At 65.5% G+C, this 166,567-nt stretch carries 151 protein-coding genes, 2 tRNA genes, 3 pseudogenes and 1 riboswitch (1 of these 157 cut by a window edge); of the genes and pseudogenes, 43 read left to right on the forward strand and 113 right to left on the reverse strand.

All coding sequences use genetic code 11. From position 1 onward, the window contains the following. The 4 genes from yaaA to mgtE all read left to right on the forward strand — a co-directional run. Window positions 1-713 carry the 3' portion of a peroxide stress protein YaaA gene (gene yaaA, locus AB0O58_RS10895; RefSeq protein ID WP_027496738.1) on the forward strand. Its footprint begins 31 nt before the window's first position, so the window shows 713 of its 744 coding nt (coding positions 32-744); its start codon lies beyond the left edge, outside the window; the stop codon is at window positions 711-713. Then, window positions 710-1,921 (forward strand): DUF2786 domain-containing protein, encoded by a 1,212-nt coding sequence (locus tag AB0O58_RS10900; protein WP_032370806.1) that lies wholly within the window; start codon window positions 710-712, stop codon window positions 1,919-1,921. The genes yaaA and AB0O58_RS10900 overlap by 4 nt, the downstream gene beginning before the upstream one ends. A gap of 64 nt (window positions 1,922-1,985) precedes the next feature. Next, window positions 1,986-2,885, forward strand: coding sequence for a nuclear transport factor 2 family protein (locus AB0O58_RS10905; protein ID WP_027496736.1), 900 nt, complete (start codon window positions 1,986-1,988; stop codon window positions 2,883-2,885). A 44-nt stretch (window positions 2,886-2,929) separates the two neighbouring features. Then, on the forward strand, window positions 2,930-4,276 hold the full coding sequence (gene mgtE / locus AB0O58_RS10910) for a magnesium transporter (protein ID WP_051365126.1): 1,347 nt from the start codon (window positions 2,930-2,932) through the stop codon (window positions 4,274-4,276). Window positions 4,277-4,289: 13 nt separating this feature from the next. Here mgtE and AB0O58_RS10915 read toward each other — a convergent pair whose 3' ends face one another. The 10 genes and pseudogenes from AB0O58_RS10915 to mqo form a co-directional block, all read right to left on the reverse strand. Then, window positions 4,290-5,777 carry an MFS transporter gene (locus tag AB0O58_RS10915; RefSeq protein ID WP_366238200.1) on the reverse strand — a complete coding sequence of 496 codons (1,488 nt, stop codon included), beginning with the start codon at window positions 5,775-5,777 and terminating at the stop codon, window positions 4,290-4,292. A 7-nt stretch (window positions 5,778-5,784) separates the two neighbouring features. Beyond that, window positions 5,785-7,065, reverse strand: coding sequence for a uroporphyrinogen-III C-methyltransferase (gene cobA / locus AB0O58_RS10920; protein ID WP_048318323.1), 1,281 nt, complete (start codon window positions 7,063-7,065; stop codon window positions 5,785-5,787). Continuing rightward, window positions 7,032-8,713 (reverse strand): annotated as a pseudogene (locus AB0O58_RS10925) (ATP-binding cassette domain-containing protein). Before AB0O58_RS10925 ends, cobA begins: the two are co-directional and overlap by 34 nt. Before the next feature lie 72 nt (window positions 8,714-8,785). Next, window positions 8,786-10,453, reverse strand: coding sequence for an alkaline phosphatase D family protein (locus tag AB0O58_RS10930; protein ID WP_366238180.1), 1,668 nt, complete (start codon window positions 10,451-10,453; stop codon window positions 8,786-8,788). A 37-nt stretch (window positions 10,454-10,490) separates the two neighbouring features. Next, window positions 10,491-10,880: a cobalamin biosynthesis protein gene (locus tag AB0O58_RS10935; protein ID WP_052068864.1), complete on the reverse strand. Its 390-nt coding sequence runs from the start codon at window positions 10,878-10,880 to the stop codon at window positions 10,491-10,493. Beyond that, a complete protein-coding gene (locus AB0O58_RS10940; protein WP_366238181.1) occupies window positions 10,871-12,265 on the reverse strand; it encodes a cobyrinate a,c-diamide synthase in 1,395 nt (464 codons plus the stop codon). Before AB0O58_RS10940 ends, AB0O58_RS10935 begins: the two co-directional genes overlap by 10 nt. Then, window positions 12,259-12,879, reverse strand: coding sequence for a cob(I)yrinic acid a,c-diamide adenosyltransferase (gene cobO, locus AB0O58_RS10945; RefSeq protein WP_027496729.1), 621 nt, complete (start codon window positions 12,877-12,879; stop codon window positions 12,259-12,261). The genes AB0O58_RS10940 and cobO overlap by 7 nt, the downstream gene beginning before the upstream one ends. A gap of 11 nt (window positions 12,880-12,890) precedes the next feature. Further along, on the reverse strand, window positions 12,891-14,834 hold the full coding sequence (locus AB0O58_RS10950; RefSeq protein WP_366238182.1) for a magnesium chelatase subunit D family protein: 1,944 nt from the start codon (window positions 14,832-14,834) through the stop codon (window positions 12,891-12,893). A 39-nt stretch (window positions 14,835-14,873) separates the two neighbouring features. Further along, window positions 14,874-15,009: riboswitch (cobalamin riboswitch) on the reverse strand. Window positions 15,010-15,060: 51 nt separating this feature from the next. After that, window positions 15,061-15,537, reverse strand: a complete 477-nt coding sequence (locus AB0O58_RS10955; RefSeq protein WP_027496727.1) for a GNAT family N-acetyltransferase — start codon at window positions 15,535-15,537, stop codon at window positions 15,061-15,063. A gap of 11 nt (window positions 15,538-15,548) precedes the next feature. Further along, a complete protein-coding gene (mqo, locus tag AB0O58_RS10960) occupies window positions 15,549-17,069 on the reverse strand; it encodes a malate dehydrogenase (quinone) (protein WP_027496726.1) in 1,521 nt (506 codons plus the stop codon). Window positions 17,070-17,260: 191 nt separating this feature from the next. On the opposite strand from mqo, the gene AB0O58_RS10965 reads away from it, so the two are divergent. After that, the gene (locus AB0O58_RS10965) at window positions 17,261-18,301 is read left to right on the forward strand and encodes an alpha/beta hydrolase (protein ID WP_032383400.1); all 1,041 of its coding nucleotides are present in this window, start codon (window positions 17,261-17,263) and stop codon (window positions 18,299-18,301) included. Then, on the forward strand, window positions 18,298-19,683 hold the full coding sequence (gene mtr / locus AB0O58_RS10970) for a mycothione reductase (RefSeq protein ID WP_366238183.1): 1,386 nt from the start codon (window positions 18,298-18,300) through the stop codon (window positions 19,681-19,683). The genes AB0O58_RS10965 and mtr overlap by 4 nt, the downstream gene beginning before the upstream one ends. 7 nt (window positions 19,684-19,690) lie before the next feature. Here mtr and AB0O58_RS10975 read toward each other — a convergent pair whose 3' ends face one another. After that, window positions 19,691-20,257 (reverse strand): alpha/beta hydrolase, encoded by a 567-nt coding sequence (locus tag AB0O58_RS10975; protein WP_206497917.1) that lies wholly within the window; start codon window positions 20,255-20,257, stop codon window positions 19,691-19,693. A 106-nt stretch (window positions 20,258-20,363) separates the two neighbouring features. On the opposite strand from AB0O58_RS10975, the gene AB0O58_RS10980 reads away from it, so the two are divergent. Genes AB0O58_RS10980 through AB0O58_RS10990 form a run of 3 tightly spaced genes read left to right on the forward strand, consistent with a single transcriptional unit; the run spans window position 20,364 to window position 22,365 of the window. After that, window positions 20,364-20,726 (forward strand): GntR family transcriptional regulator, encoded by a 363-nt coding sequence (locus AB0O58_RS10980; RefSeq protein WP_366238201.1) that lies wholly within the window; start codon window positions 20,364-20,366, stop codon window positions 20,724-20,726. Beyond that, the gene (locus AB0O58_RS10985; RefSeq protein ID WP_366238184.1) at window positions 20,723-21,673 is read left to right on the forward strand and encodes an ABC transporter ATP-binding protein; all 951 of its coding nucleotides are present in this window, start codon (window positions 20,723-20,725) and stop codon (window positions 21,671-21,673) included. Before AB0O58_RS10980 ends, AB0O58_RS10985 begins: the two co-directional genes overlap by 4 nt. After that, the gene (locus tag AB0O58_RS10990; protein WP_027496720.1) at window positions 21,670-22,365 is read left to right on the forward strand and encodes a hypothetical protein; all 696 of its coding nucleotides are present in this window, start codon (window positions 21,670-21,672) and stop codon (window positions 22,363-22,365) included. The genes AB0O58_RS10985 and AB0O58_RS10990 overlap by 4 nt, the downstream gene beginning before the upstream one ends. Here AB0O58_RS10990 and AB0O58_RS10995 read toward each other — a convergent pair. Both AB0O58_RS10995 and map read right to left on the reverse strand, forming a co-directional pair. Beyond that, window positions 22,349-23,878 (reverse strand): cobyric acid synthase, encoded by a 1,530-nt coding sequence (locus tag AB0O58_RS10995; RefSeq protein ID WP_032372619.1) that lies wholly within the window; start codon window positions 23,876-23,878, stop codon window positions 22,349-22,351. The two genes, AB0O58_RS10990 and AB0O58_RS10995, sit on opposite strands and share 17 nt — an antisense overlap. A 78-nt stretch (window positions 23,879-23,956) precedes the next feature. After that, on the reverse strand, window positions 23,957-24,832 hold the full coding sequence (map, locus tag AB0O58_RS11000) for a type I methionyl aminopeptidase (RefSeq protein WP_052057254.1): 876 nt from the start codon (window positions 24,830-24,832) through the stop codon (window positions 23,957-23,959). Window positions 24,833-24,971: 139 nt separating this feature from the next. Here map and AB0O58_RS11005 point away from each other — a divergent pair, with 139 nt between their 5' ends. After that, window positions 24,972-25,841 carry a LuxR C-terminal-related transcriptional regulator gene (locus tag AB0O58_RS11005; protein ID WP_032390102.1) on the forward strand — a complete coding sequence of 290 codons (870 nt, stop codon included), beginning with the start codon at window positions 24,972-24,974 and terminating at the stop codon, window positions 25,839-25,841. A 22-nt stretch (window positions 25,842-25,863) separates the two neighbouring features. Here the strand turns inward: AB0O58_RS11005 and AB0O58_RS11010 are convergent, their stop codons facing one another. The 5 genes from AB0O58_RS11010 to dxr all read right to left on the reverse strand — a co-directional run bounded on the left by AB0O58_RS11010 (window position 25,864) and on the right by dxr (window position 32,267). Then, on the reverse strand, window positions 25,864-27,654 hold the full coding sequence (locus AB0O58_RS11010) for a penicillin-binding transpeptidase domain-containing protein (RefSeq protein ID WP_366238202.1): 1,791 nt from the start codon (window positions 27,652-27,654) through the stop codon (window positions 25,864-25,866). Window positions 27,655-27,758: 104 nt separating this feature from the next. After that, on the reverse strand, window positions 27,759-28,595 hold the full coding sequence (locus tag AB0O58_RS11015) for a GNAT family N-acetyltransferase (RefSeq protein ID WP_032366413.1): 837 nt from the start codon (window positions 28,593-28,595) through the stop codon (window positions 27,759-27,761). A gap of 116 nt (window positions 28,596-28,711) precedes the next feature. After that, window positions 28,712-29,875 (reverse strand): flavodoxin-dependent (E)-4-hydroxy-3-methylbut-2-enyl-diphosphate synthase, encoded by a 1,164-nt coding sequence (gene ispG / locus AB0O58_RS11020; protein WP_027496714.1) that lies wholly within the window; start codon window positions 29,873-29,875, stop codon window positions 28,712-28,714. 37 nt (window positions 29,876-29,912) lie between these two features. Continuing rightward, window positions 29,913-31,124: a M50 family metallopeptidase gene (locus tag AB0O58_RS11025; RefSeq protein WP_366238185.1), complete on the reverse strand. Its 1,212-nt coding sequence runs from the start codon at window positions 31,122-31,124 to the stop codon at window positions 29,913-29,915. 3 nt (window positions 31,125-31,127) lie between these two features. Beyond that, window positions 31,128-32,267 (reverse strand): 1-deoxy-D-xylulose-5-phosphate reductoisomerase, encoded by a 1,140-nt coding sequence (gene dxr, locus AB0O58_RS11030; RefSeq protein WP_366238203.1) that lies wholly within the window; start codon window positions 32,265-32,267, stop codon window positions 31,128-31,130. 122 nt (window positions 32,268-32,389) lie between these two features. Between dxr and AB0O58_RS11035 the strand changes: the two genes are divergently transcribed. Continuing rightward, window positions 32,390-32,911: a DUF1990 family protein gene (locus AB0O58_RS11035; RefSeq protein ID WP_283550151.1), complete on the forward strand. Its 522-nt coding sequence runs from the start codon at window positions 32,390-32,392 to the stop codon at window positions 32,909-32,911. Window position 32,912: 1 nt separating this feature from the next. On the opposite strand, the gene puuE is transcribed toward AB0O58_RS11035, so the two are convergent. Further along, window positions 32,913-33,812 (reverse strand): allantoinase PuuE, encoded by a 900-nt coding sequence (gene puuE, locus AB0O58_RS11040; protein ID WP_179274984.1) that lies wholly within the window; start codon window positions 33,810-33,812, stop codon window positions 32,913-32,915. Window positions 33,813-34,029: 217 nt separating this feature from the next. On the opposite strand from puuE, the gene AB0O58_RS11045 reads away from it, so the two are divergent. After that, entirely contained in the window at window positions 34,030-34,299 is a 270-nt protein-coding gene (locus tag AB0O58_RS11045; protein ID WP_027496710.1) for a DUF2631 domain-containing protein, read from the forward strand. 4 nt (window positions 34,300-34,303) lie between these two features. Here AB0O58_RS11045 and rlmN read toward each other — a convergent pair whose 3' ends face one another. Next, window positions 34,304-35,455: a 23S rRNA (adenine(2503)-C(2))-methyltransferase RlmN gene (rlmN, locus tag AB0O58_RS11050; protein WP_045841851.1), complete on the reverse strand. Its 1,152-nt coding sequence runs from the start codon at window positions 35,453-35,455 to the stop codon at window positions 34,304-34,306. 166 nt (window positions 35,456-35,621) lie between these two features. Here rlmN and AB0O58_RS11055 point away from each other — a divergent pair, with 166 nt between their 5' ends. Next, window positions 35,622-36,062, forward strand: coding sequence for a lipopolysaccharide assembly protein LapA domain-containing protein (locus tag AB0O58_RS11055; protein ID WP_032370957.1), 441 nt, complete (start codon window positions 35,622-35,624; stop codon window positions 36,060-36,062). Window positions 36,063-36,140: 78 nt separating this feature from the next. Beyond that, window positions 36,141-36,995, forward strand: coding sequence for a CoA ester lyase (locus tag AB0O58_RS11060; protein WP_027496708.1), 855 nt, complete (start codon window positions 36,141-36,143; stop codon window positions 36,993-36,995). 21 nt (window positions 36,996-37,016) lie between these two features. Here the strand turns inward: AB0O58_RS11060 and AB0O58_RS11065 are convergent, their stop codons facing one another. The 6 genes from AB0O58_RS11065 to rpsB form a co-directional block, all read right to left on the reverse strand. Then, window positions 37,017-37,736, reverse strand: coding sequence for a class I SAM-dependent methyltransferase (locus tag AB0O58_RS11065; RefSeq protein ID WP_283550152.1), 720 nt, complete (start codon window positions 37,734-37,736; stop codon window positions 37,017-37,019). Window positions 37,737-37,752: 16 nt separating this feature from the next. Then, window positions 37,753-38,667 carry a phosphatidate cytidylyltransferase gene (locus tag AB0O58_RS11070; RefSeq protein ID WP_027496706.1) on the reverse strand — a complete coding sequence of 305 codons (915 nt, stop codon included), beginning with the start codon at window positions 38,665-38,667 and terminating at the stop codon, window positions 37,753-37,755. 36 nt (window positions 38,668-38,703) lie between these two features. After that, window positions 38,704-39,261, reverse strand: a complete 558-nt coding sequence (gene frr / locus AB0O58_RS11075) for a ribosome recycling factor (RefSeq protein ID WP_027496705.1) — start codon at window positions 39,259-39,261, stop codon at window positions 38,704-38,706. Window positions 39,262-39,316: 55 nt separating this feature from the next. Further along, a complete protein-coding gene (gene pyrH / locus AB0O58_RS11080; protein WP_032366408.1) occupies window positions 39,317-40,045 on the reverse strand; it encodes a UMP kinase in 729 nt (242 codons plus the stop codon). Window positions 40,046-40,209: 164 nt separating this feature from the next. After that, window positions 40,210-41,034, reverse strand: a complete 825-nt coding sequence (tsf, locus tag AB0O58_RS11085) for a translation elongation factor Ts (RefSeq protein ID WP_027496703.1) — start codon at window positions 41,032-41,034, stop codon at window positions 40,210-40,212. Between the two features lie 159 nt (window positions 41,035-41,193). Further along, window positions 41,194-42,084, reverse strand: coding sequence for a 30S ribosomal protein S2 (gene rpsB, locus AB0O58_RS11090; RefSeq protein ID WP_032366407.1), 891 nt, complete (start codon window positions 42,082-42,084; stop codon window positions 41,194-41,196). Between the two features lie 387 nt (window positions 42,085-42,471). On the opposite strand from rpsB, the gene AB0O58_RS11095 reads away from it, so the two are divergent. Beyond that, window positions 42,472-42,927, forward strand: coding sequence for a M23 family metallopeptidase (locus AB0O58_RS11095; protein ID WP_230073529.1), 456 nt, complete (start codon window positions 42,472-42,474; stop codon window positions 42,925-42,927). Between the two features lie 3 nt (window positions 42,928-42,930). On the opposite strand, the gene AB0O58_RS11100 is transcribed toward AB0O58_RS11095, so the two are convergent. The 13 genes from AB0O58_RS11100 to AB0O58_RS11160 all read right to left on the reverse strand — a co-directional run bounded on the left by AB0O58_RS11100 (window position 42,931) and on the right by AB0O58_RS11160 (window position 56,171). Further along, a complete protein-coding gene (locus AB0O58_RS11100) occupies window positions 42,931-44,214 on the reverse strand; it encodes an AAA family ATPase (RefSeq protein WP_366238186.1) in 1,284 nt (427 codons plus the stop codon). 132 nt (window positions 44,215-44,346) lie between these two features. After that, on the reverse strand, window positions 44,347-45,273 hold the full coding sequence (locus AB0O58_RS11105) for a tyrosine recombinase XerC (protein WP_027496700.1): 927 nt from the start codon (window positions 45,271-45,273) through the stop codon (window positions 44,347-44,349). 69 nt (window positions 45,274-45,342) lie between these two features. After that, entirely contained in the window at window positions 45,343-46,125 is a 783-nt protein-coding gene (locus AB0O58_RS11110; protein WP_027496699.1) for a siderophore-interacting protein, read from the reverse strand. 98 nt (window positions 46,126-46,223) lie between these two features. Then, complete coding sequence (dprA, locus tag AB0O58_RS11115) at window positions 46,224-47,345, reverse strand: DNA-processing protein DprA (RefSeq protein WP_283541514.1); 1,122 nt, start codon at window positions 47,343-47,345, stop codon at window positions 46,224-46,226. Continuing rightward, entirely contained in the window at window positions 47,342-48,847 is a 1,506-nt protein-coding gene (locus AB0O58_RS11120) for a YifB family Mg chelatase-like AAA ATPase (RefSeq protein WP_032391538.1), read from the reverse strand. The genes dprA and AB0O58_RS11120 overlap by 4 nt, the downstream gene beginning before the upstream one ends. Beyond that, window positions 48,847-49,203: a YraN family protein gene (locus AB0O58_RS11125; protein WP_206497923.1), complete on the reverse strand. Its 357-nt coding sequence runs from the start codon at window positions 49,201-49,203 to the stop codon at window positions 48,847-48,849. Before AB0O58_RS11125 ends, AB0O58_RS11120 begins: the two co-directional genes overlap by 1 nt. Window positions 49,204-49,554: 351 nt before the next feature. Continuing rightward, the gene (locus AB0O58_RS11130) at window positions 49,555-49,899 is read right to left on the reverse strand and encodes an Lsr2 family protein (RefSeq protein ID WP_027496695.1); all 345 of its coding nucleotides are present in this window, start codon (window positions 49,897-49,899) and stop codon (window positions 49,555-49,557) included. Between the two features lie 397 nt (window positions 49,900-50,296). After that, window positions 50,297-50,602 (reverse strand): DUF2469 domain-containing protein, encoded by a 306-nt coding sequence (locus AB0O58_RS11135; RefSeq protein WP_008717288.1) that lies wholly within the window; start codon window positions 50,600-50,602, stop codon window positions 50,297-50,299. A 37-nt stretch (window positions 50,603-50,639) separates the two neighbouring features. Next, on the reverse strand, window positions 50,640-51,401 hold the full coding sequence (locus AB0O58_RS11140; RefSeq protein ID WP_072692096.1) for a ribonuclease HII: 762 nt from the start codon (window positions 51,399-51,401) through the stop codon (window positions 50,640-50,642). Further along, window positions 51,398-52,189 (reverse strand): signal peptidase I, encoded by a 792-nt coding sequence (lepB, locus tag AB0O58_RS11145; protein WP_027496693.1) that lies wholly within the window; start codon window positions 52,187-52,189, stop codon window positions 51,398-51,400. Before lepB ends, AB0O58_RS11140 begins: the two co-directional genes overlap by 4 nt. 184 nt (window positions 52,190-52,373) lie before the next feature. Continuing rightward, the gene (gene rplS / locus AB0O58_RS11150; protein WP_027496692.1) at window positions 52,374-52,715 is read right to left on the reverse strand and encodes a 50S ribosomal protein L19; all 342 of its coding nucleotides are present in this window, start codon (window positions 52,713-52,715) and stop codon (window positions 52,374-52,376) included. A 133-nt stretch (window positions 52,716-52,848) separates the two neighbouring features. Further along, window positions 52,849-53,703, reverse strand: coding sequence for a hypothetical protein (locus AB0O58_RS11155; protein WP_032366591.1), 855 nt, complete (start codon window positions 53,701-53,703; stop codon window positions 52,849-52,851). 116 nt (window positions 53,704-53,819) lie between these two features. Beyond that, window positions 53,820-56,171 carry a Tex family protein gene (locus AB0O58_RS11160; RefSeq protein WP_032400568.1) on the reverse strand — a complete coding sequence of 784 codons (2,352 nt, stop codon included), beginning with the start codon at window positions 56,169-56,171 and terminating at the stop codon, window positions 53,820-53,822. A 68-nt stretch (window positions 56,172-56,239) separates the two neighbouring features. On the opposite strand from AB0O58_RS11160, the gene AB0O58_RS11165 reads away from it, so the two are divergent. Next, window positions 56,240-57,196 carry a serine hydrolase gene (locus tag AB0O58_RS11165; protein ID WP_366238187.1) on the forward strand — a complete coding sequence of 319 codons (957 nt, stop codon included), beginning with the start codon at window positions 56,240-56,242 and terminating at the stop codon, window positions 57,194-57,196. A 5-nt stretch (window positions 57,197-57,201) separates the two neighbouring features. Here AB0O58_RS11165 and trmD read toward each other — a convergent pair whose 3' ends face one another. The 12 genes from trmD to ftsY form a co-directional block, all read right to left on the reverse strand. Further along, window positions 57,202-57,882 carry a tRNA (guanosine(37)-N1)-methyltransferase TrmD gene (trmD, locus tag AB0O58_RS11170; RefSeq protein ID WP_032370788.1) on the reverse strand — a complete coding sequence of 227 codons (681 nt, stop codon included), beginning with the start codon at window positions 57,880-57,882 and terminating at the stop codon, window positions 57,202-57,204. Window positions 57,883-57,885: 3 nt separating this feature from the next. Continuing rightward, window positions 57,886-58,425, reverse strand: a complete 540-nt coding sequence (gene rimM / locus AB0O58_RS11175; RefSeq protein ID WP_283541516.1) for a ribosome maturation factor RimM — start codon at window positions 58,423-58,425, stop codon at window positions 57,886-57,888. 15 nt (window positions 58,426-58,440) lie between these two features. After that, window positions 58,441-58,683, reverse strand: a complete 243-nt coding sequence (locus AB0O58_RS11180; RefSeq protein ID WP_027496687.1) for an RNA-binding protein — start codon at window positions 58,681-58,683, stop codon at window positions 58,441-58,443. Continuing rightward, window positions 58,680-59,159, reverse strand: coding sequence for a 30S ribosomal protein S16 (gene rpsP, locus AB0O58_RS11185; protein ID WP_032366399.1), 480 nt, complete (start codon window positions 59,157-59,159; stop codon window positions 58,680-58,682). The genes AB0O58_RS11180 and rpsP overlap by 4 nt, the downstream gene beginning before the upstream one ends. Before the next feature lie 171 nt (window positions 59,160-59,330). Next, on the reverse strand, window positions 59,331-60,206 hold the full coding sequence (locus AB0O58_RS11190; RefSeq protein ID WP_094663040.1) for a CPBP family intramembrane glutamic endopeptidase: 876 nt from the start codon (window positions 60,204-60,206) through the stop codon (window positions 59,331-59,333). Continuing rightward, window positions 60,199-61,317, reverse strand: a complete 1,119-nt coding sequence (locus AB0O58_RS11195; protein ID WP_222066172.1) for an amidohydrolase family protein — start codon at window positions 61,315-61,317, stop codon at window positions 60,199-60,201. Before AB0O58_RS11195 ends, AB0O58_RS11190 begins: the two co-directional genes overlap by 8 nt. A gap of 11 nt (window positions 61,318-61,328) precedes the next feature. Beyond that, a complete protein-coding gene (ffh, locus tag AB0O58_RS11200; RefSeq protein ID WP_032366589.1) occupies window positions 61,329-62,888 on the reverse strand; it encodes a signal recognition particle protein in 1,560 nt (519 codons plus the stop codon). A 153-nt stretch (window positions 62,889-63,041) separates the two neighbouring features. Beyond that, the gene (locus AB0O58_RS11205) at window positions 63,042-64,001 is read right to left on the reverse strand and encodes a M23 family metallopeptidase (protein ID WP_048318273.1); all 960 of its coding nucleotides are present in this window, start codon (window positions 63,999-64,001) and stop codon (window positions 63,042-63,044) included. 202 nt (window positions 64,002-64,203) lie between these two features. Then, window positions 64,204-66,735 carry a [protein-PII] uridylyltransferase gene (locus AB0O58_RS11210; RefSeq protein WP_283541518.1) on the reverse strand — a complete coding sequence of 844 codons (2,532 nt, stop codon included), beginning with the start codon at window positions 66,733-66,735 and terminating at the stop codon, window positions 64,204-64,206. Continuing rightward, window positions 66,725-67,063 (reverse strand): P-II family nitrogen regulator, encoded by a 339-nt coding sequence (locus AB0O58_RS11215; protein WP_019664269.1) that lies wholly within the window; start codon window positions 67,061-67,063, stop codon window positions 66,725-66,727. The genes AB0O58_RS11210 and AB0O58_RS11215 overlap by 11 nt, the downstream gene beginning before the upstream one ends. Before the next feature lie 72 nt (window positions 67,064-67,135). Next, window positions 67,136-68,425 carry an ammonium transporter gene (locus AB0O58_RS11220; RefSeq protein ID WP_032366395.1) on the reverse strand — a complete coding sequence of 430 codons (1,290 nt, stop codon included), beginning with the start codon at window positions 68,423-68,425 and terminating at the stop codon, window positions 67,136-67,138. Between the two features lie 201 nt (window positions 68,426-68,626). After that, window positions 68,627-70,024 carry a signal recognition particle-docking protein FtsY gene (gene ftsY / locus AB0O58_RS11225; protein ID WP_366238188.1) on the reverse strand — a complete coding sequence of 466 codons (1,398 nt, stop codon included), beginning with the start codon at window positions 70,022-70,024 and terminating at the stop codon, window positions 68,627-68,629. A 97-nt stretch (window positions 70,025-70,121) separates the two neighbouring features. Here ftsY and AB0O58_RS11230 point away from each other — a divergent pair, with 97 nt between their 5' ends. Then, on the forward strand, window positions 70,122-70,754 hold the full coding sequence (locus tag AB0O58_RS11230) for an MSMEG_1061 family FMN-dependent PPOX-type flavoprotein (protein WP_366238189.1): 633 nt from the start codon (window positions 70,122-70,124) through the stop codon (window positions 70,752-70,754). Window positions 70,755-70,761: 7 nt separating this feature from the next. Here the strand turns inward: AB0O58_RS11230 and smc are convergent, their stop codons facing one another. The 14 genes from smc to AB0O58_RS11300 all read right to left on the reverse strand — a co-directional run bounded on the left by smc (window position 70,762) and on the right by AB0O58_RS11300 (window position 88,351). Further along, complete coding sequence (gene smc, locus AB0O58_RS11235) at window positions 70,762-74,436, reverse strand: chromosome segregation protein SMC (protein ID WP_366238190.1); 3,675 nt, start codon at window positions 74,434-74,436, stop codon at window positions 70,762-70,764. A gap of 59 nt (window positions 74,437-74,495) precedes the next feature. Continuing rightward, window positions 74,496-74,771, reverse strand: coding sequence for an acylphosphatase (locus AB0O58_RS11240; RefSeq protein WP_027496676.1), 276 nt, complete (start codon window positions 74,769-74,771; stop codon window positions 74,496-74,498). Next, on the reverse strand, window positions 74,768-75,664 hold the full coding sequence (locus AB0O58_RS11245; RefSeq protein ID WP_366238191.1) for an SMP-30/gluconolactonase/LRE family protein: 897 nt from the start codon (window positions 75,662-75,664) through the stop codon (window positions 74,768-74,770). The genes AB0O58_RS11240 and AB0O58_RS11245 overlap by 4 nt, the downstream gene beginning before the upstream one ends. After that, window positions 75,664-76,092, reverse strand: coding sequence for an OsmC family protein (locus AB0O58_RS11250; protein ID WP_027496674.1), 429 nt, complete (start codon window positions 76,090-76,092; stop codon window positions 75,664-75,666). Before AB0O58_RS11250 ends, AB0O58_RS11245 begins: the two co-directional genes overlap by 1 nt. Before the next feature lie 49 nt (window positions 76,093-76,141). Next, on the reverse strand, window positions 76,142-77,008 hold the full coding sequence (gene mutM, locus AB0O58_RS11255; protein WP_032372632.1) for a bifunctional DNA-formamidopyrimidine glycosylase/DNA-(apurinic or apyrimidinic site) lyase: 867 nt from the start codon (window positions 77,006-77,008) through the stop codon (window positions 76,142-76,144). Continuing rightward, window positions 77,008-77,805, reverse strand: a complete 798-nt coding sequence (gene rnc / locus AB0O58_RS11260) for a ribonuclease III (protein ID WP_230591199.1) — start codon at window positions 77,803-77,805, stop codon at window positions 77,008-77,010. The genes mutM and rnc overlap by 1 nt, the downstream gene beginning before the upstream one ends. Window positions 77,806-77,816: 11 nt before the next feature. Beyond that, window positions 77,817-77,999, reverse strand: a complete 183-nt coding sequence (gene rpmF / locus AB0O58_RS11265) for a 50S ribosomal protein L32 (protein ID WP_032397784.1) — start codon at window positions 77,997-77,999, stop codon at window positions 77,817-77,819. Beyond that, window positions 78,000-78,608: a DUF177 domain-containing protein gene (locus tag AB0O58_RS11270; RefSeq protein ID WP_027496671.1), complete on the reverse strand. Its 609-nt coding sequence runs from the start codon at window positions 78,606-78,608 to the stop codon at window positions 78,000-78,002. It lies immediately after the preceding gene. A gap of 91 nt (window positions 78,609-78,699) precedes the next feature. Continuing rightward, a complete protein-coding gene (locus AB0O58_RS11275) occupies window positions 78,700-79,491 on the reverse strand; it encodes a DivIVA domain-containing protein (RefSeq protein ID WP_045841865.1) in 792 nt (263 codons plus the stop codon). A gap of 185 nt (window positions 79,492-79,676) precedes the next feature. Next, entirely contained in the window at window positions 79,677-80,165 is a 489-nt protein-coding gene (gene coaD / locus AB0O58_RS11280; RefSeq protein ID WP_027496670.1) for a pantetheine-phosphate adenylyltransferase, read from the reverse strand. 128 nt (window positions 80,166-80,293) lie between these two features. Next, the gene (rsmD, locus tag AB0O58_RS11285; RefSeq protein ID WP_032400559.1) at window positions 80,294-80,866 is read right to left on the reverse strand and encodes a 16S rRNA (guanine(966)-N(2))-methyltransferase RsmD; all 573 of its coding nucleotides are present in this window, start codon (window positions 80,864-80,866) and stop codon (window positions 80,294-80,296) included. Beyond that, window positions 80,863-84,279, reverse strand: coding sequence for a pyruvate carboxylase (locus tag AB0O58_RS11290; protein ID WP_032370779.1), 3,417 nt, complete (start codon window positions 84,277-84,279; stop codon window positions 80,863-80,865). The genes rsmD and AB0O58_RS11290 overlap by 4 nt, the downstream gene beginning before the upstream one ends. Before the next feature lie 110 nt (window positions 84,280-84,389). Continuing rightward, the gene (gene recG / locus AB0O58_RS11295) at window positions 84,390-86,669 is read right to left on the reverse strand and encodes an ATP-dependent DNA helicase RecG (RefSeq protein ID WP_032372635.1); all 2,280 of its coding nucleotides are present in this window, start codon (window positions 86,667-86,669) and stop codon (window positions 84,390-84,392) included. A gap of 14 nt (window positions 86,670-86,683) precedes the next feature. Beyond that, entirely contained in the window at window positions 86,684-88,351 is a 1,668-nt protein-coding gene (locus tag AB0O58_RS11300) for a DAK2 domain-containing protein (protein ID WP_366238192.1), read from the reverse strand. Between the two features lie 283 nt (window positions 88,352-88,634). Here AB0O58_RS11300 and rpmB point away from each other — a divergent pair, with 283 nt between their 5' ends. Continuing rightward, entirely contained in the window at window positions 88,635-88,826 is a 192-nt protein-coding gene (gene rpmB, locus AB0O58_RS11305) for a 50S ribosomal protein L28 (RefSeq protein WP_008717389.1), read from the forward strand. Between the two features lie 145 nt (window positions 88,827-88,971). Then, the gene (locus AB0O58_RS11310) at window positions 88,972-89,766 is read left to right on the forward strand and encodes an enoyl-CoA hydratase-related protein (RefSeq protein WP_032366585.1); all 795 of its coding nucleotides are present in this window, start codon (window positions 88,972-88,974) and stop codon (window positions 89,764-89,766) included. 5 nt (window positions 89,767-89,771) lie between these two features. Here the strand turns inward: AB0O58_RS11310 and AB0O58_RS11315 are convergent, their stop codons facing one another. Genes AB0O58_RS11315 through AB0O58_RS11325 form a run of 3 tightly spaced genes read right to left on the reverse strand, consistent with a single transcriptional unit; the run spans window position 89,772 to window position 92,031 of the window. Continuing rightward, entirely contained in the window at window positions 89,772-90,464 is a 693-nt protein-coding gene (locus AB0O58_RS11315) for a uracil-DNA glycosylase (protein ID WP_283549191.1), read from the reverse strand. Next, on the reverse strand, window positions 90,461-90,985 hold the full coding sequence (locus tag AB0O58_RS11320) for a gamma carbonic anhydrase family protein (RefSeq protein ID WP_366238193.1): 525 nt from the start codon (window positions 90,983-90,985) through the stop codon (window positions 90,461-90,463). Before AB0O58_RS11320 ends, AB0O58_RS11315 begins: the two co-directional genes overlap by 4 nt. Before the next feature lie 38 nt (window positions 90,986-91,023). Next, the gene (locus tag AB0O58_RS11325; protein ID WP_167327848.1) at window positions 91,024-92,031 is read right to left on the reverse strand and encodes a thiamine-phosphate kinase; all 1,008 of its coding nucleotides are present in this window, start codon (window positions 92,029-92,031) and stop codon (window positions 91,024-91,026) included. Between the two features lie 185 nt (window positions 92,032-92,216). On the opposite strand from AB0O58_RS11325, the gene AB0O58_RS11330 reads away from it, so the two are divergent. Further along, on the forward strand, window positions 92,217-92,465 hold the full coding sequence (locus AB0O58_RS11330) for an Lrp/AsnC ligand binding domain-containing protein (RefSeq protein WP_032370776.1): 249 nt from the start codon (window positions 92,217-92,219) through the stop codon (window positions 92,463-92,465). Window positions 92,466-92,468: 3 nt separating this feature from the next. Next, the gene (locus tag AB0O58_RS11335) at window positions 92,469-93,101 is read left to right on the forward strand and encodes a DUF3515 domain-containing protein (RefSeq protein WP_204879672.1); all 633 of its coding nucleotides are present in this window, start codon (window positions 92,469-92,471) and stop codon (window positions 93,099-93,101) included. 7 nt (window positions 93,102-93,108) lie between these two features. Here AB0O58_RS11335 and AB0O58_RS11340 read toward each other — a convergent pair whose 3' ends face one another. Beyond that, a complete protein-coding gene (locus AB0O58_RS11340; protein WP_032370774.1) occupies window positions 93,109-94,215 on the reverse strand; it encodes a D-alanine--D-alanine ligase family protein in 1,107 nt (368 codons plus the stop codon). A gap of 73 nt (window positions 94,216-94,288) precedes the next feature. Then, entirely contained in the window at window positions 94,289-95,287 is a 999-nt protein-coding gene (locus tag AB0O58_RS11345; RefSeq protein WP_032387213.1) for an NAD(P)H-dependent glycerol-3-phosphate dehydrogenase, read from the reverse strand. 101 nt (window positions 95,288-95,388) lie between these two features. On the opposite strand from AB0O58_RS11345, the gene cofC reads away from it, so the two are divergent. From cofC to AB0O58_RS11360, 3 genes are all read left to right on the forward strand, one after another. Beyond that, on the forward strand, window positions 95,389-96,186 hold the full coding sequence (gene cofC / locus AB0O58_RS11350) for a 2-phospho-L-lactate guanylyltransferase (RefSeq protein ID WP_174557266.1): 798 nt from the start codon (window positions 95,389-95,391) through the stop codon (window positions 96,184-96,186). A gap of 187 nt (window positions 96,187-96,373) precedes the next feature. Further along, window positions 96,374-98,494, forward strand: a complete 2,121-nt coding sequence (locus tag AB0O58_RS11355) for an RNA degradosome polyphosphate kinase (RefSeq protein WP_228139401.1) — start codon at window positions 96,374-96,376, stop codon at window positions 98,492-98,494. Then, window positions 98,494-99,429 (forward strand): NUDIX hydrolase, encoded by a 936-nt coding sequence (locus tag AB0O58_RS11360; protein WP_032390087.1) that lies wholly within the window; start codon window positions 98,494-98,496, stop codon window positions 99,427-99,429. Before AB0O58_RS11355 ends, AB0O58_RS11360 begins: the two co-directional genes overlap by 1 nt. Before the next feature lie 112 nt (window positions 99,430-99,541). Here the strand turns inward: AB0O58_RS11360 and AB0O58_RS11365 are convergent, their stop codons facing one another. From AB0O58_RS11365 to leuC, 3 genes are all read right to left on the reverse strand, one after another. Beyond that, on the reverse strand, window positions 99,542-100,237 hold the full coding sequence (locus tag AB0O58_RS11365) for an HU family DNA-binding protein (RefSeq protein ID WP_027496655.1): 696 nt from the start codon (window positions 100,235-100,237) through the stop codon (window positions 99,542-99,544). Between the two features lie 149 nt (window positions 100,238-100,386). Then, entirely contained in the window at window positions 100,387-101,004 is a 618-nt protein-coding gene (leuD, locus tag AB0O58_RS11370) for a 3-isopropylmalate dehydratase small subunit (protein WP_032366380.1), read from the reverse strand. Window positions 101,005-101,051: 47 nt separating this feature from the next. After that, window positions 101,052-102,506: a 3-isopropylmalate dehydratase large subunit gene (gene leuC, locus AB0O58_RS11375; RefSeq protein ID WP_283550161.1), complete on the reverse strand. Its 1,455-nt coding sequence runs from the start codon at window positions 102,504-102,506 to the stop codon at window positions 101,052-101,054. A 145-nt stretch (window positions 102,507-102,651) separates the two neighbouring features. Between leuC and AB0O58_RS11380 the strand changes: the two genes are divergently transcribed. Continuing rightward, complete coding sequence (locus AB0O58_RS11380; RefSeq protein WP_032366378.1) at window positions 102,652-103,380, forward strand: IclR family transcriptional regulator; 729 nt, start codon at window positions 102,652-102,654, stop codon at window positions 103,378-103,380. 131 nt (window positions 103,381-103,511) lie between these two features. Next, a complete protein-coding gene (locus AB0O58_RS11385) occupies window positions 103,512-103,679 on the forward strand; it encodes a DUF5302 domain-containing protein (RefSeq protein ID WP_157889886.1) in 168 nt (55 codons plus the stop codon). Between the two features lie 91 nt (window positions 103,680-103,770). Here AB0O58_RS11385 and AB0O58_RS11390 read toward each other — a convergent pair. After that, a tRNA-Glu gene (locus AB0O58_RS11390) sits at window positions 103,771-103,843 on the reverse strand. Window positions 103,844-103,942: 99 nt separating this feature from the next. Further along, a tRNA-Gln gene (locus AB0O58_RS11395) sits at window positions 103,943-104,014 on the reverse strand. Window positions 104,015-104,254: 240 nt separating this feature from the next. Here AB0O58_RS11395 and AB0O58_RS11400 point away from each other — a divergent pair. After that, window positions 104,255-105,814, forward strand: coding sequence for a bifunctional 3'-5' exonuclease/DNA polymerase (locus AB0O58_RS11400; protein ID WP_366238194.1), 1,560 nt, complete (start codon window positions 104,255-104,257; stop codon window positions 105,812-105,814). Here AB0O58_RS11400 and AB0O58_RS11405 read toward each other — a convergent pair. Genes AB0O58_RS11405 through AB0O58_RS11415 form a run of 3 tightly spaced genes read right to left on the reverse strand, consistent with a single transcriptional unit; the run spans window position 105,778 to window position 109,079 of the window. Then, window positions 105,778-106,776, reverse strand: a complete 999-nt coding sequence (locus AB0O58_RS11405) for a YihY/virulence factor BrkB family protein (RefSeq protein WP_283551106.1) — start codon at window positions 106,774-106,776, stop codon at window positions 105,778-105,780. The two genes, AB0O58_RS11400 and AB0O58_RS11405, sit on opposite strands and share 37 nt — an antisense overlap. A gap of 46 nt (window positions 106,777-106,822) precedes the next feature. Next, a complete protein-coding gene (gene gltX / locus AB0O58_RS11410; protein WP_283551105.1) occupies window positions 106,823-108,298 on the reverse strand; it encodes a glutamate--tRNA ligase in 1,476 nt (491 codons plus the stop codon). Between the two features lie 7 nt (window positions 108,299-108,305). Then, complete coding sequence (locus AB0O58_RS11415) at window positions 108,306-109,079, reverse strand: fumarylacetoacetate hydrolase family protein (RefSeq protein WP_027496648.1); 774 nt, start codon at window positions 109,077-109,079, stop codon at window positions 108,306-108,308. A 132-nt stretch (window positions 109,080-109,211) separates the two neighbouring features. On the opposite strand from AB0O58_RS11415, the gene AB0O58_RS11420 reads away from it, so the two are divergent. Further along, complete coding sequence (locus AB0O58_RS11420) at window positions 109,212-110,447, forward strand: MFS transporter (RefSeq protein WP_283551104.1); 1,236 nt, start codon at window positions 109,212-109,214, stop codon at window positions 110,445-110,447. Window positions 110,448-110,530: 83 nt separating this feature from the next. Here AB0O58_RS11420 and AB0O58_RS11425 read toward each other — a convergent pair whose 3' ends face one another. The 5 genes from AB0O58_RS11425 to AB0O58_RS11445 all read right to left on the reverse strand — a co-directional run bounded on the left by AB0O58_RS11425 (window position 110,531) and on the right by AB0O58_RS11445 (window position 116,887). After that, window positions 110,531-111,541, reverse strand: coding sequence for a 3-isopropylmalate dehydrogenase (locus tag AB0O58_RS11425; protein ID WP_032370768.1), 1,011 nt, complete (start codon window positions 111,539-111,541; stop codon window positions 110,531-110,533). 43 nt (window positions 111,542-111,584) lie between these two features. Further along, complete coding sequence (gene serA, locus AB0O58_RS11430; RefSeq protein WP_027496645.1) at window positions 111,585-113,180, reverse strand: phosphoglycerate dehydrogenase; 1,596 nt, start codon at window positions 113,178-113,180, stop codon at window positions 111,585-111,587. A gap of 184 nt (window positions 113,181-113,364) precedes the next feature. Then, on the reverse strand, window positions 113,365-114,366 hold the full coding sequence (gene ilvC / locus AB0O58_RS11435; protein ID WP_170944858.1) for a ketol-acid reductoisomerase: 1,002 nt from the start codon (window positions 114,364-114,366) through the stop codon (window positions 113,365-113,367). Between the two features lie 62 nt (window positions 114,367-114,428). Then, window positions 114,429-114,932, reverse strand: coding sequence for an acetolactate synthase small subunit (gene ilvN, locus AB0O58_RS11440; RefSeq protein ID WP_008717436.1), 504 nt, complete (start codon window positions 114,930-114,932; stop codon window positions 114,429-114,431). After that, on the reverse strand, window positions 114,929-116,887 hold the full coding sequence (locus AB0O58_RS11445) for an acetolactate synthase large subunit (protein ID WP_032366369.1): 1,959 nt from the start codon (window positions 116,885-116,887) through the stop codon (window positions 114,929-114,931). The genes ilvN and AB0O58_RS11445 overlap by 4 nt, the downstream gene beginning before the upstream one ends. Before the next feature lie 257 nt (window positions 116,888-117,144). Here AB0O58_RS11445 and AB0O58_RS11450 point away from each other — a divergent pair, with 257 nt between their 5' ends. Then, complete coding sequence (locus AB0O58_RS11450; protein ID WP_179274019.1) at window positions 117,145-117,684, forward strand: PH domain-containing protein; 540 nt, start codon at window positions 117,145-117,147, stop codon at window positions 117,682-117,684. 59 nt (window positions 117,685-117,743) lie between these two features. After that, the gene (gene ilvD, locus AB0O58_RS11455) at window positions 117,744-119,585 is read left to right on the forward strand and encodes a dihydroxy-acid dehydratase (RefSeq protein WP_283551102.1); all 1,842 of its coding nucleotides are present in this window, start codon (window positions 117,744-117,746) and stop codon (window positions 119,583-119,585) included. Window positions 119,586-119,658: 73 nt separating this feature from the next. Here ilvD and AB0O58_RS11460 read toward each other — a convergent pair whose 3' ends face one another. After that, a complete protein-coding gene (locus tag AB0O58_RS11460; protein WP_032370766.1) occupies window positions 119,659-120,606 on the reverse strand; it encodes a DoxX family protein in 948 nt (315 codons plus the stop codon). Window positions 120,607-120,699: 93 nt separating this feature from the next. On the opposite strand from AB0O58_RS11460, the gene AB0O58_RS11465 reads away from it, so the two are divergent. Further along, window positions 120,700-121,848 carry a PQQ-dependent sugar dehydrogenase gene (locus AB0O58_RS11465; protein ID WP_032400545.1) on the forward strand — a complete coding sequence of 383 codons (1,149 nt, stop codon included), beginning with the start codon at window positions 120,700-120,702 and terminating at the stop codon, window positions 121,846-121,848. Between the two features lie 72 nt (window positions 121,849-121,920). Here the strand turns inward: AB0O58_RS11465 and gatB are convergent, their stop codons facing one another. The 4 genes from gatB to AB0O58_RS11485 form a co-directional block, all read right to left on the reverse strand. Continuing rightward, entirely contained in the window at window positions 121,921-123,432 is a 1,512-nt protein-coding gene (gene gatB / locus AB0O58_RS11470) for an Asp-tRNA(Asn)/Glu-tRNA(Gln) amidotransferase subunit GatB (protein WP_027496639.1), read from the reverse strand. Between the two features lie 70 nt (window positions 123,433-123,502). Beyond that, entirely contained in the window at window positions 123,503-124,534 is a 1,032-nt protein-coding gene (locus tag AB0O58_RS11475; RefSeq protein ID WP_032400544.1) for an ATP-dependent 6-phosphofructokinase, read from the reverse strand. 101 nt (window positions 124,535-124,635) lie between these two features. Then, a complete protein-coding gene (locus tag AB0O58_RS11480) occupies window positions 124,636-125,298 on the reverse strand; it encodes a response regulator transcription factor (protein ID WP_032366365.1) in 663 nt (220 codons plus the stop codon). A 10-nt stretch (window positions 125,299-125,308) separates the two neighbouring features. Then, window positions 125,309-126,496 (reverse strand): histidine kinase, encoded by a 1,188-nt coding sequence (locus AB0O58_RS11485; protein WP_206498048.1) that lies wholly within the window; start codon window positions 126,494-126,496, stop codon window positions 125,309-125,311. Between the two features lie 220 nt (window positions 126,497-126,716). Here AB0O58_RS11485 and AB0O58_RS11490 point away from each other — a divergent pair, with 220 nt between their 5' ends. Next, entirely contained in the window at window positions 126,717-127,358 is a 642-nt protein-coding gene (locus AB0O58_RS11490; RefSeq protein ID WP_241257828.1) for a hypothetical protein, read from the forward strand. Beyond that, window positions 127,358-128,752 carry an alpha/beta-hydrolase family protein gene (locus AB0O58_RS11495; RefSeq protein ID WP_206497937.1) on the forward strand — a complete coding sequence of 465 codons (1,395 nt, stop codon included), beginning with the start codon at window positions 127,358-127,360 and terminating at the stop codon, window positions 128,750-128,752. Before AB0O58_RS11490 ends, AB0O58_RS11495 begins: the two co-directional genes overlap by 1 nt. 35 nt (window positions 128,753-128,787) lie before the next feature. Here AB0O58_RS11495 and AB0O58_RS11500 read toward each other — a convergent pair whose 3' ends face one another. The 3 genes from AB0O58_RS11500 to gatC are packed head-to-tail and all read right to left on the reverse strand — an operon-like array spanning window position 128,788 to window position 131,645. Beyond that, complete coding sequence (locus AB0O58_RS11500; protein WP_206497938.1) at window positions 128,788-129,870, reverse strand: alpha/beta hydrolase-fold protein; 1,083 nt, start codon at window positions 129,868-129,870, stop codon at window positions 128,788-128,790. A 6-nt stretch (window positions 129,871-129,876) separates the two neighbouring features. Beyond that, window positions 129,877-131,349, reverse strand: a complete 1,473-nt coding sequence (gene gatA / locus AB0O58_RS11505; protein ID WP_206497939.1) for an Asp-tRNA(Asn)/Glu-tRNA(Gln) amidotransferase subunit GatA — start codon at window positions 131,347-131,349, stop codon at window positions 129,877-129,879. After that, entirely contained in the window at window positions 131,346-131,645 is a 300-nt protein-coding gene (gene gatC, locus AB0O58_RS11510; protein WP_027496634.1) for an Asp-tRNA(Asn)/Glu-tRNA(Gln) amidotransferase subunit GatC, read from the reverse strand. Before gatC ends, gatA begins: the two co-directional genes overlap by 4 nt. Window positions 131,646-131,937: 292 nt before the next feature. Here gatC and AB0O58_RS11515 point away from each other — a divergent pair, with 292 nt between their 5' ends. Next, window positions 131,938-132,588 (forward strand): amino acid-binding protein, encoded by a 651-nt coding sequence (locus AB0O58_RS11515; protein WP_027496633.1) that lies wholly within the window; start codon window positions 131,938-131,940, stop codon window positions 132,586-132,588. A 24-nt stretch (window positions 132,589-132,612) separates the two neighbouring features. Here AB0O58_RS11515 and ligA read toward each other — a convergent pair whose 3' ends face one another. The 10 genes from ligA to AB0O58_RS11565 all read right to left on the reverse strand — a co-directional run bounded on the left by ligA (window position 132,613) and on the right by AB0O58_RS11565 (window position 143,492). Further along, entirely contained in the window at window positions 132,613-134,793 is a 2,181-nt protein-coding gene (ligA, locus tag AB0O58_RS11520; RefSeq protein WP_283550109.1) for an NAD-dependent DNA ligase LigA, read from the reverse strand. Between the two features lie 24 nt (window positions 134,794-134,817). Beyond that, complete coding sequence (locus AB0O58_RS11525; protein ID WP_027496631.1) at window positions 134,818-135,000, reverse strand: hypothetical protein; 183 nt, start codon at window positions 134,998-135,000, stop codon at window positions 134,818-134,820. A 25-nt stretch (window positions 135,001-135,025) separates the two neighbouring features. Next, entirely contained in the window at window positions 135,026-136,213 is a 1,188-nt protein-coding gene (locus AB0O58_RS11530; RefSeq protein WP_366238195.1) for a GGDEF domain-containing protein, read from the reverse strand. 155 nt (window positions 136,214-136,368) lie between these two features. Beyond that, the gene (locus AB0O58_RS11535; protein WP_032407036.1) at window positions 136,369-137,388 is read right to left on the reverse strand and encodes a methionine synthase; all 1,020 of its coding nucleotides are present in this window, start codon (window positions 137,386-137,388) and stop codon (window positions 136,369-136,371) included. Next, the gene (gene mnmA / locus AB0O58_RS11540) at window positions 137,385-138,473 is read right to left on the reverse strand and encodes a tRNA 2-thiouridine(34) synthase MnmA (RefSeq protein WP_048318234.1); all 1,089 of its coding nucleotides are present in this window, start codon (window positions 138,471-138,473) and stop codon (window positions 137,385-137,387) included. Before mnmA ends, AB0O58_RS11535 begins: the two co-directional genes overlap by 4 nt. After that, window positions 138,473-139,711 carry a cysteine desulfurase family protein gene (locus AB0O58_RS11545; protein WP_094653032.1) on the reverse strand — a complete coding sequence of 413 codons (1,239 nt, stop codon included), beginning with the start codon at window positions 139,709-139,711 and terminating at the stop codon, window positions 138,473-138,475. The genes mnmA and AB0O58_RS11545 overlap by 1 nt, the downstream gene beginning before the upstream one ends. 82 nt (window positions 139,712-139,793) lie before the next feature. Beyond that, a complete protein-coding gene (locus tag AB0O58_RS11550; RefSeq protein ID WP_080731205.1) occupies window positions 139,794-140,723 on the reverse strand; it encodes a lysophospholipid acyltransferase family protein in 930 nt (309 codons plus the stop codon). After that, window positions 140,720-141,538, reverse strand: a complete 819-nt coding sequence (locus AB0O58_RS11555) for a GNAT family N-acyltransferase (RefSeq protein WP_287451587.1) — start codon at window positions 141,536-141,538, stop codon at window positions 140,720-140,722. Before AB0O58_RS11555 ends, AB0O58_RS11550 begins: the two co-directional genes overlap by 4 nt. A 153-nt stretch (window positions 141,539-141,691) precedes the next feature. Then, entirely contained in the window at window positions 141,692-142,648 is a 957-nt protein-coding gene (locus tag AB0O58_RS11560) for an electron transfer flavoprotein subunit alpha/FixB family protein (RefSeq protein ID WP_027496625.1), read from the reverse strand. Between the two features lie 43 nt (window positions 142,649-142,691). Beyond that, entirely contained in the window at window positions 142,692-143,492 is an 801-nt protein-coding gene (locus AB0O58_RS11565; protein ID WP_366238196.1) for an electron transfer flavoprotein subunit beta/FixA family protein, read from the reverse strand. Window positions 143,493-143,665: 173 nt separating this feature from the next. Here AB0O58_RS11565 and AB0O58_RS11570 point away from each other — a divergent pair, with 173 nt between their 5' ends. From AB0O58_RS11570 to AB0O58_RS11580, 3 genes are read left to right on the forward strand one after another with little or no spacing between them, the layout of a single operon-like run. Next, window positions 143,666-144,505 carry a class I SAM-dependent methyltransferase gene (locus tag AB0O58_RS11570; RefSeq protein ID WP_032366359.1) on the forward strand — a complete coding sequence of 280 codons (840 nt, stop codon included), beginning with the start codon at window positions 143,666-143,668 and terminating at the stop codon, window positions 144,503-144,505. 23 nt (window positions 144,506-144,528) lie between these two features. Further along, a complete protein-coding gene (locus AB0O58_RS11575) occupies window positions 144,529-146,040 on the forward strand; it encodes a glycoside hydrolase family 57 protein (protein ID WP_052061558.1) in 1,512 nt (503 codons plus the stop codon). Then, window positions 146,041-147,288 carry a glycosyltransferase family 4 protein gene (locus tag AB0O58_RS11580; RefSeq protein WP_032372654.1) on the forward strand — a complete coding sequence of 416 codons (1,248 nt, stop codon included), beginning with the start codon at window positions 146,041-146,043 and terminating at the stop codon, window positions 147,286-147,288. Between the two features lie 53 nt (window positions 147,289-147,341). On the opposite strand, the gene AB0O58_RS11585 is transcribed toward AB0O58_RS11580, so the two are convergent. Continuing rightward, entirely contained in the window at window positions 147,342-148,103 is a 762-nt protein-coding gene (locus tag AB0O58_RS11585; protein WP_206497942.1) for an acyltransferase, read from the reverse strand. Between AB0O58_RS11585 and AB0O58_RS11590 the strand changes: the two genes are divergently transcribed. Continuing rightward, window positions 148,102-149,583 carry a PQQ-binding-like beta-propeller repeat protein gene (locus AB0O58_RS11590; RefSeq protein ID WP_230074270.1) on the forward strand — a complete coding sequence of 494 codons (1,482 nt, stop codon included), beginning with the start codon at window positions 148,102-148,104 and terminating at the stop codon, window positions 149,581-149,583. The genes AB0O58_RS11585 and AB0O58_RS11590 overlap by 2 nt on opposite strands. Here AB0O58_RS11590 and AB0O58_RS11595 read toward each other — a convergent pair. From AB0O58_RS11595 to AB0O58_RS11615, 5 genes are read right to left on the reverse strand one after another with little or no spacing between them, the layout of a single operon-like run. Beyond that, window positions 149,571-150,743, reverse strand: coding sequence for a hypothetical protein (locus AB0O58_RS11595; RefSeq protein WP_027496618.1), 1,173 nt, complete (start codon window positions 150,741-150,743; stop codon window positions 149,571-149,573). The genes AB0O58_RS11590 and AB0O58_RS11595 overlap by 13 nt on opposite strands. Window positions 150,744-150,797: 54 nt before the next feature. After that, window positions 150,798-151,856 carry a class I SAM-dependent methyltransferase gene (locus tag AB0O58_RS11600; protein ID WP_032370757.1) on the reverse strand — a complete coding sequence of 353 codons (1,059 nt, stop codon included), beginning with the start codon at window positions 151,854-151,856 and terminating at the stop codon, window positions 150,798-150,800. 56 nt (window positions 151,857-151,912) lie between these two features. After that, window positions 151,913-152,692 carry an enoyl-CoA hydratase-related protein gene (locus tag AB0O58_RS11605; protein ID WP_366238197.1) on the reverse strand — a complete coding sequence of 260 codons (780 nt, stop codon included), beginning with the start codon at window positions 152,690-152,692 and terminating at the stop codon, window positions 151,913-151,915. Between the two features lie 24 nt (window positions 152,693-152,716). After that, window positions 152,717-153,532, reverse strand: a complete 816-nt coding sequence (locus AB0O58_RS11610; protein ID WP_032390078.1) for an NUDIX domain-containing protein — start codon at window positions 153,530-153,532, stop codon at window positions 152,717-152,719. A gap of 47 nt (window positions 153,533-153,579) precedes the next feature. Continuing rightward, a complete protein-coding gene (locus AB0O58_RS11615; RefSeq protein ID WP_027496614.1) occupies window positions 153,580-154,401 on the reverse strand; it encodes an ABC transporter ATP-binding protein in 822 nt (273 codons plus the stop codon). A 61-nt stretch (window positions 154,402-154,462) separates the two neighbouring features. Here AB0O58_RS11615 and glgX point away from each other — a divergent pair, with 61 nt between their 5' ends. Continuing rightward, the gene (gene glgX / locus AB0O58_RS11620; protein WP_052067086.1) at window positions 154,463-156,619 is read left to right on the forward strand and encodes a glycogen debranching protein GlgX; all 2,157 of its coding nucleotides are present in this window, start codon (window positions 154,463-154,465) and stop codon (window positions 156,617-156,619) included. Here the strand turns inward: glgX and AB0O58_RS11625 are convergent. The 4 genes and pseudogenes from AB0O58_RS11625 to ctaD form a co-directional block, all read right to left on the reverse strand. Continuing rightward, window positions 156,562-157,209, reverse strand: a pseudogene (locus tag AB0O58_RS11625) (membrane protein); the annotation flags it as partial. The gene glgX and the pseudogene AB0O58_RS11625 overlap by 58 nt on opposite strands. Window positions 157,210-157,284: 75 nt before the next feature. Continuing rightward, the gene (locus AB0O58_RS11630; protein WP_027496611.1) at window positions 157,285-158,094 is read right to left on the reverse strand and encodes an aminoacyl-tRNA hydrolase; all 810 of its coding nucleotides are present in this window, start codon (window positions 158,092-158,094) and stop codon (window positions 157,285-157,287) included. After that, window positions 158,091-159,317 (reverse strand): phosphoserine phosphatase SerB, encoded by a 1,227-nt coding sequence (gene serB / locus AB0O58_RS11635; RefSeq protein ID WP_027496610.1) that lies wholly within the window; start codon window positions 159,315-159,317, stop codon window positions 158,091-158,093. The genes AB0O58_RS11630 and serB overlap by 4 nt, the downstream gene beginning before the upstream one ends. Window positions 159,318-159,466: 149 nt before the next feature. After that, window positions 159,467-161,257: a cytochrome c oxidase subunit I gene (gene ctaD, locus AB0O58_RS11640; RefSeq protein ID WP_027496609.1), complete on the reverse strand. Its 1,791-nt coding sequence runs from the start codon at window positions 161,255-161,257 to the stop codon at window positions 159,467-159,469. A 373-nt stretch (window positions 161,258-161,630) separates the two neighbouring features. On the opposite strand from ctaD, the gene AB0O58_RS11645 reads away from it, so the two are divergent. From AB0O58_RS11645 to AB0O58_RS11660, 4 genes are all read left to right on the forward strand, one after another. Then, window positions 161,631-162,644, forward strand: coding sequence for an iron-siderophore ABC transporter substrate-binding protein (locus AB0O58_RS11645; RefSeq protein WP_052067034.1), 1,014 nt, complete (start codon window positions 161,631-161,633; stop codon window positions 162,642-162,644). Window positions 162,645-162,648: 4 nt separating this feature from the next. Then, window positions 162,649-163,122, forward strand: a complete 474-nt coding sequence (locus AB0O58_RS11650) for an NUDIX domain-containing protein (protein WP_027496607.1) — start codon at window positions 162,649-162,651, stop codon at window positions 163,120-163,122. 98 nt (window positions 163,123-163,220) lie between these two features. Further along, a complete protein-coding gene (locus AB0O58_RS11655; RefSeq protein ID WP_027496606.1) occupies window positions 163,221-164,138 on the forward strand; it encodes an SPFH domain-containing protein in 918 nt (305 codons plus the stop codon). 3 nt (window positions 164,139-164,141) lie between these two features. Next, window positions 164,142-164,339, forward strand: coding sequence for a hypothetical protein (locus AB0O58_RS11660; RefSeq protein WP_032370750.1), 198 nt, complete (start codon window positions 164,142-164,144; stop codon window positions 164,337-164,339). Window positions 164,340-164,363: 24 nt separating this feature from the next. Here the strand turns inward: AB0O58_RS11660 and nrdF are convergent, their stop codons facing one another. Both nrdF and AB0O58_RS11670 read right to left on the reverse strand, forming a co-directional pair. Then, window positions 164,364-165,329 carry a class 1b ribonucleoside-diphosphate reductase subunit beta gene (gene nrdF, locus AB0O58_RS11665; protein WP_027496604.1) on the reverse strand — a complete coding sequence of 322 codons (966 nt, stop codon included), beginning with the start codon at window positions 165,327-165,329 and terminating at the stop codon, window positions 164,364-164,366. A gap of 48 nt (window positions 165,330-165,377) precedes the next feature. Then, window positions 165,378-166,410, reverse strand: a pseudogene (locus tag AB0O58_RS11670) (type IV toxin-antitoxin system AbiEi family antitoxin domain-containing protein). Window positions 166,411-166,567 lie beyond the last annotated feature (157 nt).

The following is a 166,567-nucleotide window of genomic DNA, read 5'->3' on the forward strand; positions in this document are numbered from 1 at the left end:
AGTCCGACGGCGGTTCCGGAGCACCTCTCGATCTGGACCGGTTGTCGTTGCCGTCCCTGCTTCCGCTCCGCCGAACGCTTGCCGACGCCCTGGTCCGGCTCTCCGACGACGTCGACGCGTCCATCACCGCTCTCGGTCTCGGTCCGACCCAGGTGGACGAGATCGAACGGAACGCTCGCCTGTTCGCCTCGCCCACCACTCCGGCCCTGCGCCGGTACACAGGAGTGCTGTACGACGCTCTCGGGGCGTCGACCTTCACCCGTGCCGGACGCGCGCGTGCGGATGCCAGGCTGTGGATCGGGTCGGCACTGTTCGGGGCCGTTCGCGCGTCCGACCCGATTCCGTCCTATCGACTCTCCGGCGGGTCGTCCATTCCGAACTTCGGGACGTTGCGAGCGCACTGGAAGCCTCGACTGTCCGAGGCCCTTCTCACCGAGGCCGAGGGAATCGTCGTCGACCTCCGGTCCGGCACCTATCAACAGCTCGGGCCCATCCCCGGGGCGATCACGGCAACGGTGCTCACCGAGAAGCCCGACGGCAGTCGGTCGGTGGTGAGCCACTTCAACAAGCATCACAAGGGATTGCTCGCCCGCGCGCTGACCCTGACCACGGCCGAGCCCAAAGATGTGAAAGCTGTTGCGCGCGTGGCGTCGAAGGCGGGTCTTCGAGTCGAAGTGGCGTCGGACACCGAACTGATCGTGCTCACCGAATGAGCGCCGTTCCGGAACTGCTGCGACAAGGAGCCGACGCGTCGGTCGGCAAGAACAAGAGTCAACGCATCGCCGACGACATCGCCGACCGTCTGGTCTCGATGCAAGCGAACGAACTCGGCACGCTGGCACTGACCAACATGATCGGCACGCTGTACGAGAACGGTTGGCAACCACTGGATCTGATGCATGTGGTCCGGCGTCAGCACACGGTGGCGGTGACGAATCTCGCCGCCGCAGCCCTGCTGCACCATGCCGATCTCATCGAAGCGGACTCCCGCGCCCCGCACGATTGGGTCGATCAGATGTCGGCGATCTGCGAACAGTTCCCGACGGTCGCAGCCCGAGTGGACGCCACTCCCGACTTCCTCACGGCGTACCTCGTGGCGTCCGGCAAGTCCGACTACATCGCCGCCAGCGATCAGTGGCTCGACGTGCTCACGCTGCTCGGCCAGTGGCAAACCCTCCCCCGTTGGCCGCAACTGGGCGCCAAGCCTTCGCAGTGGCCCCGCACACGCTCGTCGGTGCCGACGACCACCGGCTCGGATTCACCGAACAGCAAGATGCTGGCCAAGATTCGCGGTCTGCTGGCCAAGGCCGATGCCACCGATTTCGCGGAGGAAGCCGAGACGCTGACCGCCAAGGCGCAGGAGTTGATGACGCGATACTCGATCGACACGCTGCTGTTGGCCGAGGGTCATCTCGACGTTCGCGGTCGACGGGTGCACATCGACGGTCCGCACGCACCCGCCAAAGCCCAGCTCTTGCACGTCGCCGGTACTGCCAACCGGGTCAAGACGATCTGGGACGCGGAGTACGCCGTTGCGACGCTGGTGGGCGCGCCGGTAGACGTGGAACAGGCCGAGCTCGTCTTCACCTCGTTGCTGGTGCAGGCAACCCGAGCTCTCGGCCACTCGCCCGAAGCCAAGAAGCGAAAGAAGGCCGGCTCGGCCGCATTCGGCAAGGCGTTCCTCTACGCCTACGCCATCCGAATCGGAGATCGTCTCACCGATGCCGACGCGCATGCCCTCGACGAGGCGAGACAGGAATCGGGCGACCTGCTGCCGATTCTCGCGGCACAGACCGTTGCCGTGGAAGCGGAGTTCGACCGCCTCTTTCCCACCGCCAAGCCGATGCGCGGCCCGCGCCTCGATGCCGAAGGATGGGATTCGGGACGAGCCGCGGCCGACCGAGCCGATCTGTCCCGCTGAAACATTCCACGAGGTTCGTCGACCGATTCGGGAACTGTTGTAGCTTCAAGTCAGTTGAGCAGACATGAACCGAACACGCGCAGCTGCTCGACTCACCGTGCCCGTTCTGGTCGCACTGTCCGCCATCGCGGCGTGCGGTACGTCGCCCTCCACCCCGGAGCCGAACGACGTCTCCGTCGCCGCGCAGTCGCCCGACGACCGCTCCGACAGCGTCACCGAATCACGCAACGAAGAAGCAGCGCTGACGCTCTTCGAATCTGCATTCACGGCCGAAGAACCCGCCGCCGCCGCGTCGGTCGTGGCGGAGAACGCCGTCGATCGACCTGGACCAGCGGTGGGGCCCGACGCGATCGTCGCCCGATTCGAGGCCACCCGGACACGGATTCCCGGTGCACGAGCCGTCGTCAAGCATGTCGCGGCCGATGGCAGATGGGTCGCAGTGCACTGGCAGGCCACCGCTGATCCGGAATCCGAGACCACCGGTGAAGCGAACATCGACCTCTTCGCCTTCGACGGCGGCAAGGTCACCGAGCACTGGGCCATGACGCAATCCGTGCCGGCGACGTCGATGAGCGGCAACACCATGTTCAGTGACCTCTACCGCTACCCGACCGCGCCCACCGAGCCGACCGAGGACGAGGAAGAGCGCCGACGCATGTCGGTGACGGCTACCTACGACGCGCTCTTCCGCGAACACGACGCGTCCGTGCTCGCGACCGACTTCGCCCCGTCCTACCTGCAACACAATCCGATTGCGGGCAACGGCACCGCGGCACTGCAACAGTTCTTCGCCGGCGGCGCGCAGTTCCCTGCCTCGGAATCGGTCGTCTCGCTGGCCGACGGCGATCTGGTGTGGACGTTCGCGAAAGCGCCGGGCGCAGCAGAATCCGACCCCTTCGTCGCGGGAGACATCTTCCGGTTCGACGGCGCCATCGTCGAGCACTGGGACGTCGTTCCGGAGTAGCGACCGCTGTCGGTCGATGACCGCCGGCAAGGCAAAATGGACCGGTGCCCGAGACTCTCGACGACATCGTGACCAGGACATCGGAACTACTGGCCGAGCGCGACGTGGCCGCGTTGTCGACCCTGATGGCGGGTCTGTCCACGACGAACGCGGTCAGAATGCTCGAACGGGTCGACTCGGCGCAGCGGGCGGTTCTGTTTCGGCTGTTACCCAAGGACGAGGCCGTCGTCGTGTTCGAGCGCTTCGACGCGACCATTCGCAGCGAGCTGTTCGAAAGTTTGCGTAGCGACGACGTCATCGCCCTGTTCGAGAACCTCGATCCCGACGACCGAGTGGAACTGCTCGACGAGCTGCCCTCCAACATCGCGCATCGCATGATGCTCGGCCTGTCGCCGGCCCAACGGGCGCTCACTGCACCGATGCTGGGCTACGACCGGGGTTCGGTAGGCCGTCGAATGAGTCCGGAGTACGTGCGCCTACGCAACGACACCACGGCAGCCGAGGCTCTCGACGCGGTGCGACGGACCGGTCCCGACGCAGAATCGGTGTACCTGCTGCCCATCACCGACGACCGTCGTACGTTGCTCGGTGTGGTGACGCTCGCCGATCTCGCGACGGCGGATTCGACCACGCCGGTGGGAGAGCTCCATTCGTCGCACCCTGTGGTGCGGGCGGACTCGTCGGCGGAGGTCGCGGCACGTCTGTGTTTCGAGCATCGCAGTCCGGCGGTGGTGGTGGTCGACTCCGAACAGCGCCTGATCGGCATCCTCACCCTCGAGCAGTCCTCTCGCATTCTCGAGGAGGCCGAGGACGAGGACGCAGCCAGGGCGGGCGGTGCGGAACCGCTGCGTCGGCCGTACCTGTCGACGCCGGTCCTGTCCATCGTTCGTTCGCGCGTGGTCTGGCTGCTCGTGTTGGCGTTGTCGGCCATCCTCACCGTGCAGGTGCTCGAGATCTTCGAGCACGCGCTGGCCGCGGTAGTGACGCTCGCGCTGTTCATTCCCCTGCTCACCGGCACGGGCGGGAACACCGGTTCGCAGGCCGCGACCACGGTGACCCGCGCGCTCGCCCTGGGTGACGTCCGCCCGCGCGACATCGCCGCTGTGCTGTTTCGCGAGGTCCGCGTCGGCGCGACGATGGGAGCGATGCTCGGGACGTTGGGGTTCGTCATCGCCGGACTCGTCTACGACTGGCACCTGGGCCTGGTCATCGGCACGACGCTGCTGTCGATATGCACGCTCGCCGCGACGGTCGGCGGTGCGATGCCGCTGATCGCCAAGAAGATCGGCGTCGACCCCGCGGTGTTCTCGACGCCCTTCATCTCGACCTTCTGCGATGCGACCGGCCTGATCGTCTACTTCCTCATCGCCAAAGCCGTACTGGGCGTCTGATCGGACCCGCTCGTCAGCCCTTCTGGGCGTCTTCCTGCGCGGCCTGCGCCTGGGCCACCTGTTGCGGGGTGAATCGGATGAACAGTGCGGCGACGCCGGCGATCACGGCGCAGACCGCGCAACAGAACAGCGCGAACATGTATCCGGAGCTCAGTGCGTCGAGCTGACTGTCGTTCATCAGAGTCACCGGCCCGGATATGCCGCCGAGGGACAGTGTTCGCGACGTGACCAGTGCCCCGATGACGGCCAGCGCCAGAGGACCGCCGAGGGTCTGGGCGACCAGTGAGATTGCCGTCAGCGGACCGATTTCGGTGGGGCTCACGCCCGCGATGGCGCACAGCGGCAGCGGAACGACCGTCAGACCGACGCCGAAGCCGATCCCGATCACCGGGAAGAACAACCCTGGGAAGTACGCCGAATCCGCGTCCATCGTCGTCACGGACACCAGCAGCCAGCCGACCATGATGACCGCACCACAGAGAATCAGCCAGCGCGGAGCGATCCGGGTCACCAGTTGCGACGCGAGGAACGCCGCCGCACCGAGACCGAAGGCGAACGGCACGAACGCCAGGCCGGCATGCAGCGGGCTGTAGCCCAGAATGTCCTGCACGAACAACGCCACATACGCCGCGAGACAGAACATGACCCCGCCGGCGAAGAAGATCGCGACGAAAGTCGCCACTCGATCGCGACTGACGAACAACGAGAACGGCAGCAGCGGGTTCTCGGCCCGTCGCTCGACCAACAGGAACAATCCGAGGAACAGCAGTCCGGCGATCAACGACACGATGACGATCGGGCTCGACCAGCCCAGCTCGGTACCCTCGCTCAGCGCGAGGACCACACCCGTGCAGCCCAGGGTCGCCAGGATCGCACCCGGCACGTCCAGGGCGAGCTTCGCCCCGACGGTCTCCTGCAGCGACACGACGGCGAGCACGACGATGACGATGCCGATCGGTACGTTGATCAGGAAGATCCAGCGCCACGACACCTCGGTCAGAGCGCCGCCGATGATGAGCCCGGCAATGGACCCGACACCGGTCATGGCGGCGTAGATGGCGATGGCCTGATTACGCACCGGGCCCGGAGCGAACGTCGTGGCCACCAGCGCGAATGCCGTGGGCGACGCCACCGCGGCACCGACCCCTTGCAGTGCCCTCGCCGCAACGAGCGTGGCTTCGTTGACTGCCAGTCCGCACAGCAACGAGGCGATCGTGAACAGGACGACGCCGGCGAGGAACATCTTCTTTCGCCCGAAGGCGTCGCCGAGCCTGCCGCCGAGCAACATCAGCCCACCGAATGCCAGCGCGTAGGAGGTCAACACCCAGTTGCGCCCGGCGTCGGACAGACCCAGATCGGCCTGCAGCGGAGCCAAGGCCAGGTTGGCGACGGTGCCGTCGAGAACCACCATCAGTTGCAGCCCGCTCAGGACGATGATCGCCATCCCGAACGCTCGGGTCGTCACCGGGTATTTGATCTCGGTGGCGGAGGTGTTGGACATCGATGACTCAGGCACGAGCGTTCACGTTACCGGCGTGTACAGAGAACCCGGCCACAGTGCCGATGACGACGATCGCCGGCGGCCTGATCTCGGCCTCGCGGACCGCGTCGGCGACGGTGCTCAACGTGGCCCGAACTTCACGTTGGGTGCGCATGGTGCCCTCCTGAACGACGATGACGGGGGTGTCCGACGGGCGGCCGCCCGCCACGAGTACATCGGCGAACAGCCCGATGCGCTCGACGGCCATCAGCAACACGATTGTGCCCTTGAGCTTGGCCAACGCGTCCCAGTCGACCAGAGAATCGGGGTGATCGGGGGCCACGTGACCGCTCACGACGACGAATTCGTGGGTGACGGCGCGATGCGTCACCGGGATTCCGGCCGAGGACGGAACCGAGATCGCGCTGGTGATGCCCGGTACCACCGTGACCGGAATGCCCTCGGCGGCCAGCGCTTCGAGCTCCTCGTAACCGCGACCGAAGACGTACGGGTCACCGCCCTTGAGCCGAACCACGAACTTGCCGGCCTTGGCACCGTCGATCAGCGCCTGGTTGATGGCTTCCTGCGCCATCGCCCGGCCGTACGGGATCTTCGAGGCGTCGATGACCTCGACGTGTGGTCCGAGTTCGGCGAGCAACTCGGGTGGAGCCAGCCGATCGGCCACCACGACGTCCGCGTATGCCAGCAATCTGCGGCCCCGGACGGTGATCAGGTCCGGGTCGCCCGGACCGCCGCCCACGAGCGCGACACCGGTCAGCGGCGCGTGCGCCGAGTCGGCCACGACGCCGGACTGCAGCGCTTCGACGACGGCATTGCGCACGGCGGCCGATCGGCGATGTTCGCCGCCTGCCAGCACTCCCAGCGTGAGGCCGTCCCATTCGGCCGACGCCGGAGTGACGGCTGTGCCGTCCTTGGCGATGTCGGCACGGACACAGAAAATCTTGGACGCGGTCGCTTCCGCGACAATGGCGATATTGGTCTCCGCCTCGTCGGTGCAGGCGATGGCGTACCAGGCGTCGGCCAGATCGCCGTGGCGGTAATCGCGCAGTTCGAGCGTCACCTGCCCTGCTGTCGCCATTGCCTCCACGGCCGGAGTGGCCTCGCGGGTGACCACGTGGACCACTGCTCCGGACGAGATCAACAGCGGTAGTCGACGCTGTGCGACGGTGCCGCCACCGACCACGACGACGCGCCGCCCTTCGAGATTCAGGCCGACCAGATAGGGAGAGTCAGTCGCGTTCACGAGAGGAAACGCTACCGCGCGCGCTGGACTCGCTTCTCGTCCCATACGGGCTCGGCCGCTTCGTAAACCTGCCCGGTGGCACCGAACACCAGGAATCGATCGAAACTGCGGGCGAACCACCGGTCGTGTGTCACCGCGATCACGGTGCCCTCGAATGCCGCGATGGCGTCTTCGAGCGCATCGGCCGACATCAGGTCGAGGTTGTCGGTCGGCTCGTCGAGCAGCAGCAGCGTGGCACCGGAGAGCTCGAGCAGAAGAATTTGCACACGTGCCTGCTGCCCGCCCGACAGATTGTCGTAGGACTGTTCGGCCGCGCGGGCCAGACCGTATCGGTCCAACGCTCGGCCGGCGGCCTCACGGCCCATGCCGTCCCGGTGCTCGTTGCCCATGTGGAGGATCTCGAGCAGCGTGTTGCCGGCAAGATCCGGCCGCGTGTAGTCTGTGCGAACAGACCGGGCCGTACCCGGGCCCCGAGTACCGCTGTCCCGGTGTGCGGAACGGGCGCGAGTGCGAGTTCCTGGACCGGCTCGTGCTCCTTCTCGGGATCGGTGCCGCCGTTGGCGAGCAGACGCAGGAAGTGCGATTTGCCCGAGCCGTTGGAACCCAATACCGCCACGCGATCGCCGTACCAGATCTCGGTGTCGAACGGTCTCATCAGGCCGGTCAGTTCCAAGGCCGTGCACACGAGCGCACGCTTGGCCGTTCGACCACCGCGCAACCGGACGGTGACGTGTTGCTTGAGCGGCACGGCCTCGGGCGGTCCGGCCTCCTCGAATTTGGCCAGTCGCGTCTGCGATGCGTGGTAGCGGGCGGCTACGCCGTCGTTGAACTTCGCCTTCTCGCGCAGACGCAACACCAGCGCGCGCAGTTTGACCAATTCCTCGTCCCACCGCCTGCGCAGTTCGTCGAGTCGCGCGTTCCGGTCTTCCCGCGCTGCGTGATACGTCGCGAACCCACCGCCGTGCACCCACGCGGTGGCCCCGCTCACCCCCGGCTCCAGGGTCACGATCCGGTTGGCAGCGTTGGCGATGAGCTCCCGGTCGTGGCTGATGAACAGGACGGATTTGTCGGAGTCGCGAATGGTCGCTTCGAGCCAACGTTTGCCGGGCACGTCGAGGTAGTTGTCCGGCTCGTCGAGCAGCAGCAGATCGTCGGTGCCGGCGAACAACGACTCGAGCACGAGCCGCTTCTGCTCACCGCCACTGAGCGTCGAAGCCGCGCGCCACTTCGCGCGATCGAACGGCATACCGAGCGCAGCCGTGGTCACCTTGTCCCAGAACGGTTCCAGGTCGTAGCCGCCCACGTCGCCCCAATCGGACAGGGCCTGCGCGTACTTCATCTGGGTCTTCTCGTCGTCGACCTCGATCATCGTGTTCTCGGCGGCGTCGAGCGCAGCAGCTGCGGACCGCACGGCTGGGGACGCGACCGACAGCAACAGGTCACGCACGGTCGAGTCGTCTCGCAGTTGCCCGACGAACTGCCGCATCACCCCGAGCGAACCGGAGCTCGACACCGCGCCCTCGTCGGGAGCCTCGTCGCCCGCCACGATGCGCGTCAACGTCGTCTTACCGGTTCCGTTGGGCCCGATCAGTGCGGTCTTGGCACCGTCGCCCACCCGGAAGCCGACGCCGTTGAGCAGCTGCCGTCCGTCGGGCAGGAAATACACGATGTCGTTGAGTTCGAGATGGGCCACAACGAACCAGCCAACCCCATAAGCCCCTCGATGGCCAATCGTTTTCACCCGAGCATGGCGGGGATGCCTGCTCTAGGCGAGCGCCAGGCTGGACGTTCGTGTCAGGACCTGCTTCCCGGCGTCGTCGACGTGGGCATGGTGGACCTGCAGTCGCGCCGAGTCGCCGTGCAGGGTCAGCAGCATGACCCCGTTGTCGAACCACGGGCCCGCCTCGGCCTGCCACTCGACACCCGACGGGCCCACGTGGGCGGCCCGCGCGAGCTTCGACAGGATCCTCGCCGCCGGGCGTTTGACGGCAAGTTTGTTGACCGCGCGGATCGGCAGATTCAGCGGATTGCGGAACGGAGACATCGTCAGCTGATACGTCGCAGGCACGTCGCGCCCGCCGACACCGAAGTCGGCGTTCGCGACGTACGAGCAGTGCACGTCTCCCGAGAGCCACATGATCGACGCGGGCTTGTCGTCACCGCGCGAGAGCTCACGCGTCAGGGCTGCCATGTCGTTGAACGAGTTGGTGAATGCGGCCCAGTGCTCGAGGTCGAGTCCGATTCGCATCTTTTCGGCCACCTTGGCCGACCTCGGTCCCCAACTCCCCTGTGCCACAGCCTCGTTCCACTGTTCTAGATGATGCAGTGCCGGCAGCATCAGGTACGGCAGTGACGATCCGAACAGCAGGTGTCGGGGCGTCGTCTCGAGTGCGCGCTCGCGGACCCACGCCCATTCCTTCTCGTCGACCATTTCGCGGTTCTCGGGGTCGAGATTTCGTGAGCAGCGTGAGTCGATCATGATCAGACGGGTGTCGCCGAAATCTCGATAGAAGCTCCACCGGCCGGTCTCCGGGGCTCGATCGACACGTAACGCGAAGTCGGCCAACAGTTTCTCGCGATCCGCGTCGGTCTCGGCGGAGCGAACGGCGGCGTACATCTCGTCCCCCGCCAGTTCTTTCGGCGAGAGATTGCCCAGATGTTGATACACCCAGTACGACGAGTACGCCCCGATCACGCGGTCGTTCCACCACGGCCGGGTCTCGATGTCACGACGCCAGGAAGCCGACGAATTCCAGTCGTCGCGCAGATCGTGATCGTCGAGAATCATGCACGACGGGATGCTCGCCAACAGCGTCCGCACCGGCTCGAGTCCCCACGATTCCCGATAGAGCCACGAGTACTCCTCGAAGTCGCAGATCTCGTTCTCCGCGTCGGTGCCGATGGCACTGGTCGGTCCCTCTCCCGACTCCCGTCGCGCCTGCAGTCGTTCGACTATCTCGGGCGACGGGTCGTCGGCGTACACCTGGTCACCCAGAAGCAACAAGGCCTGGGGCCACTGGCCCGGATCCTGCTCGATGAGGGCAGATCCGAGCCCGGCGAGTGCATCGGCACCGATCGTCTTCAGAGACTTCGCGCTGTAATCGTCGCCGCGCCGACACGACCCGAACGCGAGCGTGACCGGCCCCGCTGCGTCCACGGTGTGGATGCTGGCTCGCTTGCCGTCCTCCGGCCACACCCTGTGCTCGTCGACGAACACCTCGTAGCTCACCGGCGCGTTGGCGGGCAGGCCCTCGAGAGGAACGAGAGCGAAGTGGTGACCGTGCACTCCCCACGTTCGTTCCGATGCTCGGACGCCGGCATCGGTGACGACGGTGACGGTGCACGGGTGCGCCATCTCGAACCACAGGGTCGCGGTCTCGGTGCCGACATAACGAACGATCGGGCCGAGTAGAACCAGACTGTCGGAACTCATTCGACCCACAGTGCCCTCGTCGGCTCGCTTTCGCCAGTCAGTGCGGCAGATCCGCCGGTTCTTCGTCCGTCGCGGCCACCGCGACGACCACGGTGGCCCCGACTGCCTTCGGAACCAGCAGGCGCCGCGCCGAGCCGGCCAACAGAGCCGACGCTTCCGCGACGCTGGCAGTACCGACTGCGTCTCGCACCCGGTCCGACCCGGATTCGGTGACGACTGCAGACAGGTCCGACGCCGAGAACGTCGCTCCTCGAACACCCATTCTCGACGCGATCGCTGCCACCAGTTCTGCTTTTCGGTCGATCGATGCGATGCTCACCACCGACCAGTTCTCGTGCATCACCTCGGTGATCGCCTGCAGTACCTCGTCGGGTCCGACCCCTGCTCTGGTGCCGATTCCGATGACGACGCCGCGCCTCACACGCACGCGTAATCGTGTGCGGCAGAAACGAATCGCGTGATGGACTCGGGGCTTCCCGCCGCGTGTGTGTGCAGATACGACGCGTGGACACCACCCTGCACGAAACCCTCGCGTGCGGCGGTTCTGCCGTCGACCCCGTGCTTGTGCCAACCCCACGCCGCCGGTGCGCTCTCTCGGACGTCCACCAGTTTCGTTCGGTGGAATTCGTGGCCGGTGACGCGGCTACCCGCGTCGAACAGCGTCGACGATTCGAGGGCGACGGCATCGCGGTATCCGAGGGTGAGCGTGTTCCCGAATTCCGCGTCGACGTCGACTACTCCGGCCATGGCGTGGCCGTCCAATCTCTTTGCGAGATAAAGCAACCCGGCGCATTCGGCATGTATGGGCAATCCGCGGGCTGCAGCTGTCCTGATATCGGCGAGTAGCACTTCGTTCGCCGCGAGGGCGGCGGCATGTTCTTCCGGGAACCCGCCGGGAAGTACCACTCCTGTTGTGCCCGAGGGTAATCCGTCGCGCAGCGGATCGAAGACCGCAACATCTGCGCCGGCAGCCCTGAGCAGTTCGACGTGCTCGGTGTAGCCGAAGGTGAACGCCGGGCCGCCGGCGACAGCGATCACCGGTGCGCCGCCGGACGGTCTGACCTCGAGCGCAGGGTTCCAGGCCGGGACGGTCACCGACGAACGCGCCAGAGCCTCGACCGCCTCGATGTCCACGAACTGTGCGACCAATGCACTCATCGCGTCGACCGCATCGGTAGCGGCACCGCCGTGCTCCACCGCGGTGATCAGCCCCAGATGCCGTGATGGAACGACCAATTCACTCATCCTCGGCAGGGAGCCCAGAACCGGAACACCCACTCGTTCGCAGGCCTGACGGAGCACCTGTTCGTGCCGATCACTGCCGACGCGGTTGAGAATCACACCGCCGATCCGCACACTCGAGTCGTAGGTGGAGAATCCGTGCAGCACGGCGGCGAGGGATTGACTGTGCCCGCGTGCGTCGACCACGAGCACCACCGGCGCGCCGAGCATGGCCGCCACTCGCGCGGTCGAGCCCTCGGCGGACGCCTCCCCCGGACCGGTCATGTCGATCTTGCCGTCGAACAGGCCCATGACGCCTTCGACCACCGCGATGTCGCAGCCGCTGCTGCCGTGCAGAAACAGTGGGCCGATGCGGTCGGCACCGACCATGACCGCGTCGAGATTTCGACCGGGCAGGCCCGCGGCGAGCGAGTGGTAACCGGGATCGATGTAGTCCGGGCCGACCTTGAACGGAGCGACCCGACGGCCGGCACCGCGCAGGGCACCCATAAGTCCGGTGGCGACCGTCGTCTTTCCGCTGCCCGACGCGGGTGCCGCGATCACCACGGCCGGACACGACCGGTTCACCATTCGATGCCCCGCTGCCCTTTGCGGCCCGCATCCATCGGGTGCTTCACCTTGGTCATCTCGGTGACGAGGTCGGCGGCCGCAATCAACTCCGGCGGAGCGTCGCGGCCGGTGATGACGACGTGTTGGTTGCCCGGCCGATGTGTCAGCACCTCGACCACCTCCGCGACGTCGACCCAGCCCCACTTGAGTGGATAGGTGAATTCGTCCAACACGTAGAAGCGATGGGATTGCTGCTCGATGCGCCGTGCGATCTCACGCCAGCCTTCGGCCGCGGCGTCGGCGTGGTCGACCTCGCTGCCCTTCTTGCGAGTCCACGACCACCCCTCGCCCATCTTGTGCCATTCCACAGCGCCGCCGATTCCGGTGCTCTCGTGCGCGTCGCCCAGAGCACGAAATGCCGCTTCCTCGCCCACCTTCCACTTCGCACTCTTGACGAACTGGAACACGCCGACGTCGAAACCCTGGTTCCAGGCTCGCAACGCCATTCCGAACGCAGCGGTCGACTTCCCTTTGCCGGGACCGGTGTGGACGGCGAGCACCGGCAGATTGCGGCGCTGACGAGTCGTGAGGCCGTCCTCCGGAACGGTTCCCGGAGCAGGTACTCCCTGTGGCATCGCGTGTCCTCCTACGCCGCTGCGCGAACGACGGCGGTGACCTGCTCGGCCGACAGGTCCGCGAGCGCCACGTATCCGCCTCCGAGACAGCCGGCGAAGTCCGCGGCCAATCCCAGGCGCACCATGCCCGACTCGCAGTCGACGACGACCGACGCGATCTTGTCCGCCGCGATGCGGCCGGCGGCGATTCGCGCCCGACCGACGGGATCGGTGCCGCCCGTGGCACGCCCATCCGTCAGAGCGACCACCAACGCGCGCCGCAGCGGGTCTCGAACCTTCTCGCGCAGCACCAACTCTCGCGCGGTCAGGAATCCCTGCGCCAACGGAGACTTGCCCCCGGTCTTCATCTTTCGCAGCCGCGTCACAGCGACATCGACCGAGGACGTCGGCGGCAGTACTGTCTCGGCCTCGGTGCCGCGCACGGTGATGACCGCGACCTTGTCGCGCCGTTGATAGGCGTCACGGAGCAGTGAGAGCACCGCACCCGTCACCGCCGACAGTCGATCTCGCGCAGCCATGGATCCCGACGCGTCGACGACGAAGACGATGAGGTTGCCCTCGCGTCCCTCCTTGACGGCTCCGCGCAGGTCCTCGGGCGCCAGTCGCAGCCGACCGGACGTGCGCCCACGCACCACCTGCTGCTCGGCTGCCGCGAACAACGTACCGATCAGATGCAGACCCCGGCCCGGTTCGACGGTGGGACGAACCGACCGTCCGTACGAGGACCTCGACCGCGAGCGCCTACCCGGAGCACCTTCACCGACCCCGGGAAGCTCGATGAGCCGCGCCTTGAACTGCGCGCCCGGCGTTCCTGCCTGCCGGTCGCTGCCCGCACCGGTCGGGGCCTTCTCCTGGCTGTCGGCCGGTTCCTGCGGCGCGTCGGATTCCGTGCTCGACGGCGCGTCGGAATTATCCGCCGCGTCGGGCTTCGGCGCTCCTCCATCACCGTCGGGATCCGGCTCCGGCTCGGGATCGGGTTGCTGCTCGGCCTGTTCGGCGGCGTCGCGCATGGCGTCGTCGAGCTGCTTGTCGTCTATACCCGGCTCGTCGAAGGGGTCGCGTCGACGCCTGTGCGGTAGCGCCAATTCGGCCGCGACGCGCACGTCCTCCTCGGTCACCTCGCTCGCGCCTCGCCACGCGGCGTGGGCCGAGGCCGTACGCGCGACCACCAGGTCTGCGCGCATACCGTCGACGTCGAACGATGCGCACAGCGCGGCGATGCGCCGAAGTTCCTTGTCGCTCAACACCACATCGTCGAGGATCGTGCGTGCAGCCACGATCTGCGCTGCAACGGCGGCATCTTCGTCGACGTACGCGGCCGCGAACGCTTGGGGATCACGCTCGTAGTTCATTCGCCTGCGCACGACGTTCATGCGCACGTCCACATCACGCGACGCGGTGACCTCGACCGCCAGACCGAATCGGTCGAGCAACTGTGGCCGGAGCTCTCCCTCCTCGGGATTCATCGTGCCCACGAGAACGAATTGTGCTGGGTGAGAATGCGATACGCCGTCTCGTTCGACGTGTACGCGACCCATCGCCGCCGCGTCGAGCAGGACGTCCACAAGATGGTCGTGCAACAGGTTCACTTCGTCGACGTAGAGCACGCCTCGGTGTGCTGCTGCGAGCAGGCCGGGTTGAAATGCTCGTTCCCCGTCGCGCAGTACCTTCTCGAGGTCGATGGACCCCACCACGCGGTCCTCGGTCGCTCCCACCGGAAGCTCGACCAGCTTGGCCGGGCGGGCACCGTCCTCGTCCTCGACGGCCGGCAGCAGAGTTGCGAGCGCGCGAACCACCGTCGATTTCGCGGTCCCCTTCTCGCCGCGCACCAGCACACCGCCGATACCGGGGTGCACCGCGCACAGGATCAACGACAACCGCAGCTGATCCTGACCGACGATCGCACTGAACGGGTACCCCGGTTCGGGGACACTGCTCTCTCGCTGCACAACCAATTCCCTTCGTGCTCGGAGTTCCGCGCCGAGCGTTCGGTGGACTACACGAAGCCGGGCGGCGATCTGGCTGACAGGAGAACACTCCTGATCACAGTGGCGGGACCGCGCCTGATTCTCACAGGACTTCTCCGCACTCGACTTCGAACGGAACACTACCGCCGAACGAACGAATGCCACACACGCCTGGACGTGTGTGGCATTCGTAGCTTCGGATCCGAACGGGCTGTTACGCCTCGCTCCAGGCGGTGCCGCCACCGCGACGCATCGGAGTGTGCGGAATACCGTCCTCGAGTACTTCCTCGCCGTCGGGCAGGAAGCCGTGCTTGGCGTACATGTCGACGAGGTAGCTCTGCGCGTTGATCCGGCACGGTGCCGAACCGACCTCGGCCAGGGCGGCCCGCAGAATTCGCGTGGTGTGTCCCTGTCCCCTGGCCGAGCGCTGGGTGCACAGGCGGCCGATACGGAACGCCTTCTCGCCGTCGTCGTGCTCTTCGAGCAGACGCAGAGTGCACACCACTTCACCGTCTCGTTCGAGCCAGAAGTGCCGCGTCTCGGTCAGCAGGTCGCGTCCGTCCAACTCCGGATAGGCGCAGGCCTGCTCGACCACGAACACCTCGACACGCAGCTTCAACAGGTCGTACAACGTGCTGTTGGACAGGTCTAGTGCCCACGATCGTTTGAGAGCTGCTGCTTGCGTATTCATACCTTTTGCTATCACACACCCGTGTGCTGTGCGAGCTCACGCGAACTTTCCAGCTCCAGCGTCTTCGAGGTCCAGGCCCAGACCTCGTCGAACAGCGAGCTGTTCTGAGCCAGTTTGACCCCCAGGGACGGGACCATTTCCTTGAGCTTGGGCTGCCACGCGTCGTACTTGTCTCCGAAGCACCGCTGCAGCACGTCCAGCATGGCCGGTACGGCTGTCGATGCGCCGGGAGAGGCACCGAGCAGGCCCGCGATGCTGCCGTCGGCAGCGTTGACCACAGCGGTACCGAACTCGAGAACGCCACCGCGTCCCTTCTTCCGGATCACCTGCACACGCTGACCGGCCGTGACCAGCTCCCAGTCCTTGGCGACGACGGTCGGCGCGAACTCCCGCAGAGTCTCGACCCGATCGGCCTGCGACTGAGCCAACTCGCTCACCAGGTACTTCACGAGCCCGAGCTCGGTCACGCCGACGCCGAGCATCGACATCAGGTTGCCCGGCTTGACCGAGCCGGGCAGATCGGTGATCTTGCCCTGCTTGAGGAACTTCGGTGACCATCCCGCGTACGGTCCGAACAACAATCCCTGCTGGCCGTTGATGACGCGCGTGTCGAGGTGCGGCACCGACATCGGCGGTGCTCCCACCGAGGCCTTTCCGTACACCTTGGCCGAGTGCTGCTCGATCAGCTCGGGGTTGGTGCACCGCAGCCATTCGCCGCTGACGGGGAATCCGCCGAAGCCCTTGATCTCTGCGATGCCCGACTTCTGCAGCAGGTGCAGCGCGCCGCCGCCCGCCCCGACGAACACGAACTTGGCGTTGACGGTCTTCTTGGCACCGGTGCGCTGGTTTGCCACCTTGACGTCCCACGTGCCGTCGGACTGCTTGGTGATGTTGCGCACATCGTGCCCGAAGTGCACGGTGCCACCCGCCGCGGACAGGTAGTTCAGCAGCTGCTTGGTGAGTGCACCGAAGTCGACGTCGGTGCCTTCCTGACTCCAGTTGAGCGCGACCGGATCGGAGAAGTCACGGCCACGAGCCATCAGCGGCAGTCGCGCGGTGAACTCGTCCTTGGAATCGATGTACTCCATGCCGGCGAACAGGGGGTTGCCGACGAGCGCCTCGTAGCGCGCCCGCAGGTACTTCACGTTGTCCTCGCCGTGCACGAAGCTCACGTGCGGGATCGGGTTGATGAAGTTCTTGGCGTCGGAGAGGACGCCGGTCTCGATGCCGTGGGCCCAGAACTGCCGCGAAACCTGGAACTGCTCGTTGACGTTGAGCGCCTTGGCGATATCGACGCTGCCGTCCTTGTTCTGCGGCGTGTAGTTGAGCTCGCAGAGCGCCGAGTGCCCGGTGCCCGCGTTGTTCCACGCGTCGCTGCTTTCGGCCGCTGCGGCGTCGAGACGTTCGTAGACGTCGATCGACCAGTTCGGCTCGAGCTGACGGAGCAGCGCACCGAGGGTGGCGCTCATGATTCCGGCACCGACCAGAACGACGTCGGTCTTGATCCGCTTACCCTGCTCATCTGTGGACACTGGAGAATCGACTTCCTTGTCTGTAAAGGTCTCGGCCGGTGGCGGTATCGGTCCGAGAACTCTTCTGTAGAGGGTTACTCACCCGATGCGGTCAGGTTACTAGCTGGGCCTACCCCATCGGACACCACGTCAACCTGCTCTCGATTGTGCTCCTCGGACGCTGCCGGCGGCGCCCACTACAGTTGTGATCTGTGACTACCTGGGTTCCCGATGTCCTCGGCGACGGCTACGAACAGACGACCATCCCACTCGGAGACGATCCGGACGGCGAGGGCCAGGTCGAGGCCACTCTGGTGCGGTATCAACCGCCGGGTGTCGCCAACTTCGACCGCGCGGTGATCTATGTCCACGGATTCACCGACTACTTCTTCCAGCGACACATCGCCGAGCATTTCGCCGCCAAGGGATACGCGTTCTACGCGCTCGACCTGCGCAAATGTGGACGATCGCGCCGTGAGGGCCAGACTGCACACTTCGTGACCGATCTGGCGATGTACGACGCCGAGCTGAACGAGGCGCTGAGCCTGGTGCGCGCCGAGCGCGCGGACGCGCCGGTGCTGCTGATGGCGCACTCCACCGGTGGCCTCGTGTTGCCGCTGTGGCTCAACCGTCTCAACCGTCAGGAAGGCGGCTCGTCCGGGTTGGGCCTGGCAGGCGTCGTCCTCAACAGCCCCTGGTTCGACCTGCAGGGCCCGCCTGCGATACGTAGCGTCGGTACCGCGGCGATCGACGTCATCGGCAGATTCCGGGCCAAGACGCCGGTTCCCGGGGGCGGCTTGGACACCTACGGACTTTCCCTTGCAGCATCGGAGCAGGGCGAGTGGGATTACGACCTGGACTGGAAACCCCTCGCCGGCTTCCCCATCACCTTCGGCTGGATTCGTGCGGTCCGGCACGGGCATGCCGAGCTGCACCGCGGCCTCGATATCGGAATTCCCTCGCTGATCCTTCGCTCGAAAGTGACGCATTTCTCTCGCCGCTACAGCTCGGCCGTCGACGCGGCCGATGCCGTTCTCGACGTCCGGCAGATCGCCCGTTGGGCCGGCTGCCTGGGTGATCGAACCTCCATCGTCCCCATCGAGGGCGCACGCCACGACGTCTTCCTGTCCACCGAGGGCCCTCGCGCCCAGGCCTTCGAGGAAATGGACGAATGGCTCGAGTGGTTGCACCGAGGAGAGAAGACCGACCACGCGTCGGGCAAGGACCACACCGAGATCGGACACATTTCATGACTGAGCACTTCGACGTCGTCATCATCGGCTCCGGCTCGGGAAACTCGATCGTCGATCAGAGGTTCGACGACAAGAAGGTCGCCCTGATCGAGGAGAATTCGACGTTCGGCGGAACCTGCCTCAACGTCGGCTGTATCCCCACCAAGATGTACGTCTACGCGGCCGAGGTCGCCCGTACCGTGCGAGATTCCGCCAAGTACGGCATCGATGCACACGTCGACGCGGTCCGCTGGCCGGACATCGTCGAGCGGGTCTTCGGACGCATCGACCCCATCTCCGAGGGCGGTAAGCGATACCGGGCCGAGGGCAGCCCCAACGTGACGCTGTTCCAGGGTCACGCGAGCTTTGTCGGGCCGCGCACCATCGACACCGGAACCGGCACGACCATCACGGCCGACCGGATCGTCATCGCGGCCGGCTCGCGTCCCATCGTGCCGCAATCGATCGAAGATTCCGGTGTCGACTACCACACCAACAACGACGTCATGCGTTTACCGGCACTGCCCGAACACCTCGTGATCCTCGGATCCGGTTACATCGCAGCCGAATTCGCGCACGTCTTCTCTGCACTCGGTTCGAAGGTGTCGATCGTCGCCCGCAAGGATTCGCTGCTGCGCGCGTTGGATGCCGATATCGCGAAGCGATTCACCGAGCTCGCCCGGGCCAAGTGGGACGTTCACCTCGACTCCGGTGACACGCGCGGGATTTCCGAGGGCGGACTGCACGGCGTCGAACTCTCGGACGGCACCAAGGTCCTCGGAGACGCGTTTCTCGTGGCCGTCGGCCGCCAGCCCAACGGCGACCGACTGAATCTCGGTGCTGCCGGGATCGAGCTGGACGACGAGGGCCGCATCGTGGTCGACGAATTCGGCCGCACCACCGCCGAGGGCGTCTTCGCACTCGGCGACGTCTCCTCGCCGTATCAGCTCAAGCATGTGGCCAATCACGAAGCGCGCGTCGTCCAGCACAACCTGTTGCAGGACGCCTGGCACGGCGACACGTCCGCGTTGCGTACCTACGATCACCGCTTCGTTCCCGCTGCCGTGTTCACCGATCCGCAGATCGCGGAGGTGGGTATGACCGAGGAACAGGCCCGAGACGCAGGGCTCGACATCACGGTGAAGGTCCAGAACTACGGCGACGTCGCCTTCGGCTGGGCGATGGAGGACAGCGAAGGGCTGTGCAAGATCATCGCCGAGAAGGGCACCGGCAAGATACTCGGGGCTCACATCATCGGAGCTCAGGCCCCGACTCTCATCCAGCCGCTCATCCAGGCGATGAGCTTCGGACTGTCCGCCCAGGACATGGCCCGTGGTCAGTACTGGATCCACCCAGGACTGCCCGAGGTGGTCGAGAACGCCCTCCTGGGCCTCGACCTGTAGGTTTCGATCACCAGGGGCTGGTGCGGAGCACGATCTCCGTGGCCAGCGCCGCCGGGGCGTCGGCCGCGACATGTTCGACGCCGTCGAGCGCGACGACCCGAAAGTCCGAGTAGACGAAGCGGCCGCTGTTGTCGGCGGACGGACGCATCTCGGAGTTGCCGATGACCAGCGTCGTCGGCAACTCGATTGCGGGGCAATCGGCGTCCCGCACGATGCCCCGATGGTCGGCGATCGCCGGGTGGCAACGATCCACGGCGATGAGGCTGGCAAACCGACCGAAAGTCTTCGCCGCCAGTCTCCAGGCCGATTCCGCACCGGCACCGCTCCCGACGAGGTGGACCCACGACAGCTTCAGCTCGTCCAGCAAGGCGAGAACAGCGTCGTACCCCACTCCGTCGATGTCTTCGACCGCAACGGTTTTCAGATCCGAGTTGTGCAAGCGCTCGCTCACCGAGTCGTAGACATCGACCGAATCGCCGATGTCCGGCAACAGGAGCACGGCGTGCCGACTGTCCGGTCCCGCTACTCGTACCGAAACAGACCCGCCCGCAGCACTCACATGCGTGAACTCCATGGGGACGACGGTACTGCCTCTTGCCAGAACCACGCACCGGTCCTATGGTTAGTTACATGAGTAATGAACCAGTGAGGTACCGAACCTCGCCGCCGCGGCGGTGGCTCTGATGGACGAGGGCAGGCCGATCTTCCTGCAGATTGCCGAGCTCGTCGAGAACTCGATCATCGACGGCTCCCTGGCCGAGGAAGAACAGGTTCCCTCCACCAACGAGCTCGCCGCGTTCCACCGCATCAATCCGGCCACAGCGGGCAAAGGGCTCGCGAAGCTCGTCGCCGACGGCGTCGTCTACAAGAAACGAGGGATCGGAATGTTCGTCGCCACAGGCGCACGGGACGCACTCCGGTTCCGTCGACGCGATCTGTTCGCCCGTCAGTACATCGACCCGCTGGTCACCGAGGCACGCAAGCTCGGAATGACCGTGGACGAACTCAAGACCATGCTCGACAACTGGGAGGCAGCGCGATGAGCATCCACGATATCGGTACGCCCGACGAACTCCGCCGCGTCGTTGCGTCGGCCACACACCTGACCAAGAAGTTCGGCTCGTTCACCGCCGTCGACGACGTGAGCTTCGAGGTCGAACGCAACAAGATCTACGGCTTCCTCGGCCGCAACGGAGCAGGCAAGACCACCGTCATGCAGATGATGACCGCCCAGATGCGCGAAAGTGATGGTGAGATCTCGGTATTCGGCGAACGCCCGTGGGAGAACCCACGCGCTCTGAGTCACGTGTGCTTCGTCAAGGAAAGCCAGAAGTATCCCGACGATCTGAAGGTCAAGAACGCCATTGCGCAGGCCTCCCACATTCTTCCGCACTGGGACAACGACTTCGCTGCCGAATTGCTGCGCGATTTCGACCTCCCGTTGGGTCGCAAGATCAAGAAGCTCTCTCGCGGGATGACGTCGGCACTCGGAATCGTCATCGGTCTCGCGTCCCGAGCGCCACTCACCTTCTTCGACGAGCCCTACCTGGGGCTGGACGCAGTCTCACGACACATGTTCTACGACCGGCTGCTGGCCGACTACGCGGAGAACCCCCGAACGGTCGTTCTGTCGACACACCTCATAGACGAGGTCAGCAATCTGATCGAGCACGTGATTCTCATCGACAAGGGAAGAATTCTGCTCGACGCCGAGTCGGACGATCTGCGCGAGAGAGCATTCGAGATCACCGGTCCGACCGAGGCCGTCGACCGGTTCGCTGCAGAGCATCGAGTCTTGCACAGAACTGCCCTCGGCTCGACAGCCCGAGCGACGATCGACGGGCGACTGAACGATCACCAGCAATCCCTCGGCGTGGCGTCCGGTCTCAGCATCGAACCGATTCCGTTGCAGCAGTTGATCATCGATCGAACCACTGCCCATTCCGGATCTATCCACGAGTCGACCACCGCCGAGGAGGCCTTGTCATGAAGCGAATATTGAACGTAGCTCGGGTCCACAACACCTCCTGGGCAACCACATTCGCGTGGCCCCTGGGAATTCTCGTCGCAGTGTTCGTGATCACCTACGGCATCTTCTCGGTCGTTCCGGAAAGCGATTCGGATTTCAGCTTCAGCGGCGGCGTGTTCTCGGTGTATGGGTTCGCTATTGCCTTCTACGTCACGGCTATCACCCAGTGCTTCCCGTACGCCCTGAGCCTGAGCATCACACGTCGCGAATTCCTCACTGCGACAGCACTGGTGGGGGTAGCACAATCGGTCGCCCTCGGCACGATCGTCTACCTGTTGTCGGTCGTCGAAGCCGCGACCGGCGGCTTCGGGCTGAAGATCCGCATGTTCGGTCTGGCCCGCTACGCCACCGACAACCCGCTCCTGCAGTGGCTGACTCTGGTGATCGGGCTACTGCTGATCGGGTCCATCGGGGCGTTCGTCGGAGTCGTCTACCGGCGCTTCCGCACGAACGGTCTGTTCACGCTCGGACTCGCCGGCCTCGTCGTCTTCGGAGGCGGCGCGATCGTGATCACGTGGCAGAACTGGTGGCCCGACGTCGGGACGTTCTTCACCGACACCCCACGCGTGCTTCTGCTGGTGGTCGTTCCGCTCGTGATCACCGGGATCTTCTCGACCGTCAGTTGGATGGGCTTGCTCAAAGCATCTGCGTGACGATCTTTCTCGTCGAGCCGTCGACGCCGTTCTCTATCAGATCGAGAACGGCGTCGATATCGATGTTGCTGTCCACCAGATCGGCCAGCAGATCCAACTGCTGTTCCCGTAGGGCCGCAACCGACGTGTCGGACGCAACCTCGAATCCCGCGCGACCCGCCTTCTCTGCCACCCAGGCGAGAAAGGATCGACGGAAATCATCGGATTCGAGGAGTCCGTGCCAGTGAGTTCCCACGACACCGCCACGCACACTGCCCTCGCCGACGCCCCCCGCGGTCGTCAGCAGCGCATCGTCGTCGTTCCGGACCACTCGTCCATGGTGAATTTCGTACCCCCGCACGGGATCCGAGCCGAATGTGACGGAACGACCACTCACCTGCACGAGTACCTTCTCGGCCGCGAATTCGATGTCGAGATCGAGCAATCCCAGTCCCTCGACCCTTCCGACGCCCGACTCCACGGAATCAGAGATGGTTCGGCCCAACATCTGGTAACCGCCGCAAATGCCGAGAACCGGCCTCCCCGCAGCGGCGCGCTCGGAAAGGGCACGAGCAAGACCGGTGCGCCGCAACCATTCCAGATCCGACACCGTGGACTTGCTGCCGGGGACGACCACCAAATCCGCATCCTCGAGCCGAGAAGGCTCGGTGACCCAGTGCACCGACACTCCGGGCTCGCACGCCAGCGCCTCGACATCGGTCGTGTTGGAGATCCTCGGCAATCGCACCGCCGCCACCCGCAGCCACTGCGAGCCGAGCGGAGGACGGGGCCTGCCGACGGGCGCATCGGGAACGGTGCCGAGCGAATCCTCCGCGTCCATCCACAACCCGTCGGCGAACGGAACGACTCCGTACGTCGGCCGCCCGGTCAACGCCCGCAACTGGTCGAGCCCCGGTGCCAACAGAGCCGGATCACCCCGAAACTTGTTGATCACGAACCCTGCCACGAGAGCCTGATCCTCGGGTGACAACACCGCCACCGTCCCGAACAGGTGTGCCAGCACTCCCCCGCGGTCGATGTCGCCCACCACGATCACCGGCAGCGACGCCGCCCTCGCCAACCCCATGTTGGCCAGATCGGTGGCGCGTAGATTGATCTCGGCCGGTGAACCGGCACCCTCGCAGATCACCACGTCGAATTCGGCACGTAGCGAGGACAACTCGTCGGCGACCACATGCCGGAGCGCCTGCCGATGTTCGATGTAGTTGCTCGCACTCACCTGGGCCACCGCACGCCCGCGCACCACCAACTGCGACGTCCGATCACTGCCGGGCTTGAGCAACACCGGATTGAACCGCACGCTGGGCTCGAGGCCACAGGCGGCCGCCTGCATCGCCTGAGCCCGGCCGATCTCGCCGCCGTCCAACGTGACGACCGAGTTGTTCGACATGTTCTGCGCCTTGAACGGGGCCACCCGAACACCCCGCCGCGCCAGCATCCGGCACAGGCCGGCGACCAACACACTCTTGCCTGCATCGGAGGTAGTGCCGGCGACCAACAGAGCGCCTTTCACGGCAGTCTCACACTTCTATTCACTCCGCAGGCTCCGCTCACGGCAGTATCAGACTTCTGTTCACTCCGCAGGCTCCGCTCACGGCAGTGTCAGGATCTCGCAACCCGTCTCGGTCACCACGAGCGTGTGCTCGAACTGTGCGGTCCACTTCTTGTCGTGCGTGACCACCGTCCAGCCGTCGTCCCACATCTCGGCGTTGATCGTGCCCAGGTTGATCATCGGTTCGATGGTGAACGTCATGCCCGGCTCGATGATGGTCTCCACGGACGGCTGGTCGTAGTGCAGCACGACGAGGCCGTTGTGGAACGTCGTGCCGATGCCGTGGCCGGTGAAGTCCTCCACCACGCCGTAGCCGAACCGGTGCGCATAGGACTCGATCACTCGCCCGACCACGTTCAGGGCGCGCCCCGGCTTGACCGCCTTGATGGCACGCATCGTCGCTTCGTGGGTCCGCTCGACGAGCAGGCGCGCCTCCTCGGACACGTCACCCGCCAGGAACGTCGCGTTGGTGTCGCCGTGCACACCGTCGATGTACGCGGTGACGTCGATGTTGACGATGTCTCCGTCCTCGATCACCGTCGAATCGGGGATGCCGTGGCAGATGACCTCGTTCAGCGAGGTGCAGCACGATTTCGGAAAACCCTTGTAGCCCAACGTGGACGGGTAAGCGCCGTGGTCGACCATGTACTCGTGTGCAATACGGTCGAGCTCATCGGTGGTCACTCCCGGTGCCACGGCCCGGCCCGCTTCCTGCAGAGCGCGAGCCGCGATCTTCGACGCCACGCGCATCTTGTCGATGACCTCGGGGGTCTGCACCCACGGCTCGCTGCCTTCGTTCACGGTCGACTTCCACGCGTATTCGGGTCGCTCGATCGACTTCGGCACGGAGAGGACGGGCGAGACGACGCCTGGCACGAGTGGCTGACGGGGCTTGCTCTCGGCGGTGACAGACATGCCGTCCAGAGTAGTCGCCGCATCCGTGTCCAGAAGAACCAGCGCTGCTGGTCGAGGCCACCGAATCCGCAACCGCGCGACGGGATATGATCTGGGTCACGTTCGCCGTCGACGTACCCGAACCGAGGAAGGAAGCGTCGTGGTCCATTCCAGTCTGTTGCGCCCCCGGGACGGCGATGCCCTTCGCGCCGAACTACGCCAGGTCGCCGCGACGTCCGCCGTGCCCGTCGTGTTCGGCGGGGAAGTGTCCTCGGAAACGCTGCACCTGAGCGAATTTCACGGCACCCGCACGCGTGGGCTGGACGGGCTCGCCATCCCGCCCAGGTCCGGTCTCGGTGGCCGGGTCATGGACCAACGTCGGCCCGCGGCCGTCAGTGATTACGGCGCGTCGATGTCGATCACCCACCACTTCGACCGGCCGGTCCTCGGCGAGGGCCTCAAGTCGATCCTGGCGGTGCCGGTTGTCGTCGCCGGAGCAGCCCGCATGGTGATGTACGCGGCGGTGCGAGAACGCGGCCCCCTCGGTGATCGAGTCGGCGACATCATGACCGCCGCAGCCCGGCGCCTCGGTCAGGAGATCGCCATCCGCGACGAGGTCGACCGCAGGGTGCGCCTCATGGAGAGTGCGCGGGCCACGTCGGACGGGCACCTCTCGCGGACGGTCGAGTTGCGCGGTGTGCACGACGAGCTCGCCGAGCTCGCTCGGTCGATCGGAGACGCGGCGGTCAAACACAGACTGGACGCGGTCACCGCGCGACTGGCAGCAACGCTCGGTCGGACGGCGAACCAGGACAGCGACTCCGGCGACTCGCAGGCATTGACGCCACGCGAGATCGACGTCATCTCGCAGGTCGCGCTCGGTTGCACCAACGTCGAAGTCGCGGCACGGCTGTCGATCGGTGCCGAAACGGTCAAGTCCTATCTCCGCAGCGTGATGCGAAAAACCGACTCGCACACTCGATACGAAGCGGTTCTCGCGTGTCGTCGACTCGGGCTGCTGTCCGGCTGAACCCGGCCCACCGGCGCAGCGCTCAGTACCCGGGCGGAAGCTGCTCGAACATCTCCCGGGTGACGGCGACCGCATTGTCCGAGCTGCCGCCGCGTACCACCAAGGTCGCGAAGGCGATGTCGCCTCGGTAACCGACGAACCACGAGTGCGATCCGCCCTCGACCTCTGCTTCTCCGGTCTTGCCGTACACCTCGCCCTGGTCGGCGATGCGCTCTGCGGTGCCGCTGGTGACCACCGAGCGCATCATGCCGCGTAACCCGTCGACCATGGCAGGTTCTATCGGTGGATGATCGCCGGTGATGGCGGTTTCCCGTCCGACCAGAAGATTGGGAACCGGTGTGGAGCCGTGGGCAACCGTCGCGGCGGCCAGTGCCATCCCGAAGGTCGAGACGACCACCTTGCCCTGGCCGAATCCGTCCTCGGTGCGCTGGACGAGTTCGTCCGCGGGTGGGACCGAACCGGAGTCGGTCGGCAACCCCACGACGTCGTAGTCCGGACCGACGCCGAACTGGGACGCGGCCACGGTCAACGCGTCGGGCGACATCTCGCTCGCCAGCTTCGCGAAGGAGGTGTTGCACGACCGGGTGAACGCGGTGCTCATGGTCACATCACCGAGAGCGAACTCGTTGTAGTTGGGGACGCTTCGTTCGCCGATCTCGATACGCCCGGGGCACGGAACGGTGCTCCCCGGGGTCGCGAGTCCGCTGGAGATCGCCGCCCCGGCGGTGATGATCTTGAACGTCGAACCTGGTGGGTAGAGACCGGCCGACGCGACCGGTCCGTCCCGATCGGCCGCCGGATTCTGCGCCACAGCGAGGATGGCCCCGGTGGACGGCTGAATGACCACCGTCATGGCCTGCTCGGCCCTGGCGTTCACTGCTCGTTGGGCCGCGACCTGGATATTTCGATCGAGGCTGATCGAGAAGGACGGTGCCGGCTCGGGCGGGGTGTCGGTGAGGACGTCGATGTCGACGCCGTTGCGGTTGCTGGTCACCACGCTCCAGCCGGCCTTGCCGTCGACGTCGTCGATGACGGCCTTCTTGACCTGGCCCACCAGGTCCGGCGCGAAGGTGGGGTCGGTGGACACGAGATCCGATTCGTCGGACGCTGTGACACCGGGAATCTCGGTCAGCGCCGCCGAGATGGGTTCGAAGTCGCTGTCTCGCAGCAGCGCCACCGGGTAGTCGCCGTCGACGGAAGTCGCAGACTCCACGATCGACTGAGCCGTGATCGACGCGTCGAACGGTGTCAGCAGTGTCGACAACGCCGTTGCCGAGGCCACGACGTTGTTCGCGGCCGACGCGTCGAACTTGATTCGATGTACGACCCCGGGCACCAGGACGTCGGTGCCGGAGCGCTCGTTGACGCGAGCGCGTGGTGCAGCCGTCGAGCGCAAGGCCATGGTCTGCGTGTCGCCGAGCTTCGGGTGGATGTCCGAGGCGGTCCACCGCACCACCCACTCTCCCGCACTCCGACCCATGTTCAGTTGGCCGTCGTACGTCCACACCCGATCCTTGGGCAGCTGCCAACGATAGGTGTAGCCGACCGTGGCGGTGTCGCCGTCGACTCGAACCGACGTCGTCTCGGCGTCGAGGGCCTCCGCTTGCAGATTGGTCCACGCCTCGCTCAGCGCAGTGGCTGCGGCGCCCGGCTTGTCGGTATCGGCGGCGGCCGCGGGGATGTCGTTGGCCTCGAAGGCCGCGAGGAATGCCTGAGCTGCGGGCTCCGGACCGTCGGGCTTGGGTGTACACCCGGTGAGGCAGGCACCGACGACGGCACCGATCACGGTCACCACGCCCAGCCGTCCGCGCATCCAGGTCGCATCACGTGATCTCATTGCGCCCCATCGTAATACGGCCGGTGCGTCGACCACGGCAACGAATCGCGTTTCGGGACAAGCCGATCGAGCGCCCGTTCTCAGTCCAGCAGCACCGTGGTGAACGTTGCCACCTGCGTCAGACCGATCTTCGCGTAGGCCCGGCGCGCGACGTAGTTGAAGCTGTTGACGTACAGGCTCGCAGTACGCCCCTGGCGGACGACCGAGTTCACCACGGTCGCCGTTCCGGATGCACCCAGGCCGTGCCCGCGTCGGTCCGGGTGCACCCATACTCCCTGGATTTGCCCGACCGTCCCGGACTGCGAGCCGATCTCGGCCTTGAACACCACGCGGCCGTCCTCGAATCTGGCCCAGGCACGTTGCGCTGCAATGAGACTGGCGATCCGACGCCGGTATCCCCTACCGCCGTCGTTCAGTCGCGGGTCGACGCCGACCTCTTCGATGAACATGGCAACGGCTGCGGTCAGATACACGTCCAGCTCGTCGGGTCGAACGAGCCGAACGAGAGGATCAGGCGAGATGGACGACGGTACCGACGTGGCCAACAACGGTTGCTCACCGCGTACCTCTCGCGCCGGACCCCAATCCGTCTCGAGCATTTCCCACAACGGAAGCGTCAACTCCGCTCTGCCGACCAACGACGAGCACAGACGCGGCCCACGGCACGCGCGGTCCGCGAAGGAACGAAGATCGTCGCTGGAACCGAGCAACGGAACCAGATTCGCACCGTAGAAGCACAGCGACTCGTCCGGACCGCCTCTGCTCCACATCTCGCCGTGGAACGACCTCGGATCGAGGCCCGATTCCTGCACGCGCGCGGCAACCATGCAGGTTGCAACGGGGTCGGCGTCGAGCACCCGGAGCACGTGCGCGACGTCCCGATTACCGAGAGGCTTCGCGCCGAGGAGCTTGAGCACCTACCGACCTCCTGACCCACCTACCGCGTACGCACCGATTCTGAAGCGAATCATTCCAGACAATGTGTTCCCCCGGTGGCAGAGCGGCAAACCGGACGCCGAACAGGTGTACCCGCTCAGCTGACGGTGACCACCGGCGCGCCACCGCTGGCGATCTCGTCCTTCTCGAACTCCTCGGCGATGCGCATCGCTTCCTCGATCAACGTCTCCACGATCTGCGCTTCGGGGACCGTCTTGATGACCTTGCCCTTGACGAAGATCTGGCCCTTGCCGTTGCCCGACGCAACACCGAGGTCGGCGTCGCGGGCCTCGCCCGGCCCGTTCACGACGCAGCCCATGACCGCGACGCGTAGCGGGATCTCCATGCCTTCGAGTCCCGCAGTCACCTCGTCGGCGAGGGTGTAGACATCGACCTGTGCGCGCCCACACGAGGGGCAGGACACGATCTCGAGTTTGCGGGGGCGCAGATTGAACGATTGCAAGATCTGGTTTCCCACCTTGATCTCCTCCGCCGGCGGTGCCGACAGGGAAACTCGGATGGTGTCGCCGATGCCCTTGGACAGCAGGGCCCCGAAGGCCACAGCGGACTTGATGGTCCCCTGGAAAGCCGGTCCCGCTTCGGTGACACCGAGGTGCAGTGGGTAGTCGCACTGTGCCGCCAACTGCTCGTACGCAGCGACCATGATGACGGGGTCGTTGTGCTTGACGGAGATCTTGATGTTGCCGAAACCGTGCTCCTCGAACAGGCCTGCTTCCCACAGCGCGGATTCGACGAGCGCCTCGGGTGTCGCCTTGCCGTACTTCTTCATCAGCCTCGGGTCGAGAGAGCCGGCGTTCACACCGATGCGGATCGGAATGTTCGCGTCACCGGCCGCCTTGGCGACCTCCTTGACACGGCCGTCGAACTCCTTGATGTTGCCCGGGTTGACGCGCACCGCCGCACATCCGGCGTCGATGGCCGCGAAGATGTACTTCGGTTGGAAGTGGATGTCGGCGATCACCGGAATCTGGCTCTTCTTGGCGATGATCGACAGCGCGTCGGCGTCGTCCTGTGTGGGGCACGCAACACGAACGATGTCGCAACCCGACGCCGTCAGCTCTGCAATCTGCTGCAGGGTGGCGTTGATGTCGTGGGTCTTGGTGGTGCACATCGATTGCACCGAGATGGGGCTCTCGCTTCCGACACCCACCGACCCGACCTGGAGCTGCCTGGTCTTTCGACGTGGCGCGAGTACGGGCACCGGCGGTGCGGGCATTCCCAATCCGACTGACACGGACACAGTGGCCTTCTTTCCTAGCTACGACTGTCGAGTCTACTTAGAACAATTGAATCGGGTTGACGATGTCCGCCGTGAGCGTCAAGAGAGAGAACCCGATGAAAACAATGATGACCACGTAGGTGACAGGCATCAGTTTCATGTAGTCCACCGGCGCACCGTCGGGCAGGCCGCGACGATTGCGGAAAATGTTGCGTATGCGCTCGTAGATGGTCACGGCGATATGGCCACCATCGAGTGGCAACAGCGGCACGATGTTGAACACACCGAGGAAGAAGTTGAGCGACGCCAGCAGCCCGACGAACGTCTGCCAGTTGTCGTTTTCCACGGCCTGGCCACCGATGACACTTGCTCCGACGACACTCATCGGCGTGTCGAGCCCTCGTTCACCGCCGAAGATCGAATCCCACAGTGCCTCCACCTTGCTCGGCAACTGCACCAACGCTTTCCCGGTCTGCACGAAGATGTCCCCGGTGAAAACAAAGGTCTCGGGCACCGCTTCGATCGGGTTGTATCGAATGTTCGGCGGTGGACCGCCGGTGACGCCGATCGCTCCCACGGTTGTCGAGTTCTTCGCTTCGGTCTCAGGATCGACGACGTAGCGCTGAACCTGAAGGATCGGAACGCTCAGAGTCTGCGAAGCACCGTCGCGATCGACTGTCAGATCGGCCGACCCGGTCGAGTCCCGAATGGCGAGAACGACGTCGGACCAAGTCTCTGTCGGCTGACCGTTCACCGCAGTGATGATGTCGCCCGTGCGCAGTCCGGCTTCGGCAGCCGGACCGTCTCCCGAACACGGCGCAAGTTCACCGTCCTCGGTCTGGGACGTGCTGACACAACCGATGCCCTGGACCGTCGTTGTCGGCGTCACCCGATCCGGCGTGCCCCAGCCGAGCACCAACACGTAGACCAGCACGATTCCCATCACGAAGTTCATCGCGATGCCGCCGACCATGACGACGATGCGCTTCCATGTCTTCTGGCGGTACATCGCACGCTCGACCTCGTCGGGCGCGAGCTCGTCGATGGCGGTCATGCCGGCGATGTCGCAGAACCCGCCTGCCGGAATGGCTTTGAGGCCGTATTCGGTCTCGCCGCGTCGGAAGGAGAAGATCTTCGGGCCGAAACCGATGTAGTAGCGGCGAACCTTCATGCCGAGCGCTTTCGCGGTCCACATGTGTCCCGCTTCGTGCAGCGCGATCGACACCCCGATTCCGACGGCGAACAGCACGACACCCAGAGCGAACACCATGTGTCAGAGGCCTTTCGGTTTCAGTAGTTCACGGGCGTGGGCCCGGGCCCAGGAGTCCGCCGCGAGTACGTCGTCGACGTCCCTGGGAGCCGTCGACCAGTCCTGCCCGCCGTCGCCCAGTACCGCGCGCACCGTCTTGACGATCTGCGGAAATTCGATTCTGTCGGCCAGGAACGCTTCTGCCGCGATTTCGTTGGACGCGTTGTACACCGCAGTCATGCACCCACCCATGATCCCGGCCTCACGCGCCAGCTGCACCGCCGGAAACACTCGGTCGTCGAGTGGTTCGAAGTCCCAGGAGAATGCGGTCGTGAAGTCGAGTGCACGGGCGACGTCGGGCACTCGATCGGGCCAGCCGAGGGCGAGCCCGATCGGCAACTTCATGTCCGGTGGACTGGCCTGAGCGATGGTCGAACCGTCGACGAACGTCACCATCGAGTGCACGATGGACTGCCGGTGCACGGTGACATCGATTTTCTCGTAGGGCACACCGAACAGCAGGTGCGCCTCGATCAGTTCCAGACCTTTGTTGACCAGTGTCGCCGAGTTCAACGTGTTCATGGGCCCCATCGACCAGGTGGGATGCGCGGCGGCCTGCTCCGGCGTGACCGACTTCAGTTCGCTCTCGCTCCACCCTCGAAAGGGACCTCCCGATGCGGTGAGAACCAGTCGATCCACTTCGCCGCGCGTACCGCTGCGCAGGCACTGGGCGAGCGCGGAGTGCTCGGAGTCGACCGGCACGATCTGACCGGGGGCTGCGGCGGCGAGAACCAGCTCGCCTCCGGCGACCAGGGATTCCTTGTTGGCCAGCGCCAGGCGCGCACCGCTGTCCAGCGCGGCCAGGGTCGGTTCGAGGCCGAGAGAACCCACGAGGGCATTGAGCACGACGTCCGCCGGGGTCGACTCGACCAGCTCGGTCACTGCTCGCGGACCACTCAGCACTCCGGGGAAATCGAGCTCGGCGGCGGCCTCGGGCTGGGCGACGGCTACCCGTCGGACACCGGTCTCCGCGATCTGGCGACGGAGCAGTTCGATGTTTCCACCGCCCGCAGCCAGCCCGACCACGACGAAGCGGTCCGGGTTGGCTGCGATGACGTCGAGCGCTTGGGTTCCGATCGACCCGGTACTTCCCAGCAACAGCACACGTATCGGCTCGGGGCGATCCGAGTTGGTCGTTCGCTCACGATGGTCTGGCACCGGTCCATTGTTGCCTACCGAGGCTGAGAAACCCCTATGTGCCGACGCAGGCTGGCACGCTGGGGTGCATGGACTTCTCGAAGTACCGCTCGGCACCGTACAATTACGACGATGCGGGGGCCACCGCCGGCCCACTGCCCACCGGATACCACCACGTCACGATGTCGAGGGTCGTGGGATCGGGGCTGGACGACTTCGTGGCGGCGGCCGATGCGTTGATGCGATGGGACATGCACCGAGGGGCAGGACTGAAGGTCCGTTCCGAGGCCGAGACCGCTGTGCCCGACTCGGTGGTCGTTCTCACACTCGGACCGGTGCGCATTCCGTGTCGTGTGGTCTATGTCATCGACGAGGCGAACCGTCAGGGTTTCGCCTACGGAACACTCGACGGGCATCCCGAGTCCGGCGAGGAACTCTTCCACGTCGACTACTCCCCCGCCGACGGTGCCGTCACCGCCCACATATCGGCATTCTCGCGTCCCGGTCGCTGGTACACCAAGCTCGGCGGCCCGGTGGGCAGGCGTGTCCAGGCAGCATTCACCGACCGCTATCTGAGCGCGCTGGCATCCGCGTGCCGAAAGGCCGACTGACTCAGGCCTCGGGCGGGTGCACAGCTCGCCAGTGTTCGGCGATGTCGATTCTCTTCGCGACCCAGACCTTGTCGTGCGACTGCACGTGATCGAGGAAACGTTCCAGTGCAGCCATGCGGGCCGGCCTGCCCACCAGCCGGCAGTGAAGTCCGACCGAGAGCATCTTGGGACTCCCACTCGCGCCCTCGGCATAGAGAACGTCGAAGGCGTCACGTAGATGCGCGTAGAACTCGTCGCCCGTCGAGAAGCCTCCCGGCGATGCGAAACGCATGTCGTTGGTGTCCAGGGTGTACGGCACCACCAGGTGATCGACGAGACCGCCGTCCCGGTTCACCTTCTCCCAGTACGGCAGATCGTCTGCATAGGAGTCGGAGTCGTACACGAATCCGCCGTGCTCCACCACGAGCGATCGGGTGTTGGGGGAATCGCGCCCGGTGTACCACCCCAGTGGCTCAGACCCCGTCAGCTCGCGCAGGATCGTCACGGCCTCCGCCATGTGCTCGCGCTCGACGTTCGCGTCGATCTGCTGATACGACAACCACCGCAAGCCGTGACATGCGATCTCGTGGTCCAACTCCAGCAGTGCCGCAACCACTTCCGGGTTCCGCTCCATGGCCTTGGCGACCGCGAACACCGTCAGCGGTAACCCACGCTTCTCGAATGCGCGCAGCACGCGCCACACTCCGGCTCTGGATCCGTACTCGTACAGCGATTCCATGCTCATGTGTCGATTCGGAAACGCCTGTGCGCCGATCATTTCCGACAGAAACGTCTCGGACTTCGTGTCGCCGTCGAGCACGTTGTTCTCGGCACCCTCCTCGTAATTGAGGACGAACTGGACGGCGATGTTCGCCTCACCCGGCCACTGCGCGAGCGGCGGCGTGCGGCCGTAACCGACCATGTCGCGGGGATAGCTCAGCGGGGACCGACTCGGACGATGGGGAAGGCGCTCGGAGGTCACCGCCGCAGTCTCTCATTCGAGCCCACACACGCGCTGGGTGAGCGATGCAACCCTGATCACTACGACGGGCGGTCGTATGCCAATATTGTTCCGACAACGCGTCTCGCACCGTTCGTGCCGGGACCCACGTGAACGCATCACCCGAGAGGATCGACCGGTGGCAAATACCGAACTGGAATCCGCTTCGTACGACCCGGTCGTCGATACCCGCAACGAGGTGCCCGAGGTGCCGTCCGCCGCGTGGGGATGGAGCGGCGAGTCGAACAAGGCGATGCGCGTCGCAGCCATCGTCGTTGCCGCGTTCCTGCTGTTCATGATCATCGGAAATCACACCGGCAAGGTCGAGGACCTGTGGTTGGTCGGATTTGCCGTGGCGCTGGTCGGACTCGTCGTGCGCGACGTCATCGTCCGCCGCAAGCCCCGCTAGCGGTTCAGTTCTCGGCGGCGAGCTGACCGCACGCCGCCGCGATCTCCTGCCCTCGGGTATCGCGGACGGTGCACGAGACGCCCTGCGCGATGACCCGGCGAACGAATTCCCGCTCCACCGGCTTCGGGCTGGCATCCCACTCGCTACCCGGAGTCGGGTTGAGGGGAATCAGGTTGACGTGTACCCGGGATCCGAGCGCCTTGTGCAGCTTCTTGCCCAGCATGTCCGCTCGCCACGGCTGATCGTTGACGTCCCGGATCATCGCGTACTCGATCGAGACGCGTCGACCGGTCTGATCGGCGTAGTACCGGGCAGCGGAGAGAACCTCCGCCACCGACCAACGATTGTTGACCGGGACCAACGTGTCTCGCAGCTCATCGTCCGGCGTGTGCAGAGACACGGCCAAGGTCACCGACAGACCCTCGTCGGCCAGCTTTCGAATGGCCGGAGCAAGGCCGACCGTCGATACGGTGACCGAACGCTGTGACAGTCCCAGCCCGTCGGGGGCTGGTGAGACGATCTTGCGCACTGCCGCGACGACGCGCTTGTAGTTGGCCAGCGGCTCGCCCATCCCCATGAACACGACGTTCGACAGCCGACCCTCACCGCCGGGGACGACGCCGTCGCGCATGTCCGCGGCCGCCGAACGGACCTGATCGACGATCTCGGCCGTCGACAGGTTCCGCGTCAGGCCGGCCTGACCGGTGGCGCAGAACGGACATGCCATTCCGCAACCGGCCTGACTCGAGATGCACAGCGTCGCGCGATCCGGATACCGCATCAGAACACTCTCGAGCAGAGTCCCGTCGTTGGCCTTCCACAGAGTCTTTCGAGTGTCACCGTCATCACATGCCAAGTGCTTGATCGGCGTCAGCAAGGTGGGAAAAAGATCGGCACCGACCTTCTCCCGCGCCTCGGCCGGAAGATCGGTCATCTTGGTGGTGTCGGCCTCGAGCCGCGCGTAGTAGTGCCGCGCAAGTTGGTCGGCACGGAATGCCGGTAGACCGAGTGCCTTCACTGCCTCACGCAGGCCCTCTTTGTCCAGGTCAGCGAGGTGACGCGACGGCATACCCCGACGCGGAGCTGTGAAGACCAGCGGAAGATTCGGTCTCTTCTGCTCGGTCGTGCTGTCCGTTGCGGCTGCGGAATCACTCATGCTCGACCCCCGCGTCGTTCCTGCTGGCTCAACTCCATACCCACCATTGTCCACCCGTTCTGCTCACAGTCCTATTCGCGACGGTTTTCGACGGTGCCCTGACGGGTATCGACGCCGGGACCGATTGCGCGTGCATTCGGACCACGCGTGCGAAAGGATCATCGACATGGCCACCAGAGCAGACGACAACAACGAGGCACCGTTCGACACATCGGCCTCGGCCACGCCCGGATTCGACCGGCCGACGAGTGCCGCCGGCGACCTCACCCCGATCACCACCCCGGATTCGGACGGCCATTCCGCGCCCGACCCCGAGTTCGTTCCGGAACAGCAGCACACCCCCACCGATGTGGCGCACACCCGCACCGCCGCCCTCTGGACCGGTCTGGTGGTCGGGGCCGTCGTCCTTGTCGTTCTCCTGGTGTTCATCGTGCAGAACCTCGACTCCGTCACCGTCCAGATCTTCGCCTGGCAGCTCGACCTACCCCTCGGAATCAGCATGCTGCTGGCCGCGATCGCGGGCGCGCTGGTGATGGCCATGGCCGGCGGTGCCCGAATCCTGCAGGTCCGGCGCGCAGCGAAGAAGAACCAGCGTCACGGTTCGTGAACACTATGTACAGAAGCTGGCACCGATGCTCTGAATCGATAAGGTTGGCGGTGCCCGACTTCACTCGAGGAGCATGACGTGACTACTTTCATGGAGACACCGGTGGCATCCGGCGTTGCACCCGACCGCGCACGATCGTGGCTGTTGGTTCCGGCCACCAAGCCCGATACCTTCGACGCTGCTGTCGCATCCGGTGTCGACGCCGTCATCCTCGACATCGAGGACGCAGTCGCTCCAGCGAAGAAGCCTGCTGCTCGCGAGACCGTCGTGCGCTGGCTCAGCGAGGGCAACTCGGCCTGGGTGCGCGTCAACGACGCGACGACCCCGTACTGGGCCGACGACCTCGCCGCCTTGTCCGGGCTGCCCGGCCTGGTGGGCGTCATGCTCGCGAAGACCGAGAGCGGCGGTCAGGTCGAGGCGACAGCCGCCCGCCTCGCCGACGGCACCCCAATCCTCGCGCTGGTCGAATCAGCAGCAGGACTCGAGGCCGCCACCGAAATCGCGCGCGCGGACTCGACATTCCGTCTCGCCTTCGGCAGCGGCGACTTCCGACGCGACACGGGCATGAGCGACGACCCGCTCGCCATGGCCTACCCGCGCTCGCGACTGGTCGTCTCCTCGCGCGTCGCACGACTACCCGGACCCATCGACGGTCCGACACTGACCGCGAACGACAGCATCCTCGGGCGCGATGCAGCCCTGACCCTCTCGATGGGCATGGCAGGCAAACTCTGTATGCACACCGATCAGGTGGCCATCGTCAACCGCGAACTGGCCCCCTCCCCGACCGACGTGTCCTGGGCACACGATGTCATCGACGCTCTCGGTGCCGACGGTGCTCACGTCAAGGACGGCAGCGATCTGCCGCGTCTGGCAAAGGCTCTCAAGATCAACGAACTGGCTCGAATCTTCGGAATCTCCGCCGCGTCCTGATTTCTCGCTGCCGAGCCAGGCTCAGATCGACTCGACGCCGGTCGGCTTGTATCGAACGTGGATGCGATAGCGCACATTCAGGGTGAGGCCGTCGACCTGCCGTGCCGCAGCGCGCGCTACCCGCGGTGAGAACTCGATTCCCAGCACATCCCGCAAAACCCGGCGGTCGGGAAACGCCCACCTCGTGTCGACGCGTCGCATCTCGAATCCCTGGGCATCGAAGAACGCCTCGACGGCCGCAGGATCGTAGTGCGGGAGATCCGCACGCATCCAGTCCCCGTACGGAGACGACGTGGCGTCGAGGTCCACGACCACCAACGCCCCTCCGGGCCGCAGAACTCGCATCGCTTCGCTGATACCCGGGCCGCAGCCGGGGCCGAAGAAATACGCGGTTCGCGCGTGGACGAGATCGACCGAACCTGTGTCGACGGGCAGCGCGTCCGCTCTACCCGCACGCACGTCGACGTTCGCACGTGACTCGACGCGCGTGCGGGCTGCGGCCACCAATGGGGCGTGCGGTTCCACACCGATGACGTACCGAGCGTCCGCAGCGAAGATCGGAAGATGGAAACCGCTGCCGCAGCCCACGTCCACGACGTTCTCGGCCGTCCAATCGACGGACGATCGAATGGACGCGAACACAGCGCCGTCGACGTCCTGAGCCCTGTTCTCCGCCTCGTACAGATGCGGCCAGTGCCAGATGTTGGGACTGGGAATCACCCCGCCGCGATCACCGCTCATCGTCCGGCGGAGTCGGTCAGAGCAACACGGTGAAGACGAGCCACGCAACGAACGCAGAGGGCAGCAACGAGTCGAGTCTGTCCATGATGCCGCCGTGGCCGGGCAGCAACGAGCCCATGTCCTTGATTCGAAGGTCGCGCTTGACCTGCGATTCGATAAGGTCGCCCAGTGTTCCCGTCACGACCAGCACGACTCCCAGCAGGACACCGATCATCGAGTTGGCCTCGAGAATCAGGGTCACCGTCAGCAGGCAACCGATGACGCAGAAGATGAGCGATCCGACCAGCCCTTCCCAGGACTTCTTCGGGCTGATGGCCGGTGCCATCGGGTGCTTGCCGAACAGCACACCGGCGATGTAACCACCGACATCCGAGCACACGACGCCGATGACGAAGACCAGGATGCGACCGGCACCGTTGTCCTGCAGGACCATCAGAACGGCGAACGAGGCCAACAGCGGTAGCCAACACGCCACCAGAACGGTGACGGAGAGTTCTTCGAGATAGTTCTTGGGAGCAGTACCGAAGCCTTGTCTCAGCAACAGCCACACCATGCAGACCACGACGGTGCCCACAGCCGCACTGAGCACTCCGACGGCACCGAACGGCCAGCCCAGCCAGATCATGGCCTGACCACCGAGGATCAGCGGGATGCGCGGAACGAGAACACCGCCCTCGCGGAGCCGCTTGGACACCTCGTACGTCGCGACGGCCAACGCCACGGCCACGACACCGATCCATACCAGCGGCACGAACACGAGCACGAGGATCAACCCGATACCCAAACTGCCGCCGACGCCGATCGCGGCAGGCAGATTTCGACCCGCCTTGCCGGCGGACTTCGTGGCGGCGACCCCGGACGAGCCAGCGGGCGTGCCGCTGCCCTCCTGCCGATCCGGTCCCACCACTGTCGTCAACTCCTCGATATTCATCGTCGTTCCACCGTGTTGCGCAACTATCGAAGGAGGTCAGACCTCCATCAATTCACCCTCTTTGCGCTTGACCAGTTCGTCGACGGAGGCGGTGTACTTCGCGGTGGTCTTGTCGAGCTCGTTCTCGGCGCGTACGACGTCGTCCTCGCCCGCCTCGCCGTCCTTCTGGATGCGCTTGAGCTCTTCCATCGTCTTGCGGCGCACGTTGCGAATGGACACCTTGGCGTCCTCGCCCTTGCCCTTGGCCTGCTTGACGAACTCGCGGCGTCGTTCCTCGGTCAGCTGCGGCACGCCGATACGAATCAGGTTGCCGTCGTTGGTGGGGTTGACGCCGAGATCGGAATTGCGGATAGCGGTTTCGATCGGCCCGAGCTGATTCGACTCGTACGGCTTGATCACCACCAATCGCGCCTCCGGCACGCTGATGCTGGCCAGCTGGGTGATCGGCGTCGGGGCACCGTAGTACTCGATGACGATGCGCGAGAACATTCCCGGGTTGGCCCGCCCGGTGCGGATCGAGGACAGATCGTCACGGGCAACCGATACGGCCTTTTCCATCTTCTCTTCGGCGTCGAAGAGAGCTTCGTCAATCACGATCTGTCCTCCATCGTCTTCGTTCTCGGTTCGTTCGCGGTCGTGTCGGCGGCATTCACGACGTGACCAGCGTGCCGATGTTCTCGCCCGACACGGCGCGAGCAATGTTTCCCTGAATCAGCAAATTGAACACCAACATCGGCATCTGATTGTCCATGCAGAGGCTGAAGGCAGTCGCGTCGGCAACTTTGAGGCCTCGCTCGATGGCTTCGCGGTGGGTGATCGTGTCGAACATCGTCGCGTCGGGATCGAGCCGTGGATCGGCCGAGTAGACACCGTCGACGGCCTTGGCCATCAACAGCACCTCGGCACCGATCTCGAGCGCCCGCTGCGCCGCCGTGGTATCCGTCGAGAAGTACGGCATGCCCATACCTGCGCCGAAGATGACGACACGCCCCTTCTCGAGGTGCCGTCGCGCGCGCAGCGGAAGGTACGGCTCGGCCACCTGGCCCATCGTGATCGCGGTCTGGACTCTGGTGGCAACACCCTGCTTTTCCAGAAAATCCTGCAGCGCAAGACAATTCATGACCGTGCCGAGCATGCCCATGTAATCCGAGCGAGATCGGTCCATCCCCCGCTGCTGCAATTCGGCACCGCGGAAGAAGTTTCCGCCACCGATCACCACGGCGACCTGAACTCCGGTGGCCACCACCTCGGCGATCTGCTCGGCAACGTTGTTCACGACATCCGGATCGAGCCCCACCTGGCCACCACCGAACATCTCCCCACCCAGTTTGAGCATCACGCGTCGGAACCCGGGACGGTCAGGGGCCGGATCGGTCATAGCTCTCCTCGGTACTCGTCGAACACTACGGTTTACTCACCGATCATCCTGCCCTATCGGCACCCGATCGGTGGACACGGCTCCGACCTGCCTCGCGCACGAACGATGCCGTCCACTCGATGAAATCGAATGAACGGCATCGCCTCGATCGGATCGAGCGCAGACTAGCTGGCGCCGACCTCGAATCGGGAGAAACGGGTGATGGTCACGCCGGCCTCGTCGAGGATGGCCTTGACGGTCTTGTTGCCGTCCTGAACCGACTTCTGCTCGGTGAGAACGACGTCTTTGAAGAATCCGTTGACGCGACCTTCGACGATCTTCGGCAGAGCCTGCTCCGGCTTGCCCTCTTCGCGCGCGGTTTCTTCTGCGATCCGACGCTCGGCGGCGACCAGATCCTCGGGAACCTCGTCACGGGTGACGTACTTGGCCTTGAGCGCTGCGATCTGCATCGCGGCAGCGCGCGCAGCATCGCCGGCGGCGTCGCCGTCACCGGTGTACTCGACCAGCACGCCGACGGCAGGCGGCAGGTCCGCGCTGCGCTTGTGCAGGTAGGTCGCTGTGTTGCCGTCGTAGGACACGACGCGGCGAATTTCGAGCTTCTCGCCGATCTTGGCCGACAACTCGTTCAGAGCCGTCTCGACGGTCTTGCCGTTCAGGTCGAGTGCCTTGAGAGCGTCGACATCAGCAGGCTCGCCTGCTGCAGCCGTCGCCGCGACGGACGCGGCGAACGTCTGGAACTCGTCGTTCTTGGCCACGAAGTCGGTCTCGGAGTTGATCTCCACGAGCACTCCACCCTCGGCGACGACGAGGCCTTCGGCGGTGTTGCGCTCGGCGCGCTTGCCGACGTCCTTGGCACCCTTGATACGCAGGTACTCGACGGCCTTGTCGTAGTCGCCGTCGTTCTCGGCGAGTGCGTTCTTGCAGTCCATCATTCCGGAGCCGGTGAGCTCTCGGAGCCGCTTGACGTCGGCGGCAGTGTAGTTCGCCATCGTGGGCGAGCCTCCTCAAAAGTCTGAATACGGGCGTTGACGAAAGTGCTGTTCTCGAAGCGTGATCGACGGGCTCGCTGTGGAGCCGGACCGATCACAACCCTGACATACCGAAGCGGCCCCGGCCCACCCCTGAGGGTGAACCGGGACCGAATTCGATCAAGCCTGAGCGGCCGGCGCTTCTTCTGCTGCCGGTGCTTCTTCTGCTGCCGGGGCGTCGGCGGCCGGCGCATCGGCTGCGGGAGCCTCTGCTGCCGGAGCGTCAGCGGCCGGGGACGCCTGTGCGAGCTGCTCGAGCTCCCACTCTGCGAGCGGCTCGCCTGCGCCGACCTCGGGCTTGGCGTCGGTTGCGGTGTTCTGGCCTGCACGGGCCTGCACACCTTCGGCCACTGCGGATGCGACGACCTTGGTCAGCAGCGCAGCGGAACGGATCGCGTCGTCGTTACCCGGGATCGGGTAGTCGACCACGTCGGGATCGCAGTTGGTGTCCAGGATCGCGATGACCGGGATCTTCAGCTTGCGCGCTTCGCCGACGGCGATGTGCTCCTTGTTGGTGTCGACGATCCAGATGGCCGACGGAACCTTGGCCATGTCGCGGATGCCGCCGAGGGTGCGATCGAGCTTGGTCATCTCACGCGTGAGCATGAGGATTTCCTTCTTGGTGCGTCCCTCGAAGCCACCGGTCTGCTCCATTGCCTCGAGCTCCTTGAGGCGGACCAGGCGCTTGTGCACGGTCTGGAAGTTGGTGAGCATGCCACCGAGCCAGCGCTGGTTCACGTAGGGCATGCCCACGCGAGTTGCCTCAGCGGCGATGGACTCCTGTGCCTGCTTCTTGGTGCCGACGAACAGAACGGTGCCGCCGTGGGCGACCGTCTCCTTGACGAACTCGTAGGCCTTGTCGATGAAGGTCAGAGTCTGCTGCAAGTCGATGATGTAGATGCCGTTGCGGTCGGTGAAGATGAATCGCTTCATCTTCGGGTTCCAGCGACGGGTCTGGTGTCCGAAGTGTGTGCCGCTGTCGAGCAGCTGCTTCATTGTTACTACAGCCATGGCTGAATAACTCTCTTTCATGGTTCGGTTGACGCAGAGTGTCGGTGACCTCTGCCCTGGCGACCGCCGAAGTTGTCGGACCTGAACCACAGGGGGATCAGGACCGCCGACAACCGGTTCTCGTATCGTGAACTCTGCCGAGGCAGTCGATACGATGACGCGGACGCGCGAAGTCGACCCGTGCACGCACAGGCCGCAACAAGGAGTGTAGACCTGCGGCGGCCCCCGTCATAACCGGGCCCGACTGTCAAGAGATTCCGGTGCCTGTGGACGAATCTTTCGGTTGTCCACAATTCGTGCCGGGCCTCGTTTTCCAGCACATTCACAGGCCATCGTCGACGAGTGAACACTCTTCGTACCGGGTGCATCGCCTGCGTTCTTGCCGCGATCGTGCTGACCACGCCGGCCGCGGCAGCCGAATCGGACTCGTTCGCGTGGCCGATACGGCCGCACCCTCGCGTCGTGACACCGTTCGACCGCCCGGAACACGATTGGCTCCCCGGCCATCGCGGGGTCGACCTCGCCGCGGCGGACGGCACCTCGGTTCTGGCCGTCGCCGACGGTACGGTCGTGTTCGCAGGCCTCGTGGCCGGTAAGCCGGTGGTGTCGGTGGACCATCCGGGCGGACTTCGATCGACGTACGAACCCGTGACGGCGGCGGTCCGGGCCGGAGCACGAGTACGACGCGGCGACATCCTGGGTTCGCTGACGTCGGGACACGACGGCTGCACGGCGACATGCCTGCACTGGGGCATCAAGCGGGGCCGCGAATACCTCGATCCGACGGCCCTGGTGCGTGCCCGTCCGATCAGATTGAAACCCGTGCAGGAGCCGGTTCGGTGACGGTCAGCGCGCAGGGCCGGAGTGACGACCGGACGCGGCAGGAAAGTCGTCCGCGACCATGGCGGCAAGCTCGACGAAAGCGCTCCTGGTCTGGGGACGCAGCTTCTCGAGATCGACCACGGCCCCCTCGGCGAGGTGCTCGTCGAACGGAACCACCAGCACCGCGCGGCAGCGTTCCAGGAAGTGCTGCTGCAACAAGTTCATGTCGACCGCGGACGAACCCGGTCGGACCGAACTGATCACCACGACCGTGCGCTCGACCAGATGGCCGTATCCGTGCAGTTCCAGCCAGTCCAGAGTCGCGGATGCACTGCGTGCCCCGTCGACGGCCGGCGAACTGACCAGAACCAGCGCATTGGCCAGCTGCAGCACCCCGTTCATCGCCGAGTGCATGATGCCGGTTCCGCAGTCGGTGAGGATCAGGTTGTAATAGACCTGCAACATGTCGATGACCGCGCGATAGTCCTCTTCGCCGAACATCTCCGACGCCGAGGGATCCCGCTCACCGGCCAACACTTCCAGTCGGCTCGGTGCCTGCGAGGTATGAGCGCGAATGTCGGAATACCGGCGAATGTTCGGGGCTGCGGCCAACAAGTCGCGAACAGTCGACGCGGTCTGACGCGGTACCCGCTCTCCGAGTGTCCCGAAATCCGGGTTCGCGTCGACGGCGATGACGCAATCTCCGCGCAGCGACGCGAACGTCGACCCCAGACCCAGGGTGGTCGTCGTCTTGCCGACCCCGCCCTTGAGCGACAGGAACGCGATGCGGTAGTCCCCCAGCACCGGCTGGCGTATGCGATCGACCTGGTTGCGGTAGCGCTCCTCGGCCGTCGACTCGCCGGGGTTGATGACGCCACCGGTCAACCGGTGCACACCGCGACGCCACCCCGACGACGAGGTGCGCTTGGGTCGTTTGAGCAGCGATTCGGCACCCAGGTCCTGACTGCTCGGACGATACGGATTCGGGGCACCTGCCCACGGCTGCGCGGACCAGGGTGCCTGCTGGGCCGGCTGGGCCTGCGACCGATCGTCCCCGACGGGCGGAACGGGCGGCATCTGTGCCTCGGGATAGGCGGCCGGCGGGCCCGGTCGAAGCGGCACGGGCGGGTTGTACCGCGGGGGCACGGGAGGTCGCTGCGCAGAATCGGGCGTCTGCCACGGCGGGGGCTGCCGGGGCGTGGAGCGCGGAGTGGACATCGGTTCCGCCGGTACGGATCCGGCGGCATCGTCACCCCGGCCGTCGACTGCACTGCCGTCGACTGCACTGCCGGGTCGTGCCCCGTTCACCGGCGCACTGTGGCCATGCGTCGACCACGGCTCCGATTTACCTTGCGGTCGGTCGCGGTCCACGGTCCCCCGTATTCGGTGTAGTCGATCCTGGGCAGACGCTACCAAACGATGCGCCGCCCAGCTCGACGCTCATGCTCTGGGATGCGCCTGATCGTGCACCGCCCGCAACCGTTCGACGGATACGTGAGTGTAGATCTGCGTCGTGGCAAGAGATGCATGTCCGAGCAGTTCTTGCACCACCCGGAGATCTGCACCTCCTTCCAGCAGATGCGTGGCTGCCGTATGGCGCAGGCCGTGCGGTCCCAGGCTGGGGCCGCCGGGGACTGTCTCCAGCACAGCATGCACCGCCGACCTGGCCTGTCGCTGGTCGAGTCGTCCACCCCGACGCCCGAGCAACAGGGCCGGTCCGGATCGATCGACGGCCAGGGCAGGCCTGCCGTCGGTGAGCCAGGCGTCGAGTGCCTGCGCGGCCGGCAGACCGTACGGTGCCGACCGTTCCTTGTTCCCCTTGCCCACCACCCGAACGACTCGTCGATCGGTGTCCACGTCGTCGACATCGAGACCGCACAGCTCCCCCACGCGGACCCCGGTCGCATACAACAGTTCGACGACGAGTCGATCGCGCAGCGCTATGGGATCGAGTTCGGCGGCACCCGACTCGGCAGCGTCCAGCGCTCGCGTCGCTTGATCGTGACGCAGCACTCCGGGCAGGGTGCGGTGACCCGACGGGGACGCGAGACGTTGCGCGGGGCCGACCTTCACAGCCCCGACCCGTTCGAGCCACGCCCCGAACGTTCGCACCGACGAGGTGCGCCTGGCCATCGATGTCCGGGCCGCGCCGGCCGCCGAGTACCCCGCCAACCACGAGCGCACGACACGCAGATCCAGATCGGCGATCGTCGCGCCCGGTGAGGACGCGGCCAGGTGCGCCAGTAACGAACGCGCGTCGGCAACGTAGGCCCGGATGGTGTGCTCCGACCGTTCCCGTCCGAGGCGCAGGTGTTCGGCGAACTCCTCGACGTGCACCTCCAGGTGCGGCGGCAGCGAATCGGTCATCGGCTCAGCTTGGGCGCTGACGTCTCGCTCGACAACCGGACACGCCGTCGGGTGGACGTCGGTGCGCGATCAGGCGTCGACTCCCGCCTCCGCCTGTGCCAGCTCACGCTTCCAGGCTCGGAAGGTTTCCTCGGTCCGCCCCCGACGCCAGTAACCCGAGATCGACGCCCACTCGGCCCCGACCCCACGTTCCTTGCGAATGTACGGACGGAGGTTGTGCATGACGGCCTGCGCCTCACCGTGGACGAACACCTGCGCTTGCCCGGGTAACCATTCGGTGTTCTTGACGGCCTCGATCAGCGGTGCGTTGTCTCCGGCCCGGTCGTCGCCGATCTCGTTCGACGACGCGCCCCGGTGCACCCAGGTGACGTCGACGACTGCGAGAGTCTCCATGTAGATCTCGTCGTGACGATCGCCGACCTCGATGAACACCTTGGCGATGGCGTCTTCCGGGAGGGCCTCGACCGCAGCCGAGATGGCCGGGATAGCCGATTCGTCGCCTGCGAACAGGTGCCAATCGGCGTCGGGGCGAGGCGCGTATGCCCCCGACGGCCCGAAGAACGACATCTCGTCGCCCGGCTTCGCGCGTGTGGCCCACGGTCCGGCGACGCCCTCGTCGCCGTGCACCACGAAGTCGATGGCGATTTCCCGCGCGTCGGTGTCGACGGATCGAACGGTGTAGGTCCGCATGATCGGTTCGTCCTCGGTTCCGAAGAACAGCTTGACGTACGCATCGGTCTTATCGATGGCGTCGAACTCCTCGAAGCCTGGACCACCCAGATACACCCGGTGCATGTGCGGGGTCAGCGCTTCCGTGCGCACTACGGTCAACGTGGTTTTCTTACGCGGCACTACAGACCCCTCTTCGAGCGAACGACGCCGATGCTCACTGCACCGACTAAGCATTACCTAACACCCTACCTTCACTGGGCCTCGGTAGGGCCGTCACCTCAGCCGCGCACCACCCGGGCCCACCCGGTCTCGTCGTTGCTCACGAATCCGTCCATCTCCATCACCGGTAGCGCGGCACGGACCTTCGACAACGGAACCCCGGAACTCTCCGACAGTTCACGGGTGGACAACGCTCCCGTGGCCGGCAGCGCGTCGTAGATCAACAGTGCGGTCTCGGACAGCGCATCGATTTCCCGGAACAGATCGGGACGGGGTTCCTCCGGCGAGCCGAGCGCCCCGGCCTCGGCCACCACATCGTGCGAGCTCGACACCAGAACGGCCTCACCCTCACGAATCATGCGATGGCATCCCTTCGACGTCGGAGAGGTGACGGGCCCCGGCACCGCAAGAACGGGGCGGCCCAGTTTCGCCGCCCACGCCGCGGTGTTGCGCGCCCCGCTCCGCCATCCCGCCTCGACGACCACCACCGCCGATCCGAGTGCCGCCACCAACCGGTTGCGCGCCAGGAACCGGTGCTTGGCCGGAGTGGTGCCCGGCGCGTATTCACTGAGAACGACACCGCTCGAGGCGATCTGACGCAACAGGCGGGAGTGGCCCGCCGGATATGCCCGGTCGACGCCGCAGGCGAGCACAGCCATCGTCGTCCCCTCGACTCCGAGCGCCGCACGGTGCGCTGCCGCATCGATACCGAAAGCAGCTCCCGATACGACGGTCCAGCCGTCCAGCGCCAGATCGGCGGAGATCTCGGCAGTGACGTGGTCGCCGTACGGACTCGACGCTCGGGTTCCGACTATCGACACCGATCGTTCGGTGTCTGCTCCGACAGACCGGTTTCCCAACGCCCACAGTGCGATCGGCGGCGACGTGTCGACACCCGCGGTGAGGCCGGACCCATCGAAGCCGAGAAAACGCCACGCAGGCCACTCATCGTCGTCAGGGGTGATCAGCCGTCCACCGAGAGCGGCAATGTGGTCCAAATCTGCTGCTGCAGTGTCGACATGAGCCCGTGCTGCCAGTCGCTCACCCAAGTGTCCGGCGCGTACGGCTGCGGCGGTGACCTCGGGGCCGTGGGCAGCGGCGTGGTCCGTCACCGTGCGATGCGGACCCTGTGCCACCCGAGACAGATACGCCCACGCCAGCCGACGTGCGTCATAAGTCATGCCACTCCCCTGTCTCGAAAATCCAGTGCGGCACCGACCTCGTCTGCACCGGGCACGGTGCCGCCGGCGAGATCGTTCAGAGTCCACGCCACCCGTATCGCACGATCGGCGCCGCGCGCGGTCAGCGATCCGTTGCGCAATGCCCGCTCGATCGGTGCCAGCGTCGACCGAGCGAGCCGAAACCGTTGGCGCAGTGCTGGTCCGGGGACTTCCGCATTGGTCCTCCACCCGAACTCCAACCAACGATGAGCGGCAGCATCCCTCGCTCCCGTCACGCGGGCGCGAATATCGGCCGTTCCTTCTCCGACGTCGTCGACCAGCGCCCCGGTCGCGACTCCCATCATCTGAATTCGGAGATCGACCCGGTCGAGGAGCGGTCCGGACAGTTTTCCCAAGTACTTGCGGCGAGCAGTGGGCGCGCACACGCAGTCGGCCTGCCGCGCCGGCGCGCACGGACACGGATTGGCCGCCAGGACGAGTTGGAACCTCGCCGGGTACCGGGCCACCCCGTCTCGACGCGCAATCCGAATTTCACCGTCTTCGAGTGGGGTTCGCAACGCTTCGAGTACCCGGATGCTCATCTCGGCGCATTCGTCGAGAAACAGGACTCCGCGATGCGCGCGACTGACTGCGCCGGGCTTGGCCATTCCGGTGCCTCCTCCGACCAACGCACTCACCGACGTCGAATGGTGTGGGGCGATGAACGGCGGCGATGTGATCAGCGGCCGCGCACTCGTCAGCAGCCCCGCCACCGAATGGATCGCGGTCACCTCCAGCGCCTCGGATTCGGTGAGCGGCGGGAGTATCCCCGGAAGACGTTGCGCCAGCATCGTTTTCCCGATGCCCGGTGGCCCGGTCAACATGATGTGATGCGCACCGGCCGCAGCGACCTCCAACGCCCATCGGGCATCCGCCTGACCGGCAACGTCACTGAGATCCGGATAGCTCTCCTGATGCCAGTCGGTCGGGGTGGGCGATTCCAGCGCCTGCTCACCACGAAGCCACGCAACGACATCCGCCAGGCAATCGGCACCCAACACCTCGATACCGTCAACCAGACCCGCTTCTGGCAGACACCGACTCGGCACCACCACCCGCTGCCACCCCGCCGCCTTCACCGCGAGCACTCCGGGCAGTACCCCGCGGACCGCACGCAACCTGCCGTCCAGAGCCAACTCACCCAGAAACACCGTCTCCGACAGGCTTCCCCGCGGAATGGCCTTGGCGGCGTCGAGGACCGACAATGCCAACGCGAGGTCGTACACCGAGCCACCCTTGGGCAACGTCGCCGGAGACAACGCGAGAATCACTCGACTGTCCGGCCAGGTACCACCCGAATTCTTCACCGCGGCCTTGACCCGATCACGCGATTCGTTCAGCGCGGTATCGGGCAGTCCCACCAGATGGGTCCCCGGAAGACCCTGACCGATATCGGCTTCGATCTCCACCAACACTCCGTCGACGCCGTTGACCGCCACCGAATGGGCTCGCCCCAGGGGCATCAGAACGCCGCCCTGACGTGAGTGAGAACGGGGTCGTCACCGCGACCGATCACGATGGCGATCACGTCGAATCGGATGTGCACCCACGGCCCTCCGCGAAGCGAAAGCCACTGCAACGCCAATCCTCTGATCCGAGTCTGCTTGGTGTACGTCACCGCTTCCGCCGGCGTTCCGTAACCGATTCCCGAACGCGTTTTGACTTCGACGAACACCATCGTCTCGCCTTCGCGCGCAATGATGTCGAGCTCCCCCGAACGATGCCGCCAGTTCCGCTCGATCACCTCCAGGCCGATGTGCTCGAGATGGCGCGCTGCAAGTTCCTCACCGCGTGCCCCGAGTTCTTGATTGGTCGGCATGTCGAATTCCTCCACTCTGCGGCCGCACAGCACGGCCGGATCCGGTCGTCATGACGGTGACACGACCGAAAGGAGGTGATTCCGAGAAAGTGCAGGTGCCGCATTGCCCTGTGGACACGCGCAATCCTGTGGAGAGAACCGTCGAATCGCAGGGCCGACACACCTGTTTTGTCGTACCTGTGTGCTTACCGGCGTTCATGCCCTGTCGATCGCCCGACGAATGGTTCGAACATGCAAAAGCTCCGTCCGGATTACTGCACGGACGGAGCTGAAGCACGGAATCGGTAATCGAATTCGATGACCGAACTACCGCTGACCGAAGACAGCGGGCATATCAAGGCTGGGAGGCGGTCAGTGCGCAGCCTCGTAGGCGGCCTGAACTTCCTGGCTGATTCGACCTCGGGCGCTGACCTCGTGGCCGTTTTCGCGAGCCCACGCTCTGATGTCCTGCAGATCGACCTTTCCTCGAGCCGGTGCAGGCGCGGCACCGGTCTTGCGGGGGCGGCGACCGGAAATCTTCTCGGCGTGCTCGATCCAGAAAGCCAGCTGCTCGTGCAGTTCGTTCGCATGCTTGAGATTCAAGTCGATGCGGTACTGGTTTCCACCGATACCGAATTCGATCGACTCCCCCTGGCCTTCTTTGATTACCGAGCCGTCGACATCGTCGATCATCTGGACAAGCGTCTTGCGTGCCATCTCGTACCTCTTACGCGTCTGGGAGAATGTGGTAATTCAAGTTCTACCACCGATTATCGGACCGAGGCAAAGACCCAACGATGTTCACATCGGCGTAGGGTCGAAAACATTCGGTACGAAAACGTGTGAATACCGGAAGCTATTTGCATCATTAAATCGAAATACTATGTGAGACAACAGAATTCGGCGTTCACATTTCGACGATTCTCCCGCGCTCGACGTAACCCGGCAACGGGCCTCTGCTCGAAACAGAACACGCGGAATTATTCGGTCGGTTGTCCAGCTTTTCGCTGATCGGTGCGCTTCGGAACACTCCACACGGGAAATCTGCCGAGCGGAACCGTCCAGGTGCGCCCGTCAGGCACCGGGCACACCTGCCGATCCGACCCGGGTAGGACTATTCGGGGAGACGCAGATCCGGTTTGTCCAGCTCTTCGATGTTGACGTCCTTGAACGTGATCACCCGCACGTGCTTGACGAAACGAGCCGGTCTGTACATGTCCCATACCCACGAGTCGGACATCCGCAATTCGAAGTAGATCTCACCGTCGGCATTGTGCGGAATGAGTTCGACGGAGTTCGCGAGATAGAAACGACGCTCGGTTTCGACGACATAGTTGAACTGTCCGACGATGTCCCGATACTCGCGGTACAGCGAGAGCTCCATCTCGGTTTCGTACTTTTCGAGATCTTCGGCACTCATCGGTCTCTTTCATCCTCCAGTCGGGCGTGAAATTCAATCATGGCGCACCGTCGTCGGTGCAGTCCATTCGCCCCAGTGCGTCGACCTCGCTACGCGAGCGACCGGCTGCCGCGGCAGCCACGTTGGCATAGGACATTCGATGCTCTCGGCTCGGGCCGAGCGTGGTCATCGCGGTCGAATGCGCACGTGTGCTGTACCCCTTGTGCACGGCGAATCCGTAACCGGGAATGTCGGTGTCCATCTGCACCATCAACCGGTCTCTGGACACCTTGGCCAGGACACTGGCCGCAGCGATGCAGGCAGCTGTGGCGTCCCCTCCGATGACGGGTAGAGACGGCACCGGAAGTCCGGGAACCCGAAAGCCGTCGGTGAGGACATACCCGGGAGTGAGGCTCAGGCCCGCCACCGCGCGGCGCATTCCCTCGATGTTCGCCACGTGTACCCCGATGCGGTCGACCTCGGCCGCGTCGACGAACACCACACTCCACGCAAGTGCCAATTTCTTGATCCGGGGAAAGAGCTCCTCCCGGCGACGCTCGGTCAGCTTCTTGGAATCGTCGAGGTCCGCGAGGGCAGTGTGCGACCGAGAGCCCAGGATGCACGCCGCGACCGTCAACGGCCCCGCGCAGGCTCCCCTGCCTGCTTCGTCGACACCCGCAACCGGACCGAGCCCGTTGCGTTCGAGTGCCGATTCCATGGTCCGCAGCCCCGCCGCCCTCCTGATGATGGGACGAGGCGGCCACGACGAGCGGCTCAGAGATGCGCGCGCACGAGGCGCGGGACGAGGACGGGCCGTCATCGACCCTGAATGTCCGGCGAGTCCAGGAGGCCGGTTCGCGATGGCGGCAACGCGGTGGCCACGGCCTTACCTATCACGTTGTCCAGCGGAACGGTGCCGGTGAACTCGTCGGTGACGTGATACCGCGAGTCTCGCGAATTGCTGCGATTGTCGCCCATGACCCAGATGTTGCCCTCGGGCACCGTTACAGGGTCGAAGCACCGGCCCGACTTCAATTCGGTCTCGCACGTCATCGTGTCCGGAACGAACGGGAAATCCATCTGTATGTACGGCTCGTCCAACGGCTTCCCGTCCACGAGCACCCGTCCCTGAGCGTCACAGCACTCGACCGTCTGACCGCCGGTGGCAATGACGCGTTTGACCAGATCGTTCTCGTCCGGAGCGACGACTCCGATCAAAGAGCCCACTTCCTGGGCCCCGCGGATGACCGAATTGTCGGAGCGCTGCGAGACGAATTCGTCGTTCCAGGAATCGGGGCCGCGGAACACGACGATATCGCCGGGCTTCGGATCGCCGAATCGATAGCCGATCTTCTCCACGACGATGCGGTCCCCGGTGCAGCCGGCGCAGCCGTGCAGTGTCGGTTCCATCGATTCGGATGGGATGAGATAGACCCGGGCGACGAACGTCTGAAGCAGAAAACTCAGCACGAGAGCTACCAGAATGAGGATGGGAAGTTCACGCCAGAAGGACCGCTGCTTGCGATCCGCACGCTTGTTCCGGGGAGACTCGTCGTCGGGCTCGTTCGTCGAACCCTGTGGGGTCGGATCCTGTGGGGACTGCGTCACCTGGACAGGTTAGCCGGAACCGTCGCCCGCGGGCCGGTCGGTCCGCGCCTGCGGCGTTTTCACCGAGCATCGCTCGTACCGGTACGTCCGAAATGTCAGGGCGGTGGCTCCAACGCACCATGCCGCGTCACCGATGTTCGGTGACGCGGCATGGTTGCTGCTCGAAGCGGTCGATACGACCGGGTCAGCGCTTTTCTTTGATCTTGGCGGCCTTGCCACGCAGATCGCGGAGGTAGTACAGCTTCGCGCGACGAACGTCGCCGCGAGTGAGGACCTCGAACTGCGCGATGTTGGGGCTGTGCACCGGGAAAGTGCGCTCCACGCCGACGCCGAACGACACCTTACGAACGGTGAACGTCTCGCGGACGCCACCGCCCTGACGTCGAATCACGACGCCCTTGAAGATCTGAATACGCTCTTTCGAGCCTTCGATAACCTTGACGTGCACGTTCAGCGTGTCGCCGGGGCGGAAATCGGGGATGTCGCTACGCAGCGACTGATTGTCGAGAAAGTCCAGGGTGTTCATCGGTTGTGCCATCCTTGCGTTCTGCGCTTGAGCAGAGGAACCGAGCGGCTCGCCACCGGGGCGGCACAACTGGTTCGTACTCCGAGTGAGGTGTGTGCCTCGCGAGAGGCAACCCGCCTATTGTGCCAGACCGTCAGGCGTTCGAGGAAATCGCCCCGACCGAGGACTGGGCCACGGTTCCGGCCTGGGGTGCAGGCACGACGGTCCGCGCGAGCTCGTCCTCGGTGGCCTCGACCGCGTGAACAATGCTGGGCTTGCCCGCGATCGCATCCTGCAGGTAGATCTTGGCCCGTATCAACGGCCTGCGCCACTTCTTCTCTCGCCGCAGCGCACGCTCCATCTTCTTCGGTCTGCTCGTGTAGCGCCACCTCGCCCAGGGTGCACTCGGCCTGCTGAGTCGGACCGCGGCCAGAATGAGGATGGGCAGAACGAACAGCCCGATCAGCCCGGTCCAGATCTTGCCCTTGAGCAGCACGACGACGCACAGACTCAGGTTGAGCAGTGCCAGCACACCGAGTGTTCCGCGAACCCAGGGATCGGGATCGGCCCGGAAATCGGCGGGGCTGAGCAGCTCCAACGGGTGAAGTCCCAGTAGCAGGAACCCGGTGAAGGCGACGGCTGCGAATACCGCATCGACGGATGTTCGGCCCTGCTCGGACCAGTAGACGTCGCGGAGATAGAAGATGAGTGCAAATTCGTCGAGCACGAGGGCAGCACCGCTGCCGAAGATCGCCGCCAGCACGGCACCGATGGTCTGCGACCCGTCCACGTACACCGCGATGAGCCCGATCCCCGCCAACAGCATCAGCACGATTCCGAACACGACATGGTGAATGTGCTGGCCGCCAGGGGTGATGTTGCCAGGCCACCACTTCACATCCGCGCGAATCATTCTGACGCTCAGGCGAATCAGCAGAAATCCCACGAGTAGGCCGAGCAGGAAGCAGAGCAACGGAAGGCGGCCGTGCTCGACGACACCGTGCTCCAACCACCTCACGCGCTCCACATCCTTCCCGCCGCACGCCCGAAACAACGGCTATCGCCGAATCAGCCTATTCTCGTTCTTCGCCGCCGGGGTCGGCATCGACCGGGAAAGTCCGAGCGCTACTTCCCGAAGCCCGCTTTGCGCAACGCGTCGGCCATGGAACCTGCCGCAGGTGTCGCTGCGGGGCCACCGCCGCGTCGGTCGCGTTGCGGGCGGTTGCCCTGGCCGCCATTGCTCTGACGGCCGTTGCCCTTGCTCGAGGACGTACCGCGGGAGCGGTCACCCTGCTGCCCACGAGGTGCGTCCTTGCCACCGCTCGCACCGGGCTCGTCGTCCAACCGCAGACTCAGGCCGATGCGCTGACGTGGGATGTCGACCTCCATCACCTTGACCCGCACCACATCGCCGGATTTGACGACCTCACGCGGGTCCTTGACGAAGTTGTGCGACATCGCAGAGACGTGAACAAGTCCGTCCTGATGCACGCCGACGTCGACGAAAGCACCGAACGCCGCCACGTTGGTCACGACACCTTCGAGCGTCATCCCCGGCTTCAGGTCGGCGACCTTCTCGATACCGGCTGCGAAAGTAGCGGTCTTGAACTCCGGACGCGGGTCGCGTCCAGGCTTCTCCAGCTCGGAGATGATATCGGTGACGGTGGGCAACCCGAATCGTTCGTCGACGAATTCCGCGGGGTCGAGGCGGCGCAGGAGTGCGGTGTTGCCCACCACCTCGCGCACGCCCACGCCCGCCTTGCCGACGATGCGGCGCACGATGGGATAGGCCTCCGGGTGCACGCTGGAGCGGTCGAGTGGATCCTCTCCCCCGGAGATGCGCAGGAACCCGGCGCACTGCTCGAAAGCCTTGGGACCCAAGCGCGGTACGTCCTTGAGGGTGCTACGGCTGGAGAACGGACCGTTCTGGTCGCGGTGCGCCACGATGCTCTCGGCGAGCGAACCGGCGATACCGGAGACCCTCGACAGCAAGGGCACCGACGCTGTGTTGACGTCGACACCCACCGCGTTCACCGCATCCTCGACCACAGCCCCGAGAGAACGGGCGAGCAGAGTTTCGGAGATGTCGTGCTGGTACTGGCCGACACCGATGGACTTGGGGTCGATCTTGACCAGCTCGGCCAACGGATCCTGCAGCCTGCGAGCGATCGAGACCGCGCCGCGGATGGAGACGTCGAGTTCGGGCAGCTCACTCGAGGCGTACGCCGACGCCGAGTAGACCGAGGCACCCGCCTCGGACACCACCACCTTGGTCAAATTCGCCGCCGGGAATTTTGCAATCAATTCTGCTGCTAAAGAATCGGTTTCGCGTGAGGCCGTACCGTTTCCGATGGCGATGAGCTCCACCTTGTGCTTGGCCGCGAGCCCGGCGAGTGTGGCCACGGCCTGGTCCCACTTGCCCTGCGGCTTGTGGGGATAGATCGTGTCGTAGTCGACGACCTTGCCGGTGGCGTCGACGATCGCCACCTTGGTTCCGGTGCGAAAGCCGGGGTCGAGTCCCATCGTGGTGCGGTTTCCGGCGGGTGCAGCCAACAGGAGGTCTTTGAGGTTGCTCGCGAACACGTCCACGGCGTCCTTCTCGGCCGACTGGCGCAGTCTCATGCGCGTATCGAGTGAGACGGTGACCAGCATCTTGGTGCGCCATGCCCAGCGAACGGTATCGAGCAGCCACTTGTCGGCCGGGCGGCCGCGATCTGCGATTCCGAACTTGGTGGCGATACGCCCCTCGTAGACACTGGGCACACCGGGAGTCGGCTCGTCCCGCTCGGGTTCGAACCCGAGGGACAGAATCTCTTCCTTCTCACCGCGTAGCGTCGCGAGGATGCGATGCGAGGGCAGGCTCGTGAACGGTTCGGAGAACTCGAAGTAGTCCGAGAATTTCGCGCCTTCCTCCTCTTTTCCCTTGCGCACGGTGGCGACCAGCTTGCCGGAGGTCCACATCAGTTCACGCAGCTCACCCACCAGGTCGGCATCCTCGGCGAAACGCTCGACGAGAATTGCTCGTGCCCCGTCGAGCTGCTCCTGATCGAACTGCGCCGGGTCGGTGGACGGATCGGTGAACAGGGCGTCTGCGACGGGTTCGTGGCCGGCCTCCCGCGCAATCTGTGCCTTCGTCCGGCGCTTGGGCTTGAACGGCAGGTAGATGTCCTCGACGCGGGCCTTGGTCTCGGCCAGCATCAGCGACTGTTCGAGCGCGTCGTCGAGTTTGCCCTGCGAACGAATCGATTCGATGACGGCATCTCGCCGCTCGTCGAGTTCTCGGAGGTATCGAAGTCGCTCGTCGAGTTGGCGCAATTGCGCGTCGTCGAGTGTGCCGGTGACCTCCTTGCGGTAGCGCGCGATGAACGGGACCGTGGACCCGCCGTCGAGGAGTTCTACAGCGGCACGAACCTGTTCTTCGCGAACATCGAGTTCTTCGGCTATGCGCTTGTTCACAGATTTCAGAGCAGTGGTCACGGCGATGGACCCTACCGCTAGTGTGGGACAGGTCGGTCAGCGGTTCTATGTGCGGGAGAGTTCTGTAGATGGTCAGGGGGGCTCGGTTACTGACCGCCACCTGCGCCGCACTGTTGGTCCTGAGCGCGTGCTCCGTACCGCCCGATGATCAAGCCGGCGATCCCGACGGCAGGGATTCGGCCGAGACATCGGCATCGCCGTTCCCGGATATCCAGAAGGTCGACGGCGTGGCCTTGGAAGCGCGTATTCCGATGGCGGTGGAATCGGCGCGAGCCCGCGGTGCCGATGTCAATTTCGCGTTGCTGGATCGAGAGACCGGTTCCTACTACAGCAGCGATGCCGACGAGCCGATCGAAACGGCGTCGGTCTCCAAGCTCTTCATTGCCGACGAGGTGATGTTCGAGGCGCAGTCGCAGAACCGCCCCGTCTCCGCCGACGAGCTGGCCACGATGACCAGCATGCTCGAGTTCTCCGACGACAATGCCGCATACACGCTCTGGTATCGATACGGTTCGTCCGAGATCGTCCGCGCAGTCGCGGCGCGATATGCCCTGAGGAACACCGACGCTCCCGGCGACGACCAGTGGTACAACACGGAAACGACTCCCAGTGACCTGGTCGGCTACTACGCCGGGCTGATGAACGGCAGCGGCGGCCTGACCACCGCGTCGACCGACATCATCATCGGAATGCTGCGACGCTCGGCCCCCGTAGCTGCCGACGGCTACAAGCAACACTTCGGGATCGTCGACGGCTTACCGGGCGAGACCGTGCATGCGGTCAAGCAGGGCTGGATGTGCTGCGTGTCCGATCGGTGGGTCCATCTGTCGACGGGCACCATCGGCGCGGACAATCGCTACGTACTGGCCCTGTCGTCCCGTGAAGACATCTTCTTCGTCGACGACATGGAAAGTTACCCGGACACGGCCGTCGTCGACGTGAGCGACGACGCCAGCGCACTGCACGCACGGGACACTCTGACCGGCTTCGTGTCGATGTTGTTCCCCGACGGCAGAATCAGCTGAAAACGTCAGTCCGTCAGTAGATCCGGGCGTCGGTCCGCTGTTCTGCGCAGAGATTGTTCTCGACGCCAGGCGGCGATCTTCGCGTGGTCGCCGGACAACAGAATCTCGGGGACGTCGAGTTCTCGCCATCGGGCCGGCCGGGTGTAACTCGGACCCTCCAGCAGCCCATCGGAGAACGAATCCTCTTGGTGCGACTGCTGATTGCCGAGTACGCCCGGCATCAATCTGACGACGGCCTCGGCCATGACCAGTACTGCCGCCTCGCCGCCGATGAGAACGTAGTCTCCGATGCTGACTTCCTCGACCCGAACGCGGCGTGCGGCGTCGTCGAACACGCGTTGATCGATGCCTTCGTAGCGACCGCACGCGAACACGAGATGCTGTTCGGTGGACCATCTTTCCGCCGTACGTTGTGTGAACGGCACCCCTGCGGGAGTGGGGACGACGAGGAGCGACTCGTCGGTCAGCACGTGGTCGAGTGCGTCACCCCAGACGGTTGGCTTCATGACCATTCCCGGCCCGCCGCCGTACGGGGAATCGTCGACGGCCTTGTGCACGTCGTGGGTCCAGGAGCGCAGGTCGTGAACGTCCACCGATACCAGCCCGCGATCGATCGCCTTACCGAGCAGAGCAGTACGCAGTGGGGTGAGGTATTCCGGGAAGATGGTGACGACGTCGAGGCGCACGAACTACTCCGGATCCAGCAAGCCCTCGGGCGGATCGATCTCGATTGTCTTGTCTGCCAACGACACAGAGGTCACGATGGCCGAGACGAAGGGTACGAGTATCTCGGAACGACCGGATTCCTCGTCAGAACTCGGCGTGATGGACAGCAGTTCGCCTGCTGCCGAGTGCAGGACCTCACGGACGGTACCGACGACGGAACCGTCGGTCAGTACGACGGTGAGGCCTTCGAGTTCGTGATCGTAGAACTCGTCCGGATCGTCGGACGGCGGGAGATCGGTGGATTCGACGACGAAGAGAATCCCGCGCAATTCGTCCGCTGCGGTCTTGTCGTCGATGCCGTTCAGACGCAGCAGAAGCCGCCCGGAGTGTTCCCGGACGGCGTCCACCGTGTGTGTCACGGGCTGTGCATTCGATCGTGGCTTGCGGCCACGCAGAACAGTGCCGACGGCGAATCTGTCGTCGGGGTCGTCGGTGCGAACCTCGACAACCACTTCACCTTTGATGCCGTGCGACTTGGCGACACGACCGATGACCAGCTCCATGATGGGTTACGTGACCTATTGGTCCGTGTCGACGACGTCGACACGGATGCCGCGACCACCGATTCCGGAGACGAGAGTGCGCAGCGCCGTAGCGGTGCGACCACCGCGTCCGATGACCTTGCCCAGGTCGTCGGGGTGCACGTGAACTTCCACGGTGCGACCACGACGGCCGGTGATCATCTCGACGCGAACGTCATCGGGATTGGCGACGATGCCGCGAACGAGGTGTTCGACGGCATCGGCGACAACGGCACTCACTTCTCAGCAGCCTCGGCGGCCGGCGCGTCTGCCGTCTCGGTTGCTGCAGCGTCGGTGGTCTCCGCGGCAGCGGAATCGTCCGACTTCGGCGCCTTCTTCTTCTTGGCGGTGGTGGCCTCGCCCTGGGGCTCGGAATCCGCCTGCGCCAGCGCAGCGTTGAAGAGGTCGAGCTTCGACGGCTTGGGCTCGGCGACGCGGAGGGTGCCCTCGGTGCCGGGCAGACCCTTGAACTTCTGCCAGTCGCCGGTGATCTTCAGCAGTGCCTCGACGGGCTCGGTCGGCTGCGCGCCGACGCCCAGCCAGTACTGCGCACGCTCGGAGTTGATCTCGATGACGCTGGGGTCCTGCTTGGGCTCGTACGTCCCGATGGTCTCGATTGCACGGCCGTTACGGCGGGTGCGGGCGTCGGAAATGACGACGCGGTAATGCGGGGTGCGGATCTTGCCGATACGCATGAGCTTGATCTTGACGGCCATGTTCTGGTGAAGCCTTTCGAGGAGTGGTCACTGCGCAATTCAGCGGTTCGCACGGCATGCGAACCCGGTTTTGCGTTGGAGTTGTCGTGACCGCCGCGCGGTACGTAACCGGAGACGGGCGAACAGCGGTCCATTCTGCCAGACGACCACCCGATACCCTCAATCGCCCGGTCAGGCCAGCAGAATCACCAAAGCCGGAAAGGTGTTGTTGACGGAGTGAGCCGTGGTCGACGCGACGATCGAGCCACTTCTCATTCTCGCGATGCCGATGGCGAGTCCTCCCCACAGCAGGACGACGAAGCGCCACCATTCTCGGTGCCAGATCGCGAACATCACCGCCGTGATCACCAGGACCACCCAGCGGTTGCCCAGCCACGCCATCGGCATGGGTCGAGTGCGTTTTTCAAGAGCTCCCCACAACATGCCGCGGAACATCGTTTCTTCGCAGATCGGTGCGCCGATCCAAATCCACACCGCGAAAACGACTTTCCACCCCATGGCGATGTCTGCCATACCGCCCAGCGGTGCCTGATCCTGAAAATCGATACGCGAGAGCAGCACGAGTGCGAGCAGCACTCCACCGACGAGGGCGACTCCACCCCAGGCCAGACCGGATCGGATATGACCGACGAGTTCGTGAACGGATCTCGGGAGCCCGAAGTCGACGACGGGGCCGTTGCCCCTCGACATCGTGACCGCCACCGCCAGTCCTGCGGCGAGCAGGCTCGGGATCATGATCCCCACGACGAACAGCGGCGAGGACTCCGAGGACACGACCAGGCCGAGGAGCAGGAACCCGGCAAGATTGAGGCCGAGCACGAGGGCGGCCGCCGGCAGTCCCCACCGTTGGCCGGGTCTGCGCTCCGCAGCCGCTGCTTCGGCACGCCAGTATGTCTCGGACAGTCCCGAGCCCTGCTGTTGCACGTGATTCATCGGTGCCATTCCCGCCCAGCTGGGCCGGTTCACGTCGAATTCCCCCGCGCCTCCTGGTGTGCGGCCGAACTGGTCGGCATCGAATCGGTCCGGGCCTTGCCGCGGATCAACCATCGACGTATCCCGATCCACTCGCGGCGCGTCCGCGACGATCGGTCACGCGGCCGCGCAGAATCACCAGCTCGGGGTTGGACAACACGTCCGCTCCCCCGCGCGGGTCGTCGGAGTACACGACGAGATCGGCGGGCGCACCGTGCTCGAGCCCGCCGCGCCCCAGCCACGACCGGGCGTCCCAGCAAGCAGCACCGAGCGCGTCGGTCGGTGACAATCCGACGCGTCCCAGAGCGTCCACCTCGTCGGCGATGCGGCCGTGCGCGATGGATCCGCCGGCGTCGGTTCCGGCGAAGATCGGGATACCTGCGTCGTGGGCACGGCCGACGGTGTCGCCGACTCGCGCATGCAACGCGCGCATGTGCCGGGCGTAGACCGGGTAGCGGGTGGCCGAGTCCGCGATGCCGGGAAAGGTCTCGATGTTGATCAACGTCGGCACCAACGCTGTCCCGTGCTGGACCATCATCTCGATGGTCTCGTCGGTCAGGCCGGTGCCGTGTTCGATGCAGTCGATGCCTGCCGCGATCAGTCCGGGGAGTGCGTCTTCCCCGAAGACGTGCGCGGTGACGCGTGCCCCTTCCGCATGGGCCGCGGCAATGGCGTCGACGAGGATCGCGTCGTTCCAGAGAGGTCGGAGGTCTCCCACCGAGCGGTCGATCCAGTCACCGACGAGCTTGACCCACCCGTCGCCGAATCGCGCTTGTTGCGCGACCGCCTCGGGAAGTTGTGATTCGTCCTCGATGTCGATTGCCAGGCCAGGGATGTATCGCTTCGGGGAGGCGATGTGCCGCCCCGCCCTGATGATGCGTGGGAGATCGTCGTGGTCGTCCAACGCCCGCGTGTCGACCGGAGAGCCCGCGTCACGCAGCAGCAGAGCCCCGACGCCTCGTTCGGTCTCGGCCTGCGCAATCGACCCGGCCAGGTCGGTGTGTCCTCCGCCGTACTCGATGCCGACATGACAGTGCGCGTCGACGAGCCCGGGCAGGATCCACCCGCCGTCGTGGATGAAGTCGGCATCGGCGATGGGCTCCGTGGACAGGACGCCACCGTCGATCCACAGGTCGATCGGGGACTCGTCCGGCAGCCCGCGTCCCCGCACCCGCAATGCCGACACCGCAGGCCCGCTTACTTCTTCGGCAGCTTCAGCTGCGAGAGATCGATTCCCTCGAGTCCCGGCGGCAATTGATCGAGGCCCTTGGGCATCGACGACAGGTCGGGCATTCCGGCAGGCATTCCACCCGGCATTCCGGGGAACCCGCCGCGGATCTTCGGCTGTGTGGGCCCGCGAGCACCCTTCTTGCCTTTCTTGCCCTTCTTGTTGTTGCGCACCTGCTTTCGCGCACCCGGCATACCCATCCGACCGGCCATCGCCGACATCATCTTGCGTGCCTCGAAGAACCGATCGACCAATTGGTTGACGTCGGAGACCTTCACGCCCGAGCCGTTCGCGATCCGCAGTCGTCGGGAGGCATTGATGATCTTCGGATCGGTGCGCTCCTGCGGCGTCATGCCGCGAATGATCGCCTGCACCCGATCCAGTTGCTTCTCGTCGACATTGGCCAGTTCTTTCATCTGGCCCGCGCCGGGCAACATTCCCAACAGATTTCCGATCGGCCCCATCTTGCGAACGGCCATCATCTGCTCGAGGAAGTCGTCGAGCGTGAGCTGGCCGGAGCCGATCTTGTTGGCGGTGGCCTCGGCCTGCTCGGCGTCGAAGTGCTGCTCGGCCTGCTCGATGAGGCTGAGCACGTCGCCCATGCCGAGGATGCGACTGGCCATGCGGTCGGGGTGGAAGACGTCGAAATCTTCGAGCTTCTCGCCGGTCGACGCGAACATGATGGGCTGCCCGGTCACCTCGCGCACGCTCAGTGCTGCGCCGCCGCGGGCATCGCCGTCGAGCTTGGTCAGCACGACTCCGGTGAAGCCGACTCCGTCGCGGAACGCCTCGGCGGTACTGACGGCGTCCTGGCCGACCATGGCGTCGAGAACGAACAAGGTTTCGTCCGGCTCGACCGCGTCGCGAATCCCGGCGGCCTGGCTCATCAGCTCGGTGTCGATACCGAGACGGCCTGCGGTGTCGACGATGACCACGTCGTACTGCTTGCTGCGAGCCTCGGCCACTCCGGCGCGGGCCACCTCGACCGGGTCCGCGGCCGACACGCCGAGCGCGTTCTCGCCACCGCCGATGGACGTGCCCGGGTGCGGGGCGAAGACTGCCGCGCCTGCCCGTTCGCCGACGATCTGGAGCTGGCTGACGGCGCCGGGACGTTGCAGGTCACAGGCGACGAGAAGCGGGGTGTGACCCTGACCCTTCAGCCACTTGGCGAGCTTGCCCGCCAAGGTCGTCTTACCGGAACCCTGCAGGCCGGCCAGCATGATGACGGTGGGCGGGTTCTTGGCGAACACCAGTCTGCGTGTTTCGCCGCCGAGGATGCCGACCAGTTCCTCGTTGACGATCTTGACGACCTGCTGAGCCGGGTTGAGTGCGCCCGATACTTCGGCACCCTTGGCGCGGACCTTGATGCGGTTGATGAACTCCCGCACGACGGGCAACGCCACGTCCGCCTCGAGCAGGGCCAGTCGGATCTCGCGGGCTGTGGCGTCGATATCCGCACCGGACAGTCGACCTTTGCCACGCAGGTCCTTGAGAGTCCCGGTCAACCTGTCGGAAAGGGATTCGAACACCGATTGCACTCCTGAGCTAGCCGATCACCGAAAACGAGCCGAGTCCGGCACTGTCACCAGACCGAGTCCGGCGTTGTCACCAGACTAACGCCAGCCCACCTTATCCTCGCTCAGGGCGTCGGGCAGTGAGTCCGTTCGGTGCGGTGCGACCGGTCAGGCCTTGCTTGCCGAATCACTCCACGTCACAGCCACGCCGCGGGTGGAGAGCCACTGTGCGGGATCGACTTTGACGCCGGCGGGATCGTGCACCTCGAAATGCAGGTGCGGGCCGGTCGACTGACCGCGATTGCCCACAGTTGCGATCTGTTCTCCGGCTGTGACCCGCTGACCGGGCTGCACCGAGAAGTCGTTGACGTGTCCGTAGATGGTCTCGGTGCCGTCGTCGTGCAGAACCTTGACCCAGAGTCCGAACCCGGACGCCGGTCCCGCATCGGACACCGTGCCGTCGGCTGCAGCGTAGATGGGCGTGCCGATCGGGGCGGCGATGTCCAGTCCGCTGTGTTGAGTGCCCCACCGCGAACCGAAGTTCGACGTCAACACTCCGGCGACGGGCTGGACCGTCGCCTTCTTCAACGAACGCAGACTCTCCAGCGGCGACGCCGGCCCGGCACCCGTTCCACCGAGTCCGACGTCGTCGAGCCACTGCTGGGCCGCGGCGTCCACCTCGGGGCCGAGAGCGGCGAGCGGTCCCGGAGTCGGTGCCTGTGTCGAGGCGTCCGACGGGACTGCCGAAGGATCGGTCTGTGGGGCCGGAGCCAAGTCCGGTGCGGCCTGCGGCGGCGCACCGAAAGGCGGCGCGAATTGCGGCAACTCGAACTGCGGTGGCACGAACTGGGGTGGCATGAACTGGGGCAGCTCGAATCCGGCAGGCAACACACCCTCCGGGACGGCGAAGGGGAATCCGGCCGCGGGCGGTTCCGGGACGGGTGCCGCGCCTGCGGTGCCCGCGCCCATGGTGGTCGCGCCGACGACGATGGCACCGGTTGCGGCGACGATGGTGGCCGCACGCCTGCCGGTGTCCTGAACTTCCTCCGCGGCGCGATGCTTGCCACCGGGCGTACCCGATGCCGTCTCGGCCGGTACGTAGATGTTCGACCGTCGGTGTGATCCCACAGTGCGCGCCTCTCGAAATCTCAGAATTGGAGCCTGCAGGAACGACGAGACGTTCGAGCAGCGGAGCCGGCAGTTCGGCCCGAAGGGCCTGCTGCGTCAGGTGACGAACATAACAAATCGGTCTCGGGGGTAAACCCATCGGCCGGAAGTTCGTGAAATGTCACCACGGCATGTCGGTTTCCGACGAACTTCCGACCAACGGTCAAGTGCCCTCGGGCTTTTCCGGGGGTTTGGGCGGTTCCGGCGATGGCACGACGGCGAGGAGCGCGCGTTCGAGATCCTCGCGCACAGCCCGACTGTCCGCACCGGCCAAGTCGATGCAGAAGGAATCGACAACAGAACTACCCAGCGTCGATACCCGCGCCCAGCGAATATCGAATCCCTGCTGCTCGATTGCGCTCGCCAATCGACACAGCAGGCCGAGGCGGTCCTCGGCTCGCAGTTCGAGCACGACCTGACCCGGTTCGTTGTCGTCGAACCACAGCACCCGAGGCGGAGCCTGGGCGTACAGGACCGGCACAGCCGACTCCTCGTCGTCCTCGTCCGAGGTCTCGACGCGGGCGTCTCGTTCCTTCGCGTCGAGCACGGCGACGAGGTCGAGCTCGCCCGCCTGCGCACGGATGATCTCCTGCCGGATCAACCCCGCTTGCGGCGGAGCACCGAACAAGGGTGCGACATCGAACGAGTTGATCGCCGAACCGTCGTGACTGCCGAGCGAGGCCGACAGCACCCGTAAGGAATGCAGTGCCAGCACTCCGGCCGCATCGGACAGCAGTCCTGGAGTGTCGGGTGCAACCACGGTCACGACGAAGGTGTGCAGACCGTCGGTGGGCGTGATGTCGACGTGTACTCCCCCGCGCGAGGCCAACTCGATGTGCGCCGGGTCGAGCGGATCCGGCGACGGAAGAGTCTCTCCCGCCATCACCAGCCGACAACGACGAACGAGTTCACGGATCAGCGACGCCTTCCAGTCCCCCCACACCCCGGGTCCGGTCGCGAGAGAGTCCGCCTCGGCGAGTGCATGCAGAAGCTCCAGCAGAACGGTGTCCGCACCGAGCGCATCCACGACGGTCTGCACGGTTGCCGGGTCGTCCAGATCGCGCCGGGTGGCAGTCTCCGGCAGCAGGAGGTGATAGCGGACCATTGCCGTCAGCAGGGCCACGTCGGAGGGCCACAAGCCGAGCCGGTTACCGATCTGAACGGCGAGATCGGCACCGACGACGCTGTGGTCGCCGCCGCGTCCCTTTCCGATGTCGTGGACGAGCGCGCCGAGCACCAGCAGATCGGGACGAGCGACACGTGTGGTCAATGCACTTGCGTACGCGGCAGTTTCGACCAGGTGTCGATCCACCGTCCAGGTGTGCACCGCATCTCGAGGCGGCAGATCTCGAACCGCACCCCATTCCGGAATCAGCCTGCCCCACAATCCGGTTCGATCGAGCGCCTCGATGGCCGCGATGGCCTTGCGGCCGGATCCCAGCAGCACCAACAGATCGTTGAGTGCTTCCTTGGGCCACGGCTCACGGAGTTCGGGGGCGCTGTCGGACAGGCGGTTGAGCGTGGAGGCAGACATCGGCATGCCGGTCTGAGCCGACGCTGCCGCAACCCGCATGATCAGACCCGGATCCTTGTTCGGTCGTGCGTCGCGTGCCAGCACCACCTCACCCGCGTGCTCGACGACTCCCTCGTCCAGCGGACGGCGAACGGGTACGCGACGTAGACGCGAAAGACCGCGTCGTGGAAGCGAATTGCCGGCGGTACGCAAACCCACATCGACGGAGTAGCTGATGGTGCGTGCCGAATCGCTGAGCACACGAGCGAGATCGAACCGATCGCCGATGCGAAGCGCAGCACCGATCTCGTCGGCGTCCTGCGCACGCAGCTGATCTCGGGCACGACCGGCCACCCGGTGCAGTTCGGTTCGCACGTCGAGAAGTCGCCCGTGCGCGAATGCCAAACCGCCGCCGGGTGATTCGGGTCCCAACCCGGGCATGCCATCGGTCAATTGAGCAATCGACAGGGCGTCGAGCAGTTGCACGTCGCGCAGACCGCCACGGCCGCTCTTGAGGTCGGGTTCGGCACGGTGTGCGATCTCGCCGCTTCGTGCCCAGCGCCCCTGAGTCTGGCCGATCAGCTCGTCGAAGCGACCGCGAATTCCGGTGCGCCACTGCCGACGTATGCCACCGATCAACAGGTTGCTCAATTCCACGTCACCGGCGATGTGGCGTGCTTCGAGCATGCCGAGTGCTGCGGTCATGTCCGCCGCGGCAACCTGCAGGGCCTGCGGCACGGTACGCACACTGTGATCGAGCTTGATGTGGGCGTCCCACAACGGATACCAGAGCTTGTCGGCGACGTCGGCCACGATGCGGGGGTCGAGATCGTCGTGCAACAGAATCAAGTCCAGGTCGGAGTACGGCAGCAGTTCGCGACGCGCCAGACCTCCTACTGCGACTATCGCGAAACCGGAATCCGGCTTCACGCCCAGTTCTGCGCCCTTGGTGGTCAGCCAGAACTCGTGAAGATCGACGAGCGCCTGCCTGAGCGAGGGCGCATCGAGGCGGCGGTTGCGGGTGCCGCCGTCGAGCAGTTGCTTTCTGGCCCGAGCGAGATCCGCAGCTGCATCGCTCGTGCCCTTCGATGCGGAGCCCGTAGAGACCGAAGGCCCCGGTTCTGGCGCGCGTGCGCCAGAACCGGGGCCCCCGGACCGAGACCCTGTGGGGTCAGAGCGCATCGGCGCCACGTTCTCCGGTACGGACTCGGATGACCGAATCCACCGGGGAAACCCACACTTTGCCGTCACCGATCTTGCCGGTGCGGGCTGCTTCGACGATGACCTCGACGACCTTCTCCACTGCGGCGTCGTCGACGACTACCTCGACACGCACCTTAGGAACGAAATCGACCGAGTACTCCGCACCTCGGTAGACCTCGGTGTGGCCTTTCTGGCGGCCGTAGCCCTGAACCTCACTGACGGTCATTCCGAGCACGCCGGCCTGTTCCAGCCCCGTCTTGACGTCCTCCAGGGTGAACGGTTTGACGATTGCCGTGATCAGCTTCATTTTTGCTTCCCTTCACAAGACCTCGAGTGCCCGTTGTCGTACGGTGCAGCGTTCATCTCTATCTCTACCTTGTCAGGCGAAATCATATGCAGTCTCGGCGTGCTCGGCCTCGTCGATGCCGTTCGCCTCTTCCTCGTCCGTCACGCGCCAGCCCAGCGGCTTCAGAGCGAAGGCGATGACCGCGGTCACGATTGCGGTGAAGACCAATGCGAACAACGCGATGACGATCTGCACGACGAGCTGCTTGTAGTCACCACCGTAGAACAGGCCGGTCTCGGATCCGAGGAAGCCGATTCCGATGGTGCCCCACAGGCCTGCGACCAGGTGGACGCCGACGACGTCGAGCGAGTCGTCGTAACCGAACTTGAACTTCAGTCCGACGGCGAGAGCCGACAGCACGCCGGCGATGACGCCGAGGATCATGGCTCCGACCGGGGTGAGCGCACCGGCGGCCGGGGTGATGGCGACCAGACCTGCGACGATGCCCGATGCGGCACCGAGGCTGGTTGCGTGTCCGTCGCGGATGCGCTCGGTGATGAGCCAGCCTGCGATGGCCGCTGCGGTGGCCGCGGTGGTGTTGACCCAGGCCACGCCTGCGATGCCGTCGGCGGCGAATGCCGAACCGGCGTTGAATCCGAACCAGCCGAACCACAGCAGCGCTGCGCCGAGCATGACGAACGGGAGGTTGTGCGGACGGTAGGCGACCTTGCCGAATCCGGCTCGCTTGCCGATGATGATCGCCAGGATCAGGCCTGCGATACCGGCGTTGATGTGCACGACGGTTCCACCGGCGAAGTCGATCGGTGCGACGTTGGCGACGGTGTCACCGTCGTCGTTGACCATCGTTCCGAAAATCTTTGCGGCCAAGCCCTTCTCGGAGCCCGACAGCAGTCCGCCGCCCCAGACCATGTGTGCCAGCGGGAAGTACGCGAGGGTGACCCAGATTCCGGCGAAGGCGAGCCAGGTGCCGTACTTGACTCGACCGGCGATCGAGCCGCTGATCAGGGCGACCGTGATGATGGCGAACGTGACCTGGAACGCTACGTCGATGACGTTGGCGTAACCCCATGCGCCGGCGATGTAGTTGCCGTCCGCGTCGGTGATCGAATCCTTGAGTCCGAAGAACTCGAACGGGTTGGCGAAGACACCGCCGATGTCCTGGGTGCCGTAGGACATCGACCATCCCCACAGGAAGTAGATGATCGAGACGACGGCCATAGCTCCGAACGACATCATCATCATGTTCAACACGGACTTCGACTGCGACATACCGCCGTAGAAGAACGCCAAGCCCGGCGTCATCAGCAGTACCAGCGATGCTGCCATCAGCATCCACGCGGCGTTGCCGGAGTTGGCCAACATATCCTCGGGACTCACGTACACCCTCCATTCTCCTGCACACCGGTTGGCGCGCCGTTACGCAAGAAGAGTGGTTTCACGAAGTTTCATCCGTGACACTCGGGTGTTTCGGGCATGTGAACGCATGACCGAATTCTGTTGCTAAAAGGTTTCGTGCTGGCGTTTGTGCTTTTCACCCGGTTCGCGAGAGCCCGGCGAGGTCGATCAACCGAGCAGTGCGTCGACGAACGCCCCCGGCTCGAACGGAGCCAGATCGTCGGCACCTTCGCCGAGACCGACGAGCTTGACGGGTACCCCGAGTTCCCGCTGTACCTGAAAAACGATGCCGCCCTTCGCGGTTCCGTCGAGCTTGGTCAGCACGACACCGGTGATGTCCACGATCTCGGCGAAGACGCGCGCCTGAGTCAGTCCGTTCTGGCCGACCGTCGCATCCAGAACGAGCAGCACGTCGTCGACGTGGGCCCGCTTCTCGATGACGCGTTTGACCTTGCTCAGCTCGTCCATCAGACCGGACTTCGTGTGCAGGCGACCTGCGGTGTCGACCAGCACCACGTCGACTCCGTTCTCGATTCCCTTGCTCACCGCGTCGAAGGCAACGGCGGCCGGGTCGGCGGCTTCCTTGCCGCGCACCACTTCGGCACCGACTCGCTCGGCCCAGGTCTGCAGCTGATCCGCGGCAGCAGCGCGGAACGTGTCGGCCGCACCGAGGAGCACTCGCCGGCCGTCCGCGACCAGGACACGGGCGAGCTTGCCGGTGGTCGTGGTCTTGCCGGTGCCGTTGACTCCGACGACCAACAACACCGCAGGCGCGCCGTCGTGCGGAAGCGCGCGAATCGAACGATCGAACTCCGGATGCAGTTGCGCCACCAGAATTTCCCGCAGCAGGGCTCGCGCATCGGCTTCGGTACGAATACTGCGAGCTGCCATCTGCTCGCGCAGCGTGCGCATGATCTCCGTCGTCGTGGCCGAGCCGATGTCGGCGATCAGCAGCGTGTCCTCGACTTCTTCCCAGGAGTCCTCGTCCAGGTCTCCGCCGCCGAGCAATCCGAGCAGGGACTTGCCCACCGCGGACTGGGAACGAGCCAGACGTCCACGAAGACGGTCCAACCGACCTTCGGTCGGATCGATGGTGTCCAGTCGAGGAGCAGGCGCCTCGGCGTCCGGGGCGGGTTCCGGCACCGCAGGCGCGGTGGGCTCGGCCGGCTCGGCTGGCTCGACAACCGGCACCTGAGGCTCGACGACCGGAACCTCGGGGTCGAGGACCTCCGGCTCGTCCGGAGTGTGGGTGGGTGGCACCGGCGTCGGCTCGACCGGGAAGGTCTCGACAGGCTTCGGGGCAGGCGGGACGGGCTTCGGGGCAGGCGGGACGGGCTTCGGGGCAGGCGGGACGGGCTCGGCGGTCGCAGTGCCCTGACTGAACGAGAAACCGCTGCCCGCGGTGTAGCCACCGGATCTGTCCTTGGTGGCCGCGTCCTCGATTCGGGCGGCCTCGTCCGACTTGAGGGACACTCTCCGGCGACGGGACAGAACGAACCCGACGACGAGGACGACGAGCAGGACGGCAGCGATCGCCGCGACGATGATCCACGCTTGATTACTCACGTGACCATCCTCTCAGGTGGTCACGTCCGAACGCATCGGTGGTACATCGCCGAAATGGACTGTCCGCTGTCCGGGTCGTGTCGATAGCATCGTCGCCATGACGTGGACCACGGTGCGCGACGCCGACCAACTGACCGCCATGTTCGGCGAACCCAGCTTTCGGGCGGCCAACAAGGATCGCCGGACCCTGCATCCACTCGACGTGCACTGGCTCGCAGCCTCGCCTTTCTGCCTGATGGGAACCTCGGACGCGAGCGGGCGGTGCGACGTCTCCCCCAAGGGTGATCCGCCCGGCAGCCTGGTCCACGTCATCGACGAGGCCACGATCGCACTGGCCGAACGGCCCGGTAATCGTCGAATGGACGGCTACCGCAACATTCTCGAGAATCCGTTCGTCGGCCTGAACTTCTTCGTGCCGGGGCGCGGCGACACCCTGCGCATCAACGGTCGCGCGTCGCTGGTGACCGACGCACCGTTCTTCGACGAACTACAGGTCAAGGGCCACCGACCCATCATGTGCCTCGTCGTCGACATCGAGCAGGTGTTCCACCACTGCGCCAAGGCATTCATGCGATCCAAGTTGTGGCAGCCGGACACGTGGGATGCGGACCCCATTCCCGATGTCGCGTCCTTGACGAAAGCGTTGATTCCGCAGGCACCCGAAACGGTGGAAGAACTCCGCGAGTACTACGGGCCCGCCTACGCCGAGCAGCTCTACCCCGAGAAGTAGCGCAACCTCACGTCGCGGAATCGGTGTCGCTGGGCACCGACACGTCCGGTTCGGCGGGTTCGACTGCGGGTTCGACTGCATCGACGGCGACGCGCTCGCGATTGAGCCGCTGCGAGATGACGGTGGTGATGCCGTCACCGCGCATACTGACGCCGTAGAGGGCGTCGGCCACTTCCATCGTCGGCTTCTGGTGCGTGATGACGATCAGTTGCGACTTCTCGCGGAGTTGCTCGAACAAACCGATGAGTCGCCGCAGGTTGGTGTCGTCCAGCGCTGCTTCGACCTCGTCCATCACGTAGAACGGCGACGGTCGAGCACGGAAGATCGCCACGAGCATCGCAACGGCCGTCAGCGACTTCTCGCCGCCGGACAGCAGCGACAGCCGCTTGACCTTCTTGCCGGGCGGCCGTGCTTCCACTTCGATTCCGGTGGTGAGCATGTCCGACGGGTCGGTCAGAATCAGCCGTCCCTCGCCCCCGGGGAACAGTTTGGCGAAGACACCGGTGAATTCACGCTCGACGTCCAGCCAGGCCTCGGTGAACACCTGCAGGATGCGGTCGTCCACGTCGGCGACGACCCCGAGCAGGTCCTTGCGCGCGGACTTGACGTCCTCGAGCTGGGTGGACAGAAAGTTGTATCGCTCTTCCAGTGCCGCGAACTCTTCCAGAGCCAGCGGGTTCACCTTGCCGAGCGTGGCCAGATCCCGTTCGGCGCGTTTGACACGCGCCTGCTGAGTGGCGCGGTCGAACGGCATCGGGGCGGGTGCCACCACCTGCTCACCGCGTTCCTTGGCCGCCTCGTACTCGGCCATTTCGAGTTCGGTCGGAGGCAGCGGGACGTCGGGGCCGTATTCCGCCACCAGATCGTCGAGCCCGATCCCGTGCTGTTCGAGAATGGTCGTCTCGAGTTGCTCGATGCGCAGAGCGGCCTGGGCACGCGCCACCTCGTCGCGGTGCACCGCGTCGGTGATCGAGGCCAACTGTCCCTGCAGTGCCCGAACCTGCTCCTTCACCGTGTCGAGTTCGGCTGTGCGCGTTGTCCGTTCGGCCGAGAGCTCGTCGCGCCGTCGTGCGGCAGCAGCGACGACCGCCCCGAGACGAGTCGCGAGCTCTTCACCCGACTCCGCCACTGCGGCAGCGACCGCGGCAGCATGACGCCGAGCCGCGCTCTCCCTCTCGGCCCTGGCTCTGGCCTCCCGCTCGGCTCGCGCCGCCCGGCGTAGCGAATCTGCCCGTCCCCGGACCGACTGCGCACGCTCCTCCGCGGTGCGCACGTTCAGCCGAGCTTCGACTTCCACGGCGCGAACCTCGGTGAGCGCGGCCGCCGCCATTTCACGCTCCATCGTGGTGGCCGCGTCGCCGCTCTCACCGTCTCCCACGAACCCGGATTGTTCGTCCTCGGCGGATCGCAGGCTGTCTTCGAGCTCGGCCAGCCGAGCGACCGCTTCCTCGCGACTCGTCTCTGCCGAATCACGCTGCGTCGTCAACCGTGCCGACTCGGCATGAGCAGACCGCGCCAATTGACCGAGCCTGCCCAGCTGCTCGTACACAGCTGCCATAGCGGCATCGGATTCGTTGAGGGCAGCCAGAGCCTGCTCCGCCGATTCACGTCGGTCGCGCTGTTCCGCGAGTGCACCAGAGAGCGCAGCATCGAGTTCCTCGGCCCGGCGCACGGCCGCAGCCAGCTCGACGGTCGAGGTGTCGATGGCGGATTGCACTTCGAGCGTGCTGGGCCGTCGGTCCGATCCTCCGGTCACCCACCCGGGTTCTACGACGTCGCCGTCCTTGGTCACCGCGCGCAGTCGGCCGTTGTCGGAGACGAGTCGGTGCGCGGTGTCGAGCGAGTCGACGGCAACCACGCCGTCGAGCAATGCCGTCATGGCACCGGCCAGGCGGTCCGGGTAGTCGATGAGATCGAGCACCCACCGCGCGCCATCAGGAAGTTCGGGACGTGAGAGTGGTTGCACTGCAACGGAACTGCTGTGCACTATGGCTGCGCGACCACCGTCCGCGGCGCGGAGCGCCAGGACTGCATCGCGGGCAGCGGCGAAGGACTCTGCATGGGCAGCGTCGGCCGCCGGTCCCATCGCGACTGCGACCGCGATCTCGTATCCCGGCTCGACCGTCAGGTGCCCGGCCAGCAGTCCCGACAGTCCGTCCTGTTCGTTCTCCACCAACCAGCCGGCACCGTCTTTTCGTTCGAGGCCCATCGTCAGCGCCTCGATCCTCGCTTCGAAGGACGCCACCCGCTTACCCGCGATCCGTTCCTCTGCCTGCAATTCCGAGACACGCGCATCGGCATGACGTAGCGCAGCCACTGCGCGCTCGTAGTGGGTGTCCAAGCTCAGTTCGCTGGCGTCGAGGGTACCGACCTGGTCCTGCACGCTCTCGAACTCGCGCTGGGCCGCCTCGCCCCGTTCACGGGCCTCGTCGATGGCCACCGACAGGCGTGCCACCTCGGCGTCGATCGATTCGACCTTGGTCCGGAAAGTATCGACCCGCCCGGACAAGCGTGCAAAGCCCTCCCTGCGATCGGCCACCGCACGCACGGCCGCCAGGTGCGCCCGTTCCGCAGCCGCAGCCGCCGACTCTCGTTCGGCCAACTGTTCGCGGGCCGCTTCGAGGGTTTCCCGCGCCATCTCCACGGCTTCGACGAGTTCCATCTCTTCTTCGGCAACCCGCTCGGCTTGTGCCTCCAGCTCGTCTGGGTCCTGCCCTCGACCGGCGCTCTGCACGGAGTCGAGGTGCCGGGCCCGCTCGTGCGCGATGCGAACAGTCGCGTTGACTCGTTCGGCCAGCGCGGAAAGTCGAAACCACGTCTGCCCGGCGGCTTCGGCGCTGGGCGTCAGGCGAGCCACGGCTTGCTCGTGTTCGGCGAGGGCTACGGTCCCCGCCTCGAGGGCGTCCTGCACCATCGCATACTGCTCGCGAGCCGCTTCCTCGTCCTGCGTCTGGTTGGCGAATTCTTCTCGCCTGGCCACCAAATCGTCTGCCGCCAGCCGGAGGCGGGCGTCGCGCAGGTCTGCCTGCACCGTCTGCGCTCGACGTGCGACCTCGGCCTGCCGACCCAACGGCTTGAGTTGCCGACGCAGTTCGGTCGTCAGATCGGTCAGTCGCGCGAGATTGGCCTGCATCGCGTCGAGTTTGCGGACCGCCTTTTCCTTGCGTTTGCGGTGCTTGAGAACGCCGGCAGCTTCCTCGATGAATGCTCGCCGGTCCTCTGGGCGGGATTCGAGAATCGCCGCCAGCCGGCCCTGCCCGACGATCACGTGCATCTCGCGCCCGATACCGGAGTCGCTCAGCAGCTCCTGGACGTCCATCAAACGGCAGGAGCTTCCGTTGATTTCGTACTCGCCCGCACCATCGCGAAACATGCGGCGGGTGATCGATACCTCGGAGTAGTCGATCGGCAGCGCTCCGTCGGAGTTGTCGATCGTCAGCGTCACCTCGGCCCGACCCAGCGGCGCTCGACCCGAGGTTCCCGCGAAGATGACGTCTTCCATCTTGCCGCCGCGCAGGGCTTTGGCACCCTGCTCGCCCATCACCCAGGTCAGAGCGTCCACGACATTCGATTTACCGGAGCCGTTCGGTCCGACCACGCAGGTGATACCGGGCTCGAATCGAAGAGTCGTCGCCGAAGCGAAGGACTTGAAGCCCTTGAGCGTCAGACTCTTCAGATACATAGCGTCCGTACTTTACCGGCCAGGTGCCCACCCGCGCGCCCAGCCTCCGGTAGTGCAGGTCAGCGCTCGACGAAACCGCTCAGATCACCGCGGGCCGACCCCCAACTCTCGACGACGAGCGTCACCGTGCCGGGGGTTCCACCGCCGCGTAGCAGTTCGAGAAGCGCGTCGAGACGATCGCGCGGTCCCTCGGCGATCACCAGCACCCGTCCGTCGGCGTGGTTGGTCGCATGACCGACGAGACCGAGTTCGAGAGCACGCGATCGAGTCCACCACCGAAACCCGACGCCCTGCACCAGGCCGTGCACCCACGCCGTCAGACGCTCGTCGTTCATGCCGGGCTCAACTCTCGGACGGATCCGTCGAAACTCGTTGCGTACAACGACGTCGGGTCGAATCCCACCCCGCCGAACGCGACCGCGGATGTCAGCGGCACACCTGTCGCCACGGCACACGACGACCCCGACGTCGGGTCGATGCGAACAACTCGTCCCGCGAGATTCTGTGCGAGATAGATCATTCCGTCGACACCCACGGTCAGGTCGTCCGACATGGTGAGTGGTCCGAATCCGTCGACGCGAACACGCGAGACCGAACCGGACGGATCCTGCTCGTCGAGGACGTACACGACGGGCTCGACATCGAACGTGTTGCCCACGTAGATCTTTCCGCGCGCAATCGCAATCCCGTTGGCAGACCCCAGATCCGTACGTACCGTCGACACGGTGCGATCGGTCGCGATCCGGCTCAGGCCTGCAGCGACACCCAGATTACGGGTGGTGAAGAGATCACCCGTCTCCGATCTCGCCAGTCCGTTGGGCATCGCCAGGCCCGACGCGTACGTCGAGCGACCACCGGTATCGAGATCGAGCGCGTCGATCGTTCCGGTCGAGGAATCGAAAAGTCCTGCGGCCGCACTGTTTCCGGTGGTGAAGTACAGGGTGTCTCCGTCCCGCACCAAGCCGCCGGGTGACTCGACGCCCGACACCAGAGTGCCCCGGTCTCCGTTCGGCGCGACGCTACGTAGAGCACCCGGTCCGATCGGCGACGTCTCGGAAACGATCATCGAGCCGCGGCCGTCGAACTCCAGATTCTCGAGCATCCCGAATCCCGACGCCACTGTGCTCACCGACCACGGAGTACACGCACTCGACGCCTGTGCGGCCGGGGCCGCGGCGATCGACGCGCCGCAGAGCAACGCCGCGGTGAGGATCGCCCGAGACTTCATCAGGCGTCCACGTCGATGTCCAGGTTGATCGTCGTTCCGGCCTTCAAGGTCCGCCCGACCGTGCACACCTTGTCGATGGCACGCTCGACGACGGTCAGCAGGCGTTGCTGCGCCTCGGGGTCCATCGCGCTGAGGTCGACTCGAAGGATCTCGTTCAACTCGGGATAGAGCTCGTTCTCGCGGTCGGCGGCCCCGGACACCTCGACGGTGGCGGAGTAGTCGTCACCGAGTCGACGAGAGAGCGGGACGTCGGAGCTCATGCCCGTGCACGCCGCGAGGGCGATCTTGAGCAGCTCCCCCGGAGTGAAAACACCCTCGACCGATTCGGACCCGATGAGCACCTCGGCTCCCCGCGAACTGCGACCGGTGTATCGACGTGTGCCTGTGCGCTCGACCCAGAGGTTGGTCGGCGTGCTCTGTTCTGCCATGACCGAAATACTAGGCGGGCGGTTCAGGAGTGGAGCCTGCGGAATGAGGTCAGGTCCGGAGGTGTCGCGGCCGCGGCTGGCAGGTGGGGCAGCTGAACGAGGAGCGGTTCATGAATTTTTCGCGCCGGATCGGTGCGCCGCACCTCGAACAGGGCAGTCCTTCCTGCCCGTAGGCATCGAGCGACCTGTCGAAGTAGCCGGACTGCCCGTTGACGTTGACGTACAGCGCATCGAAGGAGGTTCCGCCTTGAGCGAGGGCCTCCCCCATCACCGCGTGGACCCCGGTCAGCAGACGCCGCAGCGCGGGACGCGTCAGTGTTTCTGCGATTCGATTGCCGTGAATCTTCGCGCGCCACAACGCTTCGTCTGCGTATATGTTGCCGACACCGGACAGCACGGTCTGGTCGAGCAGTGCCCGCTTGATCTCGGTGTGCTTGCCGCGCAACACGTTCACCACCGATTCGGCATCGAACAGTGGGTCGATAGGATCGCGGGCGATGTGCGCGACCGGTTCGGGTACCTGGGTTCCGTTCACCGTCACGATCGGAGCGAGTGCCCAACCGCCGAAGGTCCGTTGGTCGACGAAGCGGAGGTCGCTGCCGTCGTCCAGGCGAGCTCGAATTCTCAGGTGCTTCTCGTCCGGGACAGTGGGAGGCTGCACGAGCATTTGCCCGCTCATACCCAGGTGGACGACGGTCGCGAAATCTCCGGGTTCCATCACCAGCCACAGGTACTTGCCACGCCGCTGGGCCGAGGCGATGCGCTGACCCTGCAATTGGCCGATCAGATCGAGGCCGCCGAGGTCGTGTCGCCGTACGGCGCGAGGGTGCAGTACCTCCACCGAGCGCACCGTCTTGCCGACCACGTGAGATTCCAGGCCGAGCCGGACCACCTCGACCTCAGGCAGTTCGGGCATCAGGAAGAGTCGGATGCGGAGTCGGCAACGACAGGAGTCTCGTTGTCCGACAACGAGTTCCACGCCGTGCTGGCAGCCTTCTGCTCGGCTTCCTTCTTCGACCGGCCCACCCCGACGCCGCGCGGGAATCCGCCGACGAGCACAGTGGCCGTGAATTCCTTGTCGTGGTCGGGTCCGGTGGACGAGATCTCGTACGCGGGGACACCCAGTGCACGTTCCGCAGTCAACTCCTGCAGGCTGGTCTTCCAATCCAGACCCGCACCGAGCTTGGGAGCCCGATCGAGCAAGCCGGCGAACAGTGTCAGAACCACGGTGCGGGCAACATCGATTCCGTGTTGCAGGTGGATCGCACCCAGCAAGGACTCCATACCATCGGCCAAGATGCTGGGCTTGTCGCGCCCGCCGGTCTGCTCTTCGCCCTTACCCAGCAACAGATGACGACCGAGGCCGCCGTCACCGAGATCACGAGCCACCTCGGCGAGCGCATGCATGTTGACCACACTGGCTCTGATCTTGGCCAGCTGTCCTTCGGACTTGGTGGGGTGCACCGCGTACAGGTGCTCGGTGACCGCCAAGCCGAGCACGGAGTCGCCCAAGAACTCGAGCCGTTCGTTGGTCGGCAGACCACCGTGCTCGTAGGCGAACGACCGGTGCGTCAGAGCGAGGGTCAACAAGGGTTCGGACAGAGAAACACCGATAGCGGCGAGGAGCGACTCTCGGTCGTCCCCGCCGCTGACGGCAGTGGAGCTATTGTTCTGTGGCCCGCCGTTGTGTCGGTCCACTACTTCGTTTGTCACCTGAGCGGGAATCAGACCGCTGCGACGACCTGGCGGCCCTTGTAGGTACCGCACGAAGGGCACGCGATGTGGGGCAGCGTCTTCTCGCCGCAACCACGGTTGGGGCACGTCACGAGGGTGGGCGCAGTGGTTTTCCACTGTGCACGACGCGACCTCGTGTTGGAACGCGACATTTTGCGCTTCGGGACAGCCACTTACTTCTCCTCGGCTTCGTTGTTCACAAGTTCTGTGCTCGGTTCTGGATCCACGCCAAATTTGGCTGCAAGTCCAGCCCAGCGAGGATCAATTGTATCGTGACTGTGGCCGGATTCAGCAATCGCCAGGCGAACGCCGCATTCTGGGCACAATCCCTCGCACTCGTCACTGCAGACGGGGTGGAGTGGAAGCTCCAGACCGACCGCGTCGACGATGACGGGTTCGAGATCTATCAGGTCGTCGACGATACGGTGAATCTCGTCCGCATCCGTGGTCTCCTCGGTGATGCTGTTCGGGTAAGCGAACAGCTCGGTGAGGTAGACGTCGACATTGCCAGTGACCGGGTCGAGGCAGCGCGTGCACTCACCGGCCGTGGCAGCTCGCACGGAACCGGTGACGAGAACGCCCTCGGATACCGCCTGCAACTGCAGATCGAGCGAAACCGGTACACCGGCTTCGATGGCGATGGCATCGAGGCCGATTCGGGAAGGAGCCGGAACCGTCCGCTCGATGGTTTTCGTCGACCCGGGTCGACGACCGAGGTTGAGAATGTCCAGAACGAATCCTGCGTCCAGTTCGGGACGCGTCGTTCTCTTGGGCGGGGGCACGGCTGATCTTCCTTACTGTCGGTGTGCCTACTGTCGGTAAGCAACCACACAACGATACGCATCTGCGCATACGTGAGCAAATCGTGACGGGTCAGTGCCGACTACGACGTCCCTGGTCTGCACTTCCGTAGGAGGTGTCACCGTACGGTTCGTTGCCGTAGTCCGGGACGCCCGAGCCGGTGCGCAACTGCTGCCGACCGCGACCCACCGACCGAATGGTGCCGCTGAGGAACTCCTCGAACTCTGCAAGCTTGGTGTCGACGTAGACGTCGCACTCGCTGCGCATCCGATCGGATTCGGCGTGTGCGCTGTCGATCACCCGAGCCGACTCGGCGTGGGCCGCCTGAACGACCTCCGTCTCCGAGACGAGCCGGTTCTGTTCGGCGGTGCCGTCTGCGACCGACCGCTCGTACGACGCCGTACCGGACTCGATCATCCGATCGGCCTCGGTGCGAGCGCGAACGGTCAGCGCCTCGTACTCACGCTGGCCTTCGAGAACCGTTCGCTCGGCCTCGGCTTCGGCATCGGCCACGAGCTGATCGGCATGCGCCGACGCTTCGGACACCATGCGATCGGCCTGTGCTTTGGCGTCGGCGAGAATGCGGTCCGCCGAGTCGCGTGCGTTCTCCACCGTGTCCTGAGCTTCGGCGTTCGCACTGGTGACGGTCTTCTCCGCCGTCGCCCGCGCATCACCCACCAGCTTGTCGCGATGATCCAACACGTCCTGCGCATCGTCGAGCTCGCCGGGGATGGCGTCACGGACGTCGTCGAGCAGTTCCAGGACATCGCCGCGAGGGACGACACACCCGGCAGTCATCGGAACGCCGCGCGCCTCCTCGACAATGGCGACGAGCTCGTCGAGCGCCTCGAATACGCGGTACACCGGTTACCCCAATCGTCGAATCTGCCACCGCGAACGCATCTGCTCCGCAGACGACACCCACAGTTCTTCGCTGTTCAGTCTGCCCGCCGATACGCCGGTCTGCGCTATACCCACCCGGTGTGTCGCCCTTTCGAACTACTGCGCCCTTTCGAACTACTGGGCCATCGAACTACTGCGCCATCGAACTACTGGGCGGCACGCTCGGCGATACGCGACATCAACCGGTCCTGCACGAACGGCGGCAACATACCGGTGACGTCTCCCCCGAACGTGGCCACCTCCTTGACCAACGAGCTCGACAGAAAACTGTGCGCCGGATTCGCAGGGAGGAACACCGTGTCCACTCCGGTCAGCGTCCGGTTCATCTGCGCCATCTGCAACTCGTAATCGAAGTCGACAGCACTCCGAAGACCCTTCACGATCGCCGAAAAGCCCTCCTGCCGTGCGTAATCGACCAGCAGGCCGTACCACGAACCGACCCGAACGTTAGGCAGATGCTCGGTCGCGACCTCGAGCATCTCGATCCGCTCCTCGACGCTGAACATGCCCTTCTTGCTCTTGTTCACCATCACCGTCACCACCACCTCGTCGAAGGCGGCCGCCGCGCGCTCGAAGATATCCAGGTGACCGATGGTCACCGGGTCGAAGGATCCAGGACACAGTGCGCCAGTCATGCCCGCGAACCTATCAGCTCAGCCAGCTCATTCCGCTGGCTCCACTCCTGACCACTTCGGTCATTCCGCAGGCTCCACTCCTGACCCAACCCGGTCATTCCGCAGGCTCCACTCCTGACCCAACCCGGTCATTCCGCAGGCTCCACTCCTGACCGGATTGCGATCTCGATTCGGCTCTCGCCGTACTTCTTGGACTTCTCCGGCACGAGCCCAGTCGGCCATACGGTCTCCGGCGAACGCGACGACCGTTCGAGCACGACCACCGCGTCGACCGAGAGCCATCCCCCGCTCACGAGCCGCTCGAGGAGGCCGGCCACGGCGGTATCCGTGACGGCGTACGGCGGATCTGCCAACACCAGGTCGTAGGACGCGTCGGCGGTGCCGGCCAGGACCGAGGCCACCGGCGCGCATTTGACCGAAGCTCCGGTCAGGCCGACCGATTCGATGTTCTTGCGCACTACCGCGGCCGCCCGTGCGTCGGATTCGACCAGCACCGCCGACGCGGCCCCACGTGAGAGTGCTTCGAGTCCGAGCGCACCCGACCCTGCGAACAGATCCAACACCGCGGCCCCGTCGAGCTCCATCCGACTTTCGAGCGCACTGAACAGTGCCTCTCGAACCCGCTCCGACGTGGGCCGGGTGCCTTGGCCGGGGACCGCCAATCGGCGACCCCCGGCAACGCCCGCGACGATCCGGGTCATTCGCTCCCGGCCTCTTCGCCCGTCGACCCCCCACCGATGACGACGAGCAGATCGCCGCCCTCCACCTGCTGTACGCCCGAGATCGCCAGACGAGTGACCGAGCCGCCCCGCGGTGCGGTGATCGCTGCCTCCATCTTCATCGCTTCGATCGTGGCAATGGTGTCGCCGGCCGAGATCTTCTGGCCCTCCTCGACTGCCAGGGTGACCACCCCGGCGAACGGAGCCGGAATGTGTCCGGAGTTGGAGCGGTCTGCTTTCTCGACCGTGGGTGCTTCGCTCGCGATGGACCGATCGCGCACCGACACCGGACGTAGCTGCCCGTTGAGGATGCACATGACGGTGCGCATACCGCGTTCGTCCGGGTCGGAGATCGCTTCGAGTCCGATGAGCAGTTCGACGCCCTTCTCGAGCGTGACTCGATGCTCCTCGCCCTGACGCAGACCGTAGAAGAACTGGTTGGCCGACAATCGGGTCGTGTCGCCGTACTTCTCTCGATGAGCTTCGAGTTCCGCTGTGGGGCCGGGGAAGAGCAACCGATTCAGAGTGGTACGGCGTTGCGCCGACGTCCCGTCGAGGTTCTTCTCGTCCTCGTCGGTCAGCGGCGTCACCGGCTTGCCCGCACCACGGCCTTCGAGCGCCTTGGTGCGCAGCGGCTCCGGCCAGCCGCCGGCGGGTGTTCCGAGGTCGCCGCGTAGGAACCCGACAACGGAATCGGGGATGTCGTACCGGCTGGGGTCCTCGGCGAATTCCTCGGCGGACGCATTCGCACCCACGAGCGCAAGAGCCAGATCGCCGACGACCTTCGAGCTCGGCGTCACCTTGGTCAATCGACCCAACATGCGGTCGGCCGCAGCGTAATTGGCTTCGACCGTCTCGAAGCGATCACCGAGACCGAGCGAAATAGCCTGTTGGCGTAGGTTCGACAGCTGGCCGCCCGGAATCTCGTGGGTGTACACGCGACCGGTCGGTGCCGGCAGCCCGGACTCGAAGGGCGCATACACCTTTCGCACGGCCTCCCAGTACGGCTCGAGATCGCAGACGGCCTGCAGATCGAGGCCGGTGTCGCGCTCGGTGTGCGCGGCCGCGGCGACGATCGCCGACAGCGCGGGCTGACTGGTGGTTCCTGCCATGGCAGCACAGGCACCGTCGACCGCGTCGGCTCCGGCTTCCCAGGCCGCGAGATAGGTAGCGAGCTGTCCGCCGGGAGTGTCGTGGGTGTGCACGTGCACCGGCAGGTCGAAGTTGGACCGCAACGCCGTCACCAGCGTCTTGGCCGCGGGGGCACGCAACAGACCCGCCATGTCCTTGATGGCCAGCACGTGCGCGCCGGCATCGACGATCTGCTCGGCCAACTTCAGGTAGTAGTCGAGCGTGTACAGGTTCTCGTTCGGATTCGACAGGTCGCCGGTGTAACTCAGGGCCACTTCTGCGATGGCCGTACCGGTTTCGCGCACTGCATCGATCGCCGGACGCATCTGATCGACGTTGTTGAGCGCATCGAAGATACGGAAGATGTCGATTCCGGTGTCGGTGGCCTCGGCGACGAAGCTACGGGTGACCTTCTCCGGGTACGGGGTGTATCCGACGGTGTTCCTGCCGCGCAGCAACATCTGAATCGCGATGTTGGGCACGGCTTCTCGCAAGCTCGCCAACCGCTCCCACGGATCCTCGTGCAGGAAGCGCAACGCCACGTCGTACGTCGCCCCTCCCCAGGCCTCGATCGAGAGTAACTGCGGCGTCGTTCGCGCCACGTACGGCGCTACGCCGAGCAGACCACTGGTGCGCACACGCGTTGCCAACAACGACTGATGGGCATCACGGAACGTGGTGTCGGTGACACCGAGCGCCTTCTGATTGCGCAGATCGCGGGCGAACCCCTCCGGCCCGAGCGCCAGCAGCCGTTGCCGGGAGCCGTCGGGAATGGGAGCCGAGAAGTCTATGTCGGGCAGCTTGTCGTGCGGGTACACCGGCGAGGGACGTTCCCCGTGCGGCTTGTTGACCGTCACGTCGGCCAGGTAGGTCAGAATTTTGGTGCCACGGTCACCCGAGGAACGCGACGTCAGCAGTTCCGGACGTTCCTCGATGAAGGAGGTGGTGACGCGTCCTGCGGTGAAATCGGGGTCGACCAGAACCGCCTGCAGGAACGGGATGTTCGTCGCGACACCGCGAATTCTGAACTCCGCCACCGCACGTCGGGCACGCGCCACGGCAGTGTCGAAATCACGGCCGCGACAGGTGAGCTTGACGAGCATCGAGTCGAAGTAGGCACCGACCTCGGCACCCAACGTCGTGCCGCCGTCGAGGCGCACGCCGGCACCGCCCGGGGTGCGGTAGGCAGTGATGCGGCCGACGTCGGGCCGGAATCCGTTGGCGGGATCCTCCGTGGTGATGCGGCATTGCAACGCTGCACCGCGCAACACGATGTTTTCCTGCTGCAATCCCAGGTCCGCCAACGTCTCGCCGGAGGCGATACGCAACTGCGACTGCACCAGGTCCACATCGGTCACTTCTTCGGTGACGGTGTGCTCCACCTGAATTCGCGGATTCATCTCGATGAAGACGTGATTGCCGCGGGTATCGAGAAGGAACTCGACGGTACCGGCGCAGGAATAGCCGATCTGCTTGGCGAACGCCACGGCGTCGGCGCAGATCTTCTCGCGTAATTCCTGAGGAAGGTTGGGCGCCGGTGCCAACTCGATCACCTTCTGGTGTCGACGCTGCACACTGCAATCGCGCTCGAAGAGATGGACGACGTTGCCTTGGCCGTCGGCAAGAATCTGTACCTCGATATGACGGGGGTCGATCACTGCCTGCTCGAGGAACACGGTCGCATCGCCGAACGCCGACTCCGCTTCGCGCGCAGCAGCTTCGATGGACTCGCGTAGTTGCTCGGGCTCGGCCACGCGGCGCATTCCGCGACCACCGCCACCCGCCACGGCCTTGACGAACAGCGGGAAAGTCATGGATTCGGATGCCGCGACCAATTCGTCGATATCGGCGGAAGGCTCGGAGGACGCCAACACCGGTAGTCCCGCGGCCTTCGCAGCGGCGATCGCGCGCGCCTTGTTACCGGTCAGCTCGAGGACATCGGCGGAGGGCCCGACGAACGTGATGCCCGCCTCCACACACGCGGCGGCGAGATCCGGGTTCTCGGAAAGGAATCCGTAGCCGGGGTACACAGCATCGGCACCGCTACGCTTGGCGGCGGCGACGATCTCGTCGACCGAGAGATACGCCCGAACGGGATGGCCCTTCTCCCCGATCTGATAAGCCTCGTCGGCCTTCGTTCGGTGCACCGAGTTTCGATCCTCGAACGGGAACACCGCCACCGTCGAGGCACCGAGTTCGTAGGACGCACGGAAGGCGCGGATAGCGATCTCGCCGCGGTTGGCAACCAAAACTTTGGAGAACATTGGCTCAACTTACCCGGCAGACAGAGCCCCGGAGGCGTACTGATCCCACGATGCGGGAACTTTTGTTCAATTTCGGCTACTGAAACGGTGCAGTGCGGACTGCGACGGGGTCAGGACTTGTCGAGGTAGTCGATTCTGTCGGATCGCCACGCCGAACGCATCATCGACGCGATGCCGGGATTGTCGGCCAGAGACGGGTCCCGCGCGAACAACGACCGGGCACAATCCTGGGCGTCGGAAATGATGTCCTCGTCGTCGATGAACGAGAGCAACCGAAGTCCGGTCACCGTGCCCGACTGCGCGGCTCCCAACACGTCACCTTCTCGGCGGGTCGCCAGGTCCAGTTTGGCGAGCTCGAACCCGTCGTTGGTGGCGGCCACAGCCTCGAGCCGAGCGAACGACCCACCGCCCGGACTGAGCCAGCTGATCATGATGCACAGCCCCTGATGCCCGCCACGGCCGATTCGGCCGCGCAACTGGTGGAGCTGGCTGACGCCGAAGCGGTCGGCATCCATGATCACCATGACCGTGGCATTGGGTACATCCACGCCCACCTCGACCACCGTCGTGCAGACGAGCACGTCGATCTCACCCGCGTTGAATTCCGACATCGTGATGTCCTTGTCATCACCGGACAGTCGCCCGTGCAGAAGCCCCACACGAAGATCGGCCATCGGACCGGCGGAGAGCGTCTCGTAGAGATCCACGGCAGCCGTGGTCTCCGGCCCGTCCTCCACTTTCGGCGCAGCCTTCTTCGCCGCTCCGCTCTTCTTCCCCGTGTCCGCATCCTCGCCGTCACCGATACGAGAACAGACCACGTAGGCCTGCCGGCCCGCCGCGACCTCCTCGTGAATCCGTTGCCAGGCTCGATCCACCCACCCCGGTTTGGATCTGGCCGGGACGACGTTGCTGACGATCGGCGACCTGCCGCGCGGAAGCTCCGTCAGTACCGACGTCTCCAGGTCCCCCAGCGTCGACATCGCGATCGTGCGCGGAATCGGTGTCGCCGTCATCACGAGGAGATGCGGGCTGGTGTTTCCACGAGCCTTCGCGCGCAGGGCATCTCGCTGCTCCACACCGAATCTGTGCTGCTCGTCCACGACGACCATCGCGAGGTCGAGAAACTCGACCCGATCCTCGATGAGAGCGTGGGTGCCGATGACGATCCCGGCATCACCTGTCACGGCATCGAGCAGGGCCGATCGTTTTGCCGCAGTGGACATCGACCCCGTCAGCAGAGCCACCTTGGTGGCCAGCTCGTGCGATCCCAGCTCGCCACCGGCGGCCAGCGTGCCGAGCATCGATCGGATCGATCGCGCATGTTGGGAGGCAAGCACTTCCGTCGGTGCCAACAGTGCGCACTGGTGTCCGGCGTCGATCACCTGCAGCATGGCACGCAACGCGACGATGGTCTTACCCGAGCCGACCTCGCCCTGCAACAGACGCGACATCGGATGCGGGCCCGACAGGTCGTTGGCGATCTCCGCAGCAACCTGGTGCTGACCGACCGTCAACTCGAACGGCAGCCGGCGGTCGAACTCCGCCGCGATGCCGTCGGTGATCGGTGGGCACCGCGCAGCTACCCGGTCGGACGCGTCGCGTCGTCGGTCCGCGAGTACCAATTGAACAGCCAATGCCTCGTCGAACTTCAATCGTTCCCGGGCGGCGTCCTTGTCCGCCGCAGTATCGGGAAAGTGGACCGAACGCAGCGCGGCGTCGATGTCGATGAGGCCACGCTCGCGGCGCACCGATTCCGGCAGCGGATCGACCACGTCGTCCAGCTGGTCGAGTACCTGCCGAACGCAGCGCATGAATGTCCAGCTCTCGACATCTTTCGCCGCAGGATAGATAGGTACGAAGGCGCGGTCGAACACCGACATGTCGACGGCTCCGGACGAATCGACCGAGCCACGCGCCAGGCCGGCCAGCGTGCCACCGCCGACGATGCGACCCGCGGGGACGATGGCCCCGTCGTTGTCGTCACCCCCGAGGATCACGTAACTGGGGTGGGTGAGGTTCCACCGCCGACCGAAATACTTGACCTTGCCCGAGAACATGCCCCGCCGCCCGGGCACGACCACGTGTTTGAGCTTGTGCGGGCTGAAGAACGTGGCTTCGATCCGCTGCCCGTCGGCCGCAAGGGTGACGGCAAGGAATTGACCGTTGCGGTTCTTCATCGAACGCAGGGTCGCCGATTCCACGGTGGCGACGATGGTGATGTGTTCCCCCTCGGGGGGTTCCTTCTCGCCGAGCTCGGAACCGTGCGTCATGTAGCGATGCGGGTAGTGCCGCAGCAGGTCTTCGACGGTATGGATGCCGAACACCTCGGCCAGCGGTGCCGCAGCCGCCGCTCCGAGGACATCGTCGAGCCGATCCACCAGCGTTGCCATAGTTCCGAGATTCCCTATTCCACTCCGAATTGCACGAGATCCCCGGGCTGCCCGCCCGGGTAGACCACCACGTCGACGCCGGGATGCGCACCCGCCACATAGTCGGCGAGCCGACCTCCGAGATCCGCAGGAGCCAGCGCCCCGAGCAACACCGTCACCATCTCACCGCCGGTGGCCAACAGCTGGTCCAGCAGTCTGCATCCGGCATCGAGCGGATGCTCGGCAACGATCACCACTTCCTGCCCGGCCAGACCGAGACAGTCACCCGGCTCGCACATGCCGACCCAGGTCAGCGAGCGTTGCTCGGCGATGCGCAACGAACCCCACCTCGTCCCCGCTGCAGCATCGGACATCGCGAACGCATCGTCGACGGCTGCTCTGGCCGCGTCGTGCACTGCAAGCGCAGCCAACCCCTGCACCATCGCCGAGCACGGCAACATCGACACGTCCTTACCGTCGGCCCTGGCCGCAGCACCGACGGCAACGAGCTCCTGAGCGGACAGCGCCCCGTTCGGCAGCACCAGAACCTCGCGGTGCTTCATGCCCACGATGGCGCGATGCAACACCGACGAATCGATGGGCTCGTCGCATCGCACCACCGTCGCACCTTCCTGTACGTAGAGAGCCGCGGCACCGTCACCGGCGACCAGGGCCAAAATATCGCGACCCACCGACATAGCCTCGGGCTCGTGCTCACCGACGTTCGCGTCGACGGCGTACTCGGCCAGTCCGAAACACGAGATGCGCACTCCTCGAATACTTCCCGCCGCGATCCCGCACTCGACGGCACCGCCCGGGTCGGTGGTGTGCACATGAGCGGAGTACGCCCCGGAGCCGTCTCCGGCAACCACGACCGAATCGCCGAGGTCCGACAGCGCTGCACGCAGCGCAGCCGCGCGGGTGTCGTCGATGCCGGGGACGACGTAGAGAACCTCGTAGCCGAGCGGCCGGGACTGCGAACGAGCCGCCGCCCCGTCGGAGGCTCCGGGTGCGTTCGAAACACCGACTTCGATCACCCGTTCGTGGTCCTGAGGACGGCGATAGCGTCGCCTCGGCGGGGTGCGGCCGGTCACGACCTCGACCAACGCGTCGAAGATCACCGACAACCCCAGCGCCCCCGCATCCACGACGCCCGCCTCTCGCAACGGTGCGAGTTGGTCCGTCGTGCGATCGAGAGCGCGAGCGGTGGCCTCCGCGATATCGACCACCAGCGTGGCCAGATCGACGTTCGCGTCGTGGGCAGCGGCCTCGTGGGCAGCAGCCTCGAGCACCGTGAGCATGGTGCCCTCGGCGGGGACACTGACCGCGCCCGCCACCAGAACTCGTGCACGCCGCAACATGGCCTGGATCGACACGGTGTCCAGCGGACCGTCGGCTGCGGCCTCACCCACGGCGCGCAGGAGTTGCGAGACGATGACCCCGGAATTTCCTCGCGCGCCCGATACGGCTCCCACCGCCAGAGCCCGTCCGATCGCACCCGCGCCCGCGGCCGGCCCGGCACTGCGCATGGACTCGACCGCAGCGCGGAACGTGAACATCAGGTTGGTGCCGGTATCGGAGTCCGGAATCGGGAAGACGTTCAGTGCGTCGATCTCGTCGCACCGAGCAGTGAGGGAATCCACACAGCGATAGGCCCACCGGCGCAGGCCCGAGGCATCGATGGATTCGAGTACGTCGACCACCTCGAGCGCCTCCCCTGCGTTCCGTCCGTACCTGCGCCCGGGCCCGACGATGTCGGCCCCGGACAGTGCCCGAAGCTTAGTCGGGCAGAATCGTCAGCGCGGCCCGCGTGAGCCGGTACACCTCGTCTGCGGTGGCGGTTTGGTGATTGGGTGGGACGCCGCTATTCTTGCAGGGTTGCCTCGAGGCGATCTTCACGCATTGCAATCCTTGCATCTGCTCGTAGTTCGTTTCGATGTCTTCGACCACATGTAACGCTCAACATCTAACAAGGAGTTCGCGACTATGGCTGCCGTCTGCGACGTATGCGCCAAGGGGCCCGGCTTCGGTAAGTCGGTCTCGCACTCGCACCGACGGACCAACCGTCGTTGGAACCCGAACATTCAGACCGTTCACGCTCAGGTTGCGCCTGGCAACTCCAAGCGCATGAACGTGTGCACCTCCTGCTTGAAGGCAGGCAAGGTGGTTCGGGGCTGATTTCGGCCCCGCTCTTCGATTTCCTCCACGGCCTCGACCGCGTGCGAGAACTGTGCCCCGCATCCACTCGGATGCGGGGCACAGTTGTCTGTCGATGTTCCTGCGCATTCGGGCAAACAGTTGGACGTCCGATAGAGTGCCGAACGTGACTCATTCGGACAGCGAAAGCTCGAGCAAGGTCAGCATCGAAGACGGAGTGCTGCACATCGTCGTCGCCACCGAGGCGGGCGGTTCCTCTCTCGACCTGGACGGCATCACCTCGGGAACGCAGGCACTGCACGAGGTGAACACCGGTGCCACATCTGTAGGAAGCGTCCTGCTCATCGGCCGCGGGCCGAACTTCTGCGCCGGCGGCAACGTACGGGACTTCGCCGGTGCCGACGATCGCGGTGCCTTCGTCGGCTCGGTTGCCGATGCGTTCCACGCCTTCGTTCGCGAACTGGCAGCAGTGACGGTTCCCATCGTCGCTGGTGTACACGGCTGGGCGGCCGGCGCCGGCATGAGCCTGGTGTGTCTCACCGATATCGCCATCGGCGGACCGTCGACCAAGCTTCGACCGGCCTACCCCGCCATCGGGTTCACGCCGGACGGTGGCATGTCCTGGACCCTGCCCCGCATCGTCGGATCCGGCCACGCAATGGACATCCTGTTGAACGATTCGATTCTCAACGGTGAGGATGCGGTGCGTCTCGGAATCCTCAGCCGCCTCGTGGGCGACGACTTCGTCGACAGCGAGGCCGAACGACTGGCCCGAACCCTCGCCGTCGGCCCCACCTCGGCGTATCAGGGAATCAAGAAGCTGCTCGCGGCGTCCGACACCGCAACTCTGGCAGAGCAATTGGATGCCGAGGCCGCCTCGATCTCGGCGGCCGCAGTCTCACCTGCAGGAGTGGAAGGCGTCGACGCATTCGTCGAGAAGCGTCGCCCCGATTTTTCCTGAGCCGGTCACAGCAACGTCCAGTCGATCGGTTCGTCCCCGCCCTCGACCAACAATTCGTTGGCGCGACTGAAGGGCTTGGATCCGAAGAATCCCCGTGATGCGGACAGCGGTGACGGATGGGCCGACTCGATGCACGGCACCGATCCCAGCATGGGTTTGAGCGTCGCCGCGTCACGTCCCCAGAGAATCGCCACCAGGCCGGGGGCCCGGGGATCTTCGGCTCTGGCGACAAGAGCACGAATTGCCTGCTCCGTCACCGCTTCCCAGCCCTTCTTGCGGTGCGACGCCGCCGCGGACGGTTCGACCGTGAGCACTCGGTTGAGCAGCATCACACCCTGCTCCGCCCACGGCGTGAGATCACCGTTGCTGGGTGTCGGCAGACCGAGATCGTCCGAATATTCCTTGAAGATGTTGGCCAGACTGCGTGGAACGGGACGCACGTCGGGGGCGACCGAAAAGCTCAGCCCCACTGCATGACCCGGGGTCGGGTACGGGTCCTGGCCCACGATCAGCACCCGAACCCGGTCGAACGGGTACCGAAAAGCACGCAGAACGTTCTCACCGGCGGGGAGGTAGTGCTTTCCGGCGGCGAGCTCGGCTCGCAGAAAGTCGCCCATCGCAGCAACATTCGTCTCGACCGGTGCCAAGGCACGGGCCCAACCCGGATCCACGCTCTCGGCGAGCGGGCGGGCCGTCATCGGTCGATCCGGCGCAGCGCGTCGCGGTAGTACGCGGCGTTCGCGGAGTACATCTGCACGTTGATGTCCACGTGCCCCTCCGGAACCTCGAAGCCTTCACGGATTTTCGCGGGAACACCGAGCGCAATGCTGCGTTCGGGAACGACGAACTTGAACGGCACCACCGCACCCGCACCCACGATGGAACCGGCCCCGATCCTCGAGCCGTTGAGCACCACGGAACCCGATGCAATGAGGCAGTTGTCGCCGATGGTCGCACCCTCGACATGCGCATTGTGACCGAGAACGCATCCGGCACCGATCACGGTCGCGTCGATGGGGGTGCAGTGGATGACGGTCCCGTCCTGAATGTTGGTGCCCGCACCGACGGAGATCGTGCCGTAATCGGCTCGGAGCACGGCCGTCGGCCACACCGACGATCCCGCCGCCAAGGTCACCGCTCCGATGACGACTGCATCGGGATGGACATAGGCGTCCGGGTGAATATCGGGTTCGCGGTCGCCGAGCGCGTAGATAGCCATCCTTGCAACTTAGCCGACTCCATGGACCCGGTCGGAGCTCACTCTCCGTCGAAGCTCGACCAACCGGATCTGCCCACGCGGTGGTGCCCGGCGACAGTGACGCCACCGTCGGTTGCATTCGACGCCGGCTCGACGCGGCCGATCACGATCCACCCCGTCGGAACGGTAGCGAGGCCGGGGAACGTGCCGACGAGAGCATGATCCTCGCCGCCGGTGAGTACCCACTCGAGGGGATCTGCCCCCAACAGCTCTGCAGCCGAACGGACTTCGTCGGCGATCGGAAGACGCTCCGGTTCCAGAACCATCGATACGCCGGATGCGTCGGCGATATGCCCCAGGTCGGCCGACAACCCGTCGGACACATCGGTGAGTGATGTCGCGCCTGCCTCGGCGGCCTCGATTCCGGCACGGTACGGCGGGGCGGGCACGCGGTGTGCATCGAGAACCGCGTCGTGCCCGGAGCGATCGCCGCCCGCGAGCAACAGAGCGAGTCCGGCCGCGGACCACCCGAGCCGCCCCGCGAACGCGATCACATCACCGACCTGCGCACCCGATCGCAGTACGGGAGCCCTGCCCTGTAGGTCACCGAGCGCAGTGATCGAGATCACCAGCTGATCCGATTGCACCACATCACCGCCGACGATCGCCGAACCCGCAGCCGACGCCTCGCGCCACATGCCCTCGTTCAGACCGTCCGTCACGCTCACCGGTGTGTCCGCCGGGCAGCCGAGAGCAACCAGGAATGCCGAGCACTGCCCACCCATCGCGGCGATGTCTGCCCCGTTCTGCGCGATCGCCTTCCGGCCGATCTCCACCGGAGTCGACCAATCGAGCCGAAAGTGCCTGCCGTGCACCAACATATCTGTCGTGGCGGCCACCCTGCCGTCGGATGCACTGACGACGGCAGCGTCGTCGCCGGGGCCGACGATGGTCGACGTCGGTTGCACTCGATCGGCGACGGCCCGGGCGATGACGTCGAACTCGCCGATCTGGGCCACCGTCGGTTCGGCGGCGGTGGTCCCCGAAGGGCCGGTGTCGTCGATGATGTTCCTCCCTCAGAGCGCAATTCGGACGTCGGTCTCCCGCGAAACCGGCACCGCGCCTGCGGTACCTTTAGCGGTGCCCGGGCCCGGTCCGGCGCAGCCGGTTTCGTGCTGTGAGTACGCAACCGACTCAACGTACAGTCGACTCAACTTACAGTCGATCGTCCCAGCAAGGAAAGGGACCACCGATGGTGCAAGCCTTCGTTCTCGTTCAGACCGAAGTCGGCCGTGCCACGACCGTTGCGCGGCAGATCGAGTCGGTCGACGGCGTCGTATCCGCAGAAGCTGTGGTCGGACCCTACGACGTCATCGTCAGGGCCGACGGCGCATCCGACACCGAGATCGCGGACATCGTCTCCCGAATTCAGAAGGTCGACGCCATCACGCGCACCCTCACCTGTCCCGTCGCCCCGCAGTCGACCTCGGCGGTTCGGTAGCGCATGAACTCTGCCGACCACGACCACGACCACGACAAAGACAACGGCGACGACGCCGGCACCCGGTCCGAGAATGCAGCAGCGGCCGACGAGACCCGCGAGCAGCGCCACCCTGCGGTCATAGCCACCGCGATCGCCCTGCCGGTCGCGTTGGTGGTGGGAGTTCTCGTGGCCGCGATAGCGGTGAACAGCTCCCCCGCCCACGATCCGGTAGCGCTGGGGCCGGTCGACGCACCCGACGCCGCGAGCGCACAGTGCTCGACCCTCCTCGATGCGCTGCCCGACGAGCTGGGCGACTACAGCCGCGCCGACCTGGCCGACCCGGCACCTGTCGGAGTCCGAGCCTGGGTATCGGCCGAGGAGAACGCCGAGCCGGTCGTGCTTCGCTGCGGGCTGCCTCGCCCTGTCGGATTCGATGTGGCTGCACCACTTCAGGTGATCGACGGCGTCCAGTGGTTCGAGGTGTCCGGCGAGAACGACGGCATCGACGCCAGCACGTGGTTCGTCGTCGATCGGGGCACGTACATCGCTCTCACCATTCCCGGCGACTCCGGCCCGACACCTCTGCAGGATGCCTCGTCAGCAGTGTCGGCAGCACTACCCCAGCAGCCCCTCGACCCGGCACCGTTGCAGTAGCGCCGGGTCAGCGCAGGCCGGTACCGCGTGCGAGAGCGGTGTCGATCAGGGTGCTGATCAGGGTCGAGTAGTCGATTCCGCTCTCGGCCCACATCTTGGGGTACATCGAGATCGACGTGAATCCGGGCATCGTGTTGATCTCGTTGATCACCGGGCCTTCCTCGGTGACGAAGAAGTCGACCCGCGCTAATCCTTGGCAGTCCAATGCGCGGAAGGCCGAGACTGCGAGTTCGCGAATACGATCGCTGATGTCGTCGTCGAGTGTGGCAGGAATGTCGAATTCGCTGACATCGTCGAGGTACTTGGTGTCGAAGTCGTAGAAGGCGTGATCGTCGCTGTCCGCGTCGGGGAGCCGGATCTCGGCGATCGCGCTGGCGCGCACGCTGCCGTCGGGGAATTCGAGTACGCCGCATTCGACCTCGCGGCCGTGGATCATTCCTTCGACGATCACCTTGGGGTCGTGCTCTCGGGCAACGCCGATCGCCGACTGCAGGTGATCCCACGAGGTGATGCGCGAGATTCCGATCGACGATCCGCCTCGCGCGGGCTTGACGAAGGCAGGGAGACCGATGTGGTCGCGTTCGGCTTCGGTCAGGTCATCGGTGCCGCGTCGCAGCACGACCTGCCTGCCGATCGGTAGTCCGTCGGCTCCCAGAAGCTTCTTGGTGAACTCCTTGTCCATGCCTGCGGCACTGGCCAACACTCCGGGACCCACGTACGGGACACCGGCGAGTTCGAGCATTCCCTGCAGGGTGCCGTCCTCGCCGTACGGCCCGTGCAGCACCGGAAACACGACGTCGACCGCAGCCAGGACCTGTCCGGCGTCGCCCTCACCGAGAGCGATCAGCGCGCCTGCGCGTCCCGGATCGGTGCTCAGCGCGAGTGCGGCACCGGACTTGTCCACCGTCGGCAGTACTCGATCACGAATCGTCAGCGCATCCGGATCACTGGAGCCGAGCACCCAGGCACCGTCGGGGGTGATCCCCACCGGGACCACCTCGTAGGTATCGGGGTCCAGATTCGCGAGCACGCTACCCGCCGAGACACAGGACACCGCGTGCTCACTGCTGCGGCCACCGAAGACGACGGCAACTTTGATTCGGGGAGTACTCACGGTGACAAACCGTACCGCCGTCTCCCCGCGAACGCGGATTCGCCCTGTTCGTGCACACGTCGAGAACGTGACCTCACTCGGGCTTGATTCGACGCCCCAGCAGGTGGCCCACCGCGTCCGGAACCGACATTCCCCCGTGGCACACACGGTGCACGGCATCGGTCAACGGCATCTCGACGTCGTAGCTCTCGGCGAGCGCGCGCACCGACGTACAGGACTTCACGCCCTCGGCCACCTGCCCGTGCGCTGCTTCCTGCGCGCTCTCGAGGGAGCCTCCCGAACCGAGCCGCTCACCGAACGTACGGTTGCGCGAGAGCGGCGACGAGCAGGTGGCGACCAGATCTCCCACGCCGGCGAGCCCGGACAGCGTCGACGGTGTGGCCCCGAGCGCGACACCGAGCCGGATGATCTCGGCCAGGCCTCGGGTCATGATCGACGCGAGGGTGTTCTCGCCGTAGCCGACTCCGCTGGCCATTCCACAGGCGAGGGCGATGACGTTCTTGCACGCGCCACCGATCTCGGCACCGATGACGTCGGAGTTGGTGTACGGCCTGAAATATCCTGTGGCGCAAGCTTTTTGAATCTCGAGCGCTCGTTGCGAGTCGGAACACGCGATGACGGTCGCGGCCGGCTGCCCCTCGGCGATCGGGCGCGCCAGATTCGGCCCGGACAGGCAGGCCACCCGGCTGGGATCGGCCCCGGTCACCTGTGAAATCACCTGGCTCATGCGCATGAGCGTTCCGGTCTCTATGCCCTTGGCCAGAGACAGCAGTGTCGCGTGCGGTGCGATCGCATCCGTCCACTCCCACAGGTTCGCGCGCAGACTCTGCGACGGCACCGCGAGCACCACGATGTCCGCACCGTCGAGGGCCGTCGCCGGATCGCTCGTGGCGCGGATCGACGACGGCAGTTCGATTCCGGGGAGGTAGTCCGCGTTCTCGTGCCGTTCGCTGATCGAGGCAGCGAGTTCCTCTCGGCGCGCCCACATGGTGACATCGGTTCCGGCATCGGCCAACACTTTGGCGAATGCGGTACCCCACGACCCGGACCCCAGTACCGCTGCTCTGCTCATGCCGCCAACCTCTCACCTGCTCGCCGATGCCCTGCCTACGCGCGCATCACCCTAACGCGCAGACCTGCCCGGGCGGTCGGAGTCGGCAGACATCGGTGACGCTGGCAGGATCGAACACCATGGGCGCAATTCGAAGCAGCGACGACGACCGCGAGGGTCGGCCGTCCGATGCGCTGCGCCGCGCGGTCGGAGTCGTCATCGCGGTCAAGGACCTGACAGCGGCGAAGTCCCGTCTGGCGTCCGAGTTCTCCGGGGCCGACCGGACCCGATTGGTGCTCGCCATGTTCGTCGACACGGTCACCGCGGCCGGTTCGGTGTCGGTGGTCGATTCGGTCACCGTCGTCACACCCGATCCGGTCGTCGCCGACACCGCGCGACAAATCGGTGCCCGGGTGCTGGACGAACCGTCGGCTTCCGGCGCTCGAGATCCCGAAGCCCGTCTCAATGCCGCATTCTCCGCTGCTGCGGCCGCACTGCGAGTCGATCACGCACCACGCGATCGCCACGGGAACCCCGGCGCGGCCCCGGCCGATCGGGTCGACATCGTTGCGCTGCAAGCGGATCTGCCTGCGCTACGTCCCGCCGAACTCGCGCAGGCGTATGCGACGGCAGTCTCCGGCGGCAGGTCGGTCGTGGTCGACCATCACGGCACCGGAACCGCAGCGCTGATCCTGAAGAATTCTGCCGACGAGCTCGCGCCGCTGTTCGGATCGGATTCCGCACGCCGCCACACCTTGTCGGGAGCGCGACCACTGGACGGCACGTGGCCGGGACTTCGACTCGACGTCGACACCGTCGACGACGTACGTCGGGCTCATCGACTCGGGGTCGGGCCGGAGACGACAGCCGTACTTCGCTCACTCGGTTGGAGCGACGAGGAATCCGCAACCACCGCGTGATTCGGTGGACGTGCGAACAAGTTCGGTCATCGGAGTTTCACCGACGGCGGGTATGGGGGATGATCGTGCTGTGAGCACAGACGACGCGCAGCCAGCGACCGAAGATCCGGCGATCGAGACCGCGGAGAGCAACGGTGCGGACAGCAACGGTGCGGAGCCGGTGTGGAGTGCCCCGGTGACCGCAACGATGCCGAGCATTCCCTCCGCCCTTCCTGCCGCCACTCCGGAATCGGTGGATGCCGCCATGGTGCTTCCCGAAAATCGGTACCTGAACCGGGAATTGAGCTGGCTGGATTTCAACTCCCGTGTTCTCGCGCTTGCAGAGGACTCGTCCCTGCCGCTACTCGAGCGTGCCAAGTTCCTGGCCATCTACGCGTCCAATCTGGACGAGTTCTACATGGTTCGTGTCGCAGGGCTCAAACGCCGCGACGAGACCGGACTGTCGGTTCGATCGGCCGATGGCATGACCCCGCGCGAGCAGCTCGCGGTCATCGGGCAGCGCACTCAGGAGCTCGCTCTCAAACACGCCCGAGTACTGCTCGATTCGATCCTGCCCGAGCTCACGGCCGAGGGCATCGCAATCATCCGGTGGTCCGATCTCGACAGCGACGAGCGTGCGCGTCTGTCCGACTATTTCACCGAACAGGTCTTCCCGGTCCTCACCCCGCTGGCCGTCGACCCGGCGCACCCCTTCCCGTACATCAGCGGCCTGAGCCTGAATCTCGCTGTGACGGTGAAGGATTACTCCACAACCGGCGAGCACTTCGCCCGTGTGAAGGTACCCGACAACGTCGACCGGTTCGTGCGCGTCAAGCGCGGTGAGGGGAGCCATCGCATCGACGCCTTCCTGTCGATGGAGGAATTGATCTCGGCGCACCTCGACGTGTTGTTCCCCGGCATGGAGGTGGTCGAGAGCCACGCGTTCCGCATTACTCGCAACGCCGATTTCGAGGTCGAAGAGGACCGCGACGAGGATCTTTTGCAGGCACTCGAACGAGAGCTGGCGCGTAGGCGTTTCGGTTCTCCCGTCCGCCTCGAGATCGCCGACGACATGACCGAGCACATGCTCGAACTGTTGCTACGCGAACTCGACGTCGATCCGGGCGACGTCATTCAGGTTCCCGGTCTGCTCGATCTGTCGTGCCTGTGGCAGGTCTACAGCGTCGACCGCCCCAATCTCAAGGACGCTCCCTTCGTCCCGGCAACACATCCGGCGTTCGGTGAGCGCGAAACCCCGAAGAGCGTGTTCTCGACGCTTCGCGACGGCGACGTTCTGGTGCATCACCCGTACGACTCGTTCTCCACCAGCGTGCAGCGCTTCATCGAACAGGCTGCGGCCGATCCGCAGGTCCTCGCGATCAAGCAAACTCTGTACCGCACCTCGGGTGACTCGCCGATCGTCAACGCACTCGTCGACGCGGCCGGGGCCGGCAAGCAGGTGGTAGCCCTCGTCGAGATCAAGGCACGATTCGACGAGCAGGCGAACATCGAGTGGGCACGCAAGCTCGAAAAGGCCGGGGTGCACGTGGTCTACGGCCTCGTCGGGTTGAAGACTCACTGCAAGACCTGCCTCGTCGTCCGCCGAGAAGGATCGGTCATCCGCCGGTACTGCCATATCGGCACGGGCAACTACAACCCGAAGACGGCGCGTATCTACGAGGACGTCGGGTTGCTCACGTCGTCGCCCGAAATCGGTGCGGACCTCACCGACCTGTTCAACTCGCTCACCGGATACTCGCGAAAGTCCAAGTACCGCAATCTCCTCGTGGCCCCGTACGGCGTGCGACGCGGCATCGTCGAGCGCATCGAAGCAGAAGTCGAGCACCTCAAGGCGGGCCGCGCAGCCGGAATTCGCCTCAAGGCCAACGCTCTTGTCGACGAGCAGGTGATCGACGCGCTGTACCGCGCATCGGTCGCCGGGGTCCCCGTCAAGGTGGTCGTACGCGGGATCTGCGCGCTCAAGCCGGGCGTACCGGGCCTGTCGGAGAACATCGAAGTTCGGTCCATTCTCGGCAGGTTCCTCGAACACTCACGGGTTCTGCATTTCCAGGGTGCCGACGAATTCTGGATCGGCAGCGCCGACATGATGCACCGAAACCTCGACCGGCGAGTGGAAGTGATGGCCCAGGTCAAGGATCCGAAGCTGACCAAGCAACTCGGTGACATCTTCGACTCGGCTCTCGACCCCACCACCCGCTGCTGGGAACTGGGGCCGGACGGTGGCTGGGTCGCGTCGCCTGCGCAAGGCGAAAGTGTCCGAGAACACCAGGTGGAATTGATGCGCAGCCGGAGGAATCAGGCGTCCTGATGGGCACTTCCGATGGCTCCCCCCGCGCCAACATCTTCGCGGCCGGATCGATTCTGTGGCGACGATCGCCGGAGAACGACTCGGTGGTGGAAGTAGCTCTGGTACACAGGCCGAAGTACGACGACTGGTCTTTTCCCAAGGGAAAGCTCGATCCCGGAGAGACAGCGGTCGACGCGGCTGTCCGAGAAGTCAAGGAGGAGACGGGCTTCGACTCGACTCTCGGACGGTCGCTGTCCTACGTCACCTACCCGATTCCCGGCCACCGTCGCATGAAGAAGGTGCTCTACTGGGCTGCCGAGGCAACCGGCGGAGAATTCGTCCCGAACGACGAAGTGGACGAACTCCGTTGGATCGCACCCGACAAGATCGGCGGCGAACTCTCGTATCCCATGGACCACAAGATTCTTCGACGATTCGTCGCCAAGCCGGCCGCTACGTCCACCGTGCTGCTGGTCCGGCACGGCAGTGCCGGCTCGCGGTCGCGATACAAGGGCAACGACGCCGATCGCCCCCTCGACAAGACCGGTAGACGTCAGGCCGAGGCACTCGTCTCACTATTGGGCGCGTTCGGCGGTGACTCGGTGTATGCAGCCGACCGCGTCCGGTGCGAACAGACGGTCGCGCCGTTTGCCGAATCGCTGGGCGTGCAGGTCGAACCGGAGCACCTGCTGTCCGAGGAGGGGTACGCCGAGGACCCCCGAAAGGGCCGCCACCGGGCTCGCGACATCGCCGAGACGATGGGTACACCGGTGATCTGCAGCCAAGGCAAGGTGATCCCCGATCTCATGCGATGGTGGGCCGACAAGGACGGCATCACGTTGCCTGCCAACAGGAATCGAAAAGGGAGCGTGTGGGTGCTCTCGCGCCACGACGGTCGGCTCGTTGCGGCCGACCACATCGCCAGCCCGCTACCGAACCTGGTCGCCGACGACTGAGTTGCATCCGCGGATCACGAACACGGCAGAAGGCCCCGACCGAAATTTCGGTCGGGGCCTTCTGTGGAGTGCGAGAACGACCCGGTCCTGGATGACCGGTGCCGGTCGAGCGTTACTTCTTTGCAGCGCGCTTCGCGGGTGCCTTCTTGGCCGGAGCCTTCTTGGCGGGGGCCTTCTTGGCGACGGTCTTCTTGGCCGCTGTCTTGGCCGGAGCCTTCTTGGCAGGGGCCGTAGTGGTTGCAGCCTTGCGTGCGGTCGTCTTGGCCGGAGCCTTCTTGGCAGCAGCCGTCGTGGTCTTGCGTGCGGTTGTCTTTGCGGGAGCTGCCTTCTTGGCGGCGGTCTTTGCGGGAGCTGCCTTCTTCGCGGCAGTCTTCGCCGGAGCCGCCTTCTTGGCTGCCGCGGTGGTGGCCTTGCGGGCGGTCGTCTTCACCGCTGCCTTCTTGGCGGCGGTCTTCTTCGCTGCCGCAGTCTTCTTGGCCGGAGCTGCTGCCGAACCGCGCTTGACGGCAGGTCCGGTTGCGGGCAGCTTCTGTCCACCGGCGATGACGGCCTTGAACTGCGCGCCCGGACGGAATGCCGGTACGTTGGTCGGCTTGACGCGAACGGTCTCACCGGTGCGGGGGTTACGGGCGACACGCGCCGCGCGACGACGCTGCTCGAACACGCCGAAGCCCGTGATCGTGACACTTTCGCCGCGGTGGACCGCGCGCACGATGGTGTCGACGATGTTCTCGACAGCCTCTGTGGCGCTCCGCCTGTCAGACCCCAACTTCTCGGTCAGGGCGTCAATCAGCTCTGCCTTGTTCATGGATTTCCTCCGCTATATTGTGGCCCATCGTCGGACCGACTACTACAACGGTAAACCCCAAGTCGTCAAGAGTCTATGCGCCACGCCAATTTTCATTTCGGTGTCGCGGAATGCTTCACGGCCGCAAAGCGTGTCGGACCCCCCGTCCGTCAGCTTTTCGAAGGCTCCTCGATCCTTGCCGGAAGGGTGAGGGGTTTGTATGAAGGCCTTGACTTTTCGTACTCCGTAATGGCCTCTACCTGGCGTAATGTCAGTCCGATGTCGTCCAGACCCTCCAGCAGACGCCACCGCGTGTAGTCGTCAATCGCGAAGCGCACCACCAAGGTTCCAGCCGTGACCGTCTTGTCGACGAGGTCCACGACGAGCTCCAGACCGGGCTGTTCTTCTAAGGCTTTCCACAGCAATTCGACGTCCGATTGCTCGACCTCGGCCGCCACCAAGCCGGCCTTGCCCATGTTTCCGCGGAAGATATCGGCGAATCTGGATGCGATGACGACCCTGAAACCGAAGTCCGACAGCGCCCAGACAGCGTGCTCGCGTGACGATCCCGTGCCGAAGTCCGGCCCGGCCACGAGAACCGATCCGCGGTCGTAAGGCGCGAGGTTCAAGATGAAGTTCGGATCGGATCGCCAACCGGCGAACAATCCGTCCTCGAATCCGGTGCGAGTCACGCGCTTGAGATAGACCGCCGGAATGATCTGGTCGGTGTCGACATTGGACCGCCGGAGCGGAACGCCGATGCCTTTGTGTCGAGTGAAAGCTTCCATCGAAATTTCTCCTGTGAGTTCGATCGATCCGGTCGGAGGGCTCGCTGCTACGCGAGATCCGCCGGAGAGGACAGGGTTCCGCGAACTGCAGTGGCCGCCGCAACCAGAGGCGACACGAGGTGAGTGCGACCACCCTTGCCCTGACGCCCCTCGAAATTGCGGTTGGACGTGGATGCCGAACGCTCTCCCGAGGTGAGCTGATCGGGGTTCATTCCCAGACACATCGAGCAGCCGGCCTGCCGCCACTCGGCCCCTGCTGCGGTGAAGATCTCACCGAGTCCCTCCTCTTCGGCCTGCGCGCGCACCCGCATCGACCCGGGTACCACCAGCATTCGCACGCCGTCTGCGACGCGGCGGCCCTCGAGGACGGACGCCACCGCACGCAGATCCTCGATGCGGCCGTTGGTGCAGGAGCCGACGAACACGGTGTCGACGGAGATCTCGCGGATCGGTGTACCGGCTTCGAGACCCATGTACTGCAAGGCCTTCTGGGCCGATACGCGCTCGCCCTCGTCGAGCATTGCCTCGGGATCGGGCACGGCATCTCCCAACGGAGCACCTTGACCCGGGTTCGTTCCCCAGGTGACGAACGGCGTCAGAGCGCTCGCATCGATGTGTACCTCGTTGTCGAACACTGCATCCGGGTCGGTTGCCAGTTCGTTCCAGGCGGCCACCGCCGCATCCCACTCCGCCCCCTGGGGCGCATGCGGCCGTCCCTTCAGGTATTCGTACGTGATCTCGTCGGGTGCGATCATGCCCGCGCGCGCCCCGGCCTCGATCGACATGTTGCAGATGGTCATTCGGGCTTCCATCGACAACTTGCGGATGGCCTCACCGCGATATTCGAGCACGTATCCCTGACCGCCGCCGGTACCGATCTTGGCGATCACCGCGAGAATCAGATCCTTGCTCGTCACACCGGGAGCCAGTTCTCCGTCGACGGTGATGGCCATGGTCTTGAACGGTCGCAGAGACAGAGTCTGGGTGGCCATCACATGCTCGACCTCGCTGGTGCCGATTCCCATTGCGATCGAACCGAATGCACCGTGCGTCGAGGTGTGGCTGTCTCCGCACACGATGGTCATACCCGGCTGGGTCAGACCGAGCTGCGGGCCGATGATGTGGACGATGCCCTGATCGAGATCTCCCATCGGGTACAACCGAACTCCGAATTCCTCGCAGTTGCGGCGCAGAGTATCGACCTGGGTGCGTGAGACGAGATCGGCGATCGGCGCGAAGATGTCGGCCGTCGGGACGTTGTGGTCCTCCGTTGCGATCGTCAGGTCCGGGCGACGAAGCTCGCGGCCGGCCAAACGCAGACCGTCGAATGCCTGGGGGCTGGTGACCTCGTGTACGAGGTGCAGATCGATGTAGATCAGATCCGGCTCACGTGCACCGCCTTCTCCCCCACCGGGGACGACCACATGTTGGTCCCACACCTTCTCCGCCAGCGTCTTCGGCGCTTGTGCTACGGACGCATCGGATTTCGTCGTTTCGGACATCGCTGTCGCAGACCTCGTCTTCCCTGTCGTCGCGCCGGCGGACGGGCTGGTCCACCTCGCGTGATCGTCTCGACATCGTCCCCCGCGGCACGCTGGACTTCTCACGGTTGTGCAATCTCAGCATTCGGGAGGCTAATATCGTTCTATGAGACAGCATAGCCTGAGCGGCGCCGTCGACAAATCGAGCGGTATCGGTGTCCTCGACAAGGCCATGGCCGTGTTGCATGCAGTGGCCGAGACACCCTGCACTCTCAACGACCTGTGTGCCCGCACAGCGCTCCCCCGCGCCACTGCGCATCGGCTCGCGGTCGGACTCGAAACCCACCGCCTCCTCGTGCGCGATTCCGACGGATTGTGGCGCACCGGTCCGGGGCTGGGGGAATTGGCGGCGAGCGCGTCGGATGCGCTGCTCGACGCCGCAGCATCGGTACTGCCTCGGCTTCGCGAAATCACCGGAGAGAGCGTGCAGATCTACCGCCGCGAGGGGACCGTTCGCGTCTGTGTCGCATCCATGGAGCCCCCGACCGGTCTCCGAGATACCGTGCTCGTCGGGGCCCGGCTACCCATGACAGCCGGCTCCGGGGCGAAAGTTCTTCTGGCGTGGGCAGATTCGCAGACTCAACGCACAGTGCTGCCGGACGCCGAATTCGGCGAACGGGTGCTGCTGGAGATCCGCAGGCGAGGGTGGGCGCAGAGCGCAGGTGAACGTGAGCCGGGGGTCGCGAGCGTCTCGGCTCCCGTTCGCGACAGCAACGACACTGTCGTGGCGGCGATCTCGGTGTCCGGCCCGATCGACCGCATCGGACGCAAGCCGGGCGCACGCTGGGCGGCAGACCTGCTCGCCGCCGCCGACGCGCTGCACAAGCGCCTCTGAGCGCCTCTGAGCGCCGAACCGAGGCCGATCGAGCGGCACCCCACCAAAAACCGGCTGAAGAGGCCGCAGAAGTGGAGTACGTTCGTCTCGAACGGCCCACCCGGCCGGTCGCCGACTGCAAGGAGTGCCCCATGTCAGAATCCGGCAGCGAAGAGTTGAAGAAGAAGTTCCGCGAGGTTCTCGAACAGAAGAACAGCAAGTCGCACAATTCCGTCGACCACAAGGACGGTGGCCCCAAGGTGAACAATGTCCACGGTCCGGCCGATCACCAGAAGATGTTCCGCCGCAAGAGCGTCTGACGCGAAGCGACACCACCGCACGACAGCAACGACGGTCACACCGAAACGACAGAACCCCCTCGATCCGGAGATCGAGGGGGTTCTGTCTTCGTAGCCCCGACGGGATTCGAACCCGCGCTACCGCCTTGAGAGGGCGGCGTCCTAGGCCGCTAGACGACGGGGCCAGGAACTTCACCTGCATTGTTGACGCTGTATCGAACACGTGATGCTGAGGTAGCTTAACTGCCTCGGCATCGGCGGCAAAATCGCCGCTCACCTGCTCGCTGGGGTACCAGGACTCGAACCTAGAATGGCGGTACCAGAAACCGCTGTGTTGCCAATTACACCATACCCCAATGGACTTGAATCGAAGTACGCATCCGATCGATGTGCACTGCGTTTCGAGCCGGGATAGAGACTATCAAAGGTCACTACCCATTCTCCAAATCGGCTGCTCAGAGCCCTGATAACCGCCCTCGACCGCCCGCGAGGCCCGCTCGGACACCATCGCGTGAACGCAGAACCCGCGCATCGTCGGCCGCAGAGCATGCAGCAGACTCCTGTTTCGTGAGCGTTCTCGAACTTCGCAGACGCCGATGAAGGTGCTGCTCGTTCCCCAGGGCAACCGGGCCGTGCTGATCCGCCTCGACGAGGACGGCTCCCCGTCCGGCGGCAGTTCCCCTGCCGAGGAGGTGACCGACGATCTGGTGGGCTCCGTGGCCGCTGTCGAGCGAGAGCACGCTCCCCGCTGGGTGTGGGAGGACACGAGCCGCATCTACCCGCGACTGCTCGACGCAGGGGTGCGGGTCCGGCGCTGCCACGATCTCGCCCTCGTCGGTGCCATTCTGGCGATGCGAACGGGGCGCACCACGACACCGTCCACACCCGCAGACCTGCGACCCGGATTGTTCGACGCCGACCCGCATGCCGATCCGGTGGCAGTGCTCGCCCACTACCGCCGTCAGATCGAGGAGATCGGTGACGATCGGGGGCTGCAGCTGTTGGCGGCCGCCGAGTCGGCCGGAGGTCTGGCCGCGGCGGAGATGACCTTCGACGGATTGCCGTTCTCGGCCGCTGCGCATCGGCGGCACCTCGACGCGACCCTCGGTGCGAGGCCGGTCGACGGATCGACTCCTCCTGCGTTGGTGAAGCTCGAGAACGAGATCTCGTCGGTGTTCGGGCGCCGCGTGAACCCCGGTTCACCCGCAGAGGTGGTCGCCGCGTTCGCGCGCGCCGGTATCGAGCTCACATCCACTCGAGCACACGTGATCCGAGACATCGACCATCCTGCGGTGCCGCTGTTGCTTAGCCACCGAGATCTGTCGAAACTGCACAGCACCAACGGGTGGACGTGGCTGGACGCGTGGGTTCGCGGAGATCGTTTCCGGCCGGTCTACGTGCCGGGGGCCGTCGTCTCCGGCCGCTGGGCGAGCCGGGGCGGTGGGGGTCTGCAGATCCCGAAACCGCTGCGCGCCAGCGTGATCGCCGACTCGGGGTACACCTTCGTCGCCGCCGACGCCGGCCAGCTCGAGCCCCGCATTCTCGCCGCGATGTCGGGTGACCCTCGCATGGTCGCCGCTGCGGGAACAGCGGATCTCTACGCCCCCGTCGCCGCCGAGTCGTTCGACGGTGATCGTGCGCACGCCAAGGTCGCTGTTCTCGGAGTGCTGTACGGCGCGACGTCGGGTGAGGCTCGTGCGTTGCTGACCCGCCTACGCGCCAGATTCCCCGACGCGGTGGCGGTCGTGGAAGAGGCGGCGCGGGCCGGTGAGCGGGGCGAGGTGGTCCGGTCGTGGCTGGGCCGAGCGTGCCCTCCCCCTACGCCGCAATGGTGGTCCACCGGTGACGCCCACGCGCGTGGCCGATTCACGCGCAACTTCGTGGTGCAGGCGACCGCAGCCGAGTGGGCGCTGTGCCTGTTGGCAGATCTGCGCGGGCGATTGCGGTCGAGCAGAAGTGAGTTGGTGTTCTTTCAGCACGACGAAGTAGTCGTGCATTGTCCACTCGGAGACGCACCGTGGGTGTCCGAGGCCGTTGCTGCGGCGGCAGACTCGGCTACGCGTCTGATGTTCGGCGACACGGCAGTGCTCTTCCCGATGGAGACCAGGATCGACCGCTTCTACGGTGCCCCGGCTGCCGAGCCGGAGTCCGACTGAGCGCTCGGTGGGTCCTCGAACGTCACGTCTATTTCCTCGAACGCGGTACTGCGCTGTGCTTCTGCCTGTCCGGTGTAGGTGAGTTTGTCACCTTCGGTCAGGTCGACGTCGTCGGTGAACGGGGCCAGAAGGGCCCGCGGAAACAGCCTGTCGACACGAACCACGTTGATCTCGATGCAGATCACGATCGATACCGAGGTCACGTACAGAAAGGCCAACAGCCCGAGCACGACCGCAAAGACACCGTTCGTCACCGTCGCACTCGCGGCGACGTACTTCACGTACACACCGCCGAAGGTCTGCAGCAGCTGCCACGTCAGACCGGCTGCTATGGCTCCCGGGAGTACCTGTCCGATCGACACCGCTCGCACTGTGGCGAGCCGAAACGCAACGACGAACACCCCGACGTACAGCAGCGTTCCGATCACGAACACGACGAGACCGGATTCCGGGCCGAAATATCCTGCAGCACTGAGCACATTGAGTGCGGTGACCGCCAGTACCGCCAGACCCACGGTGCTCAGCAAACCCAATCCCCGCACTCGGGCTCGAATGGGATCGGGCCGAAGATTCTTCGGTACGGCCCATGCGGTGTTCATCGCGTTCTGCAACGCAACGGACACGCCGAGTCCGCCGTAGAGCGACCCGAGGATACCCACCGTCAGACCGACAGTGCCGCCACCTATCCGTTCGGGACGCCCCAGTTCTTCCCCGATCGCCGGGATCTGACCGAGTGCAGAGTTCAGGATCTGTTGTTGCAGCTCCGGGTTGCCCATCAACACGATGCCCAGAATCACGGAGAAGAGCAGCAGCGCAGGAAAGAGCGAGACGAATGCGTAGTACGTGATCAGCGCGGCCAGGTAACCACCCTGATCGTCGACGAACTTGTAGACCACCGCAATCGGAAATCCGAGAACCGGACGCCTGCGCTGCAGTCGATCCAGTCGGTCGGCGACGCTCATGTGCGAAAGTCTCCGACCGACCTCGACGGCCGACGTCGCACCGCCGTCACGCGATAAGGGTACGTGCGGCGGTCAGACGAGCGAGGGTCCTCTCGCGGCCGAGAAGTTTCATGGACTCGTACAGCGGCGGGCTGATGTGGGAGCCGGTGACTCCCACCCGAACCGGCGCGAAGGCCTTGCGGGGCTTGAGTTCCATCTTCTCGATGAGCGCGTCCTTGAGGGCGACTTCCAGCTCGGCCGTCGACCAATCCGTCACTGCGGTCAGTGCTTCGATGGCGGCGTCGAGTACCGGTGCCGCGTCTGCGCCGAGATTCTTGGCCGCCGCTGCAGGATCGATCTCGAACTCCGCGTCGTCGACGAAGAGGAACTTCAGCAGGCCCCACGCATCCGACAGCACGACGATGCGCGTCTGCACCAGATCCGCTGCGACAGCGAACATCTTCTCGTCGACCGGCTCGGTGAGATGCCCTCGAGCAACGAGGAATTCGCGTAACCGTGCCGCGAAGTCGTCTGCAGCCAACATCCTGATGTGCTCGGCGTTGATCGCGTCGGCCTTCTTCTGGTCGAAGCGCGCAGGGTTGGAATTGACCGACGAGATCTCGAACGCCGCCACCATCTCGTCGAGCGAGAACACGTCGTGATCGTCGGAGATGCCCCACCCGAGAAGCGCCAGGTAGTTCAGCAGCCCCTCCGGGACGAAGCCTCGGTCGCGGTGGATGAACAGGTTCGATTCGGGGTCACGCTTGGACAGCTTCTTGTTGCCCTGGCCCATCACGAACGGCAGATGTCCGAACTCCGGGGTGCGGTCGGCCACACCGATTCGGATCAGGGCCTCGTACAGTGCGAGCTGTCGAGGCGTCGACGACAACAGGTCCTCGCCGCGCAGCACGTGCGTGATCTTCATCAGTGCGTCGTCGACCGGATTGACCAACGTGTACAGCGGAACTCCGTTGCCGCGAGTCAAGGCGAAGTCCGGTACGGTCCCCGCCTTGAACGTGGTCTCGCCGCGTACGAGGTCGTTCCACGTCAGATCGTGATCGGGCATGCGCAGCCGCACGACGGCCCCACGTCCCTCGTCGAGGAATCCCTGCCGCTGCTCCGGCGTCAGGTCGCGGTCGAAGTTGTCGTAGCCGAGCTTGGGGTCACGCCCGGCGGCCTTGTGCCTCGCTTCGACTTCCTCGGGCGTCGAGAACGACTCGTAGGCTTCGCCGGCATCGAGCAGTTGCTGTACGACAGCCACATGCTGGTCGCGTCGCTGCGACTGGCGGTAGGGCTCGTAGGGACCGCCCACCTCGGGGCCCTCGTCCCAATCCAGACCGAGCCATCGCAGCGCGTCGAGCAACGCTGCGTAGGACTCCTCGGAATCGCGAGCGGCGTCGGTATCCTCGATCCGAAAGACGAAGGTGCCGCCGTGATGTCGCGCGAACGCCCAGTTGAACAGGGCGGTGCGGACCAGACCGACGTGCGGTGTGCCGGTGGGCGACGGGCAGAACCGAACGCGGACATCTGCTGCTGTGGTCATCGTTGTCCTACTTCTTCGCTGCGACTGGGTTGGTCAAGGTACCGATTCCCTCGACGGTGATCGACACACTGTCTCCGTCGGTGATGGGGCCGACACCCTCGGGCGTTCCGGTCAGAATGACGTCTCCGGGCAGCAGGGTCATCACTGCGGACACCCACTCGATGATCTTCGGAATATCGTGCAGTAGAAGCGAAGTACGACTCTGCTGCTTGACGACGCCGTCGACCTCGGTCTTGATCTCGAGGTCCGAAGGATCGAGGGACGTCTCGATCCACGGCCCGAGGGGGCAGAACGTGTCGTGCCCCTTCGCCCGGGTCCACTGCCCGTCGTGCTTCTGATGGTCGCGTGCCGAGACGTCGTTGGCGACGGTGTATCCGAGCACCACGTCGTACGCCTTGGAGGCGGGCACGTCCTTGCACGGACGACCGATCACGATGGCGAGTTCGCCTTCGTAGTGCACCTCGTTCGACGACGGAGGCAGCACGATGGCCGCACCCGGACCGACGATGGAGGTGTTCGGCTTGATGAAAATGACGGGAGTCTCCGGCGCTTCACCACCCATCTCGGCGGCGTGCGCGGCGTAGTTCTTACCGATGGCGATCACCTTGCTGGCGAGGATCGGTGCGAGCAGTCGCACGTCGGCCAGTGGCCACGATCGACCCGTGAACGTCGGTGTGCCGAAAGGATGTTCGGCAATTTCCTTCGCCGTCCGGGCATCCCCCTCACCTTCGATACTCACGAATGCCACACCATCAGGACTTGCAATTCGACCGAGACGCATGTCGAAAGTCTATCGACCGCCGTTCTCCGCACGCCGATGCCGTCCTGTCCGTCGATCTTTCGCCGGTGTAATGTTTCGATCTGTATCCAGATAGCAAGATTATGGGTTCACATAGTGAGACGAGAGGCCGGAATGAGCGCCACGAAGCAGCTGTCCAGTATCGGCGAGACGCGACGGTGGTTCATGCTCGTGCTCGGGATGCTCGCGCAGACTGCCGGTGCCGTCTTCATCAACGGTGCTGCATTTCTCATTCCCGCCCTGCACGACGACCGGGGACTCGGACTTGCGACCGCAGGATTCGTGGTTGCGATGCCGACCGTGGGCATCATGCTGACCCTCATCGCATGGGGCGTGCTCGTCGACCGCATCGGCGAACGTCTCGTTCTCGTGATCGGGCTCGGGCTCACCGCTGCCGCGAGCCTGGCTGCGGTGGTCAGCACGTCCATTCCGGCGCTCGCCGCCCTGCTGTTGATCGGCGGTATGTCTGCGGCCAGCGCGAACAGCGCGAGCGGACGCGTCGTGGTGGGCTGGTTTCCGCCGCACCGTCGTGGGCTGGCCATGGGCATCAGACAGATGTCGGTTCCCCTCGGCGTGGCCGTCGCGGCACTGACCATCCCGCCTGTCGCGCGTGACCACGGCGTCGGCGCGGCCCTGCTCGTGCCTGCTGCCGTCTGCGCTGCGAGCGCTCTGCTGTGCCTGGCCGTGGTCGACCCTCCCCGTCCGAACCGCACCGATGCGGCGGCGCAGGGTCTGCTCGACAATCCGTACCGCAACAGCAGCCAACTGTGGCGCATTCACGCCACGTCCATCCTGTTGGTGGTGCCGCAGTACGTTGTGTGGACGTATGCGCTCGTGTGGCTGATGACCGACCGAGGCTGGACGGCTTCGGCCGCGGGTGTCCTCGTCACGCTGACCCAGATTCTCGGCGCACTGGGTCGGATGAGCGTGGGCGCGCTGTCCGATCGTGTCGGTAGCCGCATGCGGCCTTTGCGGTGGGTGGCCGTGACAGCCGCTGCCAGCATGCTCGGGCTCGGCATCGCCGACTGGTTCGACTCCCCCGCCGCCATCGTCCTGCTCGTCGTCGCGTCCGTCGCCACCGTTGCCCCGAACGGCCTCGCGTTCACTGCTGTCGCGGAAATCTCGGGACCGTATTGGAGCGGACGCGCTCTCGGGGTACAGAACACGAGCCAGTACGTGTTCGCCTCGGCTGTACCGCCGGTGTTCGGGGCGATCGCGGCCATCAGCTTCCCCGTGGCGTTCCTGGTCTCGGCGGTCTTTCCCGCGCTCTCCGTACCGATCGTGCCCGACGATCCGGCACCCGAGCCCACGGACGAGACGTCCGACACCGGTGCAGACCGCGCCCGCTGACGTGCCTAAGGGGTGACCTGCCCGTGATACACGACATGCCACGGTGGGCTGTCGGCCCACCGTGGCATGTCGTGGCGTGAGAGTTACAGGCGAGCGGCGATCCGAGCGCCGATCTCTTTCGTCGACGCGGTCGTGGTTCCCCGCTCGGCGAGATCCGCTGCGACAGCGGCTTCTACTCGCGCGGCCCCCGCCGCGTCGCCGAGATGATCGAGTAGCAAGGACACCGACAGGATGGCAGCGGTCGGATCGGCCTTCTGCTGTCCCGCGATGTCGGGCGCGCTACCGTGCACCGGCTCGAACATGCTGGGGTTGGTACCGGTGGCGTCGATGTTTCCACTTGCGGCCAAACCGATTCCGCCGGTGACGGCAGCCGAGAGGTCGGTCACGATGTCGCCGAACAGATTGTCGGTGACGATCACGTCGAACCGGCCGGGATCGGTGACGAGGTGGATCATCGCGGCATCGATGTGCTGATACGCGACCTCGACGTCCGGGAAGTCCGCCGAGACTGCCTCGACCGTGCGGGCCCACAGGCTACCGGCGAACGTGAGCACGTTGGTCTTGTGCAACAGCGTCAGGTGCTTCCTGCGGGTCAGCGCCCGCTCGAAACCGTTGCGCACCACCCGCTCCACGCCGTAACGAGTGTTGACGCTGACCTCGGTGGCCACCTCGTGCGGTGTACCGACGCGCAGTGCACCACCGTTGCCGGTGTACGGCCCCTCGGTACCCTCCCGAACGACGACGACATCGATCTGCTTGTCCCCGGCCAGCGGACCGACCACGCCCGGGTACAACTTGGCCGGCCGCAGATTGATGTGGTGATCGAGCTCGAATCGCGCCCGCAGCAACAGCCCACGCTCGAGCACACCGCTGGGCACCGACGGATCGCCGATCGCTCCCAACAGAATTGCGTCGTGCTCACGCAGTTCTGCCAACACCGAATCCGGCAGCAACTCTCCGGTGGCGTTGTAACGCCGCGCCCCGAGGTCGTACTCGGTCTTCTCGGCTCCGGGTGCGACCACGTCGAGAACGGCAAGCGCTTCGGCGACGACCTCCGGTCCGATTCCGTCCCCGGCGATGACGGCCAGCTTCATTTCACTCCTCGTAGTTCGTGTCGGTCCGATCGGCTGCGAGCGATCAGGACAGGTCGACCAGCTCGATGGTGGAGGCACCCACAGCGGTGGCAATGCTCGCACTGAGCTCGGCCGGAACGTCCTTGTCGACGCGCAGCAGAATCGTTGCGCCGTCACCCTCGGAGTCCTGGCTCAGTGCTGCGGCCTGGATGTCGATTCCGGCGTCGCCGAGCAGAGTGCCGATTCGACCCAGGCTGCCGGGCTGATCCGCGTAGTTGACGATGAGGTTCTTGCCCTCGGCGCGGAGGTCGAAGTTGCGGCCGTTGATGTTGACGATCTTCTCGACCTGCGAGGTACCCGTCAGAGTGCCGGCAACGTTGAGGACCGATCCGTCACCGTAGACGGCGCGAATGTCGACGACACTGCGGTGGTTCTCGCTCTCGGGAGCGGTGGTCACTTCTGCTGTGACACCGCGCTCCTCGGCGAGCGACGGAGCGTTGACGAACGTGACCGAATCCTCGATGACGGCCGAGAACAGTCCGCGCAGCGCGGACAGTTTCAGGATCTGCACGTCCTCGCTCGCGAGTTCGCCGCGAACGTCCACCGACAACGAGGTGGGAAGTTCGTCGGACAGGGCTCCGAGCAGCACACCCTGCTTACGCACGATTTCGAGCCACGGCGATACCTCTTCGCCGACGGCCCCACCCTTGACGTTGACCGCGTCGGGCACGAATTCGCCTGCGAGAGCCAGCAACACGGACTTGGCCACATCGGTGCCCGCTCGGTCCTGCGCTTCGGTGGTCGATGCCCCGAGGTGGGGAGTGACGACGACCTGCGGCAGCTCGAACAACGGGCTGTCGGTGCACGGCTCGGAGGCGTAGACGTCGATGCCCGCGGCGAACACGTGACCGGAGGTGATGGCGTCGGCCAGTGCCTGCTCGTCGACCAGTCCACCGCGTGCGGCGTTGACGACGATGACCCCGGGCTTGGTCTTGGCGAGGGCTTCCTTGCCGATGATGCCCTTGGTCTCCGGCGTCTTCGGCAGGTGCACCGAGAACATGTCGGCCCGCTCGAGCAGCTCGTCCAGGCTCACCAGTTCGATACCGAGCTGCGCCGCGCGCGCTGCCGAGACGTAGGGGTCGTACGCGATGATGTGGGTCTCGAACGCGGCAAGACGCTGCGCGAACAGCTGGCCGATACGGCCGAGTCCGACGACGCCGACGGTCTTGCCGAAGATCTCGACACCGTTGAACTTGCTGCGCTTCCACTCGTGCTGACGCAGGGTGGCGTCGGCAGCGGGGATCTGGCGCGCGGCCGCGAGAAGCAACGTCACCGCATGCTCGGCGGCCGTGTGGATGTTGGAGGTCGGTGCGTTGACGACGAGGACGCCGCGCTCGGTGGCTGCGGGTACGTCGACGTTGTCCAGGCCGACACCGGCGCGGGCGACGATCTTGAGGTTGGTCCCGGCAGCGAGCACCTCGGCGTCGACCGTGGTCGCGGACCGCACGAGAATGGCGTCGGCCTCGGGAACTGCAGCGAGCAACGCGGGGCGATCCGGACCGTCGACCCAGCGAACCTCGACGCCGTCGCCCAGTGCCTCGACGGTGGACGGCGCAAGTTTGTCGGCGATCAGAACGACAGGACGGCCTGGCTGGCTCACGTGAAAAACTCCCTATATCGGTTCGAGACGTGGTCGGAAAAATTCGGCGGGCTGTGCAGCACGAACAGTTTAGAGGTCCGAGACGTCACACGGTGACGCCACCGGACTCACGCACCGAAGGGCACCCCCGGCAATCCAGGGGTGCCCTTCGATCAGATTGCGTGACAACGCGATTCGATGAGAATCAGGCCGTCTCGGTGATCGGGCGGTCGACCCAGCTCATGAGGTCGCGCAGCTTCTTGCCGGTGACCTCGATGGGGTGCTCGGCGTTGGCCTTGCGCAGGCCTTCGAGCTCGGTGTTGCCGTTCTCGACGTTGGCGACGAGGCGACGGGTGAATTCGCCCGACTGGATGTCGGCCAGGATGGCCTTCATGCGTTCCTTGGTGCCTGCGTCGATGACGCGCGGTCCGGAGAGGTACCCACCGAACTCCGCGGTGTCGGACACCGAGTAGTTCATGCGGGCGATGCCGCCCTCGTACATGAGGTCGACGATGAGCTTGAGCTCGTGCAGCACCTCGAAGTACGCCATCTCGGGTGCGTAGCCGGCCTCGACCATGACCTCGAAGCCCGTCTTGACGAGTTCTTCGGTGCCGCCGCACAGCACGGCCTGCTCACCGAACAGGTCGGTCTCGGTCTCTTCCTTGAACGTGGTCTTGATGACGCCTGCGCGGGTGCCGCCGATGCCCTTGGCCCACGACAGAGCGAGGGCCTGGCCCTCACCCTTCGGGTCCTGGTCGATGGCGATGAGCGCGGGAACACCCTTGCCGTCGACGAACTGACGACGCACGAGGTGGCCGGGGCCCTTGGGGGCAACCATGCCGACGGTCACGAACTCCGGAGCCTTGATCAGGTCGAAGTGAATGTTGAGGCCGTGGCCGAAGAACAGCGCGTCGCCGTCCTTCAGGTTGGGCTCGATCTCCTCGGAGAAGATCTTGGCCTGAGCGGTATCGGGTGCGAGCACCATGATCACGTCGGCCCACTCGGACACCTCTGCGGGAGTTCCGACCTTCAGGCCCTGCTCCTCCGCCTTGGCACGGGACTTCGAGCCTGCCGCCAGGCCGATGCGAACATCGACGCCGGAGTCGCGCAGGCTGAGCGAGTGCGCGTGGCCCTGGCTTCCGTAGCCGATCACAGCGACCTTGCGGCCCTGGATGATCGACAGATCAGCATCGTCGTCGTAGAACATCTCGACTGCCACTGGTTGTTACCTTTCCTCTTGGGTTTTACGCATGTTCGTCACCGAGGCCGCTAACGCGACGCAGTGATCGATTTCGGTCCACGTCCAACGGCAACGACTCCCGACTGAACTATTTCTCGAATTCCATAGGGGTCCAACATCTTCAGCAACGCGTCGAGCTTGGAGCGGGTGCCCGTCGCCTCGACCGTCACCGCCTCGGGAGAGACGTCGATGACCTTGGCGCGGAACAGATTCACCGTTTCGATGACCTCGCTCCGAACGCTGGCATCGGCGCGGACCTTGATCAGGACCAGCTCGCGCGCCACCGAGGAATCGTCGTCCTGCTCGACGATCTTGATGACGTTGATGAGCTTGTTGAGCTGCTTGGTCACCTGCTCGAGCGGGAACTCGTCGACCGTCACCACGATCGTCATGCGCGAGATATCGGGAATCTCGGTGCCGCCGACCGCGAGTGAGGAGATGTTGAAGCCGCGGCGCGAGAACAACGCAGCCACGCGCGCCAACACACCTGGCTTGTCCTCGACGAGAACGCTGAGGGTATGGCTCGTGCTCACAGGTCCGTGCCTTTCGCGTCGTTGTTCATCGGGTGCGGCGCCTGCTCGCGTTCCATCGCGTCGTCGAGTCCTGGCTCACTGCCCACAGTCTCGTCCTCGTCGAACAGCGGACGGATGCCGCGGGCGGCCATGATCTCGTCGTTACCCGTTCCGGCGGCCACCATCGGCCACACCTGGGCGTCTGCACCGACGATGAAGTCGATGACGACCGGACGATCGTTGATGGCGCGAGCCTGAGCGATCACCGCATCCACGTCCTCTTCCCGCTCGCATCGCAACCCGACGCAGCCCAATGCCTCGGCCAGCTTGACGAAATCGGGGATGCGCACGGCGCCGTGAGTTCCGAGATTGGTGTTGGAGTAGCGCTCCTCGTAGAACAGGGTCTGCCACTGCCGAACCATGCCGAGGTTGCCGTTGTTGATGAGCGCGACCTTGATCGGGATTCCCTCGACCGCGCAGGTAGCAAGCTCCTGGTTGGTCATCTGGAAGCAGCCGTCGCCGTCGATGGCCCACACCTCGGCGTCGGGCAGGCCCATCTTGGCTCCCATGGCGGCCGGAACCGCGTACCCCATCGTGCCCAGACCACCGGAGTTGAGCCACGTGCGCGGCTTCTCGTAGTTGATGAACTGCGCGGCCCACATCTGGTGCTGGCCGACGCCGGCGCAGTAGATCGCGTCGGGACCGGCGAACTTGCCGACCGAGGAAATGACGAACTCGGGAGACATGGAACCGTCGGACGGACGGTCGTAGCTCAACGGGTACGTCTTGCGGATGCCGTCGAGGTAGACCCACCACTGCTCGAGGTCGAGAGTCGTTCCGGTGGCGCGATCGGCCCGCAGGGCCTCGATCAGCTCGGTGATGACCTCGCCGCAGTCGCCCACGATCGGCACGTCCGCGTATCGGTTCTTGCCGATCTCGGCCGGGTCGATGTCGGCGTGGATGACCTTGGCATCGGGAGCGAAGGACGAGAGCTGACCGGTGACGCGGTCGTCGAACCGGGCACCGAGCGTGATCAGCAGGTCGCTGCGCTGCAGAGCGGCGACCGCCGCGACGGTGCCGTGCATACCGGGCATGCCCAGGTTCAGCTGGTGGGTGTCGGGAAATGCCCCGCGCGCCATCAGCGTCGTGACGACCGGGATGCCGGTCAGTTCTGCGAGCTCGAGCAGTTCTGCCGAGGCGTTGGCCTTGATGACGCCGCCACCGACGTACAGCACCGGCTGCTTGGCATCGGCGATGTAGCGTGCCGCTTCGCGAACCTGCTTGCCGTGCGGCTTGGTGACCGGGCGGTAGCCGGGCAGACGCATTTCCGGCGGCCACGAGAACGTGGTCTGCGCCTGCAGCACATCCTTCGGGATGTCGACGAGGACGGCACCGGGACGACCCGACGCGGCGATGTAGAACGCCTCGGCCATGATGCGCGGGATGTCCGCACCGTCGGTGATCAGGAAGTTGTGCTTGGTGATGGGCATCGTGATACCCGAGATGTCGGCTTCCTGGAACCCATCGGTACCGATGAGGCTGCGGGCGACCTGACCGGTGATCGCGACGATGGGAACCGAGTCCATCTGCGCGTCGGCCAACGGGGTGACGAGGTTGGTCGCGCCCGGGCCGGACGTCGCCATGCAGACGCCGACCTTGCCGGTCGCCTGGGCGTAGCCGGTGGCGGCATGACCCGCACCCTGCTCGTGGCGAACGAGCACGTGGCGCACCTTGACGGAGTCGAAGAGCGGGTCGTAGACCGGGAGAACCGCGCCACCGGGAATGCCGAATACGGTGTCGACGTCGAGTTCTTCGAGAGCTCGTACGACCGACTGTGCGCCGCTGACCTTCTCGGGTGCGACGTGGCGTCGCGATCCGTTGGTCGCCGCGTCTGCGGACGGGTTGCTGGTCGACGGGCTCGTGGCTGTCCCCGACTTACGTGTCGTGGGCCCTGGGCGTGCGGTTGGTGCGCTCACTGATTGCTTCCTCAGGAATGTGAAATTGCTGGGCGATCTCTGGGCAAGAAAAAACCCCCGTCAGCGTGAGCTGTACGAGGGTGGCGCGTCGATGCGAGTTTGAACAACCGGCTCAGGCGTTGACGCGCCGGCCGATTACGAGTATCCAATTCCGCTTCACGCACTGAACGGTAGGCGCGCGCACAGGGAAGAGTCAAACTCGTCACGACGCAATCCCATTATGTGAGATCGCGTAGATGCAATGCGAAGATGAATGGGTGTCGTCTTCGCAGCAGTCCGAACCACCTCGGCCATCATCCCACACCGGTTCCGAGCAACCGAACAGTGCCGACGGGCCACCGCCGTCGAGCAGGCAGGTCATCCGCCTCCCACGTCTGGCCCTGATCGGCGTCGGGTTGCTCCTGTTCAGTACCTCTCTGCCGGCGGCGAGCTGGCCCGCCGCACTGGGTTGGCTGCTGATTCTGCCGATCGTCGCGTGCATCTGGGTGCTGCGTGTGCGCACCGTCATCACTCCCGAGGCGATCACGGCCCGCCGTTTCATCGGCTCCGACGTCATCGAGTGGGAGTCCGTGGTCGGACTGCACTTCCCCGACCGCCGCTGGGCACGGGTGGTGCTCACCGACAAGACGGAGAAGTCACTTCCGCTCGTGCGGTTCGATCGGCTCCCCCAACTCGCGGCCGCCAGCGGCGGTCGCATCACCGACCCCTATGCCGCGGCAGCTGCGGCGGAGGATCAGGCACGCGCAGAGGCCGAGAATGCCGAGCACGACGACGAACAGGCACCGAAGGATCGCTGACGAGGGGCCGAGTAACCTCCTCGTTGCGATCACCGCTGCAACGAACGAGGAACTGCACTATGCCGCCGCTACGCTCACGGGTCACCACTGTCGGACGCAATGCTGCGGGCGCGCGCTCGCTGTGGCGCGCCACCGGAATGACCGATTCGGATTTCGGTAAACCGATCGTCGCCATCGCGAACTCGTACACCCAGTTCGTACCCGGCCACGTTCACCTGAAGAACGTCGGCGAGATCGTCGCCGACGCCGTCCGCGCGGCAGGCGGAGTCCCTCGCGAGTTCCACACCATCGCCGTCGACGACGGAATCGCCATGGGGCACGGGGGCATGCTGTACTCGCTGCCCAGCCGCGAGATCATCGCCGACTCGGTCGAGTACATGGCCAACGCCCACACTGCGGACGCACTCGTGTGCATCTCCAACTGCGACAAGATCACCCCCGGCATGCTCAACGCGGCCATGCGATTGAACATCCCGGCGGTGTTCGTCTCCGGTGGGCCGATGGAGGCCGGTAAAGCTGTGGTCGTCGGAGGGGTCGCGCAGGCACCCACCGACCTGATCACCGCGATCTCTGCCAGCGCGAACGATGCCGTATCCGAAGAGGGCCTGGGCGAGGTCGAGCGCAGCGCGTGCCCTACATGCGGGTCCTGCTCGGGCATGTTCACCGCCAACTCGATGAACTGCCTCACCGAAGCGCTCGGGCTGGCGTTGCCCGGCAACGGCTCCACTCTGGCCACCCACGAGGCCCGCCGCGCCCTGTTCACCCGGGCCGGCACGACCATCGTCGAGGCGGCGATCAAGTACTACCGGGACGAGGACGAGTCGGTGCTGCCCCGCAACATCGCCACCCCGGCGGCATTCCGCAACGCGATGGCACTGGACGTGGCGATGGGTGGCTCGACCAACACCGTGCTGCACACTCTCGCGGCGGCGCAGGAGGGCGAGGTCGATTTCGATCTCGACACCATCGACGCCATCAGCCGCAAGGTGCCGTGCCTGGCCAAGGTGTCGCCCAACTCGGACTACCACATGGAAGACGTGCACCGGGCGGGTGGAATTCCCGCTCTCCTCGGCGAACTGCGGCGTGCGAATCTGCTCGAGACCGACGTCTCGACCGTCCACACGAAGAGCTTCGACGAGTGGCTCGACACGTGGGACATCCGCTCCGGTGCCGCATCCGACGAGGCGATCGAGCTGTTCCATGCCGCTCCCGGCGGCGTCCGAACCGTCGAACCGTTCTCCACGAGCAATCGCTGGTCCTCCCTCGACACCGACGCCGCGGGTGGTTGCATCCGCGATCTCGAACACGCCTACACGGTCGAGGGTGGCCTGGTGGTGCTGCGCGGCAACATTGCCGTCGACGGCGCGATTCTGAAGACTGCGGGCATCGACGAGGACCTCTTCTCGTTCCAGGGACCTGCGCTGGTCGTCGAGTCTCAGGAAGAAGCCGTCTCGGCCATCCTGCAGAAGAAGATCCAACCCGGTGACGTGCTCGTCGTGCGGTACGAGGGACCCAAGGGTGGACCGGGAATGCAGGAGATGCTGCACCCGACGGCGTTCCTCAAGGGTGCCGGTCTGGGCAAGGTCTGTGCCCTGATCACCGACGGACGGTTCTCCGGTGGTACGTCGGGCCTGTCCATCGGACACATTTCCCCCGAGGCTGCGGCCGGCGGCGTGATCGGCCTCATCGAGAACGGCGACCAGGTCCGCATCGACGTTGCCACGCGCACGCTCGAGATCCTCGTCGACGAGGAAACTCTGGAGACTCGACGCGCGAAGATGCTCGCGTCCGAGCGGCCGTGGCAGCCGGTCGACCGACAGCGCACGGTCACGACGGCGCTGCGCGCCTACGCCGCACTGGCGACATCCGCGGACAAGGGTGCTGTGCGCTACGTGCCCTGAGCAGAAAAAGCATGTGAGTGGTTCCTCGTAGCAGGGTACGAGGAACCACTCACATGGTTGGTTGTCGACCGGATCAGCGGACGACCGGATTCGCTCCGTTGAGGAAGATCCAGATGCACACGCCCGCAGCGATTCCCACCGCGAGTGCGAGGAACGATCCGATGCGCGGGCGGGTCGCCCAACCGCGGCGGCCGTCGAACGCGATCTTTCCGGGTCCGGTGAGAATGATGGCCGCGGCCGCGAAGCCGAGAACGGTTTCGTACTCCACGCCGGTGGCACCGGAGAACTGCAGCCCCGGCTCCGCCACCTGCTTGAAGCACCAGGCGTTGATGATGGTCGCCAACACAGCTGCACCGGCCAGCGGCGTCGCCAGTCCCAGGATCAGCAGTGCGCCGCCGAGGGTTTCGCCGGCCGCGGCCGCGATGGCGAGGATCTCCGGGTATCGGAACCCGGACTCCTCCAGGAGATTCTGAAATCCGTCCAGCCCGGGACCGTTCCACAATCCGACGAGCTTCTGCAGTCCGTGCCCGAGGAACACTGCTCCGATGGCGACGCGTAGGACGAACAGGCCCAGATCGGTGGTGCCGCGTCGGGCCGGAACTTCCACGGTCTCGGTGCGCACCGGGGCTGCCGGGGCAGCGACCGTCGAATCGGAGGACTCACCGAGATACTCCGTCGGACGATCCGAGTACGCGTTCGAGGTGGCACCGGCCGTCGTAGCCGTCGTAGGCGTCTGGGTCGGCGAGTCGGCGAAAGCCGACGGACGGTACGTCGGGATCTTCTCTGTCGGTGCCGCATCGGTGCTCCGCTTGTCGGATGCGGAGGAATGCGGGAAGTCCAACTCGTCGTCGGTTCGGGGCAGACGATCCGAACGCTGCGCACCGAACGCTGTGGTCGATGCACCGGACGCGTCGGAACCCGAACGCGTGGGCGAAATCTTCTCGGTGGGGTTGTCGTACGGGCTCTCGGCCGGTTCGTACGAGGGATCCTGCTGGTTGGGGTCACGCGGTGTATCGGTCACCTCCCCACACTAAGGCCGACAACCCCGCGCCACCGACGTTGACGCTCACGGCCGCGTGGCGCGTCGGACTCGACGTTCCGTAACGTTCGAACCATGAAGCCGCTCGGAGCATCGTCACGAACTGCCCGCGCGGCTGTGGTCGCCCTGTCGACGACGGCTGTTCTGCTCGCCGGGTGCGCCCGATTCGACGACTCCAACTCGTCCCCGTTCACCCCCGCGCCGGATGTCGGAGCTGCCGAGCTCAAACCCACCACACCCAGCGAGACCTCGCCCCCGGCGGGTCCGAACGTCCCGCAGCCCGTATCGGGACCGTGCGTGGATCCCGACCCGGCAGTGATCGCCACCTGCCTCGACACCACGGGCGGACTCGTAGCTCTTCCCGACGGCCAGAGCAGCCTCGTGGCAGAACGCAGGACCGGCCGCATCATGGAGGTCACCGCAGGCCGGACGCCACAGCAGGTGGCCACGATCCCCGTCGACGGCACGGGCGACGGGGGTCTGCTCGACATCGCGCTCTCGCCCACGTACGCCGAGGACAAACTGCTCTACGCGCTGATCACGACGGCGTCGGATACGCGGGTCGTTCGGCTCGCGCAGGGGGACGTACCCAAGGACATCCTGACCGGAATCCCCCGCGGGGCCGCGGGAGTTCGAGGTTCCCTCGAGTTCTACACGCCGAACGAACTTCTGGTGTTGACCGGCGACAACGGCGATCCCGTCGCCGCCGCCAACCCGAACTCGTTGTCCGGCAAGCTGTTACGCGTGACATCACTGTCGCCCACTCCCACTCCCCCGCGTCCGGGTATCGCGCTCAGTGGCATCGGCACAGCGGGCGACGTGTGCACCGACGGCAGCGGGAACATCTACGTCACCGACCGCACCGCCACCGAGGATCGCCTGCAGCGCATCGACAAGCTGGGAGCAGTGTTCTCCCCGGTGTGGACCTGGCCCGACCGTCCGGGTGTGGCCGGGTGCGCCGCCGGTCAGAGCGGCGTCGCGGTTGCTCTCACCACAGCGAAAGCTGTTGCAGCACTGACCACGGACCCGAACACCGGAGCGGTGTCCGCCGAGCCGACCCTGTTGATCCAGGACAAGTACGGGCAGTTGAACGGGGCGACCAGCACGAGCGACGGTCAGATTCTGGTGGGGACGGTGAACAAGAACGGCACTGCCGTCGGCCCCACCGACGACCGCGTCGTCAAGGTGCCGTTCCCTGCCGGCGGTGGTGGCGGCTTCGACTGATCCGACAGCTCCTTCGAACGACCAGGGCGGCCGGGCAGCAATCGCTGCCCGGCCGCCCTGCTCATGCGTCGATCAGGACTGACCGCACGCCGCCAGCACGAGTTCCTTGACTCGGGCGGCATCGGCTTGTCCCCGCGTTGCCTTCATCACCGCGCCGACGATGGCACCGGCGGCCTGGACCTTGCCACTGCGAATCTTGTCCACCACACCGGGGTTCGCGGCAAGTGCTTCGTCGACGGCGGCTTGGAGCTTGGTGTCGTCCTTCTCCAACACCAGGTTCCGCGCCGACATCACCTCTGCCGGCTCGCCCTCACCGGCCAAGACGCCGTCCACGATCTGACGGGCACCGTTGTTGTTGACCTTGCCGTCGGCCACCAAGGCTGCCACCTCGGCCACCTGAGCCGGAGTGATCGCCAGATCCCCCAATTCGACGCCGGCGATGTTGGCCTGCTGCGCCAGGTACGACACCCACCACGACCGCGCAGCCTGCGCCGACGCGCCCGCGTCGACGGTCGCCGCCACGAGTTCGAGAGCACCCGAGTTGACCAAGTCGCGCATCTCCTCGTCGGAGACGCCCCAGTCCTTCTGAATTCGCCCGCGGCGCAACCACGGCAGCTCGGGCAGAGTGGCTCGCAGCTCCTCGATCCACGCCGCATCCGGGGCCACGGGAGCGAGGTCGGGTTCCGGGAAGTAGCGGTAGTCCTCCGCGGTCTCCTTCTTCCGGCCCGCCGTGGTCGTGCCGTCGGACTCCTGGAAATGTCGGGTTTCCTGCGTCACCTCGCCGCCGGATTCGAGCACCGCAGCCTGACGGCGCATCTCGTAGCGCACGGCGACCTCGACGCTCTTGAGCGAGTTGACGTTCTTCGTCTCGGTGCGAGTACCGAACTCGGTGGCCGACTTCCGCATCAACGAGACGTTGGCATCGCAGCGCAACGAACCCTGATCCATCCGCACGTCCGAGACGTTCAACGACTTCAACAGGTCACGCAATGCGGTCACGTACGCCCGCGCCACCTCCGGTGCCCGCGCCCCGGTACCGGTGATGGTCTTGGTCACGATCTCCACCAGGGGCACACCGGCGCGGTTGTAGTCGAGCAAGGAATGCGACGCGCCCTCGATTCGTCCGGTTGCGCCACCGACGTGCGTCGACTTGCCGGTGTCTTCCTCCATGTGGGCACGCTCGATCTCGACGCGGAACGTACTGCCGTCGTCGAGCACGACGTCGAGGTAACCCTCCGTGGCGATCGGCTCGTCGTACTGCGAGATCTGGTAGTTCTTCGGCTGATCCGGGTAGAAGTAGTTCTTCCGCGCGAACCGTCCCCACGGAGTGATCGAGCAATTGAGCGCCAGCCCGATACGAATCGCCGACTCCACCGCAGCAGCGTTGACCACCGGCAGTGCGCCGGGGAGGCTCAGGCACACCGGGCACACCTGCGTATTGGGCTCCGCACCGAACGCGGTGGGGCAACCACAGAACATCTTGGTGGCCGTACCCAACTCGACGTGGACCTCCATGCCGAGCACGGGGTCGAACGTGGCGAGCACATCGTCGTAATCGATCAGATCGACGGTTGCAGCAGTCATGCTCCGTAGTTTATGCATTGCATTCGCCACCCGAGTAACCACGTGTCCTCGCGCACCGATCGCCTCGGGGTCAGCCGAAGAACGCTGCTGCGTCGTCGTACCGGGTCTGAGGGACCCGTTTGAGTTGCTTGGTGGCCTCGGCCAACGACACCAGGCCGATCTCGGCACCGCGCAGCGACACCATCTTTCCGAAGTCTCCGGAATGCGCGGCATCGGTGGCGTTGACACCGAATCGCGTTGCGAGCACACGGTCGTACGGAGTGGGAGTGCCGCCACGCTGCACGTGCCCGAGCACCGTGGTGCGTACCTCTTTGTTGATGCGACGTTCGATCTCGACGCCGAGCTGATGTGCGACTCCGGTGAATCGAACGTGCCCGAATTCGTCGATACCGCCGTCGACCAATTGCATCGAACCTTCGACGGGCTTGGCCCCCTCGGCCACGACGCAGATGAAGTGGGAGTCGCCCCGCTGAAAACGCTTGCGCACCAACGTGCATACCTCTTCGACGTCGAAGGGCTGCTCCGGGATGAGAGTCATGTGCGAGCCCGAGGCCAATCCCGCGTGCAACGCGATCCAGCCTGCGTGTCGCCCCATCACCTCCACCAGCATCACTCGCTGGTGCGATTCGGCGGTGCTGTGCAGTCGGTCGATCGCATCGGTGGCGATGGTGAGCGCCGTGTCGAAGCCGAATGTGACGTCGGTGCAATCGATGTCGTTGTCGATCGTCTTGGGGACCCCGACCACCGGTACGCCCTCCTCCGAGAGCCACGCAGCTGCCGTCAGAGTTCCTTCACCGCCGATCGGAATCAACACGTCGATGCCGTTGTCCTCGAGGGTCTGCTTGACTCGGTCGAGACCGGCCCGCAGCACGTCGGGGTTGGTTCGAGCCGTCCCGAGCATGGTGCCGCCCTTGGTGAGCAGCCGGTCGTTGCGGTCGTCGTTGCGCAGCTGGACCCGACGGTCTTCGAGAAGCCCGCGCCATCCGTCCTGGAATCCGACGACCGTGGAGCCGTATCGCGCGTCGGCGGTGCGAACGACAGCGCGGATCACAGCATTGAGCCCTGGGCAATCGCCGCCTCCGGTCAGAACTCCGATGCGCATCGATTTTGGCCTCTCTGCTCGCAGGCCCGCGGAGCGGACCGAAGTGACGAACATCAGCCTAATCGGGCGTGGGTCCCCGCGCGCGCCGGTACCGGTCGGCCTCACTTGGGCGTGACGACACCGGTTTCGTAGGCCAGCACGACCGCCTGCGCGCGGTCGCGTAGCCCGAGCTTGCTCAGCACCTTGCCCACATGGGTCTTGACCGTCTGTTCGGCCAAGAACAGCGCACCTGCAATTTCCGCATTGGACATGCCGGTCGCGATGAGTTCGAGAACCTCGCGCTCGCGCGGCGTCAGATCGGCCAGGCGCGAAGGAGTGTTCCTCCGCGCTCCGCGACGGGTCGTGACGTCGGAGATGAGCCGTCGGGTCACCGACGGTGCCAGCAGCGCGTCGCCGGCCGCGACGACCCGTACGCCTCTGATCAGTTCCTCGGCCGGCGCGTCCTTGAGGAGGAATCCGCTGGCCCCGAGAGCCAGGGCCTCGTAGACGTAATCGTCGATGTCGAAGGTCGTCAGCATCAGGACACGGACCGGAGACGCGTGCGACGCGGACAGGATCGCGCGGGCCGCGTCGAGCCCGTTCATCTCGGGCATGCGCACGTCCATCAGCACTACGTCCGGCAACAGCCGCGCTACCTCGCTGACCGCGGTGCGACCGTTGTCGGCGTCGCCGACGACCGAGATGTCGTCCTGCGCGCCGAGCAGTGCACCGAACCCCTGCCGCACCATCGCTTGATCGTCGGCGATGAACACCGTTGTAACCACGCGTGACAGCCTAAACCGCGTCGCCGGCGTCAGCCGTTGCCGGCGGAGTCGACATTCCGGTCGGCACACGAACCGCAACCTCGAACCCACCGCCGGGCAGAGGGGCGGCATGCAGCCGGCCGTGTGCGGCCTGCGCTCGCTCGCGCATTCCCGCGATTCCGTGCCCGCCGCAATCGCTTCCGGGAGTGCGGGAGATGCTCGGGTTCGGAGCCGGTGCGTTGACCACCGTCATGTCCACGACGGCAGGGCCGATCGCGATATTGACCTCCACCTCGGCTTCGGGCGCATGGCGCGCGGCATTGGACAGCGATTCCTGCAGAATACGGAACAGGGCCAGTCCTGTTGTCTCCGAGACCGATTCGACGGTACCGGCGATGGCCCACCGCACATTCATGCCCGCTCTGCGACTTGCCTGCAATGTGCGTTCGAGATCCAGTGCACTCGGCGCGGGCGCGTCCTGCATCTGCGCTCCATCACTACGCAGTACCCCGAGCATCCCCCGGATCTCGTTGAGCGCCTCGCGTGCACTCGCGCCGATCGACTCGAATTCCCGAGCCGCGGCCGGTGACACGTCGTCCAGTCGGTACGGCGCGCTCTGGGCCTGAACGACGACCATCGACATGTGGTGTGCCACGACGTCGTGCAGATCGCGGGCGATCTTCGCCCTCTCCTCGAGAATCGTGCGGCGAGTGCGTTCGAGTTCGCTGACCTCCTCCTGCTGCGCGAGCTGCCTGCGCGAGAGAACGAGCCACCGGATCAGCAGCCCGAACACGACCACGGCAGTCAGGCCAACCGACCACCCGATTCCGTCGGAGCTCGGCATGTACGCGAAGAACACCAGCATGCTGGCCAACCACGCCACCAACAGCACCTGCGCCGGAGAACGCAGCGCGACCGCGAACAGCAACGCCAACAGGACGAGGATGTGCACCACTTGCCACGGATAGTCGTAATCCGGAACGCGGTCGAACGCCGCCGGAATCACCAACGCGGACAGCGCCGATACCGCCCACCCCATCGCGGGATTGAGTCTGATCAGAGCGAACGGAAACGCCGCCAACGCTGCGACGAACGGTAGCAACGGAACCGAAACCTGATGCGTGACCGTCAGTGTCGGCCACGCGATCGAGTACAGAATTACCGTCACCGCGATGATCAGCACGTCGACCGAACGGACGCCGCCGATCTGCTCGGGCACCCGGCGCCGAGCACGTACCCCGAGTTCGAGACTCGTCGACCTTTTCTTTCGCACGTCTCGAGCCTAGGCAGCATCGACCGCCGGCGTCCTCGTACCGGGGTATCGGTTCGGCATGGCTCGGAGGTATCAGGACCGCGTCGAACCGGTCCCGGGGGCACTCACCACAGCCGAACCTCGGAGCGATGCTCGCCTCGGCCGGCCGAACTTAGCGTCGATCCTCATGAGCCGGAACATATCTCGCACCCTGATGTGCGTGGCAGCTGCCATCGTCGTCGTGACCGCCACGACGGGAGCAGCAACGTCGTCACCCACCGAGGACCGTCGCTCCCCCGTGGCACCGACCGTTCGTGCACTGGTCACCGAACCCGCCGAGGACGCTGCGTCGACCATCCCGAGCGACTTCGCAGACGTCATGGGCTACCGGCCCGCGGTGCAGGACGGGATGGCGAGCAATCCCGGCGGGGATTGCTCGTCCCCGATCCCACTGCCACCCGAGTTCGAGGCTGCGTGCCGAGCCCACGACCTGGGATACGACCTGCTCCGGTACGCGAGCGCGACGGGGACGACCGTCGACCCACAATGGCGCAGGGCGATCGACGCCCAACTCGACAGTCGCATGCACGACGCCTGTGACCATCGCACCGAGGAGGGGGCCCGGCAGATCTGCGACGCAGCTGCGGTCGTGGCGGCCACGGCAGTCGACCTCAATTCCTGGCGACAATCGTTCGGTGCACCGGTCGCCGAACCCGCCATGCCCCTGACACTGTTCGGAGCCGTGCTGGCGCTGACGCTGCTGATCGCACTCGTTGTCGCGCGGTACCGGCGTGTGTCGATGACCCCGACCCTCACCTACCGACGCTGATGTCCACCACGGCCATCCCGAACCGTGGGGTCGAGACCCCGGTCGCATCGGATATCCTCTCGCCCAACCGTATTCGCTTGCCGAGACTCGGCACGTCGGTGTCCGTTGCAGCGGCTGTGGCGATCTCCTCGGCTCCGTCACTTCTGCCCCGCTCCACCGCCACCGCAGCCCTGTTCACCGGAATCATGGTGGCACTCGCTCTGACGGTCGCATGGGCGGGCCGACGGGTGTTCGGGCGACGACGGCCCGCGTCGCTACGACTACGAGCGTGGACCGTCGTCACTGCTGCACTGATCTCGAGCGTTGCGTTGGCCTCGAACATGCACTGGCAGAATCGATTACGAGCCGCGATGGACGTCGAGCCGGTGAGCTGGAGCTACGCCGTCGACGTTACCGGGGGTGCCCTGTGCGTTGCGCTCGTACTGTGCGGAGCCGGTAGCGCGCTACGGCGAATCTGCTCCACTCTGGGCCGGAACCGTTGCGTGGCAATGCTCGTCACGGTCGCTGCGCTGTTATACACCCTGGCCGTTCCGTTCGTGCGGTCCACTCTGTCGGCCTCGTACTCGGCCTCGAACTCTGCGATGGACGACGCAGTGGCCGCCCCGACATCGGAGACGAGATCCGGCGGTCCCGGATCCTCGGCACCGTGGCGCACGCTGGGACGCGAGGGCCGCGCGTTCGCGTCGGGAGGGCAGGATCTCGACACCGTACGGACGTACGTGGGACTCGAGTCGGCCGCGACACCGGACGAGCGTGTGGCACTGGCCGTCTCCGAGATGGAACGGGCTGGAGCCTTCGAACGCAGCGTCGTCGTGGTCGCGATTCCCACCGGGTCCGGCTGGGTGGACGAGAATGCGATCACCGGGGCCGAAAGAACGTTCGGCGGTGACGTCGCGACGGTGGCGGTGCAGTACTCCGACAAGCCGAGTTGGGCGACCTTCCTGTTCGCCGAGGACGACGCCCGCCGGTCCGCGAACGCCGTGGTTCGAGCGGTCGCCACACGAGCGGCGGCGGAGCCGACCACACCGAAAGTCGTCGTGTACGGCCAGAGCCTGGGTTCGGTTGCAGGAAGTGATGCGTACCTTGCCGTGCAACAGAACATTTCGTCACTCTGCGGAGCTGTCTGGGCCGGCCCGCCCGCGGGATCGGTCGACACCGACGGTGCCGCCGTCCTGGCCAACTCCTCGGACCCCGTCGCGCGATGGTCTCTCGATCTGTTGTGGTCGCCGCCGGATACGACGACGTTCACGACTGACGCCCCACGGCCGCCGTGGTTGCCTGTCGTCGGCTTCCTGCAGACGTCCGTCGACCTGCTCGCCGCATTGGATGTCACGTCGGGCCACGGCCATCGATACGGGACCGACCAAGGCGAGGCCATGGCTCGCTGCCGCTAACGAGAGGGGCCGCCGGAAAAGGGAGTGCTGGTCCGTCAGCCGAGCAGACCGAGCCGATTGCCGAGCCAGTCCATCTCCTGATCGAGCGCCGGAGCCCAGACCTGCATCGAGTGTCCTCCCGGCAGCTCGCTGTAGTGCACATCCATGCCCGCGGCGGCGGCTGCCCGGTAGGACCGCTCGGTCTGCGGCCTGAACTCCTCGTCGTCGGCTCCGACGACGAAGGCACCGGCAGAGTCGGGAAAGCTGTTGCGGGAGAGCACGTTCAGCGGCGTAGAACGATCGAACCGATCCTCGTCGGCCGGTGTGTCCGCCCCGTACGCAGCAAGGACCGACTCCGCTCTGGTGCCACGACGTTGTTCGTCCTCACCGGAGATGTCGAGAAATGTGGGGTACGCCGACGGGTCCATCGTCGCGAGCTGAAGGGCGCAGGTTCCGCCGTAGGAGTACCCGCCGACCGCCCAGGATCGCGGGTCCGAGGACACGTGGAGGTTCGACCGAACCCACTGCGGGACATCGACTGTCAGATACGTCGCAGCATTACCGAGGTCCGAATCCATGCACATCGGGTTGGCTTCGGTGTCCCCCAGTCCGTCGGCGACGACGACAACCGGGGCGACGCCGCCGTGCCGTGCCGCGAACGCGTCCATCGTCTGCGGTAGTCGACCACCTTCGATCCAGTCGACCACGTGGCCGGGCTGTCCGGTGAGCAACACCAGTACCGGGAGGTCGTCCGCTCCGTCGTCGTACGCGGCCGGGAGATAGACCGTCGCCGGACGAGCACGGAACTGCGACACCGTGCCGGGCACCTCCACGTCGAACAACCGGCCGTGTCCTTCGACGTGCACGACCGGCGCACGCCCGAGTGCCGACGCGGCCGTGGGGTACCGGGTCACCGTCAGGTTGGTCAGTACGGCGGTCGCCACCAGGAGCGCCGCTGCCAGGCCCAGTGCGCTCAGCCCACCGACGGGCGAGCCGAGCGGACGGCCACGGCGGATGCGAACCACGATCGCACCGGCGGCCACGATCGCCAGCACCGTGGCCGCCGCCAATCCGATGACCGGGACCGCTCCACCGAGCAAGGGCAGATGCGCCAACCGGGCGGCCCACCGATGCAACACCTCGAACTACCGCAGATCGCCGCGGGCAACCTCGTACGCAGCGCCGACGCGGTAGAGCCGCTCGTCTGCGAACGCGGGAGCCATGATCTGCAGACCCACCGGCAGACCGTCCTCGGACGCCAGACCGGACGGCACCGACATCGCGCAGTGGCCGGCGAGGTTGGTGGGCAGGGTGCACAGATCGTTGAGATACATCGCCATCGGGTCGTCGACTTTGTCGCCCAACGGGAATGCCGTCGTCGGGGTCGTCGGCGATACGAGCACATCCACCTTCTCGTATGCCGCGTCGAAATCCTGCGCGATCAAGGTGCGGACCTTCAGGGCCGACCCGTAGTACGCGTCGTAGTAACCGGCCGACAGCGCGTAGGTGCCGATCATGATGCGGCGCTTGACCTCCGGCCCGAACCCCTGAGCGCGGGTGGTGGCCATGACCGACTCGGCGCTGTGGTGGCCGTCGTCGCCCGCACGCAGGCCGTACCGCATTCCGTCGAACCGAGCCAGGTTGGACGACACCTCGGACGGGAGAATCAGGTAGTACGCAGCCAATGCGTGGACGAAGTTGGGGCACGACACCTCGACCACCTCGGCACCGAGTGAGGTCAATGCGGCCACGGCGGCGTCGAAGGACGAGATGACACCGGACTGATAGTTGTCCGAGTGCAACTCCTTGACCACACCCACCTTCACTCCGGTCAGGTCGCCGCGAGCGCCCTCTCGGGCCGCCTCGACGACGGGACGAACCGGGGTGTCGACCGACGTGGAATCCCGCGGGTCGTAACCCGCGATGACCTCGTGCAGCAACGCGGTGTCGAGCACCGTACGACCACAGGGTCCACCCTGATCCAGCGAGGAGGCGCAGGCGATGAGTCCGTACCGCGAGACGCTGCCGTACGTCGGCTTGGTTCCCACGGTGCCGGTCAGTGCCGCGGGCTGCCGGATGGATCCACCGGTGTCGGTGCCGATGGCCAACGGTGCCTGGAACGAGGCGAGCGCAGCCGCGCTTCCGCCTCCCGAGCCGCCCGGAATCCGGGTGGTGTCCCAGGGGTTCTTGGTCGGTCCGTACGCGGAGTTCTCGGTCGAGGAGCCCATCGCGAACTCGTCCATGTTGGTCTTGCCGAGAACCGGAATGCCCGCGGCTCGCAGCTTCGAGGTCAGCGTCGCGTCGTACGGCGACACCCACCCGTCGAGAATCTTCGAGCCGGCGGTGGTCGGCATGTCGGTGGTGGTGAACACGTCCTTGAGCGCCAACGGCACCCCGGCGAGCGGTGAGGCCGGTGCCGAGCCCGCGGCCAGCCCGGCGTCGACGTCGTTGGCCGCGGCCAGCGCCTGCGCGCTCGCCACATGCAGAAAAGCGTGAAGGTCGCCGTCGACCTCGGCAATCCGATCCAGATGTGCCCGGGTCACCTCCACCGCACTGACGTCACGCGAGTGGATACGGTCGGCGAGCTCGGACGCGTCGAGCTTGGTCAGGTCGGTCATTCGCTCTCTCCCAGAATCTGCGGCACCGCGAAACGGCCCTCCTCGGCATTCGGTGCTCCGGACAGCGACTGCTCCGGCGTCAGACCGGGAACGATCACGTCGGGACGCGTCACATTGACGATGTCGCTGGGGTTGGCTGTCGGCGCAACGTCGTCCGTCGCCACCTCGGCGACGGTCTTGACGTGATGGAGGATCGAATCCAACTGGCCGGCGAACTCGTCGAGTTCGGCGTCGCTGAGAGCCAAGCGCGACAGCCGGGCGAGGTGAGCGACCTCGTCGCGGGAGATATCGGGCACCGCGTAGACCCCTTTCACACAGTAGGAGTGGGGCCTGCAGGAACCGGCCCCGTATTTGCGCAGAGCGAACCGCACAGGTCCGCGAACGCGGTCCAGCCTAGTGCGCACCGTTTCGCCGACCTCACTCCCGGTCAGCGGTCTCGATCGGCCGCCGATCTCGCCCGCACGAGTGTCAGAATTGTCACGTCCCGCGTTGCGTGTCGAGCCGGCCAGGTCGAAGATGCAAAGATTGCTCGCGCCGGGGGTGCACAGTGTTCCCTGAACTACGCCAGACGTCGAAAGGGAGCGTGCCATGTCCTACCTGCTCCGCGTGCAGCTGCCCGACCGGCCGGGCAGCCTCGGATCGCTGGCCGTGGCCCTCGGCTCGGTCGGAGCGGACATCCTCTCGCTCGACGTCATCGAACGCGGCGACGGCTACGCGGTCGACGACCTGGTGGTCGACGTTGCGCCCGGTTCGCTTCCCGACACACTGATCACTGCAGCCGAGAACCTCACCGACGTCCGCGTCGACTCGATCCGCCCGTACACCGGCGTTCTCGACACCCATCGCGAACTGGAACTGATCGACCGGGTCGCAGCGGCATCCGACGACCGTCTGCAAGTTCTGGTCGACGGCGCTCCCCGCGTTCTGCGCGTGGGCTGGAGCACCGTGGTGGCCACCAACGCGCACGGTCCGTTCCGCCTGGTCGGTAGCCCGGGCGCACCCGAAACACACGCCGCCGAACTGCCCTGGTTCCCGTTGACCTCTCCCGCCGCACTCGACTCCGACGCAGACTGGGTACCTCAGGTGTGGCGGGACATGGACACCAAGATCGCTGCCGCTCCCCTCGGCACCACCGGCACCGTGCTGATGCTCGGCCGGCCGGGAGGGCCCGAGTTCAGGCCGTCGGAGGTAGCCCGACTCGGTTACCTCGCCGGGATCGTCGCAACCGTCCTTACCTGATCACCGGAACTCGCCCGGTCTCCCCTACTGCGACGCGTCGGTGTCCGTCGTCGGCTCCGACACTGCGTCCGGGCCTTCGGTCAACAGACGCGTGAACCCTGCCTCGTCCAGGACCGGTACGCCGAGCTCGACGGCCTTGTCGTGCTTCGAACCGGGCGATTCACCGACGACGACGAACGCCGTCTTCTTCGAAACCGAACCGGCGGCCTTTCCGCCCCGCAGCAAGATCGCCTCTTTGGCCTCGTCGCGCGAGTAGGACTCGAGCGAACCGGTGACGACGATCGACAGGCCTTCCAGATTGCGCTCGATGGAGGCGTCTCGCTCGTCCTCCATCCGCACACCGGCATTCCGCCACTTCTCCACGATGGCCCGGTGCCAGTCGACCTCGAACCATTCGGACACAGCAGCCGCGATGGTGCCGCCCACCCCGTCCACCGCCGACAACTCCTCGACGGACGCTGCTTCGATGCGCTCGAGGCTGCCGAATTCTCCGGCGAGGGCTCGTGCGGCGGAGGGGCCGACGTGGCGAATGGACAGGCTCACCAGCACTCGCCACAGAGGCTGATTCTTGGCGGAGGACAGATTGTCGAGCAGTTTGCGACCGGTGGCCGACAATGCGCCCGATTTCGTGCGGAAGATCGCCGTCTTCATCAGGTCTTCTTCGGTGAGCGAGAACAAATCGCCCTCGTCCTCGATCGCACCGGTGGCCAGAAGATCCGTCGCCGCTTCGTATCCGAGACCCTCGATGTCGAAACGCTGCCGTTCGGCCACGAAGAACACACGCTCACGGCGTTGCGCCGGGCAGAACTGCGAATTGGGGCAGCGCAGGTCCGCGTCGCCGTCCTTCGCGGGTGCCAACGGCGTCGAGCATTCCGGGCATTCGGTGGGCATGACGAATTCGGTCTCGTCGCCGGTCCTGGCGTCGACGACCGGGCCGAGCACCTCCGGAATGACCTCTCCCGCTTTGCGAATCGTGACGGTGTCACCGATCAGAACGCCCTTGCGCTTGACCTCCGACGCGTTGTGCAGGGTCGCGAGAGACACCGTGGACCCCGCGACGAGCACCGGCGTCATGTACGCGAACGGAGTCACTCGACCGGTTCGGCCGACGCTGACGCGAATGTCCAGCAGGGTGGTGGTGACTTCCTCGGGTGGGTACTTGTACGCGATGGCCCACCGCGGTGCTCGCGACGTCGTTCCGAGCCGACGGTGCAACGACATCTCGTCGATCTTGACCACCAGGCCGTCGATCTCGTGCTCGACGTCGTGGCGGTGCTTGTCCCAGTACTCGACCTTCTCGACGACGGCGTCGATGCCCTGCACGCGCGTCGTGTGGGTGGAGATCGGCAGACCCCACGCCTGCAGAGCCTCGTAGGCGTGCCATTGCGAATCGGGGGTGAACCCGACCATCCGTCCGAAGCCGTGACAGATCATGCCGAGACGCCGTTTCGAGGTCACGGCCGGGTTCTTCTGACGAAGCGAGCCCGCCGCCGAGTTCCGCGGATTGGCGAACGGGGGTTTGCCCTCCTCGACGAGCGCCGCGTTGAGTGCTTGGAAGTCCTCGAGCCGGAAGAACACCTCACCGCGCACCTCGAGCAGCTCCGGGATCGGATATTCGGCGCTGCCGGTCAAGGTATCGGGGATGTCATCGATCGTCCGAGCATTGAGCGTGACGTCCTCGCCGGTCCGCCCGTCACCTCGGGTCGCACCGCGCACGAGAGTTCCGTTCTCGTACACCAGGTTCAACGCCACACCGTCGATCTTGACTTCGCACAGGTAGTGCAGATCCGGACCGGCCTCGGTCTCGACCCGCTTGGCCCACGCGCGGAGCTCGTCGTGATCGAACACGTTGTCCAAGCTCAGCATTCGTTCCAGATGGTCGACGGCGGTGAACTCCGTCGCGAAACCACCGCCCACGAGTTGGGTCGGTGAGTCGGCCGTGCGCAGGTCCGGGTGGGCTTGTTCGAGATCGTTCAGTTCGCGCAGCAGGGCATCGAATTCACCGTCCGAGACGATGGGCGAATCACGTACGTAGTAGCGAAATTGATGTCCACGTACTTCCTCGACCAGTGTCTGCCACCGCTCGCGGTCGGCAGGGGTGGCAGGATCGAGTTCGACTCCGGCAGCCTCGGCGGCATCGTCGGTTCCTGCAGGCAGTTCGGTCGGCTCAGGCACGTGACGAAGATTATCCGACGGCACCGACATCGAAACGATCCTGCGTCCGGAAGGCTATCTGCCCATCAGGCCCAGCAGCAGGGTGGCGGCGATCAACGCCACCGCGCAGATTCCGGCAGTCAGCGCGAATCCGGTCAGGAAGTCGTCGGAGTAGATACCGCCGAGGACGGAGGCCATCACCGAGAGCAGGACACCGGCGGGCAGACCGCGCCGCTGGGCGTCCGAGAGTCGATACATGTCTCGATCATCGCAGATCCCCGTGTCAGATCTCGTCGACGACCACACTGTTCCCGCCGGACTGCTTGGACCGGTACATCGCCGCGTCCGCCGTGCGAGCCGCTCGTCCCACGACGGAGGTGCCCACGTCCCACAGCGCGGAGTCCTCACGCAGCAGTGCCATACCGACGCTCGCCGTGATCGGAATGTCGTCCCGGTGGTCGCACAGCACGCGGACCACATCGACGCCGAGGTCGACGGTGCTCTGCGCATGTCCGACGACGGCCAGCAGAAATTCTTCGCCACCGGTTCGCGTGAGCACTCCGCCGTGGTGGCGGGCCAGTCTGCGCAGCCGATCCGCGACCCGGACGATGACCTCGTCGCCCCGGCTGTGGCCGTAGCGGTCGTTGACGGCCTTGAACTTGTCGATGTCGACCACCAGGAACGCCATCGACAGTCCGCGTTTGTTCGCGAGCTGCCACAGGTCGAGCAGTTCACTGTCGATACCGCGGCGGTTGTACACCCCGGTCAGAGGGTCGAGTACCGACCGCTTGGCGTCGTTGGACAACGTCGTCCACGCCACCTGCGCGAACACCGGTACCGCCACCGTTGCCAGCAACAGCACCACCGTCGCCGTCGCGACCGCCGGTCCGTCGACGGCAACCACCTCGCCGTCCATCACAGCGAGGAACGTGCGAATACCGAAGCCGATGATGAACGTCGCCGTCCACACCAGGTGGGCGACGAGCAATCGAGGGCTGAGGAAATACGTACAGAACGCTCCGGTGACGGCGAACAGCACCGTTCCGATCAGGGACGCGACCGGCGCGTACAACACCAGCACCGAGGTGGTCAGAATGTCGCCGAACGCCAGGAACCCGACGAAGAACTTCTTCCCGGGGATCGGGCCGAACACGCACCGTGCGGCAACGAGTACCTGCATGAACAGGACGAAGAAGACCCACCCGATTGCCGGCGAGCCGGTGGGGCCGAGATCGCTGAACAACATGAGAATCGACGTGAGGGCATACATCAGGACGGCGGTGCCGAAGACGACCCGGATGATTCCCGTCAGTGGACGAGTGGACCGGTGGTTGAGGATCCATTCGAAGTCGTGCGGAGCCCGGTACCAATCCGACGTGGCGGCGGCGAGTTTGGCCAGAACTCCGCGTCGATGCCGGCCGGAACGTCGGAGGGAGGCGACTTCATCGAAGCCGCGACCACCTGATGCCATGTACGAACTCCCACCGATTCAAAGCAGACCCCCGACGGCCGTGTGAATGATGTCACACCTGTTGTACGTCCCGAACGACCCGGGACGGAGCCGCAGGACGCTCCAGGCATTCCGACTCGGCACACTGTGTTTCGTCACAATGTCCCGGTCCGTGGTCACAACGATTCGGGTGCGTCCCGATAAGCCGCGACAACCTCGTGGGTGAGAGCCGTTGCTCGACGAGCCCACTCGGGCGTGCTTCCGGCCAAGCCGCAGGACGGCGTCACCGACACCTGCGAAGCGAGTATCGAACGATCGAAGCCGAGGCTGTCGACCAACTTCACACCGGGCTCGGCGCACTCGCGCCACAAGTGTGGTCGGTCCGGGGTTGCCGACGGCACCGATCCCAGTACGAGGGTCTTGCCGGCCTGGAGCAGCTCTCCCAGCGCATCGAGGTCGGTTCGGCGCAGCTCGTGTGCATCCACGGCCACCGCGACGGCTCGGGTTCGGCGCAGCAGATCGACGGGAGCTCCCCCGTCACAGCAGTGCACAGCGACCGGTAACGCGATGGTGTCGATCAGTGAGTCGAGCAGGTCCAGAACCTCCGGTTCCGGGATCGCGCGCACCGAGTCGATACCGGTGATCCCGGTCAGACTGCCCGCGAGAACGGCGGCGAGACTGGGTTCGTCGAGTTGGACCACCACGTTCGCCGAGAGTCTGCGTGCCACTTCTGCGCAGTGCAGGCGCAGCCCTTCGCCGAGGGATTCCGCGAAGTGCCGTAGAGCGCCGCGGTCGGTCAGCGCGCGGTGTCCGTGCCGCAATTCGACCTGCGCGGCCATGGTGAACGGTCCTGCAGCCTGCACCTTGATGGTCCGGCCGGCACCGCGTAGTCCCGCAACCTCCCACAGTTCCTCGAGCACGTCCAGATCCTCGGTGAGAAAGTCGGTCGCACGGCGACCGGCCAGCATCGGACGCGGTACGACGCGGTAGCCCGACGTCCGGACGTCGAGTTCGACGTCGACCATGATGGCTCCGGTGCGGCCGATCATGTCGGCACCGAGCCCGCGCCCTGGCAGTTCGACCACGTGTGGCAGTTCACCCAGCTCGCCGAGGACGATGGCGACGGCCTCACGAACGTCGGTGCCGGGCCACGAACCTATGCCGGTCGCCAGCCCTCCGAACGTGCTCGGGGTCACTCGCGCTCGGATCGGGTGCCCGAGATGGTCGAGCTGCCGATCACGATGTCACCGTGAATGTCCTTGCGGTACAACACCGCTGCCTGCCCTTTGGCGACACCGGTCAAGGGTGCCCGGAGCTGGATCTCCATCCCGTCGCCGACGGCCTCGGCAACCGCGTCGGTCAGCCCGCCGTGCGCCCGAACCTGTACGACGCATTCGATGGGCCCGGTGGGCGCGGTGCCCTCGGTCCACACTGCGCGGTCTCCGGTGATGGACCAGACGTCCAGCTTCTGCGCCGAACCGACCATGACGGTGCCGGTGTCCGGTTCGATCGAGGTGACGTAGCGCGGACGGCCGTCCACGGCCGGTCCTTCCACCCCGAGACCCTTACGCTGGCCGATGGTGAAGCCGTGCACACCGTCGTGGTCCGCCAACTCGACTCCGGTCTCGGAGTCGACGACCTTGCCGGGACGAACACCGATGTGTGCGCCGAGGAAGGCCCGGGTGTCGCCCGAGGGAATGAAGCAGATGTCGTGACTGTCCGGCTTGTCGGCGACGGCGAGACCCCGCTCGGCTGCTTCCTCGCGAATCTCGGACTTGGGGGTGTCGCCGATGGGGAACATCGCACGCGAAAGCTGTCCTCGGTTCAGGACGGCCAGCACGTAGGACTGATCCTTGTCGGCGTCCACCGCACGCCGCAGAACTCCGTCGTGCAGTTGCGCGTAGTGCCCGGTCGCGACGGCGTCGAAGCCCAGTGCCAACGCGCGGTCCGCGAGCGCGGAGAACTTGATCTTCTCGTTGCACCGCAGGCACGGGTTGGGAGTCTCCCCCGCGGCGTACGAGGCGACGAAGTCGTCGATGACGTCTTCTTTGAACCGATCCGCGAAGTCCCAGACGTAGAACGGTATTCCGAGGACGTCGGCAGCTCGGCGTGCATCCCCGGCGTCTTCTTTCGAGCAGCACCCGCGAGAGCCGGTCCGCAGCGCCCCGGGAGCGGTGGACAGCGCCAGGTGAACGCCCACGACGTCGTGCCCCTCGTCGACGGCTCGAGCCGCGGCGACTGCGGAGTCGACTCCCCCGCTCATGGCAGCAAGAACACGCATCAGCGATTTCCTCCTCGAGCTCCGACGCCAGCAAGTCCGGCGGCACGAGCACGTTCGACGACCTGCGGCAGGGCCGCAAGCACAGTGGTGATGTCCGAATCGGACGAGCCGGTTCCCAAAGAGAACCGAAGGGATCCGCGGGCCACGCCCGGATCGCACCCGAGCGCGATCAGAACATGGCTCGCGCTCGCCACACCCGCCGTGCAGGCGGATCCCGTCGAACATTCTATGCCCGCGGCGTCGAGAAGCATCAACAGCGAATCCCCCTCGCACCCGGGGAAGGTGAAGTGCACGTTTCCGGCGAGCCGCCCGTCGCCCTCCGGGCCGTTGAGGATGGCGTCGGGCACCACCTCGCGAACCCCGGTGATGAGTCGATCACGCAACGCGCGAGTTCGTTCCCCGTGCAGCGACAGGTTCTGCACCGTCGATCGCAGTGCGGCCGCCATCGCGACGACGCCGGCCGTGTCGGGCGTGCCGGACCGGACGTCACGTTCGTGACCACCACCGTGGAACAGCGGCACGCACGGGACCTGACGGCCCAGCAACAGGGCTCCGACGCCCTGCGGGCCCCCGAACTTGTGCGCAGCGATACTCAGGGCGGAAAGACCGCTGTCGGCGAATCCCACTGGTAGGTGCGGTACGGCCTGCACTGCGTCGCTGTGCATCGGAACGCCGTACTCCGCGGCCACCGATGCGAGTTCGGCGATCGGCATGACGGTGCCGATCTCGTTGTTGGCCCACATGACCGTCACCAGCGCGGTCTCGTCTGCGTGCAGAGCCAGCTCGGCGCGCAGCACATCGGGGGTGACCCGGCCCTCGTCGTCGACCGGGAGCCAGGTGACACTCGCCCCTTCGTGCGCGACGAGCCACTCCACCGCGTCGAGCACGGCGTGATGCTCCACCGAGCTGGCGATGATCCTGGTCAGTGCGGCGTTCGAGTCTCGACGGGCCGAAAAGATGCCCTTGACGGCGAGATTGTCGCTTTCGGTACCACCGGAGGTGAAGATCACCTCGGACGGGCGCGCACCGAGGTCCGCGGCGATCGACTCGCGAGATTCCTCGACCCGGCGACGGGCGGACCGGCCCGAGGTGTGCAGCGACGATGCGTTCCCGACGGTGCCGAACACGGAGTTCATCGCCTCGATCGCACACGGCAACATGGGAGTGGTCGCGGCGTGATCGAGGTACACCGATGGCTGCGGCGGGGTGGGGGCAGGCGTACTGCGCACAGAAGGCATAACGCGCTCGACGATACCCGGTCGAGCGACCGCGGACCTACCTGCGCGAGGTGGGTCCACGGTCGCCCGGGTCAGCTGCGAATCAGGCGGCTGCAACCGTCGGCGCGCTGGGGCTTCGCTCGGCTTCGGCCATCACTTCGTGCACCGTCGGGTCGTAGACGTCCTTCCGGGGTCGTTCCGCAGGCTCCACTCCGTCGTCGCGTCGAATCGCCACCTCGCAGCGCCGCGCGAGGTCGTGTCGATCGCCGCCGGGCGCTTCCGGGGCGGTGAACTCGACCTCGGCGCGCAGTCCGGCGAGCCGGAAGATGCGGCCGATCGACGCTCCGATCGTCTCGTCTCCGACGAAGCACGTCGCGGTGGTCGGTTCGCCGTGTCGATCGAGATAGCGCAGCCGGATGGGCTGCACCCACGTCTCGGAATCGATGGCAGCCTGCAACAGAGCCGGGCGAAGCGATCCGTAGGCCAACCCACACCAGGTGGTGGCCTCGGGGAACACCACGACCGAAGCGCCCGCGCGGATTCGGTCGGCAACCTGGTCGACAACGGCCGGGAGCTCACGCAGTCGTGCGCGATCGATGGGGAGCACCTTCATCGCCCGGGCCAGTCGCCCGAGCAGCGGCCAGTCCACCAGATCGGCTCGCGCAACGAACGTCGACGGGCGCACTGCCGTGAGGACGACGACGTCGGTCCACGAAATGTGTCCGGAGACGTGCAGGGCACCACCTGCCGTACGCGACCGCTCTCGCTCCGAGCGTGTATCGAGCACGGTGAGATCGATGCCGATGGCCGATAGCAGCATCCGAGCGCCCAGCCGCGTCAACGCGTGCCGAACCCGGGGAAAGGGCACCCCCAGGACGACCAACAGCGGCAACAGCGCGAAGGCCGCGATTGCCGCAGCGATGCGCAGAACGAGGACGATTCGACGCACCGTGGGCGGATTCTTCGGCAGACACCCGTCACTGCACGGCGAGGACGGCATCCAGGCGTGTGCGCGAACCAGGGGTTGCGTCATCGGGCACCCGACTCGAATGTCGTTGCTGCAGAACGAAGACGGTCCAGATACCTGGTGTTGGCCTCGTGCAGGCCGAGGAGCGCGACGAAATCCGCCACTCCGAATTCCGGGTCGTGGGCGGGCTCACCGCAGATGGAGGCACCGAGCCGGAGGTAACCATTCATCAACGGCGGCATGGACGTTCGCTTCGCCGCCGGAATGTCGAGGAGATCGACGCCGTCGACGACCACGGGGTTGTAGGGCACGACCCGCCTGTCGACCGCTGTCGCGTGTCGATCCAACAGCCGGTCGCGAACACCACGCACGTTGGCCCCGACCGCTTCCCCGGGAGCCGATTGCATCGGAACCGACACGCAACCCATCACCCACTCGTATCCCGTCACGTCGAGGTAGTGCAGGATTCCCGCCCACATCAGGCCGAGGACCGACCCCGATCGGTGGTCGGGATGCACAGCAGCCCTGCCCATTTCGACGATGTTCGTTCCGACAGGATCGAGCGCGGAGATGTCGAATTCGGTTGCGGTGTAATAGCCGCCTGCCGACACCGCGGCCTGCGGCGGCAACATGCGATAGCAACCGACGAACGTGTCGGTCCACTGGTCGCGAACGAGAAGGTGGTCGCAGAAATCGTCGAACCGGTCGGCGTCCAGACCGTCCGTGTCGGTGGGTATGGCAAAGCCGGGCTCGGAGGCGAACACGTCGTAGCGCAGGCGCTGCGCCGCGAGTCGGTGTTCGGGGTCGGTGGACAACACGAGCGAATAGCGGTCGGTGGCCGGGACGATCGATGCAGTCGAGCTCATGACGGAAGTGGTCATGAGGTGTGTCTAACGAGTGGGGAAGACTACCGGGCATCGCCGAGGAGAAGTGTCGGAAGAGTTTGCATGAACACGATTGCGCCCGTCGAAACGCGACGGGCCCCCACCGCAATCGCGATGAGGGCCCGTCGAGCAGAGATTTTCGCCGAGAGGCTATCCCTTGTGCTTCTTGACGGCCTCGGTCAGCTGAGGCGCGACGTTGAACAGGTCACCGACGATGCCGTAGTCGGCGATCTCGAAGATGGGTGCTTCCTCGTCCTTGTTCACCGCGACGATGGTCTTCGAGGTCTGCATGCCGGCACGGTGCTGGATGGCTCCGGAAATGCCGAGTGCAACGTACAGCTGCGGGGAGACGGTCTTGCCCGTCTGGCCCACCTGGAACTGGCCCGGGTAGTAACCGGAGTCCACGGCGGCACGCGAGGCACCCACCGCGGCACCCAGCGAATCTGCCAGATCCTCGACGACGGTGAACTTGTCGGCGCTGCCGACGCCACGGCCACCGGAGACGACGACCGTTGCTTCGGTCAGTTCCGGACGGTCGCCGCCGACGATCGGGTCACGCGAGGTGACCTTGACGGTGCCCTCTTCCTGCGCCGGGACCTCGACGGTCTCGCGGGTTCCCGCTCCGGCCTTCGGCTCTGCCTCGACTGCGCCGGGGCGCAGCGAGAGGACGGGGACGTCGCCGTTGGCCTTGGCCTCGACGGTGAACGCACCACCGAAGATGGAGTAGACGGCACTGCCGTCGCCGTTGATCGCGACGACGTCGTTGTGGTAGCCCGAGCCCAGACGGGCGGCGAGGCGGCCGGCAACTTCCTTGCCCTCGATCGTCGCTGCGGTGATGATCGCCGCAGGCGAGACCGACTCGGCGAGGGACGACAGGACGTCGACCTTCGGCGTGACGAGAAAACCGTCGACGTCGTCGGACTCGGCGACGTAGATCTTCTCGGCACCGGCCTCGGTCAACGCGTCGGCGACCTTGTCGGCGGTACCGACCGGGCCGGTGACGACCGCGGACGGCTCACCCAGTGCGCGGGCCGCGGTGATCAGCTCGGAGCTGACCTTCTTCAGTGTTCCTTCGACGTGCTCCACGAGCACGAGTACTTCTGCCATGACTTTGCTCCTCGTTGGTCTTCGATTGCTCGGTGGGGCGGGATCAGATGATCTTCTGGCCTACGAGGTAGGTGGCGATCTTGTCGCCACCGTCGCCGTCGTCGGTGAGCCGCTCGCCGGCAGTCTTGGGAGGCTTGGGGGTGGACGAGGTGACCGTCGTTCCGGCGTTGTCGACGCCGACGATGCCGTCCTCGACACCGATGTCGGCCAGAGTGATGGTCTGCACCGTCTTCTTCTTGGCGGCCATGATTCCCTTGAACGACGGGAACCGCGGCTCGTTGATCTTCTCGGTGACGCTCACGATGGCGGGCAGCGTGGCTTCGAGTCCGAAGATGCCCTCGTCGGTCTCGCGCTCGCCGGTGACCTTGCCGTCTGCGACCGACAGCTTGCGCAGCTGCGTCAGGGCCGGGATCTGCAGGTATTCGGCGATGATCGCCGGAACTGCGCCGGTACGGCCGTCGGTGGCCTCGTTACCCGCGATGATGAGATCGGCAGGCTCGTCGTTCTCGAACGCGACGTTGCCCAGTGCCGCAGCCAGGGCGTACCCGGTCTGGATGGCGTCGGAGCCGTGCAGGCTCGGGTCGTTGAGGTGTACCGCGCTGTCCGCGCCCATCGACAGAGCCTTGCGGATCGCGTCGGTGGCGCGATCGGGGCCTGCGGACAGAACCTTGACCTCACCGCCCTGAGCTTCCTTGATGAGCAGGGCTTCTTCGACGGCCCGCTCGTTGATCTCGTCGAGAACGGCGTCTGCAGCCTCGCGATCGAGGGTGTAGTCACCGTCGCTGAGCTTGCGCTCGGACCATGTGTCTGGAACCTGCTTGATCAAAACAACGATGTTCGTCATGGGTCTGCGTCGACCTCCTGGTCATGTTCTGCTGATCGTGAGTGTTCTAACGGTTGCTGCAAGTCGAACGGTTGGTGCAGTTCTACGTTCCGCTACGAGGTTACCCCACCGTAGTTACTGGTGGGTAACTTACCTCCCTGCCCGGTCGACCATACATCCGCACCCCGACTGTTATGGAGACCACGTTGGCTTACCTCATCGCCGGAGGCACTAACCTTCCGTCGGTGAACGATTCATCGGCTCGGACACCGGCACCGGAACCACTCCCCCTCACCGGCGAGCGGACTGTGCCCGGCATCGCCGAGGAGAACTACTGGTTCCGCCGTCACGAGGTGGTCTACCGTGCCCTCGCAGAGCGGTGCCGCGACCGCACGGTGCTCGAAGCCGGATCGGGAGAAGGCTACGGAGCCAACATGATTGCCGAGGTTGCGGCCTGCGTCGTCGGCCTCGACTACGACGTCTCGGCCGCGACGCACGTCCACGCGCGCTACCCCGCGGTGACGATGGTGCGCGGCAATCTCGACCGCCTTCCGTTCGCGGATTCCTCGGTCGGCGTCGTCGTCAACTTCCAGGTCATCGAACACCTCTGGGATCAAGGAGCGTTCCTGGCCGAAGTGCACCGCGTCCTCGAGCCCGGCGGCACGCTGTTGATCAGCACACCGAACCGCATCACCTTCTCGCCCGGACGCGACACTCCCCTCAACCCCTTCCACACCCGCGAACTCGACGCGGCAGAACTGACCGAGTTGCTCGTCGCCGCCCGCCTCGAGGTCACCGAGCTCACCGGAGTCCGGCACGGCAGCACGCTGGCCGCCCTCGACGCCAAACACGGCGGATCCTTCATCGACGCACAGATCGAACGAGCACTCGCCGGTGAACCCTGGCCTGCCGAACTCGCCGAGGACGTCGCCGCGATCACCATCGCCGACTTCGACATCGCGGCCGATCGAATCGACGACAGCCTCGACCTGGTCGCCGTCGCCCGAAAGAGCTCGGCTGCGGTGATCGGGTGACATCCGGTGCCACCGTGCCGGGCATGTTCTCCCTCGTGCTGCACTCCCACCTGCCCTGGTTGGCCAATCACGGCAGGTGGCCCGTCGGCGAGGAATGGCTGTACCAGTCCTGGGCCGACTGCTACCTCCCACTGACCGCGGCACTGGAACGGCTGGCCGACGACGGTTACGCCGACGTCCTCTCGCTCGGCGTCACCCCGGTACTCGCGGCCCAGCTCGACGATCCACATTGCCTGGCCGGCATGCACCATTGGCTCGGAAACTGGCAGCTACGCGCGCACGAGGCAACCGACCCCGCGCTCTCGATACGTGAACACCGGGCATCCGCCGCAGCTCTGGACCGCTTCGAGACGCGATGGCGACACGGCGGCTCGGCAGTACTTCGTCCGCTGATCGACACGGGCATCGTCGAACTGCTGGGTGGGCCGCTCGCGCACCCGTTCCAACCGTTGCTCGACGAAAGACTGCGGCGGTTCTCCCTGAGCGAGGGCCTACGCGACGCCGCCGCCCGATGGGGCACCACTCCCCGCGGAATCTGGGCACCGGAATGCGGATTCACCCCCGGTATGGAAACCGAATACGCGGCCGCAGGCGTCTCGCACTTCATGGTCGACGGCCCCGCCATGCGGGGCGACACCTCCCTCGGCCGGCCCGTGTGGGATTCGGACGTCGTCGCGTTCGGGCGCGATCTCCCGGTCAGCTACCGCGTCTGGTCACCGAAGTCCGGCTACCCGGGCCACGGTGCCTACCGGGATTTCCACACCTACGACCACGCGACCGGACTCAAACCGGCCCGGGTGACCGGCCGCACCGTCGACTCGAACGACAAGGCTCCCTACGAACCCGAGCGTGCCACGGCAGCAGTGGATCGTCACGTCGCCGACTTCGTCGACGTGGTGCGTCGGCGCTTGATCTCCGAATCCGAGCGGATCGGCCGCGATGCCGTGGTGGTGGCCGCGTTCGACACCGAACTGTTCGGACACTGGTGGCACGAGGGGCCACAGTGGCTCGAAAAGTTGATGCGCGCCCTGCCCGCCGCGGGAGTCACCGTCGGAACGCTGAACGATGCCCGGGAACGGGGATACGTCGGAGCCCCACTCGAACTGCAGGATTCTTCCTGGGGATCGGGCAAGGACTGGCGCGTGTGGGCGGGCGACGACGTCGCCGACCTGGTGAAGCTCAACGCCGAGGTGTCCCGGACCGCGCTCGATGCCGTCGACGCCTCCCGTGCCGTCCGAAGCCGGGCGGGTGGCCCCGAACTGCGCAATCGAGTCGACGATCAGATTCTGCGTGAGACACTCATGGCCGTGGCCAGCGACTGGGCGTTCATGGTCAGCAAGGACTCCGCGGCCGGATACGCCCGAGAGCGAGCTCACGTCCACGCACATGCGCTACGTGAAATCGCTGCCGCGCAGCAGCACCCGGCCCGAGCCGAAGAATTGGCACGGCAATGGAATCACGCAGACGGACTGTTCGCGGCGCTGGACGCACGCAGACTGCCCGGTGCACGCCGAGAAGGCCCAGGGGGGGCGTAGATGAGAGTTCTGATGGTGTCGTGGGAGTACCCACCCGTCGTGGTCGGCGGGCTGGGTCGCCACGTTCATCACCTGGCGACCGAGCTGGTGCGCTGCGGGCACGAGGTCGTCGTTCTCTCTCGCCGACCCACCGGCACCGACGCGTCCACCCATCCCACCTCCCACCACATCGAGGACGGCGTACTGGTGGTCGCCGTCGCCGAGGATCCGGCGCACTTCGTGTTCGGAGAGGACATGCTCGCGTGGACTCTGGCGATGGGGCACGCCATGGTGCGGGCAGGGGTCGCCCTCGGTAAACCCGGCCTCGGCGACGGCTGGCAGCCCGATGTCGTCCACGCCCACGACTGGCTGGTCGCGCACCCGGCCATCGCTCTGGCGGAGTTCTACGACGTGCCGCTGGTCTCGACCATCCATGCCACCGAGGCCGGACGCCACAGCGGCTGGATCTCGGGCACCGTCAACCGCCAGGTCCATTCGATCGAATGGTGGCTCGCGAACGATTCCGACGCGATCATCGCGTGCTCGGCGTCGATGAAGGACGAGGTCACAGCCCTGTTCGACGTCGCCGAGTCGACGGTCTCGGTCATTCACAACGGCATCGACGGATCCGCGTGGAGTTTCCGACGCCGACAGCCCCGCTCCGAGCCCGCGAAATTGCTGTTCGTCGGTCGTCTGGAATACGAGAAGGGCATCCAGGACGCCATAGCCGCTCTGCCACGCGTCAGACGAAGTCACCCCGGCACCACGCTGCACATCGCCGGCGAAGGCACTCAGTTCGGGTGGCTGGCAGGTCTGGCACGCACCCACCGCGTCGCCAGGTCGGTGTCGTTCCTCGGCAACCTGAACCACTCCGATCTGCTCGGATGGCTGCACGGCGCCGACGCCATCGTCCTTCCCAGCCGGTACGAACCCTTCGGCATCATCGCCCTCGAGGCCGCGGCAGCAGGCATTCCGTTGGTGGCATCGACGGCCGGCGGACTCGGCGAGGCGATCGTCGACGGCGTCACCGGGCTGTCCTTTCCGCCGGGTGATGTGGCCGCGCTGACGGCGGCGGTGCGGCGGGTGTTGGACAACGCCGATGCGGCGCAGGAGAGAGCCGTCGCCGCTCGGGAACGTCTCACCGTCGACTTCGACTGGAAGCACGTCGCGGAGTCGACGGCTCGGGTGTACCTCGAAGCCAAGCGCAAGGTTCGCCATCCGCTGGGTCGCCCGCACATCGTCGAACGCGCCCTGCCCGATCGCAGCTGACCCCATGTGAGTGGAACCTCGTAGTCCACTACGAGGTTCCACTCACATGGGTCTCAGCTCTCCCGCGCCACCTCGGCCTGACCGAGAGCCTTCTTGCGCGCGATGTCTTCCAGCGCCGCGATGTACTTCGCTCGCTCGGCTGCGCCGGCCTCCCAGGCCGTCTTGCGATTGCGGACGACTTTGGCCGGGGCACCGACGGCGATGCTGTAGTCCGGAATCTCACCCTTGACGACGGCATGGGCACCGAGGACGCAGCCTCGCCCGATTCTGGTTTCCCGCAGGATCGTCACCTTGGCGGCGATCCAGGTGTCGGGTCCGATTCGTACCGGGCCCTTGACGATTCCCTGGTCCTTGATGGGCATGTTCACGTCGTCCATCCGGTGGTCGAAATCGCAGATGTAGCACCAGTCGGCCACGAGCGTCGACGCGCCGATCTCGATGTCGAGGTAGGTGTTGACGACGTTGTCCTTGCCGAACACCACTTTGTCTCCGATGCGGAGCGAACCCTCGTGGCACCGGATGGCATTGCCGTCGCCGATGTGGACCCACCGACCGATCTCGAGGCGAGACAGTTCAGGGGTGGAGTGAATCTCGACGTTCTTGCCGAGGAAGACCATGCCCCGCAGGATCACGTGCGGGTTCGCGAGCTTGAACTTGGCCAGACGGTAGTACCGAACCAGGTACCAGGGGGTGTAGGCCTTGTTGGCGAGCACCCAGTCGAGGGACGCCCGCGTGAGAAACCGCGCTTGCTCGCTGTCGCGTCGTCTCGACCCGCGCCAGCGTGTTCGCAGCGGCGCGTTCCACATACTCGTCATGGACGTTCACCCTAGTTTCTCGCTCGCCCGCTCTCTGCCGGCACCCGTCAGCGGGCTAGTGTTGTCTCTCGACCGATGCCCGGGCATCGGCGCAGCAGGCCGAGTGACCGCCGATCGAAAGGGCACAACGGACATCATGGGGAGTGCTCGAATGCGTGTCGGGTTCGGTGCAGGTTCGACGTCCGGAGCAGGCAAGGGTCTGACTGCAGTGGCTGCGACGGTCCTGTTGACCCTTGCCGGGTGCAGCACGGAACCTGCTGCCATCGAACCGCTCTCGCCCGACTCCTGGCCCGCGGCGCACGCGAACCTCCGCAACAGTGGCTCGACGGACGTATCGGTCGGTGCTCCACTGACGCGGGACTGGACTCGACCCACCGGCGGCACCGTGACGTCACCGGTATCGATCGGCTCGAACGGTCAGATGTTCGTCACTGCCGCAACGGAATCGGGTTGCAATCTGTTCTCGTTCGAGATCGAGTCCGCCCGCAAACGCTGGTGCAACCGGATCGGCCCTTCCGTGGTGACCGCCACCCCCACCGTCGATTCTGCGATCAACGTCTACATCGGCGACGAAGGCGGGCTGAACTCGTACAACGATCACGGGCAATTACGTTGGCGTACACCGGTATACGGTGTTCCGAAATCCGCCCAGTTCTTGGGCGACGGCAGCGTGCTGTCGATCACCCAGATGGGTCAGGTCAGTGTCCTCGATTCCCAGAACGGCCAACTGCGAGTACCCATTCTCGATCTCGTTCCGGCCCCGGACTTCTTGACCGACCCCGATGCGGACTTCGAGCCGATGGACACCGGACTCGCCCAGTGCAGTTCGGGTGAATCCGAATGCGCTGTGCCTGCCGCGCCCGCGGTGGACCGCGCCAGCGACGCCATCTACCTGACCCTGTGGCGACCGGGTTCGATTGCGCCGCAACTCGTCTCGCTGCAGTACTCCCGCGACGGCGCACCTGGACTCGTCGAACGGTGGTCCTCGGACCTCCTCCCTGCCGGCGTCGCATCGAGCCCGGTGCTCTCCGAGGACGGATCGACGGTCTACATCGCCGACGTCGACGGGCGACTGACCGCATTCGACACCTCGGACGGGAAACAGAAGTGGACCGAGGGCACGGGACTCGGAATCGGAGGCAGTCCATCGATCGCCTCGGACGGCACCATCGTCCCGGCCGGCGGCGACGGCACCCTGATGGGACTTCGAGACAACGGCGACTCGGCCGAGCGCGTGTGGGTTCGCGACGACGTCGAACAGGCCGGGGCAGCAGCACAATCCGCGGACGGGCGCGGCCACACCGTCGTTCGCGACGGCGACGGGCTGGCTCTGCTCACGTTCGACGCGGCGACGGGCGACAGTATCGATTCGCAGCCCCTACCCGATGTCGTCGGCACCACCGTGGGCACGTCCGTCGGTCCCGACGGGCAGGTCGTCACGGCGAGCTACCTGGGCGAGATCTTCACCTACACCGGCTGACGGACCGCGCCCGGCTCGCAGACGAACGCCACGGCCGAGCGCTCGATGCGAGTGATGACGACCGACAGCGAGACCCGACCCCGCAGTTTGAGTTTGGGCCTGAGCAACGCGGGATCCACGTCGACTCCGCGCACCAGGATCTCCACCGCGCCACACCCCAGTCGATTGAGTTGCTGCCGAAGCACTTTCTCCGAGAACTTCGACTGTTCGAGGATTCGGAAACCACGCACTCCGACGGGTACGGCGTCGCCAGTCAGGTACGCGATCCTCGGATCCAATTGCCAGAGGCCGAATTTGGCACCGTAGTGCCGCACCAGTCCGGCCCGCACGACCGCACCGTCCGGATCCACGATGTATTCACCGGGCGGCCGAACGGGAATCTCGTCCGACTCGGCGTCGGTGATCTCGAGCGCACTTCCGTCGGATCGCAGGACCGCGGCACGTCGCCGAATTCCGCTGTCGCCGAGACCTTCCGACCATAGGCACGCCTCGCGTACTCCCCCGTCGAGGGAGACCACCTCGATCTCACCGGGCCAATCGAGGGCATCGAAATCCAGCCCGGGAGCGCATTTGACGACCAGATCTCGCCCCCGATACGCGTCGAGGAGATCCGGCAACGGAGGTTCGAGCGCTGCGGGATCGTGCCGTCGACGACCACCGACGCGTCGTCCGGGATCGGCCACGATCACGGTCCCCCGTGTCGTCGGGGTCAGTGCGTCGGCGCGCAGCACCGTCGCGGAGGGCACGTTGTGGGCAGCCATGCGCACCCGAATCGGGTCCAGGTCACTTCCCACCGCAAGTTCGGTCGTGTCGACCAACGCCGCCAGCTCGCTGCCGATGGAGCAGGTGACATCGTGCACCCGCCGTCCGGCCAGGCGGTCCGCGCGCCTGCGAGCGACGATCGTCGGCGTCGCCTGCTGCACCGCGTCGTCGGTGACGAGCCAGCCGTCGGACCCCAGCAGCTTCGCCCGCGCTTTCCGCCGCACCGTCACCGTCTCGACGAGGGCCGCAACGTGCTCGGGGTAGCGGGCACGTACCGAGGCGATATCGCGCAGCGAAGTTCGCGCGTCGAGCTCGAGTCGGTCGACTGCACCGAGTGCCTCGGCACCGGCCTCGCTTCGCAGGAAGTCGAGGTCGGTGCCGGTGAAGTCATAGCCCACGGTTGGGACCGATCGATGCAGCGTCGGCCGTACGGCCGACGGTGGTGGAACGAATCAAGCGCGGGGCGCGGGCTTGGTTCCGGTGATCATCACGTTGTAGAACATGCCTCGCGGTACCACGTGCTGCAAGACCTTCTCGTCGACCCAGCTCAGTGTCTTCCACCCGTTGAACGCGAACTTGGCCCAGTTCCAGCCGAGCTTGCCTGCCGGAACGGCAGCCTCGAACGTGCGCACCGGCCACCCGAGCAGAGCGGCAGCGAATTCTTCGGTGTTCGCCTGAACGGCCTCGGCACCTGCCGACAACGCGATGTTCTCGAGGTCGGTCGGATCGAACGTGTGCAGGTCCACGACGGCCTCGAGTGCTGCAGCTCGCGAGGACTCGTCGAGTTCTTCCTGTGGTTTGCGCCAGTCCGCCAGGAACGGCAGCTTGGTGGCACGAGTGGTCGCTTCCCAGGTGATACGGCCCAGCCAGCGAGCGTAGAAGTTGCCCACCGTGGTCGGCTCGCCTGCGAAGACGAAGCGTCCACCCGGCTTGAGAACGCGCAGAACTTCTCGAAGAGACTGCTCGACGTCCGGGATGTGGTGAAGCACGGCGTGACCGACCACCAGATCGAAGGTGTCGTCGTCGTACGGAATCGTTTCTGCGTCGGCCACCCGGCCGTCCACATCGAGTCCGAGGTGCTCGGCGTTGCGCAGCGCGACCTTGACCATTCCGGGTGAGAGGTCGGTGACCGAGCCCTTGTCGGCAATCCCGGCCTGCATCAGGTTGAGCAAGAAGAAACCTGTGCCACAACCCAATTCGAGCGCACGACCGTACGGCAGAGCCGCTCGGGCCGATGCGTCACCGGACACCGCCTGATCGAACCTGCCTCGGGCGTAATCGATGCAGCGCTCGTCGTAGGAGATCGACCACTTGTCGTCGTAGGTCTCGGCTTCCCAGTCGTGGTAGAGCACCTGCGCCAGTTTGGTGTCCGACCGCGCTGCCTCGACCTGCTCGGCCGTGGCGTGCGGATTCGGTGCCGGATCGACCTCGCGGTCTCGCGCCTCGGCCGAGACGAGAGGCGTCACAGAAGCAGTCGGTCGATTCGCACCGTCGTGGGGGCTTGCAGTCATGAGGCGAGCCTACTATCCGGTAGCCATGGAACAAGTTCGTCCACCGACCTCGATGCTCAACGCCCGGTGAAAGCGGCCTTACCCGGTCCGTTCGCGATGAAGGATTCCATCCCGACGGTGCGGTCCTCGGTGGCGAACAGGGCCGCGAACTGCTGTGCCTCGACGCGCAGTCCGTTGGTCAGGTCGACGTCCAACCCCTGATCTATGGACGCCTTGGCCGCAGCCAGAGCGCGTGACGCTCCGGTCGTGAACTGCCCCGCCCATGCGCGTGCCGCGTTGTACACCTCGTCCGGCGCAACCACCTCGTCCACCAAACCGATGCGCAGGGCCTCCTCGGCTCCGACGAAACGGCCGGTGAAGACCATGTCCTTGGCGCGACTGGGCCCGATCAGACGGGCCAGGCGCTGCGTGCCGCCGCCCCCGGGAATGACTCCGAGCAGCACCTCGGGAACGCCGAGCTTGGCATTGTCTCCGGCGATGCGTCGGTCTGCGCCGAGCGCGACCTCGAGTCCACCGCCCAGTGCGTATCCGGTCACTGCGGCCACGACCGGTTTGGGAATCATGCTGAGCGAGCCGAGGGCGGACTGCAGTTCCGCCGCGATATCGGTCATCTCGACGACGGACATTGCCGCCATTTCCTTGATGTCGGCACCGGCCGCGAACACCTTTTCGCCGCCGTAGACGATGACCGCTCTGACGTCGGAGTTCACGGTGGCTTCGCGTGCCGCAGCCCGGATCTCCTCCTGCACCTGACGATTGAGCGCGTTCATCGGTGGGCGATCCAAGCGAATGGTGCCGATACCGTCGGATACTTCGAGAGTCACGAACTCAGCCATGGCCGAAGGCTACCGCGCCCGAGTTCAGCGATCCGACCAGGGATGGACCGTGCCCGCGTAGTACGCGTCCTCGCCGTCGAACTCCACTCGGACGGTGCCGTTCTCCCGGGTCAGGACGGGCAGGACCGTCGCGATCGTCTGCTCGTGATCGAGAACGTCGGCCACCGTGTCGAATCGGCCGAGCGCATCGAGCTGGCTCCACGTCGGTGGCAGCAGGACGGTGGTCCCCGAACGCCAGTCCGTCAACGCGTCCTCGGCCGAACGCCAGCTCACCGACGCCGCCTCGCTGGTCTCCCCGTCGGCATTCTGCCCCTCGGGGAGCACGGCAACGAAGAACCTCGTGTCGTACCGTCGGGCTTCACCGATCGGGGTGATCCAGTGCGACCACGGCCGCAGCAGATCTGCTCGCAGAACCAGATCGTGGTCGGCGAGAAACTGGGCGAACGACAGCTCCCGGCGTTCCAGTCGACCGCGTTCCGCAGAGAACGGGGCGGTGTCGGCGACCACCGAATCCGCCGTCGGACCGGCCAACAACACGCCACACTCCTCGAACGTCTCGCGTGCCGCTGCGCACACCAGCGCCTGCGCCTTCCCCTCGTCGGTACCGAACCGGTCGGCCCACCACGACGGCGGCGGACCTGCCCACTCGATGTCCGCGGCCGCATCCGACGGATCCACACCGCCACCGGGAAATACCGTCATGCCGCCCGCGAACGCCATCCCGCCGACGCGTTCGAGAAGGAACACCTCGATGCCGGGTTGTGATCGGCCGTCACGGATCAGGATGACGGTCGACGCATCACGTGCTGGAACGGGATCGGCGGCGGTGCTCGAGCTCATCTCCGCAACGTACCGCTGAGCCGGTGCGCCCGAGCACGGGGTCCGCTCTAGCGGCGGTGCGCCCCGGCAGCGCGCGTGCGCCGCGCGAAGTAGCGACCGTCGACGCGATCGAGGGTGATCGACTGGCTGAATGCCTCGGTCAGGTTCTCCGCCGTGATGACGTCGTCGACCAGGCCTTGCGCAACCACACCGCCCTCCTTGAGGAGTAGTGCGTGGCTGAAGCCGGGCGGGATTTCTTCCACGTGGTGGGTGATCAGCACGGTCGCGGGAGCGTCGGGGTCGGCGGCCAGATCGGCCAACCGGGCTACCAGTTCCTCGCGGCCGCCGAGATCGAGGCCGGCAGCGGGCTCGTCCAGCAACAGCAGTTCGGGGTCGGTCATCAGGGCACGGGCGATCAGTACACGCTTGCGCTCACCCTCCGACAGGGTGCCGTAGGTCCGGGTCGCCAGATGTTCGGCCCCGAGGCTCTCGAGCATCTCGACGGCCCGTTCGGTGTCGATCGCGTCGTACTTCTCCCGCCAGCGCCCCAGCACGGAATATCCGGCGGATACGACCAGATCGGAGACGAGTTCGTCGGCAGGGATTCGGTGCGCCAACGAGGACGACGACAAGCCGATTCGAGGACGCAGTTCCGAGACATCGGTTCTGCCCATCACCTCACCGAGGACGTGAGCGACACCGGACGTGGGATGGATCTCGGCGGCAGCGATACGGAGCAGCGACGTCTTACCTGCACCGTTGGGCCCGAGTACGACCCACCGTTCGTCCAGTTCCACCTTCCAGGTGACGGGACCCACCAACGTCACGCCACCTCGGCGAACTACGACATCGGTGAAATCTACGAGCAGGTCGGGATCCGGTTCAGACACGGCTCCTATCCTCCCGCACACTCCCCGCGCAGACACGGCAGGATGTGCACGCGTGTCGCCCATTGACGATGTACCTCGCACCTCCCGCCGTCCCGTCGACGGGGTCACTCGCGTGAACCCGCCCGGGCAGCCGTTCCCCCTGGGTGCCACTGCGCATCCCACTGGTACGCAATTCGCAGTCCACGCTCCCGGTGCGGATGGCGTCGAGGTATGTCTGATCGACCCGGACGGCGGCGAGCGGCGCGTGGAGTTGACCAACCGGACATTCGGCATCAGACATGCCTTCGTCCCTGACGTCGGGCCAGGCGTGCGGTACGGCTTTCGCGCGCACGGCACCTGGGATCCCCACTCGGGCCGACGATTCAACGGGGCAAAGATCCTGCTCGACCCGTCCGCCCGCCAGGTGTCCGGTGACTTCGGGGATCCCGCGGCCCTGTTGGCCTACGAGGACGACCCGTTCGGAGCCCCCAGCAGTCGCGATTCCCTCGGCCACCTCCCGCTCGGCGTCGTCCGCGGACCGTCGGACAACGGCGACCGGCCGCTGAGGCCTGCCGTTCCCTGGGACAGAACCGTGCTCTACGAATTGCACGTCGGGTCGTTCACCGCGCGCCACAACGGCGTACCCGAACACCTCCGTGGCACCTACCTCGGGCTCGCGCAACCGGCCGTACTCGAACACCTGGCTCGAACGGGCATCACGTCGGTCGAATTGCTGCCGGTCCACACCACGTTCACCGAACCCGGGGTACGCGCTCGAGGGATGCGAAACCATTGGGGCTACTCCACGGGCGCGTATTTCGCTCCCGATCCGCGTTTCGCCGCCGTACGAGGCAACGAAGTGGACGAGTTCCGGACGATGGTCGACGCGTTGCACAGCGCAGGGATCGAAGTGATCCTCGACGTGGTCTACAACCACACGTGCGAATCCGCGGTCGACGGGCCGTCGATCAGTTGGCGGGGTCTCGACGCGCCGGGGTACTACCTGCTCGACGGTCGCGGATCCGACGTCGACCTGACCGGTTGCGGCAACACACTCGATTCGGCGTCTCCCGCCGTGGTCCGCATGGTGTGCGACAGCCTGCGGTACTGGGTGCAGGACATGGGCGTGGACGGATTCCGATTCGACCTGGCCAGTACGCTCGGCCGACCGGGCGGTTGGCGATTCGATTCTCGTGCACCGCTGTTGACGGCGATCGGTACCGATCCGGTGCTGTCGGGCGTCAAGTTGATCGCCGAACCCTGGGATGCGACCGGTGCCGGATATCAGGTGGGCAACTTCGGGGTCATGTGGTCCGAGTGGAACGACCGCTACCGAGATACCGTGCGAGGATTCTGGGCCGGCCATCACGGAGTGCGCGAATTGGCTTCCCGCCTAGCCGGTTCCGAGGACCTCTATGCCGGCAGCGGTCGACTGCCGTGGGCGTCGATCAATTTCGTCACCGCACACGACGGATTCACCGCACACGATCTGGTCTCGTACGAACGAAAGCACAACGAAGCCAACGGCGAAGAGAACAGAGACGGCACCGACAACAACTCCTCGGTCAACTACGGCGTCGAGGGTCCGACCGACGATCCCTCCGTCCTCGACGACCGTGGGCGACACGTCCGTGCTCTGCTTGCCACCCTGACGCTGTCGACCGGAACACCGATGCTGCTCGCAGGTGACGAACTCGGCCACAGCCAGGGCGGAAACAACAACGCGTACTGCGTATCTCACGATGCACCGGCATCCGACGCCTGGGCAGTCGACTGGGACAGCGCGGATCAGAACATGATTCGATTCGTGGCGCGCCTGCTGCGCGTACGTGCGAGCGCCCCGACACTGCGTCAGCAGGAGTTCTTCACCGGCCGGGCGACGCCGACCGGTCGACCGGACCTCGTCTGGTTCGATTCCGCCGGAATCGAATTCGATCACGACAGATGGAACGACGATTCGGTGCGCACGATCTCCGCCTGGGTCGACGGGTCCGACGTGCGTTCCTACGCCTCCGACGGCGGGCAGGTGGACGACGCGAGTTCGTTGCTGATCTTGCATTCCGGCGGTCCCGCGGAGATCACGCTGGCCTGCCCCAGTTGGTCGTCGTCTCGATTCGTGCCCGTCCTCGATTCCTCTCGCGTGGACGGCGTCCCACCCGATACCACTGCACTGGAGGCAGGTTCGAAGATTTCGGTGACCGGCTCCACCGTTCTCGTGTTCCGCAGCGCCGGTAGGTGAGTCATGAACAGCTGCACGAGCGGTCCTACCCCGAGCGCGTAGAGCACCGTACCCACACCGAGAGTTCCGCCGAGCAGCCAGCCGGTGAGTACCACTGTCAGTTCGATTCCCGTGCGAGTGACGCGAATCGACCATCCGGTGCGCGCCACCAACCCGGTCATCAAACCGTCTCGGGGGCCCGGGCCCATTCCCGCACCGATGTAGAGCGCCGTGGCGAAGGCATTGACGACGATGCCCGACACCATTGCCAGTGTCCGAACGATCGGCCCGTCCAGATGGGGCAGGATCGCCGACGTCGTATCCACGGCGACAGCGATGACGATCACGTTGCTCACGGTCCCCAAACCCGGACGCTGCCGCAGCGGTATCCACATCAGGAGCACCGCCACGCCGGTGATGGCAGTGATGGTTCCGAAGCTGAGTGACAGGTGCCGCGACAGACCTTGGTGGAACACATCCCAGGGGTTGACGCCGAGCCCACCGGCGATCATCAGCGACATGGACGCGCCGTACAGCCACAGGCCGACGTAGAGCGCCGTCAGGCGAGACGGGAGACGACGGCCGGCGACGCGTAGCGGTGAGAAAGGCATGGTGTCAGTGTCCGGCCACTGGATACCTCGTTCGATAGCCAGTTGCGCGACAGTGGACCCCCGGCCGATGCTGCGTTACATCCGGACAGCGATCACGGTCGTCGAACCGGGAGCCACTTCGGTGAAACCAGCATCTCGGACTGCGACGGCGCGACCCGCGCGGACCTCGTCCAGCGCGTGCGTCCACTGCTCCGGATCCGCCGATCGAACCGAACAGGCGAAACCGGAATCGGCCCAGGCTCGACAGTCGTCGAGGCTCATCGCACCGGCCAGCAACATCGACGCATGACCCACCTGCGCCGCGGCCTTGCCCACCGTCATCGACAGGGACGCGTCGATCCACAGCACCGGCCCGGCGCTCGGCGGTGACTCTTCTTCGGCCGGTACGTCGGTGCCGCCGATCTGAAGACGCTTGATGCGCGGATCCAGATCGCCGACGCGGCCCGGCACGAAAGCACGGGCCGAAGCGTTCCCGACCTCGACCGTGACACCCGGAACTTCCTGCGCTGCAGTCCATTGCGCGCCGCGGGCACGGCGGGCCACCTTCCTGATCCGCGCCGAGGTCCACGCAACGAAAGGCTCGTGCCACGAGGCGTCGACACCGACCCGTGGGTCGAGGCACAGCGCCACGACGGCTCGGGCGGCGGCTTCGAGTAGGTCGTTGCGCACCGGCGGGTCGGCCTTGGGTATGTGCAGCACCATGGGCATGGCCAGAACCTCAGACGGGTCCTCGGGATCCTCGGCACCGCCGTAGCCGCGGGCCAACTCGGCGTGACGCGAGGCGAAGGTGTTGGCGTCCGAGAACTGCTCGGGTTCAGCCGTATCGGACGTCGACCCGGCACGGTCCCGATCGACGGAGTCGCCGACGGCGGGGGCGTCGGTCATGGGATCGGGACGCGGCGGACTCCCCCGTCGACGGCATCCGCGGCTTCGATCTCGTTTCGGGTGACCCCGAGAATGAACAGGACGGCGTCCAAGTACGGGTGCGAGATCGCAGTGTCGGCGATCTCGCGTAGCGCGGGCTTGGCGTTGAACGCAACGCCGAGCCCGGCCGCGGTGAGCATGTCGATGTCGTTGGCACCGTCGCCGACCGCGACCGTCTGCTCCATCGGCACTCCGGCTTGGGCGGCGAACTCCCGCAGTGCGGTCGCCTTCGCAGCACGGTCGACGACGTCGCCGATGACGCGGCCGGTCAACTTCCCGTCGACGATCTCGAGTGTGTTGGCCTTGACGTAGTCGAGTTCGAGTTCGTGAGCCAAACCCTCGATCACCTGGCGGAATCCACCCGATACGACACCGCAGGCGAAACCGAGACGCCGAAGCGTCCGGATGGTCGTTCGAGCCCCCGCCGTCAGCTCCAAGCTGTCGGCGACGTCGTCGATGACGGATGCGTCCAGGCCGGCCAGCGCTGCGACACGCTGTTCCAACGACTCGGCGAAGTCGATCTCCCCGCGCATCGCCGCCTCGGTGACGGCACGTACCTCGTCTTCGCGCCCGGCCCGGGCGGCAAGCATCTCGATGACCTCGCCCTGGACCAACGTCGAGTCCACGTCGAACACGATGAGTCGTTTCGACCTCCGTGCGATGCCGGCTCGCTCCACTGCGATGTCGACGCCGATTCCCGCTGCGATCGCGGCGAGGCCGGTGCGTAGCTGGAGGTCTGCCTCAGGCGAGGTGTCGGTGGCGGTGACCTGAAGTTCGAGGCCCGTCACCGGGTAGTCCGCGATCCCACGGATGGAATCGATGTTGGTCCCCTGCCGGGCCAATTCTCTCGAGATGGTGCTGAATGCTCGCGCGGTGACCGGACGGCCGAGCACGACGACGACATGCGTGGCCAGTGTGCGTCCACCGTTCTGTGCCGCGTCGATCTCGACATCGACATGGACGCCCACGGTGGCCATCGCGTCTTCGAGTTCTTCCTGGAGCGCCTCGGGATCGCGTGGACAGGTCAGCAACACACCGAGGGTCAGCCTGTTGCGGATGACCACCTGCTCCACGTCGAGCAGGCTGACGTCGTGCCGCGACAGGGCCGCGAACAGCACCGATGTGACACCTGGTTTGTCGGGTCCCGTCACCGTTACCAACACCGCAGTGTCGCTCGATCTCACCGAATCTCCCTTTCGCACTGTCCCCCCATTACTGGTGTGCCCTGCTCGTGTCCCGCGACTGCCGCCGAACGGGCCGGACGCGCAGGGAAGATTGTCGCAAGCGAAGAGCCCCGCCCGGTAGCCGGGAGGGGCTCTCGCTGTGCTGTGGACTACCGGGGATCCGGGTCGCCCGAACCTTCGTGATCGCTGGTCGCGATCGGAGCCCGGCGGGCCTGTTCGAGTACCGCGGTGGTCTTGCCACCATGAGCACCAGGACCGACGTGCGCTTCGGACCGCATCCGCTCGACCATGTGCGGGTAGTGCAGCTCGAACGCCGGACGCTCGGAACGAATCCGGGGCAGCTCGGTGAAGTTGTGCCTCGGGGGCGGGCACGAGGTGGCCCACTCCAGCGAGTTTCCGTAACCCCACGGATCGTCGACTGTGACGACCTCACCGTATCGGTACGACTTGAACACGTTCCAGACGAACGGCAGTGTCGAGGCACCGAGGATGAACGCACCGATGGTCGAGATGATGTTCAGTTCGGTGAAGCCGTCGGACGGCAGGTAGTCGGCGTAGCGACGCGGCATGCCTTCGTTACCGAGCCAGTGCTGCACCAGGAACGTGGCGTGGAATCCGAAGAACGTCAGCCAGAAGTGCCACTTGCCCAGAGCCTCGTCCATCATCCGGCCCGTCATCTTCGGGAACCAGAAGTAGATTCCTGCGTAGGTCGCGAACACCACGGTGCCGAACACCACGTAGTGGAAGTGGGCGACGACGAAGTACGTGTCGGTGACCTGGAAGTCGATGGGAGGCGAAGCCAACAGCACACCGGTCAGTCCGCCGAACACGAACGTGATGAGGAAGCCGATCGAGAACAGCATGGGCGTTTCGAGCGTGACCTGTCCGCGCCACATCGTGCCGACCCAGTTGAAGATCTTCACACCGGTCGGAACAGCGATGAGGAATGTCATGAACGAGAAGAACGGCAGCAGTACCGCGCCGGTGGCGTACATGTGGTGGGCCCACACGGCGATCGACAGTGCAGCGATGGCGATCGTCGCGTAGATCAGACCCGAGTAACCGAAGATCGGCTTGCGGGAGAACACCGGGAACACCTCGGACACGATTCCGAAGAACGGCAACGCGATGATGTAGACCTCGGGGTGCCCGAAGAACCAGAACAGGTGCTGCCACAGCAGCACTCCGCCCGTTGCCGGGTCGAAGAGATGCGCGCCCAGGTGGCGGTCGGCGGCAAGGCCGAGCAGTGCGGCGGTCAGCAGCGGGAACGCCAGCAGGATAAGAATCGACGTGACCAGGATGTTCCAGGTGAAGATGGGCATCCGGAACATCGTCATACCGGGGGCGCGGAGGCAGATCACCGTGGTGATCATGTTGACGCCACCGAGGATGGTTCCCAGACCGGCGACGGCGAGGCCCATGATCCACAGGTCGGCACCGACACCGGGCGAGTGCAGAGCAGAGGTGAGAGGCGTGTACGCCGTCCATCCGAAGTCGGCTGCGCCACCCGGGGTGATGAAGCCGGCCGTGGTGATCAGCGCACCGAACAGGTACAGCCAGTAGGAGAACGCGTTGAGACGCGGGAACGCCACGTCCGGCGCACCGATCTGCAGCGGAAGAATGTAGTTGGCAAAGCCGAACACGATCGGCGTTGCGTACAGCAGCAACATGATGGTGCCGTGCATCGTGAACAGCTGGTTGTACTGCTCGTTGGACAGGAACTGCATCCCCGGCACGGCCAACTCGGCGCGCATCAACAGCGCCATCAGTCCACCGACGAGGAAGAAGGCGAACGACGTCGCGATGTACATGATCCCGAGAACCTTGGGATCGGTTGTGGTCACCGCCTTGTGGATGAACGAACCCTTCGGTCCCATCCGCGGCGGGAAAGGCCGAGCAGCATCCACCGCGGGAGCGGGCCTAGGCGCTAGGGCAGTCACAGATCCTCCTGATTGCGCGTCCGACCCCGAATCACGAGGCGACGTCACTAGTCGTGCGCTACTCGAATCGTAGACCGTCGGACCGACGCTTGCCGAACCGGTCCTACCGTGTGTCGTATTGGATTCGATCGAACCATGGTTCGGGGTGCGATCTGCCTGCGCCGTCGGCCTTTACGAGCCCTCCGACACACCCCGGAACACCGTGCGAGCAGATGGCCGAGAAGGGTCCGCGGCAGTGCTCTGCGCGAGGCGATTTCCGTTACTGTGTGAGACCACCCGACCCGCAGAAAGAAGTTCCGCGTTGCCACTTCGACCACGACTCCCCCGCCGGTTCGCGCCACACACCACGGGCACGGCGGCTGCTGTCTGTCTGATGGCAGCCGTGGCGTTGACCGGATGCTCCGACTCCGCGACCGAGGACGACGCATCCACCATCGTTCGCAGTACGACGAACATTGCCGGAGCGGGGGTGGTCGGTAACAACCGGGACACCGTCGGACTGTGTCCCGCACTTGCCCCACTCGACCCGACTGGAGTCGAGGGCGATACGCGCCCCGTCGGGCACGCCGAGGGCATCAGTGCCATCCCGGCCGATCCACAGCGCATCGTCGTCCTCGACGCTGCAGGCCTCGACGCCAGCTGCGCGGTCGGGATCTGGGAACGCGTCGTCGGCGCGGCCACGCTCGATCCCGACTTCCGGGGAGACGGAGACCAGCCGCTGTACCTGGGTACCGGCCTGGCGTCGGTTCCGTCGGTCGGCCCGGTCGGTGCCCCCGACCTCGATGCGATCGCCGCCCTCGCCCCGGACCTGATCCTGGGGGCCGATTCTCTCGGATCCGATACCTACGATTCGCTGACTGCCATCGCGCCGACCGTGTTCACCGCGACCGGACAGGGATGGAAAGACACTTTTCTGCAGTCCGCAGCCGCCTTGGGTCGAGGCCAGGCAGGATTCGACCAGCTCGCGTCGTTCTCCGCGGATGCCGAACGCGTCGGTCGCGAGATCGATGCAACCCAGACGCAGGCGTCGGTCATCCGATTCGATGCCGATTCCGTCGAGGTCGACGGCCAAGATTCGTTCGCCGGCCAGGTGCTCGCCGAGGTCGGCGTGGCACGGCCACAGAATCAGCGTGACACCGGTTTCTCGGTCGAGCCCGGCAACCTGGAGCCCGTCGAGGGCGACATCGTCTACGTGCGATTCGCGGGTCCGGACGGCGAGACCTTCGGCCGTGAGGTGATGGACGGCGACGCGTGGCACGCTCTCGGCTCGGTCACCGACGGGCGGGTGTTCGCGGTGAACGACACGGTCTGGTCGGGCAGCGGGGTCGTCGCGGCGCGGGCCGTTCTGGCCGACCTGTCCGCTTCTCTGAACGCCTACGTGTCCTGACGCGATGCCTATCCCGGACTTCGTTCAGGCGCTGCGCAGCGTCGTCGGCACGTCCCCGCTGTGGCTGTCCGGCGTCAGCGCAGTCGTTCTCGACGACGATCGGCGCGTGCTGCTGACTCTGCGGGCAGACAACAACACCTGGGCCGTGGTGTCCGGAATCCTCGAACCCGGCGAGGAACCTGCACCCGCCGCGCTGCGTGAGATCGGTGAGGAGACCGGTGTGGACGCCACGATCGTGCGCCTGACGAGCGTCGACGTGACGGAGCCCATCACGTACCCCAACGGCGACGTCGCGCAGTATCTGGACATCACGTTCCTCGCTCGCTACACCGGCGGCACTCCTCATGTCGCCGACGACGAGAACCTCGATGTGGCCTGGTTCGAGCTCGATGGCCTACCCGAAAACCTCACGGCCACTTCGCGATTGCGAATCGAGAAAGCCATCGCCGACGACCCGTCGGCATGGTTTCGACGCTGACTCCCCTGCCGCACCGAGTACACAGCTCCACCGAACCGTCCCTGTTTCGATTCGTAATGTGATATCACTTTACTATCAACATCGAGAGGGAGGTTCTCATGTCCGCACCCGCTACCGTCGCCGAGAAGCCGACGGGTACACCGACCACGACCATCGCCGAGCGCACCGGCTGGGATCTGCCGGGCTGGTCGATGCTCGGCGTCGGTCTCGCGCTGTTTCTCGGCGGAATCGCCGCGTTCGCTCTCGGACTGGTCTTCTCCGTGGTGGGGCTCACGGTCGTCGGAGTCGTCCTGTTCGTGCTCTCGCTGCCGGCACTCATGGGATTGACTCTGGTGCAACCGAATCAAGCTCGCGTTCTGCAGCTACTCGGCAGTTCGTACAGCGGGACGCTGCGTACACCGGGGCTGCGCTGGACCAATCCGTTGACGTACCGCAGGGCCATCTCGACGCGAATTCGCAACCACGAGACCGGTCAATCGAAGGTCAACGACGCCGACGGCAATCCGATCGAGATCTCTGCCATCGTCGTCTGGCAGGTTGCCGATACCGCCCTGGCGTCCTTCCAGGTCGACGATTACGAGGAGTTCGTCGCCGTCCAGACCGAATCGGCCGTCCGTCATATCGCCGGTAGCTACCCGTACGACGCCGAAGGACGAATGTCGTTGCGCGAGAACGCCGACGAGATCACCGCCGCCATGTCGGAGGAAGTACACGCGCGGGTGCGATCGGCCGGCGTCGAGGTGATCGAGACCCGCATCAACCGTCTTGCCTATGCTCCGGAGATCGCGCAGGCCATGCTGCGACGCCAGCAGGCCGGAGCTGTCATCGCAGCGCGTCAGCAGATCGTCGAAGGTGCGGTGGGAATGGTGGAGATGGCACTCTCGAAGCTCGAGGAGAAACACGTCGTGGAACTCGACGAGGAGCGGAAAGCGGCCATGGTGTCGAATCTGCTCGTCGTGTTGTGCAGCGATCGCGATACCCAGCCCGTCGTCAACACCGGATCGCTGTACCAGTGAGCCATGGCCGTCGAGCGTAAGAAAATTCTGCTTCGGCTGGACCCAGCGGTGCACGACGCTCTTGCCCGCTGGGCCTCCGACGAGCTCCGAAGCACCAACGCTCAGATCGAGTTCCTACTGCGTCGAGCACTGAGCGAGCAGGGCCGAATGCCGAAGGAGGCCAGAGACATTCGCGCGCCGGGCCGCCCACCGAAGGAGTGAGCGGCCCGGCGCGAGGATGGGTTTCTAGAAGTCCCAGTCCTCGTCTTCGGTGTTGACGGCCTTTCCGATGACGTACGAGGATCCCGAGCCGGAGAAGAAGTCGTGGTTCTCGTCGGCGTTGGGTGACAGTGCCGACAGAATTGCCGGATTTACATCCGTCTCGTCCTTGGGGAACAGACCCTCGTAGCCGAGGTTGTTCAGTGCCTTGTTGGCGTTGTAGCGCAGGAACTTCTTGACGTCCTCGGTCAGACCGATCTCGTCGTACAGATCCTGGGTGTACTCGACCTCGTTGTCGTACAACTCGAACAGCAACTCGAACGTGTAGTTCTTGAGTTCCTCGCGCCGCTCCTCGCTGACCTTCTCGAGACCCTTCTGGTACTTGTATCCGATGTAGTACCCGTGGACGGCCTCGTCGCGAATGATCAGCCTGATCAGGTCCGCCGTGTTGGTCAGCTTGGCCCGTGAGGACCAGTACATCGGCAGGTAGAAGCCGGAGTAGAAGAGGAACGACTCGAGCAGAGTCGACGCCACCTTGCGCTTGAGCGGGTCGTCACCGTGATAGAAGTTCAGTACGATCTCGGCCTTGCGCTGAAGGTTGACGTTCTCCTCGGACCAGCGGAACGCATCGTCGATATCGCGGGTGGAGCTGAGGGTGGAGAAGATGGAGCTGTAGCTCTTCGCGTGCACCGACTCCATGAACGCGATGTTGGTGTACACCGCCTCCTCGTGCGGAGTGATGGCGTCGGGAATGAGGCTGACGGCACCGACCGTCCCCTGAATTGTGTCCAGCAGGGTCAGTCCGGTGAACACGCGCATCGTCAGCTGCTTCTCGACGGCGGTCAGAGTGGCCCACGACGGGATGTCGTTGGACACCGGCACCTTCTCGGGCAGCCAGAAATTACTGGTGAGACGCTCCCAGACTTCGGAGTCCTTGTCGTCCTGGACCCGATTCCAGTTGATTGCGGAAACGCGATCGATCAGCTTCACCATGTGTCCTATCTACCGAGAGAATCTGCCGAATATTGGCTTGCTTGAACACTACCCGTTGTGTCCGACATCAATAGCTAACACAAGATCTGTGTCGTGCGCGTTTTGCGTACCTGGAGGGGCGCACAACGCGCACGACGTGAGTTCGCCCTCCCAGCCCTCACGTCGAAGAACCTGCGCCACGTCTCCTGCGACGCCGCACGGATCGCTGCTGACCTCCTCGTACCCGAAAACGAGTCGCGCACGCGAACCGACGACCGTCCAGGCGCACGGTCAGCGTACGAGATCCAACTCGGTACACGACGTCCTCGTAGAGTGTCCGCCCGTCGACCTTTATCTCGCTCTGCCGTTCGGCAGCAGGGAGCCCGTGAGCCTCTTCGACGTTGGTCGCATATTCGAGTTCGAGAACAGACTGAACGCCGTTCGCGAGCAAGTCGACGGCTTCGGTCAGCGCTGTGAGATACCGGTACGGCCTGCGGACAGCGATCTGCTCCCGAACGTCCGTCAATCGAATTCGCCGCTGAGTCACCGACGACACCAAGCTGTCGAAAGCCTGCCTCGGCGTAGGTTCCGACACCGCGAGATCGAGTGCAGTGTCCACCAGCGTCGTTCGCGGCATATCCCCTGGTACGCCGATGTGCCGGTGCGCACGAGATCGGTGCACCACCACTCCGGGATGCAGCGATAGTCCGATGCCCGCCACCAGCCTCGTTCCGGCCCTGGGGACCGAGCGCAGCGTCGGGCGCTGATTGCATGCAGACTTTCCGTACGGCACGGTGACGTGGACGGCCGAATCGGGATCGGGCCGTCGCAATCCCCATTCTTCGGCTGCGGAGCGGTGGCTCAGCATTGCGTGCCCACCTCCGTACAGAAGCGCTGCCATCAGGATCCGATCCCGAGTCAACGGTCCGGTGAAGATCGAGTAGACGCCGCGCAGAACAACGATCCACGCGCCACTGTCCACCAGCTTGCGGACTCGATTTCGGCTGTACCCCAACTTCGTGACCTGCGACTGAGTGAACAGCCCCCACTGCGTGTCGATCAGAACCTGAAGTTCTCGACCGTCCCCCCGACCATGTTCCATGGCCGGCCATCCTGCCCAGTGGGTACGACAACTTCCGTCGTGCGCGTTTTGCGCCCCTCCAGGTACGAGTTCATCAGCGCCGGTAGTGGCATCACTCCGATCATCAGCATGTTGCGATCCCTGGATCATCACGACCAGGTCCGCGACGTGGTCGTAG

Source organism: Rhodococcus sp. NPDC080181 (assembly GCF_040702225.1).
In the GTDB taxonomy this organism is placed as follows: domain Bacteria; phylum Actinomycetota; class Actinomycetes; order Mycobacteriales; family Mycobacteriaceae; genus Rhodococcoides; species Rhodococcoides fascians.

Coding starts and splice junctions, on each gene's coding strand:
- AB0O58_RS11385 (WP_157889886.1), top strand. CDS start 103,512: ATGTCAGAATCCGGCAGCGAAGAGTTGAAGAAGAAGTTCCGCGAGGTT.
- AB0O58_RS10915 (WP_366238200.1), bottom strand. CDS start 5,777: ATGTCCAACACCTCCGCCACCGAGATCAAATACCCGGTGACGACCCGA.
- AB0O58_RS11575 (WP_052061558.1), top strand. CDS start 144,529: ATGTTCTCCCTCGTGCTGCACTCCCACCTGCCCTGGTTGGCCAATCAC.
- AB0O58_RS11315 (WP_283549191.1), bottom strand. CDS start 90,464: ATGACGGCCCGCCCGCTCGCCGAGAGCGTGGATCCGGGTTGGGCCCGT.
- gltX (WP_283551105.1), bottom strand. CDS start 108,298: ATGACCACAGCAGCAGATGTCCGCGTTCGGTTCTGCCCGTCGCCCACC.
- AB0O58_RS11555 (WP_287451587.1), bottom strand. CDS start 141,538: ATGACCACTTCCGTCATGAGCTCGACTGCATCGATCGTCCCGGCCACC.
- puuE (WP_179274984.1), bottom strand. CDS start 33,812: ATGGTCGGTTACGGCCGCACGCCGCCGCTCGCGCAGTGGCCGGGTGAG.
- AB0O58_RS11415 (WP_027496648.1), bottom strand. CDS start 109,079: ATGCGTCTCGGTCGAATTGCAAGTCCTGATGGTGTGGCATTCGTGAGT.
- AB0O58_RS11070 (WP_027496706.1), bottom strand. CDS start 38,667: ATGAATATCGAGGAGTTGACGACAGTGGTGGGACCGGATCGGCAGGAG.
- AB0O58_RS11580 (WP_032372654.1), top strand. CDS start 146,041: ATGAGAGTTCTGATGGTGTCGTGGGAGTACCCACCCGTCGTGGTCGGC.
- AB0O58_RS11250 (WP_027496674.1), bottom strand. CDS start 76,092: ATGGCAGAACAGAGCACGCCGACCAACCTCTGGGTCGAGCGCACAGGC.
- AB0O58_RS11495 (WP_206497937.1), top strand. CDS start 127,358: ATGTCCACCACGGCCATCCCGAACCGTGGGGTCGAGACCCCGGTCGCA.
- rsmD (WP_032400559.1), bottom strand. CDS start 80,866: ATGACCCGGATCGTCGCGGGCGTTGCCGGGGGTCGCCGATTGGCGGTC.
- AB0O58_RS11065 (WP_283550152.1), bottom strand. CDS start 37,736: ATGAGCGGTGATCGCGGCGGGGTGATTCCCAGTCCCAACATCTGGCAC.
- AB0O58_RS11345 (WP_032387213.1), bottom strand. CDS start 95,287: ATGAGCAGAGCAGCGGTACTGGGGTCCGGGTCGTGGGGTACCGCATTC.
- rplS (WP_027496692.1), bottom strand. CDS start 52,715: ATGAACACCCTGGACTTTCTCGACAATCAGTCGCTGCGTAGCGACATC.
- AB0O58_RS11230 (WP_366238189.1), top strand. CDS start 70,122: ATGACGTGGACCACGGTGCGCGACGCCGACCAACTGACCGCCATGTTC.
- AB0O58_RS11550 (WP_080731205.1), bottom strand. CDS start 140,723: ATGACGCAACCCCTGGTTCGCGCACACGCCTGGATGCCGTCCTCGCCG.
- AB0O58_RS11035 (WP_283550151.1), top strand. CDS start 32,390: ATGGACTTCTCGAAGTACCGCTCGGCACCGTACAATTACGACGATGCG.
- AB0O58_RS11400 (WP_366238194.1), top strand. CDS start 104,255: ATGAAGGTGCTGCTCGTTCCCCAGGGCAACCGGGCCGTGCTGATCCGC.
- AB0O58_RS11360 (WP_032390087.1), top strand. CDS start 98,494: ATGGGCACTTCCGATGGCTCCCCCCGCGCCAACATCTTCGCGGCCGGA.
- AB0O58_RS11655 (WP_027496606.1), top strand. CDS start 163,221: ATGTCCGCACCCGCTACCGTCGCCGAGAAGCCGACGGGTACACCGACC.
- AB0O58_RS11055 (WP_032370957.1), top strand. CDS start 35,622: ATGGCCACCAGAGCAGACGACAACAACGAGGCACCGTTCGACACATCG.
- AB0O58_RS11630 (WP_027496611.1), bottom strand. CDS start 158,094: ATGACCGACGCCCCCGCCGTCGGCGACTCCGTCGATCGGGACCGTGCC.
- AB0O58_RS10975 (WP_206497917.1), bottom strand. CDS start 20,257: ATGGAGTTCACGCATGTGAGTGCTGCGGGCGGGTCTGTTTCGGTACGA.
- AB0O58_RS11660 (WP_032370750.1), top strand. CDS start 164,142: ATGGCCGTCGAGCGTAAGAAAATTCTGCTTCGGCTGGACCCAGCGGTG.
- AB0O58_RS10905 (WP_027496736.1), top strand. CDS start 1,986: ATGAACCGAACACGCGCAGCTGCTCGACTCACCGTGCCCGTTCTGGTC.
- mutM (WP_032372632.1), bottom strand. CDS start 77,008: ATGCCCGAACTGCCTGAGGTCGAGGTGGTCCGGCTCGGCCTGGAATCT.
- AB0O58_RS11025 (WP_366238185.1), bottom strand. CDS start 31,124: ATGGTGTTCGCTCTGGGTGTCGTGCTGTTCGCCGTCGGAATCGGGGTG.
- AB0O58_RS10930 (WP_366238180.1), bottom strand. CDS start 10,453: ATGAGTTCCGACAGTCTGGTTCTACTCGGCCCGATCGTTCGTTATGTC.
- AB0O58_RS10900 (WP_032370806.1), top strand. CDS start 710: ATGAGCGCCGTTCCGGAACTGCTGCGACAAGGAGCCGACGCGTCGGTC.
- mtr (WP_366238183.1), top strand. CDS start 18,298: ATGACTGAGCACTTCGACGTCGTCATCATCGGCTCCGGCTCGGGAAAC.
- AB0O58_RS11530 (WP_366238195.1), bottom strand. CDS start 136,213: ATGGCATCAGGTGGTCGCGGCTTCGATGAAGTCGCCTCCCTCCGACGT.
- gatA (WP_206497939.1), bottom strand. CDS start 131,349: ATGACCGACCTGACCAAGCTCGACGCGTCCGAGCTCGCCGACCGTATC.
- nrdF (WP_027496604.1), bottom strand. CDS start 165,329: ATGGTGAAGCTGATCGATCGCGTTTCCGCAATCAACTGGAATCGGGTC.
- AB0O58_RS11525 (WP_027496631.1), bottom strand. CDS start 135,000: ATGTATCGACTCTCGGACGCCCAGCGGCGCGGTCTGCCCGCCGGTGTC.
- rimM (WP_283541516.1), bottom strand. CDS start 58,425: ATGGAGCTGGTCATCGGTCGTGTCGCCAAGTCGCACGGCATCAAAGGT.
- AB0O58_RS11010 (WP_366238202.1), bottom strand. CDS start 27,654: ATGCGCGGACGGCTGGGCGTGGTGACCGTGATCGGTGCCGTCGTCGGT.
- AB0O58_RS11605 (WP_366238197.1), bottom strand. CDS start 152,692: ATGGCTGAGTTCGTGACTCTCGAAGTATCCGACGGTATCGGCACCATT.
- AB0O58_RS11645 (WP_052067034.1), top strand. CDS start 161,631: ATGGCAGCCGTGGCGTTGACCGGATGCTCCGACTCCGCGACCGAGGAC.
- AB0O58_RS11425 (WP_032370768.1), bottom strand. CDS start 111,541: ATGAAGCTGGCCGTCATCGCCGGGGACGGAATCGGACCGGAGGTCGTC.
- AB0O58_RS11600 (WP_032370757.1), bottom strand. CDS start 151,856: ATGACTGCAAGCCCCCACGACGGTGCGAATCGACCGACTGCTTCTGTG.
- ilvC (WP_170944858.1), bottom strand. CDS start 114,366: ATGTTCTACGACGACGATGCTGATCTGTCGATCATCCAGGGCCGCAAG.
- rpsB (WP_032366407.1), bottom strand. CDS start 42,084: ATGGCTGTAGTAACAATGAAGCAGCTGCTCGACAGCGGCACACACTTC.
- AB0O58_RS11570 (WP_032366359.1), top strand. CDS start 143,666: ATGGAGACCACGTTGGCTTACCTCATCGCCGGAGGCACTAACCTTCCG.
- AB0O58_RS10985 (WP_366238184.1), top strand. CDS start 20,723: ATGAGCATCCACGATATCGGTACGCCCGACGAACTCCGCCGCGTCGTT.
- dprA (WP_283541514.1), bottom strand. CDS start 47,345: ATGACTTATGACGCACGTCGGCTGGCGTGGGCGTATCTGTCTCGGGTG.
- AB0O58_RS10940 (WP_366238181.1), bottom strand. CDS start 12,265: ATGGTGAACCGGTCGTGTCCGGCCGTGGTGATCGCGGCACCCGCGTCG.
- rpmB (WP_008717389.1), top strand. CDS start 88,635: ATGGCTGCCGTCTGCGACGTATGCGCCAAGGGGCCCGGCTTCGGTAAG.
- ilvD (WP_283551102.1), top strand. CDS start 117,744: ATGCCGCCGCTACGCTCACGGGTCACCACTGTCGGACGCAATGCTGCG.
- AB0O58_RS11190 (WP_094663040.1), bottom strand. CDS start 60,206: ATGGTTGATCCGCGGCAAGGCCCGGACCGATTCGATGCCGACCAGTTC.
- AB0O58_RS11335 (WP_204879672.1), top strand. CDS start 92,469: ATGAACTCTGCCGACCACGACCACGACCACGACAAAGACAACGGCGAC.
- AB0O58_RS11135 (WP_008717288.1), bottom strand. CDS start 50,602: ATGAGTGCCGAAGATCTCGAAAAGTACGAAACCGAGATGGAGCTCTCG.
- AB0O58_RS11405 (WP_283551106.1), bottom strand. CDS start 106,776: ATGAGCGTCGCCGACCGACTGGATCGACTGCAGCGCAGGCGTCCGGTT.
- coaD (WP_027496670.1), bottom strand. CDS start 80,165: ATGACTGGCGCACTGTGTCCTGGATCCTTCGACCCGGTGACCATCGGT.
- AB0O58_RS11210 (WP_283541518.1), bottom strand. CDS start 66,735: ATGCGCTCTGACCCCACAGGGTCTCGGTCCGGGGGCCCCGGTTCTGGC.
- AB0O58_RS11125 (WP_206497923.1), bottom strand. CDS start 49,203: ATGCCGACCAATCAAGAACTCGGGGCACGCGGTGAGGAACTTGCAGCG.
- pyrH (WP_032366408.1), bottom strand. CDS start 40,045: ATGACCGATCCGGCCCCTGACCGTCCCGGGTTCCGACGCGTGATGCTC.
- tsf (WP_027496703.1), bottom strand. CDS start 41,034: ATGGCGAACTACACTGCCGCCGACGTCAAGCGGCTCCGAGAGCTCACC.
- AB0O58_RS11120 (WP_032391538.1), bottom strand. CDS start 48,847: ATGCCCCTGGGGCGAGCCCATTCGGTGGCGGTCAACGGCGTCGACGGA.
- AB0O58_RS11560 (WP_027496625.1), bottom strand. CDS start 142,648: ATGGCAGAAGTACTCGTGCTCGTGGAGCACGTCGAAGGAACACTGAAG.
- AB0O58_RS11565 (WP_366238196.1), bottom strand. CDS start 143,492: ATGACGAACATCGTTGTTTTGATCAAGCAGGTTCCAGACACATGGTCC.
- mnmA (WP_048318234.1), bottom strand. CDS start 138,473: ATGCGTGTTCTTGCTGCCATGAGCGGGGGAGTCGACTCCGCAGTCGCC.
- leuD (WP_032366380.1), bottom strand. CDS start 101,004: ATGGAAGCTTTCACTCGACACAAAGGCATCGGCGTTCCGCTCCGGCGG.
- gatB (WP_027496639.1), bottom strand. CDS start 123,432: ATGACTGCTGCAACCGTCGATCTGATCGATTACGACGATGTGCTCGCC.
- AB0O58_RS11475 (WP_032400544.1), bottom strand. CDS start 124,534: ATGCGCATCGGAGTTCTGACCGGAGGCGGCGATTGCCCAGGGCTCAAT.
- AB0O58_RS11140 (WP_072692096.1), bottom strand. CDS start 51,401: ATGACGGCCCGTCCTCGTCCCGCGCCTCGTGCGCGCGCATCTCTGAGC.
- AB0O58_RS11320 (WP_366238193.1), bottom strand. CDS start 90,985: ATGGCTATCTACGCGCTCGGCGACCGCGAACCCGATATTCACCCGGAC.
- AB0O58_RS10990 (WP_027496720.1), top strand. CDS start 21,670: ATGAAGCGAATATTGAACGTAGCTCGGGTCCACAACACCTCCTGGGCA.
- AB0O58_RS11215 (WP_019664269.1), bottom strand. CDS start 67,063: ATGAAGCTGATCACGGCAATCGTCAAACCGTTCACCCTGGAGGACGTC.
- AB0O58_RS11355 (WP_228139401.1), top strand. CDS start 96,374: ATGCCGAGCATTCCCTCCGCCCTTCCTGCCGCCACTCCGGAATCGGTG.
- AB0O58_RS11220 (WP_032366395.1), bottom strand. CDS start 68,425: ATGTTGGCCAACTCCGGCAACGCCGCGTGGATGCTGATGGCAGCATCG.
- AB0O58_RS11380 (WP_032366378.1), top strand. CDS start 102,652: ATGAGACAGCATAGCCTGAGCGGCGCCGTCGACAAATCGAGCGGTATC.
- AB0O58_RS11130 (WP_027496695.1), bottom strand. CDS start 49,899: ATGGCACGCAAGACGCTTGTCCAGATGATCGACGATGTCGACGGCTCG.
- AB0O58_RS11245 (WP_366238191.1), bottom strand. CDS start 75,664: ATGAAGTCTCGGGCGATCCTCACCGCGGCGTTGCTCTGCGGCGCGTCG.
- ligA (WP_283550109.1), bottom strand. CDS start 134,793: ATGTCGGTGCCGTCGGATAATCTTCGTCACGTGCCTGAGCCGACCGAA.
- AB0O58_RS11590 (WP_230074270.1), top strand. CDS start 148,102: ATGGACGTTCACCCTAGTTTCTCGCTCGCCCGCTCTCTGCCGGCACCC.
- recG (WP_032372635.1), bottom strand. CDS start 86,669: ATGGCAACGCTGGTGGATCGGCTCGACGATGTCCTCGGAGCGGCGGCT.
- AB0O58_RS11650 (WP_027496607.1), top strand. CDS start 162,649: ATGCCTATCCCGGACTTCGTTCAGGCGCTGCGCAGCGTCGTCGGCACG.
- AB0O58_RS11545 (WP_094653032.1), bottom strand. CDS start 139,711: ATGCCTTCTGTGCGCAGTACGCCTGCCCCCACCCCGCCGCAGCCATCG.
- rpsP (WP_032366399.1), bottom strand. CDS start 59,159: ATGGCCGTCAAGATCAAGCTCATGCGTATCGGCAAGATCCGCACCCCG.
- AB0O58_RS11330 (WP_032370776.1), top strand. CDS start 92,217: ATGGTGCAAGCCTTCGTTCTCGTTCAGACCGAAGTCGGCCGTGCCACG.
- AB0O58_RS11465 (WP_032400545.1), top strand. CDS start 120,700: ATGAAGCCGCTCGGAGCATCGTCACGAACTGCCCGCGCGGCTGTGGTC.
- AB0O58_RS11105 (WP_027496700.1), bottom strand. CDS start 45,273: ATGACCGATTCGCTGCCGCCGCACCTGGAGGTGCACGTCGAGGAGTTC.
- AB0O58_RS11365 (WP_027496655.1), bottom strand. CDS start 100,237: ATGAACAAGGCAGAGCTGATTGACGCCCTGACCGAGAAGTTGGGGTCT.
- AB0O58_RS11240 (WP_027496676.1), bottom strand. CDS start 74,771: ATGAACGACGAGCGTCTGACGGCGTGGGTGCACGGCCTGGTGCAGGGC.
- cobA (WP_048318323.1), bottom strand. CDS start 7,065: ATGGGACGAGAAGCGAGTCCAGCGCGCGCGGTAGCGTTTCCTCTCGTG.
- smc (WP_366238190.1), bottom strand. CDS start 74,436: ATGTATCTGAAGAGTCTGACGCTCAAGGGCTTCAAGTCCTTCGCTTCG.
- AB0O58_RS10955 (WP_027496727.1), bottom strand. CDS start 15,537: ATGAATACGCAAGCAGCAGCTCTCAAACGATCGTGGGCACTAGACCTG.
- AB0O58_RS11585 (WP_206497942.1), bottom strand. CDS start 148,103: ATGACGAGTATGTGGAACGCGCCGCTGCGAACACGCTGGCGCGGGTCG.
- AB0O58_RS11515 (WP_027496633.1), top strand. CDS start 131,938: ATGTCCTACCTGCTCCGCGTGCAGCTGCCCGACCGGCCGGGCAGCCTC.
- rlmN (WP_045841851.1), bottom strand. CDS start 35,455: ATGAGTGATTCCGCAGCCGCAACGGACAGCACGACCGAGCAGAAGAGA.
- AB0O58_RS11165 (WP_366238187.1), top strand. CDS start 56,240: ATGGTCAGGGGGGCTCGGTTACTGACCGCCACCTGCGCCGCACTGTTG.
- cobO (WP_027496729.1), bottom strand. CDS start 12,879: ATGCCACAGGGAGTACCTGCTCCGGGAACCGTTCCGGAGGACGGCCTC.
- AB0O58_RS11490 (WP_241257828.1), top strand. CDS start 126,717: ATGAGCCGGAACATATCTCGCACCCTGATGTGCGTGGCAGCTGCCATC.
- AB0O58_RS11290 (WP_032370779.1), bottom strand. CDS start 84,279: ATGTTCTCCAAAGTTTTGGTTGCCAACCGCGGCGAGATCGCTATCCGC.
- map (WP_052057254.1), bottom strand. CDS start 24,832: ATGTCTGTCACCGCCGAGAGCAAGCCCCGTCAGCCACTCGTGCCAGGC.
- AB0O58_RS11610 (WP_032390078.1), bottom strand. CDS start 153,532: ATGAGCTCGAGCACCGCCGCCGATCCCGTTCCAGCACGTGATGCGTCG.
- leuC (WP_283550161.1), bottom strand. CDS start 102,506: ATGTCCGAAACGACGAAATCCGATGCGTCCGTAGCACAAGCGCCGAAG.
- AB0O58_RS11420 (WP_283551104.1), top strand. CDS start 109,212: ATGAGCGCCACGAAGCAGCTGTCCAGTATCGGCGAGACGCGACGGTGG.